Origin of the sequence: Serratia marcescens (assembly GCF_006715005.1) — a bacterium.
In the GTDB taxonomy this organism is placed as follows: Bacteria; Pseudomonadota; Gammaproteobacteria; order Enterobacterales; family Enterobacteriaceae; genus Serratia; species Serratia montpellierensis.
This window is the reverse complement of sequence record NZ_VFMJ01000001.1, coordinates 5,062,037-5,292,009: the sequence shown is the minus strand read 5'-3', so window position 1 is coordinate 5,292,009 and position 229,973 is coordinate 5,062,037. Positions and strand designations below refer to the sequence as shown.

General features: G+C 59.5%; 217 protein-coding genes, 1 tRNA gene, 1 other RNA gene, 2 pseudogenes and 1 riboswitch (2 of these 222 running past the window's edge). Of the genes and pseudogenes, 87 read left to right on the top strand and 134 right to left on the bottom strand.

The window, feature by feature from the left end:
* The 3 genes in view from dhaL to FHU12_RS25580 are tightly spaced (at most 51 nt apart) and all read right to left on the bottom strand, a layout consistent with a single transcriptional unit that may run on beyond the window.
* Positions 1-3: the beginning of a dihydroxyacetone kinase subunit DhaL gene (dhaL, locus tag FHU12_RS25590; protein ID WP_141972521.1), read on the bottom strand. It extends 630 nt beyond the left edge of the window; the window shows 3 of its 633 coding nt (coding positions 1-3); its start codon is at positions 1-3; its stop codon lies beyond the left edge, outside the window.
* A gap of 9 nt (positions 4-12) precedes the next feature.
* Entirely contained in the window at positions 13-1,083 is a 1,071-nt protein-coding gene (gene dhaK, locus FHU12_RS25585; protein ID WP_141972518.1) for a dihydroxyacetone kinase subunit DhaK, read from the bottom strand.
* A gap of 51 nt (positions 1,084-1,134) precedes the next feature.
* Positions 1,135-2,235, bottom strand: coding sequence for a glycerol dehydrogenase (locus FHU12_RS25580; RefSeq protein ID WP_141972516.1), 1,101 nt, complete (start codon positions 2,233-2,235; stop codon positions 1,135-1,137).
* A gap of 353 nt (positions 2,236-2,588) precedes the next feature.
* On the opposite strand from FHU12_RS25580, the gene FHU12_RS25575 reads away from it, so the two are divergent.
* Both FHU12_RS25575 and FHU12_RS25570 read left to right on the top strand, forming a co-directional pair.
* The gene (locus FHU12_RS25575) at positions 2,589-3,257 is read left to right on the top strand and encodes a DUF1190 family protein (RefSeq protein WP_049198472.1); all 669 of its coding nucleotides are present in this window, start codon (positions 2,589-2,591) and stop codon (positions 3,255-3,257) included.
* Between the two features lie 3 nt (positions 3,258-3,260).
* The gene (locus FHU12_RS25570; RefSeq protein WP_025304316.1) at positions 3,261-4,421 is read left to right on the top strand and encodes a glutathionylspermidine synthase family protein; all 1,161 of its coding nucleotides are present in this window, start codon (positions 3,261-3,263) and stop codon (positions 4,419-4,421) included.
* A 731-nt stretch (positions 4,422-5,152) separates the two neighbouring features.
* Here the strand turns inward: FHU12_RS25570 and ygiD are convergent.
* The gene (gene ygiD, locus FHU12_RS25565; protein ID WP_060434584.1) at positions 5,153-5,935 is read right to left on the bottom strand and encodes a 4,5-DOPA-extradiol-dioxygenase; all 783 of its coding nucleotides are present in this window, start codon (positions 5,933-5,935) and stop codon (positions 5,153-5,155) included.
* Positions 5,936-6,260: 325 nt separating this feature from the next.
* Between ygiD and FHU12_RS25560 the strand changes: the two genes are divergently transcribed.
* Positions 6,261-7,793 carry an alkaline phosphatase gene (locus FHU12_RS25560; protein ID WP_141972514.1) on the top strand — a complete coding sequence of 511 codons (1,533 nt, stop codon included), beginning with the start codon at positions 6,261-6,263 and terminating at the stop codon, positions 7,791-7,793.
* Between the two features lie 53 nt (positions 7,794-7,846).
* On the opposite strand, the gene ribB is transcribed toward FHU12_RS25560, so the two are convergent.
* The gene (gene ribB, locus FHU12_RS25555) at positions 7,847-8,500 is read right to left on the bottom strand and encodes a 3,4-dihydroxy-2-butanone-4-phosphate synthase (RefSeq protein ID WP_004937218.1); all 654 of its coding nucleotides are present in this window, start codon (positions 8,498-8,500) and stop codon (positions 7,847-7,849) included.
* A gap of 109 nt (positions 8,501-8,609) precedes the next feature.
* A riboswitch (FMN riboswitch) is annotated at positions 8,610-8,770 on the bottom strand.
* A gap of 144 nt (positions 8,771-8,914) precedes the next feature.
* Here ribB and ubiK point away from each other — a divergent pair.
* On the top strand, positions 8,915-9,190 hold the full coding sequence (gene ubiK, locus FHU12_RS25550; RefSeq protein WP_141972512.1) for a ubiquinone biosynthesis accessory factor UbiK: 276 nt from the start codon (positions 8,915-8,917) through the stop codon (positions 9,188-9,190).
* 51 nt (positions 9,191-9,241) lie between these two features.
* Here the strand turns inward: ubiK and hldE are convergent, their stop codons facing one another.
* The 3 genes from hldE to FHU12_RS25535 form a co-directional block, all read right to left on the bottom strand.
* Positions 9,242-10,672 carry a bifunctional D-glycero-beta-D-manno-heptose-7-phosphate kinase/D-glycero-beta-D-manno-heptose 1-phosphate adenylyltransferase HldE gene (gene hldE, locus FHU12_RS25545; RefSeq protein WP_141972510.1) on the bottom strand — a complete coding sequence of 477 codons (1,431 nt, stop codon included), beginning with the start codon at positions 10,670-10,672 and terminating at the stop codon, positions 9,242-9,244.
* Positions 10,673-10,749: 77 nt separating this feature from the next.
* A complete protein-coding gene (gene glnE / locus FHU12_RS25540; RefSeq protein WP_141972508.1) occupies positions 10,750-13,587 on the bottom strand; it encodes a bifunctional [glutamate--ammonia ligase]-adenylyl-L-tyrosine phosphorylase/[glutamate--ammonia-ligase] adenylyltransferase in 2,838 nt (945 codons plus the stop codon).
* Positions 13,588-13,632: 45 nt separating this feature from the next.
* Positions 13,633-14,940, bottom strand: a complete 1,308-nt coding sequence (locus FHU12_RS25535) for a CYTH domain-containing protein (RefSeq protein ID WP_141972506.1) — start codon at positions 14,938-14,940, stop codon at positions 13,633-13,635.
* 278 nt (positions 14,941-15,218) lie between these two features.
* Between FHU12_RS25535 and FHU12_RS25530 the strand changes: the two genes are divergently transcribed.
* Together FHU12_RS25530 and FHU12_RS25525 are read left to right on the top strand one after the other, a co-directional pair.
* Positions 15,219-15,839, top strand: a complete 621-nt coding sequence (locus FHU12_RS25530; protein WP_019453078.1) for a TIGR04211 family SH3 domain-containing protein — start codon at positions 15,219-15,221, stop codon at positions 15,837-15,839.
* Positions 15,840-15,961: 122 nt separating this feature from the next.
* A complete protein-coding gene (locus tag FHU12_RS25525) occupies positions 15,962-17,206 on the top strand; it encodes a multifunctional CCA addition/repair protein (protein WP_141972504.1) in 1,245 nt (414 codons plus the stop codon).
* Between the two features lie 40 nt (positions 17,207-17,246).
* Here the strand turns inward: FHU12_RS25525 and bacA are convergent, their stop codons facing one another.
* Both bacA and folB read right to left on the bottom strand, forming a co-directional pair.
* Entirely contained in the window at positions 17,247-18,071 is an 825-nt protein-coding gene (gene bacA, locus FHU12_RS25520; protein WP_025160107.1) for an undecaprenyl-diphosphate phosphatase, read from the bottom strand.
* Positions 18,072-18,203: 132 nt separating this feature from the next.
* Positions 18,204-18,563 carry a bifunctional dihydroneopterin aldolase/7,8-dihydroneopterin epimerase gene (gene folB / locus FHU12_RS25515; protein WP_004937203.1) on the bottom strand — a complete coding sequence of 120 codons (360 nt, stop codon included), beginning with the start codon at positions 18,561-18,563 and terminating at the stop codon, positions 18,204-18,206.
* 107 nt (positions 18,564-18,670) lie between these two features.
* Between folB and plsY the strand changes: the two genes are divergently transcribed.
* Positions 18,671-19,315 carry a glycerol-3-phosphate 1-O-acyltransferase PlsY gene (gene plsY, locus FHU12_RS25510; RefSeq protein ID WP_141972502.1) on the top strand — a complete coding sequence of 215 codons (645 nt, stop codon included), beginning with the start codon at positions 18,671-18,673 and terminating at the stop codon, positions 19,313-19,315.
* A 30-nt stretch (positions 19,316-19,345) separates the two neighbouring features.
* On the opposite strand, the gene tsaD is transcribed toward plsY, so the two are convergent.
* Positions 19,346-20,359: a tRNA (adenosine(37)-N6)-threonylcarbamoyltransferase complex transferase subunit TsaD gene (tsaD, locus tag FHU12_RS25505; protein ID WP_049198481.1), complete on the bottom strand. Its 1,014-nt coding sequence runs from the start codon at positions 20,357-20,359 to the stop codon at positions 19,346-19,348.
* Positions 20,360-20,685: 326 nt separating this feature from the next.
* Here tsaD and rpsU point away from each other — a divergent pair, with 326 nt between their 5' ends.
* The 3 genes from rpsU to rpoD all read left to right on the top strand — a co-directional run bounded on the left by rpsU (position 20,686) and on the right by rpoD (position 24,785).
* Complete coding sequence (gene rpsU / locus FHU12_RS25500; protein ID WP_001144069.1) at positions 20,686-20,901, top strand: 30S ribosomal protein S21; 216 nt, start codon at positions 20,686-20,688, stop codon at positions 20,899-20,901.
* A gap of 136 nt (positions 20,902-21,037) precedes the next feature.
* A complete protein-coding gene (gene dnaG, locus FHU12_RS25495; protein WP_025304325.1) occupies positions 21,038-22,786 on the top strand; it encodes a DNA primase in 1,749 nt (582 codons plus the stop codon).
* Between the two features lie 157 nt (positions 22,787-22,943).
* A complete protein-coding gene (gene rpoD, locus FHU12_RS25490) occupies positions 22,944-24,785 on the top strand; it encodes an RNA polymerase sigma factor RpoD (RefSeq protein ID WP_025304326.1) in 1,842 nt (613 codons plus the stop codon).
* 74 nt (positions 24,786-24,859) lie between these two features.
* On the opposite strand, the gene mug is transcribed toward rpoD, so the two are convergent.
* On the bottom strand, positions 24,860-25,348 hold the full coding sequence (gene mug, locus FHU12_RS25485; RefSeq protein ID WP_141972500.1) for a G/U mismatch-specific DNA glycosylase: 489 nt from the start codon (positions 25,346-25,348) through the stop codon (positions 24,860-24,862).
* Positions 25,349-25,494: 146 nt separating this feature from the next.
* Here mug and FHU12_RS25480 point away from each other — a divergent pair.
* Positions 25,495-25,570, top strand: a tRNA-Ile gene (locus tag FHU12_RS25480).
* 200 nt (positions 25,571-25,770) lie between these two features.
* Here the strand turns inward: FHU12_RS25480 and FHU12_RS25475 are convergent.
* The 26 genes from FHU12_RS25475 to FHU12_RS25355 all read right to left on the bottom strand — a co-directional run bounded on the left by FHU12_RS25475 (position 25,771) and on the right by FHU12_RS25355 (position 45,047).
* The gene (locus FHU12_RS25475; protein WP_033644586.1) at positions 25,771-26,001 is read right to left on the bottom strand and encodes a DNA-binding transcriptional regulator; all 231 of its coding nucleotides are present in this window, start codon (positions 25,999-26,001) and stop codon (positions 25,771-25,773) included.
* An 83-nt stretch (positions 26,002-26,084) separates the two neighbouring features.
* Positions 26,085-27,245, bottom strand: coding sequence for a phage late control D family tail protein (locus FHU12_RS25470; RefSeq protein ID WP_141972498.1), 1,161 nt, complete (start codon positions 27,243-27,245; stop codon positions 26,085-26,087).
* Positions 27,242-27,727, bottom strand: coding sequence for a phage tail protein (locus FHU12_RS25465; protein ID WP_015379102.1), 486 nt, complete (start codon positions 27,725-27,727; stop codon positions 27,242-27,244). The genes FHU12_RS25470 and FHU12_RS25465 overlap by 4 nt, the downstream gene beginning before the upstream one ends.
* Before the next feature lie 4 nt (positions 27,728-27,731).
* Positions 27,732-30,578, bottom strand: coding sequence for a phage tail tape measure protein (locus FHU12_RS25460; protein ID WP_141972496.1), 2,847 nt, complete (start codon positions 30,576-30,578; stop codon positions 27,732-27,734).
* Complete coding sequence (locus FHU12_RS25455; RefSeq protein ID WP_023456045.1) at positions 30,571-30,693, bottom strand: GpE family phage tail protein; 123 nt, start codon at positions 30,691-30,693, stop codon at positions 30,571-30,573. Before FHU12_RS25455 ends, FHU12_RS25460 begins: the two co-directional genes overlap by 8 nt.
* A gap of 32 nt (positions 30,694-30,725) precedes the next feature.
* The gene (locus FHU12_RS25450; protein WP_060418393.1) at positions 30,726-31,007 is read right to left on the bottom strand and encodes a phage tail assembly protein; all 282 of its coding nucleotides are present in this window, start codon (positions 31,005-31,007) and stop codon (positions 30,726-30,728) included.
* Positions 31,008-31,061: 54 nt separating this feature from the next.
* Positions 31,062-31,571: a phage major tail tube protein gene (locus FHU12_RS25445; RefSeq protein ID WP_023447563.1), complete on the bottom strand. Its 510-nt coding sequence runs from the start codon at positions 31,569-31,571 to the stop codon at positions 31,062-31,064.
* 15 nt (positions 31,572-31,586) lie between these two features.
* Positions 31,587-32,756, bottom strand: coding sequence for a phage tail sheath protein (locus FHU12_RS25440; protein WP_141972494.1), 1,170 nt, complete (start codon positions 32,754-32,756; stop codon positions 31,587-31,589).
* A gap of 273 nt (positions 32,757-33,029) precedes the next feature.
* Positions 33,030-33,551: a tail fiber assembly protein gene (locus FHU12_RS25435; RefSeq protein WP_141972492.1), complete on the bottom strand. Its 522-nt coding sequence runs from the start codon at positions 33,549-33,551 to the stop codon at positions 33,030-33,032.
* Between the two features lies 1 nt (position 33,552).
* Positions 33,553-36,087: a phage tail protein gene (locus FHU12_RS25430; protein ID WP_260440759.1), complete on the bottom strand. Its 2,535-nt coding sequence runs from the start codon at positions 36,085-36,087 to the stop codon at positions 33,553-33,555.
* Positions 36,088-36,096: 9 nt separating this feature from the next.
* Positions 36,097-36,630: a phage tail protein I gene (locus tag FHU12_RS25425; RefSeq protein WP_015379109.1), complete on the bottom strand. Its 534-nt coding sequence runs from the start codon at positions 36,628-36,630 to the stop codon at positions 36,097-36,099.
* Positions 36,623-37,531 (bottom strand): baseplate assembly protein, encoded by a 909-nt coding sequence (locus FHU12_RS25420; RefSeq protein ID WP_141972488.1) that lies wholly within the window; start codon positions 37,529-37,531, stop codon positions 36,623-36,625. Before FHU12_RS25420 ends, FHU12_RS25425 begins: the two co-directional genes overlap by 8 nt.
* A gap of 4 nt (positions 37,532-37,535) precedes the next feature.
* Positions 37,536-37,886, bottom strand: a complete 351-nt coding sequence (locus tag FHU12_RS25415; RefSeq protein WP_033639346.1) for a GPW/gp25 family protein — start codon at positions 37,884-37,886, stop codon at positions 37,536-37,538.
* Complete coding sequence (locus FHU12_RS25410) at positions 37,883-38,512, bottom strand: phage baseplate assembly protein V (RefSeq protein ID WP_141972486.1); 630 nt, start codon at positions 38,510-38,512, stop codon at positions 37,883-37,885. Before FHU12_RS25410 ends, FHU12_RS25415 begins: the two co-directional genes overlap by 4 nt.
* 74 nt (positions 38,513-38,586) lie before the next feature.
* Complete coding sequence (locus FHU12_RS25405) at positions 38,587-39,336, bottom strand: hypothetical protein (protein WP_141972484.1); 750 nt, start codon at positions 39,334-39,336, stop codon at positions 38,587-38,589.
* A gap of 83 nt (positions 39,337-39,419) precedes the next feature.
* On the bottom strand, positions 39,420-39,866 hold the full coding sequence (locus FHU12_RS25400) for a phage virion morphogenesis protein (RefSeq protein ID WP_141972482.1): 447 nt from the start codon (positions 39,864-39,866) through the stop codon (positions 39,420-39,422).
* Entirely contained in the window at positions 39,853-40,329 is a 477-nt protein-coding gene (locus tag FHU12_RS25395; protein ID WP_122078044.1) for a phage tail protein, read from the bottom strand. Before FHU12_RS25395 ends, FHU12_RS25400 begins: the two co-directional genes overlap by 14 nt.
* Positions 40,301-40,531 (bottom strand): Rz1-like lysis system protein LysC, encoded by a 231-nt coding sequence (gene lysC, locus FHU12_RS27305; RefSeq protein WP_260440758.1) that lies wholly within the window; start codon positions 40,529-40,531, stop codon positions 40,301-40,303. Before lysC ends, FHU12_RS25395 begins: the two co-directional genes overlap by 29 nt.
* Entirely contained in the window at positions 40,425-40,853 is a 429-nt protein-coding gene (gene lysB / locus FHU12_RS25390; RefSeq protein WP_141972480.1) for an Rz-like lysis system protein LysB, read from the bottom strand. The genes lysC and lysB overlap by 107 nt, the downstream gene beginning before the upstream one ends.
* Entirely contained in the window at positions 40,850-41,362 is a 513-nt protein-coding gene (locus FHU12_RS25385; protein ID WP_141972478.1) for a lysozyme, read from the bottom strand. Before FHU12_RS25385 ends, lysB begins: the two co-directional genes overlap by 4 nt.
* Positions 41,346-41,555 carry an HP1 family phage holin gene (locus FHU12_RS25380; RefSeq protein ID WP_015379117.1) on the bottom strand — a complete coding sequence of 70 codons (210 nt, stop codon included), beginning with the start codon at positions 41,553-41,555 and terminating at the stop codon, positions 41,346-41,348. Before FHU12_RS25380 ends, FHU12_RS25385 begins: the two co-directional genes overlap by 17 nt.
* A 2-nt stretch (positions 41,556-41,557) precedes the next feature.
* The gene (locus FHU12_RS25375; RefSeq protein ID WP_141972476.1) at positions 41,558-41,761 is read right to left on the bottom strand and encodes a tail protein X; all 204 of its coding nucleotides are present in this window, start codon (positions 41,759-41,761) and stop codon (positions 41,558-41,560) included.
* Positions 41,761-42,249 carry a head completion/stabilization protein gene (locus tag FHU12_RS25370; protein ID WP_102984937.1) on the bottom strand — a complete coding sequence of 163 codons (489 nt, stop codon included), beginning with the start codon at positions 42,247-42,249 and terminating at the stop codon, positions 41,761-41,763. The genes FHU12_RS25375 and FHU12_RS25370 overlap by 1 nt, the downstream gene beginning before the upstream one ends.
* A 93-nt stretch (positions 42,250-42,342) precedes the next feature.
* On the bottom strand, positions 42,343-43,002 hold the full coding sequence (locus FHU12_RS25365; RefSeq protein ID WP_033649039.1) for a phage terminase small subunit: 660 nt from the start codon (positions 43,000-43,002) through the stop codon (positions 42,343-42,345).
* A 2-nt stretch (positions 43,003-43,004) separates the two neighbouring features.
* Positions 43,005-44,189, bottom strand: coding sequence for a phage major capsid protein, P2 family (locus tag FHU12_RS25360; protein WP_060453263.1), 1,185 nt, complete (start codon positions 44,187-44,189; stop codon positions 43,005-43,007).
* Between the two features lie 42 nt (positions 44,190-44,231).
* Complete coding sequence (locus FHU12_RS25355) at positions 44,232-45,047, bottom strand: GPO family capsid scaffolding protein (protein ID WP_122078038.1); 816 nt, start codon at positions 45,045-45,047, stop codon at positions 44,232-44,234.
* Between the two features lie 142 nt (positions 45,048-45,189).
* Here FHU12_RS25355 and FHU12_RS25350 point away from each other — a divergent pair, with 142 nt between their 5' ends.
* Positions 45,190-46,962 (top strand): terminase ATPase subunit family protein, encoded by a 1,773-nt coding sequence (locus FHU12_RS25350; RefSeq protein ID WP_141972474.1) that lies wholly within the window; start codon positions 45,190-45,192, stop codon positions 46,960-46,962.
* On the top strand, positions 46,962-47,996 hold the full coding sequence (locus FHU12_RS25345; RefSeq protein WP_141972472.1) for a phage portal protein: 1,035 nt from the start codon (positions 46,962-46,964) through the stop codon (positions 47,994-47,996). The genes FHU12_RS25350 and FHU12_RS25345 overlap by 1 nt, the downstream gene beginning before the upstream one ends.
* Before the next feature lie 31 nt (positions 47,997-48,027).
* On the opposite strand, the gene FHU12_RS25340 is transcribed toward FHU12_RS25345, so the two are convergent.
* From FHU12_RS25340 to FHU12_RS25280, 13 genes are all read right to left on the bottom strand, one after another.
* On the bottom strand, positions 48,028-48,237 hold the full coding sequence (locus tag FHU12_RS25340) for a hypothetical protein (protein WP_141972470.1): 210 nt from the start codon (positions 48,235-48,237) through the stop codon (positions 48,028-48,030).
* The gene (locus FHU12_RS25335) at positions 48,209-48,844 is read right to left on the bottom strand and encodes an Ssp6 family T6SS pore-forming effector (RefSeq protein ID WP_141972468.1); all 636 of its coding nucleotides are present in this window, start codon (positions 48,842-48,844) and stop codon (positions 48,209-48,211) included. Before FHU12_RS25335 ends, FHU12_RS25340 begins: the two co-directional genes overlap by 29 nt.
* 466 nt (positions 48,845-49,310) lie before the next feature.
* Positions 49,311-50,150, bottom strand: a complete 840-nt coding sequence (locus FHU12_RS25330; protein WP_141972466.1) for a hypothetical protein — start codon at positions 50,148-50,150, stop codon at positions 49,311-49,313.
* A gap of 185 nt (positions 50,151-50,335) precedes the next feature.
* A complete protein-coding gene (locus tag FHU12_RS25325; protein WP_141972464.1) occupies positions 50,336-50,533 on the bottom strand; it encodes a hypothetical protein in 198 nt (65 codons plus the stop codon).
* Between the two features lie 47 nt (positions 50,534-50,580).
* A complete protein-coding gene (locus FHU12_RS25320) occupies positions 50,581-50,763 on the bottom strand; it encodes a hypothetical protein (RefSeq protein WP_102780101.1) in 183 nt (60 codons plus the stop codon).
* Between the two features lie 80 nt (positions 50,764-50,843).
* The gene (locus FHU12_RS25315) at positions 50,844-53,060 is read right to left on the bottom strand and encodes a replication endonuclease (RefSeq protein WP_141972463.1); all 2,217 of its coding nucleotides are present in this window, start codon (positions 53,058-53,060) and stop codon (positions 50,844-50,846) included.
* Entirely contained in the window at positions 53,057-53,338 is a 282-nt protein-coding gene (locus FHU12_RS25310; protein WP_141972461.1) for a DUF5405 family protein, read from the bottom strand. Before FHU12_RS25310 ends, FHU12_RS25315 begins: the two co-directional genes overlap by 4 nt.
* 122 nt (positions 53,339-53,460) lie before the next feature.
* A complete protein-coding gene (locus FHU12_RS25305) occupies positions 53,461-53,685 on the bottom strand; it encodes a TraR/DksA C4-type zinc finger protein (protein WP_060426813.1) in 225 nt (74 codons plus the stop codon).
* Positions 53,685-53,927 (bottom strand): DUF2732 family protein, encoded by a 243-nt coding sequence (locus FHU12_RS25300; RefSeq protein WP_141972459.1) that lies wholly within the window; start codon positions 53,925-53,927, stop codon positions 53,685-53,687. Before FHU12_RS25300 ends, FHU12_RS25305 begins: the two co-directional genes overlap by 1 nt.
* Positions 53,928-53,990: 63 nt before the next feature.
* Positions 53,991-54,293 carry a phage replication protein B gene (gene repB / locus FHU12_RS25295; protein WP_031221632.1) on the bottom strand — a complete coding sequence of 101 codons (303 nt, stop codon included), beginning with the start codon at positions 54,291-54,293 and terminating at the stop codon, positions 53,991-53,993.
* Between the two features lie 11 nt (positions 54,294-54,304).
* A complete protein-coding gene (locus FHU12_RS25290; protein WP_048322123.1) occupies positions 54,305-54,484 on the bottom strand; it encodes a phage filamentation protein Fil family protein in 180 nt (59 codons plus the stop codon).
* Positions 54,485-54,494: 10 nt separating this feature from the next.
* Positions 54,495-55,004, bottom strand: coding sequence for a phage regulatory CII family protein (locus FHU12_RS25285; protein ID WP_128868617.1), 510 nt, complete (start codon positions 55,002-55,004; stop codon positions 54,495-54,497).
* A 30-nt stretch (positions 55,005-55,034) separates the two neighbouring features.
* Positions 55,035-55,256 (bottom strand): hypothetical protein, encoded by a 222-nt coding sequence (locus FHU12_RS25280; protein ID WP_033644552.1) that lies wholly within the window; start codon positions 55,254-55,256, stop codon positions 55,035-55,037.
* Positions 55,257-55,365: 109 nt separating this feature from the next.
* On the opposite strand from FHU12_RS25280, the gene FHU12_RS25275 reads away from it, so the two are divergent.
* The 3 genes from FHU12_RS25275 to aac(6') all read left to right on the top strand — a co-directional run bounded on the left by FHU12_RS25275 (position 55,366) and on the right by aac(6') (position 57,687).
* Positions 55,366-55,950 (top strand): phage repressor protein CI, encoded by a 585-nt coding sequence (locus tag FHU12_RS25275; RefSeq protein ID WP_128868618.1) that lies wholly within the window; start codon positions 55,366-55,368, stop codon positions 55,948-55,950.
* A 3-nt stretch (positions 55,951-55,953) separates the two neighbouring features.
* A complete protein-coding gene (locus FHU12_RS25270) occupies positions 55,954-56,988 on the top strand; it encodes a phage integrase (RefSeq protein WP_141972457.1) in 1,035 nt (344 codons plus the stop codon).
* Between the two features lie 258 nt (positions 56,989-57,246).
* Positions 57,247-57,687: an aminoglycoside 6'-N-acetyltransferase gene (gene aac(6') / locus FHU12_RS25265; protein ID WP_141972455.1), complete on the top strand. Its 441-nt coding sequence runs from the start codon at positions 57,247-57,249 to the stop codon at positions 57,685-57,687.
* Here the strand turns inward: aac(6') and FHU12_RS25260 are convergent, their stop codons facing one another.
* A complete protein-coding gene (locus FHU12_RS25260; protein WP_141972453.1) occupies positions 57,688-58,404 on the bottom strand; it encodes an HPP family protein in 717 nt (238 codons plus the stop codon).
* A gap of 171 nt (positions 58,405-58,575) precedes the next feature.
* Between FHU12_RS25260 and yfcF the strand changes: the two genes are divergently transcribed.
* Complete coding sequence (gene yfcF / locus FHU12_RS25255) at positions 58,576-59,211, top strand: glutathione transferase (RefSeq protein ID WP_079451626.1); 636 nt, start codon at positions 58,576-58,578, stop codon at positions 59,209-59,211.
* Positions 59,212-59,284: 73 nt separating this feature from the next.
* Here the strand turns inward: yfcF and FHU12_RS25250 are convergent, their stop codons facing one another.
* Genes FHU12_RS25250 through FHU12_RS25240 form a run of 3 tightly spaced genes read right to left on the bottom strand, consistent with a single transcriptional unit; the run spans position 59,285 to position 63,317 of the window.
* Positions 59,285-60,526, bottom strand: coding sequence for an aromatic amino acid transport family protein (locus FHU12_RS25250; protein ID WP_028127589.1), 1,242 nt, complete (start codon positions 60,524-60,526; stop codon positions 59,285-59,287).
* A 58-nt stretch (positions 60,527-60,584) separates the two neighbouring features.
* The gene (locus FHU12_RS25245; RefSeq protein WP_019453095.1) at positions 60,585-62,039 is read right to left on the bottom strand and encodes an NAD-dependent succinate-semialdehyde dehydrogenase; all 1,455 of its coding nucleotides are present in this window, start codon (positions 62,037-62,039) and stop codon (positions 60,585-60,587) included.
* 12 nt (positions 62,040-62,051) lie between these two features.
* The gene (locus FHU12_RS25240; protein ID WP_141972451.1) at positions 62,052-63,317 is read right to left on the bottom strand and encodes a 4-aminobutyrate--2-oxoglutarate transaminase; all 1,266 of its coding nucleotides are present in this window, start codon (positions 63,315-63,317) and stop codon (positions 62,052-62,054) included.
* 121 nt (positions 63,318-63,438) lie between these two features.
* Here FHU12_RS25240 and pdxR point away from each other — a divergent pair, with 121 nt between their 5' ends.
* On the top strand, positions 63,439-64,929 hold the full coding sequence (pdxR, locus tag FHU12_RS25235; RefSeq protein WP_141972449.1) for a MocR-like pyridoxine biosynthesis transcription factor PdxR: 1,491 nt from the start codon (positions 63,439-63,441) through the stop codon (positions 64,927-64,929).
* Between the two features lie 15 nt (positions 64,930-64,944).
* On the opposite strand, the gene FHU12_RS25230 is transcribed toward pdxR, so the two are convergent.
* Entirely contained in the window at positions 64,945-66,564 is a 1,620-nt protein-coding gene (locus tag FHU12_RS25230; protein ID WP_141972447.1) for an ABC-F family ATP-binding cassette domain-containing protein, read from the bottom strand.
* 307 nt (positions 66,565-66,871) lie between these two features.
* On the opposite strand from FHU12_RS25230, the gene FHU12_RS25225 reads away from it, so the two are divergent.
* Entirely contained in the window at positions 66,872-68,893 is a 2,022-nt protein-coding gene (locus FHU12_RS25225; protein ID WP_141972445.1) for an oxidoreductase, read from the top strand.
* A gap of 32 nt (positions 68,894-68,925) precedes the next feature.
* Here the strand turns inward: FHU12_RS25225 and rlmG are convergent, their stop codons facing one another.
* Positions 68,926-70,065, bottom strand: a complete 1,140-nt coding sequence (gene rlmG, locus FHU12_RS25220; RefSeq protein WP_060434619.1) for a 23S rRNA (guanine(1835)-N(2))-methyltransferase RlmG — start codon at positions 70,063-70,065, stop codon at positions 68,926-68,928.
* Positions 70,066-70,214: 149 nt separating this feature from the next.
* On the opposite strand from rlmG, the gene FHU12_RS25215 reads away from it, so the two are divergent.
* The 5 genes from FHU12_RS25215 (at position 70,215) to sstT (ending at position 75,205) form a co-directional block, all read left to right on the top strand.
* Positions 70,215-70,721 carry a M48 metallopeptidase family protein gene (locus FHU12_RS25215; protein ID WP_122016770.1) on the top strand — a complete coding sequence of 169 codons (507 nt, stop codon included), beginning with the start codon at positions 70,215-70,217 and terminating at the stop codon, positions 70,719-70,721.
* Between the two features lie 50 nt (positions 70,722-70,771).
* Positions 70,772-71,752, top strand: a complete 981-nt coding sequence (locus FHU12_RS25210; RefSeq protein ID WP_141972443.1) for a Gfo/Idh/MocA family protein — start codon at positions 70,772-70,774, stop codon at positions 71,750-71,752.
* Position 71,753: 1 nt separating this feature from the next.
* The gene (locus tag FHU12_RS25205; protein WP_141972442.1) at positions 71,754-72,485 is read left to right on the top strand and encodes a glutamine amidotransferase; all 732 of its coding nucleotides are present in this window, start codon (positions 71,754-71,756) and stop codon (positions 72,483-72,485) included.
* Positions 72,486-72,737: 252 nt separating this feature from the next.
* The gene (locus FHU12_RS25200) at positions 72,738-73,706 is read left to right on the top strand and encodes a TerC family protein (RefSeq protein WP_141972440.1); all 969 of its coding nucleotides are present in this window, start codon (positions 72,738-72,740) and stop codon (positions 73,704-73,706) included.
* A 263-nt stretch (positions 73,707-73,969) separates the two neighbouring features.
* Complete coding sequence (sstT, locus tag FHU12_RS25195) at positions 73,970-75,205, top strand: serine/threonine transporter SstT (protein WP_141972438.1); 1,236 nt, start codon at positions 73,970-73,972, stop codon at positions 75,203-75,205.
* Positions 75,206-75,258: 53 nt separating this feature from the next.
* Here sstT and FHU12_RS25190 read toward each other — a convergent pair whose 3' ends face one another.
* Genes FHU12_RS25190 through FHU12_RS27235 form a run of 3 tightly spaced genes read right to left on the bottom strand, consistent with a single transcriptional unit; the run spans position 75,259 to position 78,406 of the window.
* Positions 75,259-76,746, bottom strand: a complete 1,488-nt coding sequence (locus FHU12_RS25190) for a UxaA family hydrolase (RefSeq protein ID WP_141972436.1) — start codon at positions 76,744-76,746, stop codon at positions 75,259-75,261.
* Positions 76,747-76,766: 20 nt separating this feature from the next.
* Positions 76,767-78,179 (bottom strand): glucuronate isomerase, encoded by a 1,413-nt coding sequence (gene uxaC / locus FHU12_RS25185; RefSeq protein WP_141972434.1) that lies wholly within the window; start codon positions 78,177-78,179, stop codon positions 76,767-76,769.
* A gap of 59 nt (positions 78,180-78,238) precedes the next feature.
* Positions 78,239-78,406, bottom strand: a complete 168-nt coding sequence (locus tag FHU12_RS27235; RefSeq protein WP_185742346.1) for a hypothetical protein — start codon at positions 78,404-78,406, stop codon at positions 78,239-78,241.
* Positions 78,407-78,483: 77 nt separating this feature from the next.
* On the opposite strand from FHU12_RS27235, the gene FHU12_RS25180 reads away from it, so the two are divergent.
* The 11 genes from FHU12_RS25180 (at position 78,484) to FHU12_RS25130 (ending at position 86,017) form a co-directional block, all read left to right on the top strand.
* Positions 78,484-79,782, top strand: coding sequence for an MFS transporter (locus FHU12_RS25180; protein WP_141972432.1), 1,299 nt, complete (start codon positions 78,484-78,486; stop codon positions 79,780-79,782).
* A gap of 119 nt (positions 79,783-79,901) precedes the next feature.
* Positions 79,902-80,678 (top strand): transcriptional regulator ExuR, encoded by a 777-nt coding sequence (gene exuR / locus FHU12_RS25175; protein ID WP_033636102.1) that lies wholly within the window; start codon positions 79,902-79,904, stop codon positions 80,676-80,678.
* A 186-nt stretch (positions 80,679-80,864) separates the two neighbouring features.
* A complete protein-coding gene (locus FHU12_RS25170) occupies positions 80,865-81,311 on the top strand; it encodes a hypothetical protein (protein ID WP_060424701.1) in 447 nt (148 codons plus the stop codon).
* Positions 81,312-81,447: 136 nt separating this feature from the next.
* Positions 81,448-82,128, top strand: a complete 681-nt coding sequence (locus FHU12_RS25165; RefSeq protein WP_049198505.1) for a DedA family protein — start codon at positions 81,448-81,450, stop codon at positions 82,126-82,128.
* Positions 82,125-82,499 (top strand): EnvZ/OmpR regulon moderator MzrA, encoded by a 375-nt coding sequence (mzrA, locus tag FHU12_RS25160; RefSeq protein WP_004937130.1) that lies wholly within the window; start codon positions 82,125-82,127, stop codon positions 82,497-82,499. Before FHU12_RS25165 ends, mzrA begins: the two co-directional genes overlap by 4 nt.
* 241 nt (positions 82,500-82,740) lie before the next feature.
* A complete protein-coding gene (locus FHU12_RS25155) occupies positions 82,741-83,112 on the top strand; it encodes a DUF1090 domain-containing protein (RefSeq protein ID WP_084827508.1) in 372 nt (123 codons plus the stop codon).
* A gap of 164 nt (positions 83,113-83,276) precedes the next feature.
* Entirely contained in the window at positions 83,277-83,582 is a 306-nt protein-coding gene (locus FHU12_RS25150) for an ElaB/YgaM/YqjD family protein (RefSeq protein WP_060424699.1), read from the top strand.
* Positions 83,583-83,584: 2 nt separating this feature from the next.
* Positions 83,585-83,986, top strand: a complete 402-nt coding sequence (locus tag FHU12_RS25145) for a phage holin family protein (protein WP_015379160.1) — start codon at positions 83,585-83,587, stop codon at positions 83,984-83,986.
* Entirely contained in the window at positions 83,983-84,270 is a 288-nt protein-coding gene (locus tag FHU12_RS25140; protein ID WP_004937121.1) for a YqjK-like family protein, read from the top strand. The genes FHU12_RS25145 and FHU12_RS25140 overlap by 4 nt, the downstream gene beginning before the upstream one ends.
* 294 nt (positions 84,271-84,564) lie before the next feature.
* Entirely contained in the window at positions 84,565-84,960 is a 396-nt protein-coding gene (locus FHU12_RS25135; RefSeq protein ID WP_004937119.1) for a DoxX family protein, read from the top strand.
* A gap of 70 nt (positions 84,961-85,030) precedes the next feature.
* Positions 85,031-86,017, top strand: a complete 987-nt coding sequence (locus FHU12_RS25130; protein ID WP_141972430.1) for a glutathione S-transferase family protein — start codon at positions 85,031-85,033, stop codon at positions 86,015-86,017.
* Positions 86,018-86,068: 51 nt separating this feature from the next.
* Here FHU12_RS25130 and FHU12_RS25125 read toward each other — a convergent pair whose 3' ends face one another.
* Entirely contained in the window at positions 86,069-86,965 is an 897-nt protein-coding gene (locus FHU12_RS25125) for a LysR family transcriptional regulator (protein ID WP_004937113.1), read from the bottom strand.
* Positions 86,966-87,072: 107 nt separating this feature from the next.
* Here FHU12_RS25125 and FHU12_RS25120 point away from each other — a divergent pair, with 107 nt between their 5' ends.
* Positions 87,073-87,774 carry a pirin family protein gene (locus tag FHU12_RS25120; RefSeq protein WP_141972428.1) on the top strand — a complete coding sequence of 234 codons (702 nt, stop codon included), beginning with the start codon at positions 87,073-87,075 and terminating at the stop codon, positions 87,772-87,774.
* 57 nt (positions 87,775-87,831) lie between these two features.
* On the opposite strand, the gene rnpB is transcribed toward FHU12_RS25120, so the two are convergent.
* Together rnpB and rsmI are read right to left on the bottom strand one after the other, a co-directional pair.
* An RNA gene (gene rnpB / locus FHU12_RS25115) (RNase P RNA component class A) lies at positions 87,832-88,209 on the bottom strand.
* 41 nt (positions 88,210-88,250) lie between these two features.
* Entirely contained in the window at positions 88,251-89,114 is an 864-nt protein-coding gene (gene rsmI / locus FHU12_RS25110) for a 16S rRNA (cytidine(1402)-2'-O)-methyltransferase (protein ID WP_004937108.1), read from the bottom strand.
* Positions 89,115-89,176: 62 nt separating this feature from the next.
* Here rsmI and FHU12_RS25105 point away from each other — a divergent pair, with 62 nt between their 5' ends.
* From FHU12_RS25105 to dolP, 4 genes are read left to right on the top strand one after another with little or no spacing between them, the layout of a single operon-like run.
* Positions 89,177-91,216: a penicillin-binding protein activator gene (locus FHU12_RS25105; RefSeq protein ID WP_141972426.1), complete on the top strand. Its 2,040-nt coding sequence runs from the start codon at positions 89,177-89,179 to the stop codon at positions 91,214-91,216.
* Positions 91,213-91,566 carry a YraN family protein gene (locus tag FHU12_RS25100; protein ID WP_141972424.1) on the top strand — a complete coding sequence of 118 codons (354 nt, stop codon included), beginning with the start codon at positions 91,213-91,215 and terminating at the stop codon, positions 91,564-91,566. Before FHU12_RS25105 ends, FHU12_RS25100 begins: the two co-directional genes overlap by 4 nt.
* A gap of 51 nt (positions 91,567-91,617) precedes the next feature.
* Complete coding sequence (gene diaA / locus FHU12_RS25095; RefSeq protein ID WP_004937103.1) at positions 91,618-92,208, top strand: DnaA initiator-associating protein DiaA; 591 nt, start codon at positions 91,618-91,620, stop codon at positions 92,206-92,208.
* A 9-nt stretch (positions 92,209-92,217) separates the two neighbouring features.
* Positions 92,218-92,793, top strand: a complete 576-nt coding sequence (gene dolP, locus FHU12_RS25090; protein ID WP_004937101.1) for a division/outer membrane stress-associated lipid-binding lipoprotein — start codon at positions 92,218-92,220, stop codon at positions 92,791-92,793.
* A gap of 40 nt (positions 92,794-92,833) precedes the next feature.
* On the opposite strand, the gene mtgA is transcribed toward dolP, so the two are convergent.
* The 4 genes from mtgA to mnmL all read right to left on the bottom strand — a co-directional run bounded on the left by mtgA (position 92,834) and on the right by mnmL (position 97,823).
* Positions 92,834-93,565: a monofunctional biosynthetic peptidoglycan transglycosylase gene (gene mtgA / locus FHU12_RS25085; protein ID WP_141972422.1), complete on the bottom strand. Its 732-nt coding sequence runs from the start codon at positions 93,563-93,565 to the stop codon at positions 92,834-92,836.
* On the bottom strand, positions 93,562-94,215 hold the full coding sequence (gene elbB, locus FHU12_RS25080; protein WP_060448034.1) for an isoprenoid biosynthesis glyoxalase ElbB: 654 nt from the start codon (positions 94,213-94,215) through the stop codon (positions 93,562-93,564). Before elbB ends, mtgA begins: the two co-directional genes overlap by 4 nt.
* A 237-nt stretch (positions 94,216-94,452) precedes the next feature.
* Positions 94,453-96,792: an aerobic respiration two-component sensor histidine kinase ArcB gene (gene arcB, locus FHU12_RS25075; RefSeq protein ID WP_141972420.1), complete on the bottom strand. Its 2,340-nt coding sequence runs from the start codon at positions 96,790-96,792 to the stop codon at positions 94,453-94,455.
* Positions 96,793-96,884: 92 nt separating this feature from the next.
* Positions 96,885-97,823 carry a tRNA modification radical SAM protein MnmL/YtqA gene (mnmL, locus tag FHU12_RS25070; protein WP_141972418.1) on the bottom strand — a complete coding sequence of 313 codons (939 nt, stop codon included), beginning with the start codon at positions 97,821-97,823 and terminating at the stop codon, positions 96,885-96,887.
* A gap of 691 nt (positions 97,824-98,514) precedes the next feature.
* Between mnmL and gltB the strand changes: the two genes are divergently transcribed.
* From gltB to FHU12_RS25055, 3 genes are all read left to right on the top strand, one after another.
* Complete coding sequence (gene gltB, locus FHU12_RS25065; protein ID WP_141972416.1) at positions 98,515-102,975, top strand: glutamate synthase large subunit; 4,461 nt, start codon at positions 98,515-98,517, stop codon at positions 102,973-102,975.
* Between the two features lie 14 nt (positions 102,976-102,989).
* Entirely contained in the window at positions 102,990-104,408 is a 1,419-nt protein-coding gene (locus FHU12_RS25060) for a glutamate synthase small subunit (protein WP_141972414.1), read from the top strand.
* A 165-nt stretch (positions 104,409-104,573) separates the two neighbouring features.
* Entirely contained in the window at positions 104,574-105,053 is a 480-nt protein-coding gene (locus FHU12_RS25055; RefSeq protein ID WP_141972412.1) for a hypothetical protein, read from the top strand.
* Positions 105,054-105,116: 63 nt separating this feature from the next.
* Here FHU12_RS25055 and sspB read toward each other — a convergent pair whose 3' ends face one another.
* The 5 genes from sspB to zapE form a co-directional block, all read right to left on the bottom strand.
* Positions 105,117-105,617 (bottom strand): ClpXP protease specificity-enhancing factor, encoded by a 501-nt coding sequence (gene sspB / locus FHU12_RS25050; RefSeq protein ID WP_004937084.1) that lies wholly within the window; start codon positions 105,615-105,617, stop codon positions 105,117-105,119.
* A gap of 5 nt (positions 105,618-105,622) precedes the next feature.
* Positions 105,623-106,264, bottom strand: coding sequence for a stringent starvation protein SspA (gene sspA, locus FHU12_RS25045; protein ID WP_025304366.1), 642 nt, complete (start codon positions 106,262-106,264; stop codon positions 105,623-105,625).
* Positions 106,265-106,589: 325 nt separating this feature from the next.
* Positions 106,590-106,982 (bottom strand): 30S ribosomal protein S9, encoded by a 393-nt coding sequence (rpsI, locus tag FHU12_RS25040; protein ID WP_004937080.1) that lies wholly within the window; start codon positions 106,980-106,982, stop codon positions 106,590-106,592.
* A gap of 15 nt (positions 106,983-106,997) precedes the next feature.
* On the bottom strand, positions 106,998-107,426 hold the full coding sequence (gene rplM / locus FHU12_RS25035; RefSeq protein ID WP_004937079.1) for a 50S ribosomal protein L13: 429 nt from the start codon (positions 107,424-107,426) through the stop codon (positions 106,998-107,000).
* Positions 107,427-107,690: 264 nt separating this feature from the next.
* Entirely contained in the window at positions 107,691-108,818 is a 1,128-nt protein-coding gene (gene zapE, locus FHU12_RS25030) for a cell division protein ZapE (protein WP_141972410.1), read from the bottom strand.
* A gap of 231 nt (positions 108,819-109,049) precedes the next feature.
* Between zapE and zapG the strand changes: the two genes are divergently transcribed.
* From zapG to degS, 3 genes are all read left to right on the top strand, one after another.
* Positions 109,050-109,451, top strand: a complete 402-nt coding sequence (gene zapG, locus FHU12_RS25025; protein ID WP_004937074.1) for a Z-ring associated protein ZapG — start codon at positions 109,050-109,052, stop codon at positions 109,449-109,451.
* 175 nt (positions 109,452-109,626) lie between these two features.
* On the top strand, positions 109,627-110,997 hold the full coding sequence (degQ, locus tag FHU12_RS25020; protein ID WP_141972408.1) for a serine endoprotease DegQ: 1,371 nt from the start codon (positions 109,627-109,629) through the stop codon (positions 110,995-110,997).
* 88 nt (positions 110,998-111,085) lie between these two features.
* Complete coding sequence (degS, locus tag FHU12_RS25015) at positions 111,086-112,144, top strand: outer membrane-stress sensor serine endopeptidase DegS (protein ID WP_019453130.1); 1,059 nt, start codon at positions 111,086-111,088, stop codon at positions 112,142-112,144.
* Positions 112,145-112,215: 71 nt separating this feature from the next.
* Here degS and murA read toward each other — a convergent pair whose 3' ends face one another.
* The 7 genes from murA to mlaF all read right to left on the bottom strand — a co-directional run bounded on the left by murA (position 112,216) and on the right by mlaF (position 117,027).
* Complete coding sequence (gene murA / locus FHU12_RS25010; RefSeq protein ID WP_004937068.1) at positions 112,216-113,475, bottom strand: UDP-N-acetylglucosamine 1-carboxyvinyltransferase; 1,260 nt, start codon at positions 113,473-113,475, stop codon at positions 112,216-112,218.
* 55 nt (positions 113,476-113,530) lie between these two features.
* The gene (gene ibaG / locus FHU12_RS25005) at positions 113,531-113,785 is read right to left on the bottom strand and encodes a BolA family iron metabolism protein IbaG (RefSeq protein ID WP_025304370.1); all 255 of its coding nucleotides are present in this window, start codon (positions 113,783-113,785) and stop codon (positions 113,531-113,533) included.
* Between the two features lie 140 nt (positions 113,786-113,925).
* On the bottom strand, positions 113,926-114,228 hold the full coding sequence (gene mlaB, locus FHU12_RS25000) for a lipid asymmetry maintenance protein MlaB (RefSeq protein WP_141972406.1): 303 nt from the start codon (positions 114,226-114,228) through the stop codon (positions 113,926-113,928).
* Positions 114,228-114,857, bottom strand: coding sequence for a phospholipid-binding protein MlaC (gene mlaC / locus FHU12_RS24995; protein ID WP_141972404.1), 630 nt, complete (start codon positions 114,855-114,857; stop codon positions 114,228-114,230). The genes mlaB and mlaC overlap by 1 nt, the downstream gene beginning before the upstream one ends.
* A 14-nt stretch (positions 114,858-114,871) precedes the next feature.
* Positions 114,872-115,420 (bottom strand): outer membrane lipid asymmetry maintenance protein MlaD, encoded by a 549-nt coding sequence (mlaD, locus tag FHU12_RS24990; protein ID WP_073532022.1) that lies wholly within the window; start codon positions 115,418-115,420, stop codon positions 114,872-114,874.
* Between the two features lie 4 nt (positions 115,421-115,424).
* Positions 115,425-116,207, bottom strand: coding sequence for a lipid asymmetry maintenance ABC transporter permease subunit MlaE (gene mlaE / locus FHU12_RS24985; protein ID WP_004937059.1), 783 nt, complete (start codon positions 116,205-116,207; stop codon positions 115,425-115,427).
* Between the two features lie 4 nt (positions 116,208-116,211).
* Positions 116,212-117,027 (bottom strand): phospholipid ABC transporter ATP-binding protein MlaF, encoded by an 816-nt coding sequence (mlaF, locus tag FHU12_RS24980; RefSeq protein ID WP_141972402.1) that lies wholly within the window; start codon positions 117,025-117,027, stop codon positions 116,212-116,214.
* A 303-nt stretch (positions 117,028-117,330) separates the two neighbouring features.
* On the opposite strand from mlaF, the gene FHU12_RS24975 reads away from it, so the two are divergent.
* The 11 genes from FHU12_RS24975 (at position 117,331) to npr (ending at position 125,365) form a co-directional block, all read left to right on the top strand.
* Positions 117,331-118,308 (top strand): calcium/sodium antiporter, encoded by a 978-nt coding sequence (locus FHU12_RS24975; protein WP_025160120.1) that lies wholly within the window; start codon positions 117,331-117,333, stop codon positions 118,306-118,308.
* Between the two features lie 16 nt (positions 118,309-118,324).
* The gene (kdsD, locus tag FHU12_RS24970; RefSeq protein ID WP_049198526.1) at positions 118,325-119,311 is read left to right on the top strand and encodes an arabinose-5-phosphate isomerase KdsD; all 987 of its coding nucleotides are present in this window, start codon (positions 118,325-118,327) and stop codon (positions 119,309-119,311) included.
* A gap of 17 nt (positions 119,312-119,328) precedes the next feature.
* Entirely contained in the window at positions 119,329-119,883 is a 555-nt protein-coding gene (kdsC, locus tag FHU12_RS24965) for a 3-deoxy-manno-octulosonate-8-phosphatase KdsC (protein WP_021505108.1), read from the top strand.
* Complete coding sequence (gene lptC, locus FHU12_RS24960) at positions 119,880-120,458, top strand: LPS export ABC transporter periplasmic protein LptC (protein ID WP_016930209.1); 579 nt, start codon at positions 119,880-119,882, stop codon at positions 120,456-120,458. Before kdsC ends, lptC begins: the two co-directional genes overlap by 4 nt.
* Positions 120,427-120,966, top strand: coding sequence for a lipopolysaccharide ABC transporter substrate-binding protein LptA (gene lptA, locus FHU12_RS24955; RefSeq protein ID WP_141972400.1), 540 nt, complete (start codon positions 120,427-120,429; stop codon positions 120,964-120,966). The genes lptC and lptA overlap by 32 nt, the downstream gene beginning before the upstream one ends.
* Before the next feature lie 6 nt (positions 120,967-120,972).
* Positions 120,973-121,698 carry an LPS export ABC transporter ATP-binding protein gene (gene lptB / locus FHU12_RS24950; protein ID WP_004937040.1) on the top strand — a complete coding sequence of 242 codons (726 nt, stop codon included), beginning with the start codon at positions 120,973-120,975 and terminating at the stop codon, positions 121,696-121,698.
* Positions 121,699-121,750: 52 nt separating this feature from the next.
* Positions 121,751-123,184, top strand: a complete 1,434-nt coding sequence (gene rpoN, locus FHU12_RS24945) for an RNA polymerase factor sigma-54 (protein ID WP_141972398.1) — start codon at positions 121,751-121,753, stop codon at positions 123,182-123,184.
* Positions 123,185-123,207: 23 nt separating this feature from the next.
* On the top strand, positions 123,208-123,495 hold the full coding sequence (gene hpf, locus FHU12_RS24940; protein ID WP_004937038.1) for a ribosome hibernation promoting factor: 288 nt from the start codon (positions 123,208-123,210) through the stop codon (positions 123,493-123,495).
* A 155-nt stretch (positions 123,496-123,650) separates the two neighbouring features.
* The gene (gene ptsN / locus FHU12_RS24935; RefSeq protein WP_016930212.1) at positions 123,651-124,112 is read left to right on the top strand and encodes a PTS IIA-like nitrogen regulatory protein PtsN; all 462 of its coding nucleotides are present in this window, start codon (positions 123,651-123,653) and stop codon (positions 124,110-124,112) included.
* 129 nt (positions 124,113-124,241) lie between these two features.
* The gene (rapZ, locus tag FHU12_RS24930; RefSeq protein WP_015379177.1) at positions 124,242-125,096 is read left to right on the top strand and encodes an RNase adapter RapZ; all 855 of its coding nucleotides are present in this window, start codon (positions 124,242-124,244) and stop codon (positions 125,094-125,096) included.
* Positions 125,093-125,365: a PTS phosphocarrier protein NPr gene (gene npr / locus FHU12_RS24925; RefSeq protein WP_004937034.1), complete on the top strand. Its 273-nt coding sequence runs from the start codon at positions 125,093-125,095 to the stop codon at positions 125,363-125,365. Before rapZ ends, npr begins: the two co-directional genes overlap by 4 nt.
* Before the next feature lie 43 nt (positions 125,366-125,408).
* On the opposite strand, the gene FHU12_RS24920 is transcribed toward npr, so the two are convergent.
* The 10 genes from FHU12_RS24920 to FHU12_RS24875 form a co-directional block, all read right to left on the bottom strand.
* On the bottom strand, positions 125,409-127,325 hold the full coding sequence (locus FHU12_RS24920; RefSeq protein ID WP_141972396.1) for a BglG family transcription antiterminator: 1,917 nt from the start codon (positions 127,323-127,325) through the stop codon (positions 125,409-125,411).
* A gap of 51 nt (positions 127,326-127,376) precedes the next feature.
* Positions 127,377-128,591, bottom strand: a complete 1,215-nt coding sequence (locus tag FHU12_RS24915; RefSeq protein WP_141972394.1) for a lactonase family protein — start codon at positions 128,589-128,591, stop codon at positions 127,377-127,379.
* A 94-nt stretch (positions 128,592-128,685) separates the two neighbouring features.
* A complete protein-coding gene (dagF, locus tag FHU12_RS24910; RefSeq protein WP_141972392.1) occupies positions 128,686-129,426 on the bottom strand; it encodes a 2-dehydro-3-deoxy-phosphogluconate aldolase in 741 nt (246 codons plus the stop codon).
* Entirely contained in the window at positions 129,423-130,541 is a 1,119-nt protein-coding gene (locus FHU12_RS24905; protein ID WP_141972390.1) for a DgaE family pyridoxal phosphate-dependent ammonia lyase, read from the bottom strand. The genes dagF and FHU12_RS24905 overlap by 4 nt, the downstream gene beginning before the upstream one ends.
* Positions 130,525-131,664: an EF_0837/AHA_3915 family putative deacetylase gene (locus FHU12_RS24900; RefSeq protein ID WP_141972388.1), complete on the bottom strand. Its 1,140-nt coding sequence runs from the start codon at positions 131,662-131,664 to the stop codon at positions 130,525-130,527. Before FHU12_RS24900 ends, FHU12_RS24905 begins: the two co-directional genes overlap by 17 nt.
* Before the next feature lie 63 nt (positions 131,665-131,727).
* Positions 131,728-132,378, bottom strand: coding sequence for an EF_0833/AHA_3914 family membrane protein (locus tag FHU12_RS24895; RefSeq protein WP_004937013.1), 651 nt, complete (start codon positions 132,376-132,378; stop codon positions 131,728-131,730).
* Positions 132,379-132,389: 11 nt separating this feature from the next.
* Positions 132,390-133,166: a DUF4311 domain-containing protein gene (locus tag FHU12_RS24890; protein ID WP_004937006.1), complete on the bottom strand. Its 777-nt coding sequence runs from the start codon at positions 133,164-133,166 to the stop codon at positions 132,390-132,392.
* A gap of 30 nt (positions 133,167-133,196) precedes the next feature.
* A complete protein-coding gene (locus FHU12_RS24885; RefSeq protein ID WP_047729783.1) occupies positions 133,197-133,493 on the bottom strand; it encodes a DUF4312 family protein in 297 nt (98 codons plus the stop codon).
* Entirely contained in the window at positions 133,493-133,858 is a 366-nt protein-coding gene (locus tag FHU12_RS24880) for a glycine-rich SFCGS family protein (RefSeq protein ID WP_004937000.1), read from the bottom strand. Before FHU12_RS24880 ends, FHU12_RS24885 begins: the two co-directional genes overlap by 1 nt.
* 36 nt (positions 133,859-133,894) lie before the next feature.
* Complete coding sequence (locus FHU12_RS24875; protein ID WP_373275471.1) at positions 133,895-134,221, bottom strand: glycine dehydrogenase; 327 nt, start codon at positions 134,219-134,221, stop codon at positions 133,895-133,897.
* Positions 134,222-134,665: 444 nt separating this feature from the next.
* Between FHU12_RS24875 and rnk the strand changes: the two genes are divergently transcribed.
* Positions 134,666-135,076: a nucleoside diphosphate kinase regulator gene (rnk, locus tag FHU12_RS24870; RefSeq protein ID WP_004936993.1), complete on the top strand. Its 411-nt coding sequence runs from the start codon at positions 134,666-134,668 to the stop codon at positions 135,074-135,076.
* A 37-nt stretch (positions 135,077-135,113) separates the two neighbouring features.
* Here the strand turns inward: rnk and FHU12_RS24865 are convergent, their stop codons facing one another.
* From FHU12_RS24865 to FHU12_RS24855, 3 genes are read right to left on the bottom strand one after another with little or no spacing between them, the layout of a single operon-like run.
* On the bottom strand, positions 135,114-135,902 hold the full coding sequence (locus FHU12_RS24865) for a sulfite exporter TauE/SafE family protein (RefSeq protein WP_043141945.1): 789 nt from the start codon (positions 135,900-135,902) through the stop codon (positions 135,114-135,116).
* Positions 135,895-136,776, bottom strand: coding sequence for a formyltransferase family protein (locus tag FHU12_RS24860; RefSeq protein ID WP_141972386.1), 882 nt, complete (start codon positions 136,774-136,776; stop codon positions 135,895-135,897). The genes FHU12_RS24865 and FHU12_RS24860 overlap by 8 nt, the downstream gene beginning before the upstream one ends.
* On the bottom strand, positions 136,773-138,227 hold the full coding sequence (locus tag FHU12_RS24855) for an FAD/NAD(P)-binding protein (protein ID WP_141972384.1): 1,455 nt from the start codon (positions 138,225-138,227) through the stop codon (positions 136,773-136,775). The genes FHU12_RS24860 and FHU12_RS24855 overlap by 4 nt, the downstream gene beginning before the upstream one ends.
* A gap of 283 nt (positions 138,228-138,510) precedes the next feature.
* On the opposite strand from FHU12_RS24855, the gene FHU12_RS24850 reads away from it, so the two are divergent.
* Positions 138,511-139,293, top strand: coding sequence for an AraC family transcriptional regulator (locus tag FHU12_RS24850; RefSeq protein ID WP_141972382.1), 783 nt, complete (start codon positions 138,511-138,513; stop codon positions 139,291-139,293).
* Positions 139,294-139,297: 4 nt separating this feature from the next.
* Here FHU12_RS24850 and cybC read toward each other — a convergent pair whose 3' ends face one another.
* Both cybC and pmbA read right to left on the bottom strand, forming a co-directional pair.
* A complete protein-coding gene (cybC, locus tag FHU12_RS24845; RefSeq protein ID WP_141972380.1) occupies positions 139,298-139,684 on the bottom strand; it encodes a cytochrome b562 in 387 nt (128 codons plus the stop codon).
* Between the two features lie 138 nt (positions 139,685-139,822).
* On the bottom strand, positions 139,823-141,163 hold the full coding sequence (pmbA, locus tag FHU12_RS24840) for a metalloprotease PmbA (protein WP_141972378.1): 1,341 nt from the start codon (positions 141,161-141,163) through the stop codon (positions 139,823-139,825).
* A gap of 179 nt (positions 141,164-141,342) precedes the next feature.
* Here pmbA and yjgA point away from each other — a divergent pair, with 179 nt between their 5' ends.
* Entirely contained in the window at positions 141,343-141,891 is a 549-nt protein-coding gene (yjgA, locus tag FHU12_RS24835; RefSeq protein ID WP_004936968.1) for a ribosome biogenesis factor YjgA, read from the top strand.
* 30 nt (positions 141,892-141,921) lie between these two features.
* Here yjgA and FHU12_RS24830 read toward each other — a convergent pair whose 3' ends face one another.
* The 5 genes from FHU12_RS24830 to aaeX all read right to left on the bottom strand — a co-directional run bounded on the left by FHU12_RS24830 (position 141,922) and on the right by aaeX (position 146,088).
* Entirely contained in the window at positions 141,922-142,221 is a 300-nt protein-coding gene (locus FHU12_RS24830) for a barstar family protein (RefSeq protein ID WP_141972376.1), read from the bottom strand.
* A 5-nt stretch (positions 142,222-142,226) separates the two neighbouring features.
* Positions 142,227-142,694, bottom strand: a complete 468-nt coding sequence (locus FHU12_RS24825; protein WP_141972374.1) for a ribonuclease — start codon at positions 142,692-142,694, stop codon at positions 142,227-142,229.
* Positions 142,695-142,974: 280 nt separating this feature from the next.
* Positions 142,975-144,942 (bottom strand): p-hydroxybenzoic acid efflux pump subunit AaeB, encoded by a 1,968-nt coding sequence (gene aaeB, locus FHU12_RS24820; protein WP_141972372.1) that lies wholly within the window; start codon positions 144,940-144,942, stop codon positions 142,975-142,977.
* Entirely contained in the window at positions 144,942-145,877 is a 936-nt protein-coding gene (gene aaeA / locus FHU12_RS24815; protein ID WP_141972370.1) for a p-hydroxybenzoic acid efflux pump subunit AaeA, read from the bottom strand. Before aaeA ends, aaeB begins: the two co-directional genes overlap by 1 nt.
* A 7-nt stretch (positions 145,878-145,884) precedes the next feature.
* Positions 145,885-146,088, bottom strand: a complete 204-nt coding sequence (gene aaeX, locus FHU12_RS24810; protein ID WP_004936952.1) for a p-hydroxybenzoic acid efflux pump operon protein AaeX — start codon at positions 146,086-146,088, stop codon at positions 145,885-145,887.
* Between the two features lie 314 nt (positions 146,089-146,402).
* Between aaeX and aaeR the strand changes: the two genes are divergently transcribed.
* The gene (gene aaeR / locus FHU12_RS24805; protein WP_004936950.1) at positions 146,403-147,314 is read left to right on the top strand and encodes an HTH-type transcriptional activator AaeR; all 912 of its coding nucleotides are present in this window, start codon (positions 146,403-146,405) and stop codon (positions 147,312-147,314) included.
* On the opposite strand, the gene FHU12_RS24800 is transcribed toward aaeR, so the two are convergent.
* Together FHU12_RS24800 and FHU12_RS24795 are read right to left on the bottom strand one after the other, a co-directional pair.
* A complete protein-coding gene (locus FHU12_RS24800) occupies positions 147,305-147,649 on the bottom strand; it encodes a hypothetical protein (RefSeq protein WP_141972368.1) in 345 nt (114 codons plus the stop codon). The two genes, aaeR and FHU12_RS24800, sit on opposite strands and share 10 nt — an antisense overlap.
* Positions 147,646-147,921, bottom strand: a complete 276-nt coding sequence (locus tag FHU12_RS24795) for a zinc ribbon domain-containing protein (RefSeq protein WP_060434671.1) — start codon at positions 147,919-147,921, stop codon at positions 147,646-147,648. Before FHU12_RS24795 ends, FHU12_RS24800 begins: the two co-directional genes overlap by 4 nt.
* A 207-nt stretch (positions 147,922-148,128) precedes the next feature.
* Between FHU12_RS24795 and uriH the strand changes: the two genes are divergently transcribed.
* Both uriH and FHU12_RS24785 read left to right on the top strand, forming a co-directional pair.
* Positions 148,129-149,070 (top strand): uridine-preferring nucleoside hydrolase UriH, encoded by a 942-nt coding sequence (gene uriH, locus FHU12_RS24790; RefSeq protein ID WP_141972354.1) that lies wholly within the window; start codon positions 148,129-148,131, stop codon positions 149,068-149,070.
* A 687-nt stretch (positions 149,071-149,757) separates the two neighbouring features.
* The gene (locus tag FHU12_RS24785) at positions 149,758-151,422 is read left to right on the top strand and encodes a PglL family O-oligosaccharyltransferase (RefSeq protein ID WP_141972352.1); all 1,665 of its coding nucleotides are present in this window, start codon (positions 149,758-149,760) and stop codon (positions 151,420-151,422) included.
* Positions 151,423-151,437: 15 nt separating this feature from the next.
* Here FHU12_RS24785 and FHU12_RS24780 read toward each other — a convergent pair whose 3' ends face one another.
* The 10 genes from FHU12_RS24780 to csrD all read right to left on the bottom strand — a co-directional run bounded on the left by FHU12_RS24780 (position 151,438) and on the right by csrD (position 165,657).
* The gene (locus FHU12_RS24780) at positions 151,438-152,202 is read right to left on the bottom strand and encodes a CDP-diacylglycerol pyrophosphatase (protein WP_141973083.1); all 765 of its coding nucleotides are present in this window, start codon (positions 152,200-152,202) and stop codon (positions 151,438-151,440) included.
* Positions 152,203-152,365: 163 nt separating this feature from the next.
* The gene (gene tldD / locus FHU12_RS24775; RefSeq protein WP_141972350.1) at positions 152,366-153,811 is read right to left on the bottom strand and encodes a metalloprotease TldD; all 1,446 of its coding nucleotides are present in this window, start codon (positions 153,809-153,811) and stop codon (positions 152,366-152,368) included.
* 7 nt (positions 153,812-153,818) lie between these two features.
* A complete protein-coding gene (gene nit1 / locus FHU12_RS24770) occupies positions 153,819-154,679 on the bottom strand; it encodes a deaminated glutathione amidase (RefSeq protein WP_141972348.1) in 861 nt (286 codons plus the stop codon).
* On the bottom strand, positions 154,676-158,479 hold the full coding sequence (gene yhdP / locus FHU12_RS24765) for an AsmA2 domain-containing protein YhdP (protein WP_141972346.1): 3,804 nt from the start codon (positions 158,477-158,479) through the stop codon (positions 154,676-154,678). Before yhdP ends, nit1 begins: the two co-directional genes overlap by 4 nt.
* Before the next feature lie 87 nt (positions 158,480-158,566).
* Positions 158,567-160,036 carry a ribonuclease G gene (rng, locus tag FHU12_RS24760; protein WP_141972344.1) on the bottom strand — a complete coding sequence of 490 codons (1,470 nt, stop codon included), beginning with the start codon at positions 160,034-160,036 and terminating at the stop codon, positions 158,567-158,569.
* A 38-nt stretch (positions 160,037-160,074) separates the two neighbouring features.
* The gene (locus FHU12_RS24755; protein ID WP_004936921.1) at positions 160,075-160,659 is read right to left on the bottom strand and encodes a Maf family protein; all 585 of its coding nucleotides are present in this window, start codon (positions 160,657-160,659) and stop codon (positions 160,075-160,077) included.
* A gap of 10 nt (positions 160,660-160,669) precedes the next feature.
* The gene (gene mreD / locus FHU12_RS24750; protein WP_141972342.1) at positions 160,670-161,158 is read right to left on the bottom strand and encodes a rod shape-determining protein MreD; all 489 of its coding nucleotides are present in this window, start codon (positions 161,156-161,158) and stop codon (positions 160,670-160,672) included.
* Positions 161,155-162,171 (bottom strand): rod shape-determining protein MreC, encoded by a 1,017-nt coding sequence (gene mreC / locus FHU12_RS24745; protein WP_141972340.1) that lies wholly within the window; start codon positions 162,169-162,171, stop codon positions 161,155-161,157. The genes mreD and mreC overlap by 4 nt, the downstream gene beginning before the upstream one ends.
* 94 nt (positions 162,172-162,265) lie before the next feature.
* On the bottom strand, positions 162,266-163,309 hold the full coding sequence (gene mreB / locus FHU12_RS24740) for a rod shape-determining protein MreB (protein WP_003855260.1): 1,044 nt from the start codon (positions 163,307-163,309) through the stop codon (positions 162,266-162,268).
* Between the two features lie 413 nt (positions 163,310-163,722).
* On the bottom strand, positions 163,723-165,657 hold the full coding sequence (gene csrD / locus FHU12_RS24735; protein WP_141972338.1) for an RNase E specificity factor CsrD: 1,935 nt from the start codon (positions 165,655-165,657) through the stop codon (positions 163,723-163,725).
* Positions 165,658-165,861: 204 nt separating this feature from the next.
* Between csrD and acuI the strand changes: the two genes are divergently transcribed.
* From acuI to fis, 11 genes are all read left to right on the top strand, one after another.
* Positions 165,862-166,839, top strand: a complete 978-nt coding sequence (acuI, locus tag FHU12_RS24730) for an acrylyl-CoA reductase (NADPH) (protein WP_141972336.1) — start codon at positions 165,862-165,864, stop codon at positions 166,837-166,839.
* Between the two features lie 157 nt (positions 166,840-166,996).
* A complete protein-coding gene (gene msrP, locus FHU12_RS24725; protein ID WP_141972334.1) occupies positions 166,997-167,998 on the top strand; it encodes a protein-methionine-sulfoxide reductase catalytic subunit MsrP in 1,002 nt (333 codons plus the stop codon).
* Positions 167,999-168,598 (top strand): protein-methionine-sulfoxide reductase heme-binding subunit MsrQ, encoded by a 600-nt coding sequence (gene msrQ, locus FHU12_RS24720; RefSeq protein ID WP_004936895.1) that lies wholly within the window; start codon positions 167,999-168,001, stop codon positions 168,596-168,598.
* Between the two features lie 287 nt (positions 168,599-168,885).
* Positions 168,886-169,338: a type II 3-dehydroquinate dehydratase gene (gene aroQ, locus FHU12_RS24715; RefSeq protein ID WP_004936891.1), complete on the top strand. Its 453-nt coding sequence runs from the start codon at positions 168,886-168,888 to the stop codon at positions 169,336-169,338.
* A 32-nt stretch (positions 169,339-169,370) separates the two neighbouring features.
* Entirely contained in the window at positions 169,371-169,838 is a 468-nt protein-coding gene (accB, locus tag FHU12_RS24710) for an acetyl-CoA carboxylase biotin carboxyl carrier protein (RefSeq protein ID WP_141972332.1), read from the top strand.
* A gap of 12 nt (positions 169,839-169,850) precedes the next feature.
* Positions 169,851-171,200, top strand: a complete 1,350-nt coding sequence (gene accC, locus FHU12_RS24705; RefSeq protein WP_019453177.1) for an acetyl-CoA carboxylase biotin carboxylase subunit — start codon at positions 169,851-169,853, stop codon at positions 171,198-171,200.
* A 151-nt stretch (positions 171,201-171,351) separates the two neighbouring features.
* Complete coding sequence (locus FHU12_RS24700; protein WP_141972330.1) at positions 171,352-171,594, top strand: YhdT family protein; 243 nt, start codon at positions 171,352-171,354, stop codon at positions 171,592-171,594.
* The gene (gene panF, locus FHU12_RS24695) at positions 171,584-173,029 is read left to right on the top strand and encodes a sodium/pantothenate symporter (protein ID WP_141972328.1); all 1,446 of its coding nucleotides are present in this window, start codon (positions 171,584-171,586) and stop codon (positions 173,027-173,029) included. The genes FHU12_RS24700 and panF overlap by 11 nt, the downstream gene beginning before the upstream one ends.
* An 11-nt stretch (positions 173,030-173,040) precedes the next feature.
* Positions 173,041-173,922: a 50S ribosomal protein L11 methyltransferase gene (prmA, locus tag FHU12_RS24690; protein ID WP_141972326.1), complete on the top strand. Its 882-nt coding sequence runs from the start codon at positions 173,041-173,043 to the stop codon at positions 173,920-173,922.
* 393 nt (positions 173,923-174,315) lie between these two features.
* Complete coding sequence (gene dusB / locus FHU12_RS24685; RefSeq protein WP_063988548.1) at positions 174,316-175,320, top strand: tRNA dihydrouridine synthase DusB; 1,005 nt, start codon at positions 174,316-174,318, stop codon at positions 175,318-175,320.
* A complete protein-coding gene (gene fis, locus FHU12_RS24680; RefSeq protein WP_000462905.1) occupies positions 175,302-175,598 on the top strand; it encodes a DNA-binding transcriptional regulator Fis in 297 nt (98 codons plus the stop codon). Before dusB ends, fis begins: the two co-directional genes overlap by 19 nt.
* Before the next feature lie 127 nt (positions 175,599-175,725).
* Here the strand turns inward: fis and FHU12_RS24675 are convergent, their stop codons facing one another.
* Positions 175,726-176,067 carry a KPN_00521 family repetitive protein gene (locus FHU12_RS24675; RefSeq protein ID WP_016930249.1) on the bottom strand — a complete coding sequence of 114 codons (342 nt, stop codon included), beginning with the start codon at positions 176,065-176,067 and terminating at the stop codon, positions 175,726-175,728.
* A gap of 247 nt (positions 176,068-176,314) precedes the next feature.
* On the opposite strand from FHU12_RS24675, the gene lpxO reads away from it, so the two are divergent.
* From lpxO to FHU12_RS24660, 3 genes are all read left to right on the top strand, one after another.
* A complete protein-coding gene (gene lpxO / locus FHU12_RS24670; protein ID WP_141972324.1) occupies positions 176,315-177,220 on the top strand; it encodes a lipid A hydroxylase LpxO in 906 nt (301 codons plus the stop codon).
* A 301-nt stretch (positions 177,221-177,521) separates the two neighbouring features.
* Positions 177,522-178,442, top strand: coding sequence for a kdo(2)-lipid IV(A) palmitoleoyltransferase (gene lpxP / locus FHU12_RS24665; RefSeq protein ID WP_141972322.1), 921 nt, complete (start codon positions 177,522-177,524; stop codon positions 178,440-178,442).
* Between the two features lie 116 nt (positions 178,443-178,558).
* Positions 178,559-179,257, top strand: coding sequence for a CTP synthase C-terminal region-related (seleno)protein (locus FHU12_RS24660; protein WP_430726492.1), 699 nt, complete (start codon positions 178,559-178,561; stop codon positions 179,255-179,257).
* 49 nt (positions 179,258-179,306) lie between these two features.
* Here FHU12_RS24660 and FHU12_RS27545 read toward each other — a convergent pair whose 3' ends face one another.
* The 3 genes from FHU12_RS27545 to FHU12_RS24645 all read right to left on the bottom strand — a co-directional run bounded on the left by FHU12_RS27545 (position 179,307) and on the right by FHU12_RS24645 (position 198,867).
* A complete protein-coding gene (locus FHU12_RS27545) occupies positions 179,307-197,165 on the bottom strand; it encodes a non-ribosomal peptide synthetase (RefSeq protein ID WP_141972320.1) in 17,859 nt (5,952 codons plus the stop codon).
* 597 nt (positions 197,166-197,762) lie between these two features.
* Positions 197,763-198,452, bottom strand: a complete 690-nt coding sequence (locus tag FHU12_RS24650) for an LrgB family protein (RefSeq protein WP_004936833.1) — start codon at positions 198,450-198,452, stop codon at positions 197,763-197,765.
* Positions 198,445-198,867 carry a CidA/LrgA family protein gene (locus FHU12_RS24645; RefSeq protein ID WP_004936830.1) on the bottom strand — a complete coding sequence of 141 codons (423 nt, stop codon included), beginning with the start codon at positions 198,865-198,867 and terminating at the stop codon, positions 198,445-198,447. The genes FHU12_RS24650 and FHU12_RS24645 overlap by 8 nt, the downstream gene beginning before the upstream one ends.
* Positions 198,868-199,007: 140 nt before the next feature.
* On the opposite strand from FHU12_RS24645, the gene FHU12_RS24640 reads away from it, so the two are divergent.
* Positions 199,008-199,895 (top strand): LysR family transcriptional regulator, encoded by an 888-nt coding sequence (locus FHU12_RS24640; RefSeq protein ID WP_141972318.1) that lies wholly within the window; start codon positions 199,008-199,010, stop codon positions 199,893-199,895.
* Between the two features lie 76 nt (positions 199,896-199,971).
* Here the strand turns inward: FHU12_RS24640 and FHU12_RS24635 are convergent, their stop codons facing one another.
* From FHU12_RS24635 to FHU12_RS24615, 5 genes and pseudogenes are all read right to left on the bottom strand, one after another.
* Positions 199,972-201,621, bottom strand: coding sequence for a Na+/H+ antiporter (locus FHU12_RS24635; RefSeq protein ID WP_141972316.1), 1,650 nt, complete (start codon positions 201,619-201,621; stop codon positions 199,972-199,974).
* A 197-nt stretch (positions 201,622-201,818) separates the two neighbouring features.
* Positions 201,819-203,180: an NCS2 family permease gene (locus tag FHU12_RS24630; protein ID WP_025304431.1), complete on the bottom strand. Its 1,362-nt coding sequence runs from the start codon at positions 203,178-203,180 to the stop codon at positions 201,819-201,821.
* A 317-nt stretch (positions 203,181-203,497) separates the two neighbouring features.
* On the bottom strand, positions 203,498-203,905 hold the full coding sequence (locus FHU12_RS24625) for a VOC family protein (protein WP_141972314.1): 408 nt from the start codon (positions 203,903-203,905) through the stop codon (positions 203,498-203,500).
* Between the two features lie 47 nt (positions 203,906-203,952).
* The gene (locus FHU12_RS24620) at positions 203,953-204,621 is read right to left on the bottom strand and encodes a glutathione S-transferase family protein (protein ID WP_049201475.1); all 669 of its coding nucleotides are present in this window, start codon (positions 204,619-204,621) and stop codon (positions 203,953-203,955) included.
* A pseudogene (locus tag FHU12_RS24615) lies at positions 204,618-205,060 on the bottom strand (lipocalin-like domain-containing protein). Before FHU12_RS24615 ends, FHU12_RS24620 begins: the two are co-directional and overlap by 4 nt.
* 196 nt (positions 205,061-205,256) lie before the next feature.
* Here FHU12_RS24615 and bhsA point away from each other — a divergent pair.
* The 4 genes from bhsA (at position 205,257) to FHU12_RS24595 (ending at position 208,070) form a co-directional block, all read left to right on the top strand.
* On the top strand, positions 205,257-205,517 hold the full coding sequence (gene bhsA / locus FHU12_RS24610) for a multiple stress resistance protein BhsA (RefSeq protein WP_025304435.1): 261 nt from the start codon (positions 205,257-205,259) through the stop codon (positions 205,515-205,517).
* 149 nt (positions 205,518-205,666) lie between these two features.
* On the top strand, positions 205,667-206,416 hold the full coding sequence (locus FHU12_RS24605) for a 3-oxoacyl-ACP reductase family protein (RefSeq protein WP_141972312.1): 750 nt from the start codon (positions 205,667-205,669) through the stop codon (positions 206,414-206,416).
* Between the two features lie 263 nt (positions 206,417-206,679).
* Entirely contained in the window at positions 206,680-206,892 is a 213-nt protein-coding gene (locus FHU12_RS24600) for a YdgH/BhsA/McbA family protein (protein ID WP_004936800.1), read from the top strand.
* Positions 206,893-207,113: 221 nt separating this feature from the next.
* Complete coding sequence (locus FHU12_RS24595) at positions 207,114-208,070, top strand: cyclase family protein (RefSeq protein ID WP_141972309.1); 957 nt, start codon at positions 207,114-207,116, stop codon at positions 208,068-208,070.
* A 1,416-nt stretch (positions 208,071-209,486) separates the two neighbouring features.
* On the opposite strand, the gene drt3b is transcribed toward FHU12_RS24595, so the two are convergent.
* The 5 genes and pseudogenes from drt3b to ssb1 form a co-directional block, all read right to left on the bottom strand.
* Positions 209,487-211,529, bottom strand: coding sequence for an antiviral reverse transcriptase Drt3b (gene drt3b / locus FHU12_RS24580; RefSeq protein ID WP_141972305.1), 2,043 nt, complete (start codon positions 211,527-211,529; stop codon positions 209,487-209,489).
* Complete coding sequence (drt3a, locus tag FHU12_RS24575; RefSeq protein WP_141972303.1) at positions 211,522-212,871, bottom strand: antiviral reverse transcriptase Drt3a; 1,350 nt, start codon at positions 212,869-212,871, stop codon at positions 211,522-211,524. Before drt3a ends, drt3b begins: the two co-directional genes overlap by 8 nt.
* A gap of 51 nt (positions 212,872-212,922) precedes the next feature.
* The gene (locus tag FHU12_RS24570; protein WP_185742378.1) at positions 212,923-213,234 is read right to left on the bottom strand and encodes a hypothetical protein; all 312 of its coding nucleotides are present in this window, start codon (positions 213,232-213,234) and stop codon (positions 212,923-212,925) included.
* Positions 213,235-213,323: 89 nt separating this feature from the next.
* Positions 213,324-214,459, bottom strand: a pseudogene (locus FHU12_RS24565) (IS3 family transposase).
* Positions 214,460-214,772: 313 nt separating this feature from the next.
* Positions 214,773-215,306, bottom strand: a complete 534-nt coding sequence (ssb1, locus tag FHU12_RS24555) for a single-stranded DNA-binding protein SSB1 (protein WP_063988542.1) — start codon at positions 215,304-215,306, stop codon at positions 214,773-214,775.
* Between the two features lie 277 nt (positions 215,307-215,583).
* On the opposite strand from ssb1, the gene uvrA reads away from it, so the two are divergent.
* From uvrA to FHU12_RS24535, 3 genes are all read left to right on the top strand, one after another.
* Complete coding sequence (gene uvrA / locus FHU12_RS24545; RefSeq protein ID WP_141972302.1) at positions 215,584-218,412, top strand: excinuclease ABC subunit UvrA; 2,829 nt, start codon at positions 215,584-215,586, stop codon at positions 218,410-218,412.
* Between the two features lie 327 nt (positions 218,413-218,739).
* The gene (locus FHU12_RS24540) at positions 218,740-219,546 is read left to right on the top strand and encodes a MipA/OmpV family protein (RefSeq protein WP_260440757.1); all 807 of its coding nucleotides are present in this window, start codon (positions 218,740-218,742) and stop codon (positions 219,544-219,546) included.
* Positions 219,547-219,782: 236 nt separating this feature from the next.
* Positions 219,783-220,580, top strand: a complete 798-nt coding sequence (locus FHU12_RS24535) for a M48 family metallopeptidase (RefSeq protein WP_185742345.1) — start codon at positions 219,783-219,785, stop codon at positions 220,578-220,580.
* Positions 220,581-220,595: 15 nt separating this feature from the next.
* Here the strand turns inward: FHU12_RS24535 and maa are convergent, their stop codons facing one another.
* From maa to FHU12_RS24510, 5 genes are all read right to left on the bottom strand, one after another.
* Positions 220,596-221,153: a maltose O-acetyltransferase gene (gene maa, locus FHU12_RS24530; protein ID WP_141972296.1), complete on the bottom strand. Its 558-nt coding sequence runs from the start codon at positions 221,151-221,153 to the stop codon at positions 220,596-220,598.
* Positions 221,154-221,305: 152 nt separating this feature from the next.
* Positions 221,306-221,659 (bottom strand): MmcQ/YjbR family DNA-binding protein, encoded by a 354-nt coding sequence (locus tag FHU12_RS24525; RefSeq protein WP_038874311.1) that lies wholly within the window; start codon positions 221,657-221,659, stop codon positions 221,306-221,308.
* Between the two features lie 4 nt (positions 221,660-221,663).
* Positions 221,664-222,080 (bottom strand): secondary thiamine-phosphate synthase enzyme YjbQ, encoded by a 417-nt coding sequence (locus tag FHU12_RS24520; RefSeq protein ID WP_004936779.1) that lies wholly within the window; start codon positions 222,078-222,080, stop codon positions 221,664-221,666.
* Positions 222,081-222,206: 126 nt separating this feature from the next.
* Positions 222,207-223,400, bottom strand: a complete 1,194-nt coding sequence (locus tag FHU12_RS24515; protein WP_038874312.1) for an amino acid aminotransferase — start codon at positions 223,398-223,400, stop codon at positions 222,207-222,209.
* Positions 223,401-223,480: 80 nt separating this feature from the next.
* Positions 223,481-223,954, bottom strand: coding sequence for an Lrp/AsnC family transcriptional regulator (locus tag FHU12_RS24510; protein ID WP_038874314.1), 474 nt, complete (start codon positions 223,952-223,954; stop codon positions 223,481-223,483).
* Positions 223,955-224,169: 215 nt separating this feature from the next.
* Between FHU12_RS24510 and FHU12_RS24505 the strand changes: the two genes are divergently transcribed.
* Positions 224,170-224,937 (top strand): transporter substrate-binding domain-containing protein, encoded by a 768-nt coding sequence (locus FHU12_RS24505; RefSeq protein WP_141972294.1) that lies wholly within the window; start codon positions 224,170-224,172, stop codon positions 224,935-224,937.
* A 44-nt stretch (positions 224,938-224,981) separates the two neighbouring features.
* On the opposite strand, the gene alr is transcribed toward FHU12_RS24505, so the two are convergent.
* Both alr and dnaB read right to left on the bottom strand, forming a co-directional pair.
* Positions 224,982-226,061, bottom strand: coding sequence for an alanine racemase (gene alr, locus FHU12_RS24500; RefSeq protein WP_141972292.1), 1,080 nt, complete (start codon positions 226,059-226,061; stop codon positions 224,982-224,984).
* A 17-nt stretch (positions 226,062-226,078) separates the two neighbouring features.
* Positions 226,079-227,503 (bottom strand): replicative DNA helicase, encoded by a 1,425-nt coding sequence (dnaB, locus tag FHU12_RS24495; RefSeq protein ID WP_025160134.1) that lies wholly within the window; start codon positions 227,501-227,503, stop codon positions 226,079-226,081.
* Positions 227,504-227,670: 167 nt separating this feature from the next.
* Between dnaB and FHU12_RS24490 the strand changes: the two genes are divergently transcribed.
* A complete protein-coding gene (locus tag FHU12_RS24490; RefSeq protein WP_141972290.1) occupies positions 227,671-228,654 on the top strand; it encodes a quinone oxidoreductase in 984 nt (327 codons plus the stop codon).
* 300 nt (positions 228,655-228,954) lie between these two features.
* Here FHU12_RS24490 and pspG read toward each other — a convergent pair whose 3' ends face one another.
* Both pspG and dusA read right to left on the bottom strand, forming a co-directional pair.
* Complete coding sequence (pspG, locus tag FHU12_RS24485; protein WP_033644411.1) at positions 228,955-229,173, bottom strand: envelope stress response protein PspG; 219 nt, start codon at positions 229,171-229,173, stop codon at positions 228,955-228,957.
* A 157-nt stretch (positions 229,174-229,330) separates the two neighbouring features.
* Positions 229,331-229,973, bottom strand: partial view of a tRNA dihydrouridine(20/20a) synthase DusA gene (dusA, locus tag FHU12_RS24480; RefSeq protein WP_141972288.1) — the 3' portion only. Its footprint extends 368 nt past the window's final position; 643 of the gene's 1,011 nt are visible here — the last part of the coding sequence; the start codon falls outside the window, past its right edge; the stop codon is at positions 229,331-229,333.

Genomic DNA, 229,973 nt, shown 5'->3' with positions numbered 1-229,973 from the left:
CATGATGCCTCCTCAGCAACCCCAACGCAGCGCAGGCGTTTTCACCGGCGCATCCCACAAGGACAACAGCTCGTCGTCCACGTTCAACAACGTGATGGACACGCCCTGCATATCGAGCGAGGTGCAATATGAACCCACCAGGTTGCGTTCAATAATGATGCCCGCCTCGGCGCAGCGTTCCGCCAATCGATGATAGACGCCATACAGCTCGGACAGCGGCGTGGCGCCCAGGTTGTTGACCAACGCGATCACCCGATCGCCGCGCGTCAGCGGCTGCTTGGTCTGCATCTCGTCGCGCCACTCGCCCTGCTGACGATCCCACACGCGGATCGTGCGCTGATAGTGGCCGTGGTCGATCAGCGTATGGAACATGTCGTCCACCGCCGCGTTGAGCGTGGTGAACGGGCGACGCGCAATGCCCGGCTCGCCGTGAATGCCGACGCCGAACTCCATCTCGTTCTCCATCAGGGTGAACGACGGTTTGCCGGCGGCAGGGACGGTACAAGCACCCAGTGCAATGCCGATCGAATGCCCGTGGTTGTTGATGCGATGCCCCAGCGTCACCACGCTGTCCAGATCGTCGCCGCGCGCTGCGGCGGCGCCCAGCAGTTTCTCCATCAGCACGGTGTTAGCCACCCCGCGTCGCCCAGCGGTGAACAGGCTGTCTTTGACCGCCACGTCGTCATCCACCAGCACCGTCGCCACCGCGACGCCGCTGTCGTGCAGCAGTTCGGTGGCGGTTTCGAAGTTGAGCACGTCGCCGGTGTAGTTCTTAATCAGCAGCAACACGCCGGCGCCGCCGTCGATCGCCTGACCGCACTCGTACATTTTATCCGGCGTCGGCGAGGTGAAAATCTCGCCCGGACAGGCGCCGTCGAGCATCCCTTCGCCGACGAAACCGCAGTGCATCGGCTCGTGGCCGCTACCGCCGCCGGACAGGATCGCCACCTTGCCCGCCACCGGCGCGTCGGCGCGAGTCACGAACACCGGATCCGCATGCACCAGCAACTCGGGATGGGCCTCCGCCAGCCCCTGCAACTGCTCTTCCAACACCGACTCGACCTGATTAATCAGTTTTTTCACGATGATTTCCTCTGTAAGCCCAGGGGCGCGGCGCACCGTGCCCCAACGGTATCAATGACGCTGCAGCCAGGCGGCGCCCAACCTGTCCGCCGTCAGGATCGCCGCCTGCACGCCCGCAGGGGTGACCTTGAACGGCATGTTGTGAATGGTTTCGCCGGCGGCGCAGCTGGCCTCGGCCACCGCCATCATCTTCGCCGTCGCATCGCCGGTGACGCCCATCTGCGCCAGCGTGATCGGCAGGCCGATGCCATGACAAAACGCCAGTACGGTTTCAATCTGCGCCATCGGGCTGTTCTGCAGCACCAGCTGCGCCAGGGTGCCGAACGCCACTTTTTCACCGTGATACAGGTGGTGACACTCTTCCAGCACGGTGAAACCGTTGTGAATGGCGTGCGCCGCCGCCAGCCCGCTGCTCTCGAAGCCGATGCCGCTCAGATAGGTATTGGCCTCAATAATGCGTTCCACCGCTTCCGTTACCACGCCGGCCTCGACCGCCAGTTTGGCCTTCACCCCCTCAGCCAGCAGCGTGTCATAGCACAGCCGCGCCAGACTGAGCGCCGCCAGCGTCGATTTTCCGCCGGCCATGCTGGTGGCCTGCGCGTCGAAGCAGGCCTGCGCTTCGAAATAGGTGGAGAGCGCGTCGCCCATGCCGGCTACCAGCAGGCGCACCGGCGCTTTGGCGATGATGGCGCTGTCCATCACCACCATGTCCGGGTTGCGCGGGTAGATCAGGTACTCGGCGAATTCGCCCTGTTCGGTGTAGAGAACCGACAGCGCGCTGGTCGGCGCATCAGTGGAAGCGATGGTGGGAATGAGCACCACCGGCAGCTGCTGGTAATGCGCGACGGCCTTGGCGGTGTCGAGCGTCTTGCCGCCGCCGACGCCGATCACCCCGCGGCAACCGTGGGCCTGCAACTCATGGCCGAGTCGGTCTATCTCTTTGCGGCAGCACTCTCCGTTGAAGCGGGCCGCGTGATGTTTCACGCCGTGCTGCTGCAGGCTGCCCATCAGGGTGTCGCCCGCCAGCTGCAGCACGAAGTCGTCGGCGATCACCAGATAATGATCGGCGAGGGATTTGGCGTATTCGCCAACGGCGGCCAGCGCATTGGCGCCCTGAATGTATTTGCCTGGTGACTGGATGATTCTCAACATAACCGGATCCTTGTAGGGAGTTGGCGATGGTAACGTTCAGATATCAGGTGATGACGCGCCGACTTCGCCGTCGGCTTGTTGTTGTGCTTCGACTATGAGCGCCTGCCGCCCGCCTGGCGAGCTTCGCGATTTTTGTTCCATTATGGAACATCATCATAGCGATAACGTTTCATGATGAAACGCTAACGCGCGTTTTTTCGCCGCGAAAGCGAACTGGCGCACACCCCAACGTATAACTGCGTAAAGAGTGGATTCTACGGGCGTTTCAGCTTTAATTTTGACCATGTTTCCCCTATCCTTAGCGCCACTACTGGGAAAGGGCGAAAACAGCCCGCATGATGGGATTGATAACGATGAAACGGACAAAAAACATCAACCAAGAGACGTTCCGCAAATCCTGGCGCAGCTACCGTGTCGCGCCCGTGGCCTTGGCGATCAGCGCCGTCTTTATGCTGGCCGGCTGCGAAAAGAGTGATGAAACGGTCTCCCTGTATCAGAATGCCGATGACTGTTCGCGCGCCAATCCTTCGATGAGCGAGCAGTGCACCACCGCCTACAACAGCGCCCTGAAAGAAGCGGCGAAAACCGCACCGAAATACGCTACCCGCGAAGACTGCGTCGCCGAGTTCGGCGAAGCGCAGTGCACCCAGGCGCCGGCTCCGGCGCAGGCCGGCATGGCGGCAGAATCGCAAAGCAGCGGCAGCTTCTGGATGCCGCTGATGGCGGGCTACATGATGGGCCGCCTGATGGGGGGTTCCGGCTTCGCTCAGCAGCCGCTGTTCACCTCCAAGAACGCCGCCAGCCCGGCGAACGGCAAGTTTGTCGACGCCAGCGGCAAAAGCTACGGCCCGGCCACCGCCGGCGGCCGCACCATGACGGTGCCGAAAACCGCCATGGCGCCAAAGCCTGCGGTCACCAACACCGTGACCCGCGGTGGCTTCGGCGAGACCGTGGCCAAGCAGACCAGCATGCAGCGCAGCAGCGCCACCTCCAACTCCGGCTCTCGCAGCATGGGCGGTTGATGCATGAAACGTATTGCCATTACCGAGCGCCCGGACTGGCGCGAAAAAGCAACCGAGTTCGGTTTCCGTTTCCACACCATGTACGGCGAGCCGTACTGGTGTGAAGACGCCTATTACCAGTTCACGCTGGCGCAGATTGAAGAGATCGAAAACGCCACCGCCGAGCTGCACCAGATGTGCCTGCAGGTGGTGGAGAAAGTGGTCGGCAGCGACGAGCTGATGGCCAAGTTCTGCATCCCGAAACACACCTGGGAGTTCGTGCGCAGCTCCTGGCGCACCAACCAGCCGTCGCTGTATTCGCGTCTCGATCTGGCCTACGACGGCGTCAACCCGCCGAAGCTGCTGGAGAACAACGCCGATACGCCAACCTCGCTGTATGAGGCGGCCTTCTTCCAGTGGCTGTGGCTGGAAGACCAGATCAACGCCGGCAAGCTGGATCCGGAATCGGATCAGTACAACAGCCTGCAGGAGAAGCTGATCGAGCGTTTCGCCGAGCTGAAAGCGCATCACGGCTTCGGCCTGTTGCACCTGGCCTGCTGCCAGGACAGCGAAGAAGATCGCGGCACGGTGCAATATCTGCAGGACTGCGCGCAGGAAGCCGGTCTGCCGACCGAGTTCCTGTTCATGGAAGAGATTGGCCTCGGCGAGAAAGGCCAGTTTACCGATCTGCAGGATCAGGTGATCGGCAACCTGTTCAAGCTCTACCCGTGGGAATTCATGCTGCGCGAGATGTTCTCCACCAAGCTCGAAGACGCCGGCGTGCGCTGGCTGGAGCCGGCCTGGAAGAGCATCATCTCCAACAAGGCGCTGCTGCCGCTGCTGTGGGAAATGTTCCCGAACCACCCGAATCTGTTGCCGGCTTATTTCGCGCAAGACGATCATCCGCCGATGGATCATTACGTCACCAAGCCGCTGTTCTCACGCGAAGGCGCCAATATCCAGATCGTCGAAAACGGTCAGGAAGTGGCGCGCGTCGATGGGCCGTACGGTGAAGAAGGCATGATCGTGCAGCAGTTCCATCCGCTGCCGAAGTTCGAAGACAGCTACACGCTGATCGGCAGCTGGCTGGTGAACGATCAACCCTGCGGCATCGGCCTGCGCGAAGATCGCGAACTGATCACGCAGGATCTGTCGCGCTTCTATCCACACACCATCCTCGGCTGATCGCCCCGCTGAAAACAAAAACGCCAGTCAGTTAAGCCTGACTGGCATTTTTTATCCATCCTCTGGGCGTTCTGTGCAGGGGAATTGCCGTAAAACCCTCGCATTTCTCTGATGCCCTAGCGAACGGCAATTGTAGGGGCCGATGGCGCGGCCCCTACACCCGCGCCTTTGCTTAACACCGCCTGTCCGCTGCGCGAATACCCTCGCCGCGTCTGCGTTGTCGGGCGGGTCGGCTGCGACAAACGTCCCTGTTAGTCTCGCCTCAACCGGCCTTCCCTGGCCGGTTGCCCCTGACAACGCCGTCTTGCTCGGCAGCCGGTGATGCGCGCCTAAGGTCAACACCCGAGCTGGCAGCTACCGGGCAACCGGTCGCTTATGAGGTTATGGCAGAGAAGCTGGAGATGAATGCGGTGTTGAGCGCCCTCGAAGACGTCGAACGCAGTCGCGATGCATAGGCGAAACCGCTATGGACGGCGGTTTCAGGCGAGACAGGCAGGGACGCCTGTCGTAGCCGGCCGTGATGCGGCGCGATGAAGTGAGAGTCGTTGGCGCAGCCAACCGTCTGATAGGGCAAAGGCGCGGGTTGCCAGGGGCCGCGCCTTCGGCCCCTGGCTCGGTCGAGGTGCGTGAGCCACATGGCGCATCTCATCTTTATCGACCGAAAACTGCACAAATACGTTCAGAAAAATGCTAACTGACAAGCATTACAGTCTCTGACCGGCGTTTTTTCTTTACCCTACCTGCACCGACAGCATACTCAGCGCCCCCATTTCGATACCGTCGATCGGCACGCTGATGGCTTCTTTGCCATCCCAGCCGCCGAGCACGTACAGCAACGGCAGATAATGCTCCGGCGTCGGATTCGACAACGCCGCGCCCTCATGGCGCATGAAATCCACCAGCGGGTGGTTGTCGCCCCGATAGCGCAGGTTATCCCGGACAAAGTTATTGAATGATTCCGCCCACGGGTAGGCGCTGGTATCGCCCTGCCATTTCACCATGCGCAGGTTGTGCACCACGTTGCCGCTGGCGACGATCATCACGCCCTCGTCCCGCAGCGCGGCAAGTTTGCGGCCCAGCTCATAGTGATAGGCCGCCGACTGTGTGCCGTCGACGCTGAGCTGCACCACCGGAATATCAGCATCGGGATACATTTTGATCAATACGCCCCAGGTACCGTGATCCAATCCCCACTCGCCGAGATCCGCCGTTACCGGCACCGGCGCCAGGATTTGCTGCAGCTGCGTAGCCAGCGCGGGAGAGCCCGGCGCCGGATAGCGGGTATCAAACAGCGCCTGCGGGAACCCGCCGAAGTCGTGAATGGTTTTGGGTTTTTCCATCGCGGTGACCGCAGTGCCGCGGGTGTACCAATGCGCGGAAACCGCCACGATCGCCTTCGGACGCGGCAATGACTCACCCAACGCACGCCATGCCCGGGTGTAACGGTTGTCTTCCAGCACGTTCATCGGGCTACCGTGGCCAAGAAACAGTGCAGGCATACGAGAGGTGTTCATAGGGGGATCCTTAGTTCAAATTGTGCTATGGCGTTACATTACGCGCTTTGACGCAGCAACACAGCCGGATAACCGTGATGAAGATATTCAATAAATTTGAAATAAAAGCCGAAAAAATAGGCTGGCAAACAAAAAGTTAAAAAATGCATATTTTTCAAATAATTAATAATCAACGTGAATACCATGGCATTACTGCCACACAGATCTAATTTGTGAACAATTTATGTACTCTTTGTTAACACAATCTATACACTCCTCCTTCAGTCGACAGGGTGTTGGCAGCCCGTCGGCGCTACGGGAATCACGTCTCACCAAGGAGGAATTCATGTTCAGACTCACACTGGCAACCCGCCTGGCGCTTTCCATGACCTTGTTCGCCACGGGGGCAGTCGCCGCCGACGCGGTGGACAACGCGCCGCTGACGCAGCGCGAAGACCCTTACTTCCTTCAGGCGCAAGCCCAGCTGCAACAGCGGCTGAAGCAGACGCCAAACACCAACCGTGCCAAAAACGTCATTCTGGTGGTCGGCGACGGCATGGGATTTTCCACCGTGACCGCCGCCCGCATTTTTGAAGGGCAGCAGCGCGGCGTGGACGGTGAGTCCAACGTGCTGGCCTGGGAGGCCTTCCCCTATCTGGCAGCGGCCAAAACCTACTCCGCCGACGCCCAAATCACCGACTCCGCGCCCAGCGCAGTGGCGATGACTACCGGCGTCAAAACCATCAACGATCTGATGGGCCTCAACCATACGGCTGCCCTCAATAATTGCGAGGACCAGCAAACCAAGGCCGTCACCACGCTGTGGGAGATGGCCGCAACGCTCGGCATGGCCACCGGCGCCGTGACGACCGCGACCATCACCCACGCCACGCCGGGCGCGACCTATGCCCATATCGCCAACCGCGATTGGGAGTCCGACGCAAAAATGCCGGCAGCGGCCCTGGCCGCAGGCTGCCGCGACATCGCGCGCCAACTGGTGGAAATGAAGTACGGCAACGGCCTCAACGTGGCAATGGGCGGTGGGCGCGCCAACTTCCTGCCCGACAGCGTGAGCGACCCGGAATACCCCGGCAAAACAGGCGCCAGAAAGGATGGCCGCGATCTGACGCAGGCCTGGCTACAACGCTATGGCGAGCGAGGGCAATACGTATGGAATCAGGCGCAGTTCGATAAAATCGAGCCGGGTAAGGTCGACCACCTGTTGGCCCTGTTCGAGCCATCACACATGAACTTCGAGCACGATCGGCGGCAAGACGCGGCGGGAGAGCCTTCGCTGGCGGAAATGACCGGTAAGGCCATCGATATTTTGGCCAGGAATCCCGAAGGCTACCTGCTGTTGGTGGAGGGCGGACGCATCGATCACGGCAGCCATAACGGTAACGCCTACCGCACGCTGAGCGACGCGGTCGCGCTGAACGAAGCGGTGAAAACCATCGTCGACAAGGTCAATCTGGACGAGACCCTGGTGATCGTAACCGGCGATCACAGCCACACGCTGACCATCGCCGGCTATGCCAAGCGAGGCAATCCCATCCTCGGCATTTCCGTCGGCGTCGACGGCAAACCACGGCTGGGCAGCGACGGCAAGCCTTACACCACCGTCGGCTTCGCCAATGGCCCCGGCGGCACAATCCCGCTGGCCGAACGCCCGACATTGACCATGGAGCAGGCCACCGCGCCCGACTTTATTCAGCCGGCGCTGGTGCCGCTGAAAAGCGAGACGCATGGCGGGGAAGATCTCGGCATCTACGCCATCGGCCCCTGGGCCCATCTGTTCCAGGGTACGGTAGAAGAGAACTACACTTTCCACGTGATGAATTACGCCAGCCGCATCGGCGAACGCCTGTCAAAACGGTAGCCACAAAAAAAGCCGCGTAACGCGGCTTTTTTATCGTTGAAACCGGCTGGCTATCAGCTGGCTTTTTTCTCGTGCGCCTGGCGGTAGGCCACCAGATCTTCGATGGTCAGCACCACCATGTCGTGCTGTTTGGCGAAGGTAATCACTTCCGGCGCATGCGCCATGCTGCCATCGTCGTTGGTCAGTTCACACAGCACGCCGGCAGGTTTAAAACCGGCCATGGAAACCAGATCGATGGTCGCTTCGGTGTGGCCGCGACGGCTCAGCACGCCGCCCGGCTGCGCACGCAGCGGGAACACGTGGCCCGGACGGTTCAGGTCGCTCGGCTTGGCGCTGTCTGCCACCGCCGCGCGGATGGTGGTCAGGCGATCGGAAGCGGAAACCCCGGTGGTCACGCCCTGCGCCGCTTCGATGGTCACGGTAAAGGCGGTCTGGAACTGGCTGGAGTTGTTGGTCACCATCATCGGCAGTTCAAGCTGCTGACGGCGTTCTTCGGTGATGCACAGGCACACGATACCGCTGCCGTGGCGAATGGTCAGCGCCATCTGCTCAACGGTCATGGTTTCCGCGGCGAAGATCATATCACCTTCGTTTTCACGGTTTTCATCATCGAGCACCATTACGCCGCGCCCGTTGCGCAGTGCGTCAATCGCGCGTTCAACGCGTTCTGTCGGCGTGCCGAAGTCTGAAAGTAGCGTCTGATTCATGGTAAAAAACCTCATTAAAAATTATGGATTACCAGAACCAGGGCGATCTTGAGGAGTAGCTAGCAATAGCTAAAAAAATAACGCAAGCGGGCGCATGCCCGGCAGATACCGTTACTCTCTCCCATCCGGACTATAACCGTCGGCCCCGGAATTACACCGGATCTGCTGACCTCTAACCGGCCCTGACAGGCTGGCTGAGCGCTCGCGGGCTTTCACCGTAGAAGGTGATTTACCGCCGGTGGGGACTTTCACCCCGCCCTGAGAATAAGCAGGATGACTATAACGCTAATGGGTAGGCAGGGCAATTGGCAAAAGCACAATTCGGCCACGCGCGGCGAATGCGCTTAAGGGTTTATCCGGCGGGCAACTCGCATTACACTAGCGGCAGCTATTAAACTCTGAAAGGGATACGCCATGATTGACCCGAAAAAAATTGAACAAATCGCACGCCAGGTTCATGAGTCCATGCCTAAAGGCGTTCGTGAATTCGGGGAAGACGTTGAGAAAAAAATCCGTCAGGTCCTGCAGTCGCAGCTGACCCGCCTGGATTTGGTTAACCGCGAAGAGTTCGACGTGCAGACTCAGGTGCTGCTGCGCACCCGCGAGAAGCTGGCGCTGTTGGAACAGCGCATGGCCGAGCTGGAAAGCAAGCTGAGCGCGGTGCCGGCGGCCAAGCAGGAAGACGAGTAATTCCCGCCAAGGGCGCGCACCGCGCGCCCTTGTTCTTTACGTCGCCCAGCGTTAGCCGCGCCCGTCTTTGATCGCTTTGATGATGTTGGTGGTCGACAGGCCGTCTTCAAAGTTCAGCACTTTGACATCGCCGCCGTTGGCCCACACTTCCGCACTGCCGGCAATCTCTTCCGGTTTGTAATCGCCGCCTTTCACCAGCAGATCCGGCAGAATGTCGGCGATCAAGCGCTGCGGCGTGTCCTCTTCGAACGGCACCACCCAATCCACCGCTTCCAGCGCGCCCAGCACGATCATGCGATTCTCCAGCGCGTTGACCGGGCGTGTTTCCCCTTTCAGGCGCTTGGTCGACGCATCGCTGTTCACCGCCACGATCAGGCGATCGCCCAGCTTGCGGGCGTTGGCCAGATAAGACACGTGGCCGGCATGCAGAATGTCGAAGATGCCGTTGGTCATCACCACTTTCTCGCCACGTTGACGCGCCTGCGCCACGGCGTTTTTCAACTGCGCTTCGGTCATCACGCCAAAACCGGTTTCGGCCCGGCCGCGCACCGCGTTTTCCAGCTCGATAGGCGACACGGTGGAGGTACCTAGCTTGCCCACCACCACGCCAGCGGCGGCGTTGGCCAGGAAACAGGACTCTTCCAGCGAGTTACCGGCGGCCAGCGAGGCGGCCAGCACGCCGATCACCGTGTCGCCGGCGCCGGTCACATCAAATACTTCCTGCGCCTGGGTCGGCAAGTGCAGCGGTTCAACGCCCGGCTGCAGCAGCGTCATACCGTGTTCTGAACGAGTGACCAGCAGCGCCGACAGCTCGAAATCCGCCACCAGCTTCATGCCGCGTTCCACCAGTTCGGCTTCATCCTTGCAGTGGCCCACCACTGCTTCGAACTCGGACAGGTTCGGCGTCAGCAGCGTCGCACCGCGATAGCGCTCGAAATCGGAGCCTTTCGGATCGATCAGCACCGGCACCTTGGCGGCGCGCGCCAATTGGATCATGCCCTGCACCTGGCTGAGCGCGCCCTTGGCGTAATCGGACAGCACCAACGCCCCGATCTGCGGCAACGCCTGCTGAATGCGCTCCAGCATCGGCTGCGGATCGACGTTGGAGAAGCCTTCTTCGAAGTCGAGACGGATCAGCTGCTGGTTGCGCGACAGCACGCGCAACTTGGTGATGGTCGGATGGGTCGGCACCGAGACGAAATCGCAGCGCACGTTGACTTCATTCAGCTTGGCGCTCAGCGCCCGCGCCGCATCGTCAATGCCGGTCAGGCCCACCAAGCGGGAAGTGGCGCCCAGCGAAGCGATGTTCATCGCTACGTTAGCCGCGCCGCCGGGACGCTCTTCGATGGTATCGACCTTGACCACCGGCACCGGGGCTTCCGGTGAAATGCGGCTGGTCGGCCCATACCAATAGCGATCCAACATGACGTCACCGACCACCAGCACACCGGCGCGGCGAAAATCAGGCAGCGTAACTTTCATCCGATAACTCCAAAAAAGTACAAAATTTTAGTGGCGCAGATATTACCACAGACCGCCGGAATACCCGCAAAAAGGTATCAATCCAGCCATTTGGCCCAGCTAACGCGCACCTGATCGCGCTCGGCGGCGAACAGCCCGCTGCCGACCTTGCCGGAATGCTCCTGCAGCGCCAGATGGTGGATCTCATCGCGCATGGTGACATAGGCCTGGGTCAGCGCGCGCGCCTCCTCTTCCGGCATGATGTCATAATTGGCCATCAGCTCGAAGATGCGCACGTTGTCCGACCAACGCGTCAGCCGCGGTTCACCCGGCGCATAGCGTAAGACCAGATATTGGGCGATAAATTCGATGTCGGTAATGCCGCCTTCATCGGTTTTGATATCAAACAGATCGCGCTGCTTGTTGCCGAGATGATTGCGCATCTTTTCACGCATCTCGCGCACTTCGCGCTTCAGGATCTCCGCATCGCGCGTCTTGCACAGGATCTCACGCCGGATTGCGTCGAACTGCTGATGCAGCGCCGGATCGCCATGCACGATGCGCGCGCGCACCAGGGCCTGATGCTCCCAGGTCCAGGCTTCGTTTTGCTGGTAGTCGGCGAACGCCTCGACGGTGCTGACCAGCATCCCCGCGGCGCCGGAAGGCCGCAGGCGGGCGTCCACCTCATACAAAATGCCGGAGGAGGTGCGGGTGCTGAACAGATGCATCACCCGCTGCGCCAACCGCAGGTAGAACTGACGGCCGTCGATGCAGCGCTCGCCGTCGGTCATCACCTCCGGCGGGCAATCCAGCAGGAATACCAGATCGAGGTCGGAACTGTAACCCAGCTCCCAGCCGCCCAACTTGCCGTAGCCGATCACCGCAAAGCCGCGCCCTTCACGCTCCTGCAGATGGGTCGGCTGGCCGTAGCGCGCCACCATGTCGCTCCAGGCCTGCTGCACCACCGCGTCGATGATCGCCTCCGCCAGATAAGTCAGGTGGTCGCTCACTTTCATCACCGGCAGCGCGCCGGCGATATCCGCCGCGGCGATGCGCAGCTGCTGCGCCTGTTTGAATTGGCGCAGCGCCTCCAGCTTTTGCTCTTCGTCGTCTTCCGGCACCCGCAACAGATACTGGCGTAGCTCGCTGCGGTAGGCGTCCAGCGCCACCGGCTGATACAGCGTGGCCGGATCCAGCAGTTCGTCCAGCAACAGCGGGTAACGCGACAGCTGGTTGGCGACCATCGGCGACGCGGCGCACAGGCGGATCAGATGGCTGAGCGCCGCGTGATACTCCACCAGCAGCTCGAGGTAGGTGGTACGGGTGACAATGCTCAGCAGCAGCTGCGCCAGCCGCACCAGCGCGGTCGGCGCGTCCTGCCGCGGGCACACCTCCGCCAGCAGGCGCGGCATCAGTTGATCGAGCACGTCGCGGCCGCGCGGGCCGATGGTGCGTTTGTCGACGTCATGGCGGAAATCGGCGATGGTGCGCAGCATCTGCCGGCGCCCCTCTTCGTCCAGGTGCGGCGTCAGCGGCGCCAGCTCGTTTTCCTCCAGCGCGTCCTGCCACAGGCTGTGGTAGTGCTGATAGTCGGGATCTTCGCCGACATCCGGGCTATCGTCGCCGATCAGGTCGTCGAACACCGCACGCACCGCCTGCATGTGTGCGTCCAACGCCGCCATCAGCGCCGCCCAATCCGCCAGCCCCATGCCGTAGGCCAGCCGCGCCTGATCGAGCGCATCCTGCGGCAGCGTCTGGGTTTGCTGATCGCCGATCGCCTGCAGCAGATTCTCCAGCCGCCGCAGGAACAGGTAGGCGGCGCTCAGCGCCCGCACCTGCTCGGCCTCCAGCAGCCCCAGTTCACCCACCGCCTGCAGCGTCGGCAGCAGCGAACGCCCCTGCAGCGCCGGCTCGCGGCCGCCGCGGATCAGCTGGAATACCTGGGTAATGAATTCGATTTCGCGAATGCCGCCAGCGCCCAGTTTGATGTTGTCCTTCAGGCCGCGACGCCGCACTTCACGGGCGATCATGCCCTTCATGTTGCGCAGCGACTGGATGACGCTGAAATCGATATAGCGGCGGAACACGAACGGCCGCAGCGTTTTGCGCAGCTCCTGGCTGTAGGCGTCTTCCGCCCCGCCCATCAGGCGCGCCTTCACCATCGCATAGCGCTCCCAGTCGCGCCCCTGCTCCTGATAATAATCTTCCAGCGCCGCGAAACTCATCACCAACGGGCCGCTGTCGCCGAACGGCCGCAGCCGCATGTCGACGCGATAGACAAAACCGTCGATGGTCGGCTGATCCAGCGCCTTGATCAGCCGCTGGCCGAGACGGGTGAAGAACTGGGCGTTGTCCAGCTCGCGCCGTCCGCCTTGGGTCTGGCCGTTTTCCGGGTAGGCGAAGATCAGATCGATATCCGACGAGAAGTTCAGCTCGCCGCCGCCCAGCTTGCCCATGCCGAGGATCAACAGCGGCTGCGGTTCACCGGCGGCGTTGCACGGCGTGCCCCACTCGCGGCAACAGGTTTGGTACAGCCAGTCGCGCGCGCTGACGATCAGCGTCTCCGCCAATCCGCTCAGCTGCAGCAGCGTTTCTTCGGTCGAACACAGCCCCTGCGCCTGCGCCCAGGCGATGCGCACCAGCGTTTCGCGGCGAAACAGACGCAGCGTGCGCATCAGCTGCGCCTCATCACGCACCTCTTCCAGCTCGTCCTGCAGCCAGGCGGCGTAGTGTTGCCACTCGCCGGGCGTCGGCGGTTGTTCGCGCAGCGTCGCCAGCCAGGCCGGCTGGGCAAGCAGCGCGTCGCTGACGAAGTCGCTCGACGCCAGCACCCACTGCTCCTGTTCGCTAAAGACGCTGTCCGCGCCGTGAACTTCCTGAAAACGCTGCACAACCTGCTGTGCCTGAGCCTGTAACGCGGCTGAAAGTGGCGACATAGTGTATGACCCGTTCTGCGGCCCACGGCTGGCGGGCCGGCTTGATTAACGAAGCGCGCCGTTTAACCAGAATGGCGCATGCGATAAGGCCTGTTTACGGCTGGCTTCATACCAGCCCTGGCGGCGCTCGCTCAGCGCCGCCTGCAGTTCGCGCCAGGCCTCGATATAAGGCCCGGTCTGCTCGTCGGGGTAGGCGCCCGACAGCAGGACCAGCGCCGAAATCTGACGCGTCAGGCGCGGCAATTGTTCCAGATATTCGTCTTCGTTCAGCATACGGCTGAAGGCTTCTTTCAGCTCCGCACCACTGCGCCCCAGCATGATGTCGCTGAAGCGTTTGAAAGAACCGTCCAGCTTGGCCAGCCCTTTGGCGTCGATAAACGGCCGCCAGGCGCCGCTCACCAGCCATGATGTGAGCGCTAACTTACATTGCAGGTAGGTGGCGCTATAGCACAGGGTCTCTGGTTGCGCGGCTTTGTCCGCCAACAGCGGTTCGAGCTCGGTCAGGCGGGCGCGCAGATCGGCGCTGGCCTTGCGCGGCACCAGGCCGCCGAAGATCACCAGCGCCTGACGGATCGTGCCGACCGCTTCGATGACCGCCCCGCGCGCCTGCGCATCGCCGCGCAGCCACAGCTCCTCGTGGTATTGCCAGTGGCTCAGCGCCAGTTCGAAGGCGGCGATCATCCCCTGCTCCACGGTCGCCTTCGCCGCCGGCTTCAGCACCTGCAGCGAGCGCACCTCGCGCGGCGGATTGCCCTGCGCCAGGTGGTAACCACGCGCCGCCTTGCTCAGGCTGCCCTGACGCAACCCGTCATGAGCCGCCAGCTCACCGGCCAATGCCAGCAGATCGGCGGTATTGCCGTTCAGCAGTTCCAGCTCTATCTCACTCAGGGCTTCGCTGAGATCACCGGCGCGCACCTCACCCTGGTCCAGGCCAATCTCGATCTCGCTTTGGCCGTAAGTAACCACCCACTTCTCGCGCACGAAATCGGTACGGAACAGCGGTTGCAACGCCTGCTGCAGCGCCGCGATATCGCAATCCTGCGGCCAGATGTCGGCAGGAAACTGTGCCAGCGCCAGCTGCGGTTCGGTGATAGCGACGTTATATTCCGGACGCTGGTGCAGGCCGCCCACCACTTTACCGGCGGTTTTGATGGTCATCTCATAACGATCGTCGAAACCGCGAATGCGCAGCCCCATATCGTGACGGCGCAGGACGTTGTCGGCCGTTTCGAAGTAAATGTTGGTCAGCTTTTGCGGCGCGGAATGCTGATGCGGCCAGGCGGCAAGCCATTGCGGCAAAGCGGCCACCGCTTGCGGCGCGGCGATAAATTTCAATTCAATTTCAACGGTCATAATTCTTTAACACCAATAAGTTACGCATTCACGTCTGTTTCAGCACGGCGCGCTCGGCCCGCCGTATGCTGCCCAATGACGCACAGTTGCCGTTATCTTACCGCGATTCCCGGCGCCTTAACCCTGCTAACTGTAGAAAAAACCTGTTACGTTATAAAACGCTGCGCAACTCACAGAATTAGCCACAGTAAGATAGTTCTCATTCCGGTTTTGGCGTTGCGTCGTCAGACTGAACGCTCTACTATCGTTCCATAAATTCACCCAGAAACGATGAACTAATGCAGAAATTACGCCTGATTTGCCTTGCCGCGCTGAGCTTCAGCATCACTTGGGCCGCACATGCCGAAGATAAACGCTATATCTCCGATGAGTTAAGCACTTACGTCCATAGCGGCCCAGGTAATCAGTACCGTATTGTCGGCACTCTGAACGCCGGTGAAGAAGTCACCCTGCTGAGCGTCAACGACAGCACCAACTACGGCCAGATCCGCGATCCGAAAGGCCGCACCACCTGGATCCCACTCGACCAGCTCAGCCAGACGCCAAGCCTGCGCACTCGCGTGCCCGAGCTGGAACAGCAGGTGAAAACCCTGACCGACAAGCTGGCCAACATCGACAACACCTGGAACCAGCGTACCTCGGAAATGCAGGAAAAAGTCGCGGGCAGCGACAGCACCATCAGCAGCCTGCAGAAGGAAAACCAGGATCTGAAAAACCAGCTGGTGGTCGCGCAGAAGAAGGTCAACGCCGTTAACCTGCAGCTCGACGACAAGCAGCGCACCATTATTCTGCAGTGGTTCATGTACGGCGGCGGCGTTGCCGGCGTCGGTTTGCTGCTGGGCCTGCTGTTGCCGCACCTGATCCCGCGCCGCAAGAACAACAACCGCTGGATGAACTGATCTCAGTATCGTTCAGTTTGAGTATGGGCGCCTGCGGGCGCCCTTTTCATTGGTGCCGACATCCCGCGGCCAATTCATGTAATCTGATAGACAGAGCCTTACACGATATTCAGGAGTCAACAGTGCAGATTTATCTGGTCGGCGGCGCCGTTCGCGACAGCCTGCTCAACATCCCGGTGGTCGATCATGATTGGGTGGTGGTGGGCGCTACGCCGGCGGAGCTGCTGGCATTGGGCTATCAGCAGGTCGGCAAAGATTTCCCGGTGTTCCTCAACCCCGATTCTCATGAGGAGTACGCGCTGGCGCGCACCGAGCGCAAATCCGGCCAGGGGTACACCGGTTTTACCTGCTATGCCGCGCCGGACGTGACGCTGGAAGAAGATCTGCTGCGGCGCGATCTGACCATCAACGCGATCGCCCGCTCCGCCGAAGGGGAGCTGATTGACCCATACGGCGGCGTGGCCGACCTGCAGGCGCGCGTGCTGCGCCACGTTTCCGACGCGTTCGGCGAAGATCCGCTGCGCGTACTGCGCGTGGCCCGCTTCGCCGCTCGCTTCGCCCACCTGGGTTTTCACATCGCCGACGAAACGCTCGCGCTGATGCGCCAAATGGCGCACGGCGGTGAACTGGCTGCGCTGACCGCCGAACGCGTCTGGAAGGAAACCGAAAAGGCGCTGCAAAGCCAGAGCCCGCAGGTCTATTTTCAGGTGTTGCGCGACTGCGATGCGCTGGCGGTGCTGTTCCCGGAAATCGACGCGCTGTTCGGCGTACCGGCCCCCGCCAAGTGGCACCCGGAGATCGACACCGGCGTACACACGCTGATGGCGCTGGCGATTGCCGCCCGCCTCACGCCGGAGGTGGACGTGCGCTTCGCCACGTTGTGCCACGATCTTGGCAAAGGATTGACGCCAAAAGCGTTCTGGCCGCATCACCACGGCCACGGCCCGGCGGGCGTGCGGCTGGTCGAAGCGCTGTGCCAACGGCTGCGGGTGCCCAACCCGGTGCGCGACCTGAGCAAGCTGGTGGCCGAGTACCATGACCTGATCCACACCGTGAACAAGCTGCGGCCGGAAACCCTGCTGAAGCTGTTCGACGCCATCGACGTCTGGCGCAAGCCCCAAAGGCTGGAGCAGATGATCCTGACCAGCGAAGCGGACGCGCGTGGCCGCACCGGCTTTGAGGAGAATCCTTATCCGCAGGGCGACTATCTACGCCAGGCGTATCAGGTGGCGAACGCGGTATCGATTAAAGAAGTGGTGGCCAGCGGGCTGCAGGGCACCGCGATCCGCGACGAGCTCAAACGCCGCCGCCAGCAGGCGCTGGCCGACTGGAAGCTCAGCCAAACGATTATCAACGATCAGGCATAAAAAAAACCCCGCAGAGCGGGGTTTTTTCTTGGTATCGGGCTTACAGGAATACCATATAAACCACGGCCGCCACGATAAAGCGGTAGATGGCGAACGGCACGAACGAGATGCGTTTGATCAGCGACAGGAAGGTCTTGATTGCAATCAGCGCCACCACGAAGGCCGTAATGAAACCGACGGCAAACATCGGCAGATCGCCCCAGGTCAGGAAGTGCAGGCTCTTGTACAGATCCAGGCCGCTGGCGCCAATCATCATCGGCACCGCCAGGATGAAGGAGAATTCGGACGCCGCATAGCGGTTCACGCCCACCAGCATGCCGCCGGCGATGGTGGAACCCGAACGGGAGAAGCCTGGCCACAGCGCCAGGCACTGGAAGCAGCCGATCATGAACGCCTGGCGGTAGGTGATGTCATCCAGCCCTTCCGCGCTCGGTTTCTTCGGCTTCAGCCATTCCGCCGCCAGCAACAGCAGGCCGCCGACCACCAACGCGTACATCACGTTTTTCGGCGCGAACAGCGACTTGATGAAATCATGGAAGGCCAGGCCCAGCACCACCGCCGGGATCATCGCCAGCAGGATGTGCCCCAACTTCAGCTGACCGCTGGTTTTGCCCTCGTGCTCCACCGGCTTGCCGCCGAAATGGATGCCGATCAGGCCGAACAGCCGGCGCCAGAACATCACGACGACGGCCAGGATCGACCCCAGTTGGATGATGACTTCAAAGGTTTTGGCTTTGTCGCCGGTAAAGCCCAGCCACTCGCCAACGATAATCATATGCCCGGTGGAAGACACCGGCAGAAATTCGGTTAACCCTTCGACAACCCCAAGAACAAACGCAATAAACAGTGAATGCATGTCAGCCATGTGCTTCGCTCACCCTATAAAATAACGGCTATCACATAAAAAAGCGGCAGTGCTTAAAGACAATGCCGCTAAAACAATTCTCAGGATTAAGACCAAGTTAACGGTCTTTCGTTGCAAGCAGATGACATAAAATCATGCGGGACGAGTGCCGCGCTCAATGATCACGCCGACCCGATTGGCATGTGCTACAGCGCCCGGTTTGCTGACCTTAATACGGACCCAGGGGGAATTGAAGCGCTGAAGCAAAATTTCAGATATTTCCTCTGCCACCCGCTCCACCAGCGCAAAACGATTCGACTCCACGTGCTGGATCACGGCGTCGCTGACGTCGGCATAGCTCAGACAGTCAGTTACGTCGTCGCTGGCGGCGGCCGGCCGGTTATCCCAGCCCATTTCGATATCGAACACCAGCTTCTGACGAATGCCCTGTTCCCACTCATAAACGCCAATGGTGGTAATTACGGTAAGCTCTTCAATAAATACGATATCCATCACGTCATTCTCTGTTTTTGGCCTTGCCGGATACCACTTCCAGCGGAATGTGCGTATTATCCATAGATGTTGCGAGTAAAACGACCATTATTAAACGGAACCGCGTTATGAGTGCTACCGCGCTTGGCATGATTATCTTCGCGTATCTGTGCGGCTCGATTTCGAGCGCGATCCAGGTTTGCCGGATCGCCAGGCTGCCGGACCCGCGTGAGCATGGCTCAGGAAACCCCGGGGCGACCAACGTCCTGCGCATCGGCGGCCGGCTGGCGGCGGCGGCGGTGCTGGTGTTCGATATTCTGAAAGGGATGTTGCCGGTCTGGCTGGCCTACAAACTCGATGTACCACCGCTGTACCTCGGCCTGACGGCGATCGCCGCCTGCCTGGGGCACATCTATCCGGTGTTCTTCCACTTCCGCGGCGGTAAGGGTGTGGCGACGGCATTTGGCGCCATCGCGCCTATCGGCTGGGATCTGACCGGCCTGATGACCGGCACCTGGCTGCTGACGGTGTTGCTCAGCGGCTACTCTTCGCTCGGCGCCATCGTCAGCGCGCTGATCGCCCCGTTCTACGTCTGGTGGTTCAAACCGCAGTTCACCTTCCCGGTAGCGATGCTCTCCTGCCTGATCCTGATGCGGCATCACGACAATATTCAGCGCCTGTGGCGCGGCCAGGAAGGCAAGATTTGGGGCAAGTTCCGCAAGAAGAAAAACGACGCGGATGCGGATAACGGCGATCGGCCGAAAGACGAATAACAGAAGGGCCGGATTATCCGGCCCTTTGCTTTATACCGCAGGCAGTTCCGCCAGCGGCCAGCGCGGCCGCACCGAAACGCTCAGCTCCGGGCTGGCGCCGCTCTTCAGGCGCACCATGCCGGCATAGGCGATCATCGCGCCGTTGTCGGTGCAAAATTCCGGGCGGGCATAGAATACTTCCCCACCGCGCTTGTGCATCATCTCCGCCAGCTTGGCGCGCAACGTGCGGTTGGCGCTCACGCCGCCGGCCATCACCAGACGTTTGAAGCCGGTTTGCTCCAGCGCGCGTTTGCATTTGATCGCCAGCGTATCCACCACCGCATCTTCGAAAGCACGGGCGATGTCGGCACGCGTCTGATCGTCGTTGCCGTTGGAGCGAATGGTGTTGGCGGCGAAGGTTTTCAACCCGGAGAAGCTGAAGTCCAGCCCCGGACGATCGGTCATCGGCCGCGGGAAGGTGAAGCGCCCCGCCGTGCCCTGCTGCGCCATCTTCGACAGCATCGGCCCGCCGGGATAATCCAGGCCGAGCAGCTTGGCGGTTTTGTCGAACGCTTCGCCGGCGGCATCGTCGATCGACTCGCCCAGCAGTTCATACTCACCGATGCCGGTGACGCTGATCAGCTGAGTGTGGCCGCCGGAGACCAACAGCGCGACGAACGGGAACGCCGGCGGGTTGTCTTCCAGCATCGGCGCCAACAGGTGGCCTTCCATATGGTGCACCGGCACTGCCGGCACGTTCCAGGCGAACGCCAGCGCGCGCCCCACGGTAGCACCGACCAGCAGCGCGCCCACCAGACCCGGCCCGGCGGTGTAGGCCACGCCGTCGATGTCGGCCGGGGTCAGGTTAGCCTCTTTCAGCGCCGCCTGAATCAGCGGCACGGTTTTGCGCACGTGATCGCGGGAGGCCAGTTCCGGCACTACGCCGCCGTAGTCGGCGTGCAGCTTCACCTGGCTGTATAATTGGTTGGCCAACAAACCGGTTTGATCGTCATACACTGCAATTCCGGTTTCATCGCAGGACGTTTCTATACCCAGTACTCGCATTACATTTCCCATCATTCCACGTGCGGCCGCCAGTCTACCACATTCCGCCACATTTACCGCCGGTGCCGCGCATCTTGTCACCGGCCCGCACCTATGTCGATGATTCATCCAGAAAATGCCCAGGCGATTAAACACGAGCATTTTTTTCTGATTAGTCTATAATCAGCGCCCGGTGCAAAATTGCGCACGTTGCAGCAGAGCGACGCGGGTTTCAATTTGCGGTGATGCTTTACAAAGCAGCATCCATTGGAGTAAAATTCCGCACCATTTTGAAAAGGCTGGCGCTTGGCCAGCAACAAACCGAATTTTATTGAGGTGAGAGGCACATGCCGGTAATTAAAGTACGTGAAAACGAGCCATTTGACGTTGCTCTGCGTCGTTTCAAACGCTCTTGCGAAAAAGCGGGTGTTTTAGCTGAAGTTCGTCGTCGTGAGTTTTATGAAAAACCAACTACCGAACGTAAACGCGCTAAAGCTTCTGCTGTGAAACGTCACGCGAAGAAACTGGCTCGCGAAAACGCACGCCGCACTCGTCTGTATTAATTCTTCGGGGGCAACCCCACCGCGTGAATTTCTGATTTTCAAAATCGCGCAGACCGAGTAGTTGCATACGAAGGCCGTGCTTTCCGAAAGGAATGCGCGGCTTGTTCTCGTTTATAGGCTAATGAAGTAAGGGCTTATGGCTGGACGAATTCCGCGCGTATTTATCAATGACTTGCTGGCTCGCACCGACATCGTCGATCTGATCGATGCCCGCGTGAAGCTCAAGAAGCAAGGCAAGAACTACCACGCGTGCTGTCCGTTCCACCACGAAAAGACGCCTTCCTTTACCGTTAATGGCGAAAAGCAGTTTTATCACTGTTTTGGGTGTGGTGCGCACGGCAACGCCGTCGACTTTTTGATGAATTACGACCGACTCGAGTTTGTCGAAACCATCGAAGAATTGGCGACCATGCACGGGCTGGAAGTGCCTTACGAAGCGGGCACCGGGCCAACCCAGATCGAACGCCACCAGCGCCAGAGCCTGTACCAACTGATGGAACAGCTCAGCGCGTTCTATCAACAGTCACTGCAGCAGTCCTCCGGGGCGCCGGCGCGCAGCTATTTGCAGCAGCGCGGATTAAGTGACGACGTTATTCGCCATTTCGCCATCGGCTTCGCGCCGGCGGGATGGGACAACGCCCTGAAGCGTTTCGGCCGCGACGCCGACTCGCGCCGCGCATTGAACGATGCCGGCATGCTGGTGACTAACGATCAGGGGCGTTCGTATGACCGCTTCCGCGAACGGGTGATGTTCCCCATCCGCGACAAGCGCGGGCGCGTGATCGCCTTCGGCGGCCGCGTGCTGGGCGACGGTATGCCGAAGTACCTGAACTCGCCGGAAACCGAAGTTTTCCATAAGGGCCGCCAGCTGTACGGCCTGTATGAAGCACAGCAGAACCACCCTACCCTCCAGCGGCTGCTGGTGGTGGAAGGGTATATGGACGTGGTGGCGTTGGCGCAATTCGGCATCGATTATGCCGTCGCCTCGCTCGGAACCTCGACGACGGCTGAACACATTCAGCTGCTGTTCCGCGCTACCGACAACGTCGTCTGCTGTTACGACGGCGACCGCGCCGGCCGCGAAGCGGCCTGGCGGGCGCTGGAAACCGCGCTGCCGTACCTGAACGACGGGCGCCAGCTGCGGTTCATGTTTTTGCCCGACGGTGAAGACCCGGACACCCTGGTGCGCAAAGAAGGTAAAGAAGCCTTCGAACAGCGAATGGAGCAGGCGCAGCCGCTGTCCACGTTCTTGTTCGAAAGCCTGCTGCCGCAGGTGGATCTGAGCAGCCCGGACGGGCGCGCCAAGCTGAGCACGCTGGCGCTGCCGCTGATTACTCAGGTGCCGGGCGAAACGTTGCGCTTGTACCTGCGTCAGGAGCTCGGCAACAAGCTGGGGCTGCTGGACGACAGCCAGCTCGACAAGCTGATGCCCAAGCAGGCGGAAAATGCGAATCCTTATCAGGCGCCCCAGCTAAAACGCACAACCATGCGTATACTGATAGGGTTACTGGTGCAAAATCCGCAGTTGGCTACACTTATCCCTTCGCTTGAAGGGTTGGAGCAGACCAAACAGGCGGGATTGCCGCTGTTCGTCGAACTGGTGCAGACCTGTTTGGCGCAGCCGGGCCTGACGACCGGGCAATTGCTGGAGCTGTATCGCGACAACAAATTCAGCCAGCAGCTTGAAACCTTGGCGACATGGAACCATATGATCGTTGAGGACATGGTCGAACAGACCTTTTTGGATACGTTGGCCAGCCTGTACGACTCGGTGCTCGAGCAACGGCTGGAAACGCTGATCGCCCAGGCCAGAACGCGCGGCCTGAGCCCGGAGGAACGTGAGGAAGTCCGTTCTCTCAACCAGGTTTTAGCGAAGAAAAACTGAATACCAAACGGCTTAAGTGCCGATAATTGCGAGGGCAGAGCCCTGCACAGTGCCGCCATAGTGGGCCGCGGCGATAACGAAAACGCCCCAAATGCTATTGTTGGCGGTTTCGCCGACCGACACCAACCTAAATACTCTGAAGTGTGGATACCGTCTTATGGAGCAAAACCCGCAGTCACAGCTGAAGCTACTTGTCACCCGTGGTAAGGAGCAAGGCTATCTGACCTATGCTGAGGTCAATGACCATCTGCCGGAAGATATCGTCGACTCCGATCAGATCGAAGACATCATCCAGATGATTAACGACATGGGCATCCAGGTGATGGAAGAAGCACCGGACGCCGATGACCTGCTGCTCGCCGAAAACTCGAACAGCACGGACGAAGATGCGGAAGAAGCCGCCGCACAGGTTCTGTCCAGCGTAGAATCGGAAATCGGCCGCACCACCGACCCGGTGCGCATGTACATGCGCGAAATGGGTACCGTCGAACTGCTGACGCGCGAAGGCGAAATCGACATCGCCAAGCGCATCGAAGACGGCATCAACCAGGTGCAGTGCTCGGTTGCCGAATACCCGGAAGCCATCACCTACCTGCTTGAGCAGTACGATCGCGTCGAAGCGGGCGAAGCGCGCCTGTCGGATCTGATCACCGGCTTCGTCGATCCTAACGCGGAAGAGGACATCGCCCCTACCGCGACCCACATCGGTTCTGAACTGTCGAGCGAAGAGCAAGACGACGACGAAGAAGATGAGGACGCCGAAGACGACGACACCGAAGACGACAACAGCATCGATCCTGAGCTGGCGCGTCAGAAGTTCGCCGAGCTGCGCGATCAGTATGAAGCGACGCGTCTGGTGATCAAGAAGAACGGCCGCAGCCACGCCAGCGCAGCGGACGAGATCCTGAAGCTGTCTGAAGTGTTCAAGCAGTTCCGCCTGGTGCCGAAGCAGTTCGACTTCCTGGTCAACAGCATGCGCACCATGATGGACCGCGTTCGCACCCAGGAACGCATCATCATGAAGCTGTGCGTTGAACAGTGCAAAATGCCGAAGAAAAACTTCGTCACCCTGTTCGCCGGCAACGAAACCAGCGATTCCTGGTTCGAAGCCGCACTGGCGATGGCCAAGCCATGGTCGGAAAAGCTGAAAGACGTGGCTGAAGACGTGCAGCGCAGCCTGCAGAAACTGCGTCAGATCGAAGAAGAAACCGGCCTGACCATCGAGCAGGTCAAAGACATCAACCGTCGCATGTCGATCGGCGAAGCGAAAGCCCGCCGCGCGAAGAAAGAGATGGTTGAGGCCAACCTGCGTCTGGTTATTTCCATCGCCAAGAAATACACCAACCGCGGCCTGCAGTTCCTGGATCTGATCCAGGAAGGCAACATCGGCCTGATGAAAGCGGTAGACAAGTTCGAATACCGCCGCGGCTACAAGTTCTCGACGTACGCCACCTGGTGGATCCGTCAGGCTATCACCCGCTCCATCGCCGACCAGGCGCGCACCATCCGTATTCCGGTGCATATGATTGAGACCATCAACAAGCTCAACCGTATTTCGCGCCAGATGCTGCAAGAGATGGGCCGCGAGCCGACGCCGGAAGAGCTGGCCGAGCGCATGCTGATGCCGGAAGACAAGATCCGCAAGGTGCTGAAGATCGCCAAAGAGCCAATCTCGATGGAAACACCGATCGGCGACGACGAAGATTCGCATCTGGGCGACTTCATCGAGGATACCACCCTCGAACTGCCGCTGGACTCCGCGACCTCGGAAAGCCTGCGTTCAGCCACCCACGACGTGCTGGCCGGCCTGACCGCGCGCGAAGCGAAAGTGCTGCGCATGCGTTTCGGCATCGACATGAACACCGACCACACGCTGGAAGAGGTTGGCAAGCAGTTTGACGTTACCCGTGAGCGTATTCGTCAGATCGAAGCCAAGGCGCTGCGCAAGCTGCGTCACCCAAGCCGCTCCGAAGTGCTGCGCAGCTTCCTGGACGACTAAGTCCGGCTGCCGTACCAAAAACAAAAACCCCGGCCTGCCGGGGTTTTTTTATGCCCTGAATATGCCCCGCCGCATCATTGCAACGCCAGGAACAGCTCGCGATAGCTGGCGGTAAGCTGCTCCAGCGTGGCGCGGTTCAATCCGCTGGGGTTAGGCAATACCCACACCTCGGTTTCCCCCAGCATCAGCGCCTGCTTGCCCCAGGGCGCGTTTTTCACCCCGAAGGCGGTGGTGAACGCCTGCTTGCCCAAAATCGCCAGCGCGCGCGGCTGATAGCGCAGGATTTTCTCTTGCAGCGCCTCGCCGCCGCTGCGCAGCTCGTCGCGCGACAGCTCGCTGGCCGCCACCGTCGGGCGCGCCACCAGCGCGGTAATGCCGCAGCCGTTATCCTTCAGCTGCTGCCACTGCTCCGGCGCCAGCTGGCGCTCGGTAAAGCCGGCCTGATGGATCACCTTCCAGAAGCGATTGCTGCCGTTGGCGAAAGGGTAGCCCTGATGGGCGGAAGAAAGGCCGGGGTTGATGCCGCAAAACACCACCCGCAGGTTAGGCGCCAGAAGTTCCATGAGTGTCGTGAGTCCATTACAGGGATTTACTGCGGTTATCGCAAAATCCGCCAGCAATTACAACAGGCTAGAACTGTGCAGAAAAGCAACATACGGGCGGGTAACTGTAGACCGCCGCTTAAGGATTCCCTATAATCTCGCGGCTTGGCCCCTTAGCTCAGTGGTTAGAGCAGGCGACTCATAATCGCTTGGTCGTTGGTTCAAACCCAACAGGGGCCACCAAATTTTAGTTTTAAAATCATATAATTAAGCCACCTCTCAGGGTGGCTTTTTTGTTACCATCAACATAGGTGTCGCAAAAGTGTCGCTCTGTTTTTTGAATCTCTCCCCATATCACACACCCCGACATAAGATAGTTGCCAGCCCAATGTACGCATTCCAATAAAAAACCCGCATTAAGCGGGTTTGTCTCTCTCAGCTGATCACATCCACATAACCTGCTGTTGGCCTGCCACACTAGCGCCAACCGGATGCGGGGGAACGGCCCTGACCTGCCCCGGCGTCATAATCGCACTGTCATAGGTCTCCATCGTTTTAAACGTGTGGCCGCAGTTGATATTTTGGCACTGGTGATAACGTTCTTTCGTGTGCTGACTCAGATAGCGGCTGGTGCGGGCATGGGCCGCAGTCTGGCATAATGGGCAATGGAACATTATTAATTCCTCATCAATGGCTCTTGCCGCGATAATACGCTCTGTGATCTGGATTTGAATTAGCTTTAATCTAATTTACAAATTCATAAAGCGAAGTCATGCACATCATAAATCACATCCGACAGCAAAACCTCAAACTCCAGCGCCGTCGTAAAACCTCCGTTACTCAAATTGTGCGTGACTTTGCTCACTATCCAGTCTTGCGCATCGATCGCCGCTTTAAACCCACTGACGCGTACCGGCGTTTCCGGCGTGATGTTAGCCCGCCCCACCGCCAGCGACAGTGAGAACTCAGCCACACCGCGCTGAAGCTTTTCCCACTTTGCCTGTGCGGCGCGCATCGCGGCGGCCTTGGTGGCGTAAATTTTGGTGATCGCAAACACGTTATCGTCAGCCCCCACCAGATAGTCGCCTTTCGCCGCCTCCGCCGGTTTCCCCGGTTTTTTACTGCTGCCCGGCTTCGCCTTCGGGTGTTGCAGCGCGCGCAAATGCTGCTCTTTTGGCTTGCGCTGCAGCTTCACTTTCTTCGGCTTCGGCTGTTTTGTATTGAGCCAGCTCGCCGTTACGCCTGTGTAGGCATCCCGATCGGCAATGCTGAAACTGTGCTGATCGCCATCCTGCCGGGTGATGGTATACACCGGCAATGGCTTCCCACCTACCGTGGCGCCGTTCCCCGGTCGCAACAACAGCAGAGCGCCATTTTTCACCGCCGCCACCGCACCGTTGAGCGTTGCAAGTCGGGTAATAAATGCCGCGTCCGTCTCCTGCGTCTGGTCAATATGGCTGATTTTGATGGTGCCCAGACCGGCGGCCAGCGAAGCTTTCAGCTTATTGCGCGCAGCCACCTTCTGCACAATGTCGCCCAGGGTGGTGTCGTGGTAGGACTCATCGCGCCGGGTGTTCAGCGAGCCGCGAAAATCCGCACTACGCGCGCGAATAGTCAACGTGTCCGGTGCGCCCCGGTGTTCGACCTCATCGACCGTAAACTGGCCTTTTGGCGTCAATGGCGAGCCTTGCCAGCCGAGCGCCAACGACAGCACCGCATTGCGCTGAGGCATCGCCATCAGTCCGTCGCTGTCGTCCAGTTCGATGTCGAGCTGGTCGGCCTCAAAGCCCCGGTTATCCGTCAGCGACAGCGAAATCAGCCGCTTGCGGATGTTCTGCGTGATGTCGTTATCCTGCAGCAACAGCGAAAAATCCGGGGCAACTCGTGCCCCGGCTGGCAGGCTTACGCCGGTGATCATGATAACAACCCTCCCATAGCACCGGCGGCCTTCCCGGCCATCTCTCCGGCTTTATCGTACAGTTCCCCGGCCTGCTGGCGCAGATCGCCAAACATCGCAGACAGGGATTCATCGACCCGCTTCAGGTTGAGCGTGAACTCTGTGCGGCGCGGGCTGCCGTCGGCGAAAAACTCGGAGTGCGTTTCAGAAATCGACTCGATCACAAACATGCCGTAAATCGTGCCGGTGCCTTCAATCAGCGGCCACGCCCGGCCCTGCTCGGCCATCAGTTGCAGCGTCAGCAGTGACCAGCGGCCGCCGGTGATCTCCGGCAGCAGCACCCCGGACAGCGTGATTTTTTCCTCATCCATCCCCAGAAATTGCGCCGCCGGGCGCAGGCCAACGCGGGCGTTGCTCGGCCAGCGATATTCCGCGTTGCGGCTCATGGATTGATACGGCAGCGTCTGCAGCATAAAAACAAACAGGCCCAGCGTTAACATCATGGTTTTACCCTTCGTAGTTCATGCGGCTGCGCGCGGCGGCCGCGTGTTTGCGTCGTTCGGCCTCAAGCTGGCGCGAGACTTCGCGCGCAATAGATGCCGCATCTTGACCGGGGGCACCGTACACCTGAATCGTGATCGGGGCTGGCGCCGTGGCAGGTGCAGCAGCCGGGGCCGACGCCATCACCGGCGTTGACAGCGATAACATCGCCGCCGACAGCGCCGCCGTTTTCCGGCGCCCGGTGACGTTGGCCGGGCCGTTGACTATTTCCGGGCCACGCTCGCCGACGATGCCAAACTGGCCGCGCGGGATGATACCGCCCTTGTCGAATGCCCCTGCATAGCCCGGCCCCGGCATCAGCTCAGGTGCCGGGCGGTTGTATGAAATCGCCGGGTTAACCTCCGCCTCATCGTCGCCAAACTTCATCCAGTCAGGCAGCATATCCGTGAGGCTGGAAAATTTGTCTTTCAGCGCCTGCCAGCGTTCGCTAATGCCGTCAATGACCCCGTTGATCATGTTCATCCCGGCTTCTTTGAACTGCCCCGGCAGTGCTTTAGCCCCGTTTACCAGCCCCTCCCATTTGCCATTAAGCCAGCCGGTCAGCCGATCCCATGCCTGAACCGTGGCGGCGCTCAGCGCCAGCCATGCCGCGTTAACACGCTCGCCGATGGTGTCCCAGACAGCGGCGGCACGCTCCGCAATGCCGCTCGCAACGCCCCAGATGCCGGTCAACAGGCCGGGCAATCCGCCCAACAGCTGCAGCGGCAGGCTCAATCCAGCCGCGATCCATTCACCGAACATGCGCCCATAGCGCGCGGCCGTCTGGAGTTCGGCCTGTGAAGATTTCACCGGCTCGATCAGCTTGCCGAACCACTGCCAGACGTTGCGCACCATGTTCAGCAGCGGCGTAAATGCGCCTGCCAGCGGGACAAGCGCGGCGCGCATCGGCGCGAAAGCGGCGCTGAAGCCTTCGCCGATGCCCCTCAAAAAGGCGCTGATAGGCTCCCAGTATTTACGGATAGTCAACGCCACACCGACAATCACCGCCGCCGCAGCGACCACCGGCAGGGTGATCACACTGAATGCGGCCGCAATCCCGGCGCCAACGGTGGTAAAGACCGTTCCCAGCAGCCCGGCCCCGGCGATCAACATATTGACCCCGGCCATCACCGGCCATGCAATAAGGCCCAGCGCAGCGAGGCCACCGATCAGGGCCGTAACGCCCGCCGTGACTTTCACCAGCGTGCCGACCAGCTCAGGATTGGCCTTCACCCATGCCCCCGCCTTGGTGAGCCATTCGGTGGCGGAAACCGTGAGTTTGCGCAGCGCTGAATTCTGGCCGTCGAACACCTCAATGCGAACATCTTCCCACGCCGAAAACAGGTTTTTCAGGTCGCCGTCGAGGTTGTCCACCTTCACTCGGGCAATCTGGGCCGTAGCCCCTTTTGACTGTGTGACGGTGCTGTGTTTTTCGCTCAGCTTGCCGTTACCGGCGGCGTCAATCAGCTTGATAGCGCCTTTCATCGCCTCTTCGCCGAAAATGACTTTCAGGTATTCGGCCTGCTGCGCGGTGCCGAGCTTGTTGGTTTTAAACGAGCCGTTAATTTTCTTGAGGATGTTCGCGATCGGCAGCATGTTCCCTTTGCCGTCCTTTGTTTTTACGCCCAATTCTGACAACGCATCAGCCGCCTGCCCGACGGGCGCCTGTAACCGCGTAAACATCGCACTGGCCGCCGTACCGGCCATAGACCCCTTGATGCCGTTATCTGCCAACACGCCCAGCAAAGCGGTGGTGTCCTCGATACTGGCCCCGGCCGCCTCGGCGATCGGCGCGACGTACTTCATCGCCTCGCCAAAATCCATCAGGTTGCTGTTCGAGCTGGTGAAACCTTTGGTCATCACGTCCGCGACGCGCTGGATCTCGTCTATCGGCATGTTAAACGCCGATTGCATGTTGGTGATGATGTCGGCCGCGTCGGCGATGTCCAGATCGGAGGCCAGCGCCAGATTTACCGTTGACTCGGTCGATTTCAGAATGGCATCGCCGTTAAATCCGGACTTGGCGAGCACCGATTGCGTGCGGGCGACGTCCGTCGGCGAAAACGCGGTCGTGGCGCCAATATCCCGCGCCTGCTGGCGAATGGCGGCCAATTGCTGGTCATTTTTCGCCAGCCCTAACGTGGCTTGCGTGTCTGACATCTGCCTGTCGAACTGCACCCCCGGCGCAATAAACGCCCCTTCAGCGACCAGCCCGGCGGTAGCGATACCCAGCCCGGCCGCGCTGGTATTACGGACAGCCGCGGTTGCCGATTGCCCGGCACGGTAACGCGCGCCGACGCGGTTAACCTGATCTTGTTTCTTGCTCAGGCGATCCAGCTCGCCGCGCTGGCGGCCCAACGCTGTCGTGGCTTCGCTGGCGCTGGCCTTCAACCGGCGCTGTTCGGCGCTCAGGTTCCGGGTAGCGATGCCGTCAGCGTTGAGCGCGTCACGCTGGCGCTGCACCGACTGGCGCAGACCGTTGTATTTCGTCTGCAGCTCGGCGGCGGCGCGCCTTGATGCCTCCAGCAAGCGCGCTTGCTGCGCCGTGGGCTTTTCCGTCGCCTTGAACTGGACGGCCAGCGCGGCCGCCTCTTCCTTGGCTTTCTTTAGTGCCTTGCCGGTAACGGCAAGCTGCCCCTGCGCCTTGCGAAACCCCTCAATCCGAGCGCTTTGCGCGTCCAGAGCCTTGAGGGTTTGCTGCGTGGTTTTGATGTCACCGGCAAGCTGTTTGCTTGCCTGTTGGATACTCTTTAGCGGGCGGGTGGCTTGGTCTACGGCCTTCAGCAGCACCTGTAGCTGCAGGCTTTTACTCATCGTGATTAACTCCGCTGCGTTGCAGTGCCAAATGGCGCCAGTTCAACAGCTCCGTGAGCGTCATTCCGGCCATTTCAGACGGCGGCCAGTGGAAGATCACCGCGATGTCCGCCATCAGGTCATCAACGCCCAGCCGGGCGTCGGGGATTACGCCGCCGAGTTCGGCGACAAAAAACCGACCACTTTCCCGGCCAGCGCCACCAAATCCGGCAGCTCAAGGCGCGCGCATTCTTCTTTGGTCAGGTTCGGCACGGTCACACGCGGCAGCACAACCAGCAGCGCGTCAACATCGGCATTGGCGATCGCCGCCAGCCCGACGCCACGCAGCGCGCCCGCGTTAGGTTTAATCACCTGCACCTCGGTGATGGTGGTTTCACCGCGCTGGATCGGGGTGTCGAGGGTAACGGTATTTTCTTTTGCGTCTTTCATGGTGTTCTCTCAAATCAGGGGGAAAAGGGCCAGCCCGGCGGGCTGGCGCAAAAATTACAGGCCGATCGCCTTGCGATGCTCGGCCAGCCGGTCAACGCCGTTGACCTTTTCGACCATGTTCACGGTATCGACCTCGATCAGCTCTTTGCCGTCCACGGTCAGCTTGAAGTAAGTACACTCGGTGGAAACCTTGGTTTCGGTATCCTCGCCCTGCTTGTACTCGCCAAAATCGATTTCTTTGTGGCGGCCACGCATCACCACTTCCACAGCGGACACCTCGCCGGTGTCGTCACGCTGGAAGGAACCGGCAAAGCGCAGCGGCACAGCATCGACGGCGCCCCACTGCTTCAACACCAGCTCATCAATGCCGCCCATCGACCACTCAACGGCCAGCGCGTCATCGTCCAGCCCCATATCGATGGAGGCCGCGCCGTTCATGCCGCCGCCCCGGTATTTCTCCAGCTTGCGGGTGAGCTTCGGCAGCGTCAGCGAGGACACCACGCCCATGTAGCTGTAGCCGTCGTTGAACAGGTTCAGGTATTTCAGTTTTTTCGGCAGTGCCATGTTCTAACGTCTCCTTTAGCGGTTCACGGATGCCGCAAACGTCGCCAGATAGCGATCGGTGATGCGCTGGCGCAGGGTTAAATCTTCCAGCGGTGGCACCGGCGTGTAGTCGTAATCGATAAACAGCTTGCCCGCCTTCAGGGTTTCCTTGGTGTTGGCGCTTTCGTCGTACCAACAAGTACCGTCGATAATCAGCCCGGCGGATTTCAGCTCGCGGAATTTCGCGTTGATACCGTCAATCATGTCGCGCACCAGCGTAGGCGTTACCGGGCGGTCAACGGCCCATAGGTGCGCCTCGGCCATGGTGTCGGCCAGCACCTGCGCTGTGCGGGTGTAGTTCTCGAACATGAACAACGGATCATCAGAACAGGTGCGGGAACCCCAGAATTTAAAGCCGTCTTTGCGGATCAGTGTGGTAACGCACGCCTCGTTTAACAGATCGGCATCGGTGCCGGGCGCCTGCAAATCCCAGAACACGCTGGCGGTGATACCGGTCACGCCGTTAACGCCGACGTTTGAAAGTGTCTTATGCCAGCCCGTTTCCGTGTCGATTTTGGCGCGCAGCCCCAACGCGCGAGCGGTGGCGTAGGCGATGTCGCTCTGGTTGGCGGTGGTGTTCCAGCTGACAAAATCCGGCCAGATCAGCATCAGCTCGCGCTGGCTGAAATTGTCGCGGTACTTGGTAGCCTCCTGCACGGTTTTACAGCCGTGGGCGCTGATATAGCCGAACGCGCGCAACTGCTGGCAAATACCAGCGAGCGCCGTCGCGACCTCCTGATTATCCAGCCCCGGCACGCCGAGGATGCGCGGCTTAACGCCCAGCTCAGCCTGTGCAGATAACAGCGCTTTCATGCCGGTGTAACGGCCTTCCGCATTCGCGCCGCCGATGATATTGGAGGTGGTTTCCGCCGCGTCTTTGCCGGTGGCAACGCGAACAACCACCGTGACCGGCTTCGCCTGTTCGGCGATCGCCCGCAGCGACGCCGCCAGCGTGCCTTTTTTACCGGCCTTGCCGGAGGCGGCCAGCACGTCAGTGATAAGTACCGGGGTGTCGAGCGGGAAAACCGACGCGTCGGCATCCTCCGCCGTGCAGACCATGCCGACGATCGCCGTCGATACGGTGGAAATAACGCGGGTGCCGTCGTTGATTTCGACGACGCGCACGCCGTGATGATAATCGCCCATTAACTTGCTCCATGGTGAGTAGGTGCAGGCATGATGACGCCCGGCACGCCGGGCCGCACGCGGTGGGTGCTGGAAGGCCGACCAGACAACAGGCAGGGCCGGATTGGGGGATTTTGAGGAAATAACGATCGCTCGCGCCGATCAATAACGCTGTATTGATCTATGCAATCAATTGGACGGATTTTAGCCGGGCGGGGTAATGTCGAAAGGTAGATGCGGCAACATCAGGGAATACCGCAAATACAAAAGCCCGCATCGCTGCGGGCTTTTTTCTTAGGCGCCGGGTGCCACCGGCCAGTCAATTTCCGAGGCCGACATATCAAGACGATTCAGCGTCACGCGGTATTTTTTCCAGTCCGCCAACAGCGCTTTTTCTGCCTCGGTCGCCATATCCAAATCAACAGCATCCTGAAGCGGCGCAACAGCCGCGCCCGCTATCGCCAGCAATTCATTTTTTCTGGCTTCAGCCCTCGCCATCATTTCTTCTGCGGAATAGGCGCGCGGGCTCACCTTCTTACCGTCAAACACCCACTCACCATTAGCCAGACAGCGCTTTGGGAGTTTCGTTGGGTTCAGCTCAATAACCGATAAGCCAATCGGCCACAGCATCGACACATCGCTGTTAATCACACAGATAATGCCGCTTTCGTCATAAGCCAGTTTTACGGTGTCCGGCGAAAACAATTTTTGCGCGGCGTACCAGTCAATACCGTTATCATCCTGAAGATAAATCACGTTCTCGCCAAGGAATAATTCTCCCGGCGTGTATCTCTTCAAATTCTTAATGTGTTGCATTTTACACCGTTCCAATTGTTGCCCATGTGCCGTTAATCAGCACCTGAACCGCTGAATAAGCGCCCCAGATTGAGGGGTTGTAGTTTGAGCCGGACATGCCGGTATAAACACAGCCCGACGGTAAATCGATGCGCCCGCCGGTATCCGCGATAACCGTGCGCCCGGCCATGCGCACACCCTGAACCAAATTCTGATAGGCCCAGTTCTGCGCATTGTTCTGCGCAGCCGAGATATTTTGATTAAGCCAGTTGCTGAGGTAGCCGCCCCAGCAGCTGCCCTGTACGTTGCCGTCAGGGTGCCACGTCGTCCCGCTGGAGGTGGTGATCGCGGGCCAGTTACCGCCGATATGAATACCCGACTCAAAAGCGGCGGCACCGGTTCTGACATCCACAGAGAACGGACGCAGGGCGTTGAATGTGCCGTATTGGTCATTTTCGTTTGTCAGCAGCAGATAAAGCCGATTGCCGTCATTGCGCCAGAAGGAACCGAACCCGCCGCCGACCATGCGATAATTATCAATATGGGTAGATTGGATCTCCGCGCTGGTCTTTAGCGTCCCGGTTAACTGCCCGCCGGTCTTCGCCAGATAGCGGCCATCTGCTTCGGTTTTATTCCAGGCGTTAACGTCACCGGCCAACAAATTCACATCAGCGGACAACGGCTTACCGTTCACCTTGATAGAGCGCAGCGCGTATTTCTGCGCGGCCTGCGCATCCGTCAGCGCGCCAACGTCAGCGGCCGTCGGCTTGTAGTGTGTCGTGTACACCTGCGCCCAAGCCTTAGCCGTCGCCGGATTATCTTCCCGAGGAGAACGTAGCCAAAACTCCGTATTACCCGAGCCGATCGCAAATTGGACATGCCGGTATTTGTTGAGTTTGAACGTCATCAAATTACCGAGATTCCCTTTAGTCAGTGGATAGCCGACTGATTTATCGCCGAGCTGTTCAAGGGTGAAACCGTCCGGCCGTGTGAGGTCGCTGTCGGCGTTTGTGGCCTGCAAGCTTTCGCTGGGGAAAACCACGCGCGGCAACGCAAGCGCCCCGGTCATGGTATCGCCCGCCCGTTTCACATAGCGCCCGTCGGCTTCGGTTTTATTCCATGCGTTGACATCACCGGCCAACAGATTGACATCCCCGCTCAACGGTTTGCCGTTCACCTTGATAGAACGCAGCGCGTATTTCTGCATAGCTTGCGCATCCGTCAACGCGCCTGTTTCTTGCGCGGTAGGCGGTTTCGCCGTCGTATAAATACGCGGGTTTGCCCCCTGATTAGGCTCAGTTCCCCAATGCAACTCGTTATCCATCCCCAAACCAAGACGCATCAGTGCCTTCCCGGCGACTTGGAAACCGATTGATAAATTACTCTGTGCTGAAGGGCGGCTCATGACCAACGGCGTATGCTGGTTTCCCTCAATATTCAGTGAGTCCCCATCCGTTTCAGCGTTGCCGGGCTTAATAGCCAGTTTTTTAACCGTGCCGCCGGACAGCATCAGAAAACGGCCGTCAGCTTCGGTTTTACTCCATGCGCCGACATCGGCGGCCGTCGGTTTGTAATCGGTGGTGTAAATCCGTGACCACACCACCCCATTTTCCGGCCGGTTAGAACGGCCAATAAAACCATGTCCCAACCCCGACACGCTGACATAGCCCGTTGAGGGTGCGGCATCGCAAGGCAGGCTCAGCACCCCGGCGGCAATATTTCCAGCGATCGGCGGCTTGTTCTCAGAGGTCGCATTCAGCCGGTAAATTTGCGCAGTGTTGCAATAAGCGTTATCGAAAGCCCGCGCGCCCGCCCCCAGACCAAACGCGCCGACGGCCATCAGTTGCCCGCCTTCTACCCCGACGTTGCGCGTCGCGGCATCACCCAGCGCCAGATTGCCACGCGCGGCGGCCTTGTCGGGCAAGTCGGACAGATTGGAGGCCTTTTTCATGCTGGCATCGCTGACAGTTTTAAGCGCCTTCGGCGTGCTGGCTTTCGTTTCGTCGGTGCTGGTCGTTGCGCTGCTCAGCTGTACCAGCCCTTTCGCCGTGGTGCTGGCGTCCGGGTGGTTTCGGGTTTTCTCATGCGCGGCGATCGCGTCGGCCACAAAATCCTTGGTCGCCAGCACGGTGTCGCCACCGGCGATCACCTGAATCGCCTCGGTGCTGCTGACAATCAGGATCATGCGCAGCGTCTGCGTGCGGCCGCTGCCCTCTTCCAGCTTCGGCTTGTAACTCTCCGCCATGTTGCTGGCGGCAATCAGCGTCCCGGCCTCGTCATAGAGGCCCATTTCACGCAACCACCACCCGCCGACGTTCGCCGGAATAATCATCTCGGCCAGAATGTGATTTTTCAGCGCCTTATCGATAGTCAGCCCGTTGAGTGCCGCGCGGTATTTCTCGTTGACGAGTTTTGTTTGCGCCGGATTGGGCGTCGGCAGCGTGCCGTTCCCGTCGCCGACGGCCATAGAGACGATTTTCAACTGCGTGCCGCCCGCGCTGGCGGCGGCAATCTTGGCCGCCCCGGCGGTGGTAATAATCGCTTTGTATTTGTTCATGATTTTCTCTTATCCGGGGTAAACGGTAATAACATCGCCATCAATGGCGGCCGCGCCGGTGTAAATCCGGCCGGGGATGTCCTGCAAAATGTTGAGGCCGATCAGGTGGCGGCTCAGGGGCTTGGCGTCGGCGATAAGGCGCTCCATTTCCTGATACATTTCCTCGGTGATGCCGGTTTCCAGCACGCCAATATCCAGCCGGAAGGTGCCGGGCGGATCGGCGCCGTCGGTATGGAACCACTCGATAACGTTAATCAGGTAGCCGAGCGGCTCCACCACACGGCGCACTGCGCCGATGGTGCCCTTATGCCGGTGAATGTAGAACGCAGCGGACACCACACCCCGCTTGACGTCCTCCGGCCACGCCTCATCCCAGCGATCGACAGAGAACGCCCACGCCAGATAGGGCAGCAGATGCACCGGGCAGGTTTTCGGGTTCCACAAATCACGCAGGGGAACCGGCACGCGCTCCAGCTCAGCACACGCGGCGGCGGCAGCAACTTCCAGCGGTGAGGAGCCGACAGGCAATAAGCGGTTAGTCATCGGCGCGCCCGGGAGTGATGTTCACGCCGGTGCAGTAACCCGCCTGCGTTTTATCCAGCACGATGTCGGCGGCAGGCTTGATAATCTCCACATGTTCGACGCCTTCAACGGTCAATGCCGCATTCATGCTTGAGCGCCGGATACTGCGCCCGAGGCGCCGCATATTTTGCACATAGGCGTGTAGCCGTTTGTTTGCGGTGTCGAGGATGGGCGCCACCTCCGGGCCGGGATACAGGTATAAAACGGCCTCGATAACATACGGAGCAATTTTGGCTGATTGCACGATGACCCGATCGGCGACCGGGCGCACGTCCTCATCATTCAGCGCGTCGCGGACAACCTGCAGCAGTTCGGGGCTTGCGGTGCCGTCGCCGTCCCGCGACAACACGGTGACGGTCACGTTAGCCGGTGATGGGCTGATTGCCGTCACATCAGCCACCCGGCCATCGGCCGAGCGGGCGTGAAAACGATAGGAACCGGCCGATCCCGCCGTGCTCATCCCTTCGAAAGCATCCTGCAGGCGCAGGCGGTAGTCTTCATCCGCTTCCATAACTGCCGGTGTCGGCGGAATAGTGCTTTCATCCGCCGGGGTGATCACCAATCGCGCCGTGTTGAAGTTGGCGCCGATCTGGTCGAGATCTTCGCCGGTGGCGTGCGCCAGCATCACCGCTTTAGCGGCATCATTGACGCGCTGGCGCAAAATCACCTCGCGGTAGGCGTTCTCCTGCAGCAACTTAACGATCGGCTCCGACTCCAGCGCCAGCGTGCGCGCGACGGCCTCCCGCTGTTCCTCCGGGTAAAGCGAAATCAGCGTCGCCTTACGCTCTGCCAAAATGTCTTCATAATCCAGCACCTCAACGACAATCGGCGCGGGCAGTTGTGAAAGGTCAATCGTTGCCATGGTTTTAGCTCACAGGAACAGACAGCGACAGCGCGCCGGGGGCATCGGTGCGGGTGCCGGTGATGTCGATCACCATCTTGCCGTCATAGGTGGTATTAAAAGCGATGCCGGTCAGCTTGACGCGTGGCTCCCACGCCAAAATCGCGCTGTAGCAGGCGGCCATAATCTGCAGGCGCAGCGCATCGTTCTGCGGCTGGTCGAGCAGCTCAGAGAGCAATGAGCCATAAGCCCGGCGCATCGGGCGCGAACCCTGCGGCGTGATCAGGATGTCCGCCACGGACTGGCGAATATGCTCGATGTCCGTCAGCGTGCGGCCGGTGCCTCGGTTCATGCCGATATATTTGGCGCTGTTCATGTTGGTTTCCCCGTTTTCCCGCCGCCGGTCTGGACGCCGCCGTGGGTGTGCGAATCAACAACGACGCCATTCGACGAGAACGAGCCGCCGCTGTGTTCGATGTTCCCGCGCATCGCCCCGCCTTTTTGCACTTCCAGCGTGCCGGTGGTGAGTTTGTTGGTGCAGACCACCTCCGGCGCATCGAGCGTGATTTTGTCAGCCGTAACGATCACCACTTTGGTGCTGGCGGTGATGGACTCCGACGCCTGCACGTCGGCGGTTTTAATGCCGGACACGCTCAGCGCGCTGGTTTCCGGTTCATACTCGATGACCGCGCCATCCGGGAACGCGATATGCAGCGCATCCGCAGACGCAGACGGGGCCGGGAAGTCATCGGAGAAAATGCCGCACAGCACAAAAGCGGTATCGAGTTCGCCACCCAGCGCAAAGATCAGCACCTGCTCGCCGACGGAAGGCGCCGACCAGCTGCGGGTACGCCCAGCGCGGAAATTTAGCCAATTCAGCCAATCGGTAAGATTGCCGCCGGTTTCGACGCGGCATAGACCGTTATCAAGGTCAACGGTGCTCACGGTGCCGATGCGGATCAGGTTGCGCAGCAGGCGCAAAATGTCGTGTTGATTGTTCATGTGGGAAGGATGCCGCCCGGCACGGGCGGCGACAACGCGATGAGGTTGGAAGGACTAAGACACAACAGACCAGTTCAGAAAAATGATGTGAAAAAGCTCACTGGGGCATGCAAAACATATAAAACATATTGAAGGTCATTATTTTTTAATGCCCAAAGCGTATTTGATGCTAAAACATACCCAATGAATGCAACACCAAAATGATAGCAAGAGAATTTAATTACCTCGTCAAAGTCCCTTTCCTTTATATATGCAAAAGTAGAGTATATTAACGAAACAAAAACCATCACAAAACCAAAGGTAATGATGAACATATAAAGCAACCCTGTTACATATTCAATGTAGGACAAGGAAGGTCTAAATGAGGCGATAGCGCTAAACAATCGCCCGTAGTAGCCTTGATAATAGTCCCAAAAACTCGCCATATTAACTACTGTGCAATAAGCCAAAACGCTTATCAACAATGTTAGCACTATATAAAGGAGATCCAATGCACGCTCGCCACCGTAATTACGAATTGTCATCACCACTCCAACAAGGCAAAATACTACTGACAAAAATGAGAATGAGTACAACGCCACTCCAAAACGAGAACCAAAGACAGGTAGCAAGAGAAACACAATTACAAAAAGGACATTCCAAAAATATTTAAAGTTTTTCTGGGTTTTCTCCATGTAATTATTATATGTAACAGAGTTTCCATCACCATTAATAGTAGGACTCTGGTTATTGATAACACTCTTCACCTTTAGCGCTTTAAAGCTTACAAGCGAACCGAGAGCAATCGATACAATCGACTCAAAGTTAAAAATATTTTCCAGCATAACGCCACCTTATCCATGGATGCAAAAACACCTTATTATTATATTATCGACAACATGGCAAGCCTTTGAGTATAGATAATCAGCTAACGACTTAAATGCATAATCAGTTCATCTTCAATTGTTTCTATATCATCCGGGCCAAATCCCAGTAACGGACGGGCCTCATATTTTACCGCCTCGCTGTGCGGCGTCGGCCGATCGCGCAGGCCGTAATGGTGAACGTTTACCATGCGTTTCACACGCCCGACAAACTCAACCACGGCCGCATCGCTGTTGCCCTGGGCTTTCAGGTAACGGGCCGTGCGCAGCTTGGAGAACATTGCCCGATCGCGCAGGCGCTTTTTGTTGCGAAGCCGAGTTTTGCGCGGCGCGTAGGGTGTGCCGTCCGGCGCCTGCTGGCGTTTGATGTGTTGCTGTTGACCGGCGCGTAGGCGCTTTGAAACGGCAACGGCCAGCGACTTACGCGACTGCGGCGACAGCTTGGCAATCAGTCCGGCAAGCCGGGTGTCAAAGGGATTAAGCTCGCTCATGCCATTCACTCACTAATTCGCCGTGAACAAAGAGCTGCATCGGCCGCGTCACGTCCTCCGGTAACGGCGGCTCCGGCAGGTGTTCAACATGCAACGCGCCATCGCCTTGCTCTTTCACCAAAACACGCTCGGTCAGCTGCAGCGACACGCTGAAATCGTAAGAGCCGTTGTTGTTGAAGTCGCTCGCAAAGGTGATCCCGGTGCGGCGCTTTTCCTCCGTTGCCATGATGTCCGGCTGGTTTTCCCGTAGCCATGCCTGAATCGGCACCATGATTAAATCCAGATCGCCGGTGTAGTCCAAAAACAGCAGGTTCAGCGTATAGCGGTACTCATGGGACAGCGAGGTGGCAAGCGTGGCGGCCACATTGCCGCGTTCTACCCGCACTTGCAGGTTTTCAGGGTTGCGCTGTAGCCACGGCAGGCAGCTTGTCAGCTCAGCGCGGAGCTGTTGCGGTTTTAACATCGTGTTGTTCCTGACAGTGTTTTATCGTTTCGACCTGCACCGCGCAGGCCGCCAAGGCGTTTTCAAGCTGGCGAATATCGGCGCTCAGATCGCCGTTAGTCGCCGGGCGGCTGGCCGGGATGTGGCACGGACTCACTTTCGGACAGCCAACGTAGATAATCCGCGGCGCCGGTGAAGCCGGGCCGCTGGTGCAGCCGGGCAACGTCAGCAGGCAAAGCAGTGTTAAACCAATCGCGTAATTGCTGATTTTCATTGAGTAGTCTCTGTATTTTCTGCTCGCGCGTCAGTGCCAGCCGGTGCGCGGCGTTTAGGTCGCCCCTTAACTTTTCCTCTTCCTGCGCCAGCACACCTGCCGCCGCCTGCAGCGTGTCGATCGCCGCGCGGGTATCGGTCAGCGCCGCCGCTATCCGGCCGTTCTCCTGCCGGGCGCTTTCCAGCCGTTCACCCAACGTGACAACCTGCCATTTCATCCAACCGGCGACGACCAGCGCCAGCACCAGAAACCAGCCGATCGCGCGGCTCATTGCGCGGCCCCGATCAGGCAGTGGGCCAGCTCCGCCGCCCGACGCCGTTCCAGCCCCGGCGATTTGACGCCGTTGACGAACACCCAGCGCGGTAACTGCTGGCAGGCGCTGCGCCAGTCCTGCCGCTTGATGAAACCGGCCAGCGTAGAGCCGCAGGCGGCCGTGACGCCGACGTTAAAGGCAAAGGACACCACCGCGTCATAAACCGGCGGCGGCATCGTGACAGGCATACAGCGCCCTATGCCGCGCTCCACGCGATACACGTCGGCAACGAGGTTAACGGCAGCTTGGCGCTCGCTGATAACCGCGCCGGGCTTTACCCCGGCCGTGTGGCCGATGCCGCTTGTCCAGACGCCCGCCTGACACTGGTAAGGGGATAAACGGCAGCCCTCGAAATCGGCCAGCAGGCGCAACCCGGCCTCAGAGATCTGCAGCGCGCTGAATTGCGGCAGCAGCACCGCCAGCGCCAGCACGGCGGCCACGCTGCAGCGTTTAGCGATTGAGTTCATCGTAAACCCTCCGGCTGACGCCCAACTTGTTCAACAGCTGGTAGCTTTTGCGGCGGTAGTACCAGTTAACGAGGAACGTCCCAACGCCAACGGCGGCGCCGACCATAAAGGCGATGTCCTGCGGACTGTATCGGCCAATCCAAGCGAGAAAGGCCGCTACGGTATAGGCCACCCACGACGTAATTTTCTCCATTGCTAATCCCATAAATTGACGGTTTCACGCTGCGGCGCGGCGGTCACTTCCGGCAGCTCGACCGGGTGGCCGTGGGGCAAAATCGCCCCGGCAGCGGCCAGCCCTTCATTTAGCGAATAGACCTGCTCAACCACGCCCTGCGTGCGCCCGTAGTAGCGCCAGCAAATAGCGTCAACGGTGTCGCCCTGCAGGGCGTAGACTCTCATCAGAGCAGCCCGATGATGCAGTGGCTACGCTCGGCCACGTTACTGATCGCGTTGCGGGCGTTGCGCCACAGCTCACCGATCGAGGCTTCGACCACATCAGCCTTGCGGCCGCCGGTGGCGGTGGTGTCGAAACTGCGGTATTGCTCCGAGAGCGTCGCCATGGTCATCGCGCTAACGGCATTGCGGTATTCGCTCACCCGCACGCTTTCGCCGTCGAGCTGTTCGCCCGGCACATCCTCAAGCCGCTGATAGCCGTCGGCCATTTGGTCGCGGCGGAAAGTGAACAGCTCGGCGTTCACCTCCGCGATCGCGCTTTTAATTGCCAGCCGCAGGCGCGGGGCGGTGATGCTGCCTTCAATGCGCATCACGTCGCGCACGTCCGCCGGGTCAATGTCCGGCCAGAAAAAGACGTTTTTAACGATCGGCTCATCCTCCGGGCGCGGTGCTGGCGCGTCCGGGCGTGGCCGTTGGATCACAACGGTGCTCATATGACCTCAGAAAGTTAGGGGGCGGTGGACGACGGCGTTGACGAGTTGAAACCTGTCGCGGCCGTCGTGCCGCCCGGCGCGGGGCGCGTTCTGTCAGCGGCTGGCGGCGGTGCGTATTGCCCGCTCCAGCCGTTCAATGTCTTTTTTCACGCCGCAGCCGTTATGCAACTGCAGCGCACGCTTAAGGTGGTTCAATGCCAGTTCAGCCCTGCCCGCCGCGCGCAAGACGTACCCGGTGATTTTGTGCAACTTGGCGCGCACTTGGTCAGGCATGTCTTCTGCGTCGGTGAGTTCCATCGTCTGCGTGAGGTGGTCAATGTTGACCGGCTCCCCGGCCTCAAAGGCGCGGGTGGCAGACTCGGCGACGTCTTCTGCGATGAGGTATGGCGTGGAGCGCGCGAAATTGCCCGGCGGCGCCAACTGGTAACGCAGCGCATAGCGGGCGATGTCCAGCGCGCCGGGAATGTCCCCGGCATCCAGACGCCAGATCATGACCGTCATCAGAATGGCGTCCTGCGCGCCGCGACCTTCGGCCAGCACACCGGCAACCCAGGGGGCATAGTCCGGCAGCAGTTGGCGCTTGAGTTCGGCCTTACGCTCTTGTGAGCGCACCTGTTTGAGCTTTCGCTTATCTTCATTGAGTTTAAGCATCATCCGTTCATAGCCGTTGGCGTGGCGCAGCGGGTCATTCTCCCGCTGCGCGGCCTCGACCGCTGACTGGCGCATAAGGTGACGGCGGGCAGGGCTGGTCATGATTATTTACCGCCTTTCGCTTTGTCGTCTGCCGGTGCTTCCTCCGGGGCTTTCACCTCGGTATCAGCGGCAGGCTCCGCTGGTGCGGCGGCTACTTTGACAGCCTTAACAATGGCCTCGGCCAGCTCGGCGATTTCATCTTTTTTTGGTTCCGTCGGTAACAGCTTAATGTTCTCCACCAGACAGCCGCAGGCGTAATCCTCCACTACATAATCCTCATTGATGGATTCATAGTTTTCGATGCGGTCACGCTTCGAGTTTTCCACCATATGGCGTCGGTGCGTGTCCTCCTGCCAGTAGATCGACAGGTTATCCATGCGCGTAATCAGCAGCGCATCCGCCGGGAAGTACGGCACACGCACAGCAGGCAGGTTGCCGATGCGTTTCTGGCTGATAATCAGATCGGCGGCCAGCGCTTCGGTGTTGGGCTGTTCCTGATTGACCAGCGGAAAATACTTGTCGGCCAGCAGTTGGCGACCGCAGATCACCACCAGTTCCGGATCTTCCTGATACCATGGCGCGATAAGGGTGTTGGTGGCATCCATCACCAGTGCGTCGAGGTTGGCGTAATCGCCACCGGCGCCCACGCGGACTTTTTCAGACACCACGCTGCCGTCCTCCCCCACGACTTTATTCATCACGCGGCCCGGCGCATTCTCGCGGTACTTCTGCAACCAGCCCGGCCCGATGTCTTGCAACAGCGGGAATTTGACGCGGTTGGAGGTTTTAGCGCGATGAGTACCGTTAAAGCCGATCATGATGCGGTCAAGCGCCTGACGTTCAACAATTGCATCGCGTAAACGGGTCTGGAAATCCTGATAACGGGCCCACAGGTCAAGGGTGTTGTAGCGGATGTGGAAATCGTAATTCACCTGCTGGCAGAAATAGCCTTCTGCATCCAGCGAGGCAAAGTCGGCCGTTTCGCGTTCATCGCCGCCGGCGGTGTCGGTGGTGCTGGCGATGGAGCCGCTCACACCTAAACCGACTTTCTCTCCCTTCATTTCCTTAACCGGCACGATATTGATGCGGGTCAGGAACGTCGAGGAATCCTGTACGCGGGTCATGATTGTTTGCGTGACGGACGGCTCAACGCTGAATTTTTTATCCAGATCGCCGGTCGCTACGCCATTCAGTTCGGCGAGGCGAGACAGAAAAGCATTAAATTTAAAACGAGTTTGCTTGCGCATTTTTCTTCCTGTTTTTGTTCGGTTTTATCGGGTGTGACTGCCTTAGCAGTCGGTCAGCACGTCTTGCGCGCTGTTGCCGCCGGTGGCCTCTGGGCGGGCCTGCTGGCTGAAATCTTCCGAGGTGGAAAGCTGGGCTTGCAGCGCGCTGAACGCATCGCTGCCGGTTTTTACCTGTTGCTTGAGGTCGGCAACCTGCTTGCTCAGTGCAGCGAATTTCTCGGTAAAGCGGGTGTCCGCTTCCTGCAACTGCTCGGCCACGGTCATCACGGCGCCTTCCATCTCATCAAATCGCACATCGTCGGTGGCCTGCTTGCGGCTAAACATCGCTTTGATGCGGGCAGAGAATGAGGTTTCCGGGTCAGCGACCGGCTCAAAATCGAAATGGACTTCGAGCGGCGCGGAGAACTCGACATTCTCGTGGCGGCGGCAGAACTCCAGCATGTCAGTGCCGAGGCTGGCCGGATCATCGGTGACGGCCAACCCGACCAGATAAGACTTGCCGGTTTTGGCGAAATCGCGGCGGATCTCCATCGAGGTGAAAACTTTTTGGCCCGCGCCGACCATCGACACCAGATCTGCTGTCGGGGCCAGACTGGCGTACAACGCCCACTTGCCGTGCAACAGCGGTTCGTCCGGCTCGTCGATTTTCTCGGCCTTCAGCTCAACCACGCCGCCGTAACGACGAAAATAACCGTCCGGCAAAATCCCCTTGATGTGTTCCATGTTGATGCGGGCGCCGTACACCTTCGGGCTGTAGGTCGCGGCCATCTGCTGAATATCCGCAGCGCCGATCTCGCGGCCGTCAACGGTGTCGCCTTCAACGCCGATGCGGAAAAACTTAGTAACTTTCTTTGCCATGTAAACGGCTCCGGTTGTGGTGATTGGGTTCGGGGCTAGTTTCGGGGGAATGGCGCCGCGTCTCAACGCGTTGCGGTTGGAAGATCTTAGGCACAACAAGGGCTTAATGCGAGCCGCCCGGCGCTTTCGTAGCCTTGTCGGCATGAATACAACACCGGCAACAACCATCATCAGCGATCCGCGCCGCCAAGCTGCCTTGCTCTACTGGCAGGGCTTCTCTGTGCGCCAAATTGCGGAAACGCTGAACCTCAAGGGGCCGACCGTGCAGAGCTGGAAACTGCGCGATAAATGGGATGACATCGCGCCCATTTCCCGCGTGGAACAAAGCATGGAAGCGCGGTTGATTCAGCTCATCATGAAAGACGTCAAGGAGGGGAAAGACTTCAAAGAAATCGACCTGTTGGGCCGCCAGATTGAACGGCTGGCGCGGGTTAATCGCTATTCGGCGACCGGCAACGAGGCGGACTTAAACCCGAACGTCGCCAACCGCAACAAAGGCGAGCGCAAGCCCGCCGAGCGCAACGTGTTCAGCGAGGCCGCCGTGGAGAAGCTGCAAAGCATCTTCACAGAAACCACCTTCGAATATCAGATGGGATGGTATCGCGCCGGGCTGCAACACCGTATCCGCAACATCCTGAAATCGCGCCAGATCGGCGCCACGTTCTTCTTTGCCCGCGAAGCATTACTTGATGCGCTGACCACCGGCCGCAATCAGATTTTCTTGTCGGCCAGTAAGGCGCAGGCGCATGTATTCCGCAATTACATCATTGATTTTGCCCGGCTGGTCGAGGTTGACCTGAAAGGCGATCCGATGGTGCTGCCGAACGGCGCCCGCCTGATGTTCCTCGGCACCAACGTGCGCACCGCGCAGAGCTACACCGGCAATCTGTATCTGGATGAGTATTTCTGGATACCGAAGTTTCAGGAGCTGCGCAAAGTCGCCAGCGGGATGTCGCTGCACAAGCGGTGGCGCACCACCTACTTTTCCACGCCGTCGAGTCTGGCGCACTCCGCTTATCCGTTCTGGTCGGGGGAACTGTTCAACAAAGGCCGCCGCAGCAAAGCCGACCACGTTCAGCTCGACCTCAGCCACAGCCACCTGTCAAAAGGCGTGCTGTGCGGCGATGGGCAATGGCGCCAGATTGTCACGGTTGAGGATGCGCTGACCGGCGGCTGTAACCTGTTCGACCTCGATCAGCTGTCGCTCGAATACAGCCCGGCTGAGTATCAGAACCTGCTGATGTGTGAATTCGTGGACGATACCGCGTCGGTATTCCCGTTCGCCGAGCTGCAAGGCTGCATGGTCGATACGCTGGAAGAGTGGGAGGACTTCAACCCTTACGCCGTGCGACCGTTCGGCTATCGCCCGGTGTGGATCGGCTACGACCCATCGGAAGCCAACGGCGGCGACAGCGCCGGGTGCGCGGTGATTGCACCGCCAATGGTGGCCGGGGGCAAGTTCCGCGTGCTCGAGCGCCACCAGTGGCAGGGCATGAACTTTGCCGCTCAGGCCCAGAAGATTAAAGGCCTTACCGAAAAATATTGCGTGGAGTACATCGGCATCGATGCGACCACCGTCGGCCAAGGTGTTTTCCAGCTGGTACGCGAGTTCTTCCCGGCCGCGCGGGAAATCAAATATACCCCGGAAATCAAAACCGCCATGGTGCTGAAGGCAAAAGACACTATCGGGCGCGGCTGTCTGGAATACGACACCAGCCACACCGACATCACCGCCGCCTTTATGGCGATCCGCAAAACCATGACCGCCAGCGGTGCGCGCTCCACCTACACCGCCAGCCGCAGCGAAGAAGCCAGCCACGCAGATGTCGCGTGGGCGATCATGCACGCCCTCTTAAACGAACCGCTGACCGCAGGCAGCGGCCACAGCAGCCCGAACATTTTGGAGTTTTACTGATGAGCAAGCGCAAAGGCCGCAAGGCATTTACCCCCCCGGCGCCAGCCCCGGCAACAGAGCAGAAGCAGGATTTTGAGGCGTTCACCTTTGGCGAGCCGTCTGCTGTGCTGGATAAGCGGGAAATTCTGGATTACATCGAGTGCACGACCAATGGCAAGTGGTACGAGCCGCCGATCAGCTTCGATGGGCTGGCACGCAGTGTGCGCGCCGCCGTGCATCACAGCTCGCCGATGTACGTTAAGCGCAACATTTTAGCGTCAACGTTTATCCCGCACCGGCTGTTAAGTCAGCAGGAGTTTAGCCGCTATGCGCTGGATTATCTGGTGTTCGGCAACGCCTATTTAGAAGAACGTCAAAACCGGCTCGGCGCCCCGCTGCAGCTGAAATCCTCCCCAGCCAAGTACACACGGCGCGGTGTGGAGCGCGGGGCTTACTGGTTTGTGCAGGACTGGAAAGAGGCGCACCGCTTCAAGACCGACAGCGTTTTCCACCTGATTGAGCCGGACATCAATCAGGAACTGTACGGCCTGCCGGAGTACCTCAGCGCGCTTAACTCCGCCTGGCTGAATGAGGCGGCGACGCTGTTCCGCCGTAAGTATTACCAGAACGGAGCGCACGCCGGTTACATCCTGTATATGACCGACGCGGCGCAGAGTACAAGCGACGTTGACAGGATGCGCCAAGCCATGCGCGACACCAAGGGCTTGGGGAACTTCCGCAATCTGTTCATGTACGCCCCGAATGGCAAACCGGACGGCATTAAAATTTTGCCGCTGTCCGAGGTCGCCACCAAGGACGACTTTTTCAACATCAAGAACGCCAGCCGCGACGATCTGCTAAGCGCACACCGCGTACCGCCGCAGATGATGGGGATTATCCCGAACAATACCGGCGGCTTCGGGGACGTGAAAAAAGCCGCTCAGGTGTTTGTACGCAACGAGCTAACACCGCTGCAAGAGCGCATGAAGGAAGTGAACGACTGGATCGGGGAAGAGGTGATTAAATTCGCGCCGTATGAGTTGCCGACCGAATAAGCAGAAAGCCGCCAGTGATTGGCGGCTTAATTTATCGTTCGCCTCGAGCTAGGCCGCATAACGCAATAGTTGCAAACACCAATAACAGAAAAATGGCGGCGCTTAAAATTCGCTGCCACCACTCATCAAACCAGAACAGCGACCCAAAAGCCGCAACAGAAAATACCCCGCTGAAAATCGCCTCCACAACGTGAGACAATCCTTTGCCGAGCTTACTGCCCCAAGACTTGAGATAGCTCATGATTCACACCTTCACAGAACATTTTCGATTTGCTGGAGTAGGCAACAAACGGTTCAAGATACTCCTCCGCAAGAAAATAGATCATGTCCAAATTTCGCGGGGTGAGTTTGTGGTACGTCGAGGGGTACTTTTCGCGCAACCGGCGCGATGACACTGCGGCTTGTTCGATAAGCCCTTGCAGGAGAATAATGTTCAACCCTGCAACGGTAATACCTTTAAAAACCCATCTGAAAAGCGTACTACTGATAACTTTTTTCAAAATATGATGCGTGATCTGTTGTACCAGAATGAACTGCGTCCCCATACGCCCCGCAACATAACCTTCAGCAAGGTTTAATTTCTGTCCTAATGCTGTTTGCGTTTGAACATCCATCCGTTGATAACAGTCACGAATTATGACGGTTATTAGCTCACGCAAAGGGGCCTCAATGCCATAACCAGCGCGAATAACCCTAATGAATCTTTCCGTTTCCAGTTCATTGCGGCGTTTAAATTCACCACTACCTAACCCGGCGCCCTGCCATGTGCGGCGAGCACTATACGCGATTCCTTTGGGTAAGGACTCAATGCCTTCAAGAATTCCCTGCGCTACAGCTTTAGCATCCATACAAAGCCTCTTATCAATCATGAGGCTGTACCATATACCATGTTTGCCCAAAAATTCAACACAACAAGCCCCCCTCCCATAACGTTTGAGAGCGCCGCTACCGCATCAAAGCCCTAAGCTGCCCCCTTAGTCTTGGTATGGTGATAAATCACGATGACAGGACGCTGGCGGCCATTTTGAAAGTGGTTCAACACGGCTTGCGCGCAATGCTATCCCCGCCTCGCCTGCGCGCTTCATGTATCGCTTTTAATGCAGTTGCATGATCCGCTGCGATCCGCACCAGCGCTGGCGCTATGGGGGTAAAAATAACACCGGGTCATCATGCGGTTTCATGCACCTACCGCATGCATAGGGCATTTAGCTGTATTAGCTCAGATTTGAGTTGGCAACCGTTACTCAACACACAAGCTCACAACTAGTTGTGAGCACAGAGCAGTAGACATGAGATAGTGGAGCTTGTTAACTTCTAAAGAGGCCATACCTTTCTGGTTTTTAAAAAACTATCGTCAACAGTGTAACTGTTAAGGAGTTCATTTAGACCAAAAAAAGCATCTATGCGATGTTTATAGCAAGCAATATGAGAGAGCTCAGATAAAACCGTTGCGAGCCAGCGAGCGATTGATAATGAATGGTACCTTCCCCATTTTTGTACAATCGCATTTTGGCCAGTTCGTATTGAGACTGACTTAACGTCCTGCATAGCATCCCCACTTTCATTCGTATGCATTACCATTGTAAACGGTGAAATTATAGCATCAATTAATTCAGCGCTACCTTCAACACGCTTTTGGGCAACCTTACCGTAGTAATGCTTTTCTAATATGCTTTCAGCTACCTCACCCCACCATTTATTAATAGGTTCATCACTGGTTAAATTAGGGTTATCTAATGAGGCAAAATTTGCATATCTACCTCTTCGCGCATCGGCAAATGAATCTAAACATTCAAGTATCTTTTGAGGAATCTCTTGTGTAGGACGTGAATAACGCAATGATAGCTGCATTTTTTGTGAAATGTTTTCAACCTCATTGGTCAAGCCAATCAGTTTATGACCAAAGTCTTTCAAAACTTGCTCGCTAGGCATTTTGCCTTTATTATCAATAGCATAATCTGCAACCAATATTAACTTTGAAAGCCTTTCTAAGCCAACTGAAAGTCCAAAAAATGCAGTATAATATTCACCCATCTTATCTGCGTAATTTGCTCTACCTATAGCTGTTGCTCCTGATCCAATGAGATGTCTGACTAATGATGCTTCTCGACCCAGAGCATGCCACTCAGGTACTTCCCATGGGTTTCTATTCACTTTGTGATTTTCCTTTATCATGAACTGGATATTACTTGAACCTTACGCAAACCACACGGCAAATGTCACATTTTGGCTATGCCATTAAAACGTTAACGTTCGCTTTTAACACAGAGCAACCCTGTTAGATTAGGTTAAGCCCTGTGCGCTGACAATGCCAGCTCAAGTTTGAGCTCATATAATGTCTAGCACAGATAAAGGTATGTATTGTGCTGATAACGCCCCTCGTCAATCAGCCTTAAAACGTGGCCGGACTGGTGCTTGATGTAATAATTCGCCTCTTCAGGCGTTAGGTGTGTGCCGAACCGGTTTGCGGCGTGAATGAAATCAACGGTCTTTATGCGGCGGCCTTTGCCGTTCTCGTTGAAGTTCAGCGCCTCCATAAACGCCCCGGCTAAGTTTAAATCTCGTCTCATACGTCACCTATGGATTAAGAGATCGCGGCAAGCTGCCTGATCACTTCTGCTTTTTCAGGGGCAATGCTGGTTTTCATCTCACCCGCCAGTTCTGAAATCCATATCAGTGCAATGTCTTTGTCTTTCGCTTGGCTCTCATAACAAACCCCCAGACGGGCGATGAGTTCAATTCTTTCTAAAACAACCACTTCATCCACTGCTTGCACCCTTTCCCTCCGATGCTTAATTACTGTATTTATATACAGTATATGCCTATCGAATTTAATTGCGCAAGAAATTATTGGAAGCCCGCCCAATCGCTAACCGCCGGATAGTGCATTGAAATATCACCAAATTTGACTTTAGCGCCGCGTGCCAGTGCTTCCAGTTCCGAGCGTGTTGGCTCGATGCCGTGTAGTGCCAGCTCTGAGTAAATTCTGGGAACGCGATCGCGTTCAGCAGTGGTTAATCTTGCTGAAGGAGCTGGCTCCGGCCTGCTATATGGGTCAATGCTTCTCTGTTGCCTGTTTATCTGCGGGGCATCTGCCCGTAAACGCGCCATAACAGACCGTGCAACGGTCATGTCATCCCAGTCAATTGGGGTGTCTGGATGGTGTTCCATCACCGCCACAGCCTCTACAGGCTCGCCATCCTGCGTATTTTCGGCGCCACCGCTGCCGACCAACCCACAGTTATTGACAGGACTCCGAGGCGCGCCGGAGGCGCTTTTCAAAGTCAAAGGCTCAACGGCAACGGCTTTAGCGACGATGCGCCATTGCGTGGTGCGGGTTTCATAAACGCGATCGGCGCCGATGTGCGGGGCAAAAATCCCCGCGATTTTCTGCACCTCTTCGTCATAGGCGTTGCGCTCGTCGGCAACCCGGCGGGCTACACGCACGGTCTGATCGTCGCGGGCAACGTTAGGGCCACCCTGCGCCAGAATGTAAGCGGCAAAGTCACCGGCATCAGCAGCAGCGCGCACCGCCTCAACGGTTTCGTCAAACTCATCGGCCAGACTGACAGAGCGGATCTTGCGGCACTCACGCCATGCGCCGCGCGACGGCAGGCCGATAAAGTGGAATTGAGGGATACGCCACGTTGAAGCCCACGCGGTGACTGCGGCCGCCGTATCAGTCAACAGCTCGCCGGTTTCATGATCGCGCTCACCGTCCAGCGCGTAGCCGTCGATGTTTTTTGCAATGTATTTGGCGATATAGCCCGCCGCACCGCCTTTGTTCAGGTGCTTGCAGTCAAAACGGTTTTTGGCGGCGCCGCGCTCGTCGCCATCTTCGGCCATAGCATAGCGACGCATGATGTCGATCACCTGCTGGCGCTGTTTTTTGGAGGTAAACAGCATCATATGCCAGTGCGGCGTCGCATCATGGTGCGGTTCGACAACGCGCACGCCGTAGACCTGCAGGCCCGCATCTTTAAACGCCGTACGGATCTTGCTAAACAACTTCACAAGATAGCGCTGGCCGTCTTTTGGCGTGTACGCCTCTTCATCCCATTTGTGATTAAAATGCACCTTCGGGCTGTTCTTGCCGACGGCGCGCGTCGGGTGATATTTCGATGGGGTGGTGATGGTGATAAACATCCCCTTATCGCCTCGGGTTGCGGCGGCCTGCTCAACACCGGCAATCATCGCCATTAACTCCATACGGCGAATTTCTGGGTTAGAGATACTTGCCATCACCTTGTCGATGAGGCTGAAGCGTTCGCCGGTTTCGACGTTCTCAAGCTCGCGGCTGTTCAGATAATCAAAATTGGACTGGCGGCGCGCTTTCACATCCCGAACAGCCTGCTTACTGGCATACGACGACGCCCCGCGGTTCACATTGCCGACGGCGATCAGCAACGCCTCGCGCCAGCGCGTGCGCTGGGCCTTAAACTGGCGTTCCCACCACTCGGAATTAACCAACCGTGACAGGCTGGCAATCGCTGACCGGGCATCCAGTTTGCCCTTGCGGTATTTTCGCCAGTGCATCGGGGTGATGTTGAAGGCGCGCGCCATACCGGCAATGCGGCCATAAAATTCTGACTGGGTGGCATCTTCGAACAGTCCGGCATTGTCGCCGTCGTTCTCCGCCACAAATTCATCGCAGTAATCTTCGTAATTCTGCAGAAGCTGACCGGCCACGCGATCGGCAAGGCGGCGTAACTCTTTGTCATCCATGCCGGGCAGAGCTGCGTAGTTATCGACTTCAGCAGAAAACCGCATTGACGCGGCGAGGTTCATCGCGTTCTTGGCGCTCACCGTTTGCAGGCGCGGCCAGATGCGGCGATCGAACTGGAATACCAGCCATTTGTTGGCGTCGTGCAGCCCTTTGCTCTTGAGCAAGTTGTTATAACGCGTCAAGAACATGGCGCTGAGGAAGCGCGGCAGGCGGCGGATATTGATTAAAACAGCTTGCCCGTGAGCTAGTTCCTCACGGGTAAGCGGTCTTACCGGCCCGGCAATTGCCGGGCGCGGTTCGTTCCATGGGTAAGCGTAGGCGGTAGCCGTTTGGCTCATTGAGCTTTCGCCGCCTCACATGCCGCAAAAGCCTCTTGGCACAGGTTGCCAATGCGACCTATTTCAGCGCCCAGTGATGCAATACTATTAACGCTGGAATTGCGGACGCTGTGATGAATAAGGCCGTTCACAAGCTGGTTAACCGTAGGATAATAGCCGATAGCCTCGTAACGCTCTTGACCTTCGCTTTTTCCTGTTTTCCCAACCTTCACCGTATTAAGAATGAATTGCAGGTTATCGCTGGTGATAACAAACTCAGAGCCGATTTTAATTTCCATGTTATTTCCTTAATCGTATTTTTGGTTTTCTGGTCTGCGTGCAAATTCTGAATCGCTCAAATCAGCCGCAATAAAATGACCTACCAGCAACGCCAGCAGGCCGAACAAAATAGAGAACTCCGTCATGCCTTCCCCGCATAAAGGTGACTTTGCGTCTCGCGGATCTGCTGGCAGCTTACGCAGGTATCAACGCCGGGAACGGCGGCGCGGCGCGCGGCAGGAATCGGAGCGTCACATTCTTCGCAAACAAAGGCAGAAGGCAGCGCAGAGGATTTGCGGGCGTTGGCGATCTGCGCGTTTAGTACTAGCGCTTGCCGCTCCTGTTCGTAGTCCATCAAATCGGCCATTAGTGCAGCTCCTGTGCTTGATGCTCGATGGCTTCAGCCTCTTGGCGGAGCAGCTCAACAGCTTCAATAGCCGTTAAACCGTTCTTAGAGATATGTGCAGCCAAACGCACCAGACGAGCAGCGGCGAGATCGGCTTGATTCTTACGCTCATCAAGGCGGGCGTGGTCAAGCAACACAGCCACCTGTGAAATATTGCTACCTTGCTTTGCCGGGTCTAAACCCATAAAAATCACATTCGACATATTTAATCCTTATTTCAGACAAAGCGATGCCCGGCGGGTTAACGCCTGAATTACGCAATGCGGTTAATTAACGTTTAATTCGCAATCATCATCACTGATAAATCGCGGTAAGGTTTTTGATAAATCAATCAGGTCATTCAGCGCCCACACAATTTGTTTACGCTCTGAATAACTCATTTCTGCAAACTTCATTTTTATATGCCGCTCTTTCAGCCCGGCATGAAAACAAACAGTTCTGCGGATATGTTCCGGCGACTTATCAAAAGCCTCTTGCGCCTGATTCCGCTTATGCGGGAACAGTTCACGCTTAATCTGTGAAATGCGCTTAATACCGATCGCTTTTTGTGTTTCAGTAGCCAACAACATGACAGCCCCAATTAACGACAAAACAAACGGCGCAGCGGTGAAACAGGCTTAGCCGTTGACAGGCCACGCAGTAAGGCCGCCTGATCGTGACGTGGGCGCCAGCGCTTTCCGCCCGGCAGTTCAATAAAACCGTGTTCAAAATGCCTCGATGGGCTTTGTTGTTTCAGCAGTGGAGCGATAGAAATAACCACGGTGATCACCTCAGCTTAAACCAGCAACAGCGCTCAAGCCGCTGATCACGTCAACGGTGGAGGCCAGAGCCGGGGTGGATTGGATGCGGTTCTGAACGGTCAAGCCGATCAGCGACAAATGGCGGATCGCCGTGTTGACGCTTTCAAGCAGTGCGCTTTTGCGTATCGGCGTTTTGTGGTCGCCCTGCACGGCGGCGGCGGCAACGTTGCCAACGGCGGCCGTAGCCTGTAGTGCATACGTTGGAATATTCCCGGCGCAAGCCTCATTGACTGGCACGGACGGCATGCAGTTGATTTGTGCCAGCAAGGCATCAATCAGGCTGGAATCCTCTGTAGCGTCAGTGATCGCCAGCAGTTCAGCACAAGTGAGCTGATGCGGCTGGCCCGGACTCAATTTGTTGCGCAGCGTCTGGGCGTTCATGCCGAGCTGTTTAGCAAGGGCCGTCACATTGTGGCGTGATGGAAACTGTCGGCAGGCTTCATCGAAGTGCGGGTGTTTAGAAACGGCGTAATCAAACATGGTTAGTTCTACTCTAATCGATAAAATAGATTAAGCCTGAAGAGAGACGCTACATTCACTCAGGGCCTGCACTGTCAGGGCTGCCATGTTCACTTCAATGAGCCCTTTCTTCTGCTTGCCCTTTGGCTTGATAGGCAATTTTCCATATTCAATCAGGTTCTTAGCTGTTTCTTTATTGGTTCCAGTGCGGCGGCAATACTCATCTAGCGGTAGGTAAGGCTCAGGGATGACAATTGTAATGTTAGGTCGCATAAGGCAAACTTCCTTGATTAGCGCCAGATACGGCAATATCCGGCAATATGAGTCTAATTCAAAACAACATGGAGATTACTTAGATTAAGTCTAAGTGTCAACTTCAACAATGAGCAAGCATCTAAACTTCACTTTCCCTAAATCAACCTCAGAGACTCTCGATAGAGTCGTGTCCGCCTACGGTTTCAGCATGAAAATGCAGCTTGCCGAACACTTGGGCATTGCCGCCAGCAGTCTATCCGCTAGGTACAAACGTGATGTTTTTCCAGCAGATATCGTCTTGCAGTGTGCGTTGGAAACTGGAACTAGCATTGAATGGCTGGTAACGGGAAAAGGGGTTAGTTTTCGGGATGTCAAATCAGACACACTAAATCTAATTAGAAAAAAACTAATCAACGGTCAGCTGCATGACGCTGATAGCGTTCTGTTCGACAGAGGGATATTCCTTGATCCAAACAATCTCCCCTCTGCGCCTATGTGCTTGATCCACGGGAGCACTCAGTACATTGTTGATGAGCAGTACGACGAGGTTCACGATGGCTTATGGCTGGTTGAAATAGAAGGCAAGGTAGGCATCCGCACGCTTACACGCATACCGGTTAAGAAAGTGCGCATTAGCGGTCATGGAGCCGCTTTTGATTGCGATATTGATGATATAACCGTGCTTGGGCGCGTTATGCTGACGGTGGAATAAGTAATGCCTGTACGGAAGCTGCCCGACGGGCGTTGGATAGCAGACTTCTATACCGTTGATCGCAGTAACGGTAATGAGGGTAAGCGGGTTCGTAAAAAGTTCGCCACTAAGGGCGAAGCACTTGCGTTTGAAAATTACACACTCGAACAAATTGAGTCAGCACCTTGGCTCGGGGAAGGAAAAGAAAAACGTCGGCTGACCGAATTGGTCGAGCTATGGTTTAGCCGCCATGGCATTACCTTGAATGATGGTGAAAAGCGTAGAAGCTCAATGCTCTGGGCCGCCGAGTGTATGGGCTTCCCTCTTGCCACAGAATTTAATGCACAACTCTTTACAGCCTATCGAGCTAAACGCTTGGGCGGCCATTTTGCTCGAACAAAACGAATAGCAAAAGTTTCACCCCGCACCTTAAACCTTGAACTGGCGTATTTTCTCGCAGTGTTTAACGAACTTAGAAGATTAGGTGAATGGGTACAGCCAAACCCACTTGAAAACGTCCGCCAGTTTCGCGTAGACGAAAGCGAGATGGCCTATCTTACAGGTGAGCAGATCGATTTGCTTTTGCATGAATGTCGCAATAGCTCAGCTAAGGATCTGGAAATGGTTGCCAAGCTCTGTTTGGTGACAGGAGCAAGATGGAGTGAGGCTGAAAGCTTGAAAAGCTCTCAGGTTTCGGGAAACAAAATCACCTTTGTTAAAACCAAAGGAAAGAAAAATCGAACGATACCGATTGACCCTTTACTTGCTGACGAGCTACCTAAACGAAACGGCGCTTTGTTTACCCCATGCTATTATGCTTTCCGTTCTGCAATTGAACGGGCTGGCATTGTATTGCCAGATGGTCAAATGACCCACGTTTTGCGGCATACCTTTGCGAGCCATTTCATGATGAACGGTGGAAATATTCTCGTTTTGCAAAGAATTCTCGGTCATACCGACATCAAAATGACAATGCGATACGCCCATTTTGCCCCCGACCATTTTGAAGATGCCGTAAGACTTAACCCCCTTACAAAATGTCGCAAAAGTGTCGCATGAAGTTAGGTTTATTGACTTATATTGCCTTACATTAACCTTTTAACCTGTTGTTATTTAACTAAGTTATTGTTTTTTGGTTGACCTAAATGGTTCTCATAATCGCTTGGTCGTTGGTTCAAACCCAACAGGGGCCACCAAATTTTAGCTGTTTTCACAGCCTTACAAGCCATCCTGTCCGGGATGGCTTTTTTGTTTCCCGCCGCCGTGCCACACTTCCCTCTCGGCATACCTGATTATTCCGACTCATAAGGACCCCGCATGATCGTCAACTGCGACCACGACAACCTCGACGCCTGGCTGGCGCTGCGCTCGGCGCTGTGGCCCACCTGCCCGTTGGAAGATCACCGCGCAGAAATGCGCGATATATTGGCTTCGCCGCACCACACCGCATTTATGGCGCGGGGGCTGGACGGCGCTTTCGTTGGCTTTGCCGAGGTCGCACTGCGCTACGATTACGTCAACGGCTGCGAATCGTCGCCGGTGGCGTTTTTGGAAGGGATTTTTACCGTCGAGCGCGCCCGCCGCCAGGGCTGGGCGGCGCGTCTGATCGCGCAGGTGCAGGAGTGGGCCAAGCAACAGGGGTGCAGCGAGCTGGCGTCGGATACCGACATCGCCAATCTGGACTCCCAGCGCCTGCATGCGGCGCTGGGCTTTGCCGAAACGGAGCGGGTGGTGTTTTACCGTAAAACGCTGGGCTGATCAGGCGGTCTTGCTTTGCCGCTGATGCGCCAACTGCTCGGCGCGCAGCAGGATCTCCTGCAGATCGTCCTCGTCAATATCGAACAGATCCCCCTCCATCAGCGCCTCGTGCAGATCGGCGCGGGTGATGGAAACGGCATCGATCGGCAAATTGGCCGGTTTGGCCTCCGCCGGCGCCAGCGCGTGCGGGTAGCGTCGCCCCGCCAGGTTATTGAACAGAATGGCCAGCGCCGCCAGCAGCACCGAGTTCAGCAGCACCGGGTACAGTACGAAGTGGTAGCCCATCTGGTGAATGCCGGGGCCGCCGAGGATGGCGGTCAGCGCCACCGCGCCGCCGGGTGGATGCAGGCAACGCAGCTTGAACATCAGGCCGATGGCCAGCGCCGCCGCGACGCCGCAGGCCAGGCCCGGATCGGGGATCAGCAGACCGGCGCTGACGCCCACCGTCGCCGCCACCGCATTGCCGCCGACGATCGACCAGGGCTGCGCCAGCGGGCTGTTGGGCACGCCGAACAGCAACACCGCCGAAGCGCCCATCGGCGCGATAAACCACAGGTTCACCTCACCCAAAATGAAGTGGCTGATCCAACCGGCGAGCATCAGCCCCAAACCGGCGCCGACGCTGGAAATCAGCATCTCTCGCTTGCCCACCGCCAGCGGGTGCGGCCACAGGCGCGCGCATCCCACTTTTACTCGTTCTATCCACTGCGTCTTCATGTTACCCAATACGACTCAATTCACTTGTTGGCAACAAATATATCACATCACCCTGAAGGAACTCACGGCGCCGTAAACCGCGCCGCTCAAGAACTTTTAGGCTAACAGATTGATTTTTAGCCTCCCCTCGACAATGATGAATGTTCCCCCCTTAACCCCGAGGAACCGCCGATGTCTCAACCGATCACCGAGCTTTATACCGACAGTGAATTTTTCAGCCCGTACGCCATGTCCGCCTTTGTCGTGCTGACGGAAAAAGGCATTCCGTTCACCGTGAAGCCGGTGAATCTGGCGAAAGAAGAGAACAAAGAGGCGGCCTACGCGGCGCTGTCGCTCACCCGCCGGGTGCCGACGCTGGCGATCGGCGAGTTCCAGCTCTCGGAGTCTTCGGCGATCGCCGAATACCTGGAAGACATCCATCCGGCCCACGCCGTGTACCCGCGTGACGTGAAGCTGCGCGCCAAGGCGCGCGAGATCCAGGCCTGGCTGCGTAGCGATCTGCTGCCGATCCGCGCCGAGCGCTCTACCGAGGTGGTATTCAACAACGGCAAGTTCCCGCCACTGTCCGAAGCCGCACAGGAGGCCGCGCGCAAGCTGATCGCCGCCGTGGAAAAGCTGCTGAGCCACGGGCAGGATAATCTGTTCAGGGAGTGGTGCATCGCCGACACCGATCTGGCGCTGATGCTCAACCGGCTGGTGATGCACGGCGATCCGGTGCCGGAGCGCGTGCGCCACTATGCGCACAAGCAGTGGCAGCGCCCGTCGGTGCAGGCGTGGCTGGCATTGTCGGAAAAACGGCGCGCCTGAGAAAAAAATCGGCGGCCACGACGCCGCCGTTCTCAATGCCGAGAAACAACATCACTGCTTGAGGGAAAGCAAATCACCATCCAGAGGGCAGATAGCCTAACAATGAAGCGATGGCGTACACCGCGCTGGCCAGGTACAGCAGCACAATGCTGACCTGCAGCAGCGGGTGCGTGATCCAGTTGCACTGCCAGCGCGGGGTCTGGTCGCCGTGTTTGCGCGCGCCGCGCAGGATCAGCATCGGCATGATCGACAGGATCACCCCGCTGAACACCCCGGCGAAGTAGAGCGCGTTGACGAACGACACTAGGCCGCTGTAGGCCAGCGCGAACGGCGGCACCACCACCAGCAGCAGCACGCCGAAGCGGCGCAGCGGCAGCTCGTCGTTGCCCAACCTAAACTTGTCGAAAATATTGGTCAGGAAGCTGCCGCCCAATCCCCAGTACGAGGTCAGCATCGCGCACAGCGCGAAGATGTTGGCGGAGAAGAACGCCCACTGCCCCAGCGCCTGGCCCCAGGAAATGGTGGCCACGTCGGAGATGTCATCCAGCCCGCTGAGCGCGATCACCGACATCGGCACCGCCGCCAGCAAAATGAAGGTCACCACCATGCCGACGATGATCGCCTTCGGCAGTTGCTCCGGCTTGTCGGCAAAGCCGCGCGCCATCTCCGGCACGATGTACTGCGCCGAGAAGCAGAACACCACCACGTTGAACACCGGCACCATATAGCGCCAGTCGCCGTCAAGCAGGTTGCGCATCTGGGTAGTGTCTTTCAGCAGCGTCGCCGCCACCAGCGCGGTCAGCATCACCACCATGCCGATGCTGATGAACTTCTCACCGCGGCCGATCGCTTTCAAACCGAGGTACAGCACGCCAGCGGCGGGCACGAAGAACAGCAGGCTGCCCAGCGCCGGCGAGATGCCGAACAGCGATTGCAGCAGCTTGCCGCTGCCGGTCATATAGGCGGTGAGCGCCCCGACGCTGTTGACGCACACCGAAGCGAACATCAACCAGGCGCCCAGCCCGCCGACGTAGCGCTTCGCCAGCCCGCTCAGCTGCAGATGCGCGCGGGTGCGCAGCGTGGATTCAGCGACGTACAGCATGGTGATGGTGGTCAGGCTCCCCACCAGCACCAGCCAGAACAGCAGCGGCAGGAAACCGGCCTTGCTGGAGGCATAGGCGATGGAGAGCACCCCGGCACCGATGTTGGTGCCGACGATCATCGCCACCCCTTCAAGGAAACTTAACGATTTGGCGGGTGCAGGTGCTCGCACCCCGGCGGCAAGCGCCGGAGAAACAGAGATATTATCAGACATGCATCATCCTTTATCGCCCGGCGACGCTGGCCGCCGGGATGGGTTAACGTCCTGACGCTCAACAGCTCACATCGATACACAGGTATTTCAGCTCCAGATATTCATCTATCCCGTAGCGCGATCCTTCACGCCCGAGCCCTGACTGTTTCACGCCGCCGAACGGCGCCACTTCATTGGAAATCAGCCCGGTGTTGATGCCGACCATGCCGTACTCCAGCGCTTCCGGCACGCGCCACTGGCGCGCCGCGTTCTGCGTGAACAGGTAGGCGGCCAGGCCGAATTCGGTGTCGTTGGCCATGGCGATGGCTTCCGCCTCGTCATGGAAGCGAAACAGCGGCGCCACCGGCCCGAAGGTCTCCTCTTTGGCGAAGCGCATCTTCTGCGTCACGCCGGTCACCACCGTCGGCTGGAAGAAGGTGCCGCCCAGCGCATGCGGCTGGCCGCCGGTGGCGATCTGCGCCCCTTTGATCAGCGCGTCATCGATGTGGCTCTGCACCTTCGCCACCGCATCGCTGTCGATCAGCGGCCCCTGGGTGGTGCCTTCGTGGCTGCCGTCGCCGACTTTCAACTGCTCGACCGCCGCCACCAGCTTTTCCGCCAGCCGCTCATAGATGCCATCCTGCACGTAGATGCGGTTGGCGCACACGCAGGTCTGGCCGCTGTTGCGGAACTTGGAGGCCATGATGCCCGCTACCGCCGCGTCCAGATTGGCGTCGTCGAACACGATGACCGGCGCGTTACCGCCCAGCTCCAGCGACAGTTTCTTGATGCTCGGCGCGCACTGCGCCATCAGGATGCGGCCGACCTCGGTCGAACCGGTAAAGCTCAGCTTGCGCACCACCGGGCTGTCGCACAGCACCTTGCCCACCTGTGCCGCTTCGCCGGTCACCACCTGCAACACGCCGGCGGGAATGCCGGCGTCCTGCGCCAGCTTGGCCAGCGCCAGCGCGGTCAGCGGCGTTTGCTCGGCCGGTTTGACGATGATGGCGCAGCCCGCCGCCAGCGCCGGCGCCACCTTGCGGGTGATCATCGCCGCTGGGAAGTTCCACGGGGTGATGGCCGCGCACACGCCGATCGGCTGTTTCACCACCACCAGGCGCTGCGAAGCCTGCGGCGCCTGCAATACCGCGCCGTCTACCCGCTTGGCCTCTTCGGCGAACCAAGTGATGAACGATGCGGCGTAGGCCACTTCGCCGCGCGCTTCCGCCAGCGATTTGCCCTGCTCGGCGGTCATCAGCTGCGCCAGATCTTCCTGCGCGGCCAACACCTTATCGGCCCAGGCCAGCAGCAGCGCGGAACGCTGCTTGGCGGTCAGCTGTTTCCAATCGTTTTGCGCCCGCTGCGCCGCTGCAATCGCCTGCTGGGTTTCCTCTTCGCTGACCAGCGGAATGCTGGCCAGCTCGGCGCCGGTGGCCGGATTGATCACCGCTTCGCGCTTGCCGCTCAGGGCGTCGCACCATTCGCCGTTGATCAAACACTGGCTGCGCAACAGCTCGGGGTTATTCAATTTCATACCGTTCGCTCCTTAGTGGGCCAGCGCGCGGGACAGGATGCCCATCGCCTTGGTGAACTGATCGTCCGGGATGGTCAGCGGGTACAGGAAGCGGATCACGTTGCCGTTCACGCCGCAGCTCAGCAGCAGCAGCCCTTCCTCCATCGCCTTCTGCTGCACCTGACGGGTGATATCGGCTGAAGGTTTACCGGTAGCCGGATCGTTGAACTCCACCGCCACCATCGAGCCTTGCGCGCGCACATCGGCGATCGCCGGGCTGGTTTTGCGCGCCTGCTGCAACACTTCCACCAGGTGCTGCCCCAAGCGCTGGGCGCGCTGACACAGCTGCTCTTCGTCGATCACGTCCAGCACCGCGTGCGCCGCGGCCACCGCCAGCGGGTTACCGGCGTAGGTACCGCCCAGCCCGCCCGGAGCCGGCGCGTCCATCACCTCGGCGCGGCCCGCCACCGCCGACAGCGGCATGCCGCCCGCCAGGCTTTTCGCCATGGTGATCAGATCCGGTTTAACGCTGTAGTGCTCCATGGCGAACAGCTTGCCGGTACGGGCGAAGCCGGTCTGCACTTCGTCGGCGATCAGCAGGATGCCATGCTGGTCGCACAGCGCACGCAGCGCCTGCATGAATTCGGCCGGCGCCACGTTGAAGCCGCCTTCGCCCTGCACCGGCTCCAGCACGATCGCCGCCACCTGCTTGGGATCGATATCCGCTTTAAACAGGCGATCCAGGCTGTTCATCGCGTCTTCGGTGGTCACGCCGTACAGCGCGTTCGGGTACTGGCCGTGAAACACCGAGCAGGGGAATGGGCCAAAGCCCAGTTTGTAAGGTGCCACTTTGCCGGTCAGCGCCATGGTCATATAGGTGCGGCCGTGGAAACCGCCGCCGAAGGTGATCAAGCCCGGACGGCCGGTGTAAGCGCGGGCGATCTTCACCGCGTTTTCCACCGCTTCCGCGCCGGTGGTGAAGAAGGCGGTTTTACACGGGCCGGCGATCGGCGCGCGCTGGTTGATGCGCTCCGCCAACGAAACATAGCTTTCGTAAGGAACGATCTGATAGGCGGTGTGGGTGAAGGCCTGCAGCTGCTTTTCAATCGCGGCGATCACCTTTGGGTGGCGGTGGCCGGTGTTCAGCACGGCGATCCCCGAGGCGAAGTCGATCACTTCTTTGCCTTCCACATCCCACAGCGTGGCGTTCTCTGCGCGCTCGGCGTAAAAACCACACATCACGCCCACTCCGCGCGGGGTGGCGTCCTGACGGCGTTGGTTCAATTCTGCGTTTTTCATGCTGTTCTCTCCGGTCGGTGCCAGTTACACGTTTCGTTCACATTCGTGAAACAATGCCGTTTATTTACACAGGATGTGGCCCTATAATCGAGTGCCAGTTACGAATAATTGAGGGATCCAATTGCGCTCATTGAGTGGTGATCTGTTGCTGCAGCGCCTTGGCGAACAGCCCGATGACAAGCTGCACAAGCGGCTTTACAACGCGATCCGCACCAGCATTCTCGACGGCAGCCTGCCGCCCTCCAGCCGCCTGCCCGCCTCACGCGATCTGGCGCAGGAGCTCAGCCTGTCCCGCAACACCGTGTTAACCGTTTATGAACAACTGCTGGCGGAAGGCTACGTGTCGGCGCGCGCCGGCAGCGGCACCTTCGTCGCCGACACGGTGCCGGACAGCTGCCTCTCCACCGGCGGCGCCCCGGCGGACGGCAGCGGGCAACCGCGCCGCGTCGAACTGTCGGAACGCGGCGCCACGCTGCTGCACCACGCCAGCGCCAGCCCCAAACAGTGGGGGGCATTCATTCCCGGCGTGCCCGACGTCAACGCCTTTCCCCATCAGCTGTTCAGCAAGATCCAGGCACGCCTCAGCCGCCGCCCGGCGCCGCAGCGGCTGACCTACAGCAATCAGGGCGGCAGCCCGGAGCTGCAGCATGCGTTGGTGGAGTATTTACGGGTGGCGCGCTCGGTGCGCTGCTCGCCGGAACAGATCCTGATCACCGAAGGCATCCATCAGGCGATCGATCTGGTGACGCGCATGTTGTGCAATCCGGGGGATGACGCCTGGATCGAAGAGCCGGGCTATTGGGGGATCCGCAATATCCTGCGCATCAATGCGCTGAACATCTGCCCGCTGGCGGTGGACGAGGCCGGGCTGGTGCCGCCGGAGCAACCGACCACCCCGCCGCGGCTAATCTTCGTCACCCCGTCACACCAGTATCCGCTCGGCTCGGTGATGAGCCTGGCGCGCCGCCAACGGCTGCTGGCGCTGGCGCGCAACGCCGGCGGCTGGATCGTCGAGGATGACTACGACAGCGAATTCCGCTTTTCCGGCCAACCGATCCCGGCGTTGCAAGGGCTGGAGGCCGATGCGCCGGTGATTTACATCGGCACCTTCAGCAAAACGCTCTACCCGGCGCTGCGCCTCGGCTATGTGGTGTTGCCGCCGCCGCTGGTGCAGGCGCTGAAAACCGCCCACGCCGAGCTGTACCGCGGCGGGCACCTGCTGATCCAGAGCGCGCTGGCGGAGTTTATTCAAGAGGGGCACTACACCGCACATATCCGCCGCATGCGGTTGCTGTACGCCCGGCGGCGCGCCTTCCTGACCGGATTGATCGAACAGCATCTCGGCAAACAGGCGCTCAGCGAATTCAACAGCAACGCCGGATTGCACCTGATCCTCAACCTGCCGGACGAGGCCGACGACGTGGCGATCGCCGCCGCCGCCGGCGCGCAGGGGGTGCTGGTGCGGCCGCTGTCGCGCTACTACATGCTGCCCAACCGCCGGCGCGGCCTGCTGATGGGGTTTGCCTGCGTACCGGAAGAGCAGATGGCCGCGGCCTTCACCCAGCTGCTGGCCTGCATCAACACTCCCGAGGTGAAAAAGGCGGCCCCCTAGGGCCGCCTTCGCGCGTTACCAGGCCTGAAGCCGCCAGCCGTCCATCTGTCGCTGCAGACGGTGTGTCGGCCGCAGCGCCTGCAGGAAGTCTTCGTCGTGCGACACCACCAGCATCGCGCCGGGGAAATCCGCCAGCGCAGTTTCGATCGCCAGCGACGACGCCAGATCCAGGTGGTTGGTCGGCTCGTCCAGCAACAGCAGCTGCGCCGGTTGTCGCCGCCACAGCGCACAGGCCAACGCCGCCTTGAGCCGTTCGCCGCCGCTCAGCGAGCCCAGCGGCAGCGCGATGCGATCCGCGCCAAGCTGCAACTGCGCCAACCGGGTGCGCAACGCGCCTTCCGCCAACGGTGAATCCTGCAGCCCCAGATGCTCCATCACCGACAGATTCGGGTCGAGCTGCGACAGGGTTTGATCGAGGTAGGCCGTCGACAGCGGGCAATGACAATGGCCGGAAAGCGCCGTCAGCTGACCGAGAACGGTCTTCAGTAAGGTGGACTTGCCACAGCCGTTGGGGCCGGTCAACGCCACGCGCATCGGGCCGTCGATACGCAGATCCAGCGGCGGCGCGCTGACGAACGGCAGCTGCAGCTGCTCGAGCACCAGCACCTGCTTGTTCGCGCTCACTTCGCTGCCGGGCAGCGCCAGCAACACCGGCTGCTCCTCTTCCACCCGCTGATAGGCTTCGCGCACCGCCGCATCGAGGCCGTCGCGCTGATCCTGATGCTGTTTGCGCAGCGTGCCAAGGCTCTCCTTCGCCGCCGACTTGTAGGCCACCCGCTCAAAAGAGGCGATATTCAGCGTATCGACGACGCGCAGCGTTTGCGCCGAGCGCCGCTGGCTCATGTCGTGCTCTTTCTGCTGGCGAGCGCGGGTGCGGCGACGCTCCTCGCGCGCATGCTCCAGATCGGCGCGCGCCGCCTGCTGTTCCGTGTCGCGCTGGCGCCGGTAGTCATCGTAGTTGCCGCCGTAGCTGCGCAGCGCACCGGGTGTCAGTTCGACAATGCGCTCCATGCGCGCCAGCAGCTGCCGGTCATGGCTGGCGATCAGCAGCCCGCCGCGCCACTGATCCAGCTGCTGATACAGCCAGGCACGCCCGACGCTGTCGAGGTGGTTGGTCGGTTCGTCCAGCAGCAGAAAATCCGCTTCGCCCAGCAACGCGCCGCACAGCGCCGCGCGCATCCGCTCGCCGCCGCTCAGAGAGCTTGCGGATCGCAACGGATCGAAGGCCGGCAGCCCGGCGGCGACAAAGGCGTTTTGCAGACGATCGTTGAGATCCCAGCGCCCTTCCAGACAATCGATATCGTCCGCCAGCGGCTGCCCCTGCTCGAGACGCGCCAGCGCGGCGAACACCTCACCATAGCCCAGCAGCTGGGCCAGCGTGGTGTCCGCGGCGATCTCCGGCTGCTGCGCAACGTAAGCCAATGCGGCATGGGATTCGACGTGCCCGTTGCCCGGCCGATCCCGCCCGGCGATCAGACGCAGCAGCTGAGTTTTGCCGACGCCGTTGCGCCCTACCAGGCCGCAGCGTTGCCGATCGAAAGCGAGATCCAACGGGCCGAACAGCGTTTCGCCGTCAGCAAATTGGCAGGTCAGTTGATGTAAAACGAAATAAGGGGACTGCGCAAAATGAGCCATAAGCACTCCTGAATGAGATCAAAACATCCCCACAGGGCGCGAGAGCGCACAGCGTGGGGCCAGATATCAACAGGTGTGGGTGTTCATTTTCGGTTATGACTCCGCAGAGAGAAGGAATTTACAACGCGCAAAGGTTAACCGATCTTTTGTTCGTTATGCAAACAGAGTCTGAGATTCATGACTTCTATCACATTCGGCGCAACGCAGATTCCCAAGCGGCGCGACAACGGCTAGATTTATCTCATCCGACCACTTGTGTTCACATAATTATAACAACGGGCCCCGATTTCACCCGATGGAGAGTGCAATGAGCAATTACCCTCACCTGCTGGCGCCGCTGGATCTCGGCTTCACCACCCTGAAAAACCGGGTGCTGATGGGATCGATGCATACCGGCCTGGAAGAGCTGCCCGACGGCCCGCAGCGGCTGGCCGCGTTCTATGCCGAGCGCGCCGCCGCCGGCGTGGCGCTGATCGTCACCGGCGGCATTGCCCCGAACGAACAGGGCGTGGTCTTTCGCGGCGGTTCGATCCTCAACAGCGAGGAGCAATTGCCTCATCACCGCCCGGTGACCGAAGCCGTCCACCGGGCGGGCGGCAAAATTGCGCTGCAGATCCTGCACACCGGCCGCTACAGCTATCAACCCAAACTGGTGGCCCCTTCCGCGCTGCAGGCGCCGATCAACCCGTTTACGCCGAGCGCGCTCAGCACGGCAGACATTGAGCAGACCATCGCCGACTTCGCCCGCTGCGCGGCACTGGCGCAGCAGGCCGGCTATGACGGCGTTGAGGTGATGGGATCCGAAGGCTACCTGATCAACCAATTCTTGACGACGCGCACCAATCAGCGCGACGACCAATGGGGCGGCAGCTTCACCAACCGCATGCGGTTCGCCGTCGAGACCGTCAGGGCGGTGCGCCAGGCCGTGGGCCCGGAATTCATTCTGATCTACCGGCTCTCGATGCTCGATCTGGTGGAGGACGGCTCCAGTTGGCAGGAGATCGAACAGCTGGCGCTGGCGGTCGAACAGGCGGGCGCCACAATCATCAATACCGGCATCGGTTGGCACGAAGCGCGCATCCCGACCATCGCCACCATGGTGCCACGCGCCGGGTTCAGCTGGGTGACCCGCAAGCTGATGGGCAAGGTCAGCATCCCGCTGATCACCACCAACCGCATCAACGATCCGGCGGTGGCCGAGCAGGTGCTGGCGGACGGCTGCGCCGACATGGTGTCGATGGCGCGCCCGTTCCTCGCCGACGCCGCCTTTGTGCAGAAAGCCGCCGAGGGGCGCGCCGACGAGATCAATACCTGCATCGGTTGCAACCAGGCCTGCCTCGACCAGATATTTGAAGGTAAGCTGACCTCCTGCCTGGTCAATCCGCGCGCCTGCCGCGAAACCGAAATGCCGTTGACGATGGCGGAGAAACCGAAAAAGCTGGCGGTGATCGGCGCCGGCCCCGCCGGGCTGGCGTTTGCCACCACCGCCGCCAGCCGTGGCCATCAGGTGACGCTGTTCGACGCCGCCGAGCAGATCGGCGGCCAGTTCAACATCGCCAAACAAATCCCCGGCAAGGAAGAATTCCATGAAACCCTGCGTTACTTCCGCCGCCAGCTGGCGCTGCGTGAAGTGACGGTCAGGTTGGGCGTCAAGGTCGAGGCGGCGGATTTAAGCGAATTCGACGAAGTGATCCTCGCCTGCGGCATCGTGCCGCGCACCCCGGACATCCCCGGCATCGGGCACGCCAAGGTGCTGAGCTATCTGGACGTGCTGCGCGATAAAAAACCGGTCGGCCAGCGCGTGGCGATCATCGGCGCCGGCGGCATCGGCTTCGACACCGCCGAGTACCTCAGCCAGCACGGCGTATCCAGCAGTTTGGACCAGGCGGAATTCAACCGCGAATGGGGCATTGATGGCCGCCTTGAGCAACGCGGCGGGCTGGCGGCGCAAGGCCCGCAGGCGCCACGCGCCGCGCGGCAGATCTACCTGTTGCAGCGTAAAACCAGCAAGGTAGGCGAAGGCCTGGGGAAAACCACCGGTTGGATCCACCGCGCCAGCCTGGCGATGCGCGGCGTGAAGATGCTCAATAGCGTCAACTATCGGCTGATCGACGATGAAGGGCTGCACATCACCCGCGCCGAGCAGGAAAGTTGCCTGCCGGTGGACACGGTGATCGTCTGCGCCGGGCAGGAGCCGCGCCGCGAATTGCAGCAGCCGCTGCTGGCGATGGGGAAAACCGTGCACCTGATCGGCGGCGCCGACGTGGCCGCCGAGCTGGACGCCCGCCGTGCGATCGATCAGGGTACGCGGCTGGCGATGTCACTGTAAAAAAGGGGCGCCCGGCGCCCCTTTTTATTCACTCAGCGACGCGCGCCGGATTTCACCGCTTTCAGGATCACGAACTTCTTGTTCGAGGCCACCAGCGTGCAGTTGCCGAACAGACGCTTGAGCTTCTGATGGTAGTCAAGGTGACGGTTGCCGACGATGCGCAGTTCGCCGCCCACCTGCAGGCAGCGCTTGGCGTCGCAGAACATCTGCCAGGCGGTATGATCGGTAATGGCGTGCTGCTGGTGGAACGGCGGGTTACACAGCACCGCCTGCACGCTTTCGCGCTCGATGCCCGCCAGCGCGTTGTTCACCTCAAACTGACAGCGATCCAGCTCTTGCGGCAGGTTGTGCTCCACATTCAGCTCGCTGGAAGCCACCGCCATGTAAGATTCATCGACGAAGGTCATCTGCGCTTCCGGGTTTTGCGCCAGCGCCGCCAGGCCAATCACGCCGTTGCCGCAGCCCAGATCGATGATATGGCCGTTCAGGCCACGCGGCAGATGATCCAGGAACAGGCGCGCGCCGATATCCAGGCTGCCACGCGAGAAGACGTTGGCGTGGTTGTGGATCAGCCAATCGGTGCCGTCCAGCGTCCAGTTGGTGGTTTCCGCTGCCGCCGGCGGGACGATGTCCGCCGCCTGACAGAAGATCAGGCGCGCTTTCTTCCACGCCAGGCTGGTGCGCGTCGGGCCCAGCACCTTTTCAAACAGCTGCATCGTCGAGGTATGCACGTCGCGCGCCTTGGCGCCGGCGACGATCAGCGTGTCTTCGGTCACAACGTGGCGCAGCGCGCGCAGCTGCTGCTCCAGCAGCGCCAGCGCCTTCGGCACGCGAATCAGCACCACCGCCGGCGCCGCCGGCAGCTCGGCCAGGCTGTCCAACAGGGTGACCTGTTCAGGATCCAATCCGTTGAGCTTCAGGTTGTGACGCGTCGCCAGCTGGCTCATGTACGAGTCGCTGACGCTGTAAGGGCGATGCGCGTGCAGCGCACAGGCCAGGGTGCCGAAGTTATCGTTGAAAATCAGCACCGGGCGGCCGCCGATATCTACGTTTTCAAGCTGTTGCAGCAGATATTCGTCCGCCGCTTCCCACGCCTGCAGCTGGGTGGATTCTTCCTGTTGGGGATAACGCTCCAGCTCAAGTTGCTGTGTTCCCAGATCGAGTTGGCTCATTGCCCCTCCTGACTGATAAAATTTGGGCTGTTTATCCCCTAAAAACGCCCGTCAGTAAAATGTTTTTTCGGATAAATTGCGTATGTCAGGATTTGAGCGAAAAAACAGCATAGAATGACCGGCTGAATGGCCGTTGATACGGAACAAGAATGTCTGAATTGACCTACCTGCAAGGCTACCCAACGCATCTGCAAAGCCAGGTGCAACAACTGATCCACCAAAACCGACTGGGAGACGTGCTGCTGCAGCGCTATCCGCAGGTGCACGACTGCACCACCGATAAGTCGCTGTATCAGTTTACCGTCGATCTGAAAAACCAGTATCTGCGCAACGCCCAGCCGCTGAGCAAGGTGGCCTACGACAGCAAGATCCACGTCATGAAGCACGCGCTTGGCCTGCATACCGCCATCTCACGCGTGCAGGGCGGCAAGCTGAAGGCCAAGGCAGAAATCCGCGTGGCGACGGTGTTCAAAGTCGCGCCCGAGCCCTTCCTGCGCATGATCGTGGTGCATGAGCTGGCACACCTGAAAGAGAAAGATCACAACAAAGCGTTCTACAGTCTGTGCTGCCATATGGAGCCGAATTACCACCAATTGGAGTTTGATACCCGGCTGTATCTGACGCACCTTTCGCTGTTCGGCGAGCTGTATGCATAGCGAGTGAGGGCGTGATAATCTGCGGTTTTAAGCCTGGACCGGAGCTCGCCATGATTCGCTTTGCCGTCGTCGGCACCAACTGGATAACGGAACGTTTTATCGATGCCGCCCATGAAAGCGGCAAACTCACGCTGAGCGCCGTGTATTCGCGCTCGCTGGAACAGGCGCAGGCGTTCGGCGCCAACTATCAGGTCACGCAGTTTTTCGACTCGCTGGAAACGATGGCCCAGTCCGACGCCATAGACGCGGTATATATCGCCAGCCCCAACTCCCTGCACTGCCCGCAATCGCTGCTGTTCCTGCGCCATAAAAAGCACGTGATCTGCGAAAAACCGCTGGCCTCCAACCAACGCGAAGCGGAACAGCTGGTGGCCTGCGCGCGGGAAAACCAGGTGGTACTGTTCGAGGCGTTCAAAAGCGCCTATCTGCCGAATTTTCTGGCGCTGCAACAGGCATTGCCGAAAATCGGCCGGCTGCGCAAAGCCTTCATCAACTATTGCCAATACTCTTCGCGCTACCCGCGCTACCTGGCCGGCGAGAACCCCAACACCTTTAACCCGCAGTTCTCCAACGGCTCGATCATGGACATCGGCTACTACTGCCTGGCCAGCGCGGTGGCGCTGTTCGGCGCGCCGCAGTCGGTGCTGGCCAGCGCCACGCTACTCGATACCGGCGTAGACGCCCACGGCACCGTCTGCCTGAACTACGGCGATTTCGACGTCACGCTTTCCCATTCCAAGGTCAGCGACTCGGCGATCCCCAGCGAGATCCAGGGAGAGGAAGGCACGCTGATTATCGACAAGATTTCCGAGTGCCAGGGCGTGGCACTGACGCCGCGCGGCGGCAACCGCCAGGATCTGAGCCAACCGCAGCACATCAACACCATGCTGTATGAAGCACTGGCCTTTGCCAAGCTGATTGAGAAACGTCAGGTGGAACATCCGGGGCTGGAGAATTCGCTGATCGTCGCCCGCCTGCTGACCGACATCCGCCGCCAGACCGGCGTCGTCTTCCCCGCCGACGGAGAATGAGATGAAACCGCTGCTCGTGATGCAAACCGGCGACGCACCGCAGGCCATTCGTCAGGAATTGGCCAACTTTGAAGGCATGTTCCTGCAACAGGGCAACATCGACGCTGAACGCGCGCACATCGTGCATCTGCCCGCCGGCGAACGGCCGTTGCCGCCGGCCGCCTATTGCGGCGTGGTCATCACCGGCTCGCCGGCGATGGTGACCGAACGGCTGCCGTGGAGCGAGGAGGCCGCCGAATGGCTGCGCCAGGCGATGGCGATCAAACTGCCATTGTTCGGTGTCTGCTACGGCCACCAGCTGTTGGCCTATGCGCTCGGCGGCGAAGTGGGCTACCACCCGCAGGGCATGGAGGTGGGTACGCTGGAGATCGAACTGCTGCCCGCCGCGGCCGAAGACCGGCGGCTCACCCTGCTGCCGCCGCGCTTCAAAGCTAACCTGATCCATTCGCAGAGCGTACTGACGCCGCCCGCCGGCGCGCAGACGCTGGCGCGTTCGCAGCAGGATGCGCACCAGATCCTGCGCTATGGCGATCATGCCCTGACCACCCAGTTCCACCCGGAATTCAACGGCGCGGTGATGAGCCAGTATCTGCAGTGGCTCGGCGAACTGCATCCCGAGCAGCAGGCCCGCTATCAGCTGCAACAACAACAGGTTAGCGACACGCCGTTCAGCCGCCTGCTGCTGCAGGGATTCGTCGTCAGCCTCGGCGCGCAAAAAGCGATGGCCGGCTAACGCGATTCACGTTGACCGCCGACACATTTTGCATTACTTTCTGCTCTGCAAAGGGGAGTAACTTCATTGCCGGTCAATCGTCATTACGATGCGCAAGCATCCGGTTACCGGGCAACCTGATGTCAAAGGTGTAATCACCTTCATCAACGTTGTAAGTGAGACCTTGCCGGAAGGCGAGGTTTGCTTGCAGCGTTCACAGAGCGGCTGGCGTCTTCCGACGTTGGCCGTTTTTGTTTTTGAAGGATACCTCTGATGATGAATTCCGTTGGCACACCGTGGTTATGGGGCAGCTTCGCCGCCGTCATAGTCGTGATGCTCGCAATCGACCTCCTGTTGCAGGGCCGTAAAGGCGCGCACACCATGACCCTGAAGCAGGCCGCCAGCTGGTCGCTGGTGTGGGTCAGCCTTTCTCTGCTGTTCAATTTCGGTTTCTGGTACTACCTGAATGAAACCGCCGGGCGCGCCGTCGCCGATACCCAGGCGCTGGCCTTCCTGACCGGCTACCTGATCGAAAAAGCGCTGGCGGTGGATAACGTGTTCGTTTGGCTGATGCTGTTCAGCTACTTCGCCGTGCCGGCCAACCTGCAGCGGCGGGTATTGATTTACGGCGTGCTGGGCGCGATCGTGCTGCGTACCCTCATGATCTTCGCCGGCAGCTGGCTGGTCAGTCAGTTCCAGTGGCTGCTGTATCTGTTCGGCGCTTTCCTGCTGTTCACCGGTATCAAGATGGCGCTGGCGAAGGAGGATGACTCGGCGATCGGCGACAAGCCGCTGGTGAAATGGCTGCGCAGCCGGCTGCGCATGACCGACAGCCTGGAAGGCGAGCGCTTCTTCGTGCGCCGCAACGGCATCCTGTTTGCCACCCCGCTGGTGCTGGTGCTGATCCTGGTCGAACTGAGTGACGTGATCTTCGCGGTAGACAGCATCCCGGCGATCTTCGCCGTGACCACTGACCCATTCATCGTGCTGACCTCTAACCTGTTCGCCATCATGGGCCTGCGCGCCATGTACTTCCTGCTGGCCAACGTGGCGGAACGTTTCTCGATGCTGAAATACGGCCTGTCGGTGATCCTGGTGTTTATCGGTATCAAGATGCTGATTATCGACGTCTTCCACATCCCGATCGGCCTATCGCTCGGCGTGGTGGCGGGCATCCTGACGCTCACTTTGGTGATCAACGCCTGGGTCAATCGGCGCAACGATCGTCTGGCCAAGAAATAACCACAATCTGTTATCCGGGGCGCTAGTCGCCCCGCGATTGTTTGGCAATTCCCCCAAAACGCCAAACGTTATTGCGATCACACAAATGTAAACAGTATGTTATCAAGTGTTGATCCGCGCTCAGAATTTCACCCTCGCCTCTTTCCAACCTCATTCGATTACTGAATACTGATTCGGCAAACACACTTAGTTACAGAATCATATAAAGCTGCCCGGCGTCGTTCCCGCCGCGGCGGCCAGATAACATCAGGAAGAGAAGCACTATGCAAAAACTACTACAAAGGATTACTCAGGGCAGCCTGGTCAAACAAATCATGGTCGGCCTGGTGGCCGGCATTCTGGTGGCGCTGGTTTCGCCGGCGGCCGCAGCGGCCGTCGGCCTGCTCGGCACCCTGTTCGTCGGCGCGCTGAAAGCGGTAGCGCCGCTGCTGGTGCTGATACTGGTGATGGCATCGATCGCCAACCATAAGCAGGGACAGAAAACCAACATTCGCCCCATTCTGTTCCTCTACCTGCTGGGCACCTTCGCCGCGGCGCTGGTGGCGGTCGTCGTCAGCTTTATCTTCCCTTCCACACTGGCGCTGACCACCGGCGCGACCGACATCACCCCGCCAGGCGGCATCGTGGACGTGATGAAAGGCCTGCTGCTGAGCGTAGTGGCCAACCCGTTCCATGCGCTGATTAACGCCAACTACATTGGCATTCTGGCGTGGGCCGTCGGACTGGGGCTGGCGCTGCGCCACGCTTCCGACACCACCAAGGGGCTGATCAACGACATGTCCCATGCGGTTACGCTGGTAGTGCGCGCGGTGATCCGCTGTGCGCCGCTCGGCATCTTCGGCCTGGTGGCTTCCACGCTGGCGGAAACCGGCTTCGGCGTGCTGTGGGGCTACGCCCAGCTGCTGATGGTGCTGCTCGGCTGCATGCTGCTGGTGGCGCTGGTGCTCAACCCGCTGATCGTTTACTGGAAAATCCGCCGCAATCCGTATCCGCTGGTGTTCGCCTGCCTGCGCGAGAGCGGCGTGACCGCCTTCTTCACCCGCAGCTCAGCCGCCAACATTCCGGTGAACATGGAGCTGTGCAAGAAGCTGAACCTGAATGAGGACACCTACTCGGTTTCTATCCCGCTGGGCGCCACCATCAACATGGCCGGCGCGGCGATCACCATCACCGTGCTGACGCTGGCGGCGGTGAACACGCTGGGCATCGCGGTGGACGTCCCGACCGCCCTGCTGCTGAGCGTGGTGGCCGCCCTGTGCGCCTGCGGCGCCTCCGGCGTGGCCGGCGGCTCGCTGCTGCTGATTCCGCTGGCGTGCAACATGTTCGGCATTCCGAACGACGTGGCGATGCAGGTGGTAGCCGTCGGCTTTATCATCGGCGTGCTGCAGGATTCGGCGGAAACCGCCCTCAACTCCTCCACCGACGTGCTGTTCACCGCCGCGGCCTGCCAGGCGGAAGACCAACGGCTGGCGAACGAAGACCCGCTGAAGGTGCGTTAATCCCGCCTTGCTTCATAAAAAAGGCGCTCCTTAGAGCGCCTTTTTCGTCAGCCTTACAGCGTCACTCCGCTTTTAAAGATCGCCAGCTCGCGGAAATCGTTGGTTTCATTACGCGCCGGGCGGCCGTTGGCGATCTCGACAATCAGATCGACGAAGCGGCCGAGCAAGGTCTCCATCGCCACGCCGTGGATCAGCCCGCCGGCGTCGAAATCGATCCAGTGCGGCTTCTTCGCCGCCAGCTCGCTGTTGGTGGCCAGCTTCACCGTCGGCACAAAGCCGCCGTACGGCGTACCTCGCCCGGTGCTGAACAGCACCATATGGCAGCCGGCACCGGCCAGCGCGCTGGTCGCCACCGCATCGTTGCCCGGCGCGCTGAGCAGATTCAGCCCCGGCACACGCAGCCGCTCACCGTATTTCAGCACGTCTACCACCTGGCTTAGCCCCGCTTTTTGGGTGCAGCCGAGCGATTTCTCCTCCAGCGTAGTGATGCCGCCGGCCTTGTTGCCCGGCGACGGATTCTCATAAATTGGCTGTTGATGGGCGATGAAATAGCGTTTGAAATCATTGATCATATCGACGGTTTTGTCGAAAGTTTCCCCATCGCGGCAGCGGCTCATCAGAATGCGCTCGGCACCGAACATCTCCGGCACTTCGGTCAGCACCGTGGTGCCGCCGTTGGCGATCACGTAATCAGAAAACCGCCCCAGCAGCGGGTTGGCGGTAATGCCCGACAATCCGTCCGAACCACCGCACTCCAGGCCGAACTTCAGCTCGCTCAGGCGGCCCGGCTCGCGGCGATCGTGGCGCATCTCCCGGTACAGCTCGTGCAGCAGCGCCAACCCGGCTTCCACCTCGTCATCCTGCTGTTGGCACACCATAAAACGCAGCCGACGCTCGTCCTCTATCTCCAACGTGGCGCGAAAGGCATCCACCTGATTGTTCTCGCACCCCAGCCCGATCACCAGCACCGCGCCGGCATTAGGATGGCGCGCCATGTTCTGCAGCATGATGCGGGTGTTGGCATGATCCTGCCCCAGCTGCGAGCAGCCGAACGGATGGCTGAACAGATGCACGCCGTCGATCCCCTCCGCCTGCGTTTGCTGCAAAAAGCGCTGCTGGATCTGGCGGGCGATGCCGTTGACGCAGCCGACGGTCGGCACGATCCACAGTTCATTACGGATCCCCACTTCGCCGCCGGCCCGACGGTACAGCTGCACCTCGCGATCCGCCGCCTGCGGCGGCAGCGCCGGGAACTGCGGCTGGTAACGGTAGCTGTCCAGATCGCTCAGGTTGGTTTTGGCGTTTTGCGAATGAATATGCTCCCCAGGCGCAATGGCCGCAAGCGCGTGGCCGATCGGCTGGCCGTATTTGATGATGTCCTCACCCTCGGCAATCGGGCCGAGCGCAAACTTGTGCCCGCGCGCCACCGGCTGCGCCAGCGGAACGGATACGCCCGCCAGCTCAACCGTTTCTCCGGCCGCCAGGTCGCGCAGCGCTACCGCCACGTTATCCTGCTCGTGAATCTTTATCGTACTTTGCATAAACCGATCCCAGATAACGGCTACGCCAGGTCAATGGCGAAATAGTCTTTGGCGTTGTCGAAGCAGATGTTTTTCACCATCTCGCCCAGCAGCGCGATATCGGCCGGCGCTTCGCCGTCCGTTACCCAACGGCCGATCATCTGGCAAAGAATGCGGCGGAAGTATTCATGACGCGTGTACGACAGGAAACTGCGACTGTCGGTCAGCATGCCGACGAAGCGGCTCAACAGCCCGAGCTGCGCCAGCTGCGTCATTTGGCGCTGCATGCCGTCCTTCTGATCGTTGAACCACCAGCCGGAGCCGAACTGCATCTTGCCCGGCGTGCCTTCCCCCTGGAAATTGCCGATCATGGTGCCGATCACTTCGTTATCGCGCGGGTTGAGGCAATAGAGAATGGTTTTCGGCAGGCCGCCCTGCCGCGCCTGGGCATCCAGCAACCGCGACAGCGGCTCCGCCAGCGGCCGATCGTTGATCGAGTCGAAGCCGATATCCGGCCCGACGGCGGCCAGCATGCGGCTGTTGTTATTGCGCAGCGCGCCGATGTGATACTGCTGCACCCAGCTGCGGCGCCGGTATTCGCCGGCCAGGAACAGCAGCACCGCGCTTTTGAACTGCGCGCTCTGCTCCGGCGTCGGCAGCTCACCGTTCAGGCGACGCAGCAGGATCGCATCCAGCGTCGCTTCATCGGCCTCGCCGAACACCACCACGTCCAGCGCATGGTCGGCCACCTTGCAGCCGTGGGCGGCGAAGTGATCCATGCGCTTGTACAGGGCGTCGCACAGCGTGCTGAAGCGGCCGATGGCGGTGTCCGCCGCCGCCTCCAGCTGCCGCAGATAGTCGTTGAAGCCGGGCGCATCGATGGCGAAGGCTTTGTCCGGCCGCCAGCTCGGCAACACCTTGATATCGAAGCTATGATCCTCGGCGATCGCCCGATGGTGGCGCAGATCGTCAATCGGATCGTCGGTGGTGCCGACCATTTTCACGTTCATCTGCCGCATGATGCCGCGCGCGCGAAACTCATCCTGCGCCAGCAGCGCATTGCCGCGCTGCCAGATCTCATCCGCCGTGCTCGGCGACAGCAGCGTTCCGGTGATGCCGAACGGCCGGCGCAGCTCCAGATGCGTCCAGTGATAGAGCGGGTTGCCGATGGTGTGCGGCACCGTGGCGGCCCAGGCGTCGAATTTCTCGCGATCGCCCGCATCGCCGGTGCACAGCCGCTCTGCCACGCCGTTGGTGCGCATCGCCCGCCATTTGTAGTGATCGCCCCGCAGCCAGATATCGTACAGGTTGCTGAAGCGGGTATTCTCCGCAATCTGCTGCGGCGGCAAATGGCAGTGGTAGTCGAAAATCGGCTGCTGCGCCGCGTAGTCATGGTACAAACGCCGGGCAAATTCGCTGTCCAGCAGGAAATCTTCGCTCAAAAACGTCGCCATCTCGGGCTCCTTACCTTACTTACTTGCCGTGCGGCACAGGGATCGAATCACAAAAGTTATCACACCAATTTTAGCGAGCGTCCAGCAAATTTTTCCCGCCATCTGCCGTTTTGCTGTCCTTCAATCCCTTTTTCGCTCAGTTTTACGGCAAATTTGCGGCATAAACGCCCTATTTCACCAGCGACAGTATCGCTCAGGCGAATAATTCCTTTTGTGATATCACTCAACTTTTAAACCTGTATGACAGGTTATTGTCTCGCCAGCCGCATCGCCGGCCATACCTTCAAACGGGGAGACATTTCGGATGCGTAAAATTAAAGGGTTACGCTGGTACATGATCGGGCTGGTGACCGTCGGCACCGTGCTGGGTTACCTGACCCGCAACGCCATCGCCGTGGCGGCGCCGACGCTGGAAGATACGCTGCACATCACCACCCAGCAGTATTCCTATATCGTCGCCGCCTATTCCGCCTGCTACACCGTGATGCAGCCGGTGGCGGGCTATGTGTTGGACGTGCTCGGCACCAAGGTCGGTTACGCCATGTTCGCCATTCTTTGGGCGGTGTTCTGTATGGGCACCGCGCTGGCCAACAGTTGGGGCGGACTGGCGCTGGCGCGCGGCGCGGTCGGCATGGCCGAGGCGGCGATGATCCCCGCCGGGCTGAAGGCCAGCAGCGAGTGGTTTCCGGCCAAAGAGCGTTCGATCGCCGTCGGCTATTTCAACGTCGGTTCGTCGATCGGCGGCATGATCGCCCCGCCGCTGGTGGTCTGGGCTATCGTGGCGCACAGCTGGGAGATGGCGTTCATCATCACCGGCGTGCTGAGCCTGATCTGGGCCATCTGCTGGCTGCTGTTCTACAAGCACCCGAAAGATCAGAAGAAACTGAGCCAGGAAGAGCGCCGTTACATCCTCGAAGGCCAGGAAGCGCAGCACCAGACCTCTAACGCCAAAAAGATGTCCGCCTGGCAGATCCTGCGCAACCGCCAGTTCTGGGGCATCGCGCTGCCGCGCTTTCTGGCGGAACCGGCCTGGGGCACCTTCAACGCCTGGATCCCGCTGTTCATGTTCAAGGCCTACGGCTTTAATCTGAAAGAGATCGCCATGTTCGCCTGGATGCCGATGCTGTTCGCCGATCTCGGCTGCATCGTCGGTGGTTATCTGCCACCGCTGTTCCAGAAGTATTTCAAGGTCAATCTGATCGTCTCGCGCAAGCTGGTGGTGACGATGGGCGCGGTGTTGATGATCGGCCCCGGCATGATCGGCCTGTTCACCAGCCCTTACGCGGCTATCGCACTGCTGTGCGTCGGCGGTTTCGCCCATCAGGCGCTGTCCGGCGCGTTGATCACCCTCTCTTCCGACGTGTTCGGCCGCAATGAGGTGGCGACCGCCAACGGGCTGACCGGCATGGCGGCCTGGACCGCCAGCACGCTGTTCGCCCTGGTGGTCGGCGCCCTGGCGGACACCCTCGGCTTCAGCCCGCTGTTCGCCGCGCTGTCGGTGTTCGACATTCTCGGCGCCATCGTCATCTGGACGGTGTTGCAAAACCGCCCGGCCGCCGAACCGCAACCCGCCGCGCTGCAGCCCACCCCGGCGCGCAGCTGATCCCAGCGCCCGGCCGCCACGCCGGGCCTCTTGCCCCTCTGGCAGCGGTGCCGAATAAGTGGTATAACAAATTCGATGGCCACGCGCCCCTTCCCACCGCACCGTATAGAGCATTCACTATGGAATTCACTGAAACCAGACGCCTGTATCAGCAACTGGCCGCCGAGCTTAAGCAACGCATCGAAAGCGGCCGCTACCCGGTGGGCGACAAGCTGCCGGCCGAGCGATACATCGCCGAAGAGATGAATGTCAGCCGCACCGTGGTGCGCGAAGCGATCATCATGCTGGAAGTGGAAGGCTATGTGGACGTGCGCAAGGGATCCGGGATCCACGTGGTGTCCAACCAGCAAAAACACCTGGTGGTGCCGGGCGACAGCATCGAGTTCGCCACCGCCGGCCCGTTTGAGCTGCTGCAGGCGCGCCAGCTGATTGAAAGCAACATCGCCGAATTCGCCGCCACCCAGGTGACCAAACAAGATATTGTGCAGCTGATGGAGATCCAGGAGCACGCCCGCAAAGAGGATCGCTTTCGCGACTCGCAGTGGGATCTGAAGTTTCACGTTCAGGTGGCGCTGGCCACCCAGAACACCGCCATGGCCACCATCGTGGAAAAAATGTGGGTGCAGCGGGTCAACAACCCTTACTGGAAGAAACTGCACGAGCATATCGACGAACGTTCGATCGCCAGCTGGTGCGACGATCACGATCAGATCCTCAAGGCGCTGATGCGCAAAGATCCTTACGCCGCCAAACTGGCGATGTGGCAGCACCTGGAAAACACCAAGCAGATGCTGTTTAACGCCACCAGCGACGACTTCGAATACAACGCCGACCGCTACCTGTTCGCCGAGAACCCAGTAGTGCACCTGGATGGCGTAAGCCACGAGCCGAAATAGCCCCGGCGGTCAAAAACCGTCGGCTTATGTCAGGTAATGTAAAATCCGCTGAATCGATGCCGGAACCGCCGTTTGCCGTGTACTATTTCACCGTCGGCAACGTAGATTTCCCTGTTGCCAATCGTGCTATTTTGGTAGAGTTAGCCCACTTTTTTACCCATTGCTGCGGGGGCGGGACGCGAATAAATGCGCTGGTTGTTTGCCATGCTGATTGCTGTTTTCTGCTGGACCGGTTCGGTCTCCGGCCAACAGCTATGCGTGGCGTCACCCAAGCCAACCCCCAGTGCGCTGAGCAGCCTGCCGCTACTGGCGGAGCCGGCGCTTTCCCCCTATGATCATGTGTATCGGGCGCCGGCCGAAGCGCGCCGCAAAGCCCCCGGCAAGCTGCCGCTGCTGCTGCCCAGAGCGCACTCTTTCCCCGGTTCGCTGCTCGCGTCCTCCCTGACGGCACCGGTCTATACCCTGGCCGCAGAGCCGGGCTACCGAATTCGTTTCCCCCGCCAGGACACCCCGGCCCCCAACCGGCTTGCCCAGGTCGACTGGACGCTGGACGCCTCCAGGCAACAGAGCCGGCAGGCCGGCTGGAAAGAAAGCAACATGCAGTACCGTGGCACGCTGACTTACCACCTATGACCGGTGTCGCACCGCTTAGAAACCTTAAAGCAACGCCGTTTCATCGTTATCAGCATTCAGGATCGCCGCGCGCTTTCAGCCCACGCCCGCTCCGCCGCTGAGATAAAAATAAACAATGACGTTTTAGGAACACCGGATGGATATCATTAAAGAACTGATACATGCCTTGTGGCAGCAGGATTTTGAGACGCTGGCGAACCCTTCGTTGGTGTGGACCCTCTACATTCTGCTGTTCATGATCCTGTTTTTGGAAAACGGCCTGCTGCCGGCCGCTTTCCTGCCGGGCGACAGCCTGCTGATCCTGGTTGGCGTGCTGATCGCCAAAGGCACCATGGGCTTCCCGCTGACCATCGTCATCCTGACCGTCGCCGCCAGCCTGGGGTGCTGGGTCAGCTATATACAGGGCCGATGGCTCGGCAATACGCGAACGGTGCAAGGCTGGCTTTCGCACCTGCCGGCCCACTACCATCAGCGCGCTCACAACCTGTTCCACCGCCACGGGCTTTCCGCCCTGCTGGTCGGCCGCTTCCTGGCCTTCGTGCGCACCCTGCTGCCGACCATCGCCGGCCTGTCCGGCCTGAGCAACGCGCGCTTCCAGTTCTTCAACTGGATGAGCGGCCTGCTGTGGGTCTTGATCCTGACGACGCTGGGCTTCGCGCTGGGGAAAACCCCGGTGTTCCGCAAGTATGAAGATCAGCTGATGTTCTGCCTGATGATGTTGCCGCTGGTGTTGCTGGTGGTCGGGCTGGTCGGCTCGCTGATCGTGCTGTGGCGCAAAAAACGCGCCGGCAGCCAGAATCCGGGGAAAGGGGCGTGACAGCAAAGCGCCCGCGCTGGCAATACGTCTTGATGATCGCGCTCGCCCTGCTGGCGTTGGCGACGCTGTTGGTGCCCTGCATGGTGCGCACCGAGAGCGAGCTGCGCATTCGCGCCAGCCAGCAAGGGCTGTCGCTGCCCGACGGTTTTTACGTCTATCAGCGCCTGGATGAGCGCGGCATCCGCATCAAAAGCATTACGCCGGAAGGCGATGGCCTGGTCATCCGTCTGGATTCGCCGGAGCAGCAATTGCTGGCGCGCGAAGCGCTGCAAACCATCCTGCCGCCCGGTTACCACATCGCGTTGAGCGAGTCCCCCGTGCCGTCGCACTGGGTACGCGAATTTGCGCGTTCCCCACTCAATCTGGGATAATCCCCTTCATATGAAGGGGTTTCCTTTCATTGCCATTATCTTCATTTTCATTCGCATCGATTAGCTCAAAAATCAATCAGTCGGCACTAAGTCACGGCTGATTCTTTGGGGGCACGCCGGTTTCATGACTATGCTGAAGGGTAACTTCAGCCGGCGATGAACGCCCTCCTCTCGCGCTGCCGCCTTCGGCAGTCAGGAAAGCGGATGCCTGTTCAGGCATCCCATGAAAAGGAACTGAAAGATGAAATTACGCCATTCACTGTTACTGCTGTTGCCACTCTGCACGCTGCCGTCGCTCGCTTCGGCCGCTGAGGGCGGCTGCGCCGCCAAAGCGCAAGACATCCAGCAGCAAATCGACTACGCCACCCAACACGGCAACACCCACCGCGTGGACGGGCTGAAAAAAGCGCTGAGCGAAGTACAGACTCACTGTACCGAAGCCGGCCTGCAGGCCGAACGCCAGAAAAATATCGCGGAGAAGCAGCGCAAGGTCGACGAGCGCCGACAGGAGCTGAAAGAAGCGCAGCAAACCGGCAAGCTGGACAAGGTCGCCAAGAAGCAGCAAAAGCTGGCAGAAGCGCAGGCTGAGCTGAAACGCGCCCAGGCGGAATAATTTTTTTACACCAGCGGATTTATCGATGAGAGCCCCATCACACGGGATTTCTTAAGCATATGGAATTGATGTCTGGTGTTATCTGCTGGCCATCACCCCTTTGCTCCGGCGAAAAAATCCGCTATGTTAAAAGTCTGTCGAAATAAACGTTAAGGAATAATCACATGGCACATGATTCAAATGCAGAAAACTTACGCGCTGAACTGAAGTCCTTAGCCGATACGCTGGAGGAAGTGCTGAACTCCTCCACCGATAAGCCGAAAGCCGAGTTGGAGAAGCTGCGTTCGAAAGCGGAAGGCGCGCTGAAAGAGAGCCGCGCTCGCCTGAGCGACGCCGGTGACAAGCTGGCTTCGCAAACCAAACAGATCGCCGGTCAGGCCGACGACTACGTGCGCGACAACCCGTGGACCGGCATCGGTATCGGCGCGGCGGTCGGCGTCGTGCTGGGCGTGCTGCTCGCGCGTCGTTAATCATGGCTGAACAACCGCAAGTGCGCGCGCAGGGCCCCGCTAAAGGGGTCCTGGATATCGGTCAGCGCATCATCACGATCCTGGTCGGCATGGTGGAAACCCGTGTCCGGCTGGCGGTGGTCGAGCTGGAAGAGGAGAAAGCCAACCTCATTCAGCTGCTGATCATGGCCGGTATGACGCTGCTGTTCACCGCCTTCGGTTTGATGAGCCTGCTGATCCTGATCTTCTGGGCCATCGATCCGGTCTACCGGCTGGTGGCGCTGGGCGCCACGACCGGCGTGCTGCTGTTCCTGGCCGTGGTCGGCACCATCTGGACGCTGGTCAAGGCCCGTCGCACCACGCTGCTCGGCGCCACGCGCAAGCAGCTGGAACTCGACCGCGCCGAACTGGAGCGCGAGCCATGAGCCGCCGCCGCTACCTGGAATGGAAAAAAGAGAGGCTGATTCGCCAGATCCAGCAGCAACGCTTGGATCTGGCCGAACACAAGTCTCTGTGGTTGGAGAAGACCGAACGCATCGACCGCGGCTGGCAGACGGTGTTTGGCCTGCGCCGCTATCTGGTGCTCGGTTCCAGCGTCATGGCGTTGTACGGCATCCGCCACCCCAGCAAGATGATTCGCTGGTCGCGTCGCGCTTTCGGCGCCTGGAGCGCTATCCGTCTGTTTAAAAAGACCTTCTCCGCCAAGTAAGCCCCACGTTTTTCCTTCAAACATCCTGTTGCTCCGCCCTCGTTTTCCCCCTAAAACAGCGCCGCTTATCCCGAGGGCCGGGCAACCTGCTGACTGGCGGCAATTTATTAGCACGCTAAAGATTCAGATTTTTTGAAAAATTACGACAGTTTTACTTGCTAACAACCTGAGCACTTCCCGCTTAACATTCACTCCATCAATTCGAGACGGAGCGGACAGGGTAAGAAACCCGCTACACCGCCCGTTGATATGACTACCGCCGAACAGGCGCACAAAAACACTTTGGAGTAGATGATGAAAAAATTAGAAGATACAGGTTTGCTGGTTGCTCGTATTCTGATGCCAATCCTGTTTATCGTGGCAGGCTACGGCAAAATGGGTGACGCTTATGCCGGTACCCAACAGTACATGCAATCGATGGGCGTGCCTGGCTTCTTGCTGCCGCTGACCATCCTGCTGGAATTTGGCGGCGGTCTGGCGATCCTGTTCGGTTTCCTGACCCGCACCGTGGCGCTGTTCACTGCCGGTTTCACCATTCTGACCGCGCTGCTGTTCCACACTGACTTTGCGGAAGGCGTAAACCAGCTGATGTTCATGAAAAACCTGACCATCGCCGGCGGCTTCATCGTGTTGGCGGTCGCAGGCCCAGGCGGCTTCAGCATCGACCGTCTTCTGAACAAGAAATGGTAATCTAAACTGTCATTCAGGGCCCGGCATGCCGGGCCCTGTCGCTTTTCACTCGGACACCAAGGAGATTCCCATGGGACAACTCGTCGATGGCGTTTGGCAAGACATCTGGTATGACACGAAATCTACCGGCGGCCGTTTCAAACGTTCAACCGCTCAGTTTCGCAATTGGGTGACCGCCGACGGTCAGCCGGGCGAACACGGCGCGGGCGGCTTCCAGGCCGAAGCGGGCCGTTATCACCTGTACGTTTCCCTCGCCTGCCCCTGGGCGCACCGCACGCTGCTGATGCGCAAACTGAAAGGGCTGGAGCAGATCATTCCGGTCTCGGTAGTGCACCCGCTGATGCTGGAAAACGGCTGGACCTTCGGCCAGGATTTTCCTGAAACCACCGGCGATCCGCTGTATCACGCCGACTTCCTGTACCAAATCTACCTGCGGGCCGATCCGCACTACAGCGGGCGCGTGACCGTGCCGGTACTGTGGGATAAACAGCGGCAAACCATCGTCAGCAACGAATCCGCCGATATCATTCGCATGTTCAACAGCGCGTTTGACGGCGTGGGCGCTCGGGCGGGGGACTACTACCCGACCGCGCTGCGCGGCAAGATCGATGAGCTGAACGGTTGGATTTACGATCAGGTGAACAACGGCGTGTACAAGGCCGGTTTCGCCACCAGCCAGGAAGCCTATGACGAAGCGGTCAATGGGGTCTTCAACGCGCTGGAGCGCCTGGAGCAGATCCTGGGGCAGCATCGCTACCTGACCGGCGATCGGCTGACCGAAGCCGACCTGCGTCTGTGGACCACGCTGGTGCGTTTCGATCCGGTGTACGTCACCCACTTCAAGTGCGACAAACACCGCATCAGCGACTATCTGAACCTGTACGGTTTCCTGCGCGACATCTACCAGATGCCGGGCATCGCCGAAACGGTCAGCCTGCCGCACATTCGCAACCACTACTACCGCAGCCACGCCACCATCAACCCGCACGGCATCATTTCCATCGGGCCGGCGCAGGATCTGGACGAGCCGCACGGCCGCGACCAGCGCTTCGGCTAAGGCAAAAAAAATCCCCTTGCCGCCCGGCAAGGGGATGTCATCCCACCAACGTTAACGCTGTGCGAACAGGCGCGGAATTTCGCGCAGGAACCAGGCTTTCGCCTCCCCCATGCTGTCGCGCCGCCAGGCCATGATGATGTCAGCTTCGCGGCTGTATTCCGGCCCCACCACGCGCAGCCGTCCGGCTTCGATATCTTTCTCCACCATCGGGTACGGCATGGTCGCCACCCCCAACCCGGCCAGCAGCGCCAGACGTTTGTCTTCAATGGTGCTCACCGTCAGACGCTGCTGCTTATCCAGCAGCTGTACGGTCAACACCGGGCGCTCGCGGGCGGTATCCGCCACCGCGATGCCGCGGTACTTCACGCGGGTCACCTCGGATAATGGCTCCGGCTCCTGGTGGATCGGGTGATCCGGCGCGGCAACGTAGACACTCATCACCTTGTACAGTTTGCGGGTGTTGATCTCCGACGACGCGCGAAAATGCATGTCCGGCGCGATCACGATGTCGGCGCGCCCCTGCTCCAGCCGTTCCCAGGCGCCCGCCAGCACCTCGGTGAAAATCGACACCTGGGTGTTGGCCTTCAGCGCCAGTTTGTCCACCAGCGGGAACAGCAGGCTCGGCGGCGACAGCGCTTCGCTGACGATAGTCAGGTGAGTTTCCCAACCGCGCGCCAACGCCTCGGCGTCGGTGGTCAGCTTGTCGGCCGCCTCCAGCAACACCCGCCCGCGCTCCAGCAACATCCGCCCCACATTGGTGAACTTGGTGCGGTGGCCCGAACGGTCGAACAGCACCACGTCCAATTCTTCTTCCAATTTTTGCATGGTGTAGCTGAGCGCCGACGGCACCCGGCCCAATTCGTCGGCGGCCGCGGCGAAGCTGCCGCGCCGGTCGATCGCGTCCATCACTCTCAGCGCTTCAAGCGTGAGCGCCCGATCTCTGGCCATCACATCCCTCTGTCAGGAAATTTGAATATGCCGACCAGATTAACTGGCTAACAATCCGACGTCCAGATGCTTACCATTTGGATAATGAATTTAGAGAGCCGATTGCCATGATTACATGCAGAACAGCACAACAATGCGGGCAAGCTGACTTTGGTTGGCTGCAGGCTCGCTACACCTTTTCCTTTGGTCACTACTTCGATCCCAAACTGATGGGCTACGCGTCGCTGCGGGTGCTGAATCAGGAGGTGCTGGCGCCGGGCGCATCGTTCCAGCCGCGCACCTATCCCAGCGTGGATATCCTGAACCTGATCCTGCAGGGCGAGGCGGAATACCGCGACAGCGACGGCAACGCCGTGCGCGCCAAAGCCGGCGAAGCGCTGCTGCTGGCCACCCAGCCAGGCCTGAGCTACAGCGAACAGAACGTCAGCAGCGATACGCCGCTGACCCGCCTGCAGCTGTGGCTGGATGCCTGCCCGGAACGCAACAACGAGCGCGTGCAGCGCCTGGCGCTGCCGGCGGCGGGCAACCTGCTGCTGGCCTCGCCGGACGGCGCGCAGGGCAGCCTGCAGCTGCGACAGCAGGTCTGGATCCACCATCTCGATCTGCAGCCGGGCGAAGAACACACGCTGACGATTAACGGACCGCGCGCCTATTTGCAGTCGATTCACGGCACCATCGCCGCCACCGGCGAGCGCCACGACGAACAGCGTCTGACCTGCGGCGACGGCGCCTTCGTGCGCGAGGAGAATCGCCTGACGATCCGCGCCGAGACGCCGCTGCGCGCGCTGCTGATAGACCTGCCGGTGTAAGCCGGCCGGAAAACGAAAAACCCCGCGCAACTGGCGTTGCGCGGGGTTTTCTTTTGTCGAGGGAGTTGACCGGTAAGCCGGGTTCTGTCGTGGACAGTCATTCCTCTAGGCCAGCAATCGCTCACTGGCTCAAGCAGCCTACCCGGGTTCAGTACGGGCCGTACCATGTGAACCCCTATTTGGCCTTGCTCCGGGTGGAGTTTACCGTGCCACGAACTGTTGCCAGCCGCGCGGTGCGCTCTTACCGCACCCTTTCACCCTTACCTGATCCCGCTTGCGCGGGCCATCGGCGGTTTGCTCTCTGTTGCACTAGTCGTAGGCTTGCGCCTCCCAGGCGTTACCTGGCACCCTGCCCTATGGAGCCCGGACTTTCCTCCCCTCCATCTGTCTCCCCGAAGAGGACGGCAATGAAGCGGCGACTGTCTGGTCAACTCCGGCGCGGATAGTAGCGTCGCGGCGGCGGCAGGTCAACCGCTTTACGGCTGTTGTTGCTCCAGCGCGTGCTTATACAACGCATTTTTCTTCACGCCGTGGATTTCCGCCGCCAGCGCCGCCGCCTTTTTCAGCGGCAGCTCTTTTTGCAGCAGCGCCAGCGTGCGCAGCGCCTCGAGCGGCAACGCATCCTCCTGCGCCTTGTGGCCTTCGACGATCAGCACCATCTCACCGCGGCGGCGTACTTCATCTTCCTGCACCCACGCCAGCAGCTCACCCACCGGCGCCCCGTGGATAGACTCCCAGGTTTTGGTCAGCTCGCGCGCCAGCACCACATAACGCTGCGGGCCCCAGACGGTGACCATGTCCTGCAAACTTTCCAGCAGGCGGTGGGTGGATTCGTAGAAAATCAGCGTGCGCGGTTCCTCCGCCAGCGCCATCAGCGTATCCTTGCGCCCCTTGGTTTTCGCCGGCAGGAAGCCTTCATAGCAGAAACGGTCGGAGGCGACGCCCGCGGCGCACAGCGCGGTAGTGGCGGCGCAGGCGCCCGGCAGCGGCACCACGCGAATGCCGGCCTCACGGCAGCGGCGCACCAGGTGGTAACCGGGATCGTTGATCAGCGGCGTGCCGGCATCGGACACCAGCGCGATGCTCTGGCCTTCCTGCAGTTTCGCCAGCAGTTGATCGGCCTTTTGCTGTTCGTTGTGGTCATGCAGCGCGAACAGACGCGCGTTGATCGCGAAGTGTTGCAGCAGCAATCCGGTATGGCGCGTGTCTTCCGCCGCGATCAGATCAACGCTTTTCAGTACCTCTAACGCGCGGTGGGTGATATCGCCCAGATTGCCGATTGGAGTGGGCACCACATACAGCGTTGATGCAGAAATGACTGATTGTTGGTGTTGATTCATTGTTTCATCCGGGTTGCCGATTTAATATTGAGCATCTTGAAAAAAACATCACTGGATACAGTATGCTTTCCTCAACATTCGTTCGTACCAAAGCAGGGCGTTCCAAGCCTGTCCGACTTACCGCAGTCATCGCGGCCGCCCTTTTCCTGGCAGGCTGTCCAAGTCGGGCTCCGCAAACGCCGCCCGCCAATATACAGGACGAAGCGAGCGCCAGCTCCGATTACTACCTGCAGCAGTTGCAGCAAAGCAGCGATGATAACAAGGCTGACTGGCAATTACTTGCTATTCGCGCCTTGCTGCGTGAAGGAAAACTGCCGCAGGCCGGCGACCAGTTGAACCAGCTGCCGAAAAACCTCAGCGGTGCGCAGCAGACTGAACGCCAGTTGCTGACCGCCGAACTGCAGATCGCCAACAAGAGCTACGTCAGCGCCCGCAGCACGCTGGGCCACCTGGACAGCGGTTCGCTGTCGCCGAATCAGAAGGTGCGCTACTACCAGGCGCAGATCGCCGCCAATCAGGGCAAAGCGTCGCTGCCATTGATCCGCGCCTATATCGCTCAGGAGCCGTTGCTGACCGGCAAACCGCACCAGGACAATCTGGATCAAACCTGGCAGGCGCTGCTGCAACTGACGCCGCAGGAGATGAACAGCCTGGTGATCAACGCCGATGAGAACGTGCTGCAAGGCTGGCTGGATCTGCTGCGCGTCTATCAGGACAACAAGCAGGATCCCGATCTGCTGAAGGCCGGCATCAAAGACTGGCAGAACCGTTATCCGAAGAACCCGGCGGCCAAAACGCTGCCGGCTCGCCTGAACCAGGTGCTGAACTTCACCCAGGCCTCCACCTCGAAAATCGCCCTGCTGCTGCCGTTGAACGGCCAGGCGAAAGTGTTCGCCGACGCCATCCAGCAAGGTTTCGAAGCGGCGAAAAACGGCGGTTCCATGCCGGCACCGCAGCCGCAAGCCGCGCAACCGGCCGGCGTGCCGGCCCCAACGGCGCCGGCCGATCAGGCTGCCGCGGGTGACATCAACGCCAACGGCGCGGTCAGCCCTTCGGCGCAAGAGAGCCAGCCTGCAGTGACCGCCGCGCAGCCGGCAGCGCCGTCCAGCGCGCCGGTAACGCCGCTGCAGGCCGCCAACGCGCAGGTCAAAGTGTACGACACCACCAGCCAGCCGCTGGCCGCCTTGCTGAGCCAGGCGCAGCAGGATGGCGCCACTCTGGTGGTCGGGCCGCTGCTGAAAGAGAACGTCGATCAGCTGTCCGCCAGCACCACCACGCTGAACGTGCTGGCGCTCAACCAGCCGGAAACGCCGAAGGACAACCTGAACATCTGTTACTTCGCCCTGTCGCCGGAAGATGAAGCGCGCGACGCCGCACGCCACATCTGGGAACAGCAGAAGCGTCAACCGCTGCTGCTGGTGCCGCGCGGCGCCTTCGGCGATCGCGTCGCCAAGGCCTTTAACCAGGAATGGCAGAAGCAAGGCGGGCAAACTGTGCTGCGTCAGGACATCGGCTCCGCCGGCGAACTGCGCCAGATGGTCAACAGCGGCGGCATCCGCATGACCGGCACGCCGATATCGAGCGCCCCGGCGCCGCAGAGCGTGACCATCGCCGGGCTGACCATTCCGGCACCGCCGAGCGACATCCCCGCCGCGACCGGCGGCAGCGTCGACGCGGTGTATATCGTCGCCACCCAGTCTCAGCTGACGCTGATCAAACCGATGATCGACATGGCCACCAGCTCGCGCGGCAAGCCGGCGATGTACGCCAGCTCGCGCAGCTACCAGGCCGGCGCCGGCCCGGACTTCCGTCTGGAAATGGAAGGCCTGCAGTTCAGCGACATCCCGCTGCTGGCCGGTTCAAACCCTCAGCTGTTGCAGCAGGCCAGCGCGCGCTTCCGCAACGACTACTCACTGGTGCGCCTGTATGCGATGGGGATGGATGCCTGGACATTGGCCAACCACTTTGCTGAAATGCGCCAGCTGCCGGGCTTCCAGGTTTCCGGCACCACCGGTACGCTGAGCGCGTCGCCGAACTGCGTGATCAACCGCAAGCTGCCTTGGCTACAATACCGTCAGGGTACGGTCGTTCCGGTCTCTTGAACCCACGCGCCTCCGGGGCGGGCTATGAGTTACTGGCCCGCCGTCACCTGGAACACGCCGGGCTCACCTTCTGCGCCGCCAACGTCGCGGTGCGCGGCGGTGAGCTCGACCTCATCATGCGCGACGGCGCCACCTGGGTGTTCGTCGAAGTGCGCTACCGCCGCAACGACGCCTTCGGCGGCGCGGCCGCCAGCGTCACCTTTCGCAAACAACAGCGGTTGCTGCATGCCGCCGCCGTCTGGCTGGCGGGGAGCGGAGCCAGTTTTGACACATCATCTTGCCGTTTTGATGTTTTGGCCATTACCGGTAGCCAGTTAGAATGGATACCCAACGCCTTCAATGCGGATTAATCGGGGTTTTGCGGCGCAGACCGGCCCTTTGACTTAGTGGATTAATACAACGTGCTGGATAGAATTAAAGTCTGTTTTACCGAAAGCATCCAAACCCAGATCGCGGCGGCGGAAGCATTGCCGGACGCCATTTCCCGCGCTGCGATGACGCTGGTTCAATCCTTACTCAACGGCAACAAAATCCTGTGCTGCGGCAACGGCACCTCGGCGGCCAACGCGCAGCACTTCGCCGCCAGCATGATCAACCGTTTTGAAACCGAGCGCCCCAGCCTGCCGGCCATCGCGCTCAACGCCGACAACGTGGTGCTGACCGCGATCAGCAACGATCGGCTGCACGACGAAGTGTACGCCAAGCAGGTGCGCGCACTCGGGCACACCGGTGACGTGCTGCTGGCGATTTCCACCCGCGGCAACAGCCGTGATATTGTGAAAGCGGTCGAGGCGGCCGTCACGCGCGATATGACCATCGTCGCGCTCACCGGCTACGACGGCGGCGAGCTGGCCGGGTTGCTCGGCCAGCAGGATGTCGAGATCCGCATCCCGTCGCACCGCAGCTCGCGCATTCAGGAAATGCATATGCTGACCGTAAACTGCCTGTGCGACCTGATAGACAATACGTTATTCCCCCACCAGGACGATTAAGGAACTGAGATGAAGCTAAAAGCCACATTTGCAGTGCTGTCCAGCGCCCTGCTGTTGCAAGGCTGTATCGCCGGCGTCGTCGTCGGCAGTGCGGCCGTCGCGACCAAAACCGCCACCGACCCGCGCAGCGTCGGGACCCAGGTGGATGACGGCACGCTGGAAGCCAGGGTCGAAAGCGCCCTGAGCAAAGACCAGCAGTTGAAGAAAGATGCCCGGGTGGTCGCCACCGCCTATCAGGGCAAGGTGCTGTTGACCGGCCAGTCGCCTAACGCCGATCTCACCGCGCGCGCCAAGCAGATCGCCATGGGCGTGGAAGGCACGACCGAAGTGTATAACGAGATCCGTCAGGGCACGCCGGTCAGCCTGAGCACCGCGTCCTCCGACACCTGGATCACCACCAAAGTGCGTTCGCAGCTGCTCACCAGCGATACGGTGAAATCGTCCAACGTGAAAGTGACTACCGAAAATGGCGAAGTGTTCTTGCTGGGCCTGGTCACGCAGCAGGAAGGGCAGTCTGCGGCGCAGATCGCCAGCCAGGTCAGCGGCGTGAAACACGTCACTACCGCCTTTACCTATGTGAAGTAATCCGCTCTGGCGGGAGCGGCGCCGTGCCGTTCCCGCCCGTTTAATCCAGCTTGTTCTCGCTTAAAAACGTTTCCCCACCCAGCTGCCGCATCTGGCGCATGATCCACTGCTGTCGCTGTATCACATAACCGGACGGCGCATCGGCCCTGAAGCGATGCGGATTCGGCAATACCGCCGCCAACAGCGCCGCTTCCGCCGCGCTGAGCCGTTTGGCCGGCTTATGGAAAAAGCGTTGTGAAGCCTCTTCAACGCCAAACACCCCGTCGCCGAACTCGACGATGTTCAAATACACCGTCAGAATGCGCCGCTTGGTCCACACCAGCTCGATGCCCGACGTCAATCCGGCCTCCAGCCCTTTGCGCAGCCAGCTGCGGCCATCCCACAGAAACAGGTTCTTGGCGGTTTGCTGCGACAGCGTGGATGCACCGCGGATACGCGTCGGGCGCTTCTCGTTGTGGCTGAGCGCCTTTTCAATGGCCGCCACGTCGAAGCCCCAATGGTCTGGAAACTTCTGATCCTCCGCCGCCATCACCGCCAGCGCCATTTGCGGCGAGATGTCGTCCATCGACACCCAGTCCGAATGGGCGACGTAGCCGAAATCGCCGCTCAGCCAGGCGCTGACTTGCCGCTCCACCATCACGGCGGAAAACGGCACCGGCAGGAAGGCGAAGGCCACAATACCCAACACCCACAGGCCGAGAATCGCGATGACGCCGCGCTTCAACCAATACCACGGGCGCAGCCGACGCCATCCGCCGAGCGATTTTCTCATTCAGCCAGTTCCAGCACCCGCGCCACCAGCTTATCGATGCCGAGGGCCGCCTGCGCGATCGACGGCGCCAGCATATAGGCCGGCGTGGTCACGATCTTGTGCTCGCTGTCCACCACGATGTCGTCCACCGGGCAAATCACCGGCTCGCCGCCCATGGCGTCAATCACTTCTCCCAGGTCCGGATCGTTGCCAATGGTCAGCCGCGCTTGTTGATCCAGCAGTTTCGGCAACAGCGCCGGCGCGATGCACATCAGGCCAATTGGTTTGTTGGCCTTATGCATCTCGCGCGTCAGACGCGCCAAATCTTCATCGACCCAACATTCCGCGCCGGCTTCGGCGAAATTGCTGAGGTTCTTGGCGGCACCGAAGCCGCCGGGCACGATCAGCGCATCCAGCTGCGCGGCCTCCGCCAGCGCCAGCGGCTGCACCGCACCGCGGGCAATGCGCGCCGATTCAATCAGGACATTGCGCGATTCCGCCATCTCCTCACCTGATAAGTGATTAATAACATGGCATTGTGGCTTATCAGGCGCAAAGCACACCGCCTGCGCGCCGGCACGGTCCAACGCCAGCAGTGTCAGCACCGCTTCATGGATCTCCGTACCGTCATAAACGCCGCTGCCGCTGAGGACGACACCCACCTTTTTCATCACTCTTACTCCTGTCGCTGCTGTCAACTGGTTCGTGCTCGGAGTTGACAAACACTAATCTACATCACACATTTTAATGAATCTTCTAACAAGAGCGCTTACATTTGCTATGTTGTTGGCTGTATGATGTTTAGGAATTCGCTACAACCTGCTCGACCAGAACACTGAAACCAATACGCAGGTTCACAATTTCCCTGGTGTTGGCGCAATATTCGCGCACCCCGGCTTAGGTCGGGGTCATTTTTTTTCAGCGTTCTCTACCCAAGCCCGCAGTACCTGCACGTCGTTGCGCCACTCTTGCTTCAACTCATCCACCCAATCCTGCACGTTATCCCACCAGGCCGGCAGCGTCGGCGTTTGAATCTGTTGCGCCAGCTGCTGCAGGTGACGGAGACCGACCGAACCGGCGGCACCCTTGATCTTGTGCCCTTCCTCGGTGATGCCTTTCTGATCGCGCGCCGTCATGTTGGAATCCAGCACCGCCAGATAGCCCGGCATCATCTGTTCGAACATCTCCAGGCTTTGGTGGATCAGCTGCGGGCCAACCAGGTCCATGTACTGTTCCAGCATCGCGGTATCGAGTAACGACTCATTAATCTGCATCGCCTTGTGCTCCGTTTTCTTTGAAGTGTGAGAAGGTTGATGATCCCAATAGTGTTTGATGACCTGGGTCAACGCCGGCACCGACAGCGGCTTGCTCAGCACATCGTCCATGCCCGCCTCGAGGTACTCTTTTTTGTCTTTCAGCACGTTGGCGGTCAGGGCCACCAGCGGCGGCAGCGCCTGCCCGGCGTAGCGCTCGCGCAGTACCCGGGCGATGTCCAGCCCGGTCATGTCCGGCAGCTGAATGTCCAGCAGCACCAGATCGAACTCGTCCGGGTCGAACATCGCCAGCGCGTCGTGGCCGTTCATCGCCACCTCGACGCTGTTGCCCAGCTTTTCCAGCACCGAACGCGCCACGATCACGTTCAGCTCGATATCCTCCACCAGCAGGATGTGCAGCGCCGGCAACGGCAGCTCCTCTTCCTCCGGCGCCGCGCTGGCGGCTTCCTGCACCGCCGGCGCCTGAATGGTCAGGGTGAAGCAAGAACCGTGCCCTTGTTCGCTGCGTACGGTGATGTCGCCGCCCATGCTCTGCGCCAGTCGCTTGGAGACCGCCAGCCCGATGCCGGTGCCGGTGGCCGGGCGGCCGCCGCGCTGATCTTTCACCTGGTAATACATGGCAAAGATCTTGTCCTGCTCGTCCTGCGGGATGCCCATGCCCGAGTCTTCCACCTCGAACACCAGCTTCTCCTGCGCCTCGCGCCGCACGCGCACCACGATTTGCCCCTGCTGGGTGAATTTCACCGCGTTGCCGATCAGGTTCCACAGAATCTGCCGCAGGCGCGTACCGTCGGTCACGATCTGCTGCGGCAGCGGCGTTTGCGGCTCCATGATGAACTGCAGCCCTTTCGGCTGTGCCAACAGGCCGGAGAGGTTCTCCAGATCCGCCAGGAAGCCGGTAAAGTCCACCGGCTGGTTGTCGAGCTGCACCTTGCGCCGCTCGAGCTTATCCATTTCGATAATGTCGTTGAAGATATTGCCAAGGGTGATGGCGCTGACGTGAATGGTCTTCAGGTATTTCAGCTGCTCGTCGTTCAATTCAGTATCGAGCAAAATGCGGCTCAGGCCGACGATGCCATTAAGCGGCGTACGCAGCTCGTGGCTGATCGTGGAGATAAAGGTAGTCTTCTCCCTGCTGGCGTTCTCCAGCGCGTCCTGGTAGCGCTTACGCTCGGTAATATCACGGCCGAAGCCCATCAGCCCGTGGCGTTTGCCCACCCGGTCGTAAAACGGGACCTTGCGCAGCTCGAAACAGGCCTTGCGGCCGTCGGGATACACCAGCCACTGTTCGTAGGTCAGCGAGACGTTGTGGCGGAACACCTTCTCATCGGTCTCAATGACCTTTTCGGCGATCTCCTGGCCGTAGACGTCGAACGGCGTCAGGCCGATCAGCTGCTTCTCACTCTTGCCGGTCAGCAGCTCCATCGCGCGGTTGCAGCCGGAAAATTCTTTGTCTTCGTTGCGGTAGTAGACCAGATCCGGCGAGGCATCGAGGAAGGAACGCAGCAGCGCCGATTGCTGGCCCAGCTCAATCTGCGCCAGTTCACGCTGTTCCATCTCTTCCGTCAGCTTCTCCATCACCTGCAGGCGCTCTTCTTCCGCCTTGATGCGATCGGCGATCTCCTGGTTCAGCTGGCTGATATTGTCTTTGAGCTGCTGATTGAGCTCCAGATCGCGGTGGCGCATCTCTTCCAGCTTGTCCACCAGCCGCGCCAGCCGCTGGCGCGACTCCTCCAGCTGCTCCACTACCACCGAGAGGAAGTAGACCGCCCACGGGGTGATCAACAGGCCGAAGAAGATCGAACGCACCACGTCGATGCTTTCCACTTCGCCGCGCAGCAGCATGGTCACCGCCATCTGCACCACCATCGCCAGCACCACCAGCGCCGAGGCCAGCAGCAGCGAGAAGCGCACCAACCCCAGTTTCACCATTAAATCGACGTAGTACTGGGCCAACACCCGGATTTGCTTCATAGCGGCTCCCATCAGACACAATCTTTTGAATCATACCGTAAAACCGCGGTGAGATAAGGCGGCAAACGCCGAAGTGTGGCAAAGATTGCACTTCAGAGCGGCATTCCAGGGCGGTAGCGCCGCTTTTCATCCAGCGCGCTGCCCTGCCCGCCGTATTGCTGCAGATAAGCGCCCACCGCCTGCATGCCGCTCCAGCGGTTTTCGCACCACAGCGGCGCCAGCAACGTGGGCCGGCGGGCGCTGGCGGACAGGCGGTGATACACCACCTCGCCAGGCGTGTGGCGGATCATCTCCCCGGCGCTGGCGGCGTAGTCTTCCAGCGCCAGTTCGGGCAAACGCCCGGCGCGCCACGCGCGGGCCAGGGTACTGCCGGTAACGACGTGCAGCGGATGCAGCTTGATGCCATCCACGCCGGACGCCACCACCCGCCGCAACGTGAGCAGATGATCGCGCCGGGTTTCTCCCGGCAGTCCGACGATCAGATGGCAGCACACCTTCAGTCCGCGCTGTCGGGCCCGTTGCGCCGTCTGTTGATAGCAGCGGAAGTCATGGCCGCGGTTGATGCGCTTCAGTGTTTTATCGTGCGCCGTCTGCAGCCCCAGCTCCAGCCACACTTCATAGCCCTCGTCACGGTACCCCGTCAGCAGATCCAATGCGGCGGGCGGCACGCAGTCCGGCCGGGTGCCGACGCACAGGCCGACCATCTCGCTCTGCGCCAACGCCTGCCGATACATCGAGGCCAGCAGTTCGACCTCCGCATAGGTGCTGGTATAGGCCTGGAAATAGGCCAGATAGCGCCGCGCCCGGTTGACCCGTGCGGCCTGCTGCGCCAGCTGTTCGGCGATGCTCTGCCGCTGCATCGCCTCATCGGCGAACGAAGCGACGTTGCAGAACGTACAGCCGCCGCGCCCCAACGTACCGTCGCGGTTAGGGCAGCTGAATCCGCCGTGCAGCGTGAGTTTATGGATCTTTTCGCCATAGCGGCGCTGGAGATCTGCGCCAAACATATTGACTAATTGCGGCAACTGCATAATCTTGGTGATTCTCTGTGTTCAAAGCCGCGATGCTAATAAGAAACGGCTTTTCCCGCGATGACAGAGATCAACGCTTTCCCCGCAAGGCGCCACCAGGCATAACTATTCATCATAAACGCAAATCAATTCACTATAATTCTGATGAATTATTCTAATCGTCGCGCAACCGTTAACGGCAATATGACAATGCGGTGAAAAACAGTGACAAACATCAACAAAGAAATATCTTATAGAATAAAATTCTGCCATTACCCCTCGCACTAGCATGGTGCAGAGATTAAGGGGTTGCACTATAGTGAGACAGCTCACACTTCTGTGGGGATCGGCGTTGCCCCATGACAGTGCAAAAATGCATTAAATTCTTTATATTTCAAATAAATAAACATCATCAATTCGATAAGAATCTATCTTAAGCCCACATTTGACCTGCGAATTCTTTCTCGCTAAGTTGGAAGTCCGCTGGAAGCTTTCTGGACGGGCAAACGTCTCGTCATATTTATGCAGTAATTGAAGACTCCCTCTTAAAACAAGTCCTATACCACTTGTGAGACCGTCACGAGAGGCCATTGATGGAGGGCGGAAAAGCAGATTGGCGGGGTTAACTTGCTGATTGGACTTCTGCCTGAAATTGGGAAGCCCCCTCGCAGTAGGTTGTGAGAGTCACGCAGAGCCTGGGGAGGTTCACGATATGTTGTACGATAAATCCCAAGAGAGGGACAACTGTGGTTTCGGCCTGATCGCCCACATAGAAGGCGAACCTAGCCACAAGGTGGTGCGCACCGCCATTCACGCGCTGGCCCGCATGCAGCACCGCGGCGCGATCCTGGCCGACGGCAAGACCGGCGACGGCTGCGGCCTGTTGCTGCAAAAACCCGATCGCTTCTTCCGCATGGTGGCGGAAGAGCGCGGCTGGCGTTTGGCCAAGAACTACGCCGTCGGCATGATGTTCCTCAGCCAGAATGAAGAGGAAGCGCGCCTCAGCCGCCGCATCGTGGAAGAAGAGCTGCAAAACGAAACGCTGTCGATCGTCGGCTGGCGTGAAGTGCCGACCAACCCGGACGTGCTGGGTGAAATCGCCCTCTCCTCCCTGCCACGCATCGAGCAAATCTTCGTTAACGCCCCGGCCGGCTGGCGCCCGCGCGATATGGAACGCCGCCTGTTCGTGGCGCGCCGCCGCATCGAGAAACGCGTGCAGGACAACAGTTTCTACGTCTGCAGCTTCTCCAACCTGGTGACGATCTATAAAGGCCTGTGCATGCCTGCGGATCTGCCGCGCTTCTATCTCGATCTGGCGGACCTGCGCCTGGAATCGGCCATTTGCCTGTTCCACCAGCGCTTCTCCACCAACACCGTGCCGCGCTGGCCGCTGGCTCAGCCGTTCCGCTACCTGGCGCACAACGGCGAAATCAACACCATCACCGGCAACCGCCAGTGGGCGCGTGCCCGTACCTACAAATTCCAAACGCCGCTGATCCCGGATCTGCAGGCCGCCGCGCCGTTCGTCAACGAAACCGGCTCCGACTCCAGCTCGCTGGACAACATGCTGGAGCTGCTGTTGGCGGGCGGGATGGATCTCATTCGCGCCATGCGTCTGCTGGTGCCGCCGGCCTGGCAGAACAACCCGGACATGGATGGCGATCTGCGCGCCTTCTTCGACTTCAACTCGATGCACATGGAGCCGTGGGACGGCCCGGCCGGCATCGTGATGTCCGACGGCCGCTACGCCGCCTGTAACCTCGATCGCAACGGCCTGCGCCCGGCGCGCTACGTGATCACCAAAGACAAGCTGATCACCTGCGCCTCCGAAGTCGGCATCTGGGATTACCAGCCGGATGAAGTGGTGGAAAAAGGCCGCGTCGGCCCCGGCGAGCTGATGGTGATCGACACCCGCAGCGGCCGCATTCTGCACTCGGCAGAAACCGACAACGATCTGAAAAGCCGCCATCCGTATAAAGAGTGGATGGAGAAAAACGTCAAACGCCTGGTGCCGTTCGAAGATCTGCCGGACGATCAGGTCGGCAGCCGCGAGCTCGACGACGCGCAGCTCGAAACCTACCAGAAACAGTTCGGCTACAGCAGCGAAGAGCTGGATCAGGTGATCCGCGTGCTGGGCGAGATTGGCCAGGAAGCCACCGGTTCGATGGGCGACGATACCCCGTTCGCCGTGCTCTCCAGCCGGCCGCGCATCGTTTACGACTACTTCCGCCAGCAGTTCGCGCAGGTCACCAACCCGCCGATCGATCCGCTGCGCGAAGCGCACGTCATGTCGCTGGCCACCAGCATCGGCCGTGAAATGAACGTGTTCTGCGAAGCCGAAGGCCAGGCGCACCGTCTGAGCTTCAAATCGCCAATCCTGCTGTACTCCGATTTCAAACAGCTCACCACGCTGGAAGGCGAATACTATCGCGCCGAGACCCTCGATCTGACCTTCGATCCGCAGCAGCAGGATCTGGAGCAGACCATTCGCGCCCTGTGCGACGAAGCGGAACGTAAGGTGCGCGAAGGCGCAGTGCTGTTGGTGCTGTCCGACCGCGCCATCGCGCCCAGCCGCCTGCCGGTACCGGCTCCGATGGCCGTTGGCGCCGTGCAAACCCGCCTGGTGGAGAAAAGCCTGCGCTGCGACGCCAACCTGATCGTTGAAACCGCCAGCGCCCGCGATCCGCACCACTTCGCCGTGCTGCTCGGCTTCGGCGCGACCGCCATCTACCCGTACCTGGCCTATGAAACCCTGGCCAAGCTGGTGGACAGCCAGGCGATCGACAAGAAATACCGCGACGTGATGCTGAACTACCGCAACGGCATCAACAAAGGCCTGTACAAGATCATGTCCAAAATGGGCATCTCGACCATCGCCTCTTACCGCTGCTCCAAGCTGTTCGAAGCGGTCGGCCTGCACCGCGATCTGGCGGATCTGTGCTTCCAGGGCGTGGTCAGCCGCATCGGCGGCGCCAGCTTCAGCGATTTCCAGCAGGATCTGCAGAACCTTTCCAAGCGGGCCTGGCTGAAACGCAAGCCGCTGGAGCAAGGCGGCCTGCTGAAGTTCGTGCACGGCGGCGAATACCACGCCTACAACCCGGACGTGGTGAATTCGCTGCAAAAAGCGGTGCACAGCGGCGAATACAGCGACTATCAGGCCTACGCCAAGTTGGTGAACGAGCGGCCGGTCGCCATGCTGCGCGATCTGCTGGCCATCACGCCGAAAGGCGAACCGATCCCGGTCGATCAGGTCGAACCGGCGGAGTCGCTGTTCAAACGCTTCGACACCGCGGCGATGTCGATCGGCGCACTGAGCCCGGAGGCGCACGAGTCGCTGGCGATCGCCATGAACAGCCTCGGCGGCTTCTCCAACTCCGGCGAAGGCGGCGAAGATCCGGCGCGTTACCGCACCAACAAGGTGTCGCGCATCAAGCAGGTGGCCTCCGGCCGCTTCGGCGTGACGCCGGCCTACCTGGTGAACGCCGACGTGATCCAGATTAAGGTGGCGCAGGGCGCCAAGCCGGGCGAAGGCGGCCAGCTGCCGGGTGACAAAGTCACTCCGTACATCGCCAGATTGCGTTATTCGGTGCCGGGCGTAACGCTGATCTCCCCGCCGCCGCACCACGACATCTACTCGATCGAAGATCTGGCACAGCTGATCTTCGATCTGAAGCAGGTCAACCCGAAGGCGGTGATTTCGGTGAAACTGGTGTCCGAGCCGGGCGTCGGCACCATCGCCACCGGCGTGGCGAAAGCCTATGCCGATCTGATCACCATCGCCGGTTACGACGGCGGCACCGGCGCCAGCCCGCTGTCTTCGGTGAAATATGCCGGCTGTCCGTGGGAACTGGGTCTGGTGGAAACCCAGCAGGCGCTGGTGGCCAACGGCCTGCGCCACAAGATCCGCCTGCAGGTGGACGGCGGCCTGAAAACCGGCGTGGACATCGTCAAAGCGGCGATCCTGGGCGCGGAAAGCTTCGGCTTCGGCACCGGGCCAATGGTGGCACTGGGCTGCAAATACCTGCGCATCTGCCACCTCAACAACTGCGCGACCGGCGTCGCGACTCAGGACGACAAGCTGCGCCGCGATCACTACCACGGCCTGCCGGAACGCGTGACGAATTACTTCCAGTTTATCGCGCGTGAAACCCGCGAGATCATGGCCCAACTGGGCGTGAGCCAACTGGTGGATCTGATCGGCCGCACCGAGTTCCTGACCGAGCTGGACGGCATCTCCGCCAAGCAGAACAAGCTGGATCTGTCGCCGCTGCTGAAAACCGCCATGCCGCATCCGGGCAAAGCGGTGTACTGCACCGAAAGCAGCAACCCGGCGTTCGACAAGGGCCTGCTGAACAAAGAGCTGCTGGCGCAGGCGCAGCCGTACATCGAAGCGAAGCAGGGTAAAACCTTCTACTTCGACATTCGCAACACCGACCGCTCCGTGGGCGCCATGCTGTCCGGCGCTATCGCCGACGTGCACGGCGATCAGGGCATGGCGGCCGATCCGATCAAGGCGCACTTCTCCGGCACCGCCGGGCAGAGTTTCGGCGTCTGGAACGCCGGCGGCGTCGAGCTGACCCTGACCGGCGACGCCAATGACTATGTCGGCAAAGGCATGGCCGGCGGCAGCATCGCGGTGCGTCCGCCGATCGGCTCCGCCTTCCGCAGCCATGAAGCCAGCATCGTCGGCAACACCTGCCTGTACGGTGCCACCGGCGGCAAGCTGTTCGCCGCCGGCCGCGCGGGCGAACGCTTCGCGGTGCGCAACTCCGGCGCCATCACCGTGGTGGAAGGCATCGGTGACAACGGCTGCGAATACATGACCGGCGGCATCGTCTGCGTGCTGGGTAAAACCGGCATCAACTTCGGTGCGGGCATGACCGGCGGCTTCGCCTACGTGCTGGACGAAGACGGCGAGTTCCGCAAGCGCGTGAACCCGGAGCTGGTGGAAGTGCTGGATGTCGATCAGCTGGCGATCCATGAGGAGCACCTGCGCGGCCTGATCACCGAACACGTGCAGGCGACCGGCTCTTCCCGCGCGGAAGAGATCCTGGCCAACTGGCCGGAATGGGCGCCGAAGTTCGCCCTGGTCAAACCGAAGTCCAGCGATGTCAAAGCGCTGTTGGGTCACCGTAGCCGTTCCGCAGCCGAGCTGCGGGTGCAGGCGCAGTAAGAGGTAGGTCATTAATGAGCCAGAACGTTTACCAATTTATCGACCTGCAGCGTGTTGATCCGCCAAAGAAACCGCTGAAGATCCGCAAAATCGAGTTCGTCGAGATCTACGAGCCGTTTTCGGAAACCCAGGCCAAGGCCCAGGCGGACCGCTGTCTGTCATGTGGCAACCCGTATTGCGAGTGGAAGTGCCCGGTGCACAACTACATCCCGAACTGGCTGAAGCTGGCCAACGAAGGCCGCATCATGGAAGCGGCGGACCTGGCGCATCAGACCAACAGCCTGCCGGAAGTGTGCGGCCGCGTATGCCCGCAGGATCGCCTGTGCGAAGGCTCTTGCACCCTGAACGACGAGTTCGGTGCGGTCACCATCGGCAATATCGAGCGCTACATCAGCGATAAGGCCATCGAAATGGGCTGGAAGCCGGACATGTCGCACGTGCAGCCGACCGGTAAGCGCGTGGCGATCGTCGGTGCCGGTCCTGCCGGGCTGGCCTGCGCCGACGTGCTGACCCGCAACGGCGTCAAGGCGGTGGTGTATGACCGTCATCCTGAAATCGGCGGCCTGCTGACCTTCGGTATCCCGGCCTTCAAGCTGGAAAAGGAAGTGATGGTCAAACGCCGGGGCATTTTCAGCGAGATGGGCATCGAGTTCCAGCTGAACACCGAAGTGGGCAAAGACATCAGCATGGAGACCTTGCTGAGCGAGTACGATGCGGTGTTCCTCGGCGTCGGCACCTATCAGTCGATGCGCGGCGGCCTGGAGAACGAGGAGGCGCAGGGCGTGTACGACGCGCTGCCGTTCCTGATCGCCAACACCAAGCAGCTGATGGGGTATGAAACCGAGCAGCACGAGCCTTACGTCAGCATGGAAGGTAAGCGGGTGGTGGTGCTGGGCGGCGGCGATACCGCCATGGACTGCGTGCGCACCTCGGTGCGTCAGGGCGCGACGCAGGTCGTCTGCGCCTACCGCCGCGACGAAGCCAACATGCCGGGTTCCAAACGCGAAGTGAAGAACGCGCGGGAAGAAGGGGTGGACTTCCAGTTTAACCTGCAGCCGCTGAGCATCGAGCTGAACAGCGCCGGCCGCGTGGCCGGGGTGAAAATGGTGCGCACTCAGCTGGGCGCACCGGATGCCAACGGCCGTCAGGCGGCGGAGCAGGTGCCGGGTTCCGAACACGTGATCGACGCCGACGCGGTGGTGATGGCGTTCGGCTTCCGCCCACACCGTATGGACTGGCTGGCGGCGCACGACGTGCAGCTCGATAAACAGGGCCGCATCCTGGCACCGGAAGGCAGCGACAACGCATTCCAGACCAGCAATCCGAAAATCTTCGCCGGCGGCGACGCGGTGCGCGGTTCCGACCTGGTGGTGACGGCGATCGCCGAAGGCCGCAAGGCGGCAGACGGCATCATGAACTACCTGGAAGTGTAAACCTCCCGTACCACCAAAGGCCCGACACATTGCCGGGCCTTTGTTTTTAGCCTGCCACGCTTTGTAACAACCTCCCCCCACCTCACCGCTTCAACACGCTATAGTATTGAGTTAGCACCATTGCGGGGCGCGGCTGCGCCTGATACCGAGATAAGGATAGCGAACATGAAATGCTCCATTTCCCTGTTGGCCGGCGCACTGCTGGCCGTCAGTTTCAGCGCTTCAGCCATGGCGCCGGATTCGCAGGAGGTCGGTTACAATATCGAAGCGCGCGGCGCGCGGCCGGTCGTGGCTCAGTTGGGCAAGGCCGGGCAGTTTAACGCCGTGGAAAACAGCATCCGGCTGGGGGACGACAGCTGGATTGCCCTGGCCCCCAAGCTGGCCGGCGGCGGCAATCCCGGCTTTACCGCCGGCATCAAATCGGCCCTCTCCGCCGCCCTGATCTACAATCCGGCGGCGGTGTTGCAGGCGCTCAACAAAGGCAACGATCTGCCACTCAATGACATTTGCACCGCGCCGCCGGAAGTGCAAGGCGACACCGCCATCACCAGCTTCCGCCAGCGCGCAACCCGTGCCCTCTCTACCGTGCGCGTAGGCGATCTCAGCGCGCCGCGCGATGCCTGCATTGCCGCCTTGAAAGGCTGATCCGCTTCTACCGGGCAAAAAAAAAGCACCCCATGGGGTGCTTGTTCGTTTGTGCTCGCGGGATTATTTCACCACGCGCAGCGCCGGGCGGCCACCGCGCGGCGGCTGTGGCGGTTCGTCGTCCGGACCGTTGTCTTCTGCGGTATCCGGGCGATCGCCGTCGATCACCGACATCAAGGTTTCCGAAGGGATCGTCTCATTGTCCAGACCTTCAAACACGCCTTCGCTCTCGTCGTAGGCGGCTTCCGGTTCGAACATCGTGCCGGCGCCGTTTTCACGCGCATAAATCGCCAGTACGGCGGCCATCGGCACCGAAACCTGACGCGGCACGCCGCCGAAACGTGCGTTAAACTGCACGTCTTCGTTGCCAAGCGCCAGGTTGCCCACCGCGCGCGGCGCGATATTCAGCACGATCTGGCCATCACGCGCGAACTCCATCGGCACCTGAACATCCGGGCGAGTCACGTCGACCACCAGGTGCGGCGTCAGCTGGTTATCCAACAGCCAGTCGTAGAACGCCCGCAGCAGATACGGGCGACGCGGCGTCATCTGAGACATGTCCATCGCGCTTAGCCCCGGGTTTGCAGGCGCATTTCACGCTCGGCTTCGGTCAGGGAAGCCAGGAAAGCGTCACGTTCGAAGACGCGGGTCATGTAGCCTTTCAGCTCTTTAGAGCCGGCGCCGCTCAATTCGATGCCCAGCTGCGGCAGACGCCACAACAGCGGTGCCAGGTAGCAATCCACCAGGCTGAACTCTTCGCTCATGAAATACGGCGTCTGGCCGAAGATAGGCGCGATCGCCAACAGCTCTTCACGCAGCTGACGACGGGCGGATTCCGCTTCCTGACCGCTGCTCTTCTCGATCTTGTCCATCAGCGAGTACCAGTTCTTCTCGATGCGCAGCATCATCAGACGGCTCTCGCCACGGGCAACCGGGTAAACCGGCATCAGCGGCGGGTGTGGGAAACGCTCATCCAGGTATTCCATGATGATGCGGGATTCATACAGGGTCAGTTCGCGATCGACCAGCGTAGGCACCGTCTGGTAAGGATTGAGGTCAATCAGATCTTGCGGCAGGTTATCCATTTCGACCTGCTCGATCTCGACGCTGACACCTTTCTCCGCCAGTACGATACGTACTTGATGGCTAAAAATGTCGGTCGGGCCAGAGAACAGCGTCATTACCGAACGTTTGTTGGCAGCGACAGCCATGAAAACCTCCAAGTTATCTAGAAAATACTGCGAATAGCCAACTGACAGGCTGCTATCCTGAATAATCTTGCCGCAGGCCGGCAGCACGCAGCGCGACCCGAGCCCATGAAAAACCGGCCCAGGAGGTCAACTGCACGGCGAACAGGCGCAAAAGTGGGTGATAGTTTACCAGATTTTGCTTGTTTTGTGGGGACGGTGCGGTGAATTCATGTTGAATTGTCTGATATGCCACAGATTTTAGTCGGGGACGACGGATTTCAGGCATAAAAAAACCCGGTGAAGCACCGGGTTTTTTGCGTAAATCGCACTGCCGAAGCAGCGAAAATTAACGCTTGGAGAACTGCGGACGACGACGTGCTTTACGCAGGCCGACTTTCTTACGTTCAACCTGACGAGCGTCACGGGTGACGAAGCCAGCTTTACGCAGTTCAGAACGCAGAGTCTCATCGTACTCCATCAGTGCACGGGTGATACCGTGACGGATAGCGCCAGCTTGACCGGAGATACCACCACCTTTAACGGTGATGTACAGGTCCAGTTTGCCAACCATGTCGACCAGCTCCAGCGGCTGACGAACTACCATGCGGGCAGTTTCGCGACCGAAGTACTGTTCCAGGCTGCGCTGGTTGATAACGATGTTACCGTTGCCCGGCTTGATGAAGACGCGAGCGGCGGAGCTTTTGCGGCGACCAGTGCCGTAGTATTGATTTTCAGCCATTGCCATTAATCCCGATTAAATGTCCAGAACTTGCGGTTGCTGTGCCGCGTGATTGTGCTCGGTGCCCGCGTAAACTTTCAGTTTACGGAACATAGCACGACCCAGCGGGCCCTTTGGCAGCATGCCTTTAACCGCGATTTCAATCACGCGCTCAGGACGGCGGGCAATCATCTCTTCAAAGGTCGCTTGCTTGATACCACCGATGTGGCCGGTGTGGTGGTAGTACACTTTGTCTGTACGCTTGTTGCCGGTTACAGCAACTTTGTCAGCGTTCAGAACGATGATGTAATCACCGGTATCCACGTGCGGGGTGTATTCCGCTTTATGCTTGCCGCGCAGGCGACGAGCCAGTTCAGTAGCGAGACGGCCTAAAGTTTTACCATCTGCATCAACAACATACCAGTCGCGTTTTACGGTTTCTGGTTTAGCTGTAAAAGTTTTCATTAGAAAGCTTACCCAATAATTAGTTACACGTTGGTGAACACCCAAACGCTCGAAAACAGTTGAGGCTCACACGACCATACAAGTCCAGCAAACCTACCCCTTCGAATAGCCATTGCCGGCACTATAAAGTTTTTGGGAAAAAAAACTTTGTTGTAACGTGGGGTCGCAAGATTATAGAGAAGTCGCTCACAAAGATCGAACGGTTTTTGAATGGAAAATAAATTTATCGCCGGCGGCGGGCAACCGGCGATAGGCCCGACGGGCTCAGGGCAGATGCGGCAGCTTGAGGTACTCTTCGCTCTGCATTTCCTGCAGGCGCGACAGGCAGCGCTGATACTCGAACTTCAGCCGCTCCCCCTGGTAGATCTCGAACATCGACACCTCGGCACCGATCACCAGCTTGACGTGACGCTCGTAGAATTCGTCCACCAGCGCCAGGAAACGGCGCGCGGTATTCTCTTTCAGCGGCCCCATCACCTGCACATTATACAGGATCACGCTGTGATACAGCCGCGACAGCGCAATGTAGTCCAGTTGGCTGCGCGCCTCTTCGCACAGCGTGTGGAAATCCACCGCCAGCACGCCGTCCACCGAACGAATCGCCTGCAGCGGCCGATGGTTGATCTGCAGCATCGGCGCCTCCTCCCCCGCCTTGCCCGCCAGCTTGACGAACATCCGGTCCAGCGTTTCGCGCGTCTGGTCGCTCAGCGGCGTCAGGTAGAGGTGCGCCTGGGTCAGAGTACGCAGACGATAATCGATACCGGCGTCGACGTTCATCACGTCGCAGTACTCGTTGATCAGATCGATAGCCGGCAGGAAACGCGCCCGCTGCAGACCGTTGTGGTACAGATCGTCCGGCGGGATGTTCGACGTGGCCACCAGCGTGATGCCGCGCGCGAACAGCGCCTGCAGCAGCGTGGCCAGCAGCATGGCGTCGGTGATGTCGGACACGAAGAATTCGTCGAAGCACAACACATCGGTCTCGGCCTTGAAGCCATCGGCGACGATTTCCAGCGGGTTTTCCCGCCCTTGCAACTCGGTCAGCTCTTCATGCACCCGCAGCATGAAGCGATGGAAGTGCAGACGCATTTTGCGATCGCCCGGCAGGCTGTGGAAGAACATGTCCATCAACCAGGTTTTGCCGCGCCCGACGCCGCCCCACATATACAGCCCCTGCACCGGACGCTGCGGCGCCGTTTCGCCGCCCTTGCCCAGCAAGCGATTGAGCTTGCCGCGCAGCCCGCCGGTCGGCGCGCTCGCCGCAGGCCTTTGCAGCAGGGCCTGATAAATGCGATCCAGTTGAGTAACGGCCCGACGTTGAACCTCATCGGCCTGATATTCCCCCGCGTCCAGCGCCTGCTGGTAGCGAGATAACGGTGATAGTGCCTGCATCTGTTCGATGTTCCCTAAGAACGCTTAGAAATTATTTAGCCAACGTTGGCGGCAAGTTGATGCCGATTCGCACCGTTATCGCCACAAATGCCCGCTGCGGGCGCCGCTGAAAACCCTGTAAAAATTAGGTGGAAGCGCATCAGGATTCCACTCGGACAAGGTTAACGGTTATAGTGGATATTATTAAGTGAAAAATCCCTGCGGAACAACGAAGTCAAAATAGGAGTCATCATGACCTGGGAGTATGCGCTGATTGGTTTGGTCGTCGGTATCGTGATTGGTGCGGTGGCGATGCGTTTTGGCAACCGTAAATTACGTCAACAACAAGTCCTGCAGAACGAATTGGACAAGAGCAAAACCGAGCTGGAAGAGTACCGTCAGGAGCTGGTCGGCCACTTTGCCCGCAGCGCCGAGCTGCTGGACAACATGGCACGCGATTATCGTCAGCTGTATCAGCACATGGCGAAAAGCTCCAACAACCTGCTGCCGGATCTGCCGATGCAGGAAAATCCGTTCCGCTATCGCCTGACCGAAGCGGAAGCAGACAACGATCAGGCGCCGGTGGAAATGCCGCGCGACTATTCGGAAGGCGCCTCCGGCCTGCTGCGCGGCCAAAGCGCGCGCCGCGACTAATATCCCTTCGCCCGCGGGGCCACCCGCGGGTTTTCCCCCGTTTACCGTCTTGACCTTCCCTCGCATTACCTTTACTGAACTTTGCACGCAAATTCACGGTCTTACCCTTCACTATGACAAGGTGATTGCCTTATCATCAAATTTTCATCGGCAGGTATTGAGAGAGTTATCATCAATGAAGAAAAAGTCTTTAATTCTTAGTGCATTGGCAATTAGCCTCGGCCTGACGCTCAGCTCCGTACCGGTGGCCAACGCGGCCCTGCCCGTTGCCGTTCAGGGGCAGCCGCTGCCGAGCCTGGCACCGATGCTGGAAAAAGTCCTGCCCGCCGTAGTGAGCGTGCATGTCGCTGGCACTCAGGTGCAGCGTCAACAGTTGCCGGAAGAGTTCAAACGCTTCTTCGGCCCTAACTTCCCCGGTCAACAGCAGAGCTCCCGCCCGTTTGAAGGGCTGGGTTCTGGCGTCATCATCGACGCCACCAAAGGCTATGTGCTGACCAACAACCACGTCATCAACAACGCCGATAAAATCCGCGTGCAGTTGAACGACGGGCGCGAGCTGGACGCCAAGCTGGTTGGCCGCGATGAGCAATCCGATATCGCCTTGCTGCAGCTCAGCGACACCAAAAACCTGACCGCCATCAAGATGGCCGACTCCGATCAGCTGCGCGTCGGCGACTTTGCCGTCGCGGTCGGCAACCCGTTCGGCCTGGGCCAAACCGCTACCTCCGGCATTATCTCGGCGCTGGGGCGTTCCGGCCTGAATCTGGAAGGGCTGGAAAACTTCATTCAGACCGACGCCTCGATCAACCGCGGTAACTCCGGCGGCGCGCTGGTTAATCTGAATGGTGAGCTGATCGGCATCAATACCGCCATTTTGGCGCCGAGCGGCGGCAACGTCGGCATCGGCTTCGCTATTCCGAGCAATATGGCGCAGAACCTGAGCCAGCAGCTGATTGAATTCGGCGAAGTGAAACGCGGCCTGCTGGGCATCAAGGGCAGCGAAATGACTCCGGATATGGCCAAAGCCTTCAACACCGACGCACAGCGCGGCGCCTTCGTCAGCGAAGTGTTGCCGAAATCCGCCGCCGCCAAGGCCGGCATCAAGGCCGGCGATATTCTGGTTTCCGTCGACGGTAAACCGGTGAGCAGCTTCGCTGAGCTGCGCGCCAAGGTGGGCACCACCGCGCCGGGCAAAACCCTCAAAGTGGGCCTGCTGCGCGACGGCAAACCGCAGGAAGTCTCGGTCACGCTGGACAACAGCGAGAGCGCCTCGACCAATGCCGAAACGCTGTCGCCGGCGCTGCAGGGCGTTTCCCTCAGCAACGGTGCGCTGCCGACTGGCGACAAAGGCGTGAAGGTGGAAAACGTGGACAAAGGCTCGACGGCGGCGCAAATCGGCCTGCAAAAAGGCGACGTGATCATCGGCGTCAACCGTCAGCGCGTGGACAGCATCACCGCGCTGCGCAAGGTGCTGGAAGCCAAACCACCGGTGATGGCGCTCAATATCGTACGCGGTAACGAAACCATTTATCTGCTGCTGCGTTAATTTGTGCAAAAACCGGGCTCGGTGACATACTGCGCCCGGTTAACTCATGCTATCCTCCGAGCATCGTTCACCACACCACGAAAACTCCATGTTTGCTAAGCTCTTGCGTTCTGTCGTTATCGGTCTCATCGTTGCCGGCCTGCTGTTGGCTGCCCTGCCCATGCTGCGCTCTTCCAACGGCCTGTTTGCAGAGAAAACCGAGAATACCAGCGACGAAACGCCTGTGAGCTACAACAAGGCAGTGCGCCGCGCCGCGCCCGCCGTGGTGAACATCTACAACCGCAACCTGAACGGCGCCGCCAACGTGCTGTCGCTCGGTTCCGGCGTGATCATGAACGAACGCGGCTATATCATCACCAACCGCCACGTGATCAAAGACGCCCAGCAGATCACCGTGGTATTGCAGGATGGCCGCCGCTACGAAGCGCTGCTGGTCGGCTCCGACGGCCTGACCGATTTGGCGGTGCTGAAGATCGATCCCGGCAATTTACCGGTGATCCCGACCAATAAAAATCGCGTTGCCCACGTCGGCGACGTGGTGCTGGCAATCGGCAACCCGTATAACCTAGGGCAGACCGTCACTCAGGGCATCCTCAGCGCCACCGGGCGCATCAGTATGAGCACCACCGGCCGCCAGACGTTCCTGCAGACTGACGCCTCAATCAACCGCGGCAACTCCGGCGGCGCGCTGGTCAACTCGCTGGGCGAGCTGATCGGCATCAATACCCTGACCTATGACAAAATCACCGACGGTGAAACGCCGGAGGGTCTCGGCTTTGCCATTCCGATTGAACTGGCCACCAAAATCATGGACAAGCTGATCCGCGACGGCCGCGTTATCCGTGGCTATTTCGGCATTCAGGGCAAGGAGATCATTCCGCTGCGCTCCTCCAATTCCGGCATCGATCGCCTGCAGGGCATCATCGTGACCGAAATTACGCCGAACGGCCCGGCGAGCAGCGCCGGTTTCCAGATCAATGACATCATCATCAACGTGGATAACAAACCGGCGGTATCCGTGCTGGAAACCATGGACCAGGTAGCGGAGATCAGGCCGGGCACCGAGATACCGGTTATCGTACTGCGCGACGGCAAACGCATTACGCTGAAAATGACGGTGGGTGAATTCCCGGAAGACAGTAATTAAAAAAGGGCCGGCATTGATAGCCGGCCCTTTGATTTTCATCCTGCCGACGCAGCCGCGCCGGCGCTAATGACTTACTCGCCTTTCACGCGTTCGATGTTCGCACCCAGCGCGCGCAGCTTGTCTTCAATACGCTCATAGCCGCGATCGATGTGATAGATGCGATCGACGACGGTCACCCCGTCGGCGATGCAGCCGGCGATCACCAGGCTGGCGGAAGCGCGCAGATCGGTCGCCATCACCTGAGCGCCGGACAGCTGCTCAACGCCGTGGCAGATCACGGTGTTGCTCTCGATTTCCGCGTGCGCGCCCATGCGGATCAGTTCCGGCACGTGCATGAAGCGGTTTTCGAAGATGGTCTCGGTGATGACGCCGGTGCCTTCCGCCACCAGGTTCAGCAGGCTGAACTGGGCCTGCATGTCGGTTGGGAAACCCGGGTGCGGCGCGGTGCGCACGGTGACCGCTTTCGGGCGTTTGCCGTGCATGTCCAGGCTGATCCAGTCTTCGCCCACTTCGATATCGGCACCGGCTTCGCGCAGCTTGGCCAGCACCGCATCCAGCGTATCCGGACGGGTGTTGCGGCACATCACTTTCCCACCGGAAACCGCAGCGGCGATCAGGAAGGTGCCGGTCTCGATGCGGTCAGGCAGCACGCGATACACACCGCCGCCCAGACGCTCGACGCCTTCGATGGTGATCTTGTCGCTGCCGGCGCCGCTGATCTTCGCGCCCAGCGTATTGAGGAAGTTGGCGGTATCGACAATTTCCGGCTCACGCGCGGCGTTCTCGATAACGGTGGTGCCGGTCGCCAGGGTCGCGGCGCTCATGATGGTTACGGTCGCGCCCACGCTCACCTTGTCCATGACGATGTGCGCACCCTTCAGACGGCCCTCGACGGACGCCTTGACGTAGCCTTCTTCCAGTTTAATCTCGGCACCCAGTTGCTCCAGGCCGGTGATGTGCAGATCGACCGGACGCGCGCCGATCGCGCAGCCGCCCGGCAGGGAAACCTGGCCACGGCCGAAGCGCGCCACCAGTGGCCCCAGCGCCCAGATGGAAGCGCGCATGGTTTTCACCAGATCGTAAGGGGCGCAGAACTCGTTCACGCCGCTGGCGTCCACGAAGACCGAACCGTTGCGCTCAATCTTGGTACCCAACTGGTTGAGTAGTTTAATGGTGGTGTCGATGTCCTTCAGCTTAGGGACATTCTGCAGCTCGACCGGCTCTTCCGCCAACAGGGCGGCGAACAGGATCGGCAGGGCGGCGTTTTTGGCACCGGAAATAGACACTTCACCGCTCAGGCGGGTCCGACCCTGCACACGAAATTTATCCATCTGACTACTCTCTGTTATCTAATCTGAAGCTGCCCGCCCGGCAGGGCAAACAGCCTTAAAATCCGTTGAGTTTGCGGTCTCGCTGCCACTCTTCAGGGGTGTACGCCTTGATAGACAAGGCATGAATGCGGTTGTCCGCAATGTATTCCATCAGCGGTGCATAAACCGTCTGCTGTTTTTTGACGCGGCTCATGCCGGCGAACAGTTCACCGACCACGATCGCTTGAAAATGGCTGCCGTCGCCCGTCACATGTGCTTCATCCAGTGCCAATGCCTGCATCAGCACGTCTTTAATCTCATTGGTTTCCATAGTATCCAGTTCTGCCGCTAAAGGATCATAAACAGCCTAGTATCTTAGTGGAATACGATGTTTTCTTAAACTAAAGAAAAAGCCCCTGCGTAACAGGGGCTTTGTATCGTTTTACCACGCAAGGGCGGCGAAAAACGCCGCTAACCGGCGGTATCGACAGGCATTATCGCCTGCAGGTTGTAGAGCGCGATCAGCGTTTTCAGGCGCTCGGTGGCACCGAAAATTTTCAGCGCGACGCCGCGTTGGCGCTGCTGTTCCTGCAGATGCAGCAACAGCGCCAGCCCGGCGGAGTCCACGCGCTGCAGTTGCGCCACGTCGATCGCGGTTTTATCCGCCATCAGCGCGTCGCGCTGCCGCCACAGCGGCTGCAGCGTTTCCCGGTCCAATTCACCGCGCAGGATCAGCGTCTGCTGCTCTGATTCGAAGCTGAGCGCTGCCGACATCAGTTTTTCTTGTCCAGCGTGATAGGCTGCGCCGCGGCGGCCTGCAGCTGTTTGGTCAGGCCGTCGATGCCCTGAGTACGCAGCGTGGACGCCCACTCGTTCTGCTTGGTGGTGATCATGCTGACGCCTTCGGCGATCATGTCATACGCCTGCCAGTAGCCGGTTTTGCTGTTCTTGCGCCATTGGAAATCCAGACGTACCGGCGGGCGGCCGCCGTTGTCGATGATGGTGACGCGAATAGCCACGATGTCGGCATTGCCCAGCGGCTGTTCAGGCGCGATCTGGTAAGTCTGGCCGTGGTACATCGCCAGCGCCTGGCCGTACGCCTGCTCCAGGTAAGACTGGAAGGCGGTGAAGTAAGCTTCGCGCTGCGCAGGCGTCGCGTCTTTGTAGTAACGGCCCAGCACCAGCGCACCGGCGTATTTCACCTGCACGAACGGCATCAGTTCCTGATGCACGATGGCACGCAGGTAGTTCGGGTCCTGCTTGATCTTCGGCTGTTCGTTCTTCAAACGGCTGAAGGTCTTCTGCGCCGCGTCTTGCATCATGCTGTAAGGATTGGTTTGGTCGGCTGCGCTCGCCAGCGGTGCAACCACCAGCAGAGCCACCATCAGTAAACGTTTAAACATGCAGGTATCCTCTCTTAATGATTTGGAACAGCGGGTTGCGGTGCGGCGCCGGCAGCCGGCTCAGCGGCCGCGTCTCCCGGTTTGGCGCTGTCCTGACCGCCGCTTTTATACAGGAACTGGCCGATCAGATCTTCCAGAACCATGGCTGATTTGGTGTCCTGAATGGTGCCGCCGTCTTTCAGAATGGTGGTGCCCATGTCAGGATCTTCGAAGCCCACGTTAAGCGCCAGATATTGCTCGCCCAGCAGGCCGGAGGTGCGGATTGCCAGCGAGCTGGTATCCGGGATTTGGTCGTACTTTTTCTGGATATCCAGCGCCACGCGCGGCGTATAGGTTTTCGGATCGAGCTCGATGTCCGCCACGCGGCCGATCACCACGCCACCGATCTTCACCGGCGAACGCGGTTTCAGGCCGCCGATGTTGTCAAACGTTGCGTAAACGCGGTAGGTCGGCTCGCTGCCGATCGATTTAAGGTTCGCCACCTGCAGGCAGATAAACACGATGGCGCACAGCGCGATCAGCATAAATGCCCCAACCCAGATTTCACTCTTCTTCGTTTGCATCGAATCAATTCCCAAACATCAGTGCTGTCAGCACGAAATCCAATCCCAACACCGCCAGTGACGAATGCACCACGGTACGCGTCGTCGCCCGGCTAATCCCTTCAGAGGTAGGCACGGCGTCGTACCCGTTGAAAATGGCAATCCAGGTTACGGTAATGGCGAATACCACGCTCTTGATCAGGCAGTTGAGCAGATCTTTTTTCCACTCCACGGCGCCCTGCATCGCCGACCAGAAGAAGCCGCTGTCGATGCCCTTCCAGTCCACGCCGACCACCGAGCCGCCCCAAATGCCGATCGCCACGAAAATGATGGTCAACAGCGGCATGCTGATCAGCCCCGCCCAGAAGCGCGGCGCCACGATGCGCCGCAGCGGATCGACCGCCATCATTTCCAGGCTGGAGATCTGCTCCGTCGCCTTCATCAGGCCGATTTCCGCCGTGAGCGCGGAACCGGCGCGGCCGGCGAACAGCAGCGCCGTGACCACCGGCCCCAGTTCGCGCAGCAGCGACAGCGCCACCATCATGCCGAGGCTGGCCTCGGCGCTGTAGGTGGTGAGCACGATATAGCCCTGCAGGCCCAGCACCATGCCGATGAACAGCCCGGAAACCATGATGATCAGCAGCGACTGCACGCCGACGCTGTAGAGCTGTTTCAACAACAGCGGCCACTGCTTGCCGGGTTCCGGCCGGCCAATCAACGCGTTGAACAGCATCAACCCGGCGCGGCCGAAGCTGGCGCTGGTGTTGATGCCACTGCGCCCCAACGACGCTAACGCTCTTAATAACATGAGCTTATTTACTCCCTAAGCCTAGCAGTTCGGTCTGATAATCCCCGGCCGGATAGCGGAACGGCACCGGCCCATCCGCTATACCATCCAGGAACTGGCGCACGCGCGCATCAGGATTGTTCTGCAATTGCTGCGTGGTGCCTTCGGCAATCACCCGGTGATCGGCCACGATGTAGGCGTAGTCGGCGATGCTCAGCACCTCCGGCACGTCGTGCGACACCACGATGCAGGTAATGCCCAGAGCATGGTTCAGCTCATCGATCAGCTTGACCAGCACGCCCATGGTGATCGGATCCTGGCCGACGAAAGGTTCGTCGAACATGATCATGTCAGGGTCCAGCGCAATCGCACGCGCCAACGCCGCCCGGCGCGCCATGCCGCCGGAAAGCTCATTGGGCATCAGATGGGCCGCGCCGCGCAGCCCTACCGCTTCCAGCTTCATCAGCACCGTGCTGCGCAGCAGGGGTTCAGGCAGGTTGCTGTGCTCGCGCAGCGGGTAGGCCACGTTTTCGAATACGGTCAAATCGGTGAACAGCGCGCCCGACTGGAACAGCATGCTCATCTTTTTGCGCGCGTCGTATAGCTGACGGCGGGACAACGCGGGAATGTTGTCGCCGTCAAACCAAATTTCCCCGCGGTCCGGGGCCAGCTGACCACCGATCAGACGCAGCAGCGTGGTTTTGCCGATGCCCGATGGCCCCATGATCGCCGTGATCTTACCGCGAGGCACCGTCAGGTTGATGTCTTCAAATATCCGTCGGTCGCCGCGCGAGAAGCTCATGTCGCGCACTTCGACCAAATTATCTGCCTTTTGGAGCATGTTAATGGACCCTTTACGACTCATCTTTTGCTGAATCTACCCGTGATGTTAAAGCAATGGGCACAATCCGTCTCATCTTTACAAAAACTTACTGCCATTTCGCAACCAATGGTGCCATTGGTTTTACTTTTTCGCGCCACCCGGTCAAAATTGGCGCCATAACGAAAAAAAACGAAAGTGTTCAACTATTAGCCGGGAAAAACCGTTGCTGTGGCTCTCACGCGCGCAACGGAGGGCAAGCAATACCGCCGCATTGACGGCTTTAACCAACGAACCGGGATAATACCCGACAAAGGACCCTGCATGTTTCTCGCGATAGCATTATTAATCGTTGGTTTATTTCTACTGGTGTACGGTGCAGATCGCTTAGTTTATGGTGCTGCCGTGATTTCCCGCTCGCTTGGCGTGCCGCCGTTGATCATCGGCATGACCATCGTCGGTATCGGCACGTCGCTGCCGGAGCTGATTGTGTCGACCACCGCCGCGCTCAACGGGCAGATAGATATGGCCGTCGGCAACGTATTAGGTTCCAACATCACCAACATTTTATTGATCCTGGGCGTGGCGGCGCTGATCCACCCGCTGGCTGCGCGCTCCGAGATACTGCGGCGCGAACTGCCGCTGATGTTAGCGGTCACAGTATTGTGCGGTTTCGTGTTGATGGACGGCACGCTGAGCAGGCTGGACGGTGTGCTGCTGCTGGCCGCCGCCGCGGGCTTCATCCTGCTGATGCTGAAAATCGCCCGGCTGGCGCAGCGCGAGGGCAGCGACAGCCTGACCATGGAGCAGATCGCCGAACTGCCGCAGGACAGCAGCAATACCGTGGCGGTGCTGTGGCTGGTGCTGGCGTTTATCATTCTGCCGCTCTCTTCCAGAATGGTGGTCGATAACGCGACGGTGATTGCACACTATTTCGGCCTGAGCGAACTGGTGGTCGGCTTGACCATTATTGCCATCGGCACCAGCCTGCCCGAACTGGCCACGTCCATCGCCGGGGCGCTGAAGGGCGAGGATGATATGGCGATTGGTAATATCATCGGCTCCAATATTTTCAACACGGTGATCGTGCTGGGCGTACCCGCCCTGCTGTCGCCGGGTAGCGTGGATGCCGCCGCCTTCCAGCGCGATTACTGGGTGATGCTGGCGGCCAGCGTCCTGCTGAGCGTGCTGTGCATCGGCCGCAAGCATCGCATCGGCCACCTGGCGGGCGCGCTGTTATTATGCGGCTTTATTGCGTATCTTGCGGTGCTGTTCTTTAACCCTTTCAGTACTTTCGGCTAAACCGACGGGAATGAGTATGTCGAACATTGAGTTGCAACCGGGCTTCGATTTTCAACAGGCCGGCAAAGAAGTGCTTCAGATAGAGCGTGAAGGGCTGGCTCAGCTCGACCGCTACATCAACGCAGACTTCACCCGCGCCTGCGAAACGATCGCCGCCTGCGGCGGCAAAGTGGTGGTGATGGGCATGGGCAAATCCGGCCATATCGGCTGCAAGATCGCCGCGACCTTCGCCAGCACCGGCACCCCCTCATTTTTCGTTCATCCGGCGGAGGCCAGCCATGGCGATTTGGGTATGGTCACCCCGCAGGACATTGTGCTCGCCATCTCCAACTCCGGTGAGTCCAGCGAGATCCTGGCGCTGATCCCGGTGTTGAAACGTCAGCAGATCACCCTCATCTGTATGACGAACAATCCAGAAAGCTCGATGGGCAAGGCGGCGGATATCCACCTGTGCATCAAGGTGCCGCAGGAAGCCTGCCCGCTGGGGCTGGCACCGACCACCAGCACCACCGCCACGCTGGTGATGGGCGATGCGCTGGCCGTCGCGCTGCTGAAAGCGCGCGGTTTCACGCCGGAAGATTTCGCGCTGTCGCATCCGGGCGGCGCACTCGGCCGCAAACTGCTGCTGCGGGTTAGCGATATCATGCACAGCGGCGACGAAATGCCCCACGTCAGCGCCGACGCCTCGTTGCGCGATGCGCTGCTGGAAATTACCCGAAAAAATCTGGGCCTGACGGTGATTTGCGACGATCTGATGAAAATCGCCGGCATCTTCACCGACGGTGACCTTCGCCGGGTGTTCGACATGGGCATCAACCTGCACGAGGCGAAGATCGCCGACGTCATGACGCCGGGCGGCGTGCGGGTGCGCCCCAATATTCTGGCGGTCGATGCATTGAACCTGATGCAACAACGCCACATCACCGCGCTGCTGGTTGCCGATGGCGACCAGTTGCTGGGTGTGGTACATATGCATGACATGCTGCGCGCCGGCGTCGTTTAATTAAGGAATAGAACGGAATGGGTATGGTAGAAACCTGCTACGGGCCGGTAGAACAAGAGGTTATGGCGCGTGCCGGGAACATCCGCCTGTTGATTTGCGACGTTGACGGCGTGCTGTCGGACGGCCTGATCTTCATGGGCAACAACGGTGAAGAATTGAAGGCGTTCAACGTGCGCGACGGTTACGGCATCCGCTGCTTGAAAACCTCGGATATCGAGGTGGCGATCATCACCGGGCGCTCCGCCAAGCTGCTGGAAGACCGCGCGCAGACGCTCGGCATCACCCATCTGTATCAGGGGCAATCCGATAAGCTTTTGGCCTTCCGCGAACTGTTGGATAAACTGTCGTTAACGGCGGATCAGGTCGCCTATATCGGCGATGACCTGATCGACTGGCCGGTGATGGCGCAGGTCGGCCTGGCGGTCGCGGTGGCGGACGCCCACCCGCTGCTGACGCCGCGCGCCCACTACGTCACCCGCATTGCCGGCGGCCGCGGCGCGGTGCGCGAACTGTGCGACATCATTCTTTTGGCTCAAAATAAGCTGGAGGACGCCAAAGGGCTGTCGATATGAGTAAAACCAAACTGTGGATCACCATCCTGTTGACGGTGATCGTTCTGGCGCTGATCGGCTGGAACATGACGGACTTCAGCGACGACACGGCCCCTGGCCCGGTCAACGATCAGGATCCGACCTACCAGAGCCAGCACACGGTCACCGTGGTGTACAACCCGGCCGGCAAGCTGAATTACAAACTGGTGGCGGAAGACGCGAAGTATTACACCGCCGGCGAGCTGAGCTGGTTCACCCAGCCGGTGATGACGCTGTTCGATGAGAATGCGGTGGCCACCTGGTCAGTTCGCGCCGATCGCGCCAAACTGACTAAAGACCGGATGCTGTATCTGTATGGTCACGTCGAGGTAAACAGCCTGACCACCACCTCGCAGCTGGAAAAAATTAAGACGGACAACGCTCAGGTAAACCTGGTCACCCAAGACGTCACCTCCGATGACGAAGTCACGCTTTACGGGACCAATTTTACCTCTAACGGCATGAAAATGCGTGGGAACCTGCGGACCAAAACCGCTGAGCTGATTGATAAGGTTAAGACCAACTATGAAATTCAGAACCAAAAAACAACTCCGTAACCTGTTGCTCGGCAGCTTAGTTTTGGCCGCCAGCGCCCCCGCTCTGGCGCTGAAATCCGACTCCAGCCAGCCGGTCAGCATCGACTCGCTCAAGCAGTCGTTGGACATGCAAAGCAACGTCAGCACCTTCACCGACAACGTGGTGATCAAACAGGGAACCATCGATATTCGCGCCGACAAGGTGGTGGTCACCCGTCCGGGCGGAGATCAGAATAAGACCTATATTGAAGCGTTCGGCAACCCGGTAACCTTCTACCAGATGCAGGACAGCGGCAAGCCGGTCAAAGGCCACGCGCAAAAAGTGCGCTACGACGTGGCGACCCAGCTGGTGACCCTGACGGGCAACGCCTATCTGGAGCAGCTCGACAGCAACGTGAAAGGCGATCGCATCACCTATCTGGTGCAACAGCAGCAAATGCAGGCGTTCAGCGACAAAGGCAAACGCGTGACAACGGTTCTGGTACCGTCGCAATTGCAAGACAAAAACGGGCAAAAAAAGAGTAACTAATCACTTATGGCAACACTCATCGCAGAAAACCTGGCGAAAGCCTACAAGGGCCGTAAAGTTGTCGAAGACGTCAGCCTGAAAGTGAAATCCGGCGAGATCGTCGGCCTGCTCGGGCCGAACGGCGCCGGTAAAACCACCACCTTCTACATGGTGGTCGGCATCGTGCCACGCGACGCCGGGCGCATCGTGATCGACGAAGAAGACATCAGCCTGCTGCCGCTGCACGCCCGCGCGCGCCGCGGCATCGGTTACCTGCCGCAGGAAGCGTCGATCTTCCGTCGCCTGAGCGTGTACGACAACCTGATGGCGGTGCTGGAGATTCGCCCCGACCTCACCAGCGAACAACGCGAAGACCGCGCCAAAGAGCTGATGGAAGAGTTCCATATCTCCCATCTGCGCGACAGCCTCGGCCAGGCGCTGTCCGGCGGCGAACGCCGCCGCGTCGAAATCGCCCGCGCGCTGGCAGCCAACCCGAAATTCATTCTGCTGGACGAACCCTTCGCCGGGGTGGATCCGATTTCCGTTATCGACATCAAAAAAATCATCGAGCACCTGCGTGACAGCGGCCTGGGCGTGCTGATCACCGACCACAACGTGCGCGAAACGCTGGACGTGTGTGAACGCGCCTACATCGTCAGCCAGGGCAAACTGATTGCCCACGGCACGCCGGATGCTATTCTGGCCGACGAGCAGGTAAAACGCGTTTATCTGGGCGAAGAGTTCCGCCTCTGAACGCCGGCGCGCCCCGCGGGGCGACACCGTTAACGGAAGTAGACAGAAGACTATGAAGCAAGGTTTGCAACTCAGGCTCAGCCAACAGCTGGCCATGACTCCTCAGCTCCAGCAGGCGATCCGCCTGCTGCAGTTGTCCACGCTTGAGCTTCAGCAAGAGATCCAGCTGGCGCTGGAGAGCAATCCGCTGCTTGAACAGACCGATCTGCACGACGAAATCGACGCCAAAGAAACCCAGGAGACCGAGGGGCTCGATACCCGCGAGGCGCTGGAACAGAAAGACATGCCGGAAGAGCTGCCGCTGGACGCCACCTGGGATGAGATCTACACCGCCGGCACGCCGTCCGGCACCGGCACCGACTACAGCGACGACGAGCTGCCGGTCTATCAGGGCGAGACCACCCAAACGCTGCAGGATTACCTGATGTGGCAGGTGGATCTAACGCCGTTCTCCGATACCGACGCCGCCATCGCCACCTCCATCGTCGATGCGGTGGACGACACCGGCTATCTCACCGTGCCGCTGGAAGACATTCTGGAAAGCCTGGGCGACGAGAACGTGACCCTCGATGAAGTCGAGGCGGTGTTGAAGCGCGTGCAGCGTTTCGACCCGATCGGCGTCGCCGCGCGCGATCTGCGCGATTGCCTGCTGGTGCAGCTCTCCCAATACGCCAAAGACACCCCTTATCTGGCCGAAGCGCGGCTGATCATCAGCGACCATCTGGATCTGTTGGCCAACCACGACTTTCGCAGCCTGATGCGATCAACCCGGCTAAAAGAAGATACACTGAAAGAAGCGATGCTGCTGATTCAGTCGCTCGATCCGCGCCCGGGGCAGTCGATCAATACCGGCGAATCGGAATACGTGATCCCGGACGTGCTGGTGCGCAAGACGCAGAACACGTGGACGGTCGAGCTCAACGGCGACAGCGTGCCGCGTTTGAAGATCAATCAGCAGTACGCCGCGCTGGGCAACAGCGCCCGCAGCGAAGCCGACGGCCAATTCATCCGCAGCAACCTGCAGGAAGCCAAGTGGTTGATTAAAAGCCTGGAGAGCCGCAACGAAACGCTGCTGAAGGTCACCCGCTGCATCGTCAGCCAACAGCAGTCGTTCTTCGAGCAAGGCGAAGAGTTTATGAAACCCATGGTGCTGGCGGATATCGCCCAGGCCGTGGAGATGCATGAATCGACGATCTCGCGCGTCACCACGCAGAAGTTTCTGCACAGCCCGCGCGGCATTTTCGAATTGAAATATTTCTTCTCCAGCCACGTGAATACCGACAGCGGCGGCGAAGCCTCCTCGACGGCGATCCGCGCGTTGGTGAAGAAATTGATTGCGGCGGAAAACCCCGCCAAACCACTCAGCGACAGCAAGCTGGCCACCCTGCTCTCCGATCAGGGGATCATCGTGGCGCGGCGCACCGTCGCCAAGTACCGAGAGTCTTTGTCCATCCCGCCGTCGAACCAACGCAAACAGTTGGTTTGACCTCTATTGAGAAGGAAGACACTATGCAGCTCAACATTACCGGACACCACATCGAAATCACCGATCCGTTGCGCGAGTTCGTGAACAACAAGTTCGCCAAACTCGAACAGTATTTTGATCGCATCAATCAGGTGTATGTTGTATTAAGTGTGGAAAAAGTGCAGCAAATTGCGGAAGCAACGGTGCACGTGAATGGAGGCGAGTTGCACGCCACCTCGGAAGACGAGAATATGTATGCCGCAATTGATACGCTGATCGACAAATTGGCACGTCAATTGAACAAACATAAAGACAAATTGAAGCAACACTGACACCCTAACCCATTCCGTGAGGTTGCCGCCGTCGCAGCCTCGCCCTTCGGCGCGTGACCCGCATGGGTGACGCGCCGAACGGTAATCAGGGTTAAAACCGACGAAAAACCGCCTTGCCGGGTGCGCCCGGCGGCGCGGTTTTAAGTGAAGATGAGATGAACAACGAATATATGCAATTAAGCTCGGTGTTAAACATCGAGTGCACCAAAAGCTCGGTACACTGCACCAGCAAGAAGCGGGCTTTGGAAATTATCAGCGAACTGGCCGCCAAACAGCTCAATCTGCCTTCGCAGGTGGTGTTTGACGCGGTTCTCACCCGGGAGCGCATGGGCAGCACCGGTATCGGCAACGGTATCGCCATTCCCCACGGCAAACTGGAAGAGGACACACTGCGGGCCGTTGGCGTGTTTATCCGTCTCGACCAACCCATCGCTTTCGACGCTATCGACAACCAGCCGGTCGACCTGTTGTTCGCGCTGCTGGTGCCTGCCGATCAGTGCAAAACCCATTTGCATACCCTGTCGCTGGTCGCCAAACGCCTGGCCGACAAGACCGTATGCCGCCGCCTGCGAGCCGCGCAGAGCGACGAAGAACTTTACCAAATCATCACCGAGTGATGCCCGGCCGGCGTGACTTCCAGCCCGGATAACGCTACTGTTTCACGATGATGGATCCGGCTGCGGCCGGAATAACAAAGTTTCCACCGGTGGCGATGAACGCCGCCGCGATGCCAGGGGAGTTGCCACATGGTGCTGATGATTGTCAGCGGCCGTTCCGGTTCCGGAAAATCCGTCGCCTTGCGGGCGCTGGAAGACATGGGTTTTTACTGCGTTGACAACCTGCCGGTGGTGCTGCTGCCGCAGCTCGCCAACACGCTGGCGGAACGCAATATCTCCGCGGCGGTCAGCATCGACGTGCGCAACATGCCGGAATCGCCGGAAGTATTCGAATACGCGATGACTCAGCTGCCGGACAGCTTCTCGCCGCAGTTGCTGTTCCTCGACGCCGATCGCAACACGCTGATCCGCCGTTACAGCGACACCCGCCGCCTGCACCCGCTCTCCAGCAAAAACCTGTCGCTGGAAAGCGCCATCGACGAAGAGAGCGATCTGCTCGAACCGCTACGCTCGCGGGCTGACCTGATTATCGATACCTCGGAAATGTCGGTGCACGAACTGGCCGAAATGCTGCGCACCCGCTTGCTGGGCAAACGTGAGCGTGAGCTGACCATGGTGTTCGAATCCTTCGGCTTCAAGCACGGCATTCCGATCGACGCCGACTACGTGTTCGACGTGCGCTTCCTGCCGAACCCGCACTGGGATCCGAAGCTGCGGCCGATGACCGGTCTGGACAAGCCGGTCGCGTCGTTCCTCGATCGCCATACCGAAGTGCACAACTTCATCTACCAGACCCGCAGCTACCTGGAACAATGGTTGCCGATGCTGGAAACCAACAACCGCAGCTACCTGACGGTCGCCATCGGCTGTACCGGCGGTAAGCACCGCTCGGTGTACGTGGCGGAACAGCTGGCCGATTACTTCCGCTCGCGCGGCAAGAACGTGCAGTCGCGCCACCGCACGCTGGAAAAGCGTAAACAATGACGGTCAAACAGACGGTTGAAATCAAAAACAAGCTGGGCATGCACGCGCGCCCGGCGATGAAACTGTTCGAGTTGGTGCAAAGCTTCGACGCCGAAGTGATGCTGCGCAACGAAAGCGGCACCGAGGCCGAAGCCAGCAGCGTCATCGCGCTGCTGATGCTGGACTCTGCCCAGGGCCGGCATATCGAAGTCGAAGCGACCGGCCCCGACGAAGTCAACGCGCTGGCGGCGGTGGTCGAGCTGTTCAACTCCGGGTTTGATGAAGATTAGCCGCTAAGGGCGCGCCCTTGCGCCTCCCCATATCATCTCCCACTCAACTTCGGCTCAGGCAGTCCAGCGCCACCGCTTTAAAGCTGTCGAAGCTGTCGCTGCCCAACAGGCGGCTCATTGAGCGTTCACGCACGAAGGTAACGAACAGCTCGTAGATCGCCATCGCCTCTTCATAGTCGCTCTTGCTGATCGCCAGCAGGAAAATCACGTGCGCGACCTCGCCTTCACCCCAGGCGACGCCCTGCGGCGCCAGCAGCGTCACCACCACGGTTTTTTTGGCCAGCAGCCCCAGCGAGTGCGGCAGCGCGATGCCCTCGCCCAGCAGCGTGGAGACGATCGCCTCGCGTTCGACCAGCGACGGATAAAAGTCCGCGCCGACATACCCCTCCCGCTCCAGCTGGCCGCACACCCGGCTGAACAGCTCCGCCTGCGTCAGCGGCTCGTTGAGCACCATGAAATGCTCGGCGTCGAAGAACTTCTCCAGCATGTACGGTCGGGTGCGATCCACCAGCACCAGCTTGCCCAATTGCTCCAGTTGGTAATCGGTCGGGAACGGCGACATCACCACCACCGGCTTGTTCTTTTCGCCGATGCGGGCGTTGGAAATCACGAAGTCTTCGTCGATATGTGCAAGCATCTCGTAATCGCGCAGTGAGACGATGCGCGTCATCACCAGCTGCGGATACTTGCGCGCAATCTGCGCCTGGATCATGCGCACCGTCGAGTTGCCGGTATCGCACACCAGCATCACCTGCGGGTGGCGTTCATAACCGATGTTGTAATGCCGCTCCAGCCCCACGCCGATGTGCAGCACCAGATAGCCTATCTCGTTCTCGCTCAGGGTATAGGGGGTGTATTTGCCCCAGCTGGAGACCGCCGCCAGCGTCACGTCGTAAGCCATCGGATAGTGCTGCTTGATATTGGCCAACAGCGGATTGGGGATATTGATCTGGTACTTCACCCGCGTAATCATGGTCTTGATATGGGTGAGCAGATCGGCCCGCAGCTGCTCGTCGCCCTGCAGGTTGTAGTTATAGTGCGCGTTGATATAGGACAGGATGTAGTCCACCAGCGCTTCTTCATCGTCGGCGTTGATCTCGGTCGGCTGCACGTCCTGCACGCGCCGCGCGGCGATGTTGACCCGCAGATAGGCCTCTTCGGCCATCGAGATCTCTTTGCCGGAGGCCGCACGCAGCTCCGACGCCAGGCGGGTCGACACCTGACGCACCGCGTCGTCGCCGTCCTCCACCTCGAAGTCCGGCAGCGGATAGCCGTCGTTAATGCGCCGCAGCGCCACCGCGCAGTAGAAGATCAGGTACTGCTCGCCCTCGTCGGTCAGGCGAATGGCATATTGCGACAGCAGCGGGTGCAGCAATCCGGCGAACGCCGCTACCTGCGGCTGCAGCAGGATCTCGTTGTTGAGCAGCGGGTTCTCGGCATCGGCCAGCTGCAGCTGGAACAGCAGATCGGTGAGGCAGGCGCGGATCGCCATCTCGGCGCCGAACAGCTTCATGCCGTAGCGCGGCTTGGTTTCGATCGTCAATTGATAGTGCGCCAGGCGCTCTCTCACCTCAGCCATGTCGTTTTGCAGCGTGCCGCGGCTGACGAACCACTCGTCGGCCAGATCCTCCAGTTTGAGGGAAAAGGCTGAGGTCAAAAAACGCACCAGCAGATAATGCACCCGCTCCTGCGCGCTGCGCGGGGTGGCGTGCTTGCGGCGCTCCTGATGCTGCAGGGCGCTGAACAGCGCGGCGTTATCGACCTGCAGGCGATAGCCGGCCCCGCGGTTATGCACGAAACGCGCGCCGTATTTATCCAGGATCTCGTTCAGCGCGGTGATATCCGCCCGCACCGTGCGGGTAGACACGGCGAAACGCTTCGCCAGCTCATCCTGCGGCAAAGTCTCGGTTTGCAAAGCATCGAACAAGTAAGCCAAACGCGGGTAAGGAAATCGCACCATTCTGTGTCCGTCAATCAGGCAACCCGCCCGGTGAACCGGGCGGGCCACGGGTTACTTCGGCGGCGGCAGGAACGCCATTTGCGAGGGGCTGCCGATCGGCAGATAGCCGCCCACAAAGCTGAGTTTGCCATCCGTCGGGTTTACGCTGAAGCGGGTGACGTTATCGCTGCGCTGGTTCAACGCATACAGATAGCGGCCATCCGGGCTCAGCGCCAGCGAACGCGGATAATCGCCACGCGTCCAGGTTTCCGCCACCGGTTTCAACTCACCGCCGGCGCCCACGCTGAACTGGGCAATGCTGTTATGCAGCCGGTTGGCGACGTACAGCGTGTCGCCGTTCTTGCTGAGCGCCAGCCCCGAAGCGAAGCTGGTGCCCTGATAGTCGGCGGGCAGCGCGGAAACCGCATGCAGTTGTTTCAGAGTACCTTTTTGGCGATCAAAACGGTAGCTGGTCAACGTCGAGGCCTCTTCGTTCACCAGCAGCACGGTTTCGCCGTCCGGATGGAACACAAAGTGACGCGGACCCGCGCCGGCGGAAGAGGCGGCGATCCACGGCGGATCGTTCGGCGTCAGCCGGCCGCTCGCCGCGTCAAAGCGCCATTGGTAGATGCGATCCAACCCCAGATCGGTGGAGAACACGAACTTGCCGCTCGGATCGCTGGCGATCATATGGGCATGCGGGCCATTGTGATCGCTGATGGCGAAGCTGCCGTTCACCGCCGCCGCCGGTTTGGCCGCGCCCGCCGGGCCCTGCTGTTGCTGCACCGAGCTGGCGGCGCCCAGGCTGCCGTCCGCTTCGATCGGGAAAGCCGCCACGCTGCCGCTGACGTAGTTGGCCACCAGCAAATGCCGCCCGTCCGGCGTCGAGGAGAGATACACCGGCCCCGCCCCCTGCGAATCCACCTGGTTAAGCTGCGTCAGGCCGCCGTCGGCCGGATTGACCCGGTAAGCGGTGATGCCGCCGTGTTTGCCGCCGTTGAAATCGGCCACTTCGCTGGCGACATACAGCGTCTTGCCATCAGCGCCCAACGTCAGCTGCGCCGGATTCGGCACGTTGCTGACCAGCGTGGCGTGGCTCAGCGCACCGCTGGCCGGATCGACCTGCACCCGGTAAACGCCTTCGCCGTTGGGATTGTAGGTGCCGATATAGGCGAAATGAGATGACGTGGAATTCATTGCATCCTCAGCATGCAGCGCCGGGCCGGTCACGGCCAGCAGCGCCAGGAACAACGCGGTGCGTCGGGTTGGAGCCTGCCAGTTTCGCATAGTAATCCTCAGACCTGAGTATAGGTAACGGCGCGGCATGCCGCGCCACGGGAAAACCTTCGCCTCCCAGCGTTTACCTCATCCCATTGTGCGCTCAACTCACCAGCTTTTTGGTCATCGCCAGCAGGGTTTTCACGTCCTGCGGACGCGTGTCGCCGCTGGCGGCGTCGATGATCGAGCTATAGATATGCGGGATCACCCGTTTCACGCCGGCCGCCAGCGCGATCTCGACGATCGGCTCGTAGTTCTCCAGATCGATGCCGCCGGTCGGCTCCAGCATAAAGTCATGTTCGGCGCAGGCCTTGGCGACGTACTGGTATTCGTCCTTGCATTTCAGGCCGCCCATCGGGAAATACTTGATGGAGCTGCCGCCCATGTCCTTCAGCAAAGCGATGGCGGTTTCCACCGGCACGATGCCGTCAGGCGCCGCGGCGCTCAAGGGGCCGGTAGAAATCTTCACCCAGCCGACGCGGCCGGTCGGCGATACCAGGCCGTTGACCACGCTGTCGTTCTGGCCCAGCAGCGCGCGGCTGGCGCCGACGCCGGTAAACACCTGGTTAACGTGCTGCGGCTGCACCTGCTGAGCGATCAGGCTGACCATCGCCGACTGTTTCGGATCGCCGGCGCCCAGGCCAACCGACAGTGCGTTTTCGATCAGGCGCGCATAGCGCAGCATGTCGGTCACCGCGCTGTCGACGTCCGGGTAGTTCTTGGAGAGCACGCCCACCAGCACATGGCCTTCCGCCGCGGCGTAGATGTCCTGCGCGTTGGCTTTGGAGCCGGCCAGCACGTTCAGGCAGACGCGGTCGCGATAGTAGTTAGGCTGCAGCTTCATGCTTGTTTCTCCGTAAACAGGTTTTTGATACAGGTAAAGACGGTCATCAGTTGCCGCTCGTCGACGCTGCGCACATCAACCTCAATCTTGCCCTCGTTGGCCTTGTAGCCGCGGAAGTAGATGGCAATATCGCCGGTTTTCAGCGCCTGGACGATGTCATAGGTCGACCGCCCCAACACCGCTTCGTCGAAGGTAATCTCGGCGCGGGCGATATCGCGGCCGGCGCTGTCCCAGACGGTCTTGGCGCTGACGCCGGTCAGGGTATTGAGGCTGTCGAGGAACGGCGTCATCCGCGCCACCATCTGTTGCCCGGTGGTTTTCTCAAGCGTCAGATAGCTTTCAATCGCCTGCGTCAGGCCGAGGATGCCCTCTTTGCCGACCTTCATCGCCCGGCCAATGCCGCCGGATTGCAGCTTCACCCACTCGACGTACTGTTTCTTGCCGATCACGAGACCGCTGGTCGGCCCCTCGATGGCTTTAGCGCCGCTGTAGATCACCAGATCGGCCCCCATCTGGTAGTAACACATCAGATCTTCTTCCGCCGCGGCGTCGACGATCAGCGGCAGGTTATGCTTGCGCGCCACGACCGCCGCCTGTTCGACGGACAAAATGCTTTTCTGCACGCAGTGGTGCGATTTGACGTACAGGATCGCCGCGGTCTGCGGCGTGATGCAGGCTTCAATCTGCTCCGGCGAACATTCGTTGGCGTAACCCGCCTCCACCACCTTGCCGCCGCCCAGCGCCACCATGGTGTCCACCGGCGCGCCGAAGTTGACGTTGTGGCCGCGCGGCAGCACGATCTCGCGCGGCACGGTCACCGGCGCCGAGTGCAGGTTCACCAGCAGATTGGCGTTATCTTTGACGATCACGGCAGCCACCGACTGGGCGATGCCCGCCGAGGCGCAGGAAACGATCACCGCGTCCTCCACGTTGAGCAGATCGGCGATGTAGGCGCCGGTCTTATTGACCAGATCCTTGATTTCGAAATAGTGGTTCAGACCGTAATCAACGGCGTCGATCACGTCCTGGCGCGGCGTAGAAACGCCGAGAATGGTCATGCGGCCGGAGGTGTTGATCACCTGCTTCAAACCGTATTTTTCATAAATCGAAGACATGGCTTGCCCCCCCTTGTTCGGTTAATAGGATTTCCCCGGCCACCACGGCGGCCAGCGGCACCAACAGCTGTTCGCCCTCGGCGGTTTGCCCTTCGGCGTCGGCGAAGACCTGCGGTTCCCGGCGCAGTTCAAACAGCGTGAAGTCGGCGTCATAGCCCGGCTCCAGCCGCCCTTTTCCGCTCAGCTGCAGCGCCGACGCGGCGTTCTCCGTCACGCAGGCGATCACCTGCGGCAGCGTCAGGCCGACGCTGAAGAATTTGGACATCACCGTCGCCAGGCTATGCACCGGCCCGTTCATGCGGTTGCGGCAGTAAATATCGGAGCTGATGGTGTGCGGCAAAATACCCAGCGTGATCGCCTGGCGCGCCACCTCGAAGCTGAAGCTGGCGGTGCCGTGCCCCACGTCGAGCAACACGCCGCGCCGCAGCGCGCGCTGGATAGACTCGCGCAGCGTGCCCGCCGGCGTCAGAATGCGGTTCGGTTTACCGTTGTAGCAGTGGGTGATGATGTCGCCACGGGTCAGCAGATCGGCGATCTCGTCCAGATTCGGCGGGTTGTTGCCGATATGCACCATCAGCGGCAATTGGCGATTTTCCTGCTGGATCTCTTTGGCCAATACCAGCGGTCGGGTGCCGTTCTTGCCCACTACGCTGCTGCTCATGCGCGCCTTGATGCCGATGATAAAGCCGGGGTGGTTGGCGATGGCCTGGCCGGCCTCGCGCTTGTCGATGTCCGTCAACTCCGCCAGCTCGTTCTGCCGCAGCAGGCCGATACGCGAGATGTTGAGGAAGGCGAAAACGTTGGTTTTGGCGCTGCGCGTCAGTTGATAAAAAGCGTCGATATCGTCGGCGCCGGTGCTGCCGGCATCGACCACGCTGGTGACGCCGCTGGCGACGCCGACCCGATCCGGCTCGTCATGGTAAATCGGCGAGTCGGGATAGCAGTGCACGTGCGCATCGATCCAACCGGCACTCAGGCGGCAGTTGCCCGCCAGATCCAGTTGGCGAACGGCGCTGACGTCCGCCGCCAACCGCCCCACCGAGGCTATTTTGCCGTCTTTCACCGCCAGATCGATCAGCGTATCGTCCGCCAGTTTGGCGCCTCTGATTACTAAGTCATACATACCGCATTGCTCCTGTTAGCCCGGGCGCCGCCGCAGCATCGGGCGGCGCCTGGCGCAGGCCTCTTAAGAAATGGCTACCGGGAAGATCGCCCCCAGGATCATCGCGCCGAGGATCGCTCCGCCGGTGATCGGTTTACCCCAGATATAGAACAGCAGCGCGCCGAGCAGCGAACCGATGCCGATCGGGATCGAGGCGGTCATTGCCGACAGGATGATCAACGGCCCGAGGAAGCGGCCCGAGGAGTTGCCCGCCCCCATCATCACGTCCGCCCCATAGGTGGAGTTGCTTTGATTGATGGTGAATTTGCGCGCCAGGATGATCACGTAACCGATCGCCAGACCGATGATCAGGCCGGTGGCCAGCGAAGCGGCGAAATTGGCAACCGGGAACACGATGCCGGCCCCCAAAAGCAGCGCCGGTACGCCCAGCCCGACGCCGGTCTGGATCGCGCCGCCGATGTCCAGGATGCCCACCAGCGAGCCTTCGATGATACGCGCGAACAGGAAGCTGGCGCCGAACGCCGCCACCGCGCCATACACGCCGGTATCCATCCCCGCCCGCAGCATGGAAACGAACGCCACTTCGTTAAAGGCGCCGATGCCGTACAGGTAGTACATGTGCGTCCCGGCGAACACGCCGGAGGACAGCAGGCCAACAAAAATCGGGAATGACCAGTCGGCGTACCAGAAGCCTTTTTGGGTTTGCTCTTCCATCATCCCGCTCCTTATTTACCGCTCAGGGTGTTGTGAATGGCGTCCAGCCAGCCCGGCACGCCGAGGCTGAAGGACTCGAGAACTTTCATGTCGAAGCCGCGGAAGAAGCCGCTCAGCACGAACAGCAGCACGATCACCGCCATCATGATCTTGGTGATCTTGTTCCAGCCGCTCTCTTCCACGCCTTTGCCGATCAGAATGCCCAGCACCAGGCCCGGTACGGCGTTGCCCATGATCAGCTGCGCCAGGCCGCCGAAGATGGTGCCCCAGAAGCCGGAGCGGCGCCCGGCGTCGATCGCCGCCAGCCAGAAGATCACCGGCATCACGGTGTTCACCAGCAGGTTGGCCGCCGGCACCAGCACCTTGATCGCGGTGACTTGCAGCGCGGCAGGCACGGCGGAAGCGGTGGTATTGAGGAACGCCACTACCAACATGCCGATGATGCCGCAGGCGATGGCCATTTTTTTCGGATCGTGCAGCGTTTGCGCCAGATTGCGGTTCTTGACCATCAGGGCCGCCGCGCCCCAGTGCGGGATGATGCGGTGATCGACGTCCTGCGTGAAGGAGCCCGCCGCCACGGAAGACGCCCAGGCGTTGAAGAAGAAGCCCAGACCGAATGAGAAGTGGGAAGCCGGATCGCCCTCGCAGGAATTCAGCTCGCCCAGGGTGCGAAACGCCCCCATGCCCTGTGTTGTCGGTGCGTGGAACATGCGCGCGGCGCCGGCCCCTACGCCGACCCCCACCAGCCCACCGATAATAATCGATTTAAATAAGATGATTAAAAACATCAGTATACCCTTTCATTTATGCTAACGTTTTTATTTCGTGACGAAGACAACCTTCTCGGTATTGATAATGGTTACGTTCACGGTTATTTCCAGAGAAACGGCATAGCGCTTTCTTTCACGCGGCAAAAAGAAGAAAAGAAATTTCTCTTTAGTTATTTTCTCTTCCGCTTTCACTACGCTGACGTCCTGCGGCTCGATACGCAGCAGAATATTGTTGGTGGACTTTAATACCGCACCCTGCACATTAGCCAAGGCGGAAGCAAAAGCTTTCGCTTTGCTGTCGCCTTTACCCTCCACCTTTACCGATGTGGTATATTGCTCTTTCATTATGGATTGCCATGTTTTTTGACGTAGGCTTCCACCAGTTTCTGGCCCAGCTCTTCCTTATCCATAAAGCCGAAACCCAGCACGTTGCAGCCTTCGTTAATTGCCGTCACGCCCTCTTCCACCGAACGCATGCCGTATTTGGCTTTGTAGCCGTATTTGGTTTGCGCGGTAATCGCGCCGGCGCCGCCGCTGCCGCAAAAAGAGATGCCCAGCTGCGCGTTTTCCGCTTTCATGACGTCGCCCAGTTTCATATCTGCCGCCACGCCGGGGATAACCACCGCTTTTCCGCCTGCGTTTTCAACGCCCTGGCCGACTTTTTGCCCTTTGCCCAAACGATCGCCGATCACTACGGTAATTTGACCCATGGTATTTTCTCCTGATTGAAATCGATGCGTTAACCGCTATGCGTTATTATCTTTCGCCACTTCGAAGTGCACTGACAGTAAATAGGCTTCTTCGATAGGCAATGTGTCAAACTGATTCACCACGCGCTCCGCCATTTGCATGGATTCGGCAGAGATTTCGTCGAACAACGATTTATCCACCTCCGGCAACGGCTCACCGGTTATTGAACGCAGCACCATGGCGCGAATATGCGATTCCAGCATCTGTTGCTGCACCGCATTGGTATAAATATTCTCAGCATTCAGCATCGCGGTAATATCCGCCAATACCCGAGCGGCGATCGCTCCGGCTTCGCTGACATCGGATTGTTCAATTTCTTTTATCGAAGCAGATCCATCATTCACTTTTCAGTACCCCTAGATCCTACATTAATCAGTAAGCCGTAAAGCGCATCACCTGAATAACCCGTTTTCTGTGATGTCTTTACCCTACCCCCGGTAGGATTTTCTGTGTAGACCGGTTTTTTCCAGTTCGAAGTGGAAATCGAATGACGCGCGGGGATCCATTTCGCAAAACGGCGTGGCGGTGAAAAAGTCAATGAGATAACAAATAGATAACCGGGCTAACCGTTTCTTTTGCCACGATTGACGATAAAAGCCTTCGTGATCGGGATCTCTTTCTTTTCTCGCCCCAACCGCCTACTATCAATAGGACAAATCGACATTACCCACACCCCCGCTCCTCTGGCGCGGGGGTGTTGCTTTGTGTTGTTTTTCCGAATTTATGGGTGCACAGACTGGCACCCTTTGATTTGACTGGAGAGTGGAATGACCAAACCCATCATTACTATTAATGAGCTGGATGCGGAACGCCTGGATGCGCTATTGGAACAACCGGCCTTTGCCAACACCGACGTCGCCGCCGCGCTGAACGACGAGTTGGATCGCGCGGAAATCCTGCCGCCGGAGAAAATGCCGGCCAACGTGGTGACCATGAACAGCCGCGTGCGTTTTCGCGATCTGCACACCGATGAAGAGCACGTGCGTACGCTGGTTTACCCGGCATCGCTGAAAGACAGCCACGATCAGCTGTCGGTAATGGCGCCGCTGGGTGCAGCGCTGCTCGGCATGCACGTCGGCAAGCAGATCTCCTGGCAATTGCCGAACGGTGAAGAAGCGCGGATTGAAGTGCTGGAATTGCTGTACCAGCCGGAAGCGGCGGGCGAATACCACCGTTAAGCGGTTCTCAGGGCGGCATCCGGCCGCCCTTTCTGTCTCAGAGGCAGATAGCGATCAGCACGGCGATCAGCAGCAGTACGTAGATTTTGGCATGCAGCGCATCGCTCACCTTAGGCAAACAGCGCCTGGCAAACACGATCCCCGCAATCCCCGCGACCACCAACAACCCCAGAATGTTCAGATTGACGTAGCCCAGATACTGCGGCCCGCTCATCTCGTGCCACCCCAACACGATATACATCAGCGCCCCGATCACCGCCACCGGGATCGACAGCGGGTTGGCAGCGCTGACGCAATATTTCATGTCGTAACCATGGCGACGCAGCAGCGGTACGGTCATCACGCTGCCGCCCACTCCCAGCAGGGTGGCGATGCCGCCGATCAGCGGCCCCCCGCCCCACAGCGTGACGGGGGACAGTTCGGCGCGCGCCGGTTTGATCAAAAAACCCCGGCGGAACAGGCAGTCGGCGATAGTCACTGCCATATAGACCACAAACAGCCCGCGGATCACGCCGTCCGCCAGCAGCGAAGAGGCGAAAGCGCCCAGCGCCGCGCCGATGCCGATGAAAAAGATCAGCGGCACGATGGTTTCGCGCAGCAGGTTGCCGCTGCGCCAGTTAGTCAGCGTGGCGTAACTCGCGTTGAGGATCATCACCGCCGTCGAGGTCGCCACCGCGATATGCATCGCCTGGCCGGGCTGCTCGCCCGACACAGAGATCAGGTGATAGACGAAAGGCACCACCACAAAGCCGCCGCCGAAGCCGAACAGAATGGTGGTGATGCCGGTCAGAAAACCGGCACCCAGTACAATCAAGGTTTCAATCATGACCGTGCGCCCGCACGAAGTCGTCGAACCCGGCGCAGAACTGCCCCGCCAGCGGGTGGAAACGATCGCCGACGAACAACCCCAGATACTGCTCGCGCACGGCGTCATGATCCACCAGCTCAATGCCCGCCTGTTCCGCCTGCGCCAGCGTCTGCGCGTCCGGGAAGCCCCAATAGCGCGAATCGCCCTGCTTTTCCGCCGCTATCGCTTCGCTGTGCTCCGCCCGCATCAGCTGACGCGCCAGGAAAACGCCGCTCTGTACGCCCAACAGCATCATGTTTTCCAGGAACGACAGGTCGTGACGCAGCTCGGCGGGCAGACGGGCGATCACCGGGCCGGCGTCCCAGTGTTCATCCATTTCATGCAGCGTTACCGCACAGTCTCTGTCACCGTTCATCATCGCGCGGAACAGCGTCATCACCCCGCGATAGCGCGGCAAATCCCCCGGATGCAGGTTCCACAGCAGCTTGCCGCGTCGGCTGAAGGCGCGCACATAGTCGGCGGAGAATTTCTGATAACAGCGCAGGGAGATCACCCCATCCATATGCCCCAGGTTGCTGATAAACGCGGTGTCGTTGATGTCGAGAACGCGATGTGCTTTTACCCCGGCGGCGGCCAGGAACAGGGCCGGCGACTGATAGGCGCCGTCGCAGGCGGCGGCGTTGCGGCCCACGAACGGGAACACGAAATCGTTCAGCACTTCGCGCTCATACAGCCCCAGGCGGCGAACTGCCGGCTCCAGCGTGCGCCCGGCGCTCTTCGCCAAGGGGAAATACACCGTAAAGGTACACTCGTCCTTCAGAGCGGCGATCAGATCCTGACACACCAGCCAGGAGAAAATGTCGTTGCCGACAAAGAGCGCTACGTTTTTCATACTTCAGCCTTCTTTGCGTTGAAAATAGGGTTGTTAAACACGATCTTGCTGATATCCCGCGTGATGGATTCCATCGCCGAGGTGTAAAACAGATCGCCCTTGGCGGGCGCGCCGAGCGAGTAGAGATGCTGCTCACGGCCGCGTCGGTCGGCGATTTTCAGCGTGTGCGGGTTACACTTCACACCGCCGAACAGGTTCTCTTGCACCAACCCGTCTTGCAGCAGCTGATGGCTCAGGCGGTTGGGCGGCAGTTGATAGGAAGGCGTGGTGCAGTTGAACAGATACTGCGCATGCACCCGCGTCTCATGGCAACGAAGAATAAACCCGTCCGTCCCCTTACTGATATCCACCAGGCCGCCGCAGGCACGCAGGCGTTGGCTCTCCAGCGCCGCCACGATCTTGCTGGCGTTCTTGAGCGGCATGGCATGCCGATTGCGCATCCAGGAGGAGTTGTAAAAGCGCATGAAGACCTGCCGGTTGTTGGCATCCATCTTGACCCAGGCGGCGCACACCGCCGGGTGGATCGCCGCCAGATAGCTGCAGATATGCTCCCGGGCAAAACGCGCGCGATCGAGACTGTCTGCCAGATCGCGATAGCAATCGCGCCTTTCCCCCAGCGCCGAGAGCACCGTCAGCCGCTCCGGCCCCGGATAGTGGCGCGCCAGCGCGGCATTGATCGCATGCACCAGCTGATGCGCGTCAATAAAATCGCTGCCGGCGACAAAGCGCCGTAGCGCCTCAACAAACGCCTCCGGCGGCGGACGCATCAGCGCCGGCTGCACGCTGGGGAACAGGCCCGAGCGCGACAGGGCGCAGATATCGGTCGCCCCCAGGCGCTCCATCAGCTCAACGATGGCATCGATCGCCGTCAGGCTGCAGCCGATTACGCCGATGCTCGAATAAGGGTTGATCGGCGGCAGATCCTGGTGGGCCTGATAAGCGATCACGCCATCCACCGGATAGAGACACTCCGGCGGGTTGTGCCCCGAACACAGCACCAGCGCATTCATCTGTTCGGCGCCGCCACAGGTGGTGGTCAGCCGGTAGCCGGCTTCTAGCGGCGCGATGGCATTCACTTCGGCGGTCACGAAATTCAGCGCGACGTTGCTGTCCGCCGCCATATAAATCGTCATGTCGCGAATAAAGTCGAGATATTCCCGATACAGCCAGCGCGGCGGATAACGATCCTGGCAAAACTGCGGGAAATGCATGGCGATCCAATCAACGAAGTGCGTTTCGTCGAAAATATCCGCCGACATATTTTCCGGCGTCATATTTAATATATGGCTGTCAAAATCGCTGCTGTATGCCATTCCGCCCTTGAAGCCCTGCTTGTCGAACACCGTCAGGGAAAGCGGCCTTTTGCAATGATTAACCGACTTATTTTTTATAAAGTTATACGCAAAAGCGATCCCGGCGGCTCCGCCGCCAACCACACCGAACTTATACATGAAATATCACCTTATAGTCATTGAACTGCGCTAAGAACTATTGCTTCAGGTGTTGGAATAAAATGACGCTTTATTCCTTATTAACTTCTTGTATTGCGAGAACGAAAACCTTCGTCCCACCCCGGTGTGAAAACTTGCACGGGCTTTATGGCCGATAAAATAACGGCGCCCCGAACAAGCATTATTTTTCTGCCCCGATAGTAGGGCGGCGGCTGCTGGCTTGCTTTATATGAAGGGCCAACTATCATTGCGTTTCGGCCAATCTGCCCGCCAAAGGAAACACATGCGCAACGTCCGCATTGATGACATCGACCACGTAACGCGCACAGTGATCGCCATCGGCACCGATTATCCGCCGGGACACCTGCTGCCGATGCACAGCCACCGGCGCGCGCAGTTGCTGTACGGCGCCACCGGCGTCATGCACGTTTTCACGCAGCAAGGCAACTGGGTCGTCCCGCCGCAGCACGCGGTGTGGCTGCCACCGCAGATGCCGCACGCGGTGAGGATGGTCGGCGTCACCACCCGCAGCCTGTACCTCGAACCCGGCGCGTTGCCCGCCGAGCGGCCGCAGGTCTGCCAGGTGGTCAGCGTCACTCCGCTGATGCGTCAGCTGTTGATGGCGGCGGTGGATATGCCGCTGGAGTATGAACAAGAGGGGCGCGACGGAGCGCTGGCGACGCTGCTGCTGCATGAGCTGGCCCGGCTGCAGCCCTTGCCGTTGCACATCCCGCTGCCCGCCGATCCTCGGCTGGGTGAGCTGTGCCACGCCTTTTTGCAGCACCCCGACGCCCACGACTCCGCGCAGCGGTGGGCACCTCGTCTGTACATGAGCATTCGCACCTTCAGCCGTTTCTTTCGCGCGCAGACCGGCCTGCCGTTTTCGCAATGGCGCCAGCGCGCCTGCGTGGTGCTGGCGTTGGCGCTGCTGGCCGAAGGGCGCAGCGTAACGCAGGTGGCGATGGAGATGGGATATGACAGCAGCGCGGCGTTTTCAACCATGTTTCGCCGCGTGCTGGGGCAGGCACCCTCCTCCTATCTGACGGAAGATGGGCGCGACGGTTGACGAATTAGCGGAATTTCTTGTGGTTGGCGTCGCGGGTTTGCTTGAAGCCCTGCGCCAGCTGCTTCGCTTCGGCGACTTTGCCCTGATTGGCCAGCGCCAGCGCCTGATCGATTTGGCCGATCAGGGTATCCAACCCGCGGCGAAAATCTTTCATCTCCGGGCTGTCGGCGGCTTTGTCTTCCAGCTTCGGCGGGGTGCCCTGTTTCGCGTCCTGCGCGGCGGCGCGCATGTTTTGCAGGCTCTGTTTGAGGGTAGCGGCGGAATCGGTATTCAGCACCGTTTTATAGTTTTCCGCCAGAGTGTCCATATCGTCGCCCAGATCGGCGGCGGCCGCCAGCGAACTGGCCGCCAGCAGCGTCAACGCCGCCAGCGCTTTCAGGGTATTCTGCATGTTTGCTCACCTTCCAGTTATTGTTTTAATTAACCCACCGTTACCATAGGCAAGGCCGGACAAAACCGAAACCGGAGATTTGTAAGCAAGGTTGAGACGGGATAATGCGCGACCGGCAGGCACCGGCCGCGCAGAGGATCATTGACCGGCGATCTTCATTTCCGGCAGCAGCACCGAACCGCACTGAATATTGCTGCGGGTTTCGATATCGCTGCCGACGCTGACGATGTTGCGCAGCATGTCTTTCAGGTTGCCGGCGATGGTGATCTCGCTGACCGGATATTGGATCTCGCCGTTTTCCACCCAAAAACCGGCGGCGCCGCGCGAGTAATCGCCGGTAACGCCGCTGACGCCCTGGCCCATCAGCTCGGTGACCACCAGGCCGGTGCCAAGCTGTTTCAACATGCCGGCGAAGTCCGCGCCCTGCCCGGCAATGCGCCAGTTATGGATGCCGCCGGCATGGCCGGTGCTGTGCAGACCCAGCTTGCGCGCCGAGTAGCTGGTCATCAGCCAGGTCTGCAACACGCCGTCCTTGATGATATCGCGCCGCTGGGTGCGCACGCCCTCGCTGTCGAACGGCGTCGACGCCAGCCCTTTCAGCAGGTGCGGATGCTCCTCGACGGTCAGCCACTCCGGCAGAATCTGCTTGCCGAGCGAGTCCAGCAGGAAAGTGGATTTACGGTAGACGCTGCTGCCGCTGATGGCGCCCACCAGATGGCCGAACAGCCCGGTGGCCACTTCGGAGGCGAACAGCACCGGCGCCTTCATGGTCGACAGTTTGCGCGGCGCGAGACGCACCAGCGTGCGGCGGGCGCACTCCTGTCCCACCCACTCAGGGCTTTGCAGATCGCCCATCGCACGGCCGATGGTGTAAGCGTAATCCCGCTCCATATCGCCGTCCTGCTCAGCAATGACGCAGCTGGACAGCGAGTGGCGGCTGGAACAGTAGCTTTGCAGCATGCCGTGGCTGTTGCCGAACACTTTGATGCCGTAGTGGCTGTTGAAGCTGCCGCCTTCGGTGTTGGTGATGCGCTTGTCCGCCGCCAGCGAAGCCTGCTCGGCGCGTGCCGCCAGCTCGATGCCGCGCTCGGCGTCCAGCTCGGTCGGGTGGAACAGATCGAGATCCGGCGCCTCGAACGCCAGCAGATCTTTCTCCGCCGGGCCGGCGCAGGGATCTTCAGAGGTGTAGCGCGCGATGTCCAGCGCCGCCTGTACGGTGCGGGCGATGGCGTCCGGACTGAGATCGGTGGAAGAGGCGCTGCCTTTGCGCTGGCGGTGATACACGGTGATGCCCAGCGCGCCATCGCTGTTGAACTCGACGTTTTCCACTTCGCCGAAGCGGGTGCTGACGCTGATGCCGGTCGATTTGGTGACCGCCACTTCCGCCGCGTCGGAACCGGCGCGGGCCAGCTCCAGCGCCTGAGAAACGGCCTGTTCCAGCGCCTTGCGCTGTTCTGCAACTTGAGTGACTACTTTCATCAATCTGCCATAATTAATCAGAAAATCGTTGAGAAAAGTGCCGGAGCGGCGTAGTTGTGCACGCGGAGCGGCGCGCAAAAATCCTGAGATCTCTGTCGTTGAGTCTAACAGGAACCGCGTTGAATTTCGCATAAAGCCGGCAACCTGTTAGGATTAGCCTCTTTTTAACGGAGCCTACCATGAACAAACAGCCTGAAGACTGGCTCGACGATGTCCCGGAGAATGAAAACGAGGACGATGACGAGATTATCTGGGTCAGTAAAAGTGAAATTAAACGTGATGCCGAAGCGCTGAAAGACCTGGGGGCCGAAATGGTCGATCTGGGCAAAAACGCGCTGGACCGCATTCCGTTGGACGAAGATTTGCGCGCCGCCATCGAACTGGCGCAGAAGATCAAGAAAGAGGGCCGTCGCCGTCAGCTGCAGCTGATCGGAAAAATGCTGCGCGCCCGCGATATCGAGCCGATTCAGACCGCGCTCGACAAGCTGAAAAACCGCCACAACCAGCAGGTTTCGCTGTTCCATAAACTGGAAGCGCTGCGCGACCGTCTGGTCGAAGAAGGCGATGACGTGATTCCATCGATCCTGGATCTGTATCCGGCCGCCGATCGCCAACAGCTGCGTTCACTGGTGCGCAACGCGCAGAAAGAGAAGGCCGCCAACAAGCCGCCTAAGGCTTACCGCCAGATCTTCCAATACCTGCGCGAGCTGGCCGAAGCGGCCGACTAAGCGCCGCCGCCATCCCGGGATGAAGCCGTTTCATCCCCGGTGATGGGCCGGTTCGCCGCTGCTTTCGCGGATATTGAAGCGCAGGCTGCCCTCCAGCTCTTCTTCCGCCTCTTCAAACAGCAGAATGATCGCGCCGAACCGACGCTTGCTGCGGGCATTCAGGTGGGTGAACTCGATTTCCACCGGCAGGCCGATATCGCCGGTCACCACGTCCCACAGCGCGTCGAGGTTGGCGCCAAACCCCTCGCCCAGCGCAAACTTGTGCGCGAAATCGCGGTAGAAGGCCGGCACGTCCTGGATCTGTTCAAAATCAAACTCTACTTTTGCCATCAAACTCACTCCACACGAATGAAGTTTTTGTAATGGTCGCGCGTGACGAAGATCAGACCGTCGCTCGAATACAGCAGGCGATCGGCGCCGCGCCGGCCACACTGATAATTGATGTCCGCTTCGCGCCAGACCCGGCCGCCGGCGGTCGGCAATTGCCCTTCACGGTTAGAGAATCGATCGCCGCCAATCGCCTTGCCCGGCAATACCGCACAGAGGTTGCCTGAACGCGGATCCCAGCCCTGCTCGCGCGCCTGCTTCTTGGTGACGTAATAATCCGGCAGCCGCTGATGCTGCTGCAGGTAACTCACCACCGTTTGCTGCTGCGTGAGCCGGTCGATGCTCTGCCGCTGCCCCGTCTGCGCTTGTACTACCGCCGGATTGCCGCCGATCGCACGGTGCTCGTTGCCGCGCAGCGCGCTGAAGACGGCGATGACCACGGCGATGACAATCGCCAACAGAATCCGCTTGTTCATGACATTCCCTGAAATTATGCCCCCGAAGGCGCCGCAGCTCCCCCAGGCTAGTTAGGTATATAGTCGACCTGGATGAAACTAAGATGACCGGCACGTCACGTTTTCGCGGCGGCAAAGGTTTCATCCATTCATGACAATGATGCCACTTTCCAGCCGTTCTGGCACTCGGAGTCTCTCTGAAAACGGGCCGCCTCTTATGAGACGGCCCGCCGTACCAAAGACTGCTTTCAGTATAGTCAGGGAAGGCGCCGCACAACGCGGCGCAACAGGAGGGAACGCATCAATCGATCAAGGCGTGGCGATAGCGATGCAGCATGTCCGCCAGGCGTTTCACCGGCCCGGTGACGCTGAGCGGCGCCTGGTTGTCCACCAATTTTTGCTGGTACTCGTTCATTTCACCCAGCAAGCGATCGTAGTAATAGGCGCGCTTGACGTCGTTTTTGGCGGAGACCACCCGATCGGCGGTGCTGCGGATCTGGCGGTGGAAGGCCGACAGCTCTTCGCTGACCGGAATTTCCGCCCGTTGCATGCGCTGGTGGGCGATGATCAGGTTCAGCGCCAGACGATACTTGGCGATGTCGTTCGGGAACATCATCAGCAGCTGGTTAAGCTGCTGATACAGCGCAGGCAGGTGGTTTTGCCGACGGCGCGCCGCCTTGGTGGTCAGCGCCGACACCGCGCTGCTGACGAACTGGTTGAGCAACGTGCGGCCGGTGCGCTCACGCGAATTATCGCGGATCAGCAGCAACACCATCAGCCCGACGCAGCTGCCGAGGAACTGGCCGAGCGCCCCATCGAGAAACTGGGTGACGTTGAACTCCATCGGGTTGCTCAGCACCAGAATGTTGATGGTCCCCGCCAGCAGCCCCAGCGAACCGAGCCGTCGTTTCTGCACCTCGATGCCGATGAAAAACGCCAGCAGGCCGAGGCTGAGACACAGCAGCAAAATGCTCTGCTGCGTCGCCGGCAGGATCACCATGAAGAACAGGGAACCGACCGGGATCGCCGCCAGCATGCCCAGCACGAAATCCATCGCCACCATGCGCGGCGCCGGGGTGCGCATCGCCAGCGAAGTGATTACCGCAATGATCACCATAAAACCGCTGCCGGACGTCCAACCGGTCCACAGCCACAGCAGGCTGCCGAAGGCCGTCGCCACAAAGGTGCGCAGGCCGTTGATCATTGCGTGATGCCCTTCCGCCGAGGTCGGTTTAACCACGGTTTCGTTGCTCAACACCCCCTCTTCCACCGCGCTGATGCTGCAGTTGGCGTGCACGCCTTTCGACAGCAACAGGTAGCGCGTCGCCGCACCGACCCAGCCGGTGATGGTAGGCAGCGTTTCCTCGGAGCGATGCGTGGTCAGCACCTGGCGCAACAGCTTCATGCGCTTGTGGATCTCCTGCGGGGTTTCCGCCGGGACCATCAGCTGCTCCCGCAGGCTTTCTTTCAGCGCGTCCGGGTGATTCAACAAGATCAGGTAGGTTTCGCAGGCCTGGGTGATCAGCGTCAGCGACAGGGTATGCAGCGCCTTCACCCGACGGTTGACCTTCTGCCAGCGCGAGGACTCCATCATCAGGTTGTTGCGCATGCCGTCCAGGGCCGTGGTGCTCTTGACCAGATTGCTCCAGGCGCGATCGATGTCTTCTTTGTCGGCGTTGCTGATACACATCTGCATCAGGCGGTATTGATCCACCAGCAGCTGATCCACCGCCCGATCGATGTCCTGCTTGATCGAACGCGGCGAGAACAGCAGATCCGCCAACACGGCGCTGACGATGCCCAGCACGATCTCACTGCAACGTTCGATGGCGAACTGCGGCGCTTCCAGCAGATGAGACTCGCTGGTGGCGACCGTCACGATGATGATCAGCGCGGTATACCCGGCCAGGCCCCAGGCGTAGGAGTTCTCGACCTTGATCAGCGAAGAGAGCCAGGTACAGAAACCGGCCCAGATGCAGCACAGCAGCAGCATCACCACCGGCGCACGGGCGGTGGTGATGATAATGATCAGGCCGACGAAGCAGCCGATAAAGGTGCCGATGATGCGCAGCCAGCCGCGGTGGCGGATGGCGCCGGAGAAGGGCTCACCACCGGCGGCAAAGGCCGGGCCGGCGGCGACGATGGCGGCGGTCATCGCCGACCAGCGCGGGGTTTCCAGGTTAAGATGGAAACCGACGAACAGCGCAAACACAATCGCAAAGCTGAGTTTGAAGGCAAATCTCAGCCGGATAAAGGTTGGGCTATTCATTAGCCGAACTCACGCAGCCGGTGCATCAGGCGCACAAAAGGCGAGCCGCTGTCGGCATTGCGATCGTTCTTGCCGACGATCACCACGGTGGCGGTAGTGCCGGCCGGGTACGGATGCTGTTGGTCCTTGGCATCCAGCAGGATCTTCACCGGCACGCGCTGGGCCAGGCGCACCCACTCCAGGTTGCTGTCGATCGAGGCCAACCCTTTGTTGTTCACCGTGCTGCTGCTGTTGTTCACCGCCGCCGCCACGCTGTCGACGGTGCCGTGCATGATGCGGTTGCTGCCGAGCGGGGTGATTTCCGCGCGATCACCCTTATTCAGGCCGTTCAGCTTGGTTTCTTCCAGATACGCCAGGATGTAGAAGGAGTCTTTTTTCACCAGCGCCACCGCCACCGACCCGCGGGTGATGTATTCACCGGCATGGACGTTGAGGTTAGTGATCCAACCATCGGCCGGGGCGCGCACCGTGGTGCGTTCCAGATCGAGCTGCGCCAGCTCGCGCGCCGCGACGGCCTTCGCCAGCTGATGCTGCACGGTCTGCAGCGAATTGTTCGACTGGTCGATTTCTTCCTGCGACATCGCCTGCACGCCCAGCTTCACGCGGCGACCGGCCTCACGCCGTTTTTCCGCCGCCAGCGTTTGGTAGTAGGCGACGTCGGCACCGGCTTCCGCCAGCGCCTGCTCATAGCGCGGCCGATCGACCACGAACAGCACCTGCCCTTTCTTCACCAGTTGGTTGTCCACCACCGGTACGTCGGTCAGCAGGCCGCTGACGTCCGGCGCGATCGCCACCACGTCGGCGGTGAACTTGGCGTCACGCGTCCACGGCGACTCGGTGTAGAACACCCAGGCTTTGAATACCGCGGCGATACCCAGCAGCACAAGAATCAAAGTGATCGCGATTCGGGTTATTTTTATCGAAAAATTTTTCACAGCGACCTCAAACAAAAAGACATGAAATCAGATAAAACAAGCAGCAATACAGCGCGGTATTAAACAGCGCCGGATGCCAGACAAAATCGTAAATCCCCGTCGGCTGCAGCAGGCGGCGCAAGAGAAAAAACAGCGCCAGCGACACCAACAGCTCGAAAAACACCGGCGGAAACGACAGTCCGAAGATGACCATAACCGGAAGCAAACTCATCAATTTTTCCTTATTGTTCACTGCGCCGGAGGAAGACAGGCCTTGCCATTCACATTCTCTTTACATTTTAGCGTGCGCGCGCCACAAATCTTGACCAGACAGCTTGTCCAGGTCACGAACCCGAAAAAAGGTTAAACTTTGGGGCAGACATCCACGACAGGGATTGCGAGGGTGCCGGAGGAGCGGCAGGATTACGTCGCCGATCGCTCTCGCACGTTGGTAAGGTCTATTCACCCGACCACGTTATATTAGCCTGCTTACTATCAAGGCATCAACAATCTGTGATCTAAATCACTTTTAAGCCAGAGTGAATAATGGAAAGATTAAAACGGATGTCGGTATTCGCCAAAGTGGTTGAGTTCGGGTCGTTTACCGCGGCCGCGCGCCAACTCGACATGAGCGTTTCATCGATCAGCCAAACCGTCTCGAAACTGGAAAATGAGCTGCAGGTCAAGCTGTTGAACCGCAGCACGCGCAGCATCGGCCTGACCGAGGCCGGCAAAATCTACTATCAGGGCTGCCGACGCATGCTGCAGGAAGTCAGCGAAGTGCATGAGCAGCTGTATGCGTTTAACAATACGCCTGCCGGCACGCTGCGCATCGGCAGCTCATCCACCATGGCGCAAAACGTGCTGGCGAACATGACCGCCGAGATGATGAAAGAGTACCCGGGTCTGACGGTCAACCTGGTGACCGGCATTCCTGCGCCGGACCTGATCACCGACGGATTGGATCTGGTGATCCGCACCGGCGCGCTGCAGGACTCCAGTCTGTTCTCCCGCCGCCTGGGGCAGATGCCGATGGTGGTGTGCGCCGCCAAAAGCTACCTCAGCCAGCACGGCACGCCGCAGAAGCCGAGCGACATGGTCAACTTTTCCTGGCTGGAGTACAGCGTGCGGCCCGACAGCGAATTTGAACTGATGTCGCCGGAGGGCATCACCACGCGCATTTCCCCGCAGGGGCGCTTCGTCACCAACGATTCCTCCACCATGATCCGTTGGCTGAAAAACGGCGCCGGCATCGCCTACGCCCCGCTGATGTGGGTGATCGAAGAGATCAAACGCGGCGAGATCGAGATCCTGTTCAAAAGCTACCATTCGGATCCGCGGCCGATCTACGCGCTCTATACCGAGAAGGACAAACTGCCGCTGAAGGTGCAGGTGTGTATCAACTACCTAACCGACTATTTCGAACGCGTGGCGGCGGTCTATCAGGGCTATCGCTGAGCGCCGCTCAAATAACGGTGCGCCAGCGTGCCCAGCAGCACCAGCGCCAGCATGCCGAGGCCCCATAGCAGCCAGACGGCGTAGCCCGCCCAGGTCAGCAGCAGAGGAAAATAGCTCGCCAGCCCGCTGCCCAGCTGTTTCAGCCACGGCAGCCAGGCATCCAGCACCGTCTGCGGCACCAGGCTCAGCGCACCGTTCACCGGCAACGATGCGTTCCCGGCCGCCTCCGCCAACGCCGGGAGCCAGGCCAGCACCCCGGCTACGCCCCAGGCCAACACGGTCCACAGCGCCATGGCGCCCAGCAGCAGCGCGAGCGTCCAACCGCCCCGGTTCACGGCACACCACCGCCGCACTGCGGGCAAAAGCGGCTGCCCGACGGCAGCGGTGCGGCGCACTGGCCGCAGGTGGCGCTCACCGCGGCAAACGGCTGACCGCAGCGGTGGCAATAACGCGCGCCCGATTTATTCACCGCCCGGCATTCCGGGCACTGCGGCCCCGGCTCGCCATGCTGGTTATAGCGGTTACCATGATGGCCCCCGCCGTGGCCCGCGCGCTGATGACCACCGTTAACACCGCCTTGCCCCAACAACCTTTTCAGTAAGCTCATCCCACCTCTCCTCTGTGCATTGACGCTGAAGCTCACTGTAAACCCTGGAGTAAACTCCAGGGTAAAGCCCGACGATGAGGATTTACGTTTCATTACATCGTAAAAGTGGCAAGGCTTTGATGCCGTTAACAAAAGCATCATCGGCATTATCCCACGCCGCCGCGCTGCGCTATGCTGCGGGAACCTCTCCCTGTATCAGGAATAACCATGAAAAAAATCATACTGGACTGTGACCCGGGGCATGACGACGCGATTGCCCTGCTGCTGGCCTGGGGCAATCCACAGATCGACCTGCTGGCGGTCACCACCGTGGTGGGTAACCAGACGCTGGACAAAGTGACGCGCAACGCGCTGGCGGTGGCGCGCATCGCCAATATCACCGGCGTGCCCTTCGCCGCCGGCTGCCCGCGCCCGCTGGTACGCAACATCGAAGTGGCGCCCGACATTCACGGCGATTCCGGCCTCGATGGCCCGGTGCTGCCGGAACCCCACCTGCAGCTGGACTCGCGCCACGCGGTGGACCTGATCATCGATACCGTGATGGCTCACCCGCCCGGCAGCGTAACGCTGGTGCCGACCGGCGGCCTGACCAATATCGCCATGGCGGTGCGTAAAGAGCCGCGCATTGCCGAACGGGTCAAGGAAGTGGTGCTGATGGGTGGCGGCTACCATGTGGGCAACTGGAGCGCGGTGGCGGAGTTCAATATCAAAATCGATCCCGAGGCGGCACACATCGTGTTTAACGAAAAATGGCCGCTGACCATGGTCGGGCTGGATCTCACCCACCAGGCTTTGGCCACGTCGGCAGTCTGCGAACGCATCGCCGCCCTGGGCACCCGGCCGGCCACCTTCGTCGGCGAGCTGCTGGCATTCTTTGGCCGTATGTACCGGCAGGCGCAGGGCTTCAGCGCCCCGCCGGTGCACGATCCTTGCGCGGTGGCCTACGTGATCGATCCGAGCGTCATGACGGTGCGCAAAGCGCCGGTGGATATCGAGCTGACCGGCACCCTGACGTTGGGCATGACGGTCGCGGACTTCCGCGCGCCGCCGCCGCCGGACTGCCACACCCAAGTCGCGGTCAAACTGGATCAGGATAAATTCTGGGATCTGGTGGTGGATGCGCTGGAACGGATTGGCGAAGTGGAGTGAGGTTTGTGAAGAGTGGATTAACGCGCTTTGGCAGGCGCGTTACTCCGCCTGACATCGCGGCAACAGGGATAGCCAGACCATTTCCTCGTAATTTCCATAACCACAGAACAATCTTAATGAAATTAAATTAAATAAAACTTAAAAAAAACAATTAAAACAAAGAAAATTCTTAATAAAAATAAATTCAGACATGATAAAGAAAATATAAAATACAGAGATTGTCAGCGATAAATAAAATCACTTCCGCCGGACTGTCATTGGCAACAACGATTTAACAAAAAAATGCTAACCTCATTGGCTACCTCGCCTGCCGGCCCAAGTGGTCGTTGTCGTACACACGGCGTTCCATTATGCACAAAACAAAATTAACATATTGATTTATATGCACAAATAAAACAAAAGATTAAAAATTGACTGGGCCGATATGAATTTGAGAAAATGACAACCCTGCTTTTTCAAACAAAGAAAACACCCGTTGCGCAGGTAACTGAATACGGCGCCCATTTTTATATAAGCCGTCCCGTACTCACAGGGAAAAATTATTTATCGCTTCGATATGAAGTCTTTTCAATTCCCATAAAACATTTTATGGCAATGAAGCTTCAGCGAATTTAAACACCAGGATAAGGATAGGGATTTCTCATAACATGCATTCACTGAACGATATCGAGACATGGCAGGTTAACCATGACCGATAAAACCCTCGCCAAGGCGCCGGCTATCGCCGTGCTGACCTTACTGCTGATCTGGATGGCGGTGATCCTGCCGGTTTATTACCCCAATATGGGCGGCGACGGCCTGGCGCTGCCGCAAAACATTCTGGCCTGGAGCATCATGGCGCTCACCACGCTGATCGTGACGTTCACCGTTTGCCTTGGCCGTGCTCGTCTTTCGCTGACCCCCACCGCACGCCTGTTGCTGCTCGGCATCGCCGTGCTGGCGCTGCCGCTGCTGTATACCCGCCCCGAGTGGCGTGAAGACGCCCTGTGGCGCTGCGCCGGTCTGCTCGGTGGCTGGCTGTTCTATGTCGCCTGCCTGCAGCTGCGCCTGACAGCCCGGCAGCGCAACCTGTTGCTGTACGGCCTGCTGTTCGCCGTCAGCGTTCAGGCGTTGCTGGCGGCGCTACAGCTGTTCGCCCCCACGCTAGCGTGGGTATCTCCTAACGGCAGCCGGGTCTACGGCGTCTTCCAGCAACCGAACGTACTGGGCAGCTTTATCGCCACCGGGCTGGCTTTGGCGCTCTGGCTGCTGCTTGCCCCTCTCTCTACGCCGACGCGGCGGCAGCTCCCGCTGCTCGTTTTGCTGACCGCTTTCTCCGCCCTGCTGGTGCTGATCCAGTCGCGCGCCGCCTGGCTGGGTGGCGCCCTGGCGGCGGCGCTGCTGCTGTGGCGCTTTGCCCACCAGAGCCCGGCCGCAAGCCGCTGGGCCGGCGGCGCGCTGCTGTTGGGCGTGGCGCTTGGCCTGATGGGGCTGTTCACTGGCCAGCAGGAGCTTATCGCACGCGAAGGCTCTAATTATTCACGTCTGACAATGCTGCAAGATACTCTGAGCATGATCCTGGCCAAACCGCTGCTGGGCTGGGGCTACGGCGGCTTTGAATACAGTTTCGCGCACTTCCGTCTGCAGGCAATGCCCTGGCGAGAAGTGCTGGAAGTCGCCGGGCATCCGCACAATGAAATCCTGCTATGGTGGGTTGAGGGCGGCCTGCCGGCGCTGGCGGGTATCGTTCTCGTCTTCATCGCCGGCGCGCTGCTGTTGAAACGCGCCTGGCAACGGGATCGCGAGCAGCCGGCCGGTGCGCGCGTCGGGCTGTTTCTGGTGCTGCTGCCAATGCTGGTGCACACTCAGCTGGAATACCCTTTCTATCTGTCTGCGCCGCATTGGCTGGCGTTTCTGCTGCTGCTGGCGCTGCTGGACGGCCAAACCGGCGCGCCCCGCCCGCTGTCGTTCGCCAAAGCCCTGAGCCTGCCGGTGGCGACGGCGGCGGTCGGCGTGTTGGTGATGGCGGTCTTTGCCTGGCAAGGGCGCATGGCGCTCACCCAATCGGAACGCACCATGCTGGCTACCATCGACAGCATCGAGCAGATGCCGGCGCCGGCCGCCTGGATCTATCGGGAGCGCAAAACCTTCGACGAGCAATCTCATTCGCTGCTGGTCTATAACCAGACGCGTGATGATGCCCTGTTGACCGGCTATCGGCAGTGGGCCGATGCCTATCTGCAGCGCCGTATCGACGCCAACGTCTACGCCACGCTGATCACGATATTGCGTTATCAGGGCGCTCAGGCGGAAGCCGACGCTCGCCAGCGGGAAGCCGCTTTCCTGTTTTCGCGGGATATGCGGTTCAGATAGGGAAGAACACAGAGATCAACGTGGCAAAATCGCGCATTCTTTATCCAGCAGCGATTCTACCGAGGCGCGGTTGCCGACGTCCCAGCCGCGCTTCGAGGCCAGCAAGATAAACCCCCGTTGGCCGGCAAACGTGGTGGGCACTAACGCCACGCCATATTCCGCCAGCTGCTGCGGCGACAGATGGAAATAATCCGCCAGATCCTTAATCGGGTAAATGCCCATGGCGGTCGGCTGCATCACGCGGCGGGCATAGTAGGTGTGGCGCAACAGCTTATCCGGCAAGGGGCGCCATTGTTTCTGTATATAAGGGCGTTCTGCCTGCAATTGGCGCCGTACATCTTCGCGCAGGCAGGTCAGGTGAATGTGCAATTGGTTCTGGCTGCGGCCGTAAGCGGAGTTGATCGCCATACCCAACATATCATCCGGCACCGGCCCGCCATACTCGGCGGCCAACCGGTAACGCATCAGCCACGCATAGCCAAAATAATCCGTCCGTTCCCCAGCCAGCAGCTGCGGGCTTTCAATGCCGGAGAGCGGCGCCGTCGGCACCAGGATGAAGTGATAGGGATAACTCGGGTTCTGCAGCACGCTGAAGCCCTGTGCTTTTCCCTGCGGCATATAAATCTGTTCACACGGCGCCGGATCGCGCTTTTGCTGATAGTTGGCCATGCAGAGCTTATCGACCACGCCCCACAGCGCATCGGAACGGGCGCAGCCCGTCAGGGAAAGAACCCCCAGCAACAGCAGCCAACGCTGGGCGGATAAAGCCAAGCGCGCCATCATCGTATTGCTCTGTTTTTTCGCCACGTCAATTTCATTCCATCACTGGGTGCAGGCACGCCTGTAGGACTGCGGCGTCCTGCCGCGCTTAGCGTTACGAATGCGGCCAGCCGCAACAGGGGGAAGGGATGAAGGAGCCAGTGCATGGCCCCTTGAGGAAAGATTACGCCGTGCCGCCGACGGTGAGCGTATCCAGTTTCAGCGTCGGCTGGCCGACGCCCACCGGCACGCTCTGGCCTTCCTTGCCGCACACACCCACGCCTTTATCGAGCGCCAGATCGTTGCCGACCATCGAGATTTGCTGCATCGCCTCGATGCCGGAGCCGATCAGCGTCGCCCCTTTCACCGGCTTGGTGATACGCCCTTTCTCGATCAGGTAGGCTTCGGTGGTGGAGAACACGAACTTGCCGGAGGTGATGTCCACCTGGCCGCCGCCAAAGTTCGGCGCGTACAGGCCGTACTCGACGCTGGCGATGATCTCTTCCGGCGTCGATTGGCCCGCCAGCATGTAGGTATTGGTCATGCGCGGCATCGGCAGATGCGCATAGGACTCGCGGCGGCCGTTGCCGGTCGGCGCGACGCCCATCAGCCGCGCGTTGAGCTTGTCCTGCATGTAGCCTTTCAGCACGCCGTTTTCGATCAGCACGTTGTACTGGCCCGGCACGCCTTCGTCGTCGATCGCCAGCGAACCGCGGCGCCCCTGCAGGGTACCGTCATCCACCACGGTGCACAGCTCGGAAGCCACCAGTTCGCCCATATGGCCGCTGAACACCGAGGTGCCGCGACGGTTGAAGTCGCCTTCCAGGCCATGGCCCACCGCCTCGTGCAGCAGTACGCCCGGCCAGCCGGCCCCCAGCACCACCGGCATATTGCCGGCCGGTGCCGCTACTGCACCGAGATTGACCAGCGCCATACGCACCGCTTCTTGGGCATAAACATCGGCGCGCACCTCGCCGTCGACAGCTTCCAGGAAATAGTCATAGCCGAAACGGCCGCCGCCGCCGCTGGAGCCGCGCTCACGCTTGCCATCCTGCTCCACCAGCACGCTGACGGAAAGGCGCACCAGCGGGCGAACGTCCGCCGCCAGCGTGCCGTCGGTGGCAGCCACCAACACCTGCTCGTAAACGCCGGTGATGCTGGCGTTCACTTCCTGCACCCGCGCATCGGCGGCGCGCGCCACCTTGTCGACGCGGTGCAGCAACGCGATTTTCTCTTCGCGCGGCAGGCTTTGCAGCGGATCGAGCAGCGGGTACAGCGCCCGGTAACCTATCTCGCCCAGAGTGTGAGCCCGTCCGTTGCCCTGCTCGCGCACGATGCTGCGCGCCGCCTGGGCGCTCTGCTGCAGCGCATTCAGGGTGATCTGATCGGCATAGGCGAAGCCGGTCTTCTCGCCGCTGACGGCGCGCACGCCGACGCCTTGGTCGATATTGTAAGAGCCATCCTTGATGATGCCGTCCTCAATCACCCAGGCTTCGTGATAGCTGGACTGGAAATAGAGATCGGCGTAGTCGATACGGCGTTCTGCCAGTTGACCCAGTACCGAGTACAGGTCTTGATGACTCAGCTTGTTGGTAGCGAGTAACTGCTCACTGACAAACGTCAGGCTCATAATGGTTTCACTCTTGATTGGAGGATAACGTGTCAGACGGCGCCGTCAGCGACGTCTGGAATCGGTTGTGCTGCAATACCGGCATCTGTTGCCGCAAGGGCTGCAGGCTGGCGGTGTCCACGCGCACCTTCAGTGCCGCCACGGCGTCCGCGTTCTCGGCCAACACCTTGCCCCAGCCGTCGACAGCCAGCGTGTGGCCCCAGGTACGGCGGGTCTGCCCGTGGCGCCCCACCTGCGCCGGCGCCAGGATTATGCACTGGTTTTCGATCGCCCGGGCGCGCAGCAGGATTTCCCAATGCGCCTCGCCGGTCACCCGGGTAAAGGCCGCCGGCACCGAAATCAATTCGGCGCCCTGCGCCCGCAGCGCCTGGAACAGCGCGGGGAAGCGCAGATCGTAGCATAGGGTCATGCCCAAACGCCCGACCGGCGTATCCACCACCGTGAGGTGCTGCCCGTGCTGGTAGGTATCCGACTCGCGGTAATGGCCGTGCGCATCGTTGATGTCCACATCGAACATGTGCAGCTTGTCGTAGCGGGCGCGGATCTCGCCCTGCTCGTCGAACAACAGGCTGCTGGTAGTGATAAGCTCCGGGTTTTCGCGGCTGATCAAGGGCATCGAGCCCACCAACAACCACACGCCATAGCGACGCGCCAATTCGCGCACCGCATTCTGCAGCGGGCCATCGCCCTGTTTTTCCGCCTGTTGGCGGTAGGCCGCGGAGTTGGCGAACAGCAGCGCGTTCTCCGGCGTCATGACCAGTTTTACCCCGGCATTGAGCTGCTTGATCTGCTGTTCAATCTGGGCCAGGTTATCGCGCACCTGATCGCCACTGCACAACTGCAACAACGCAACGTTAGCATTCCTCATGACGCCTTATCCTCCTTTGCCTTACGAAGTACCTCATTGATCTTCGGCTGGTCGAGATCGCCGCCGATATGGTAGCGAATCAGCGAAATCTTGCTCCACAGCGGCCCCAGCACCTGCGAGGCGGCAAATACCGCCGCGCCGACGATCGGGTTGACGACAAACGCCGTGGCCACGCCGACGGTCGCCGAAATCGCCGGCGCCACCACCGCCTCCATATCGATGCGGCGGCGCGCCAGATCGATCTGGCCGTTCATAGCGATATCCGCCGCCAGGCCGTCGATCAATAGATTATCAGTATGCATTATGCCATCTTTCAGCCAGGCGGTACTGCGGATGGAATCAAAGTAGAAGCCTTTGCCAAAGGTATCGCTGAAATCGAACTGCAGCTTGCGCAGCAAGGCGTCGAAGCTGACCAGTCGCAGCAGCTGACCGGCGCGGCCGCCACCCATGCTGTCGATCTCGCCCTTGCCCATCTTGACCTGCAGCGCGCCGCTCAGCGTATCGACCCGTGGCTGCCACGGCGTGCCATGCCAGTACAGATCGAAATCCACATCGTAAGGCGCGCCCTTGAGCGGAATGGTGATGCCGAAGAAGGCGGCGGTTTCGTCGATCTTGCCGCCGAGCAGCTTGCCTTTCAGCGAGCTGCGCTCTTCCTGCGCATTTTGTTTCCACAGGCCGGTGGCGCTCATGCGCCCTTTGCCGGTGTCGACCAGGCCGTGATCCAGCGTCAGGGTATCGCCCCGATTGGTCAGATCCGCCTCGACCCTGCCGAGGTTCTGCCCCAGCATCCAGCACGACTTGCAGCGCAGCATCAGCGAAGGCCAGTCGCGGAAGGAAACTTTCTCGGTCGACGGCGGCGGCGTGCCCGCCGCGTTTTTCGTTTCGGCGAACTGCGGGTTGTAATACAGGTAGTTGATATCGGCGCGCCACGGCCCACGATCGGCCACCCGCAGGCTGCCGTCCACTTCGTCGCTCTTGGCGCTCACGAGGGTAGCGCCAAGCTGTTTCTCGGCCGACAGCGTCAGCTTATGCCAGGCCTGGCCGCCCAACAGCAGCTGCGGCGTGGTCAGCGCCACGGTGGTGGGGAAGCTGAAACCGCCCACCTGACCGCTGCCGCCGCCCTGTTTCAGCGCCGGTGCCAACAGCGCCAGCCACTGCTCGCCGTCCAGCGCCGGCAGGTTAAGCGTCATCGACTTGCCTGCCGGCAGCGGCGGCGTGCCGCCACCGTTGGTTTGCCAGGCGGCACGCGCCAGGTTCACCTGTTTTTTGTCGAAGCGCCATTCGCTGTTGAAGCGGTTTTGCTTGCCCGCGCTGCCGGTCAACATGAAGCCGTTAAGACCGCCTTTAACCTTGACGTTCACCGGCAACGCCTCGCCCGGCGTTTTGTCCAGCGGCGAAGGTAAGTGACTGCTCACTTTCTTCAAATCCGCGTCGATGCCGATATCGTAGCTGGCCGAGCCCTGATGCGGCAGCGTGATGGCCACCTGGCTCTGCCAGGGCGCACTGCCGCTGAGCGCATCGGCGGCCTCTTTCGGCAGGCCGGGGAACTTGCCCGGCTGCCAATCGCCCTTCAGGCCGACATTGACCTTATAGTCGCGATCGCCCTCCTGCGTGGTGAAGTTCACCGCCACCGGTTGCCCGAACCAGTTGGCCGACAGGGTGTCGCTCTCCAGATTGCCGTTATCGAAGCGGAATTTGCCGCTGAGCTTCTGCAACTCGCTATCCAGCGGCTTAATCAGCAATGAGTTGTTGTTCAGCGCCACTTCACCGGTGGCTTTGACCAGCTCGCCGTCCAAGGGGATATCGAGATGTAAGCGCCCACTGACATCACCGCCAATTTGCAGCTGATCCAGCGCCGCCCCCAGCGAATCGTGCAACGGCGTCTGCATGAAGTAGTCATGCACGTCGCTGCCCGCTCCCGCGACTTCAGCATCGATCAGCAACCGCTCTTTCAGATAATCCGGGATCACCGCGCTGATATTTTTACCCGCCACCTTGCCCAACCGGGTTTGCGGCGCATGCATCCACAGCCCCTCGTTGGCGAAATCGAGATCGATCGCCAAATCGGTCAGCGCCGGCCAGCCCGGTTGGAACTGGAAGGTGGCGTGGCGCAGCGGTACGAAGACTTCGAACTGCCCTTCGTTTTTACGGTACGGGAAGTGCTGCGGATCGCCGGAATAAATCAGCGTGGCGTTATCCACCTGGCCGCCCTGAATGGCGCCGCTCAGGTAGTCCACCAGATGCTTGCCCATCAGCGGTTCCGGGAAATAGCGCCAGGCGTCGGCGCCGTCATACAGGCGGATGCCCGCCAGGATATTCAGCCACGGATCGCCCTTGGCCGGCTGCTGATAGCGGAAATCGCCGTTGACCCACAGCGACTTCGCCTTGACGTCCAGCCCCTGGCTCGCCAACTCCCAGCCTTGATCGTTGTAACGCCAGGTCAGCGCGCCACGCGCGCTGCTGATTTCAAGCGGGGCGCGGAACATGTCGCCGTAAGGCAGGGTGCTGCCTGCCAGCCCCAGCGTCAGGCGGCCGTTCTCCACCCCACCGCTCAACGCGCCGGAGAAGTGGTTGACGCCCGGCAGCAGTTCCCAACGTTGCCAGCTGACATCGCGCCACAGCGCCTGGAAACGGCTCTTTTCCGGCTGCTTGAGCGGGATGTCCAGCGCCAGCGCTTCCACCTGCCCCTGCGGCTGCAGATCGTTCCAGCGATCGAGCACGTCCGGACTGAGGAACGAGAAGGTCGGCAGCAGCGCCGACAGACGCTCCAGCTGAAGGTTAGTCGCGCGCACCCGCAGCTCTTCATTCTGCGCCGGCCCCATGAATTCGGTGTTTTCCGGCAGCCACAGCGCGGAAAGCACGCCCTGCGGCCAAGCCTGGCCGTCGGTGCTCAACCGCAACTGCGGCACGTCGAGCTGCCAGCCGGTGCCCTGGCGGCGCAGCGACAGCGCGAGATTGTCGACGTCCAGCCGGTGCTGCGCGGCGCCGGTATTCCAGTTAGCTGCCCCCTGCTTGAGCAACGCATGGCCGCCGGCGATCTCACCGTTTTGCACCTGCAGCCAGGCCGCCAGGCTGAAGTCGGCGCTTTCCAGCCCGGTGTTGGCGCGCAGCCAGCGGGTAAACCAGGGCTTCATGTCGATGTTATCGGCCTGCAGATAGACCGTGCCGGTGTCCAGCAAGCCCTGATTATCGCGCAGGTCCATGCGCAGCTGCACCACGCCGTGTTGGCCGTTCAGCGTCGACAGGCTGATCTGCCCCTCGGCGCGGTGGCGATCGCGGCCGTTGAGCCAGGTCAGCTGAGGAATGTCGAATTCGGCGCGCGCGCCGGCGGGCGTCAGGAACGAGATACGGCTGTCGCGCAAATCGAAGTGATCGAGCTGGCGCAGCATCAGATCGCTGATTTTGCCCGGCTCAAGGCCGTCGCCCTGCCGGTCGCCGCCCAGCGTGGCGTTCAGATCGAGGCGGAATTGATAGAAGGTCAGATCGCGGAACTGCCAGCGCCAGTGCAGCAGAGATTGCCACACGTCCAGCGCCAGCGTCACGCGTTCGATATGCACATCGCTTTTGGGCAGCGTAACGCTCAGGTTACGCACTTCAAGCTGTGGGCCGAACGTTTCCCAACTGCCCTGCACGAAGTCCATTCGCACAGGCACACCGGACAGCTTCTCCACCTGCGCCAGCAGTTGGGGACGGTAGTCGTTCAGCTTCGGCAGCATCAGGCGCAGCCCGCTGATCAGCAGCGCCACAATCACAATTAGGGTGGCGCCTGTTGCTAACAGAATCCCAGGCAGTCGCCTCACGCAGTTCTCCTTGATCCGCTGCCTGGCAACGGGAATATCTATGCACTGACGGGCCCGGCGTGCGGGCCCCTACCGATGTCGGACGGGCTACATCATGACGACGTCGAACTGCTCCTGACTGTACAACGGTTCGATCTGCACCTTCACCTGTTTGCCGACGAAGATCTCCACTTCGGCCAGCGCATGCGACTCTTCGCTCTTCAGCGCTTCGCCGACCGCCGCCGAAGCGTACACCAGGAAGCGATCGGAATCGTAAGCATGGTGCACGCGCACAATCTCGCGCAGGATCTCGTAGCACACGGTTTCCACCGTTTTCACGGTGCCGCGCCCATTGCAAGTAGGACAATCGTGACAGAGCACATGTTCAATGCTTTCACGCGTTCGTTTACGCGTCATTTCAACTAAGCCTAGCTGAGAGAAGCCGTTGATCGTGGTTTTTACCCGATCTTTACTCAACGCCTGCTCCAGCGAGTGCAGCACCCGGCGACGATGCTCTTCGTTGTTCATATCGATAAAGTCGATGATGATGATGCCGCCCAGGTTGCGCAGCCGCAGCTGGCGCGCGATGGCCTGTGTCGCCTCGATGTTGGTATTGAAGATGGTTTCGTCGAGGTTGCGGTGGCCGACGAAGGCACCGGTGTTGATATCGACGGTGGTCATCGCCTCGGTCTGATCGATGATCAGATAGCCGCCGGACTTCAGCTCCACCTTGCGCTCCAGCGCGCGCTGGATCTCGTTTTCCACATCGTACAGATCGAAAATCGGCTGGCTGCCGGTATAGAGCTCGAGCTTGTGGGTAATGTCCGGGATGTACTCGCCGGTAAACTCCACCAGCAGATCGTGCGTCAGCCGCGAATCGACGCGGATGCGATCCAGCGCCGCGCCGGCGAAATCGCGCAAGATGCGCTGCGCCAGCGCCAGCTCGCCGTACAGCTTGTATTTAGTCTGGTTGCGCTTCTTGCGCTCCATGACCTTGGTCCACAGGCGTTTGAGGAACGCAGCGTCCTGCGCCAGCTCTTCCTCGCCGATGCCTTCCGCCGCGGTGCGGATGATAAAGCCGCCCAGCTCGTCGCAGTGCGGCGCCACGATGGCTTTCAGGCGCTCGCGCTCAGCTTCGCTTTCAATACGCTGCGATACGCCGACGTGCGCCGCACCTGGCATGAAGACCAGATAGCGCGAAGGCAGCGTGATGTCGGTGGTCAGGCGCGCGCCCTTGGTGCCGAGCGGATCTTTCACCACCTGTACCATCAGGTCTTGCCCCTGGCGCACCAGCTCGGCGATGTCGCGCACGTGGAAGTTTTTCCGCTCGTCGCCGGCGACGCATTCGGTATGCGGCATGATGTCGGAGGCGTGCAGGAAGGCGGCCTTGTCCAGGCCGATGTCGACGAACGCCGCCTGCATCCCCGGCAGGACGCGGCTGACGCGCCCTTTATAGATATTGCCGACGATGCCGCGTTTGGATTCGCGTTCGATATGGATCTCTTGCAGAATGCCGCCATCGATATAGGCGACCCGCGTTTCAGACGGTGTGATATTAACCAGTAGCTCAGCTGTCATGCCTTCTCCTCAGAGCCGGTCGATAATGGCAGCGCCCATCAACCGGTTCTTACATCACGTAATGCGACAAAATTACTGAGCAGCTCATGTGTTTCGACCAGCGGCAGACCGACCACCGCGTGATAACTCCCGGTTATCGTTCTGACGAAACAACCACCCTTTCCTTGAATTCCATAGGCGCCCGCTTTATCCATCGGTTCGCCCGTAGCAATATAGTCGCGGATATCCTGTTGTGACAGGCTGCGGAACGTCACGTCGGTCACCACCAGCTGGCAGCGCACGTCGTGGCGATCGGCGATCGCCACCGCCGTCATCACCTGATGCTGTTTGCCCGACAGAGCCGCCAGCATGTCCGCCGCATGGGCTTCGTCGCGCGGCTTCTCCAGCACCCGGCCGTTGAGCACCACGATGGTGTCGGCGCCCAGCACCGGCCGATCTTCCTGCGCCAGCGCCACGCCCGCCTTGGCCTTGTCCTGCGCCAGGCGGCGCACATAGGCTTCGGCGGCTTCGCCTTCCCGGCGCTGCTCTTCGGTATGCGTCAGCAGAATGTCGAACGACACGCCCAACAGGGTCAACAGTTCACGTCGACGTGGGGAGCCGGAGGCCAGATAAAGCGAAGTCATTGAGATACCCTTACTGTACGGCGAACTGACGGCGGATTTTGCGCATCAACAGGAATAACCACGGCCACAAAATGCCGTTTACCACACTACTCCAGAATACCTCTGGGCGGAAAGAGACGTTGATCACTAAAAACTCAGCCCAGAACACCACCACGTCCATCGACAGCGACAGCAGCACGACGATCAGCGCCTGTTGCCACAGCGCCATATTGCGGAACAGTTGGAATTTGAATGCCACCAGGTAGGCGATAAGGCCCAGCGCCAGCGCACGCACGCCCAGCGTGGAGCCGAGGATCAGATCCATGATCAACCCCAGCACGAAGCCGGTGCCGACGTTAACCCGGTGCGGCAAGGCCATCACCCAGTAGATCAGGATCAGCACCAGCCAGGAAGGGCGGAACATGTAGAGCTGTTCCGGCCACGGCATGATTTGCAGCACCAACGCCACCAGGAACGACAGCCAGATGATCCAGCGCCCATGGCTGCGGTAGCTGTTCATTGCACCACTCCCGCCGCGGCAGGCTGAGCAGATGGCGTAGCGCCGGCGGGTTGCGGCGCCACGCCGGTAGCCGGAGCCGGCAGCTGCGGCCCGACCGAACCGGCAGGCGGCAGCACCTGCGGCATCATCTGCATCAGGCGCTCATTGGCCACGCGGTGCACTTCGTCCGGCGGCAACGGCATGTCGCCGTTGCGATCGGCGCCCCACAGCAGCAGCAGGTAGCGCAAGCGCTGCAGACCGGCGGTCGGCCGCGCCTGAATCACGGTGTAAGCGCGCTGGTTGTCGACCTTGACCGAGGAGACCACCGCCACCGGATACCCTTCCGGGAAACGGCCGCCGAGGCCAGAGGTCACCAGCACGTCGCCAACGCGGATATCGGTATTGTTCGGCAGGTGTTCCAGCTGCAGATCGTCGGCGCAGCCGCTGCCTGCGGCAATCACCCGAATATCGTTGCGCAGCACCTGAATCGGCAGCGCGTGAGAAGCATCGCAGATCAGCAGCACGCGGCTGGTCATCTTCGCCACCGCCACCACCTGGCCAACCACGCCCTTGTCGCTGATCACCGGCTGGCCTTCATAGACGCCGTTGTCCGACCCTTTATCGATAACGACCTGATCGCTGTAGGGATCGGAACCGGTGGAGATGACCTGGGTGACCATCTTGTGTTCGTCCTGGCGCAGCGGGGAACCCAGCAGCTCGCGCAAGCGGGCGTTTTCCTGCTTGAATTGGCCAAGAAGAAGAATATCGCTGTTTTTCAGCAGCAGTTCCTGCCGCAGAGCGCGGTTTTCCAGCTCCAGCTGTTGGCGGGTGGCCAGCGTTTCTGACACGCTGTCCAAAACTTTACGCGGCCCGTTGGCCAGAAAATAGAAAGGGCTGACTGCGGTGTCCATGTAGTTACGTATCTTCACGAACGTGCCGAGCCGGCTGTCGGCAACGATCAGGCCAATGGCCGCGATCACCGCCAAAAAAAGTCGCAGTTGCAGGGAAGGCCCCCTGCTAAAAATCGGCTTCATAAATTATGCGAGTTCCTCGACAACAGAAAGAGGAACCGTACCCGATTTTCGCTGTGCGCATTCATCCGATACGATTCCTCCTTCCAGGGGCTGACTATTCTTCGCTGAACAAATCGCCGCCGTGCATGTCGATCATTTCCAACGCCTTGCCGCCGCCGCGCGCCACGCAGGTCAGCGGATCTTCCGCTACCACGACCGGGATGCCGGTTTCTTCCATCAGCAGGCGATCGAGGTTGCGCAGCAACGCGCCGCCGCCGGTCAAGACCATGCCGCGTTCGGAAATGTCAGAGGCCAATTCTGGCGGGCACTGTTCCAGCGCAACCATCACCGCGCTGACGATGCCGGTCAGCGGCTCTTGCAGGGCTTCGAGGATTTCATTGGAGTTCAGGGTAAAGCCGCGCGGTACGCCTTCAGCCAGGTTACGGCCACGAACTTCGATTTCGCGCACTTCGTCGCCCGGATAGGCAGAACCGATTTCGTGCTTGATGCGCTCTGCCGTGGCTTCGCCGATCAGCGAGCCATAGTTGCGACGCACATAATTGATGATGGCTTCATCGAAGCGGTCACCGCCGATGCGCACGGAAGAGGAATACACCACGCCGTTCAGCGAGATCACCGCCACTTCAGTGGTACCGCCACCGATATCCACCACCATGGAACCGGTCGCTTCGGAAACCGGCAACCCTGCGCCGATCGCCGCCGCCATCGGCTCTTCAATCAGGAACACTTCACGCGCGCCGGCCCCTTGGGCGGACTCGCGGATAGCGCGGCGTTCAACCTGGGTTGCGCCGACCGGCACACAGACCAGCACGCGCGGGCTTGGGCGCATAAAGCTGTTGCTGTGAACCTGTTTGATAAAGTGCTGCAGCATTTTTTCGGTCACGAAGAAATCGGCGATCACGCCGTCTTTCATCGGGCGAATAGCCGCGATGTTGCCGGGGGTGCGGCCCAGCATCTGTTTGGCGTCATGACCGACGGCCGCTACGCTCTTTGGGGAGCCGGCACGATCCTGGCGAATGGCAACCACCGAAGGTTCATTCAGTACGATGCCTTGCCCTTTAACATAAATCAGGGTATTGGCGGTACCCAAGTCGATGGACAAGTCGTTGGAAAACATGCCACGAAATTTCTTAAACATAACGAAAGGATAATCCTGCAAGCTGGGGGCGGAAAATAAAATCCGCCTACTTTACCAACCACACGAAGCAGCGACAAGGCGCAAAAACGTTCTACTTCGGTGAAAAATAGTCTGTATTGTTTCTGCTCGAATGCACGGAAATTGGATGAGGCCTGAATTCCCTGAACAAAGGCTCAGTTTACCACCCTGTCAACGCACGAAACGGCGTAACACAGCTCATAAAATCTAACATATTCCCTGATTGCCGTCGGTGGTAAGCGCCTACCAACGTCAACCAGATAAAGGCAGACAAGAGCCTATCTCAAATAGGCGTTGTTGTCGCAGGCAGTTTGGAAAAAACTCCAAAAAGACGGGTAACGTGGCCCAGATGGATCCGGCGCTCATTCTACGTCAATTTTTGTCCGGCAATCAGCTTAAACACGATAACGACGTGAATATTTTTTACGCCCCACGTCGATCGGTTCCGGCGACGCGAAAAAGTCGCCCTGCCCGCCGTGGATCCCACGCTCTTTCAGCGTCTGCCACTCGTTGCGCGTGCGTACGCTGGCGGCGAACACCTGCGCGCGCGTGCCCGCGCAGGCGCCGGTCAGGCTCTGCACGAACAGCTGATTTTCGTCCCGCTTATCGATACTCCGCACCAGCCCCGGGTGAAGCTTGACGATCTCCACCTGCAACGACTTGATATAGGACGTACTGACCACGGTTAGCCCCGCTTTGGACACCGCAAGGCGGCAGCCCAGCCCTGATAATAACCTCAGCACCGGACGCAAACGGTCGATATGTTGACACACATCTGCCTCCGCAAGTTCAATCAGAATTCGTCGACGCTGACTTTTTTCGCACTGCAACAGCGTATCGCGCAGCCAGCGCTGGAAAGAACGCTGCAAAATAGAGTCGACGCACAGCGGAAACGCCAGCGTTTCCTCTGGCCATTGCGCCAGCAAGGGGATAATGCGGCTCACCTGTTGGCGATCGTAACTCTCCGCCAGCCCCAGCTGCTGCACCAGCGGCATATATTCCGCCGGCAGCAATTCCTGGGAGCCGTCATAGATCCGGCTCATGATCTCGCGGTGGTGTACCTCGCCTTCCACGGTCACCGCCGGTTTCTGATACAACCGCGGGCCGCCGCGCGCCAGTACCTGTTCCAGCAACGTGCGCCACTTGACGCTGCCGCGTCCCTTTTCCGGTACCTGGCTGTCGTACACGTACCAACCGTTTTCGCCCTGGAGCGTGGCGTGGCGCGTCGCCTGCTCCGCGTAATCGATCACCTGCTCCGTGGTTTGGCCGCTGCGGTACGCCACGATGCCGATATGCAAAAAGGCCTCACGATCGATCAGCGCCGTGGAAGGCAAGGCATCGATGGCGTTGACCAGCTGTGAAGCGATGCCGTCGGCCTCCTTCAGGGTTCGATGCGGCAACAACACGGTAAAATCGCTGTGGAAATAGCGCGCCAGCAGCGCCGACGGGTAGCGCATCACGAAAGTAGACAGCAGGTTGACCAGCGAATACATCAGTTCCTGCACCGCTACGCTACCGTGCGTGTCGCGCAGAGTCTCGAAATCGGGTAACCGCACCATCATCACGATGCCGTGCGAGCCTTCTTCTTCCAGCTGAGTGGTCAATTGGTTATCGAAGAACAGGCGATTATTCAGCCCGGTTTTGGCGTCCTGTGCAGCGAAGGCGCGGATCAGCGTATCGACCCGGCTGCGCTCTTCCCGCGCTTCCGCCAGATCGGCCAGCAGCCGGTCGAGCGCGCCGCTGACGTTGGCCGGCCATTCACGCACGTCGCCCTGCATGACGTTTTCACGTTCTCCGTTCAAAATGCGCCGCGCGCGGCGTTCCAGGCGATCCTCGCCGTCGGCCTGTTCACGCAGCCAGCGCAGGCTGAACAGCAAAATCACCACCATGACGACGATCGACAGCGTGACGGCGGCGGTGGATTGCAACGTGCGCACGTCGCTGGCGAAGGGATCGAGGTAGGTGATGTACAGCGTACTGCCCGGGTGCTGCAGCAACGGCCGCGAGACCTGACGATAGCCGTTCAGCGCATCCCAGGGCTCTTTTTTCAGCGTCGGTAACTTATAGTTGAGAAACTGACTGCTGCCGGCCTCTACGCGGATCGACACAATGCCGAGCGGGCGCATGACGATCGGCAACCATTTTTCCTGATCGCGCGGCGATTCGTGCAACATGCCCTGATCGAGAGAGGTAACCAGCGAATCAAAGCGACGCTCCTGGCGATCCTGGGTAACGTAAAAGAAGCTGTATGAGCATCCCATCAGCATCAAAAACATCGCCAACGCGACCAACAGAGTGATCAATGCAGAGAGTTTGGTGGTAAATCGCATCCCTGTGCCTTGTCCGCTATGGTTAAGTGAGTGTTCACCCTTTAGTTAAGAGGGGCCGTCCAACCCTAACAAGCCTTGCTGAGGAATTAAACCTGCAAGCGCCGTTTTTGTCCTTTATCAGGACTTGGGTCGCTTATTATGCATATAGTCAAATAAATGTGATTCAGCCATTGATAGAAAAGTGTAAACAAGAGGAAGAGTGACATGCGTGCACTGTTATTGGAACAACAAGACGACCAAACTCTGGCTCATATCAAAGATATCGGCAGCGATCGGTTGCCGGAAGGTGATGTCACCGTCGACATCAACTGGTCCAGCCTAAATTATAAAGATGCGCTGGCGATCACCGGCAAAGGCAAAATCGTGCGCAACTTCCCGATGGTGCCGGGCATCGACTTCGCCGGCACCGTGCGCCACAGCCGCGACGATCGCTTCAAAGAAGGGCAAAGCGTGGTGCTCACCGGCTGGGGCGTGGGTGAACACCACTGGGGCGGCCTGGCCGAGCAGGCGCGCGTCTGCGGCGAATGGCTGGTGCCGCTGCCGAACGGCCTGGATGAGCGCAAGGCGATGATCATCGGCACCGCCGGCTTTACCGCCATGCTGTGCGTGATGGCGCTGGAGGAAGGCGGCGTGCACCCGGACGACGGCGATATCCTGGTCACCGGCGCCAGCGGCGGCGTAGGCAGCACCGCCATCGCCCTGCTGGCGGCGCTGGGTTACCGGGTGACCGCCATCAGCGGCCGCGACAGCAATACCGAGTACCTGAAAGCGCTCGGCGCCAAAGAGGTCATGTCGCGCGATGGCTATATCGACACGCCGCGTCCGCTGGAGAAACAGCTGTGGGCCGGTGCGGTGGACACCGTCGGCGACAAACTGCTGGCGCGGGTGCTGGCGCAGATGAACTATAACGGCACCGTCGCCGCCTGCGGCCTGGCGGGCGGTTATCAGCTGCCGACCACCGTGATGCCGTTCATTCTGCGTAATGTGCGCCTGCAGGGTGTGGATTCGGTACATACGCCGCTGCACCGCCGCCAAACCGCCTGGGAACGGCTGGCCGGTATTCTGCCGGACAGCTTCTATCAGCAAGCCACTCATGAAATCAGCCTCGAGCAGGCGCCGGCCACCGCCGCCGCGCTGCTGAACAACCAAATCACCGGCCGCACTCTGGTGAAAATCCGCTGATCTTTTCCCCCCGGCAACGGGGGGGTTCGCCCGCTTCTGCGAAATTTCATATTTTCCCGCGCCCCCTCGCTTCCGGCCGACTTTAGCGCCATGCTTATTTCATGAAGCCCCGTCAGCCGCTCGCGGACGGCGGGAATCCGTCGCGGAGAACATAAGCATGAAAAAACACCCGAAATTGACCGAGGCCGACGTCACGCCGGAGAGCGTGTTCCATCAGCGGCGCAAAGTGCTGCAGGCGCTCGGCATCACCGCCGCTACGCTGGCGCTGCCTACCGGCGCACAGGCGGACCTGTTGTCGTGGTTCAAGGGCAACGATCGCCCCAAGGCACCGCCGGGCAAAGCGCTGGAATTCAGCAAACCGGCCGCCTGGCAGGCGCAGCTGGCAATGACGCCGGAAGACAAGGTCACCGGCTACAACAACTTCTATGAATTCGGCCTCGACAAAGCCGATCCGGCCGCCAACGCCGGCGGGCTCAAGACCGAAGGTTGGAAAGTGCGCATCGACGGCGAAGTGGCGAAGCCGATAACGCTGGACATCGACGATCTGATGAAGCGTTTCCCGCTGGAACAGCGCATTTACCGCATGCGCTGTGTCGAGGCCTGGTCGATGGTGGTGCCGTGGATCGGTTTCGAACTGGGCAAGCTGCTCAAGCTGGCCGAACCGAACAGCAACGCGCGCTACGTGGCCTTCCAGACGCTGTACGATCCGGAGCAGATGCCCGGCCAGAAAGATCGCTTTATCGGCGGTGGCCTGAAATATCCCTACGTCGAAGGGCTGAGGCTGGACGAGGCGATGCATCCGCTGGCGCTGCTGACCGTCGGCGTGTACGGCAAAACCCTGCCGCCGCAAAACGGCGCGCCGCTGCGGCTGATCACGCCGTGGAAATACGGCTTTAAAGGCATCAAATCGATCGTGCATATCCGTTTGGTACGCGATCAACCGCCGACCACCTGGAACCAATCCGCGCCGAACGAGTACGGCTTTTACGCCAACGTGAATCCGCACGTCGATCATCCGCGCTGGTCGCAGGCCACCGAGCGCTTCATCGGCTCCGGCGGCATTCTCGACGTCAAACGCCAGCCGACGCTGCTGTTCAACGGCTATGCCGATCAGGTAGCGTCGCTGTATCGTGGCATGGATCTGCGGGAGAATTTCTAAGTGCGCCTGACGCCTGTTCATATCAAATGGCTGAAAGCCGCCCTGCATCTGGCGGCATTTTTGCCCTTTCTGTGGTTGGTGCTGGCGGTGGATCAAGGCTGGTTCAGCGCCGATCCGTCCAAGGACATCCAACATTTTACCGGCAGGATGACGCTGAAACTGCTGCTGGCCACGCTGATGATCGCCCCGCTGGCGCGCTACGCCCGCCAGCCGCTGCTGATCCGCTGCCGCCGTCTGGTGGGGCTGTGGTGCTTTGCCTGGGGCACGCTGCACCTGATAAGCTACTCCACGCTGGAGCTGGGGCTGAGCAACCTCGGCCTGCTGGGCAGCGAGCTGGTGAACCGACCTTACCTGACGCTCGGCATCCTCACCTGGCTGATCCTGCTGGCGCTGGCGGCCACCTCAACGCTGTGGGCGATGCGCAAACTGGGCGCCAAATGGCAAACGTTGCACAACTTCGTCTATCTGGCGGCGATCCTCGCCCCCATCCACTACCTGTGGTCGGTCAAAACGTTTTCCCCCCAGCCGTTCATTTACGCGCTGCTGGCGGTGGCGCTGTTGGGCCTGCGTTACAAGAAATTCCGCGCCTGGTGGCGCTGAATCACGCAGCGGCGCGCGTTATTGTCGTTGAAAAACACGCGCCGCCCGCCGGAACTTTTTCTGTGTTCCAGCGCTCATATTCCTGTCACGGATCCCCGAGTTCGTCGATTTGGGGTTGAATATCTTCGCTGATAAGACCAGTATTTAGCTGCGAATTGCTACGATATCGTTATAATGCCCGACCTTGTTTCTGTTCTCAGGGTGAATTTGCCCCTTAACAGGTGACAAATCGATAACATCGGGTTATTTTCTACGATGATGGTTTTATTGCCGGAGATACCAGCACAATGGCGGATAAGTTTCACATTTTGCTTCTGAACGGCCCCAATCTCAATCTGCTGGGGACGCGTGAGCCGGAGAAGTACGGCAGCACGACGCTGACAGAGATTGTTAACGGATTGGAAAACCAGGCATCCGCATTGGATATTACCCTGAGCCATCTGCAGTCCAACGCCGAGCATCAGCTGATCGATCGCATCCATCAGGCGCGCGGCAATACCGATTTCATTCTGATAAATCCGGCGGCGTTCACGCATACCAGCGTGGCGCTGCGCGATGCGTTGCTGGCGGTGCAGATCCCGTTCATCGAGATCCACCTGTCCAACGTGCACGCCCGCGAACCTTTCCGCCATCACTCTTATCTCTCAGACGTAGCGGTAGGCGTGATTTGCGGCCTCGGCGCGGATGGCTACGCTTTCGCTTTACAGGCAGCGGTTAACCGTCTGTCGAAAACCCACTAATTGCTCCACAAAAAGAGTACGGAATCACACTCATGGATATTCGTAAAATCAAGAAACTGATCGAACTGGTTGAAGAATCAGGCATTTCTGAACTGGAAATCTCTGAAGGCGAAGAATCGGTTCGCATCAGCCGTGCCGCACCGGCGCAGGCTTATCCCGTCATGCAGCAGGCCTACGCGATGCCGGCACAGCAGCAGCCAGCCCTGGCTACCGCCGTTGCCACCGCACCTGCGGCAGAAACCCCTGCGGCACCGGCGGCCATGAGTGGCCACGTCGTTCGTTCGCCAATGGTCGGCACCTTCTACCGCACCCCAAGCCCGGACGCGAAATCCTTCGTGGAAGTGGGCCAAAAAGTGAACGCCGGCGATACCCTGTGCATCGTTGAAGCCATGAAAATGATGAACCAGATCGAAGCGGACAAGTCCGGCGTCGTGAAAGCCATCCTGGTGGAAAACGGCCAGCCGGTCGAATATGACGAGCCGCTGGTCGTCATCGAATAACGAGGCGCCCCCATGCTTGATAAAATTGTTATCGCCAACCGCGGCGAGATCGCGCTTCGCATCCTGCGTGCCTGTAAAGAACTGGGCATCAAGACCGTTGCGGTTCACTCCGCGGCCGACCGCGATCTGAAACACGTACTGCTGGCCGACGAGACCGTCTGCATCGGTCCTGCGCCATCGGTAAAAAGCTACCTGAACATCCCGGCCATCATCTCTGCGGCGGAAATCACCGGCGCGGTGGCGATCCACCCGGGCTACGGCTTCCTGTCCGAGAACGCCGACTTCGCCGAGCAGGTTGAACGCTCCGGTTTCATCTTCATCGGCCCGAGAGCCGAAACCATCCGCCTGATGGGCGACAAGGTTTCCGCGATCAACGCCATGAAGAAAGCCGGCGTGCCTTGCGTACCGGGCTCCGACGGCCCGCTGACCGACGACATGGATAAAAACCGTGCCTTCGCCAAGCGCATTGGTTATCCGGTGATCATCAAGGCGTCCGGCGGCGGCGGCGGTCGCGGCATGCGCGTCGTGCGCAGCGACAAAGACCTTGAGCAGTCCATCAACATGACGAAAGCGGAAGCCAAAGCGGCTTTCAACAACGACATGGTGTACATGGAAAAATACCTGGAGAATCCGCGCCACATCGAGATTCAGGTATTGGCCGACGGCCAGGGCAACGCCATCTATCTGGCCGAGCGCGACTGCTCCATGCAGCGCCGCCACCAGAAAGTGGTCGAAGAAGCGCCGGCACCGGGCATCACCAGCGAAATGCGCCGTTACATCGGCGAGCGCTGCTCGAAAGCCTGCGTGGAAATCGGCTACCGCGGTGCGGGTACCTTCGAGTTCCTGTATGAAAACGGCGAGTTCTATTTCATCGAAATGAACACCCGTATTCAGGTAGAGCACCCGGTTACCGAAATGATCACCGGCGTGGATCTGATCAAAGAGCAGCTGCGCATCGCTGCCGGTCAGCCGCTGTCGATCAAACAGGAAGAAGTGAAGATCCACGGCCACGCGGTAGAATGCCGTATCAACGCCGAAGATCCGAACACCTTCCTGCCGAGCCCGGGCAAGATTACCCGCTTCCACGCGCCAGGCGGTTTCGGCGTGCGTTGGGAATCTCATATCTACGCCGGTTATACCGTACCGCCGTACTATGACTCCATGATCGGCAAACTGATCACCTTCGGCGAAAACCGTGACGTGGCGATTGCCCGCATGAAAAACGCCCTGGCTGAACTGATCATCGACGGCATCAAAACCAACGTTGAGCTGCAGCAGAAGATCATGAACGACGAAAACTTCCAGCACGGTGGCACCAACATCCACTATCTGGAGAAAAAGCTGGGTCTGCAGGAAACCTAAGCAGGCATGCAGCATCGTCTGACGAAAGGCCGGTTAATCACCGGCCTTTTTCTTTGGCGTTGCCGCCAGTAACGGCTTGGCAAAACGCCGTCATGCCGTAAAATTCCCTACCTTTGATGAATCCATCACCGTAAACCTATGGGAGACACGGATGGACAAACGTTTTATCCAGGCGCACCGCGAAGCGCGTTGGGCGCTGGGGCTGACGCTGCTCTACCTGCTGGCTTGGGGGCTGGCGGCCTACCTGCCGGACAGCGCTATCGGCGTCACCGGCCTGCCGCACTGGTTCGAAATGGCCTGCCTGCTGGTGCCGCTGCTGTTCATCGGCCTGTGCTGGCTGATGGTGCGCACGGTGTTCCGCGACATTTCGCTGGAGGACCGCAATGCAAACTGAAGTGATCCTGCCGCTGGTCGCCTACCTGTTGCTGGTATTCGGCCTGTCGGTGTACGCCTACAGCCGCCGCCAGAGCGGGAATTTCCTCAGCGAATACTTCCTCGGCAACCGCTCGATGGGCGGCTTTGTGCTGGCGATGACCCTGACCGCCACCTACATCAGCGCCAGTTCGTTTATCGGCGGCCCCGGCGCCGCCTATAAATACGGCCTGGGCTGGGTGCTGTTGGCGATGATCCAGCTGCCGGCGGTGTGGCTGTCGCTCGGCGTGCTGGGCAAGAAATTCGCCATCCTGGCGCGGCGCTACAACGCCATCACCCTCAATGACATGCTGTATGGCCGCTACCAAAGCCGCCTGCTGGTGTGGCTGGCCAGCCTCAGCCTGCTGGTGGCGTTCCTCGGCGCCATGACGGTGCAGTTTATCGGTGGCGCCCGCCTGCTGGAGACCGCCGCCGGCATTCCCTACGACACCGGCCTGCTGATCTTCGGCATCAGCATCGCGCTGTACACCGCCTTCGGCGGCTTCCGCGCCAGCGTGCTGAACGACGCCATGCAGGGGCTGGTGATGCTGCTCGGCACCGTGTTGCTGCTGGTGGCGGTGATCCACGCCGCCGGCGGACTGGACAGCGCGGTGAACAAGCTGCAGCAGATCGATCCGGCGCTGGTGTCGCCACAGGGCGGCGATCAGATCCTCAGCCTGCCGTTTATGGCGTCGTTTTGGATCCTGGTGTGCTTCGGGGTGATCGGCCTGCCGCATACCGCCGTGCGCTGTATCTCCTACAAGGACAGCAAGGCGGTGCATCGCGGCATTCTGCTCGGCACCGTGGTAGTGGCGGTGCTGATGTTCGGCATGCACCTGGCCGGCGCGCTCGGCCGCGCGGTGTTGCCGGATCTCAAGATCCCCGATCAGGTGATCCCGACGCTGATGATCACCGTGCTGCCGCCGTACGCCGCCGGGATCTTTTTGGCGGCGCCGATGGCGGCGATCATGTCGACCATCAACGCCCAGCTGCTGCAATCCTCCGCCACCATCATCAAGGATCTCTACCTTGGCGTACGGCCGCAGCAGATCCACAACGAGCGGTTGATCAAGCGCTTCTCCAGCCTGACCACGCTGATCCTCGGCCTGCTGGTGCTGCTGGCAGCCTGGCGGCCGCCGGAGATGATCATCTGGCTCAACCTGCTGGCTTTCGGCGGGCTGGAGGCGGTATTCCTGTGGCCGCTGGTGCTGGGCCTGTATTGGGAGCGCGCCAATGCTCAGGGAGCGCTTAGCTCAATGGTGTCGGGTGCGGTATGCTATACGCTATTGGCCAGCTTCAACCTGCAGCCGGCGGGGCTGCACCCTATCGTGCCTTCGCTGTTGCTCAGTCTGTTGGCGTTTTATCTCGGTAACGTCGTCGGCGAAAAGCGCCGGGCGGCGTCATCATTATCCTCTTGAAGAGAATTGCTATGCCTTGGATCCAACTCAAACTGAACACCACCGGCAGTCAGGCGGAAGACCTGAGCGACGCGCTGGTGGAAAGCGGCGCCGTGTCGGTGACCTTCCAGGACACCCACGACAACCCGGTGTTCGAACCGCTGCCGGGTGAAACCCTGCTGTGGGGCGATACCGACGTGATCGGCCTGTACGACGCGGAAACCGATATGGCCGAGGTGGTGGCGATGCTGGAACAGCACCCGCTGCTGGGCGTCGGTTTCCGTCACAAGATAGAACAGCTGGAAGACAAGGACTGGGAGCGCGAATGGATGGACAACTTCCACCCGATGCGTTTCGGCGAGCGCTTGTGGATCTGCCCGAGCTGGCGTGACGTACCCGATCCTGACGCGGTCAACGTGATGCTCGATCCGGGCCTGGCGTTCGGCACCGGCACCCACCCGACCACCGCGCTGTGTCTGCAGTGGCTGGACGGCCTCGATCTGGCCGGCAAAACCGTCATCGACTTCGGCTGCGGTTCCGGCATCCTGGCGATCGCCGCGCTGAAGCTGGGTGCGGCGCGCGCTATCGGCATCGACATCGATCCCCAGGCCATTCAGGCCAGCCGCGACAACGCACAGCGTAACGGCGTTTCAGAGCGTCTGGAGCTGTATCTGCCGAAAGACCAGCCGGCGGACCTGCTGGCGGACGTGGTGGTCGCCAACATCCTCGCCGGCCCGCTGCGCGAGCTGGCGCCGTTGATCGGTTGCCTGCCGAAGGCCGGTGGTCATCTGGGGCTGTCCGGCGTGCTGGCCAGCCAGGCAAGCAGCGTAGCGGAAGCCTACGAAGAGAAGTTCACGCTCGACCCGGTCGCCGAGCGTGAAGAGTGGTGCCGCATCACCGGCCGCCGCAAGTAAGCGTCACGGTATATTGCTCCCTCATCCACCGGCCCTGCGCCGGTGGATTTTTTTTGCCTGGCGATAGGCCTGCGGGCGAGACAAAATTTTATGCAATTTTTCGCCGTTCAACGACGGATCGCCCTGAAAATGCGCCTTCCAGGCAGGCTATACCGGCAAAAAACGCGGGCGAATGCAGATAATATCCTGCACAAAGGCGAATATTTTGCCGCACACAAAATAAGCACTTTTCGTCAACTTATTGTAAAATATATATAATATTTTTATGAATCACTGCGTAGCGCATTTTTCGTCCTAATATCGGGCCAATTGGTTAAAGTTTGGCCTTTCATCTCGACGCAAAAATGCGTAATATACGCGCCCTTGCGGACACAGTATGGTCACTCTTTGTCTATGCGCATTGGACACCACCAGCTTACTAATTGCCTGATTGCGGCCCCGATGGCCGGTATTACAGATCGCCCGTTCAGAACCCTCTGTCATGCAATGGGTGCTGGGATGGCTGTATCCGAAATGCTCTCCTCCAACCCGGAGGTGTGGCGGACGGATAAGTCGCGTCTGCGTATGGTGCATAGCGATGAACCAGGGATCCGCTCCGTGCAGATTGCCGGATGCGATCCTGATGATATGGCCGCCGCCGCGCGTATCAACGTGGCCAGCGGCGCGCAGATCATCGACATCAATATGGGATGCCCGGCCAAAAAAGTGAACCGGAAGCTTGCCGGGTCCGCTTTGTTGCAGTACCCGGATCTGGTTAAACGGATCCTCCACGCGGTGGTTGACGCAGTGGATGTGCCGGTAACGCTGAAGATTCGCACCGGCTGGGCGCCAGAGCATCGTAACTGTGTAGAGATTGCCCAACTGGCCGAAAACTGTGGTATTCAGGCCCTGACGATTCACGGCCGAACCCGCGCCTGTCTGTTTAACGGCAACGCGGAATACGACAGCATTCGGGCAGTTAAGCAGAGTGTTTCCATTCCGATTATCGCGAATGGGGATATTACTGACCCGCATAAAGCCAGAGCAGTGCTCGACTACACCGGGGCCGATGCCCTGATGATAGGCCGCGCTGCTCAGGGGAGACCCTGGATCTTCCGGGAAATCCAGCATTATCTGGACACTGGGGAGTTGCTGCCGCCGCTGCCGCTTGGCGAGGTGAAGCGCTTGTTGATTGGGCACATTCGGGAATTGCACGGCTTCTATGGCCAAGGCAAGGGATTCCGGATTGCTCGTAAGCACGTGTCCTGGTATCTCCAGGAGCACGCTCCGAATGACCAGTTTCGGCGCACATTCAACGCCATAGAGGATGCCAGCGAACAGCTGGAGGCGTTGGAGGCATATTTCGAAAATCTTAGCGTAAAAAAAGAGCTGACAGAACTATGTTCGAACAACGCGTAAATTCTGACGTACTGACCGTTTCTACCGTTAACTCACAAGATCAGGTGACTCAAAAGCCTCTGCGTGACTCGGTTAAACAAGCACTGAAGAACTATTTTGCTCAACTGAACGGTCAAGACGTAAATGACCTGTATGAGCTGGTACTGGCTGAAGTTGAACAGCCACTGTTGGACATGGTGATGCAATACACCCGTGGCAACCAGACCCGCGCAGCCCTGATGATGGGCATCAACCGCGGCACGCTGCGCAAGAAGCTGAAAAAATACGGCATGAACTGATACTAGTCAGTTAACGTGTTGAAAAGGCGCTTTATCTCATTTGATAAGCGCCTTTTTCTTTTGGGGCCGGCCCGGTTTGCGGGCAATAAAAAAGGCCGCAGCGCGGCCCTTGGGTAAAGCGGAGACCTTATTCGGTCGCTTTGTTCTTGAGGCTTTCCGCCCCTTGCTTGGTCTTATCCCAAGCCTTCTCCGTACCCTGTTTGGTGGAGTGCCAGGCCTTTTGCGAGCCCTCGCTCACCTTGCTGCCGACGCTGTCGCTCTTGCCTTCAGCGGCGTGCTTGGCTTTCAGCTTCAGCTCTTCACCCTTGTCCTGAGACTGGTGCAGCTTTTCTTTGGCGGTATCCGCCCCTTTGTGCGCTTCGGCAACGACCTCGTTGCTGGCGTGAGCGGCGGTGTCGGTCGCGGTCTCAGCGGCGAACACCGGGGAAGCGAGCAGCAGTGCAGACAAGGCAATGATTGATTTCTTCATAAGTCCCTCTTTTTTCAGATACGTGCCATTCGTCATGAAACAAGATGGCATGAAACGCCCCTTGAACGATTTAAGAATAGGACTAAAACCAAAAAAATCGATATAAAATTTTATTAAAAATAAATTTCTCATTTTTTTATGCCGTTCGAGCGAATCCCGGTCAAAAAGCACGAAAACGTTAAATTTTTCCTGTCACAAAACTATAATTTGTATGAATTTTTAACAAGCATTAACAGGGATGGATTCTATGGTTGCCGCGATCATTATCGGCATTTTCATCGTCAGCTTCTTCTACGCGCACTCCCGCGGCAAAGAGAAACAAAAGGTTACCCGCCAACTGTTCGATCACTCCACCTTTATGGGGCCGATCAACATGTTTATGACCGGTTTCTCCCGTTTGCCCGCCAAACAGCCCTATTTCGACGAAAAAGGCTTCCCGGAGCTGCAGACGCTGACCGACAACTGGCAGGTGATCCGCGAAGAAGCGGTGCGCCTGCAGGATCACATCAAAAAGGCGCAGTCGCACAACGATGCCGGCTTCAACACCTTCTTCAAACGCGGCTGGAAACGTTTCTATCTGAAATGGTACAGCGACAGTCACCCTTCGGCGCAGACGCTGTGCCCGCAAACCGTCGAGCTGCTCAACCGCATCCCGTCGGTCAAGGCGGCGATGTTCGCCGAGCTGCCGCCCGGCAGCCATTTGGGTAAACACCGCGACCCTTACGCCGGTTCGGTGCGCTATCACCTGGGGCTGATGACGCCCAACGACGATCGCTGCTTCATCGAAGTGGATGGCGAACAGCACAGCTGGCGCGACGGCGAGGCGGTGATCTTCGACGAAACCTACGTGCACTGGGCACAGAACGACACCGACCAGACGCGCATCATTCTATTTTGCGACGTCGAGCGGCCGATGAAGTGGCGCTGGGCGCAGGCGGTCAACCACTGGGTCGGCTCTACGCTGATGTCTGCGGCCAGCTCGCCGAACGACGACCAGGACCGCACCGGCGGCATCAACCGCATCTTCAAATACGTCAACGCGGTGCGCGATGCCGGTCAGCGCCTGAAAGCACGCAACCGCCGCGGTTACTACCTGCTGAAATGGCTGGCGATCGCTGCAATCTTCGCCGCGATTATCATTCCCAGCCTATAAAACGCGCCAATCTTCAACTTAGGGGCAACGCGAATGAGAATATTCGCATGCCCCTCTTCCGCCACACCCCGTACCCTGTGCTAGCATAAGCATTCCTAGAGCCGCCTCCGCTGGCCAACAGCTATCCCTCCGAAGCCTGATAGCAGCGCAAACCGCCCTTCGAATGTAAATGTTTAGTCAATTATGGAATCCCGACTAAACCCTGGTCGTGCCCGGGTGTCTGAGTGGTCGTATCGCTATCGAGTGGAACCTTTATGCGTTACAGCTTGCTGCCCCTTTTTAACGTATAAAACGAGTTTCTATGAAATCAGCCAAAGCATTTCAACTGGCCTTGCTGCACCCGCGCTACTGGCTCACCTGGTTCGGCCTCGCCCTGCTGTTCCTGCTGGTCCAGCTCCCCTACCCGTGGCTCTACCGTCTGGGGGTATGGATGGGGCGTACCTCGATGCGCTTTCTCAAGCGCCGCGTCACCATCACCCGTCGCAACCTTGAGCTATGCTTCCCCGAGATGGACGAAGCGCAGCGCGAACGCAAAGTGGTGGGCAATTTCGAATCGCTCGGCATGGGCCTGTTGGAAACCGGCATGGCCTGGTTCTGGTCGGATAAGCGCGTCAAGCGCTGGTTCAACGTCTCCGGCATCAACCACCTCAAAATGGCGCAGCGTGACAATCGCGGCGTACTGGTAATCGGCGTGCACTTTATGTCGCTGGAGCTGGGCGGCCGGGCCATGGGCCTGTGCCAGCCGATGATGGCGATGTACCGCCCGCACAACAACAAGGCGATGGAGTGGGCGCAGACCAAGGGCCGCATGCGTTCCAACAAGGCGATGATCGATCGCAAGGATCTGCGCGGCATGGTGCACGCACTCAAGCGCGGTGAGGCGGTATGGTTCGCGCCGGATCAGGACTACGGCCCACGCGGCAGCGTATTCGCCCCGCTGTTCGCCGTCGATCAGGCCGCGACCACCAGCGGCACCTTCATGCTGGCGCGCATGGCCAACCCGGCGCTGGTGCCGGTGGTGCTGATCCGCCGTGAAGGCGGCCGCGGCTACGATCTGCTGATCCAGCCGGCCCTGGAAGACTATCCGCTCAGCGACGAACAGGCGGCGGCAGCTTACATGAACAAAGTGATCGAGAAAGAGATCATGCGGGCGCCAGAGCAATATCTGTGGCTGCACCGCCGCTTCAAAACCCGACCGGTCGGCGCACCGTCGCTGTACTGATCCCCCTTTTTCCAGCCCGGCCAACGCCGGGCTTTTTTGTGCGCAGCGTTTAAAAAATCTGCGGCTCACGATCCCGCTTTCCTGTAATCTCCTTTTTTACCCGCACAGGAAAGGAAATGATGAAAGCTCAAGTCCGCATTGCTCTGGTCGGTGATTACACCCCGCAAGCCGTGGCCCATCAGGCCATCCCCGTGGCGCTCCAGCTCACCGCCGCCCACCTCGATATCGACGTGCAGCCCCAGTGGCTACCGACCGACACCCTGACCTCCCCCGACGTCCTGCACGATTTCGACGCCATCTGGGTGGTGCCGGGCAGCCCATATCGTCACGACGACGGCGCCTTTATGGCGATCCGTCATGCGCGGGAAAACGACGTGCCGTTCCTCGGCTCCTGCGGCGGTTTTCAATACGCGATTGTCGAGTACGCGCGTAACGTGATGGGCTGGCACGACGCCGGTCATGCGGAAACCGACAGCGGTGGCCGGCTGGTGATCGCGCCGCTTAGCTGCTCGCTGGTGGAAAAAACCGGCGACATCGTTTTTCAGCCTGACACCCGCGCCGCACGGGTCTACGGCAGCCTGAACACCCATGAAGGCTACCACTGCAACTTCGGCGTCAATCCGGAGTTCGTCGTTGATCTGCAACGTTTCCCGCTGATCATCAGCGGCCACGACACCGAAGGCGACGTGCGCGCCATCGAACTGCCGGCTCACCGTTTTTACGTCGCTACGCTGTTCCAGTCGGAACGCGCCGCGCTGCGCGGCGAGCTTTCGCCGCTGGTGGTGGAACTCGTCAAAACCGCCGCCAACGGGTAAAAAAAAAGCCCTCTTGCGAGGGCTTTCTCATCGGATACATCCCGCCGGCTTACGCCTGTCCAAGCTCGCGCAACGCCAGATTGAAGTGCTGTCCCAGCTCACGCCGGTGAACCGGATGCTCCATCATAGACACATGATCGCCGTTGACCTGGCTGACGCGGACGGTCGCCGGCGACAGCAGCCTATCCCATCCCAACGCGGAAGCGTCTTCGCGGCAATATCCCGCCTGCTTGATCTTCTGCCAGTACGCCTGGAACTGTGCGTTCTGCGAATTGACGGAAACCTGCTCCTGCTTCGCCTTGAACAGATGAATTTTCAGCGTTGCAGACTGCACCTGAGTCGCTTCCACCAGTTTGGCGTAATGGTGTCGCTGTTGCCAGAGCGCCGCCTCGTCGGCCACTTCCTCACACTGAGTCTTGATCCCGGCGCGTTGCACGGCCGCGATCGCCTCCGGCAACGGCAGCTCGGCCAACTGCTGACAGAACTGCGGATCCGGCCTTTCCTGCATTGACTCCACCCAGTTCAGCAACAGCTGGACCGGGCTGTGCATCGCCGCCACCGGCCGCAACGTGTCGATCAGCCCCAGGAAAGCGACCGCTTCCCCGGCCGATTGCAGCTGCTCGGCGATGGCATAGGCCAACACCCCGCCGGAAGAGTACCCCGCCAGATGGTATGGTCCCTGCGGCTGCACTTCGCGAATCAACGCTACGGCGCTGGCGGCCATATCGGACATGGTGGCCGGCTTCTCCTCCACCGCCGGCCACGGCACGGCGTAGACCGGGAAGGTCTCGTCGATCTCCTTGGCCAATTCAAACACGTAGGAGTGGTCGCCAAAGCCGGTCGGGACGAAGAACAGCGGTGGTCGGCTGCCACTGCTGCGAGCCGGCACGGCTTTGCGCAGCGGAGCCTCTGCGGTGCGACGATCTATCCGCTCGGCCAGCTCGGCCAATATCGGATGGTTGAAGATCGCCTGTACCGGCAAGGTGATGCCTTGCTGACGCAGCTGGCTGGAAAGACGCACCGCCAGCAGCGAATGGCCACCGAGCTCGAAGAAATTGTCGTGGCGTCCTATCTGGCCAATCTCGAGCAGCTCACACCATACTCGCGCCAGCGTCGTTTCGATCCCACCCTGAGGCGCCGCATACTCCCGAGTGCCGACTACCGCGCACTCCGGCTCCGGCAAGGCACGCCGATCCAGCTTACCGTTGGCGGTCAACGGCAGCGCATCCAACCAGACATAAGCCGACGGCACCATGTACTCCGGCAAGCGTTCGCTCAGATAGGCCCGTAACTGCCCCTGCAGCGCGCTGTGGTCAACGTCGGCCGCCGGTACGATCCAGGCGACCAGGCGCGGATGGCGCTCCGTCGAACAGACCTGTACCACCGCTTCCCGCACCCACGGGCTCGCCGCCAGCTGTACCTCGATCTCGCCCGGTTCGATACGGAATCCGCGCAGCTTGATCTGCTGATCGCATCGCCCTTGGTATTCAAGACTGCCGTCCGGCAGATAACGCGCCAGATCGCCGGTGCGATACATGCGGCCACCGCCGACCGGATTGAATGGATCGCTCAGGAAACGCTGTGCCGTCAGTTCCGGTCGGTTCAGGTAGCCCAATGCCACCCCCACACCCCCGATGTACAATTCTCCTACCGCCCCCACCGGCACCGGGCGCCCACGGGCGTCCAGCAAGTAAGCGCGGGTATTGCCGATCGGTTTCCCAATCGGCAAGCGCGCCTCCCCGTCAGCCCGCTCAATACGTGCCGTTGTCGCAAAAGTGGTGGTCTCCGTCGGCCCATAAGCATGGATCAGATGCACCGGCCCTCGTTCTTGCAACAACCGCGCATAAGCGCCCGGATCCTCTTTCTCCCCTCCGCTAATCAGATATTTCAACTGCGACAGTGCGCCGCTGATGCTGTGCACATACTGATTGAACAACGCGGTGGTCAAGAACAGCGTGGTGATGCGATGGTGTTGCAGCTCGGCCGCCAGACGCTCGGCCTCCATCATCACCTCCGGCGCTATCACCACCAGCGCACCGCCATTCAACAGGGCGGCCCAAACCTCCATCGTGCTGGCGTCAAACGCCGGGTTGGCCGCAAAGGCTATGCGGTCGTCGGCGTCAAAGGCGGCATAGCGGTTGTTGCGCACCAGACGCGTGATGCCCTGATGCGGCGTCATGACGCCTTTCGGCGTACCGGTCGAGCCGGAGGTATACATGATGTAGGCCGTCGCGCCGCTCGACATGCGCAACGCCGGGTTATCGTCATGACCTTCAGCTTCGCGATCCTCGATCGTCAGCTGCGGAATGCCTTCGTCGCCGATAACGTCCGTCAGCATCAGGCAGGCACCGCTGTCATCGGCGATCCACGCCTGACGCGCGGCCGGCAGTTGCGGATCGATAGGCACATACGCCGCACCGGCCTTGATTACCGCCAATTGGGCGCAGACCAGTTCGATGCTGCGCGCCAGCCGCACCGCGATCCGGTCGCCCGGTTGTACGCCGCGCTCAATCAGCCGATGCGCCAACCGGTTGGCGCGCGCATTCAACTGTGCGTAAGTAAACTGCCGCGTATTCTGGATCAAGGCGACGGCCTGCGGCGTCAGTTGCGCCTGCTGTTCAAACAGTTCGTGCACGCAGGTATCTGCCGGATAAGCTTCCGCCGTATGATTCCAGCGGCACAGCTGCAGCGCATATTCTTCATCCGACATCACGTCCAATTCGCAGATCGGTGACTGCGGCGCCTGCTCCAGCGCCTGCGCCAATGTGCTCAACGCCTGTGCCATATAGCCACACACGCGCTGCGCTTCAATCGGCTGTCTGACCTGCGCCGTCAGGCCCAACGAATCACCGCCGTCCTCGACCGACAGCACGAACGGATAGTTGGTACGTTCCTGGCTATCGAGCAGCGTCACGCCGGTCGGCAATGCGGTGTCCTCGCCGCTGTTATGCCGATAGTTCAACAGAGCACTGAACAGCGGCGTGCCCGCGGCAACGCCGCTGCAACGCTGCGCCAACGCCAGCGGCGCATGCTCATGGGCCAGCAGCCCGCTCAGCCGAATATGCGCCTGCAACACCGCCGATTCCGCGCCGATATCGTTGACATCCAGCCGTAACGGCAGAGTATTGATAAACAGTCCGAGCGCCCGCTCCGCCCCGTCTCCGGCCTGCATGCGGCCCAACAATACGGTGCCGAACACCACCTCATCGCGGCCGGTGGCGCGCGCCAGCACCTGCGCCCAGGCCAGGTGGCACAGGCTGGCCAGGCTGACGCCCAGCCGCCGCGCCTGCCGCCGCAGCTGCTGATTGAGCGTATGCGGTAATGCCAGGTGCGCCGTCGAGATATCTCGCCCTTCGCCATGTACGTCGCTCAGGCCGAACGGCAGCGAAGGTTCATCGATATCCGCCAGCAGAGTGCGGAAGAACTGTTCGTGTTCGGCATTGCTCACGCCGAGCCGCGCCTGCGCCACCGCGTTGCGGAACGGCGGCGCCTTGGCCAGTTCGTCCCCGCGCCCGGCCAGAATCAGATTGATTTCCTCCTGCATCACCGCCAGGGTCGAGTGATCGCCGATCAGGTGATGCCACTGCTGGAGTACGCACCAACTACCCCCCTCTTCCTGTGCAGCGACAAAACTCAGCAACGGTGCGCGCGTCAGGTCAGGCCGTACGCGGCGCGGATCAAACAACGCCGTCAGCCGCGCACCGATCTCGCCCTCTGCCGGATTGAGCCGCAGTTCTCGCAGCGACAACTCGGCCTTGCGCCACACCACCTGCACCGGCGCGGACACGCCCTGCGTGATGAACGCGGTGCGCAGAATGTCATGGCGATCGATCACCTGCTGCATCGCCGCCAGCCAGGCGTCCAGACGCGCACGGCTGTCGAAACGCAATACCGCAGACAGCTGGTACGGATCGCCCTGTTCCGCCAGCAGATGGTGGAACAAAATCCCCTCCTGCAGCGGCGACAAAGCGTAGATGTCCTGTACGTTGGCCACGCCGCCCGGTACCTGCGTCACCACCGCGTCGATCTCCGCCTGGCTCAGCGTCGCCAGCGGCAACATCTCCGGCGTAATGGAGGCGCCGCCCGGTAGGATACCGTTAGCCGGCACGCTCACTTCTTGCTGCGTGACCAACGTCTGCGCCAGCGTCGATAGCGTCGGCGCGGTGAACAGCGTTTGCACCCCGGCGCTCAACCCGACACGGCGCAGCTGCGCCATCAACTTCACCGCCAACAGCGAATGGCCGCCCAGTTCGAAGAAGTTATCGTGACGCCCGACCCGCTCAATACCCAGTAGCTCGCGCCAAATCCCCGCCAACAGCGTTTCCAGTTCGCCTTCAGGCTCGGCGTAAACCTCACGCACGTAGGCGTCCTCCTGCGGTTCAGGCAGCGCGCGCCGATCCAGTTTGCCGTTCGGCGTCAGCGGTAGCGTATCCAGCGCCACCCAGGCTACCGGCAGCATAAACTCCGGCAACATACCCGCCAGATACTGCCGCAGCGTCACCGCCAACGTCTGGCGATCCGCATCAGACTCCGGTACCACCCAGGCCACCAGTCGCTTAGTGTCGGCTTCGCCGAGGACATCCACCACCGCTTCGCGCACCGCCGGATGACCGGCCACTCGCGCCTCGATCTCACCGCATTCGATGCGGAAGCCGCGAATTTTCACCTGCCGATCGTTGCGTCCCAGATAGTCGATATTGCCGTCCGGCAGATAGCGCGCCAGGTCGCCGGTGCGATACATACGCTCACCTGGGTTAAACGGATCCGCCAGGAATCGCTCTGCCGTTAGCTCTGCGCGGTTGAGATAACCCAGCGCCACCCCGGGGCCGGCGATGTAGATCTCGCCGGTCGCGCCGAGCGGCACCGGCTGCCCGTGCGCATCCAGCAGATAAATCCGGGTATTGCCGATCGGCCGCCCGATAGGCAAACGCTGCCATTGGTCCACCCGCTCAATCGTGGCCGTCGTGGCGAACACCGTGCACTCGGTCGGCCCATAACCGTTGATCAGCCGTACCGGCCCAGCCTCTTTCAGCATGCGGGCAAAGGCGTGCGGATCCGCCGCTTCACCACCGCTGAGCAGATATTTCAACTGCGCCAACGTCGCGGCGATGCTATGGACATATTGGTTAAACAACGAGGTGGTCAGGAACAAGACGTTAATCCCTTGCCGCACCAGCGCCGCCGCCAACGCTTCGGCTTCCGTCAACACTTCCGGCGCAATGATCGCCAGACTGGCGCCATTCAACAGGGCGCCCCACACTTCCAACGTGCTGGCGTCAAACGCCGGATTGGCGGCGAAAGCGAAGCGATCGCCGCGTTCAAACGACGCAAAACGATTGTTGATCGCCAGCCGGAGGATGCCTTGATGCGTCACCATGACGCCTTTAGGCGTACCGGTAGAGCCCGAGGTATACATGACGTAGGCCGGTGCGTCGCCGGCGCGAGGCACCGCCGGATCGTGGGTTGGATTCTGCCGCAGCCGATCGATACGCAGGCATGCGATCTCACCGACTATTTCGCGATCGAGATCGCGATCGCACAGGATCAACGACGCCCCGCTGTCACCGATGATCCACGCCTGCCGCGCAACGGGCAGGTGTGGATCGAGCGGCACATAAGCGGCCCCCGCCTTGAGGATCGCCAACTGGGCGATGACCAGAGAAACGCTGCGTTCGAGCGACGTGGCCACGCGATCGCCGGGGCGCACGCCCTGTGTGATGAGTTGGTGCGCCAGTTGGTTGGCATGGGCGTTCAATTGGGCGTAGCTCAGGCTGTCCCGATCGTTCACCACCGCAACGGCATCCGGCGTGCGCTGCGCCCACTGTTCAAACAGGGCATGGGCGCTGCTCTGCGCCGGATAAACTTCCGCGGTTCGGTTCCAGCCGTACAACAGCAGTTCGCGCTCTGCAGCCGGCAACAGATCGAGATGCGACGCAGGCTGCGTAGCATTTGTCGCCATCGCCCGCAGCACCTGCACCAGATAAACGCCGTAACGCTCGACGGTAGCGCGGTCGAACAGCGCCGTGGCGAAGTTCAGCGTACCGCTGATTTGCTCATCGCCCTCCGCCAGATCGAGCGTCAAATCATACTTGGCGATCTGATAACCCAACTCGGCACTCTCGGCCTGCAGCCCAGGCAGCGAGATATCGCGCACCGAGCCGTCCTGCCAGGCCAGCATCACCTGGAACAGCGGGGTATAGCCCAGATGGCGCGGCGGATTGACCAGCTCCACCACCTGCTCGAACGGCAGATCGCGATTTTCCCGGGCCGTCAGCACCGTGTGGCGGATCCGCTCGATCAGCGTCGGCAGATCCGGATCGTCGCGAAGATCGATGCGCAGCGCCAGCGTGCTGACGAAGAAACCGACCAGCGATTCGGTTTCCAGCCGGCCACGGTTGGCCTCCGGCGTGCCGATCACCAACTCCTGCTGCCCGGCCATGCGCGCCAGCACCAGGCTCCAGGCTGCCAGCACCGTCATGAACAGCGTGCCGCCATGCTGCCGGCTGAACTGCCGCAGCGCCTGCGTCAGCTCGGCGTCTATCGCGATCGGCACCTCCCCGCCGCTGAAAGACTGCACCGTCGGACGCGGCCGGTCGGTTGGCAGCGTCAGCAGCGCCGGCGCATCGCTCAGCGTTTCGCGCCAGTATTGCGCCTGCGCCGCCAACCGCTCTGGCGTCAGATAGCGACGCTGCCAGGCGGCGTAATCCGGGTATTGCAGCGTCAACGGCGGCAGCGGATCGCCATCGCCGCGGCGGAAAGCACCGTACAACGCCCCCAACTCACGCAGCAGAATACCGGTCGACCAACCGTCGGAGATGATGTGATGACAGGTGAGCAGGAACAGGTGCTCTTCATCCGCCAGGCGGATCAGCGCGGCGCGCACCAACGGACCGGAACCCAAGTCGAAAGGCGCCTCCGCCAGGCGCTGCGCCAGTTGTCGCGCCTGGCTCTGGGCATCCTGCTGCCCACGCAGATCGTGAACCGTCAACGGCAGCGCATCTACCGGCAGAATGTGCGCCTGAGGCTGTCCCTCGACGGTGACAAACCGGCTACGCAACGCTTCGTGACGGGCATAGATCGCATCCAGGCTCTGTCGCCAGGCGGGCAGATCCAGCTCGCCGCGCAGGCTCAGCGCCAGAGGAATATGGTAAGTTTCACTCAGGCCTTCCAACTGAGTCAGGAACCACAAACGCTGCTGGGCAAACGACAGCGGCAACGCGGCGTCGCGCGGCATAGCCTCGATCGGCGGCAGCGCCTCATCAGTCCTGCGCAGCTGCTGCGCCAACACATGCAGCGTCGGGTTGGCGAACAGGGTCTGCAACGGCAGCTGCCATTCCACCTGCTGCAGACGGTTGGTCAGACGCACCGCCAGCAGCGAGTGGCCCCCCAGTTCGAAGAAGTTATCGTGGCGGCCTACCCGCTCCACGTTCAGCAGGTCGCGCCAGATCGCCGCCAGCAGCGTTTCGTGTTCACCCTGCGGCGCTTCGTACACCGCCTGGCTCTGCGTCCCCTGCGGCTCCGGCAGCGCCCGCCGATCCAGTTTGCCGTTCGGCGACAGCGGCAACGCCGCCACCACCACCCAGGCCGACGGCACCATATAGTCCGGCAGCGCCGCGCTCAGATGCTGCCGCAGCACGCCCGTCAGCGTCTCTTCCGCCACGTCCGCGGCCGGCACCACCCACGCCACCAGCCGTTTGTCGTCGCCCACCGCCCGCGCATCCACCACCGCTTCGCGCACCGCCGGGTGCGTTGCCAGCGCCGCCTCTATCTCGCCGCATTCGATGCGGAAGCCGCGGATTTTCACCTGCTGGTCATTGCGCCCCAGGTACTCGATGTCGCCGTTCGCCAGATAGCGCGCCACGTCACCGGTGCGGTACATTCGCCCGCCCGGCGCGAACGGATCGCTCAGGAAGCGCTCCGCCGTCAATTCGGGCCGATTCAGATAGCCCCGCGCCACCTGCACCCCGCCGATATACAGCTCGCCCACCGCCCCCAGCGGCACCGGCTGCCCGTGCTCGTCCAGCAGGTAGATGCGCGTGTTGGCGATCGGCCGCCCGATCGGCACCGACACCCGGTCCGCCTCCCGCGAACAGTGCCAGGCGGTGACGTCCACCGCCGCCTCCGTCGGCCCGTACAGGTTATGCAACTCCGCCTGCGGCAGCCGGCGGTAAAACTCCGCCACCAGCGCCGCCGGCAGCGCTTCCCCGCTGCACATCACCCGCACCACCTTGCCGCAGCGCGTCGCCGCCTGCCCGTCCGCCAGGAAGCTTTGCAGCATCGACGGCACAAAGTGCAGCGTGGTGACGCCGTACTGTTCGATCGCGCGGCTCAGGTAGTCCGGATCCTTGTGCCCTTCCGGCTTCGCCATCACCAGGCGCGCGCCGACCATCAGCGGCCAGAAGAACTCCCACACCGAGACGTCGAAGCCGAACGGCGTTTTTTGCAGCACCGTGTCCGCCGCTGTCAGACCGTAGGCCTCCTGCATCCACACCAGCCGGTTGACCACCCCGCGGTGTTCGTTCATCGCGCCCTTCGGTTTACCGGTCGAACCCGAGGTGTAAATCACGTACGCCAGGTGCGACGCCTGCGCGCGCCGTTCCGGGTTCTCGGCGCTCAGCGTCTCCGGCAATGCCGCCTCCAGCGCCAGCTGCGGCGTCGCAGGCTCGCCCAGCGCCGCCCGGCCGGCGGCGTCCGCCAGCAGCAGCACCGGGTCGGCGTCCTGCAGGATGTACTGCAGGCGCTCGCCCGGATAGGCCGGATCGAGCGGCACATAGGCGCCGCCGGCCTTGAGGATACCGAACAGCGCCGTCACCATGTTCAGGTCGCGTTCGGCGCACACCGCCACCCGGCTGTCCGGGCCGACGCCGCGCGCTATCAGCGCGTGCGCCAGCCGGTTGGCGCGGGCGTTCAACTGGGCGTAGCTCAGGCTTTCCGTTCCGCTCACCAGCGCGATGGCGTCCGGCGTGCGGCGCACCTGCTGCTCGAACAGCGCCGCCAGGGTCTGATCCAGCGGGTAGTCACGCTCGGTGCGGTTCCAGCCATGCAGCAGCAGTTCGCGTTCCGCCTCAGGCACCACCGCCAGTGAACATACCGGCGTTTCCGGTGCCTGCTCCAGCGCTTGCGCCAGCGAGCCCAGCGCCTGCGCCATATAGTCGCACACCCGCTGGGCATCGACCGTCTCTGTCACCTGCGCCGTAATGCCGAGCGAATCGCCGCCGTCCTCCACCGATAACACAAACGGATAGTTGGTGCGCTCTTCGGCGCTCAGCAAGCTGACACCTTCCGGTAACGACACTGCCTCGCCGTTGTTATGGCGATAGTTGAGCAAGGCACTGAACAGCGGCGCCCCAGGGCTGACGCCGCTGCAGCGCTGCGCCAATGCCAGCGGCGCATGTTCATGCGCCAGCAGCCCGCTCAGCCGCACATGCGCCTCCCTTGCCGCCGCCTCCGCGCCTCGCCGATCGATGTCCAGGCGCAGTGGCAATGTGTTGATAAACAACCCCAATGCCCGTTCCGCGCCTTCGCCGCCCTGCAGGCGACCCAGCAATACGGTGCCGAACACGACCGCGTCTCGCCCGCTGACGCGCGCCAGCACCTGCGCCCAGGCCAGGTGGCACAGGCTGGCCAGGCTGACGCCCAGCCGCCGCGCCTGACGTCGCAATCGCAGATTCAGCGCCGAAGAGAGCGCCTGGTAGCGGCTGACGATTTGCCGTCCTTCACCATGCACATCGCTCAGGCCAAACGGCAGCACCGGCTCGCTGATATCCGCCAACATGTCGCGGAAGAAGCTTTCATGTTCTGCTTCGCTGAGCGTCAGGCGCGCCTGCGCCACCGCATTGCGGAACGGCTGGGCGGCGCCCAGCTGTGCGCCACGGCCGGCGAGGATCTCGCTGACCTCTTGCTCCATGAAGGCCAGCGTGGAGTGATCGCCAATCAGATGATGCCACTGCTGCAAAGCGCACCAGCAGCCGTCTTCCTCCTGCGCGACGGTAAAATTGAGCAGCGGCGCACGGGTCAGATCCTGCCGCTGATGCAGCGGATCAAAACTGGCCGCCAGCTGTTGCCAAATCGTACCCTCAGCCGGATCGAAACGCCGCTCGCTCAGCGCCAGCTCGGCCTTGCGCCACACCACCTGCACCGGCGAGGACACGCCCTGCGTGATGAACGCGGTGCGCAGAATGTCATGGCGATCGATCACCTGCTGCATCGCCGCCAGCCAGGCGTCCAGGCGCGCACGACTGTCGAAACGTAATACCGCAGACAGCTGGTACGGGTCGCCCTGTTCCGCCAGCAGATGGTGGAACAAAATCCCCTCCTGCAGCGGCGACAAGGCGTAGATGTCCTGTACGTTGGCCACGCCACCCGGCACCTGTGCCACCACCGCGTCGATCTCCGCCTGGCTCAGCGTCGCCAGCGGCAACATCTCCGGCGTAATGGAGGCGCCGCCCGGTAAGATCCGGTTTTCCGGTATCTCGATCTCACCCTGCGCGCTCATCGCCTGCGCCAACGCCGACAGCGTCGGCGTTGAGAACAACGTCTGCACGTTCGCTCCCCAACCGGCACGCCGCAGTTGAGCCATCAACTTCACCGCCAGCAGCGAGTGGCCGCCCAGTTCGAAGAAGTTGTCGTGGCGGCCTACCCGCTCCACGTTCAGCAGGTCGCGCCAGATCGCCGCCAGCAGCGTTTCGTGTTCACCCTGCGGCGCTTCGTACACCGCCTGACTCTGCGTCCCCTGCGGCTCCGGCAGCGCCCGCCGATCCAGTTTGCCGTTCGGCGACAGCGGCAACGCCGCCACCACCCCCCAGGCCGACGGCACCATATAGTCCGGCAGCGCCGCGCTCAGATGCTGCCGCAGCACGCCCGCCAGCGTCTCTTCCGCCACGTCCGCGGCCGGCACCACCCACGCCACCAGCCGTTTGTCGTCGCCCACCGCCCGCGCATCCACCACCGCTTCGCGCACCGCCGGGTGCGTTGCCAGCGCCGCCTCTATCTCGCCGCATTCGATGCGGAAGCCGCGGATTTTCACCTGCTGGTCATTGCGCCCCAGGTACTCGATGTCGCCGTTCGCCAGATAGCGCGCCACGTCACCGGTGCGGTACATTCGCCCGCCCGGCGCGAACGGATCGCTCAGGAAGCGCTCCGCCGTCAATTCGGGCCGATTCAGATAGCCCCGCGCCACCTGCACCCCGCCGATATACAGCTCGCCCACCGCCCCCAGCGGCACCGGCTGCCCGTGCTCGTCCAGCAGGTAGATACGCGTGTTGGCGATCGGCCGCCCGATCGGCACCGACACCCGGTCCGCCTCCCGCGAACAGTGCCAGGCGGTAACGTCCACCGCCGCCTCCGTCGGCCCATACAGGTTATGCAACTCCGCCTGCGGCAGCCGGCGGTAAAACTCCGCCACCAGCGCCGCCGGCAGCGCTTCCCCGCTGCACATCACCCGCACCACCTTGTCGCAGCGCGTCGCCGCCTGCCCGTCCGCCAGGAAGCTTTGCAGCATCGACGGCACAAAGTGCAGCGTGGTGACGCCGTACTGTTCGATCGCGCGGCTCAGGTAGTCCGGATCCTTGTGCCCTTCCGGCTTCGCCATCACCAGGCGCGCGCCGACCATCAGCGGCCAGAAGAACTCCCACACCGAGACGTCGAAGCCGAACGGCGTTTTTTGCAACACCGTGTCCGCCGCCGTCAGGCCGTAGGCCTCCTGCATCCACACCAGCCGGTTGACCACCCCGCGGTGTTCGTTCATCGCGCCCTTCGGTTTACCGGTCGAACCCGAGGTGTAAATCACGTACGCCAGGTGCGACGCCTGCGCGCGCCGTTCCGGGTTCTCGGCGCTCAGCGTCTCCGGCAATGCCGCCTCCAGCGCCAGCTGCGGCGTCGCAGGCTCGCCCAGCGCCGCCCGGCCGGTGGCGTCCGCCAGCAGCAGCACCGGGTCGGCATCCTGCAGGATGTACTGCAGGCGCTCGCCCGGATAGGCCGGATCGAGCGGCACATAGGCGCCGCCGGCCTTGAGGATACCGAACAGCGCCGTCACCATGTTCAGGCCGCGTTCGGCGCACACCGCCACCCGGCTGTCCGGGCCGACGCCGCGCGCTATCAGCGCGTGCGCCAGCCGGTTGGCGCGGGCGTTCAGCTGGGCGTAGCTCAGGCTTTCCGTTCCACTCACCAGCGCGATGGCGTCCGGCGTGCGGCGCACCTGCTGCTCGAACAGCGTCGCCAGGGTCTGATCCAGCGGGTAGTCACGCTCGGTACGGTTCCAGCCATGCAGCAGATGCTCCCGTTCGGCGAGCGGCAGCAAATCGATATGGGATACCGACCGAGCGTTATTCAGCGTCATCGCCCGCAGCGCCTGAATCAGGTAAACGCCGTAGCGTTCAGCGGTGGCGCGATCGAACAACGCCGTGGCGAAATTCAGCGTGCCGCTGATGCCTTCGCCGGTATCGGCCAAGTCGAGCGTCAGATCAAACTTCGCCGCGCTGTATTCCAGCCCGGCCAGCTCGGCCTGCAGCCCAGGCAGCGGAATATCGCGCACCGAGCCGTCCTGCCAGGCCAGCATCACCTGGAACAGCGGGGTATAGCCCAGATGGCGCGGAGGATTAACCAGCTCCACCACCTGCTCGAACGGCAGATCGCGATTTTCCTGCGCCGTCAGCACCGTGTGACGGATCCGCGCGATCAGCGTCGGCAGATCCGGATCGTCACGAAGATCGATGCGCAGCGCCAGCGTACTGACGAAGAAGCCGACCAACGATTCGGTTTCCAACCGGCCACGGTTGGCCTCCGGCGTGCCGATCACCAGCTCCTGCTGCCCGGCCATGCGCGCCAGCACCAGGCTCCAGGCCGCCAGCACCGTCATGAACAGCGTGCCGCCATGCTGCCGGCTGAACTGCCGCAGCGCCTGCGTCAGCTCGGCGTCTATCGCGATCGGCACCTCCCCGCCGCTGAAAGACTGCACCGTCGGACGCGGCCGGTCGGTTGGCAGCGTCAGCAGCGCCGGCGCATCGCTCAGCGTTTCGCGCCAGTATTTCGCCTGCGCCGCCAACCGCTCTGGCGTCAGATAGCGACGCTGCCAGGCGGCGTAATCCGGGTATTGCAGCGTCGGCAGCGGCAGCGGATCGGCATCGCCGCGGCGGAAAGCACCGTACAACGCCCCCAGCTCACGCAGCAGAATGCCGGTCGACCAACCGTCGGAGACGATGTGATGACAGGTGAGCAGGAACAGGTGCTCCTCATCAGCCAGGCGGATCAGTGCGGTACGCACCAGCGGCCCCTGCGTCAAATCGAACGCCTGAGTGGCCGCCTGGCGGCAAAGCGTTTCGGCTTGCGCGGGGTGATGTCGCAGATCGTGGAACGCGAGCGGTAAGCCGTTAGCCGGCAAAATCTGTACCTGCGGCCGATCTTCCCGGGTGATGAACCGACTACGCAGCGATTCATGGCGCGCATAGAGCGCGTCCAGGCTGTGTTGCAGCGCCTGCCGGTCCAACCGACCGCGCAGCCGCAACGCCAGGGGGATATGGTAGGTTTCGCTCATCCCCTCCAACTGGGTCAGGAACCACAGCCGTTGCTGGGCGAACGACAACGGCAATTCCCCATCGCGCGCCACCGGCAGTATCGGCAGCGGTTCCTGAGTCGGCGCAACCTCCAGCGCCTGCGCCAGCACGTGCAGTACCGGGCTGGCGAACAGCGCCTGCAACGGTAACTGCCATCCGGCTTGTTGCACGCGGTTAGCCAGGCGCACCGCCATCAGTGAATGCCCGCCCAGTTCGAAGAAGTGGTCATAGCGACCGACGCGCTCTACGCCCAACAGCTCGCGCCAGATAGCCGCCAGCAGGTTTTCCGCCTCGCCCTGCGGTGGCGCATAGGCTTCGCGCACATAGGCATCGACCTGCGGCACCGGCAGCGCCCGCTTGTCCAATTTGCCGTTGCCGGTCAGCGGCAACGCTTCCAGCCAAACGTAAGCCGCCGGCACCATATAATCCGGCAACCGCGCCTGCAGATGCTGGCGCAATCCGGTCGCCAGCGTAGCGCGTTCGGCCTCCGGCGCCGGCACCACCCACGCCACCAGTCGCTTACCCCCGTCGCCATCGTCAATCGCGTCCACGGCTACGCTGCGCACGCGCGGCTCGGTACTCAGCTGCGCTTCCACCTCGCCGCATTCGATGCGGAAACCGCGGATTTTTACCTGCTGGTCATTGCGCCCCAGATATTCGATATCGCCACCCGGCAGATAGCGCGCCAGATCGCCGGTACGGTACATGCGCGCACCCGGCGCCCGGTTGAAAGGATCATCGAGGAAACGTTCCGCCGTTAATTCGGGCCGGTTCAGATAACCCCGCGCCACCCCTTCACCGCCGACGTACAATTCGCCGATTGCCCCCATCGGCACCGGTTCACCGTCGGCACCCAGCAGATACAAGCGCAAATCCGGGATGCGGCTGCCGATCGGACTGGTGGTAATCGCCGTATCCTGCGCCGACAGCGGCCGATAAGTCACGTGCACCGTGGTCTCGGTGATGCCGTACATATTGACCAATCGGGTCTGCCGGTTCTCTGGATGAGCAAACCACGGCGCGAGATCGGAAGGCTTCAGCATTTCGCCACCGAACACGATCTCGCGTAGCTGCTGGCGCGCTTCGCTGTGCGCCTGAGCCTGAGCCTGGATAAAGGCCTTGAAGGCGCTCGGTGTCTGGTTCAATACCGTGATGCCGCTGCGGCAGACGAAATGATAAAAATCCGGTGCCGAACGGGCGATCGCCTGCGGTACGACGAACAGCTGGCCACCATACAACCAGGCGCCCCAGATCTCCCAAACCGAGAAGTCGAAGGCGAATGAATGGAACAGGCACCATTTGTCGGCAGCGCTAAAGTTGAACCAGGCGTTCGTCGCGCTGAACAGCCGCGCGACCTGTCGGTGCTCCACCATCACCCCTTTGGGTTTGCCGGTCGAGCCGGAGGTATAAATCACATACGCCAGGTGCGACGGGCGTATCCCGACGTCCTGCAGATCGCCGTTTTCCCCCGTCAACGGCTGTTCCAGCGCCAGTACCGGCACCTCGCAGTCGCCCAGCGCTTGTCGGCCAAGTTCATCCGCCAACAGCAGCACCGGCGCTGAGTCCGCCAGGATGTACTGTAGCCGCTCGCCGCTATAGGCAGGATCCAGCGGCACATAGGCGCCGCCGGCTTTGAGGATCCCCAGCAGCCCGACCAGCATCGGCAGACCTCGTCCGGCGCACAGCGCCACCAGGCTGTCCGGCTGCACGCCAAGCGCTACCAGCCGATGGGCCCAACGGTTCGCCCGGGTATTCAATTCCGCGTAGGTCAGGCTGTCATCGCCGTACGTCACCGCGATCGCCTCCGGCGTCCGTTTGACCTGCGCTTCGAACAGCCGGTGCAGACAAGCCGCCGGCGAATGTGAAGCGACGGTGTGATTGAGGCCCTGCAGCAACTGCGCGCGTTCTTCCTCGGAAACCAGATTGAGTTCGCCGACAGTACGACGATGAGTACCCGCTCTCACTGCATCGTTGAGCAACATCAGCAAATGTTGTGTCGCACGCAACATCTGTTCGTCAGCCACGGAGGCGGCGTCGTATACCCAGCGGAAGGCACCGTCAGCCTTACAGATTTGCAACACCGCGCGCGAGCCGGAGTCTATAATGGCGGCAACGCCCTCGTCTTCCGGCTGCACCCCCTGCGCCGAGCGCCGGCTGACGATCGATACCGCCGTCGGCCAAACCTGAGACGCTCGCAGATCCGCATCGCGCGTCAGCAATGCGGGGTGATAATCGGCATGAGCGCGCAACTGGCCGTATTCCTGCTCCAGCGCGGCCAATGCCTGCTGGAAATTACCGGCGGAATCAACAGAGACCTGCAGCGGCAGCACGCGCGCGCTCAGGTGAGCCCAACGTCCCCAATCCCGATCGTCCGGGGTGATCCACCCCAGCTGAAAATCGGTTTCATTGCACATGCGCGCCAGATACAGGGTTGCTGCCGCCAGCACCTGCTCACCGGCAATTTTTTCCAGGCGCTGCCAGGCCGTCGCCTGCCAGCGTGCGGGAATGCCCGCCTGGCGGCCAGGCCCCGGCGGGAACGGCGCCGGATAGTAGCGCGTCAGGCGCGGTTGCCAAAAAGCGGCGCTATCGGCGCTGGCGCCATACGCCGCGCCTAACCGCGAGGCTTCGGCAGCGTTAATCGTCGGCAAGATCGAGCCGACAGACAGGCCGCAGGCCTGCGCCAGCACATCGCCTGGCTGAACAGATCCGTCGGCGCGCAAGAACGGCCCGACGCGCACCACGCCGGGGTTCGCGGCGATCGCCCAGCCGTCGGCCTCGATGTGCAACAGGGTACCGGGTTCGGCCTGCCTTTCATCGCTCACCGCCTGCAGCGCCGTCACGCCCAGCACACGCTCCGCCAGCAGGATCTTCGCCGCGCATCCCGCGCCATGGCTCAGCGAGCTCACCAGGCGCTGCAGCGCCTCAGCCGGGCGATCCCAACGAATGATGCCGCCGGCAGGCGGTTGCCGACGGTTGGTGTAAAAGCTGCCGCCGGCCTCGGCATCCGCCAACGTTGCCACCTGCCGATCCAACGCTTCGATCGTTTCCGTCGTTGAAGCGTTCAGCGCCCGTAAAACAAACTGGAAACGGCGCTGTAGAACATCCAGATCGCCTAATGAATTCGCATAAGCGGCATCAGAAAAAGTGACATCCAGCTCATTGGCCTGCTGGTCTTCGTACAGCATAATCTGTAGATCGCCGGACGGAATATTCCCACCATAATACCAACGGGTGCGGCACCCCCAGAAAGGATCGCCGTGGTCGAAAGAAACAATGTTAATTGAAGGGCCAAACCAGGCGGAATCCGTCGCGCCATTATCACGCCGAATGTCCTCTCCCCGATATAACTGGTGGCGAACCACTTTCGCTATTTCAGCCGCCACTTTCTGGATAAATTCAGCCAGACTCAGCTGGGGTTCAACCTTGATAATCAAAGGGACAACGTTGGAGGTCATACCAATACTGTTTCGTTCTCTTGTCCCGGTCACCGGCATGCTGAAATTAAGATATTCACTGCCGGTCAAACTGTAGAAACATAATGCTACGGCGGCGGCCAATATATGTGCGCGGTGTACGCCGATATTGTCGGCTTGTTGTTGCAGCTGATCCAATGCGTCTTTTTCCAGCAGCTGCATATTGCGGTGCATCGCGGCGTCCGGGGTCAATATCGCTCTGCGTGACAAACTCTGCGGTGCGGCGGCGGTATATTCCCGCCAAAAAGCCTGATCGGAAGAAAAGCGTGAGGAGTCGCGGTATTTGATGTCGTTTTCATAAAGCAGAGAGAAATTGCAGTTGGCGAACTCAGGGATGACGCCACCGGACGCCAGCGCATTATAGTAAGCCGCGATGCGCCGCATCACTTCCTCGGCGCTGCGGCCGTCGGTGATCATATGGTGGAAACGCCGATAGAGGACATAGCGCTGCGGAGCGAGCGTAATCACATAAAAACTAAAAGGTTCCTCTCCTGTGGCGCGGCGCGGCAGCGCCGCATCCGCCACCATCCAACGTCTGGCCGCTTGCAGAGGGTCAGGTTCTTTACTGAAATCGAGTGTGAACAGCGGCTCATGTGTACGTGGCGCGCGGTATTGATAAAGCTCACCGTCTTTTTCCACAAAATGCGCTTGCAGAGCCGGCGTTTCTTCGACGATGGCATCGATGGCTTGCCGCAGGAGCTTAACGTCGAGAGGCCCGTCAACCTGCCCATAGCCCCAGATATTGAACGACAACTCTTTGGAGATGTTCTCCCCCAGCCAGAGTTCACGCTGCGCGGTCGTTATTTCGTGCAGTTCGACTTTCCCCGCCGCGGCCTGAGCACCCGTACGGAATTCCCCACTCTTCACATCAGTTTGTTTGTTCATAATATTCTCTAGCACGTTTTCATTACGTTAATGAAAGGGACCGTCCGGATTTAGGCAAAGCCTGGCCGTCCGACAGTTCAAGTCAGAATAAAAAACCGTAGAAAAGCTGGGTCTCCCCCAACTAAGAAAGAATGAAATGGTTAATCCAGAGGTTCCCCCCTGTGCCTCAATTTGTAGAGCTGTGAAGTATAGGAGAGGATATTTTTTTTGGCGAAATGTGCGAAAGGGAATAAATGACCATTTTATTTCCCCGATATTACTCAGGGATGACGAGCGAATTCCTCTTGTATTAATCCGATATAATTATAGAGAAACTCATATTCTTTTGTATTATTCACCACAGTTAATGTGCAACAATACTTACGATAAGAGCCTCTCCATATCAATAAGTTATACTTTATTGTTTCAATAAAAATAATTTACCTATTAATTAATTCATTGCCATTTAAAATGGGCGGCGATTTTGCCTGCGGCGCATCTATCGTTTTTTGTTATAACGATGGGAAAAATTATGCTGAAAAATTTCTTCGTTTTTTCTGGCGTCCATCAACGGCACCGTTCCCAAAAATGGGGCGGCAGAGCCCGCCCCGAGAGGTCTTACCACATCAGCCGACCGATCAACGGCGCGGCCACCACCGTGATAATGCCGGCCAGCATCATCACCAGGCTCGACACCACGCCTTCCTGTGGCCCCAGCTCATAAGCGCGAGCGGTGCCGGCGCCGTGCGACGATGCGCCAAACCCGGCCCCCTTGGCCAGGCGGCTACGCACCGCCAACCGCAGAAACAGAATATCGCCTACCGCCATGCCGAATACCCCGGTGATCACCACGAACAGCGCCACCAGGTCCGGTTGCCCGCCCATCTGTTTGGCGGCCTCCAGCGCGAACGGCGTAGTGATCGAACGCACCGCCAGGCTGCGCTGCACCTCTTCCGGCAGCGTCAGCAGGCGCGCCAGCCATACCGAGCTGTATACCGCTACCAGCACCGCCGTCGTTACGCCGGCGGTCAGCGATAGCCAGTGGCGGCGGATGATATGCAGGTTCTCATACACCGGTACCGCGAAAGCGATGGTTGCCGGCCCCAGCAGCCACAGCAGCCAGTGGGTTTCACCGATATAGTCCTGATAGGAGATGTGGGTGACCACCAGCAGCAGCACCAGGATCATCGGCGTCAGTACCAACGGCATCAGCAGTAACGTGCGGCGGCGGCGATACAGCTTCTTGTTGGCGAAGTACAGCGCCAGCGTCGCCAGAAAACAGGCCAGGCTAAGGATAAAATCATTCATGGCGCTGCTTCCGTCGCTGCAGCCAAATCTCCAGCCGATACACCCTGTCCACCACCAGCCCGGTGGCGCCCAGCGTCAGCATGGTGCTGACCGCGATCACCAGAAAGATCTTCCAGCCCTCGACCATCAGCAACTGGGCATAGTTGACCACCGCCACTACCGCCGGCACGAAGAACAGCAGCATTTCCGCCAGCAGCCAGCGGGAGCCGGCCTTGACCCAGCTCAGCGGCAGAATGCGCAGCAGGATCAGCGCCAGCAGCATCAGCATACCGACGATATTGGCGGGGAGCGGCAGGTGGAATTGTTGCACCAGGCGATCGGCGATCAGGAACAGCGCCGCATACAACGCCACCTGAATCGGCACCTGCAGGCGGGTCAGCAGGGAGGGGGCAACGCGGCGTAACGCCAGAGACATGAAAAATGACCTCAAACAATAAATTAACGGCCTACAGTATACGCAGCCGGGAAACCACGCCTGAAATGAATTAAAATTATCAACATCATGCCGTCCGGGAATAGTTTCCCGCCGGTAGCGTCCCCAAGGAGAACCCTAACGTGGATGTCCGCACCCTGCGCTACTTCGTTGAAGTGGTGCGCCAGCAAAGCTTCACCCGCGCCGCGGAAAAACTGTTCGTCACCCAGCCCACCATCAGCAAGATGCTGCGGCATCTGGAGGAAGAGCTGGAGTGCACGCTGCTGATCCGCGAAGGCCGCAAGCTGCGCCTGACCGACAGCGGCCAGGCGGTGTATCAGCGCGGCCTGACGATCCTCGACGAATTCCGGCAACTGGAGGCGGAGCTGGAAGACATCAGCTCGGTGAAAAAGGGCGTGCTGCGGCTGGGCATTCCGCCCATGGTGGGCAGGCAGATCGCCGATTTGATCCGCCGCTTTCGCCAAACCTACCCCGGCATCGAATTGAAGATTTCCGAGCTGGGCGGGCTGTCGGTCGAACAGGCGGTGATGTCCGGCGAACTGGATCTGGCGATGACGGTGTTACCCTTCGATTCGGAACAGCCGCTGACCTTTCTGCCGCTGCTGGGCCATCCGATGTGCGTGGTGGCACCGCGCACGCCGCAGTGGCTCAACCGCACCAGCATCAATATCACCGAATTGGCCGACAGCCCGATCCTGATTTATAACGAAGACTTTGCGCTGTACAAGATGCTGATGAAGGCGTTTCGCCAGGCCGGTTTTGAACCGCAAATCGCGGTGCGCAGCGGCCAGTGGGATTTCCTCGCCTCGATGGTGCAGGCCGGCGTGGGCATCGCCATGCTGCCGGAGCCGGTCTGCCGCTGGCTGGACAAGGAAAACCTGGTCTGGCTGCCGCTGGAGCCGCGCATGGAGTGGAAAATCGGGCTGATCTGGCGCCAGGGCAGCTACCTGTCGCACAGCGCGCAGGCTTGGATCGCCTGCTGCCGTGACTACTGGCCGCCGCTCAAGTAGCCAAAAAACAAGGGCCGCACAGGCGGCCCTTCAGAACAGAAATAAAGAGGAAAAACGTTAATTCCTCCTCTGAGGTTTAGCCTTCGCGCTCGATCAACAGCGCTTCGAGCAGGTCGAGATCGTGCAGCAGTTTTTGCAGCGTCTCGTTGCTGATTTTCTGCGTGGCGCGCAGATGGTACAGCTCGCCGCGCTCGGCGCGCAGCGCCGTCAGGCGGAAACGCCGCTCGAGGTTTTCCATCGCCAACGCATTCTCGATATCGTCTTTCGACGCAATGCGCCGCCGCAGCATGCCCGTCACCCGCGAGCTGACCTCTTTCAACACCTGCGGGTCGAGGTTTTCTTCGGTATCGGCAACCAGGCGCTCTTCCATTTTATTCACGCTTTCGATCGCCACCTCGGCCGCCATGGCGATCGCCATGCGCTCTTCCTGCTTGCTGGCGCTCTTGTCGGCCACCTGCACGCCACGCAGCAGCAGCGGCAACGCCAGCACGCCGACGATCAGCGACAGCAGGATCACCCCGGCGGCGATAAACACCAGCTGATAGCGCGCCGGGAAGGCGGTGCCGTCACTCAGCAACAGCGGTATCGACAGCACACCGGCCAGGGTTATCGCCCCGCGCACCCCGGCGAACGACGCTACCCACAGCTCACGCGTGCTGTAATCGCCGAACTGCAGCGGGCGCTTTTTCATAAAGCGGTTGCTGGTCTTCTTCATTATCCACAGCCAGGTGAAACGCAGCACCAGCAGCGCGGCGTAGATGGTGGCCACGTCCGCGAACAGGTACCAGGTCTGGATGGTCGGATCCAGCTCCGCCTGCAGGATAGAGGTTTCAAGAATGCCCGGCAGCTGCAGGCCCAACATGATGAACACCATGCCGTTGAACACGAACTCCAGCATCGCCCATACGCTGTTGGCGCGCAGGCGCATCGCCAGCGGCGCGTTGCGTATCACGCCGGACTGGCTGATGGTCATCCCCGCCGCCACCGCCGCCAGGATGCCGGAGACGCCGATGTGTTCGGCGATCAGGTAAGAAGCGAACGGCAGCAGCAGCAGGAACACGATCTGGGTCGCCGGATCGTCGCCGCTCCAGCGGCTCATCACCCGCAGCGATTTACTGTAGGTCCAGGTGACCGCCACGCCGGCCAGCAGGCCGCCGATCGCCACTTTGAGGAATTCGAGGGTCGCGCCGCCTACGGTGAACACCATGGTGCCCATCGCCACCGCGATGGCGAACTTGAGCGACACCAGGCCGGAGGCGTCGTTCATCAGCGCCTCACCCTCGAGCACGCCCATGATTGGCTTCGGAATGCGCCCTTTGCCGACGATGCCGGACAGCGCCACGGCATCGGTCGGCGACAGCACCGCCGCCAACGCGAAGGCCGCCACCAGCGGAATGCCCGGCACCATGGCGTAGATCAGATAGCCGACGCCGACCACGGTGATCAGCACCAGCACCAGCGCCAGGCCGAGAATTTCACGCCCGTGGTGCAGGAATTCGCGCGTCGGCGTTTTCCAGCCGTCGGCAAACAGCAGCGGCGGAATGAACAGCACCAGGAACAATTCGGGATCAAAGTCGACGTGCAGCCCGAAATGCGGCCAGGCCAACAGGGCCCCGATGGCGATTTGCATCAGCGGCAGCGGCACCTGGAACGGCAACATGCGCGTCACCACCCCGGACAGGGAGACCACCAGGATCAAAATGAGGATTGTAAAAAAGATTTCCATGCTTTCCTTAGACTCTACGATTCAGACGACATCGGCTCAGGGCCTGCGTTGGTCCCGATAGTAGATCACTTTTTTTACAGCCGTTAAAGCTTGTTGTGCCTTTCAAAACGCGGTGCAGAGCAGAAGAAGACTTATCTTAAGAAGGGAAATGCCGTGACAGATTCCCCCGCCCGCCGGGCGAGGGAACTCTGAGGGGCTTAAATCGCCCAGCCGCCGGCGTAGAACGCCACCAGCGCCACGGCGATCAGCACGGTGCCGATGTTCAGCTTGCGCCATTCACCGGAGAAGATGCGGCCGATGACCAGCGAGCTGAAGCCCAGCATGATGCCGGTAACGATGTTACAGGTCAGCACGATGAACACCGCGCACAGCAGGCCGGCCATCGCGTCGACGAAGTCGTTGAAGTCCAGCTTGGTGACGTTGCTCAGCATCAGCAGGCCAACGTACATCAGCGCCGGTGCAGTGGCATAGACCGGCACCAGATAGGCCAGCGGCGACAGGAACAGGATCAGCAGGAACAGAATGCCGACCACGGTGGCGGTCAGGCCGGTCTTGCCGCCCGCGGCGGTGCCGGCGGCGGACTCGATGTAGACCGCGGCGGGCGCGGCGCCCACCAGGCCGGAGAAGATGCTGCTCAGGGAATCCGAGGTCAGCGCCTTGCCGCCGTTGATAATCTGCCCGTCTTTATCCAGCAGGTTGGCCTGCCCGGCCACCGCGCGGATGGTGCCGGTGGCGTCGAATACCGCGGTCATCACCAGCGCCAGCACGCTCGGCAACACCACCGGCTGCAACGCGCCCATGATATCCAGGCTGAAGATCAACGATTTGCCGTCAGCGTCCGCCAGGCTCGGCATGGCGAACAGCCCTTGGTATTTCACCGCCGGATCGACGATCAGGCCGATGATGGAAATGGCGATGATCACCAGTAGAATGCCGCCGGGCACGCGCAGTTTCTCCAGGCCGAAGATCACCGCCAGGCCGACCAGCGTCATCACCACCGGGAAAGAGGTGAACGCGCCGAGCGCCACCGGCAGACCATCCAGCGGGTTCTTCACCACCAGGCCGACACCGTTGGCGGCGATCAGCAGCAGAAACAGACCAATACCGATACCGGTGCCGTGCGCCACGCCCATCGGCAGGTTGCGCAGGATCCAGGCGCGGATGCCGGTGACCGAGATGACGGTAAACAGCACGCCCATCACGAACACCGCGCCCAGCGCCACCGGAATGCTGATGTGCTGGCCCAGCACCAGGCTGAAAGCGGTGAAAGCGGTCAATGAAATCGCACAGCCGATGGCCATCGGCAGGTTAGCCCACAGCCCCATCAGCAGCGAGCCCAGCCCGGCCACCAGGCAGGTGGAGACGAACACCGCCGCCGGCGGGAAGCCCGCTTTGCCCAGCATGCTCGGCACCACGATCACCGAGTACACCATCGCCAGGAAGGTGGTCAGCCCCGCCACCACCTCCTGACGCACGCTGCTGCCGCGTGCGGAAATTTTAAAATAGCCATCAAGCCCGCCGGTTGGTTTTGCGGCGTGGTTCGCTTGAGAGTTCGACATAGGTTACTTCCCCTGTGTTTCATGAATCGGCCCGTCGCAGCAGGCCTGTAATCTCGCCCGCGCCCGATCGTCACGTAATCGTTTACGTCACGTTCCGCTTCCTTGCCCTTCCGTCGCATCGCCAACGGCAATGCGCACCAAGGCAAACGTTTAACTCGCAGCGCGCGGTACGGGTAATTTATGGTGGTTTATTCAAGGCAAACGATTATCCTGCCTTCCATAGCGTCTAATCAACTAAAGATCGCGGCAATTTATGCAGAAAGTGGCGAGAATGGCGTCTGCGCGATAAAACCGGGGCGAGGGACGCCCCGGCGAGATTACTGCACCTGTACCGCAGCGGGATCCATATACATCAATTCCCAGATATGGCCGTCCAGATCCTGAAAGCCGTGGCCGTACATCATGCCGTAGTCGCGCGGCTGATGATAAGTGTTGCCGCCGCCGGCGATCGCCTTGCGCACCAGTTCGTCCACCGCCGCCCGGCTGGGTTGCGACAGGCATACCAGCACTTCGGTGGCCTGTTTGGCGTCGCCGATCGGGTTCGGGGTAAACATCCTGAATTTGTCGTGGGTCAGCAACATCACGTAAATCGTGTCGCTGACCACCATGCACGCAGCGGTGTCGTCGGTGAATTGCGGGTTGAAAGTGAAACCCAGGTGGGTGAAGAACGCCATCGAGGCGGGCAGATCGCTGACGGGCAGGTTAACGAAGATTTGCGTAGCCATGGGCTACCTCCGATGAAGAATGACCCCATCGAGTATAGCCCATCCGCTTAACTCAGCAGGTCGTAAGGGCCGCCCTGCTCCAACGCCCGCTGGTAGGCGGGCCGGGCATGAATACGCTGCAGAAAGCCGCGCAGTTTCGGGCAATCATCCAACGCGCCGCGCGCCGCCATCGCCTCCAGCGGGAAGCTCATCTGAATGTCCGCCGCGCTGAAGTCGTTGCCGACAAACCAGCTGCCCTTATTCAGGTGCTGTTCGAGGAATTCGCAGTGCGGCGCGATCTGCTTGTCGAGATATTCGCGCTGCACGCCCTTGCCGATCGCGCCGGCCACCGGCCGCAGCAGCCAGGGGATCGGCGGCTGCCCGAGCCGGCTGAACACCAGTTTCATCACCAACAGCGGCATCAGCGATCCTTCGGCGTAGTGCAACCAGTAGCGGTATTGCTGGCGCGCGTGGAAGTCGGTCGGCATGAACATGCCCTGCGCGTCATAGGCTTCCTGCAAGTATTCGATGATGGCGCCGGATTCCGCCAGCGTCAGATCGCCATCGACGATCACCGGCGATTTGCCCAGCGGGTGGATCTTTTTCAGCGCCGCCGGCGCCAGCATGGTCTGCGGATCGCGTTCGTAGCGTTGCACCTGATAGGGCACGCCCAGCTCTTCCAGGAACCACAGAATGCGCTGCGACCGTGAGTGATTGAGATGATGAACAATGATCATAAAGAAGCTCCTGTGCGCTGCCACACCAGTTCACCCACCTGCAGGCCGTTACCGAGCTGCAAGGGCACCGTGCGCAACGTCAGCCGGTCGCCGCTGAAAGCGTAAAACGCACCTGACGGCTGCCTATCCAGTTGGGGAACGAACAGCCTTCGACCTGATGCACCACTCGCTGCTCGTTTTCCTCCACCTGATAGCGGCCGAAGTAGCAAATCATATTGATGAAGGCGGTGCGGATCTCCCGCTCGGACCCCTGCGCCAAATCGTCGGCGGCGAAGCGCGGCCGCACGGCACTGTAAAGCTGCGCCGCCATCGTGCCGTTGGCCTCATAGTGGATGCGCCCCAACACCTGCTCGCCCAGCGGGTAATTCAGCTCACCGTCCTGGTTTTCAAATGCCGAGGACACCAGCGCCCAGCTGCCGATAAACGCGTTTACCGTCATTACGCTTCTCCGGTTAAGGATCGTCTGTAAAGGGTAGTGGCGATTTTTACCGCGCGCCAGCGGGTGAAAAAATAATCAGTTTATTTGAATGAGATACTCAAAACTCTCCGGTTTTTTATTCCAACCTGCCGCACTATTATTTAACACATCGAGAGACAACGGGCTCTCACCCAATCAATACGCTGAGGAATACATCATGAAAAACGTCAAAATTTTTGCTACCGCTGCGCTGCTGGCTACCGCTTCTTTCGCTACCTTCGCCGCTGACCTGCCTTCCAGCCAACCCGCTGCAGACGCCCAGAAAATCGGCGTAGTCTCCGTTAGCGGCGCCACCAACCTGAGCGCGTTGGAAAGCGAACTGGCCAGCAAAGCCGCCGCGTCGGGCGCCAGCTCATACCGCATCGTCGCCGCCGGCGGTCAGAACAAACTGTACGGCACCGCAGAAATCTTCAACTGATCGTCGAACAGCCAACCGACGGAAGAAAGAAGCCCCGCAAGGGGCTTTTCTCGTTGTGGGCAGGCAAAGCTCTTTGTGAACAGTGGCCGCCAGACATTTCACCGATACTGGGAATCACGCCTTACCCTCACCCACTTTGGAGAAATAACATGACCACAGCACACCCTCTGCAAGGCAAAGTCGCGTTCGTTCAGGGCGGCTCACGCGGCATCGGCGCTGCCATCGTGAAACGGTTGGCGAACGAAGGCGCCGCCGTCGCCTTTACCTACGCCGCCTCGGCCGATCGCGCCGAAGCAGTGGCGAGCGCCGTTACTGTCGCCGGCGGCAAAGCCCTCGCCATCAAGGCCGACAGCGCCGATGCCGCGGCGCTACAGCAGGCGGTGCGCCAGGCGGTCAGCCACTTCGGCAACCTGGATATTCTGGTGAACAACGCCGGGGTATTTACGCTGGGCAGCACCGAGGAGCTGGCGCTGGACGATTTGGATCGCATGCTGGCGGTCAACGTGCGCAGCGTGTTCGTCGCCAGCCAGGAAGCGGCGCGCCACATGAACGACGGCGGCCGCATCATCCACATCGGCAGCACCAACGCCGAGCGCGTGCCGTTCGGCGGCGCGGCGGTGTATGCAATGAGCAAATCGGCGCTGGTCGGCCTGACCAAAGGCATGGCGCGCGATCTCGGCCCGCGCGGCATCACCGTCAATAACGTGCAGCCCGGCCCGGTGGACACCGAAATGAACCCGGACGCCGGCGAATTCGCCGATCAGCTCAAGCAGCTGATGGCGATCGGCCGCTACGGCAAAGATGAAGAGATCGCCGGCTTCGTCGCCTACCTGGCCGGCCCGCAGGCGGGTTATATCACCGGCGCCAGCCTGAGCATCGACGGCGGCTTCTCGGCGTAACGTCCAAGCCCCGCAAGGGGCTTTTTATTTATTCAGCTGCGCAATGTGTAAGCCTGAAGGTCGATACATACCCGTTCGCCACCCCCCGCTATACACCACCAACACCGCTTGAAAAACAACAATCGAATCAGTTTATGTACAAAAACGGAATAGTTTATTGACGATTCTGTTATTTATTCACCTCATCGCCCCCTTTATCCTTCGCTCCATCGTGTCGTACCGGACACCCTCATTTTTCGAATCGTCGAACACAGGATAAAGATATGAAAACCATGACCACCGTTATTTCACTCGCTCTGTTCTCCATGTTGTCGTTTAACGCCGCAGCAGAAAGCGTTACCGCAACCGGCAGAACGCTGGATTCCACCGAAGCCCTCATCGCTAAAAAAGCGCAAGAGGCCGGCGCAAGTGGCTATAAAATCACCAGCGCCTACATGGGCAATTTCGTCACCATGAGTGCAGAGCTTAAAAAATAATGCCAATAACGCCGCTCACCGGCGTTATTTATTTCCGCATAAGGAAGTCATCGTCGGGTGGTTATTCACCACGCTTTATAAAGCATCACGCTAATGCACCCGCGTACTAAAAAATGAGCCTCTTTCTCCACCGGTTATTATTCGGCGGCCTGACATCGCCTATGTCCGGATGGCTCATTTTCATTCACCTTGCAATACGTCGTTATAAGGATGAGTCACTGATGAAATCATTGTATCGCCTCTCCCTCCTGCTGCCTTTGCTTGCCACAGTGCCTGCACACGCCGCAGAGTCCGCCGCTCAGCCGTCAGACTGGTATCCTTCTGTTTACGGTGCAAAAGACGAAATCGGCGCCGCCAACCTGCTTACGCCGGAAGGGGTATTACAGTCCGTGCAGTTGGTAAAGCAAGGCAAGACATTGTCATTGGCCGTTCCCGTCGATAAAGATTTCCCGGCGTTCCGCCACCGTAGCTTCCGTTTATATAATATTCAGCCTGGTCAGCAGGACGGAAAAACGCTTGGCCCCAATAAATTCACCTTCAATGATGAATTGGTGAATGCCTGGACCGGCGTCGGCACCCAGTTGAACGGTATAGGCCATATCGGCATCGACAACGTTTATTATAACGGCAATAAGGCGGCGGACTTTGTCACCGTTGATGGCGTGAAGAAACTGGGCGTGGAAAAAGTGCCGCCCATGGTCACCCGCGGCGTGGTGCTCGATATGACGGCTTATTATCATAAAGACATCGTTCCGGGCGGCACTGAATTTTCCGTTGCGGATATTCAAGCGGTGCTTAAGAAGCAGGGCATTAGCTTAAGAAAAGGCGACGTTGTTTTATTTAATACCGGTTGGCTGGAGCTGATTGGTAAGGACAATAAAAAATTCCTGGAGATCGAACCGGGTATCGGCATGGAAGCGGCGAAGTGGTTGGCTGACCAAGGCATCGTAGCCTTTGGCGGTGATACCTGGGCTTCCGAAGTGTACCCTAACCCGAAAAATGACGAAGAGTTCCCGGTCAACCAATACCTGCTGGCCAAGCGCGGCGTCTATAACCTGGAGCTGATCGACAGCCGCCCGCTGGTGCACACGAAAACCTGGGAATTCCTGTTCGTGCTGGGGCAACCGCTGTATGTCGGTTCAACGCAGGTCAACATCAACCCGGTAGCAATTTACTGATTGGCGACACCACCACAGAAAATCGGCAGCGAGCGCCCACAAAAAACCCCGCCTGAGCGGGGTTTTTTTAGCGCTGTCGCCAGGCTTAGAACGGTTCTGTTTACCTGATTATAAATAAAAAACATTAATTTCAATAAGTTAAATTAAAAAGTAATAGTTATGTAATGCTTTTAGTTAAAGATACTCTTTATGACGACTAAAAATTTTACATTCCTTGCCTATTGATGAAACTTACTTCTTAACCGCGGTTTTCTGACTCAGTAGCACTAAGAGTAATGAGTTAGCGTCAAAGGCTATGCTAACCTATTCAAAAAAGCCTATAGAATCTAAGAATGTGGATATCTGCGAAGGGGCGCTTGCATATAATGCAACGCTCGTTGTAGGTGCAATATCTGAGTTCATCGAAACTCTTAATAGGGATGGCACAAGGGATCTGTGCAATCGTCTGCAGCTTTTCCAAAAAACTAAAATATGGTCTTCCAACAGACACCGCTATTTCCCTATATGAGCTTGGTTTTTCAGATCGCGTAATAGCTCAGGATCTCGCCACATCCTTGAAGCTAGCGGCGACTCAGAAGAAGTATCTCGTGAAAGAGTTGAAAAATAATCGAGGTAATGCAATGAAGGTGATAGAAAAATATCCAATGTATTTCCAAGAAAGAATCTCAGAGTTGATAGAAGATTTCTAAATAAAGAATCGGTATTGAAAGTTAGTATAAAGCACGAGCATAATCCTCATGCTTTATGCTAACAATAGTAGGAGATATTACGAAATAAAACTCTACACAATTTTAAGATAAGTGTATAAGACCATATATAGTTCAGATAGTTAATAGAAATTGATACTATAAGCAGAACTAGGTTAAATGATGGTGTAAAAGTGAATAAACAGATTGATGTTGGACTCCATGTGCTGATACGGACGCGGTATAATGCCGCGTTAGAAAAGTGGAGTAAATTTATATGGTTAGAGATAGGTCTTGGCGACGACAGCATGCCTTTCGTTTGAAATCGAAGAGAAGATTTTATCGTATTGCAGTAACTAAAACATCAATTACTATAGGTAAAATCTATCAGTCACATTGTGCATGTTCTTGTTATCTTTGTGGTAATAAAAGAAAGAACCATGGCGAAAAAATGCAAGAACGCCGTGCAAAGTTACTGCACACCGATTAATTTATATTAAGTATTTAGGATAACTGTCAGGCTAGTCTTTGACGCCCTTGTATCTATACTACTTTAGTCTCAACAACCCCCTACCACATAGGCCAAAAGCTGTGTAGTAGGGGGTTATCTCAACGGAAAGACTCAGGCGGATCTCGCCAAGTATAACTCCCATGCATAGGGCAATCATACCCGTTAGCGCTGGTGTGTGCGGCTGCCAACAGCCATTAAGGGTGCCTGATGCGCTTCCTCTCAGTATACAGCGTTGCTAAGTTTCGCGTCCAGCTCCTTCGCAAAATCAAAGTCATTCCATTTTGTAAACCAATATTCATTTAATGAAATAATTCGTTTCACATACGATTTTTCAATACCATAACGAGAAAGCAGAGCTTTTTTAAAAGAAACAGGTATGTATGGGCAAGCAATTAGATCCAACGTTAAGTGAACCAATTCAGACTCATTTAGAAGAGTATCAACTTTCATGCTATAAATATTTTCAATATGAAGCAAAAGATGCTTCCTGACCCCATCATATCTTTTTTTGTCACTCATATAAAACATTAGAGAAGTAATGGAGAAGTAATTCAAATTATCATCAAATGAGTATACACCACCTTCAAAGCTAATATTGAAATACTTCATCAAGCTTTTTTCACCTAACCAATAATATTTACCAAGCTGCCTAACCAGCACTAACAAATACAAAGTTTCGATCGGTGTTGTTTTATCAATGGAGTATTTATCTAAAATAGAACATGAATTATCGAATACACATTTGAATACAATATGTTGATATTCTTCGCCTATTTTTTGATCTTTAACAAACATAATTACTTGCTGAATTATCCTGCATAATTTTATAGTGCTATTCACTTTAGGAGCAACTGCATATATAAAATATGTGAAATTCACCACAGATACAATAGCATTAATTAGTTGACGCTCGCCACTTTCATCTTTTGAAAACTCTTTATAATCTTTAAAAAGTGTCTTGATTTTCCTTTCAATAATAGACAATGAATAGTTTAAGATATCCGAATATGTTATCCCTGATACAGAAAGTATCGATTTAAAGTCGGTAGATAAACTATTTTGATGTATGTAGACATTCCCTTTCTTAATATCTTCTTCTAGAGAGCCATTGTCAGTAATGTTATAAGATATTCTTTCCGATATCAAATTCGCTATTTTTTTCTTGGCTATAGTTATTGGCGTTATTATTGGACGCGAAAACCTCTCTTCTTTATATTTATTCAAACTTAGCTTGAAGGTTTTTAGATTTTTCTGTGTGCTTATTCTAATTTTATTGAATACATCATCGTCATTATAAAAAATGAAATAGTCATCGACATAGCGATATACTTGGTAATCCCCACCAAGAACTAAACCGTCTTTATTAAGATCATTGATGATATTGTTATCCACTGACTGCATTATTATCTCTGCAAAAATCCTGGATAATTCCGGCCCAATTATTATTCCATTTGTTTCGTTGTAGTTCGACCTCTGCATCAATTGATCAAATTTAAATGGGAATGTCGACTGTGTCTTATTTAACTGTTGTTTTGAATAATTTTTTTGCAAAACAGCCCATGAAATTGAATGGGTGTAAATTGAATCAAAACAGTTCGACACATCTAATTTAGAGAGAAAATTAAAACGCTTTTCACACCAATGATGATCTTCAGATTCATAAAATTCAAAAATATTACGATATTTCTTATAAACAAAAAAAGATTTTAAATTTTCATAATCCTGACCTTCAACCTCAATACTTAAATCTTCTTTCTCAAAACTTTCAATTAGAGATTTTGAATCGATGTAAGTACAACCAGCGATCCTTTTTGCTGATCTGAGGCTAAATGGGCTAACATTTGAATAGTATGTTATTAAATCTTTATAATTCCTATAGAAATCAACGCCCAATAGCTGTCCTTTAGGATGAATTAGAGACAAGTATCTGTATTCTTTATGTTTATGCGAAATTGGAAAAGTAAAAGCAATGCTAGGCAGTTTAGCATACTTGATATTTGTTTTAGTATAACTAATACCCTTATCAACTATTTCAACTGTTTCCGTGTTCTGTTCAAGACCCAATAAAAGTAGAATTAAACTATTTAAACAGTCATCTCTCTTTAGCCATATGAAATTCAACCCATCATGTTTTATTTGATGCTTAACAATAAACTTGTAAAAATGTCTATTTGAAAAAATAATAGGAACTTCATATGGTAAAAAATCGGAAAGAACTACTCGTTCTATTGGGAAATTTATCGATAACGCTTTTTTAGACATGTGACCATCCCTTAGATATATCGCTAAATTCTATGAAACTAAATTTCCTAAAAATTTTATCTTCAAAACCTTTACTAAAGGAAAACTTACTAATTCTCTTTTTAAGTTTCTGATCTTGCAAACCATCTATTTTATTCGCCAAATAAGAATCCAATCCATTTAAATCAGATAAATCAGTTATGAATCGATTACTAAAATATATCCCAACAAAGGCTTTTGATTTACTATTATAAAGACGAGTGTTTCCGGTAAGAAATTTCATTCTAAGCAAAATATTTTTTGCCGCTCTCTTTGGTGTTTTACTAACACTCTGATTATATTCATAAAATGTTTTATCAATTCGACTTCTAATTTTTTGAACTTTATTTGAACTCATCTTTATACTACAGTCTCTAGCTGTTAGCTGAAATTTGTAGCCTAGATATTCAAAACTTTTATTAGATTGTGTAAATAAATCCAGTTCTTTTGTTTTATTATTAAGGCACAAGGCACGGTCATTTATAATGCTAGTAATTTTGGGGAGATAGCTACAAGTATTCCCTCCTTTATCTGGTGAAAAGATCACTATCAAATCATCTACAAACCGTTCATAATAAGTAACATCTGGTAAGGCCCTTATTTTATCATCTACAACACTCATATACAGCTCAGATAAATAAGAACTTATGCCTACACCACGAGGCACCCCTTTATCTAGCCCAGTTAAAGCCTGATATTTCCTAATTAACTGAGTAATCACCCGACGTGGCGGAACAGATAACTTAGGTGATGAATGCAACATATCTAATAAAGACTTATGGTTTATAGATTCATAAAAACTTTCAACATCGGCCCTGATTATATACTTTGGACTCATTTCCTTAGCCAAGGCGCTTAGGCGACTGATAATCAGATCCCTATTATTTGATTTTATTGTGTATAACGAACTTAAAATAAATTTTATTTGCCTAGACACAAATAATGCTTCAACTGAATTCCCAATTGAATATACATTTTTATTCTTCACTTGATGTGGCAATAACGTCAAAGGTAACGCGTACCCTTTTATACCGACATTCTGTGCAATAATTTTCAACTTGCTATTCACTTCATTATTATATTGTTCTTTTCTAAGCTTAATATGCTCATTAACTTTATCTTTCTTTTCTTCAAATTTAGCCGTGCTAATCTGACCACTTCTCAGTCTTCTTGCGAGCCAATAAATAAAACCTTTTAACATTGTTATTTTCTTCCCGATCTTATAAGCGTCAGGAAAGTGTTCAACTTCTAAAGTACCTTTATTTTTCCTATCTAGGTCGTATATCCTTCTAAAATTCCTCGCTGAAAAAGACTGGTCAATCATTTTCAATCTCCTTTATAAATAATATTACGAAAAATTATACTACCGAGATTATTATCGTTTTTCACCATCAGAACGCTCCCGGTCAATCTTTGTCAACTGCGCATTAAGTTGATGTTCTGTCATTCCATGTTTATATGCATTGTATTGCCAGATCACAAACTGCTGTTTGAACCTCCGGTTCTCTTCCCTAAGTTCTTCGACTTCGCTTTCCAGGTTCACAATCCTGGCAGCAGCAATGTTCAAACTAGCTGGACGCGGATTTTTGGGCCCCCGCCCTTTCAGCGCCTCTTTCTTCGTTTGATAGGCAGTAACTATTGCCTCATGTGCATTGAGGGACTGTCTTGACGGCAACTTTCCGACCAATGGTTCTGCCGCCTTGGACTGACCCCACCCCGGTAGACGATCCTGCCCTATAGTTGGACTGACCCGACGCTCGTAGACAAATTCTGTCCTCACGACGAGGCCCGTTCAAAGGCCTCCGGACTGACGCCGCCGAGGTGACTGTGACGCCGGGCCCGGTTGTAGAACACTTCAATGTAATCGAAGATATCCGCCCGGGCCAGATCCCGGGTTTTGTATATTCTCTTCCTGATGCGTTCTTTTTTCAGTGAACTGAAGAACGATTCGGCCACTGCATTATCCCAACAGTTACCACGCCGGCTCATACTGGGTGCCAGGTTATTGGCCCGACAAAACCGTTGCCAGTCGTCGCTGCCATACTGGCAACCCTAGTCTGAGTGCACGATGACCTCGCTGTCCGGTTTACGTCGCCAGACCGCCATCATCAGCGCATCCAGTGCCAGTTCGCGTGAGAGGGTTGGCTTCATCGACCAGCCCACCACGTTACGGGCGAAGAGGTCGATAACCACCGCCAGATACAACCAGCCCTGCCAGGTGCGGATGTAAGTGATGTCGGTGACCCAGACCTGATTGGCCCGGACAACGGTAAACTGCCGCTGTACGCGATTAGGGGCAACCACCGAAGGTCGGCCGGCGATACGCCGTGGTGTTTTATAGCCCCGCACGGCTTTAATCCAGTTCAGTTGCATAAGACGGCCCACCCGGTTTTTGCCGCAGGTTTCCCCGATTTCGTTCAGATCGCCATGAACCCGCCGGTAACCGTATACGCCTCCGCTCAGTGAATATGAATCACGGATAAGCGTCAGCAGACGCTGGTTATCTTTATCACGCGCCGAGACCGGGTTATGCAGCCACGCGTAGAACCCGGCCCGGGCGACATGCAGTACCCGACACATCGTCATCACACCCCATACAGTGCGGTGCTCATTGATAAAGCGGTACTTCAGTCGGGCTCCCTTGCAAAGTACCGCGCGGCCTTTTTCAGGATATCCCGTTCTTCTTCAGTACGTTTTAGCTGTGCCCGTAGTTTCAGGATCTCGCTTTTGGCTTCCAGTAAATCCCTAGCATGCTGTTCGCTGTTACCAGGTTTGATAGCCCGTAGCCACTTATAGAGGCTGTGTGCAGAAACACCCAAACGGTCAGATACTTCGGCAACGGAATAACCGCGTTCCGTTATCTGACGGACAGCTTCTTCCTTAAATTCAGGTGTAAATCGTGGTGTGCCCATACGCTCCTCCTATGCTCACACTATAGGGCAGGATCGTCTACCGGGGTGGGGTCAGTCCAACTATAGGGCAAGATCGTCTACCGGGGTGGGGTCAGTCCACAATAGCGTTCGCCACTATCCATGACAAATGTTGTAACTCTGTAGTTCTTTTCCATGCACTCACACCCCATAAACATTACACAATTACAAGGTACACTTTATGTGAAAGATCACCAATTTATACAAGACACTTTTTCCGACGATAGAAACAAAAAACCCCTGAATTAACAGGGGTCTATGTTTTCATTCTTTACAGATAACTCTAAGGTCATCTTCAGAACGGAATATCGTCGTCGAAATCCATTGGTGGTTCGTTGCTGCTGGCCGCCGGAGCGCTGTTCTGCGCCGGGCGAGACTGCTGCTGGCCGCCGCTGAACTGGTTGCCGCCCTGTGGCTGCTGAGGCTGGCCCCAACCGCCCTGGCCGCCGGCAGATTGACCGGCCGGTGCGCCGCCGCCCTGACGGCCGCCCAGCATCTGCATGGTGCCGCCGACGTTAACCACCACTTCGGTGGTGTATTTTTCCACGCCGGACTGATCGGTCCATTTACGCGTCTGCAGGGAGCCTTCGATGTAGACCTGAGAGCCTTTACGCAGGTATTCGCCCGCCACTTCGGCCAGTTTGCCGAACAGCACGACGCGGTGCCACTCGGTCTTCTCTTTCTGTTCGCCGGTCGCCTTGTCACGCCAGCTTTCGGAGGTCGCCAGGGTAATGTTGGCCACTGCGCCGCCGTTCGGCATGTAACGGACTTCTGGATCCTGACCCAGATTCCCGACCAGAATTACTTTGTTTACGCCTCTGCTGGCCATGAGCACTTCTCCCGATGATTGATTTCTACACAGTATAAACGCGTCAGTTTACCACGCTGAGTGCGAAACCACACCCGTGTTGATAAGTGCGAATTGCATTCCAGAATTGTCTTTTCGATCGACCTTGTTGCATTCGCATACTGGATATTCATTCAGGTTTTTTTGTGTCATAATTATGCGTTTCGACCAGGCTGTGCCGGTTTTTTGCGAGATCCATCACAAAATCCCCCGCAAAAATCGCGACAGGCGCGGTGTATCATCAAGACGGGAAGTGTAAATGGACAATATCGAAGTTCGTGGTGCTCGAACCCATAATCTGAAAAACATCAACCTGATCATCCCGCGTGACAAACTGATCGTCGTCACCGGCCTGTCCGGTTCCGGTAAGTCATCGCTGGCTTTCGATACGCTGTATGCCGAAGGGCAGCGGCGCTACGTCGAATCGCTCTCCGCCTATGCGCGCCAGTTCCTGTCGCTGATGGAAAAACCGGACGTCGATCATATCGAAGGCCTGTCGCCGGCGATCTCCATCGAGCAGAAGTCCACCTCGCACAACCCGCGATCCACGGTCGGCACCATCACCGAGATCCACGACTACCTGCGCCTGCTGTTCGCCCGCGTCGGCGAGCCGCGCTGCCCGGATCACCATGTGCCGCTGGCGGCGCAAACCGTCAGCCAAATGGTCGATAACGTGCTGAGCCAGCCGGAAGGCAAGCGCCTGATGCTGCTGGCGCCGGTGGTGAAAGACCGCAAGGGCGAGCACACCAAAACGCTGGAAAACCTGGCCGCCCAGGGCTATATCCGCGCGCGCATCGACGGTGAAGTGTGCGATCTGTCCGATCCGCCGAAGCTGGAGCTGCAGAAGAAACACACCATCGAAGTGGTGGTCGATCGCTTCAAGGTGCGCGACGACATGGCGCAACGCCTGGCCGAATCGTTCGAAACTGCGCTGGAACTGTCCGGCGGCACCGCGGTGGTGGCGGACATGGACGACGAAAAAGCGGACGAGCTGCTGTTCTCCGCCAACTTCGCCTGCCCGATCTGCGGCTACAGCATGCGCGAGCTGGAACCGCGCCTGTTTTCCTTCAACAACCCGGCCGGCGCCTGCCCGACCTGCGACGGCCTGGGCGTGCAGCAGTTCTTCGATCCGGATCGCGTGGTGCAAAACCCCGAGCTGTCGCTGGCCGGCGGCGCGATCCGCGGCTGGGATCGCCGCAACTTCTATTACTTCCAGATGCTGCGTTCGCTGGCGGATCACTATGAGTTCGACGTCGAGGCGCCGTTCAACACCCTGAGTGCCGACGTACAGAAGGCGGTGCTGAGCGGCTCCGGCAAAGAGTCGATCGAATTCAAATACATCAACGATCGCGGTGACACCACCGTGCGCCGCCATCCGTTCGAAGGCGTGCTGCACAACATGGAGCGCCGCTACAAAGAGACCGAATCCAGCGCGGTGCGCGAAGAGCTGGCGAAATTCATCAGCAACCGCCCTTGCGCCTCGTGCCACGGCACCCGCCTGCGCGAAGAAGCGCGCAACGTATTCGTCGAAGACACTACGCTGCCGGAGATCTCCGATCTGAGCATCGGCCATGCGATGACCTTCTTCCAGAACATGAAGCTCAGCGGCCAACGCGCCAAGATCGCCGAAAAAGTGCTGAAAGAGATCGGCGATCGCCTGAAATTCCTGGTGAACGTCGGCCTGAATTACCTGTCACTGTCCCGTTCGGCGGAGACGCTCTCCGGCGGCGAAGCGCAGCGTATTCGTTTGGCCAGCCAGATCGGCGCCGGCCTGGTGGGCGTGATGTACGTGCTGGATGAGCCGTCGATCGGCCTGCACCAGCGCGATAACGAGCGCCTGCTGGAAACGCTGATCCACCTGCGCAACCTCGGCAACACGGTAATCGTGGTGGAGCATGACGAAGACGCCATCCGCGCCGCCGACCACGTGATCGACATTGGCCCCGGCGCCGGCGTGCACGGCGGCCAGGTGGTGGCGGAAGGCACCGTCGACGACATCATGGCGCAGCCGGAGTCGCTGACCGGCCAGTTCCTCAGCGGCAAGCGCGAGATCGCCATCCCCGCGCAGCGCGTGCCGGCCGATCCGACCAAGGTGTTGAAGCTGAGCGGCGCGCGCGGCAACAACCTGAAGGACGTGACGCTGACGCTGCCGGTCGGTCTGTTTACCTGCATCACCGGCGTTTCCGGCTCCGGCAAATCGACGCTGATCAACGATACGCTGTTCCCGATCGCCCAGCGCCAGCTTAACGGCGCCACCATCGCCGAACCGGCGCCGTTCCGCGAAGTGACGGGCCTGGAACATTTCGACAAGGTGATCGACATCGATCAGAGCCCGATCGGCCGTACGCCACGCTCCAACCCGGCCACCTACACCGGCATCTTCACCCCGGTGCGCGAGCTGTTCGCCGGCGTGCCGGAATCGCGCAGCCGCGGTTATACGCCGGGCCGCTTCAGTTTCAACGTCAAGGGTGGGCGCTGTGAAGCCTGTCAGGGTGACGGGGTGATCAAGGTCGAGATGCACTTCCTGCCGGACATCTACGTACCGTGCGACCAGTGCAAGGGCAAGCGCTATAACCGCGAAACGCTGGAAGTGAAGTACAAGGGCAAAAGCATCCACGAAGTGCTGGAGATGACCATCGAAGAAGCGCGTGAGTTCTTCGACGCGGTGCCGGCGCTGGCGCGCAAGCTGCAGACCCTGATGGATGTCGGCCTGTCGTACATCCGCCTCGGCCAGTCGGCCACCACGCTCTCCGGCGGGGAGGCGCAGCGCGTCAAGCTGGCGCGCGAGCTGTCGAAACGCGGCACCGGCCAGACGCTGTATATCCTCGACGAACCGACCACCGGTCTGCACTTCGCCGATATCCAACAGCTGTTGGCGGTGCTGCACCAGTTGCGCGATCAGGGCAACACCATCGTGGTCATCGAGCATAACCTGGACGTGATCAAGACCGCCGACTGGATCGTCGATCTGGGGCCGGAAGGCGGCAGCGGCGGCGGCGAGATCCTGGTCGCCGGCACGCCGGAAACCGTGGCCGAGTGTGAAAAATCGCACACCGCACGCTTCCTGAAACCGCTGCTGGAAAAATAACGGCGGGTTATCCCTCTCAACGAGGCGGAATAGGCCGCCTCGTTGAGCGCTACCCCTCACCACCCGAGTAACGGCAAATCCTCTTCTCTGCATCATTCCTTTAAAAACAGGCAGTTTCTTCCCGGCCAATAATAAACTTCTCTCATCATGCCGCTCGTTTGGCTGTTGTTTATTCCTCATGCGTTTCACTGTTGCGGTGAAATAACGCCAATGACGCGCCGTCGTCTGCCAATTAATCAATATAAACCTGGAGTTTATAAATAAGCTGCAATTAATCGCCGGCCTGCGGGCCGTATATTCAATGGGATGATATAAAAGGTGTTTAACGTGGATAATAAACTGGCTACCTCTGCCACCGCGCTGTTCTTTCTGTTTCCTCTCGCCGCTCAGGCTCAGGACGGCGAGGCCTCTTTAACGCTCGCCGGCGGCCTCGCCGTCGCCCCCGCCTATGAAGGCTCTTCTTTTTACAGCATTGAACCCTTGTATCAGGTGAACGCCGGCTATCAAAACGCCAGCTGGGGAGAGTTCAGCGCAGGCAGCGAAGGTGCACGCTGGCAATTCCCTCTCGCCGGCCCCGTCGGCATCGCGTTATTGCTCAACTATGACGCCGGCCGTGACGAGGAAATCAGAACCTTGCGCGGGCGCAACACCCGACTCAAAGGCATGGGCAAGCTGGGTGGCGCACTGGAGGCCGGCGCCGAACTGAGCTACCAACTCGATCCTTTTCGCGCCTACGTAAAAGGCATGCAGGCGACGCGCAAGCGCAGCTACGGCGGGGAAGAACTGGGCCACACGGCCTATGTGGAAACCGGGCTCACCGGGCAATATCCGCTCAGCGAACGGCTGACGCTTATCGGCAACCTTTCCACCACCTGGGCCAACAGCGGCTATCAGCGCGGCTATTTCGGCGTGACGTCACAACAGGCACAGCGCAGCGCTTTCAGCACTTATCGGCCGGGCAGCGGTTTCAAGGACGCGACCCTCACCGCCGCCCTCAATTACCAATGGCGACCAAACGTAGCCTTCCAGGCCGGGGTTGGCGTGACCCGCCTACTGGGCGACGCGGCCGACAGCCCTATCGTCGAAAAAACCACGTCGGGTATGGCCTTCACCAGCGCCAGCTACAGCTTCTGATGCTTTATCCAATGAGAGCGAGCGCATACGCCAGACAGATAACGCAATAACGCGACGGCGAAAAAATAAACTATAGTTTAACGAATTGTGAGGTAAACAGGCGGATAATTAAGCCATGTCATATTTACCTGACAATATCTGGCGTTACTCGCCCTTATTAAGGATATTTTATGTGCCAACATCATTCGACAGAAAGTCGGAACTTCACGGCATTTCGCCACCGCTGGGAAATGCCCATGATCTGGCTATCGGCGATAATAACGCTTCTCGGTTTTTTATTTGGCATCGCCGCTATTGTCGCGTCCTCGGACGAGACGATTCGGGGCTTAGGCACGGAAGCCAAGGAAACATTGGATACGCTCAGCCTGTTCGCCTTATTACCGCTGATCCCCATCGCTTTCTATATTTATCGTTTCTATCTCGCCGCCCAGGCGAAATCCAACGCCTTGCGCGTCGGGCCGGCGCAATTTCCCGAGCTGTTCGCGCTGTATCAGGATATTGGCCGCCGCCTGGAGCTCAAGGCGCTGCCGAAGCTCTACCTGACCAACGGCAACGGCGTGGTCAACGCCTTCGCGCTGGAATGCAACCGCCGTCAGCGCTATGTGGTGATCCACGCTGAAATCGCCATGCTGATGCCCACCGCGCCGGAGATCGTGGAGTTCGTGCTGGCGCACGAGCTGGCCCACCACAAGCTGCGCCACGTGTCGCTGTGGCGCCTGGCGATCGGCGTCGTACCGCAGTCGCTGGTGCTGCCCGGCCTGGCGACCACCCGCGCGCAGGAGTATTCCGCAGACCGCGTGGCGCTCGCCGTATGCCCAAATTACGCCGACACGGTGCGGCTGCTGGCCGTCGGCCCCTGGATGCAGCACGGCGTGAATCCGCAGGCCTGGCTGGAACAGTGCGAAGAAGAGAATAAGGAGCTGTTTGTCCGCATCAGCAACCTGCTGTCGGATCATGCGGTGATGGTCAAACGCTTCAAGGCGCTCAAAGACATTGAGATGCACGGCTTCGAGCGCCACGGCAGCATGTTTTAATCCGCCCCACCGGGCCTACAGCGTTTTCAGCACCCGCGCGGGGTTGCCACCCACCACGCAGTTGGCCGGCACGTCTTTGGTGACCACCGCGCCGGAGGCCACGACCGCATTATCGCCGATGGTCACGCCCGGATTGATCACCGCGCGCCCGCCGATCCACACGTTATCGCCAATCCTGACCGGCTTACCGAACTCCGCGCCGCCGACGCGGGTCTCGGCGTCCAGCGGATGGGTCGCGGTGTAGATATGCACGCCCGGCGCCAGCAGGCAGTTGTCGCCGATATGCACCTCGCACACGTCGAGGATCACGCAGTCGAAATTGGCGTAGAAGTTCTTGCCGAGATAAATGTTATAGCCATAGTCGCAGCGGAAGGTCGGCTCGATGGTGCCGCCCTGATAGCCGCCCAGCAGCTCGTCCAGCCACTGTTTGCGCAGCTCGCCCTCTTCCGGCGAGGAGTGGTTATAGCGATGCGTCAACTGGCGCGCGCGCCGACGTTCGCTGCGCAGCAGGTCGTCGCCGGCGTCGTACAGCGCCCCGGCGATCATCTTGCGCTTTTCTTCGCTGATGGCCATGTCGGCCTCCTTAATTTTATCCGCGTTTCTTGAATGCCCAAGCGTAGCCGCTTTTGCCTGACGACAAAAAGGGAACGTTCCCAATTTAAAATCACGATCACGCTTTGACACGAAAAAACAGGAGAAAAACGGGCGGCGCCGCCGCCCGGCAGTCAGGCGCGCAGTTCCTGGCGCACGTGTTCGGGCAGGCCTTCCACCACCAGCTGATAGGAGCTGTCGATCAGCGTGTAAAACTGCGAGTTCGGCAGGTTGCCGTCGAGAAACACCGTATTCCAGTGCGCCTTGTTCAGGCCGGCGCAGGCGACGATCTCCGGGTGGTGTTCGCGCAGGCTTTCCGCCAGCTCCGGGCTGGACTTGACCGCCAGCGCCGGCCGCCCTTCGACCTCGCACACCATGGCGAACATCACGTCGCCCACCTTGATCTGGCTGGCCTGCCACTGGTTCTGGTCGCTTTGTTCCGCGCCCGGCTTCGCCATGCAGTACTCCAGCAATGCGCTGTTATTCATTGGGTTATTCCCCCTGTAAAGTGGCCACAATACGGCGTGCTCCGCCGTGGATGCGGTGCTCCCCCAGCCAGATGCCCTGCCATGTGCCCAACATCAGCCGCCCGTGCCTGACGGGCAGCGTCAAGGAAGCGCCCAACAGCGAGGATTTGATGTGCGCCGGCATGTCGTCCGGCCCTTCGTAGTCATGCTGATAGGGTGCGTTTTCCGGCACCTGGCGCAGGAAATGCTGCTCCATATCGGCTCGCACCGTGGGATCGCAGTTCTCGTTGAGCGTCAGCGAGGCCGAGGTATGCTGCAGCAACAGATGCAGCAGGCCGGTTTGCAGGCGGTGTAAGTGGGTTAACTGGTTGACGATCTCGTCGGTAACCAGATGAAAGCCACGCGCTTTTGCGCTGAGGATTAGCGTTTGCTGATGCCACATGAGTGAGCGCCCCTCAATCAGTATATTCTCTCTCCGGTTTGCGGCAACTTCGGCAGCGCGCCGGCAATAAAAAAGGAGCGATATCGCTATCGCTCCCCGATGAACGTCCGTTCAGACTAACAGGCGTTACTGCACCGCGGCAAACGCCTCGGCCACCTGACGCACGTTGTTGTGGTTCAGGCCGGCCACGCACATGCGGCCGCTGTGGATCAGGTAGACGCCGAACTCTTCACGCAAACGATCGACCTGCGCCGCGCTGAAGCCGGTGTAGCTGAACATGCCGCGCTGCGCCAGCAGGTAATCGAAGTTGCGCTGCGGCAGCGCGCTCTTCAGGGTGTCCACCAGCGCGTGACGCATCTCGAGAATGCGGGTACGCATGCTCTCCACTTCGTCCAGCCATTGGGTTTTCAACTGGGCGTCGTTCAGCACCTTGGCCACCAGCTGCGCGCCGAAATTCGGCGGGCTCGAGTAGTTGCGGCGAACGGTGGCCTTCAGCTGGCCCAGTACGCGCCCGGCCGCCTCTTCGCTTTCGCACACCACCGACAGGCCGCCGACGCGCTCGCCGTACAGCGAGAAGATCTTCGAGAACGAGTTGCTCACCAGGCACGGCAGGCCGGCCGCCGCGATGGCGCGAATGGCGTAGGCGTCCTGCTCCATGCCGCCGCCGAAGCCCTGATAGGCGATGTCGAGGAACGGAATGATCTCACGCTCGGCGATCACCTTAACCACCTCATCCCACTGGGCAGGGGTCAGGTCGGAACCGGTCGGGTTGTGGCAGCACGGGTGCAGCAGCGCGATGCTGTGCTTCGGCAGCTGTTTCAGCGCGGCGAGCATGGCGTCGAACTTCACGCCCAGGCTTTCGCTGTCGAAATACGGATAGGTATTCACCTTGAAACCGGCACCGCTGAAGATGGCGACGTGGTTTTCCCAAGTCGGATCGCTGACCCACACCTGCGAATCCGGGAAGTAGCTTTTCAGGAAGTCGGCGCCCACTTTCAACGCGCCGGAACCGCCGACGGTCTGAATGGTGGCGATACGCCCCTGCTGCAGCATCGGGTGCTGCGCGCCGAACAGCAGATGCTGGATGGCGGAACGGTAGGGTTGTAGCCCTTCCATCGGCAGGTATACCGAGGCGCCGTGCTCGACGCTGTTCAACTGCGCTTGCGCCGCAGCGACCGCCCGCATCTGCGGGATGATGCCCTGCGCATCGTAGTACAGGCCGATACTCAGGTTTACCTTGTGCGCGCGCGGGTCTTGTTTGAATTTTTCCATCAGCGACAGAATGGGATCGCCGGCATAGGCGTCAACGTTCTGGAACACGGGGTTTTTCTCCTGGTTTATTTATTGTGGTTTGGGCACAGCGTTACGTTCCTAATATAGACGGAAAACCGCATTCGGTTTTAGCTTTCTCGCGCCACCGGCAATAAACCGTTTTCCTTGATGCGATTGAGCACCACCGCCGTTTTGATATGCGCCACGCTTTTGTGCGGCGACAGCGTCTGACTGATGAATTCGCTCAGCGCCGGCAGGTCTGCCACCGCCACTTTCAACAGGTAATCGGCGTCGCCGGTAGTCTTGTAAGCGTCAAGGATCGCGTCCACGTCCTCCAGCATCTGATGAAAGCTGTCGATCTGCTCCTGCGCGTGCGTGATCAGGCTAACCTCAATCAGCCCCACCAGCCCCAGGCCGACCGCCTCGGGCGCCAGCCGCGCGTGGTAGCCGCGGATCAGCTGCGCCTGCTCCAGGCTGATGCGCCGCCGCGAACACTGGGAGGCCGAGAGCCCGACCAGCTCGCTCAACTCCTGATTAGTCAGACGCCCGTTGGCCTGTAACAGCGTCAGGATTTTCATATCAAAATCGTCAATGTTGTACATAGCCACCTGTAAACTGTGTTAATAAATGTTGACGTTACAGCCTACCAGTTTTTTTACCGTTGCCGACGTCACACCCTGGCGCTTAAATCGCGTACAGCAGCAACGCCCGGCGTTTTCGCCGGTAAGCGGCATAAAAAACGGCTAACTCATGCAGGCAAACGACAATTAACGGCGAAGTAACGCATAAAACCACGAATGTATAAAAAGGACGCCAGATGAAAAAGTTACTCCCTCTCGCGCTGCTGCTCGCCGCCGGCAGCGCCGGCGCGCAATTCCACCTGGACAAGGTGCTGCAGCAAAAGACCCTGGAGGTCTGCACCACCGGCGACTACAAGCCCTATACCTTCCTCAAGGAAGACGGCAGCTATGAAGGCATCGATATCGACATGGCGGAATCGCTGGCCAAGAGTCTGGGCGCGAAAGTGAAGTGGGTGAAGACCAGCTGGAAAACCCTGACGCCGGACTTCGCCTCCGGCAAGTGCGACATCGCGATGGGCGGCATCTCCGTCACGCTGGAGCGGCAAAAGCAGGTGTTCTTCGCCGACAAGCTGGATACCGACGGCAAAATCCCGCTGGTGCGCTGCACCGACGTGAAGAAATACCGCACTCTCGAGCAGATCAACAAACCGTCGGTACGTCTGCTGGAACCGGCGGGCGGCACCAATGAAGCCTTCGTGCACGCCTACCTGCCGAAGGCCAAACTGACGCTCACGCACGACAACATGAGCATTTTCCAGCAGCTGGTGGACCGCAAGGCGGACGTGATGATCACTGACGCCTCCGAGGCGCTGTACCAGCAGAAACGCTATCCGAAGCTGTGCGCGGTGAATCCGACCAAGCCGATGCAGTACGGCGAGAAGGCTTACATGCTGCCGCGCGACGATCTGAGCTGGAAACTGTATGTGGATCAGTGGCTGCACCTGGCCAAGGCGACCGGCGAGTATCAGAAGATTATCGATAAGTGGTTGGCGGTAAAGAAGTAACCCGCTGATAAACGGGGCCGACGCGCGTCGGCCCCTGCGGCGTTTCAGTCGCCGATGTATTCCATCGCCACGCGCTGCGTGAGCTTGGTGATCAGCTCGTAGGCGCTGATGCCGGTGCAGACGGCGATGCGCTCGACCGGCAGCGCCGGCCCCCACAGCACCGCTTCATCCCCCACCTTATCGGCGGCGTCCGGCCCGAGATCGACCGAAATCATGTCCATCGACACCCGGCCGACGATCGGCACTTCGCGGCCGTTGATCAGGATCGGCGTACCGGTCGGCGCGCTGCGCGGGTAGCCGTCGCCGTACCCCATCGCCACCACGCCCAGCCGGGTATCGCGCGGGCTTACCCAGGTGCCGCCGTAGCCGACCGCTTCGCCGGCTTTGTGCTCGCGCACCGCGATCAGGCTGGACTTCAGGGTCATCGCCGGCTGCAGCCCATGCTCGGCGCCGCTGCCGTTATCCAGCGGCGACACGCCGTACAGAATGATGCCGGGGCGAACCCACTCGTTGTGGGCGTCCGGCCACAGCAGCGTGCCGCCGGAGGCGGCGACCGAACGCTGGCCCGGTTTGCCGCGCGCGAACTGCTCGAAGCAGGCGATCTGTTTCAACGTGGTGTCGGATTCCGGCTCGTCGGCACGGCTGAAGTGACTCATGATATTGACCGGCTGCGCCACGTTGCGGCAGGCGCACAGGCGCTGATAAAACGCCTCCGCGTGTTCGGGGCGCACCCCCAGCCGATGCATGCCGGTATCGAGCTTCATCCACACCGGCACCGGGCGCGCCAGCTCGGCCTGCTCCAGCGCTTCGAGCTGTTCGATGCTGTGCACCGCGGTTTCGATGTTGTTCACCACCAGCACCGGCAGATCTTCGGCACTGAAGAAGCCTTCCAGCAGCAGGATCGGTTTGACGATGCCGCCGGAACGCAGCATCAGCGCCTCGTCGATGCGCGCCACGCCGTAGCAGTCGGCGTCTTGCAGGGTGTGTGCTGTTTCCAGCAGGCCATGTCCATAAGCGTTTGCTTTCACAACGGCAATCAGGCGGCTTTGCGGCGCCTGGCGGCGCACCTGTTGCAGATTATGTCGCAGAGCGCGGCGGTCGATTACAGCGGTTGCCGCTTTCATTTCAGTTCCTTAGCTGATTATTCGTCATCGTATTGTGGCCCCGCGTAGTTGTCGAAACGCGACCACTGGCCGTTAAAGGTAAGGCGCACGGTACCGATCGGGCCGTTACGCTGCTTACCGATAATAATTTCCGCGATCCCTTTCAGATCGCTGTTCTCGTGATACACCTCATCACGATAGATGAACATAATCAGGTCGGCGTCCTGCTCGATAGAGCCCGATTCACGCAGGTCGGAGTTGACCGGGCGTTTGTCGGCGCGCTGCTCCAGGCTACGGTTCAGCTGCGACAGCGCCACCACTGGCACCTGCAGCTCTTTCGCCAGCGCCTTCAGCGAGCGCGAAATCTCGGCGATCTCCAGCGTACGGTTGTCGGACAAGGCCGGCACGCGCATCAGCTGCAGGTAGTCGATCATGATCAGGCTAAGCCCGTCGTGCTCGCGGAAAATGCGCCGCGCGCGCGAGCGCACTTCGGTCGGCGTCAGGCCGGAGGAGTCGTCGATGTACATGTTGCGCTTCTCCAGCAGAATGCCCATGGTGCTGGAAATGCGCGCCCAGTCCTCGTCGTCGAGCTGGCCGGTACGGATGCGCGTCTGATCCACGCGCGACAGCGACGCCAGCATACGCATCATGATCTGCTCGCCGGGCATCTCCAGGCTGAAGATCAGCACCGGTTTTTCCTGGGTCATCGCGGCGTTTTCGCACAGGTTCATGGCGAAGGTGGTTTTCCCCATCGAAGGACGGGCGGCGACGATGATCAGATCGGACTTTTGCATGCCCGCGGTTTTCTTGTTGAGGTCCTGATAGCCGGTATCGACCCCGGTCACACCGTCGTGCGGCTGTTGATACAGCTGCTCGATGCGCGATACGGTGTCTTCCAGGATGCGCTCGATGCCCTTCGGGCCTTCGTCTTTGCTGGCGCGGTTCTCGGCGATTTGGAATACGCGGGATTCCGCCAGATCGAGCAGGTCTTCGCTGCTGCGCCCCTGCGGATCGTAGCCGGCGTCGGCGATCTCGTTAGCCACCGAGATCATCTCGCGCACCACCGCGCGCTCGCGCACGATGTCGGCGTAAGCGCCGATGTTGGCGGCGCTCGGGGTGTTTTTCGACAGCTCGGCCAGGTAGGCGAAGCCGCCGACCGAGTCCAGCTCGCCCTTCTGCTCCAGCGATTCGGACAGGGTGATGAGGTCGATAGGCTTGCTCATCTCCAGCAGACGCTGCATCTCGGTAAAGATCAGGCGATGCGGGCGGCTGAAGAAGTCGTTGGCGACCACGCGCTCCGCCACGTTGTCCCAGCGCTCGTTATCCAGCATCAAACCGCCCAACACCGACTGCTCGGCCTCCAGCGAGTGCGGCGGCATCTTCAGCCCTTCCATCTGACGATCTCTGGAACGCTCTCTGGTTTCGTCCGCGTTTGTTTTGTTGGTTGGTTTTTTTCCTGCCATGAAACGTAGTCTTTATCCGGTTGCGAATGAAGGATCTTGACGCGAGAGTATACGTGATTTTTGCGTCATAACCGATGCAAAAAAGGTATTGAATCCCGCACGGGTGAACTGGATCTCCGATACTAAAAAGAATAGGGTGAAATCAGACACCCAAACGAGGTAACGATATGGCCAAGCGCATTCAATTCTCCGCCACCGGCGGGCCGGAAGTCTTGCAATACGTTGATTTTACACCGCTCGATCCCGCCGCCGGCGAAGTGCAGATCGAGAACAAAGCGATCGGCATCAACTACATCGACACCTATGTGCGCAGCGGGCTGTACGCGCCGGCGAGCCTGCCGAGCGGCCTCGGCACCGAGGCGGCCGGCGTGGTGGTCAAGGTTGGCGCCGGCGTCAGCGCGATCAAACCGGGCGACCGGGTGGTGTATGCGCAGTCGTCGCTCGGCGCCTACAGCGAGATCCACAACGTGCCGGAAGAAAAAGTGGCGCTGCTGCCGCATAACCTCAGCTTTGAGCAGGGTGCCGCCTCTTTCCTCAAAGGGCTGACGGTACACTACCTGCTGCGCCAGACCCACGACGTGCAGCCGGGGGAAGTGTTCCTGTTCCATGCCGCCGCCGGTGGGGTTGGGCTTATCGCCTGCCAATGGGCCAAAGCGCTGGGCGCGCGCCTGATCGGCAGCGTCGGCTCCGACGAAAAGGCCGCGCTGGCGAAACAGGCCGGTGCATGGGCCACCATCAACTACCACAAAGAGGATATCGCCCAGCGGGTGGCAGAACTGACGCACGGCGAGAAGGTCGGCGTGGTGTACGATTCGGTGGGGCAAAGCACCTGGCAGGCCTCGCTCAACAGCCTGAAACGGCGCGGCCTGATGGTCAGCTTCGGCAACGCCTCCGGCCCGGTGACCGGCGTCGATCTGGCGCTGCTGAATCAGAAGGGCTCGCTGTACGTCACCCGCCCTTCCCTCAACGGCTACATCACCAACCGCGCCGAGCTGCAGTACGCCAGCAACGAGCTGTTCTCGCTGATCGGCAGCGGCGCCATTCGGGTGGAGGTGAAAGACGAGCAGAAATTCGCGCTGGCCGACGCCCAGCGGGCACACCAGATGCTGGAAAGCCGCAGCACCAGTGGCTCCAGCCTGCTGATCCCCTGATAGCGGCAAAAGAAAAGGGCTCCTTACGGAGCCCTTTCTGTTACTGCGTTTTGTAGGGGTAGAGCAGAGTCCGCCAGAGACAGGGGGTTGCTTCAGCAACACGAATTTTGATTGTCTCTCACGGTGATGAAATCGGTCGCATCACTGCATCGACCCACATCCTAACAGCCCCGTCCGGCAAAAAACACGCTTTATGTGCCACATCGCGCGGTAAAACTGCCAAGCTGTGATCGCTGCCGCATTAGCGGGGCGGGCAGTTATGCAATTTTCATCGCGACTGACTGATTATTCAGCAAAAAATCAGTAACGCCTGATCTGTGGTTTCTGCATCGACCGGTAAATCCATACCCCGACGACCGCCAAAATCAGCCACGGCAGCAGCTTGATGACCACCGCGAACAACCCGCCCAACAGCATGAACGCCGCCGCCACCAACAGCGCAGCGAAGATCCCCAGCAGCGAGATGCCGGTCACCATCAGCATCACCACAAAGCCAATGAGAAAGAAGATTTCCAACATGATTGCTCCTTTGCAACTCAACGTATCTGCAGAGTGGATTACAAGAAGCGTGCCAGAACGGCGAAAGGGCTAACCTATTGAAAAAACGGGGCAGGCATCCGGCAATGCGCCGAATGCCTGGCGAAAAAGACTAACTGTTGGTCAAATTTTTGGTGGGTTACGCCATTTCGACACGCGGCTGACGCACCAGCGCCAGCGCCTGCTCCACCACCCGCGCATCGGCGCCCGGCTTGTGGGCGTTCTCGCTCAGGTGGCGACGCCACTGGCGCGCGCCCGGCACGCCCTGGAACAAACCGAGGATGTGGCGGGTGATGTGGCCGAGATAGGTGCCGTTGGACAACTCGCGCTCAATATACGGATACAGCGCTTCGACGATCGCCACGCTGTCCGGCACCGCGGTCTGCGCGCCGAACAGTTCGCCGTCGACCCGCGCCAGGATGCCCGGATTCTGGTACGCCTCGCGCCCCATCATCACGCCGTCCAGATGCTGCAGGTGCTGTTGCGCCTCTTCCAGCGTTTTCACCCCGCCGTTGATGGCGATGGTCAGCGCCGGGAAATCCCGCTTCAGCTGATAAACTCGCGGGTAATCCAGCGGCGGCACTTCGCGGTTCTCTTTCGGGCTGAGGCCGGAGAGCCAGGCCTTGCGCGCGTGGATGGTGAACATGTCGCACTCGCCGCGCCCGGCGACGGTTTGAATAAAATCGCACAGGAAGGCGTAGCTGTCCTGATCGTCGATGCCGATGCGGGTCTTCACCGTCACCGGGATCGATACGACGTCGCGCATCGCCTTGATGCAGTCG

Bases quoted from the DNA above. Each gene is read 5' to 3' on its own strand.
- lysB (WP_141972480.1), bottom strand. From the start codon at position 40,853: ATGAGCCGCGCGATCGGCTGGTTTCTGGTGCTGGCGCTGGTCGTCGCC.
- FHU12_RS25145 (WP_015379160.1), top strand. From the start codon at position 83,585: ATGGCTGAACAACCGCAAGTGCGCGCGCAGGGCCCCGCTAAAGGGGTC.
- FHU12_RS25325 (WP_141972464.1), bottom strand. From the start codon at position 50,533: ATGGAGGCGCTGAACTTCAACGAGAACGGCAAAGGCCGCCGCATAAAG.
- FHU12_RS25380 (WP_015379117.1), bottom strand. From the start codon at position 41,555: ATGGAGAAAATTACGTCGTGGGTGGCCTATACCGTAGCGGCCTTTCTC.
- FHU12_RS25125 (WP_004937113.1), bottom strand. From the start codon at position 86,965: ATGGCCAGAGATCGGGCGCTCACGCTTGAAGCGCTGAGAGTGATGGAC.
- FHU12_RS25055 (WP_141972412.1), top strand. From the start codon at position 104,574: ATGAAATGCTCCATTTCCCTGTTGGCCGGCGCACTGCTGGCCGTCAGT.
- lpxP (WP_141972322.1), top strand. From the start codon at position 177,522: ATGAAATCAGCCAAAGCATTTCAACTGGCCTTGCTGCACCCGCGCTAC.
- FHU12_RS25420 (WP_141972488.1), bottom strand. From the start codon at position 37,531: ATGGCAACGATTGACCTTTCACAACTGCCCGCGCCGATTGTCGTTGAG.
- FHU12_RS25275 (WP_128868618.1), top strand. From the start codon at position 55,366: ATGAGCAAGCATCTAAACTTCACTTTCCCTAAATCAACCTCAGAGACT.
- FHU12_RS24645 (WP_004936830.1), bottom strand. From the start codon at position 198,867: ATGTCTCTGGCGTTACGCCGCGTTGCCCCCTCCCTGCTGACCCGCCTG.
- elbB (WP_060448034.1), bottom strand. From the start codon at position 94,215: ATGAAAAAGGTGGGTGTCGTCCTCAGCGGCAGCGGCGTTTATGACGGT.
- mreD (WP_141972342.1), bottom strand. From the start codon at position 161,158: ATGAACAGCTACCGCAGCCATGGGCGCTGGATCATCTGGCTGTCGTTC.
- dnaB (WP_025160134.1), bottom strand. From the start codon at position 227,503: ATGGCAGGAAAAAAACCAACCAACAAAACAAACGCGGACGAAACCAGA.
- FHU12_RS25285 (WP_128868617.1), bottom strand. From the start codon at position 55,004: ATGTTTGATTACGCCGTTTCTAAACACCCGCACTTCGATGAAGCCTGC.
- ssb1 (WP_063988542.1), bottom strand. From the start codon at position 215,306: ATGGCCAGCAGAGGCGTAAACAAAGTAATTCTGGTCGGGAATCTGGGT.
- arcB (WP_141972420.1), bottom strand. From the start codon at position 96,792: ATGAAGCAAATCCGGGTGTTGGCCCAGTACTACGTCGATTTAATGGTG.
- FHU12_RS24895 (WP_004937013.1), bottom strand. From the start codon at position 132,378: ATGGAAGAGCAAACCCAAAAAGGCTTCTGGTACGCCGACTGGTCATTC.
- mlaB (WP_141972406.1), bottom strand. From the start codon at position 114,228: ATGTCGGCAGCGCTCAGCTTCGAATCAGAGCAGCAGACGCTGATCCTG.
- yjgA (WP_004936968.1), top strand. From the start codon at position 141,343: ATGAACAAACAGCCTGAAGACTGGCTCGACGATGTCCCGGAGAATGAA.
- FHU12_RS25365 (WP_033649039.1), bottom strand. From the start codon at position 43,002: ATGACCAGCCCTGCCCGCCGTCACCTTATGCGCCAGTCAGCGGTCGAG.
- aaeB (WP_141972372.1), bottom strand. From the start codon at position 144,942: ATGAATAGCCCAACCTTTATCCGGCTGAGATTTGCCTTCAAACTCAGC.
- kdsD (WP_049198526.1), top strand. From the start codon at position 118,325: ATGTCGAACATTGAGTTGCAACCGGGCTTCGATTTTCAACAGGCCGGC.
- FHU12_RS24635 (WP_141972316.1), bottom strand. From the start codon at position 201,621: ATGGAAATCTTTTTTACAATCCTCATTTTGATCCTGGTGGTCTCCCTG.
- FHU12_RS25470 (WP_141972498.1), bottom strand. From the start codon at position 27,245: ATGATCACCGGCGTAAGCCTGCCAGCCGGGGCACGAGTTGCCCCGGAT.
- FHU12_RS25425 (WP_015379109.1), bottom strand. From the start codon at position 36,630: ATGACTAACCGCTTATTGCCTGTCGGCTCCTCACCGCTGGAAGTTGCT.
- FHU12_RS24490 (WP_141972290.1), top strand. From the start codon at position 227,671: ATGGCCAAGCGCATTCAATTCTCCGCCACCGGCGGGCCGGAAGTCTTG.
- gltB (WP_141972416.1), top strand. From the start codon at position 98,515: ATGTTGTACGATAAATCCCAAGAGAGGGACAACTGTGGTTTCGGCCTG.
- lptC (WP_016930209.1), top strand. From the start codon at position 119,880: ATGAGTAAAACCAAACTGTGGATCACCATCCTGTTGACGGTGATCGTT.
- FHU12_RS25460 (WP_141972496.1), bottom strand. From the start codon at position 30,578: ATGAGTAAAAGCCTGCAGCTACAGGTGCTGCTGAAGGCCGTAGACCAA.
- hldE (WP_141972510.1), bottom strand. From the start codon at position 10,672: ATGAAAGTTACGCTGCCTGATTTTCGCCGCGCCGGTGTGCTGGTGGTC.
- rpoN (WP_141972398.1), top strand. From the start codon at position 121,751: ATGAAGCAAGGTTTGCAACTCAGGCTCAGCCAACAGCTGGCCATGACT.
- sspA (WP_025304366.1), bottom strand. From the start codon at position 106,264: ATGGCTGTCGCTGCCAACAAACGTTCGGTAATGACGCTGTTCTCTGGC.
- FHU12_RS25375 (WP_141972476.1), bottom strand. From the start codon at position 41,761: ATGAGAGTCTACGCCCTGCAGGGCGACACCGTTGACGCTATTTGCTGG.
- npr (WP_004937034.1), top strand. From the start codon at position 125,093: ATGACGGTCAAACAGACGGTTGAAATCAAAAACAAGCTGGGCATGCAC.
- rpoD (WP_025304326.1), top strand. From the start codon at position 22,944: ATGGAGCAAAACCCGCAGTCACAGCTGAAGCTACTTGTCACCCGTGGT.
- rpsI (WP_004937080.1), bottom strand. From the start codon at position 106,982: ATGGCTGAAAATCAATACTACGGCACTGGTCGCCGCAAAAGCTCCGCC.
- FHU12_RS25385 (WP_141972478.1), bottom strand. From the start codon at position 41,362: ATGAACTCAATCGCTAAACGCTGCAGCGTGGCCGCCGTGCTGGCGCTG.
- FHU12_RS25405 (WP_141972484.1), bottom strand. From the start codon at position 39,336: ATGCTGGAAAATATTTTTAACTTTGAGTCGATTGTATCGATTGCTCTC.
- mlaF (WP_141972402.1), bottom strand. From the start codon at position 117,027: ATGCTCCAAAAGGCAGATAATTTGGTCGAAGTGCGCGACATGAGCTTC.
- rpsU (WP_001144069.1), top strand. From the start codon at position 20,686: ATGCCGGTAATTAAAGTACGTGAAAACGAGCCATTTGACGTTGCTCTG.
- FHU12_RS25130 (WP_141972430.1), top strand. From the start codon at position 85,031: ATGGGACAACTCGTCGATGGCGTTTGGCAAGACATCTGGTATGACACG.
- drt3b (WP_141972305.1), bottom strand. From the start codon at position 211,529: ATGTCTAAAAAAGCGTTATCGATAAATTTCCCAATAGAACGAGTAGTT.
- rapZ (WP_015379177.1), top strand. From the start codon at position 124,242: ATGGTGCTGATGATTGTCAGCGGCCGTTCCGGTTCCGGAAAATCCGTC.
- FHU12_RS25190 (WP_141972436.1), bottom strand. From the start codon at position 76,746: ATGCAAAGTACGATAAAGATTCACGAGCAGGATAACGTGGCGGTAGCG.
- csrD (WP_141972338.1), bottom strand. From the start codon at position 165,657: ATGCGATTTACCACCAAACTCTCTGCATTGATCACTCTGTTGGTCGCG.
- fis (WP_000462905.1), top strand. From the start codon at position 175,302: ATGTTCGAACAACGCGTAAATTCTGACGTACTGACCGTTTCTACCGTT.
- FHU12_RS25440 (WP_141972494.1), bottom strand. From the start codon at position 32,756: ATGGGCGATTATCATCACGGCGTGCGCGTCGTCGAAATCAACGACGGC.
- FHU12_RS25205 (WP_141972442.1), top strand. From the start codon at position 71,754: ATGAAACCGCTGCTCGTGATGCAAACCGGCGACGCACCGCAGGCCATT.
- FHU12_RS25395 (WP_122078044.1), bottom strand. From the start codon at position 40,329: ATGTTAAAACCGCAACAGCTCCGCGCTGAGCTGACAAGCTGCCTGCCG.
- FHU12_RS24535 (WP_185742345.1), top strand. From the start codon at position 219,783: ATGATCTGGCTATCGGCGATAATAACGCTTCTCGGTTTTTTATTTGGC.
- FHU12_RS24975 (WP_025160120.1), top strand. From the start codon at position 117,331: ATGTTTCTCGCGATAGCATTATTAATCGTTGGTTTATTTCTACTGGTG.
- FHU12_RS25260 (WP_141972453.1), bottom strand. From the start codon at position 58,404: ATGAAGACGCAGTGGATAGAACGAGTAAAAGTGGGATGCGCGCGCCTG.
- FHU12_RS25535 (WP_141972506.1), bottom strand. From the start codon at position 14,940: ATGACCGTTGAAATTGAATTGAAATTTATCGCCGCGCCGCAAGCGGTG.
- msrP (WP_141972334.1), top strand. From the start codon at position 166,997: ATGAAAAAACACCCGAAATTGACCGAGGCCGACGTCACGCCGGAGAGC.
- FHU12_RS24510 (WP_038874314.1), bottom strand. From the start codon at position 223,954: ATGTACAACATTGACGATTTTGATATGAAAATCCTGACGCTGTTACAG.
- panF (WP_141972328.1), top strand. From the start codon at position 171,584: ATGCAAACTGAAGTGATCCTGCCGCTGGTCGCCTACCTGTTGCTGGTA.
- FHU12_RS24700 (WP_141972330.1), top strand. From the start codon at position 171,352: ATGGACAAACGTTTTATCCAGGCGCACCGCGAAGCGCGTTGGGCGCTG.
- FHU12_RS25400 (WP_141972482.1), bottom strand. From the start codon at position 39,866: ATGAGCGAGCTTAATCCCTTTGACACCCGGCTTGCCGGACTGATTGCC.
- FHU12_RS25430 (WP_260440759.1), bottom strand. From the start codon at position 36,087: ATGAACAAATACAAAGCGATTATTACCACCGCCGGGGCGGCCAAGATT.
- rlmG (WP_060434619.1), bottom strand. From the start codon at position 70,065: ATGAGCCAACTCGATCTGGGAACACAGCAACTTGAGCTGGAGCGTTAT.
- bacA (WP_025160107.1), bottom strand. From the start codon at position 18,071: ATGGCTGACATGCATTCACTGTTTATTGCGTTTGTTCTTGGGGTTGTC.
- FHU12_RS24905 (WP_141972390.1), bottom strand. From the start codon at position 130,541: ATGTCTTCGATTTATGAAAAATACGGTTTGAAGCAGGTGATCAACACC.
- FHU12_RS25345 (WP_141972472.1), top strand. From the start codon at position 46,962: ATGAGCAAGCGCAAAGGCCGCAAGGCATTTACCCCCCCGGCGCCAGCC.
- FHU12_RS25280 (WP_033644552.1), bottom strand. From the start codon at position 55,256: ATGCGACCTAACATTACAATTGTCATCCCTGAGCCTTACCTACCGCTA.
- exuR (WP_033636102.1), top strand. From the start codon at position 79,902: ATGGAATTCACTGAAACCAGACGCCTGTATCAGCAACTGGCCGCCGAG.
- pspG (WP_033644411.1), bottom strand. From the start codon at position 229,173: ATGTTGGAAATCTTCTTTCTCATTGGCTTTGTGGTGATGCTGATGGTG.
- FHU12_RS24850 (WP_141972382.1), top strand. From the start codon at position 138,511: ATGCGCAACGTCCGCATTGATGACATCGACCACGTAACGCGCACAGTG.
- FHU12_RS25210 (WP_141972443.1), top strand. From the start codon at position 70,772: ATGATTCGCTTTGCCGTCGTCGGCACCAACTGGATAACGGAACGTTTT.
- FHU12_RS24650 (WP_004936833.1), bottom strand. From the start codon at position 198,452: ATGAATGATTTTATCCTTAGCCTGGCCTGTTTTCTGGCGACGCTGGCG.
- rsmI (WP_004937108.1), bottom strand. From the start codon at position 89,114: ATGAATCAACACCAACAATCAGTCATTTCTGCATCAACGCTGTATGTG.
- FHU12_RS25370 (WP_102984937.1), bottom strand. From the start codon at position 42,249: ATGAGCACCGTTGTGATCCAACGGCCACGCCCGGACGCGCCAGCACCG.
- rng (WP_141972344.1), bottom strand. From the start codon at position 160,036: ATGACAGCTGAGCTACTGGTTAATATCACACCGTCTGAAACGCGGGTC.
- mnmL (WP_141972418.1), bottom strand. From the start codon at position 97,823: ATGCAGTTGCCGCAATTAGTCAATATGTTTGGCGCAGATCTCCAGCGC.
- FHU12_RS25355 (WP_122078038.1), bottom strand. From the start codon at position 45,047: ATGGCAAAGAAAGTTACTAAGTTTTTCCGCATCGGCGTTGAAGGCGAC.
- FHU12_RS25170 (WP_060424701.1), top strand. From the start codon at position 80,865: ATGCGCTGGTTGTTTGCCATGCTGATTGCTGTTTTCTGCTGGACCGGT.
- FHU12_RS25560 (WP_141972514.1), top strand. From the start codon at position 6,261: ATGTTCAGACTCACACTGGCAACCCGCCTGGCGCTTTCCATGACCTTG.
- FHU12_RS25435 (WP_141972492.1), bottom strand. From the start codon at position 33,551: ATGCAACACATTAAGAATTTGAAGAGATACACGCCGGGAGAATTATTC.
- dagF (WP_141972392.1), bottom strand. From the start codon at position 129,426: ATGAAGCTGCAGCCTAACTACTATCGCGACCGCGTCTGCCTGAACGTG.
- FHU12_RS25165 (WP_049198505.1), top strand. From the start codon at position 81,448: ATGGATATCATTAAAGAACTGATACATGCCTTGTGGCAGCAGGATTTT.
- FHU12_RS24780 (WP_141973083.1), bottom strand. From the start codon at position 152,202: ATGGCGCGCTTGGCTTTATCCGCCCAGCGTTGGCTGCTGTTGCTGGGG.
- FHU12_RS24520 (WP_004936779.1), bottom strand. From the start codon at position 222,080: ATGTGGCATCAGCAAACGCTAATCCTCAGCGCAAAAGCGCGTGGCTTT.
- bhsA (WP_025304435.1), top strand. From the start codon at position 205,257: ATGAAAAACGTCAAAATTTTTGCTACCGCTGCGCTGCTGGCTACCGCT.
- lptB (WP_004937040.1), top strand. From the start codon at position 120,973: ATGGCAACACTCATCGCAGAAAACCTGGCGAAAGCCTACAAGGGCCGT.
- FHU12_RS25105 (WP_141972426.1), top strand. From the start codon at position 89,177: ATGCTTTCCTCAACATTCGTTCGTACCAAAGCAGGGCGTTCCAAGCCT.
- alr (WP_141972292.1), bottom strand. From the start codon at position 226,061: ATGAAAGCGGCAACCGCTGTAATCGACCGCCGCGCTCTGCGACATAAT.
- hpf (WP_004937038.1), top strand. From the start codon at position 123,208: ATGCAGCTCAACATTACCGGACACCACATCGAAATCACCGATCCGTTG.
- FHU12_RS25180 (WP_141972432.1), top strand. From the start codon at position 78,484: ATGCGTAAAATTAAAGGGTTACGCTGGTACATGATCGGGCTGGTGACC.
- FHU12_RS24785 (WP_141972352.1), top strand. From the start codon at position 149,758: ATGACCGATAAAACCCTCGCCAAGGCGCCGGCTATCGCCGTGCTGACC.
- FHU12_RS24855 (WP_141972384.1), bottom strand. From the start codon at position 138,227: ATGTATAAGTTCGGTGTGGTTGGCGGCGGAGCCGCCGGGATCGCTTTT.
- FHU12_RS25415 (WP_033639346.1), bottom strand. From the start codon at position 37,886: ATGAACAGCGCCAAATATATCGGCATGAACCGAGGCACCGGCCGCACG.
- zapG (WP_004937074.1), top strand. From the start codon at position 109,050: ATGACCTGGGAGTATGCGCTGATTGGTTTGGTCGTCGGTATCGTGATT.
- ptsN (WP_016930212.1), top strand. From the start codon at position 123,651: ATGAACAACGAATATATGCAATTAAGCTCGGTGTTAAACATCGAGTGC.
- sspB (WP_004937084.1), bottom strand. From the start codon at position 105,617: ATGGACATGTCTCAGATGACGCCGCGTCGCCCGTATCTGCTGCGGGCG.
- FHU12_RS25450 (WP_060418393.1), bottom strand. From the start codon at position 31,007: ATGAAAGACGCAAAAGAAAATACCGTTACCCTCGACACCCCGATCCAG.
- FHU12_RS24630 (WP_025304431.1), bottom strand. From the start codon at position 203,180: ATGTCGAACTCTCAAGCGAACCACGCCGCAAAACCAACCGGCGGGCTT.
- FHU12_RS25465 (WP_015379102.1), bottom strand. From the start codon at position 27,727: ATGATGTTAACGCTGGGCCTGTTTGTTTTTATGCTGCAGACGCTGCCG.
- FHU12_RS25250 (WP_028127589.1), bottom strand. From the start codon at position 60,526: ATGTCTGATAATATCTCTGTTTCTCCGGCGCTTGCCGCCGGGGTGCGA.
- FHU12_RS25315 (WP_141972463.1), bottom strand. From the start codon at position 53,060: ATGAGCCAAACGGCTACCGCCTACGCTTACCCATGGAACGAACCGCGC.
- acuI (WP_141972336.1), top strand. From the start codon at position 165,862: ATGCGTGCACTGTTATTGGAACAACAAGACGACCAAACTCTGGCTCAT.
- FHU12_RS25245 (WP_019453095.1), bottom strand. From the start codon at position 62,039: ATGAAATTGAATAACCCCGAGCTGTTGCGCAGCCAGTGTTTGATCAAC.
- mlaC (WP_141972404.1), bottom strand. From the start codon at position 114,857: ATGTTTAAACGTTTACTGATGGTGGCTCTGCTGGTGGTTGCACCGCTG.
- ygiD (WP_060434584.1), bottom strand. From the start codon at position 5,935: ATGAACACCTCTCGTATGCCTGCACTGTTTCTTGGCCACGGTAGCCCG.
- FHU12_RS24755 (WP_004936921.1), bottom strand. From the start codon at position 160,659: ATGACTTCGCTTTATCTGGCCTCCGGCTCCCCACGTCGACGTGAACTG.
- sstT (WP_141972438.1), top strand. From the start codon at position 73,970: ATGCAAAAACTACTACAAAGGATTACTCAGGGCAGCCTGGTCAAACAA.
- lptA (WP_141972400.1), top strand. From the start codon at position 120,427: ATGAAATTCAGAACCAAAAAACAACTCCGTAACCTGTTGCTCGGCAGC.
- FHU12_RS25270 (WP_141972457.1), top strand. From the start codon at position 55,954: ATGCCTGTACGGAAGCTGCCCGACGGGCGTTGGATAGCAGACTTCTAT.
- FHU12_RS24620 (WP_049201475.1), bottom strand. From the start codon at position 204,621: ATGATCATTGTTCATCATCTCAATCACTCACGGTCGCAGCGCATTCTG.
- glnE (WP_141972508.1), bottom strand. From the start codon at position 13,587: ATGTCGCCACTTTCAGCCGCGTTACAGGCTCAGGCACAGCAGGTTGTG.
- FHU12_RS24825 (WP_141972374.1), bottom strand. From the start codon at position 142,694: ATGAACAAGCGGATTCTGTTGGCGATTGTCATCGCCGTGGTCATCGCC.
- FHU12_RS25410 (WP_141972486.1), bottom strand. From the start codon at position 38,512: ATGAACAATCAACACGACATTTTGCGCCTGCTGCGCAACCTGATCCGC.
- FHU12_RS25155 (WP_084827508.1), top strand. From the start codon at position 82,741: ATGAAATTACGCCATTCACTGTTACTGCTGTTGCCACTCTGCACGCTG.
- FHU12_RS24880 (WP_004937000.1), bottom strand. From the start codon at position 133,858: ATGGGTCAAATTACCGTAGTGATCGGCGATCGTTTGGGCAAAGGGCAA.
- FHU12_RS25475 (WP_033644586.1), bottom strand. From the start codon at position 26,001: ATGTTCCATTGCCCATTATGCCAGACTGCGGCCCATGCCCGCACCAGC.
- FHU12_RS25150 (WP_060424699.1), top strand. From the start codon at position 83,277: ATGGCACATGATTCAAATGCAGAAAACTTACGCGCTGAACTGAAGTCC.
- FHU12_RS24595 (WP_141972309.1), top strand. From the start codon at position 207,114: ATGAAATCATTGTATCGCCTCTCCCTCCTGCTGCCTTTGCTTGCCACA.
- maa (WP_141972296.1), bottom strand. From the start codon at position 221,153: ATGGCCATCAGCGAAGAAAAGCGCAAGATGATCGCCGGGGCGCTGTAC.
- aroQ (WP_004936891.1), top strand. From the start codon at position 168,886: ATGGCGGATAAGTTTCACATTTTGCTTCTGAACGGCCCCAATCTCAAT.
- FHU12_RS25530 (WP_019453078.1), top strand. From the start codon at position 15,219: ATGCAGAAATTACGCCTGATTTGCCTTGCCGCGCTGAGCTTCAGCATC.
- FHU12_RS25310 (WP_141972461.1), bottom strand. From the start codon at position 53,338: ATGGAAATTAAAATCGGCTCTGAGTTTGTTATCACCAGCGATAACCTG.
- FHU12_RS25300 (WP_141972459.1), bottom strand. From the start codon at position 53,927: ATGTCGAATGTGATTTTTATGGGTTTAGACCCGGCAAAGCAAGGTAGC.
- FHU12_RS25135 (WP_004937119.1), top strand. From the start codon at position 84,565: ATGAAAAAATTAGAAGATACAGGTTTGCTGGTTGCTCGTATTCTGATG.
- FHU12_RS25340 (WP_141972470.1), bottom strand. From the start codon at position 48,237: ATGAGCTATCTCAAGTCTTGGGGCAGTAAGCTCGGCAAAGGATTGTCT.
- degS (WP_019453130.1), top strand. From the start codon at position 111,086: ATGTTTGCTAAGCTCTTGCGTTCTGTCGTTATCGGTCTCATCGTTGCC.
- FHU12_RS24600 (WP_004936800.1), top strand. From the start codon at position 206,680: ATGAAAACCATGACCACCGTTATTTCACTCGCTCTGTTCTCCATGTTG.
- FHU12_RS25120 (WP_141972428.1), top strand. From the start codon at position 87,073: ATGATTACATGCAGAACAGCACAACAATGCGGGCAAGCTGACTTTGGT.
- mreB (WP_003855260.1), bottom strand. From the start codon at position 163,309: ATGTTTAAGAAATTTCGTGGCATGTTTTCCAACGACTTGTCCATCGAC.
- FHU12_RS25230 (WP_141972447.1), bottom strand. From the start codon at position 66,564: ATGGCTCATTTTGCGCAGTCCCCTTATTTCGTTTTACATCAACTGACC.
- folB (WP_004937203.1), bottom strand. From the start codon at position 18,563: ATGGATATCGTATTTATTGAAGAGCTTACCGTAATTACCACCATTGGC.
- FHU12_RS24900 (WP_141972388.1), bottom strand. From the start codon at position 131,664: ATGTATGACTTAGTAATCAGAGGCGCCAAACTGGCGGACGATACGCTG.
- murA (WP_004937068.1), bottom strand. From the start codon at position 113,475: ATGGATAAATTTCGTGTGCAGGGTCGGACCCGCCTGAGCGGTGAAGTG.
- FHU12_RS24885 (WP_047729783.1), bottom strand. From the start codon at position 133,493: ATGAAAGAGCAATATACCACATCGGTAAAGGTGGAGGGTAAAGGCGAC.
- mtgA (WP_141972422.1), bottom strand. From the start codon at position 93,565: ATGAGAAAATCGCTCGGCGGATGGCGTCGGCTGCGCCCGTGGTATTGG.
- rnk (WP_004936993.1), top strand. From the start codon at position 134,666: ATGACCAAACCCATCATTACTATTAATGAGCTGGATGCGGAACGCCTG.
- FHU12_RS24795 (WP_060434671.1), bottom strand. From the start codon at position 147,921: ATGAGCTTACTGAAAAGGTTGTTGGGGCAAGGCGGTGTTAACGGTGGT.
- FHU12_RS25240 (WP_141972451.1), bottom strand. From the start codon at position 63,317: ATGAAAAACGCAGAATTGAACCAACGCCGTCAGGACGCCACCCCGCGC.
- FHU12_RS24675 (WP_016930249.1), bottom strand. From the start codon at position 176,067: ATGAAGAAATCAATCATTGCCTTGTCTGCACTGCTGCTCGCTTCCCCG.
- FHU12_RS25060 (WP_141972414.1), top strand. From the start codon at position 102,990: ATGAGCCAGAACGTTTACCAATTTATCGACCTGCAGCGTGTTGATCCG.
- FHU12_RS25360 (WP_060453263.1), bottom strand. From the start codon at position 44,189: ATGCGCAAGCAAACTCGTTTTAAATTTAATGCTTTTCTGTCTCGCCTC.
- FHU12_RS27545 (WP_141972320.1), bottom strand. From the start codon at position 197,165: ATGAACAAACAAACTGATGTGAAGAGTGGGGAATTCCGTACGGGTGCT.
- cybC (WP_141972380.1), bottom strand. From the start codon at position 139,684: ATGCAGAATACCCTGAAAGCGCTGGCGGCGTTGACGCTGCTGGCGGCC.
- zapE (WP_141972410.1), bottom strand. From the start codon at position 108,818: ATGCAGGCACTATCACCGTTATCTCGCTACCAGCAGGCGCTGGACGCG.
- uvrA (WP_141972302.1), top strand. From the start codon at position 215,584: ATGGACAATATCGAAGTTCGTGGTGCTCGAACCCATAATCTGAAAAAC.
- rplM (WP_004937079.1), bottom strand. From the start codon at position 107,426: ATGAAAACTTTTACAGCTAAACCAGAAACCGTAAAACGCGACTGGTAT.
- FHU12_RS24830 (WP_141972376.1), bottom strand. From the start codon at position 142,221: ATGGCAAAAGTAGAGTTTGATTTTGAACAGATCCAGGACGTGCCGGCC.
- FHU12_RS24860 (WP_141972386.1), bottom strand. From the start codon at position 136,776: ATGAAAAACGTAGCGCTCTTTGTCGGCAACGACATTTTCTCCTGGCTG.
- mlaD (WP_073532022.1), bottom strand. From the start codon at position 115,420: ATGCAAACGAAGAAGAGTGAAATCTGGGTTGGGGCATTTATGCTGATC.
- uxaC (WP_141972434.1), bottom strand. From the start codon at position 78,179: ATGGCGACGTTTTTGAGCGAAGATTTCCTGCTGGACAGCGAATTTGCC.
- FHU12_RS25445 (WP_023447563.1), bottom strand. From the start codon at position 31,571: ATGGCACTGCCGAAAAAACTGAAATACCTGAACCTGTTCAACGACGGC.
- tsaD (WP_049198481.1), bottom strand. From the start codon at position 20,359: ATGCGAGTACTGGGTATAGAAACGTCCTGCGATGAAACCGGAATTGCA.
- FHU12_RS25580 (WP_141972516.1), bottom strand. From the start codon at position 2,235: ATGTTGAGAATCATCCAGTCACCAGGCAAATACATTCAGGGCGCCAAT.
- FHU12_RS25225 (WP_141972445.1), top strand. From the start codon at position 66,872: ATGAGCAATTACCCTCACCTGCTGGCGCCGCTGGATCTCGGCTTCACC.
- drt3a (WP_141972303.1), bottom strand. From the start codon at position 212,871: ATGATTGACCAGTCTTTTTCAGCGAGGAATTTTAGAAGGATATACGAC.
- aaeX (WP_004936952.1), bottom strand. From the start codon at position 146,088: ATGAGTTTGCTTCCGGTTATGGTCATCTTCGGACTGTCGTTTCCGCCG.
- mreC (WP_141972340.1), bottom strand. From the start codon at position 162,171: ATGAAGCCGATTTTTAGCAGGGGGCCTTCCCTGCAACTGCGACTTTTT.
- FHU12_RS25455 (WP_023456045.1), bottom strand. From the start codon at position 30,693: ATGGCGGACATCGCGGTGATCTTCCACTGGCCGCCGTCTGAAATGGCC.
- FHU12_RS25305 (WP_060426813.1), bottom strand. From the start codon at position 53,685: ATGGCCGATTTGATGGACTACGAACAGGAGCGGCAAGCGCTAGTACTA.
- kdsC (WP_021505108.1), top strand. From the start codon at position 119,329: ATGGGTATGGTAGAAACCTGCTACGGGCCGGTAGAACAAGAGGTTATG.
- FHU12_RS24915 (WP_141972394.1), bottom strand. From the start codon at position 128,591: ATGCGAAACTGGCAGGCTCCAACCCGACGCACCGCGTTGTTCCTGGCG.
- ibaG (WP_025304370.1), bottom strand. From the start codon at position 113,785: ATGGAAACCAATGAGATTAAAGACGTGCTGATGCAGGCATTGGCACTG.
- FHU12_RS25200 (WP_141972440.1), top strand. From the start codon at position 72,738: ATGATGAATTCCGTTGGCACACCGTGGTTATGGGGCAGCTTCGCCGCC.
- FHU12_RS25350 (WP_141972474.1), top strand. From the start codon at position 45,190: ATGAATACAACACCGGCAACAACCATCATCAGCGATCCGCGCCGCCAA.
- dolP (WP_004937101.1), top strand. From the start codon at position 92,218: ATGAAGCTAAAAGCCACATTTGCAGTGCTGTCCAGCGCCCTGCTGTTG.
- repB (WP_031221632.1), bottom strand. From the start codon at position 54,293: ATGTTGTTGGCTACTGAAACACAAAAAGCGATCGGTATTAAGCGCATT.
- tldD (WP_141972350.1), bottom strand. From the start codon at position 153,811: ATGAGCCTGACGTTTGTCAGTGAGCAGTTACTCGCTACCAACAAGCTG.
- FHU12_RS25335 (WP_141972468.1), bottom strand. From the start codon at position 48,844: ATGGATGCTAAAGCTGTAGCGCAGGGAATTCTTGAAGGCATTGAGTCC.
- FHU12_RS25570 (WP_025304316.1), top strand. From the start codon at position 3,261: ATGAAACGTATTGCCATTACCGAGCGCCCGGACTGGCGCGAAAAAGCA.
- FHU12_RS25140 (WP_004937121.1), top strand. From the start codon at position 83,983: ATGAGCCGCCGCCGCTACCTGGAATGGAAAAAAGAGAGGCTGATTCGC.
- ribB (WP_004937218.1), bottom strand. From the start codon at position 8,500: ATGAATCAGACGCTACTTTCAGACTTCGGCACGCCGACAGAACGCGTT.
- FHU12_RS24505 (WP_141972294.1), top strand. From the start codon at position 224,170: ATGAAAAAGTTACTCCCTCTCGCGCTGCTGCTCGCCGCCGGCAGCGCC.
- lpxO (WP_141972324.1), top strand. From the start codon at position 176,315: ATGGTTGCCGCGATCATTATCGGCATTTTCATCGTCAGCTTCTTCTAC.
- FHU12_RS25215 (WP_122016770.1), top strand. From the start codon at position 70,215: ATGTCTGAATTGACCTACCTGCAAGGCTACCCAACGCATCTGCAAAGC.
- accC (WP_019453177.1), top strand. From the start codon at position 169,851: ATGCTTGATAAAATTGTTATCGCCAACCGCGGCGAGATCGCGCTTCGC.
- mlaE (WP_004937059.1), bottom strand. From the start codon at position 116,207: ATGTTATTAAGAGCGTTAGCGTCGTTGGGGCGCAGTGGCATCAACACC.
- FHU12_RS24865 (WP_043141945.1), bottom strand. From the start codon at position 135,902: ATGATTGAAACCTTGATTGTACTGGGTGCCGGTTTTCTGACCGGCATC.
- uriH (WP_141972354.1), top strand. From the start codon at position 148,129: ATGAAAAAAATCATACTGGACTGTGACCCGGGGCATGACGACGCGATT.
- dnaG (WP_025304325.1), top strand. From the start codon at position 21,038: ATGGCTGGACGAATTCCGCGCGTATTTATCAATGACTTGCTGGCTCGC.
- prmA (WP_141972326.1), top strand. From the start codon at position 173,041: ATGCCTTGGATCCAACTCAAACTGAACACCACCGGCAGTCAGGCGGAA.
- FHU12_RS24525 (WP_038874311.1), bottom strand. From the start codon at position 221,659: ATGAATAACAGCGCATTGCTGGAGTACTGCATGGCGAAGCCGGGCGCG.
- degQ (WP_141972408.1), top strand. From the start codon at position 109,627: ATGAAGAAAAAGTCTTTAATTCTTAGTGCATTGGCAATTAGCCTCGGC.
- plsY (WP_141972502.1), top strand. From the start codon at position 18,671: ATGAGTGCTACCGCGCTTGGCATGATTATCTTCGCGTATCTGTGCGGC.
- FHU12_RS25575 (WP_049198472.1), top strand. From the start codon at position 2,589: ATGAAACGGACAAAAAACATCAACCAAGAGACGTTCCGCAAATCCTGG.
- ubiK (WP_141972512.1), top strand. From the start codon at position 8,915: ATGATTGACCCGAAAAAAATTGAACAAATCGCACGCCAGGTTCATGAG.
- dusB (WP_063988548.1), top strand. From the start codon at position 174,316: ATGCGCATTGGACACCACCAGCTTACTAATTGCCTGATTGCGGCCCCG.
- accB (WP_141972332.1), top strand. From the start codon at position 169,371: ATGGATATTCGTAAAATCAAGAAACTGATCGAACTGGTTGAAGAATCA.
- FHU12_RS24605 (WP_141972312.1), top strand. From the start codon at position 205,667: ATGACCACAGCACACCCTCTGCAAGGCAAAGTCGCGTTCGTTCAGGGC.
- yfcF (WP_079451626.1), top strand. From the start codon at position 58,576: ATGTCTCAACCGATCACCGAGCTTTATACCGACAGTGAATTTTTCAGC.
- FHU12_RS24660 (WP_430726492.1), top strand. From the start codon at position 178,559: ATGATGAAAGCTCAAGTCCGCATTGCTCTGGTCGGTGATTACACCCCG.
- nit1 (WP_141972348.1), bottom strand. From the start codon at position 154,679: ATGAGGAATGCTAACGTTGCGTTGTTGCAGTTGTGCAGTGGCGATCAG.
- FHU12_RS24920 (WP_141972396.1), bottom strand. From the start codon at position 127,325: ATGGTGCGATTTCCTTACCCGCGTTTGGCTTACTTGTTCGATGCTTTG.
- mug (WP_141972500.1), bottom strand. From the start codon at position 25,348: ATGGAACTTCTGGCGCCTAACCTGCGGGTGGTGTTTTGCGGCATCAAC.
- aaeR (WP_004936950.1), top strand. From the start codon at position 146,403: ATGGAAAGATTAAAACGGATGTCGGTATTCGCCAAAGTGGTTGAGTTC.
- pmbA (WP_141972378.1), bottom strand. From the start codon at position 141,163: ATGAAAGTAGTCACTCAAGTTGCAGAACAGCGCAAGGCGCTGGAACAG.
- FHU12_RS24890 (WP_004937006.1), bottom strand. From the start codon at position 133,166: ATGTTTTTAATCATCTTATTTAAATCGATTATTATCGGTGGGCTGGTG.
- FHU12_RS24625 (WP_141972314.1), bottom strand. From the start codon at position 203,905: ATGGCTACGCAAATCTTCGTTAACCTGCCCGTCAGCGATCTGCCCGCC.